Origin of the sequence: Saccharopolyspora taberi, from assembly GCF_039534165.1 — a bacterium.
GTDB lineage: Bacteria > Actinomycetota > Actinomycetes > Mycobacteriales > Pseudonocardiaceae > Saccharopolyspora_D > Saccharopolyspora_D taberi.
In genome coordinates this window covers 254,383-485,068 of sequence record NZ_BAAAUX010000011.1, presented here as the reverse complement: position 1 = coordinate 485,068, position 230,686 = coordinate 254,383, and the positions used below count along the sequence as shown (strand labels likewise).

Below are 230,686 nucleotides of genomic sequence, written 5' to 3'. Positions count from 1 at the left end.
CGCGGGCAGGATTCGCACTCCGGCATTGATGGCGTGGATGCGGCGCTGGACCTCCGCGATCTCGGCGGTGTCGACGAGGTCGGTCTTGTTCAGCACCACGCGGTCGGCGAAGGCGAGTTGTTCGACGGCTTCGTTCTCGGTGCCTTCGGGTTTGTCGTCGTCGAGGTGCTGGATGATGTGCTTGGCGTCGACGACCGTGACGATGGCGTCGAGACGCAGCTGCGAGCGCAGGGTGTCGTCGACGAAGAAGGTCTGTGCGACCGGGGCGGGATCGGCCAGGCCGGTGGTCTCGATGAGGATGGCGTCGAAGCGGTCCTTGCGCTTGAGCAGCGCGCCGAGGATGCGGATGAGGTCGCCTCGCACGGTGCAGCAGATGCAGCCGTTGTTCATCTCGAAGACTTCTTCTTCGGCGTCGAGCACGAGGCCGTCGTCGATGCCGACTTCGCCGAACTCGTTCTCGATCACGGCGATGCGCATGCCGTGGTTCTCGGTGAGGATCCGGTTGAGCAGGGTGGTCTTGCCGGAACCCAGGAAACCGGTGAGCACCGTGACCGGTACTCGGGAATCCGCGTCGCTCATGTGTTCTCGCCTTCGGGTCGGGTGGTCAGGGTCTCGCGGACGGTCTGCTCGTCCACTTCGGACATCGGGGCGTGGATCGTCCAGCGGCGCCCCGAGCCGTCGCCCAGGACGGCGATCTTGGTCTCGATCGGCGGGCACCCGGGCTCGGCGCAGGCCAGCTGCTGGACGGTCACCGCGGCCTGCGGGGAGAGGCTGAGGGCGGCGCGCACCAGGTCCGCGATTTCCGCGGCTCGGTCCGCGCGCGCCGGGTCGGGGCGGCTGGAACGCCCCAGGAGTCGGTTCAACGCTTCGCTCATCGCACCTCGCAGCCGTCGCCGTTCAGGTCTCTAATGATAACGACAACCATTTTCATATAGTTCCCCGGGGTGCGATTGCGCTACCGGCCGCTCGGCGCGCCGAGGCCGTATGACCCGCTCTCGGGGGCCTACCCGTCGCCTGACGCCGCGGCCTCTGGCTGCGGAGAAGAGCACGCACTGCACAGCCCGGTGAGTTCGAAAACGAGGTGCACGTCGGTGAATTCGTGGTCGGCGGCCAGATCCGCCGCCCATGATTCGACCGGCGCCACCTCGATCGGGACGCGCCGATGGCAGACGCGGCACGCCAGGCGGTAACCCCGCCCGGCAGGCGCGAGCACGCAGAACAGCTGAACTCCCGTGTCATCGTGGAAGGTCTCGGCGTGCCCGGAGGCGACGAGTGCGTGCAAGGACCGGTACACAGTGGCCAGTCCGATGTGATCACCCGCCGACCGCATCGCGTCGTACAGGTCGTGAGCGCTGACGAATCCACGACGGCCGGACAGCGCGCGGAAGACGGCCCGCCGCTGGCGGGTCCGGTGGGCCAACGGGTCCACTGACCCGCGGTCCCTGGCTCCCGCGCCGGCCGAGGTCGGATCTTCTCCGGTTCTGGCCCGCATTGCACTAATGATAACCATTTTCGTTTTCATGTGCAGCCGGTGCCCGCCGCGGAACCTCAGCCGTGCTCGGTGGCTCCGGTCAGGCGGTCGTGGCCGCGAAGCAAGTCAGCGGTCCTTCGGTCTTCCGGGTTGCTGGGAAGGGGAGTGCCGGACCAGGCGGGCGGAATTGGCGACGACGGCGATGCTGCTGGCGTTGTGCAACAGCGCCGCCAGGACCGGGCTGATCGAACCACCCGCGCCCGCGAGGAGCCCGAGGATGTTGACACCGAGCGCGAGCGCGTAGTTCTGGCGCACGACCCGCAGGGTGTGCCTGCTGAGTTCGACGACGGCGGCGACCTGCTGGAGGTCGTTGCCCGCCAGGGCGATGTCGGCCGTTTCGAGGGCGACGTGCGAGGAGTGGGTGCCCATGGCGATGCCGATGTCGGCCAGTGCCAGCGCGGGAGCGTCGTTCGTGCCGTCGCCGACCATCGCCAGCGTGTGCCCTTCGGCCTGGAGATCGCGGACGAGCTGCAACTTGGCTTCGGGCAGGGCTCCCGCGTGGACCTCGGCGATGCCCAGGTCGTCGGCCACGGCCTGCGCCGCCTCGGGGGTGTCGCCGGTGAGCAGGACGATCCGGCGGACGCCGAGGACGTGGAGCTGGTCGATGAGCGACCGGCTGCCTTCCCGGATCGCGTCGGACACCCCGACCAGGCCGATCGGTTCCTCGTCGCGGGCCAGGCAGATGACGCTCTCCCGCCGGTCGCGCAGGTGCTCGGTCCAGGCCCGGCCGTCGCCGGTCAGCTCCACCCCGTGGTGGCGCAGCAGGGCCGGGCTGCCGACGAGCAACCGGGTGCCGTCGAGTTCGGCGCGCATCCCCATGCCCAGGACGACCTCGCACGCCTGGTGCACGGGGATCTCGATGTGGCGTTCGTGGGTGTGGCGCAGGATCGCCTGCGCGAGCGGGTGCCGGGCGTGGATCTCGCCGGAGGCCGCCAGCGCGAGGACCTGTTCCGCGGAGACGTCGTCGCTGAGCGTGACCACGCTGGTGACCAGCGGTCGGCCCGCGGTCAGCGTCCCGGTCTTGTCGAACACCACGGCGGTCGCGGCACCGGCGCGCTCCAGGTGCGTACCGCCCTTGATCAGGGTTCCGCGGCGGGCGCCGTTGCCGATCGCCGCGCTGATCGCGGTCGGCGTGGCCAGGCCCGCGGCGCAGGGGCAGGCGATGAGCAGCATGGTCATCGCGCGTCGGGCGTCGCGGGTGAGCAGGTAGGTCAGGCCCGCCAGTGCGAACGACACCGGGACGAAGCGCCTGCTGAACCGGGTGGCCACGGTCTGCACCGGTGCCTGGTCGGCCTGGGCCTCCTCGACCCGCTTGATGATCCGGCCGACCGTGGTGTCCGGGCCGACCGAGGTGGCGCGCACCTGCAGCGAACCCGAGGTGATCACGGTTCCCGCGTAGACCTCGGAGCCGGGGCGGATGTAGGCGGGCAGCGCCTCGCCGGTGACCGCTGCCTGGTCGACCAGCGCGTGACCGGAGACGACCACACCGTCCACCGGGATCTTGTGGTGTTCGTGGACGACGACCACGTCCTGCTCCCGGACCTCCTCCAGCGGGACCTCCACCTCCACGCCCTCGCACAGCAACCACACGCGCTCCTCGCCGACCGTGAGCAGTTCCTCGATCGCGCGGCGGGTGCGGCGCAGCGTGAGCGCCTGGAGGAACTCGCCGATGTTGAGCAGCCACAACACGGTGATGGCGACGACGTTCTCCCGGAGCAGCAGGGCGACGGCGGTCGCCGTCGTCACCAGCGCGTCGGTCCCCGTGTGGCCACGTCCGGTCACGCCGCGGAAGAACCCGCGGAAGAACGGCAGGCCGGTGACGATCGTCGCGAGCCCGAAAACGCCGGACGAACCGGTCGCCCACTTCGGCCTGCGCAGCAACCGCCGCAGGGCGACCACGGCGAGCACCGCGCCGCCGAGCAGCAGCCGGGTGATCTCACCGGTGGAGGACTGCGGCACCCGGCGCGCGGGACGGCCTGGCGTGGCGGCGGGCGGAGCCTCCTCGACGGCCCGCACCAGCTGATCGAGGTCGAGGCGGTCGGGAGCGCACCACACGATCACGTTGCCGGTGCGGGGGAAGACCCGGACAGCCCGCACCTTCGCGACCGAGGTGATCCGGGCGGCCAGCCCCTGCGCATCCGGGGTCACCGCCAGCCACGGTACGAACAACCGCACGCGACCGCCGGCGGCTGAGCGCACGACGACGCCGGACATGGTTCAGTGTTCGTGGGCGGAGGTGTCGGTCGATGACGGGGCCGGGGCCTGCTCGCCCAGCGACTCGTGCGCTTCGGCGATCAGGTCGCCCGCTTTCAGCCGTGCCTCCTCGGCGAGGCCGTTGAGCGTGCGCCCCACGACGATGCCCCGGGCCGCGGCTGCCACGGCCCACTCGCGGGCGACCGGCCCCAGCGTGGGCGCTACCCGCTGAGCTGCTTTGACGACAGCGACTCCGATGGTGCCCGAGATCGCGTAGTGGACGAGCTTGGACGCGACAGGACCGGCGAGCACGTGCATGCTTCCCCCCTTCGCGGCGCGGAGCTGCCCGCGTCGCCGACTGCGAGGTCACCCGGGTGCACGGCCCAGTCTGTGCCCGTGCGGACGGGACCTCAAGTGCTCGGCCGGACCGGCTCCGGCGCAACAGGGGAGACAGCCGTGACAGCGCGTGACGTGTGCACCAGCTCGCCGAGGTGCAGCAGGAGCATCACCGCTCGGCCGGCGGGTGTGCTGTGCAAGAGGATCTTGGCCAGGGCAGCGGCGCCGAACGCGGCGACCCCGAGTAGCACCCGCTCGTTCGTCGCGCGCCGCACCGGCTTCGCGGAGTGCGGGGCTTCCCGCAGAGCGTCCGCGAGCTGGTCGGCGCGGCACGGGGACTCGATCCATGCCACCACGTGGCCGGTGCGGGGGAAGACCCGAACCGCGCGGATTCCCGCGAGATCGGCGACCCGTGCGTGCACGACGGCCTCGCAGCCGTCGACGAGCCACGGCACCGACAGCCGGACCCGTCCACCGGCCGCGGCGCGAACCCGGACTTCCACCTCAGCCACGGGATTTCCTCGTGATCACGTACGCGCCGAACTCGGCCGGGGGCAGGGTGCGCAGTTCCAAGCCTGCGTCGGCGAGTTCGTCGCGCATCCGGGACTCGGTCACCAGGTTCCAGTGGAAGGCCACCGTGCGTTCGTCCACCAGGTCGTCGTCGTGATGGGTCCGGTAGGTCATGTGCCACGTGAGCGCGTCGTGGCCGGCGGGCTCGGCTCGCGCCCAGCCTTCGTAACGACGGCGGCCGAGATGCGCGGTGGCGGCCAGGGATTCGGGCACCGCGACCGGCTCCGCGGGTGGTTGCAGGTTGAGCACCGCGCGTCCCTGCGGTGCGAGCCGCTGGGAGAGAAGCCGCCAGACCTCCTTGCGCTCGGCCGCGCTGAAGTGCCCGATCACGTTCATGGCGACCACGAGGTCCCACCGGTCGGGCAGCCGGGCCCGCAGGAAGTCCTCCGGCAGCACCGTCACCCGGCCGCGCAACGACTCGTCGGAGTTGATCCGCGCAAGCAGGACCGAGCGGAGCCCGGCGGAAGGTTCGACCGCGTGGATTTCCGCGCCGGGCAACGCGTTTCCGATCACGACCGTCCCGCAGCCGCTGCCCGCCCCGATGTCGACGACCACGCCGCTGCCGGGCCCCGTCGTCTCGACCGCGCCGGCCAGGACAGGGCCGAACTCCTTCCAGAACGGACTGATCAGGAGATCGATGAACTCCGCGGACTCGGCGTAGTGGTCGATCACGGTTCCCTCGCTTGCGGTGCTGGTGACCGTCCCACTCTCCCCGAAGGCGACGGGAATGACAACCATTGTCGTTAATCTGTGAGCGACCGGACAGTGGTCCGAGGTGGGTGGCGACAGGTCGAACTGCCCTCGCCGCAACCTGCTGGTTTGCTCCTCAGAGCGATGTGGGGGTCGCGTACTGTTGGGGTTTGATCACGGTGTGAGGCGAGCGCATCGGGGGCGAGGATGAGCGGTCTGGGACGTGGGAACGGTGAGAACGAGTCACCGGGGGTGCACAACGACCTGTCGGGGACAGTGAGCGGTGCCGCGTTCCAGATCGGCCGGTTTGATGGCCAGGTCTACCTCGGGGAGCAGCCGCACCGGCCTGCTTCGGAGGCGGATCCGGTGCCGCACGAGGTACCCGTGCCGTTGGGTGAGTTCGTCAACCGGGCGCGCGAGTTGTCCCAGACCAGAACGCTGCTCGACCCGGAGTCAGGTCGGGTGCGGGTGGCGGTGTTCACCGGCCTTCCGGGAGTGGGCAAGACGGCGGTGGTGCAGCGGGCTGTCGCCTTGGCCGACGGCGCTTACCCGGGTGGGGAGCTCTACGTCGACTTCGCGAGGTTGCGGGAGGGCGGTGGCGCCGCGGTCAACGACGGACTGGCGGACTGCCTGCGTGCGCTCGGTGTCGAGGAGAAGGTCATCCCGCCGACGCTGGCGGCCCGGTCGAACCTGTACCGCACGCGGACGAGAACTCGTCCGATGGTGGTCGTGCTCGACGACGTGGCCGAGCCGGCGGAGGTAGCGCCGTTCGTGCCCTCGTCAGCAGGGAGCACCGTGCTGGTCACCAGCAACCGGCAGCTGAGCGAACTTCTGCTCGACGAGGCGGCGGTGGTGTCGGTGGAGCCGCTGTCCGACGAGTCCGGCGTCGAGCTGCTGGGAGCGCTGTGCGGTCCGCACCGGGGCGCGGACGAGCCGGAAGCCATGCGCGAGCTGGCGGGGTTGTGCGGAGGTTTGCCGGTTGCGTTGCGCGTCGCTGCCGCGCGTTTGCGCAGCCACCCGAGCTTGGCCGTCGCGGATCTGGTGGCCGAGGTGGTTGCCGAGGACAGCGGACTGGCTCCCTTCGAATTCCCCGGTGCCGCACAGGTGTCTTCGGTGCTTTCGGCGTGTTACCGGGATCTTCCGTCGCGGGCTGCGCGGCTTTACCGGACGCTCGGCTGCTTTCCGGGCACCGACTTCGACTCGGATCTGGTCATCGCCCTCGGCGATGGTTCGCCGGCCGAGGAACGCAGAGCGCTTGCCGTGCTCGTGGAGGCCAACCTCGTCATCGACAAAGGCACCGGGCGCTACCGAATGCACAGCCTGGTCCGCCGTCACGCGCGAGGATGCGCCGACAACGAAGGCGACCCGCGCCGCCGCGACGTGCTCGGGCGAACGGCCGAGCACTTCCTGCGTCGAGCGGCGTTCGCCGACCTCGCGGTGATGGGACCTGGTCGGCTCCGGATCACCGAACATCCGGAAGTGCTTGGCGACGAGCCCAGCCCGTTCTCGGGGGACGCTGCCAAGCAGGATGCGCTGGAATGGCTGGACGAGGAACGTCCGAATCTGATGGCGGTGCTGCGAAGCGCACTCGACGAGAACGAGTACCGCACGTCATGGCAGCTTGCCGAAGCGATGACCGCGCTGTTTGTCAACCTCCGGTATCTGGAGGACTGGGTCGAGTCGAGCAGGCTCGGCGTCTGGGCGGCTCGGTTGGACGAGGCGCCCCAGGCAGCGGTTCGGCTGGGCAGTTTCGTCTCACGTGCCTACACCGATCTCGGGCGCTTGGGCGATGCCAGGGCCGCGTTGGACGAGGCTCTTCCGAGGGCTGAAGCATCAGGGAACCCGCGTTTGCTGGCCTCGGTATGGGAACTGGTCGGCCGCCTTCACGACGAGTACGCCCGAACCAGCGACGCCGAGGCGCATCGTGAGAAAGCGGTGTCGGCCTACCAGCGCGCGCTGGAGTTGTTCGCGGCCTCGGCCGATGACCGCGGGACGGCGTTCGTGATGTACTTCCTCGGCCGCAGCCAACTCGCTCGGGGAAACCAGCGGGAAGCTCTGGCGACGTTGGAAAACGCGCTGGAACGCATCCGCGCCGTGCCGGACGATCGCATGGCGGGACGGGCCCTGGCCGCGATCGGTCTGACCCACCACGCACTGGGCGATGGGGAAAAGGCCGTCGCTTTCCTGCAGCGGGCCATCGACCAGCTGGTCGAAGGAAAGGACGACTACTACGAGGCGCAGGCGCGTGAGGATCTGGCCGCGGTCGCCGGACAACGTGGTGAGCGGGAACTGCAGCGGGAGCAGCTGCGCCGTGCGTTGGAGATCCATGTCAGGTTCGGCAGCCCCCGGGTCGACAAGCTGCGCGAGGCCCTTGACGATCTCAGTCGGTGAACGAGGCCCCGCCTAGGGCTGGGAGACAACTGCCAGCCGGACTGCTGCGGACGTGTCACCACAGCGCACGGTGAGGCGCCGGTTTCCGGCCCCGCGTTCGAGTACGCACGCGTAGACGGCGGAAGCCAGCAGCATCGGGTCCACCGCTCTGTCGGCCGTCACCTCCAGGCATGGACCGTTCCTGACCCGCACGATGCACCCGGACCGGGTGGCCGCACCCGCTACGCGAGCCCCTGGCAGCAGCTGCAAAGCCTCATCCGTCCACCGCTGTGCTTCGGTGTGAGAACTGGGCTTGCGGCAGGTGAACACCGCGGCCTGGTGGGGCCGGTGCAACGTCGACTCGTCCTCGTCCACAGCAAGGTGCCGCACCGCGTTCGGATGTCCGGGAGTCGGCTGGACAGCGCCATCGTCGTACGGGCGCGCCGCGGCCGGGTACCTCCAGATGGTCAGCTCGCCAGGGCCGGTGAATTCGGTGAAGGCGTCGAACGCGGTCACCTGCCGCGGCAGCTCCTCGATGTCCGGCGGTCGCATCATCGGTATCGGCCCGGCCGGTGGTGCGAGCCTCAGCTCCCGGTAGAGCAGGTCTCGCAGCAGCGTCTCCGCTTCACCGGGATGCGCGAACACCTGCCGGGTCAGCTCTGTGAACCGTTCCGGGTCGTGGCGGTCGAGGCTCGCCTCCACCTGTTCGCGGAGGCCCGCCTCCGGGTCGAGATGATCAGCCGAGCGGCCCAGCTGCTCGATCGGGGTACCGGGAACGTGTTCTTCACCGAAGGCCGCCAGGAGCAAGGGCTTGCCCAACGCCGCCGCGTACAGGCTGACCGATCCGTGATCGCCCACGACCGCGTGCGCGGCGACGAGCGCGGCATGCCATCCGCGATCCGGCGGAACGAGCAGCAACCCCGCGTCCAGCGCGTCGCTGAACCAGTTCCGGACGACTCTGGACCCGTACCACGACCACACGTTGGGATGGATCGCCAACGCGACGCCGTACTCGTCGGCAGGCAGGCTCGCCAGCATCTCCAGCGGAAGCGTCCGCCAGCGCCCCAGCTCGGATTCGCCCCGCCAGGTCGAGCTCAGCAGCACGAGCTTCCGCCGGTCGAGACCGAGCCTGCGCCGGTACCGCTCGCGAAACGGCAGGCTTGCCCGCAACTGGTCGAAGGTCGGATCGCCAGTCACCGCGGTACGCCCGACGACCTCGGGAGACGCCGCTTCCAGCTGTCGCGCTTGCGCCGGGTGGCTCAGGACCAGGAGTACGCGGCCGCTGCGCAGCGCGTCGGCGCGGGGGAGGCCGGCCAGGCGCGTCCCGCCCGTTGAGGGGTCAGGTACCCATTTGTTGAAGCCGATGCCGTGCGGGAGGACCACCGTGGTTCCGCGCAGCTGTCCGAAGTCGACGTTCTCGCTCGCCGACAGCGCCAAGGCGTAGTCGAGGTTGCCCACCTGGTTCCACGGGACGATCTCCTCGACACCGGCCTTCTCCAGGAGAGCACGCGCACCCGAGCTGTACGGGGAGGTTTCGTTGACCGTGAACACGGGCTTGACCCGGAAGTCGTTGCGGAACAGCCGCAGTGCTTCAAGCAACCGACCCGTCGCGGTCACCGTGCGCGCGACGACCAGGACCGTTCGCTCGCAGTCGAAGGTCCCCTGAACCCGCTCCTCGGGCGACACGGGCCGCAGTGGCCCTCGACGATCACGGCCCATGCCGACCGCGGATGGTCTCCGCCGCACGACGCCATGGTGCACGACCACCACGAGCCTCGCCTACCGAGAACGATCTCCGGGCTTCCGGGCTTCCGGGCTTCCGGGCTTCCGGGCTTCCGGGCTTCCGGGCTTCCGGGCTTCCGGGCTTCCGGGCTTCCGGGCTTCCGGGCTTCCGGGGTGCAAGATCATATCACTGGGGAAGAGGTCGCTGTCCTGGACGAGCTGATCTTACCTCGCGCCTGAATCCACACAGAAGTACACAGGATCAAACGCAATCAATCTTGACCATGTGACGTAGATCGCTGTAACGTCTGCGCACAGACCTGAACAGAACCACACAAGAATCAACGAATCGGACCTGGCCTCGTGAACCTGGGTCCGCGACACCGCGCTGCGGCAGCGCCCCTGCGGCCGCGGCGGGGGTTCCACAGTGGACTTCCTCGGGAGGAACAATGGAAGGGATGAGCAGGCGCCGGTTCCTCGGTGCGGCCGGCTCGGTGACGGTGTCCGCCGCGATGCTGGGCGGGCCGGGACGCATGGTGGTCGCCGAGGCCGCCGCACCCGGTGGACTGACCGTGGACGGCGACCGATTCCTGTTGGACGGCAAGCCTTTCCAGATCATCTCTGGTGGTATCCACTACTTCCGCATTCATCCCGATCTGTGGCGGGACCGGCTGAACCGGATGCGCATGCTCGGCCTGAACACGGTCGAGACCTACGTGGCCTGGAACTTCCACGAGCAGGAGCGCGGCGAGGTCGACTTCTCGGGCTGGCGGGACTTCGTCCGGTTCATCGAGATCGCGGGCGAACTGGGCCTGAAGGTGGTCTTCCGCCCCGGCCCGTACGTCTGCGCGGAGTGGGAGTTCGGCGGTTTCCCCGCCTGGCTGCTGGAAAATCCGGACCAAGCACTGCGGTCGAGCGATCCGACCTACCTGGAGGCCGTCGACACGTGGTTCGCTCAGCTGCTGCCGCGCGTCGCGCCGCTGCAGGCGACCCGCGGTGGGCCGGTGATCGCGGTCCAGGTGGAAAACGAGTACGGCAGCTACGGCAACGACACCGCGTACCTGCAACACCTGGCCGACCAGCTGCGCGCGAACGACATCGACAGCCTGCTGTTCTGCTGCAACGGCGCTTCCGAAGCCGCGCTGCGTGACGGGAACCTGCCGGGCACGCTGGCAACCGTCAACTTCGCCGGGGACCCGACAGGACCATTCGAGACACTGCGCAAGTACCAGCCCGAGGGCCCGTTGTGGTGCACCGAGTACTGGGATGGCTGGTTCGACCACTGGGGCGAGCAGCACCACACCACGGATCCGGCGCAGGACGCGGCGAACGTGGACAAGATGCTCGCGGCCGGGGCCTCGATCAACCTCTACATGGCCGCGGGAAGCACGAACTTCGAGTGGTGGAGCGGCGCCAACTACGACGAAGCGACCAAGCAGTACCAGCCCACGATCACCAGCTACGACTACGACGCACCGGTCAGCGAGGCCGGAGACCTGACCGAGAAGTTCCACAAGATCCGCGAAGTCATCGGCCGCTACACCACGCTCCCGGACGAACCCCTTCCCGAGCCGCCCGCGCGGCTGGCTCCGCAGTCGGCACGGCCGACGGCCAGCGTGGGGTTGCTCGACTCGCTCGACCGGCTCACCAAGCCGGTCACCAGGGACACCCCGGTGCCGATGGAGCAGGTCGGCCAGGCACAGGGTCTGATCCACTACCGCACCTCGGTCCAGGGACCGCTGGGGAAGAACACGCTCACCATCTCCCAACTCGGCGATCGCGCCTGGGTGTTCCTCGACGGCGAGCGGAAGGGAGAGCTCGATCGCAACCAGCCGGACCAGGGCGTGGAAATCGAGGTGACCGGAGAATCGGCACGCCTGGACATCCTCGTGGGCACGGGCGGGCGGATCAACTTCGGCCATTTCATCAACGACACCAAGGGAATCCGGGGCGATGTCCGGCTCGGAGGGCAGCTGTTGTCCGGTTGGGAGATCCGACCGCTGCCCATGAACGATCTGAGCGGGCTGCGGTTCTCGGAACCCGGCGCGAGCGGTCCGGCGTTCCACCGCGCCACCCTGCGGATCGATGCGCCCGCCGACGGCTTCCTCGAGCTGCCGGGCTGGAACAAGGGAGCGCTGTGGCTCAACGGTTTCCTGCTCGGGAGGTACTGGCACATCGGGCCGCAGCGCACCTTGTACGCGCCCGCGCCGCTGTGGCGCGAAGGCGACAACGAGCTGATCGCGCTCGAACTGAACCAACCCGGTGAATCGATCGAACTCCGCGCCGAACCCGACCTCGGCTAGTTCCGGACGTCCCGGAGCTGGAGGCCGGAGCATGAGTCCCGACCGACCTGAGGAGCAGCGAATGAGCCCCGTCGACGCGGCTTTCCGGCGCGCCTTCGACCGCCACGCCGACACCGTCTGGGCCGCGCCCGGACGCATCAACCTCATCGGCGAGCACACCGACTACAACGACGGTTTCGTGCTTCCCGTCGCGCTGCCCCACACGATCTCCGCCGCGGCCGCGCCCAGGGACGACGGCGTGCTCAGGTTCGTGTCCCTTCAGGCGCACGACCGGGTCGAAACCCACGTCGAGAAGCTCGAGCCGGGGATGCTGGCGGGCTGGGCCGCGCATCCCGCCGGGGTCGTCTGGGCGCTGCGGGAAGCCGGCTACGAGGTCGGCGGGCTCGACCTGCTCGTCGACGGCACCGTTCCCGTCGGCGCCGGGCTGTCCTCCTCGGCCGCTCTCTCCTGCGCGACCGCGCTCGCCGTGACGCACCTGCACGGCATCCTCCTCGCCAGGCCGGACGTCGCGCGGCTGGCGCAGCGCGCGGAGAACGACTTCGTCGGAATGCCCTGCGGAATCCTCGACCAGTCGGCATCCCTGCTCACCAAAGCCGATCACGCGCTGTTCCTCGACACCCGAACCCTGCACGTCGAGCACGTCCCACTCGACCTCGCCGCGCAGGGCCTCGTACTGCTCCTGATCAACACGCGCACGCAGCACCAGCTCGTCGACGGAGAATATGCCCGGAGACGGCGGACCTGCGAGCAGGCCGCACGCCGGCTCGGCGTGCGAGCCCTGCGCGACATCAGCCCCGGCCAGCTCGGCGACGCGCTCGACCAGCTGCCCCACGAGGTGATGCGCCGACGTGTCCGCCACGTCGTCACCGAGAACAACCGCGTCCTCGACACCGTGCGGCTGCTCCGGGGGGACGCGGTCAACTACATCGGGCGGCTGCTCACCGCTTCGCACGTCTCCCTACGAGACGATTACGAGGTCACCACTCCGGAGCTTGACGTCGCCGTTGACACCGCACTCGAAGCCGGTGCGCTCGGCGCGCGCATGACCGGTGGCGGATTCGGCGGCTGCGTCATCGCCCTGACCACGTCGGAATCGGCCCAGGCATGCGCAACCGCCGTGCGGCAAGCCTTCCACCGCCGAGGTTTCGCCGCCCCCGAGCACTACATCACCACACCATCGACCGGGGCTTGGCAACTCCGGTAAAGGTGCGGGCCAAGATCGCAGCGTCGGTGGGCTCGGCGGCGTGGACGGTTGGCGGACTTCTACGCTGAGGGCTCGGTGATCACAGAAGCACGGCAGGGAGGAAGCTCGCACTGACGATCCCGCCCGCGCGCACCGCGCGGACCGGCAAGCACCGCCGATCGTTCTTCGGCGGATAACGATGAACCCCGACGGAGTACCCGGCCCTCTATCCAGAGGACATCCGTCACCTCGACCACCACCTGGAGGATCAGGTGAGCAGCCGGGTACTGCCTGCTCTCTTCGCGATGCTCTACGCGGCCATTCTCGCCGTGCTGTTGTTCGTTCCGTTCGTCGCGCGGGAATACCGCAAGCGCGGTGAACTCGGCGCCTGGACCGCTGTGCTGCGGTTCTCGGCGCTGCTCTACCTGTGCGCGCTGGTCGCCTACGTGCTGACCCCGCTGCCAGCGGTCACCCCGGGGTTCTGCCGGATCTACGGGGGCCTGCGACCGCAGTGGGTGCCGTTCGCCGGCCTGGACGGGTTCCAGATGCCCCGCACCTGGCCGGAGCTCTCCGCGCTGCTGGCCCAGGACCCGATCCTGCAGTTCGGGCTGAACATCGTGCTGTTCGTCCCGCTGGGCGTGCTGCTCCGGCGGATGTTCGGGCTGCGCATGCGCGGCGTGCTGCTGTGCGGGTTCGGCACCTCGCTGGTGATCGAGCTGACCCAGCTCACCGGCGTGTGGTTCTACTACCCGTGCCCGTACCGGCTGTTCGACGTCGACGACCTGATCGCGAACACCGCGGGAGCGGCGATCGGCCGGCTGGTCAACCCGGCGCTGCGGTTGCTGCCGGTCCGTCGCGGTGGGACGCGGCCCACGGTGCCGCGGCCGGTCACGCGGTTCCGCCGGTTGACCGGGATGTGCTGCGATCTCCTGCTGTTGTGGTGGCTCGGCACCATCGCGCTGCGGGTCGCCGACGTGGTGCTGCGGGCCGCGGGGGTCGGCTTCGTGTGGTGGCTGGAGCCCTTCACGGAGTGGTTCGCGCCGGCCGTGCTGCTGCTGGTCGTGATGCTGATCGCCGGCAGCAGCCCGGGCCAGCACGCGGTGCAGCTGCGGTCGATCGCCCCGGCCTCGCGGCGGCCGGGACCGCTGCGGGTGCTGCGCCGGTGGCTGGCAGGCGTCGGTGGTCTGGGACTCGCGCAGGCCCTGCTCAGCCTGGTGGGACTGGCCACGCTGTGGCTGCCGGTCACCTTGGTCTGGTGCACCGCGCACGTGTGGGGCGTGATCAGCACCCGAGATCACCGCGGCATCACGGGCCGGTTCGCGGGGTTGAAACTGATCGACGCCCGGCGACTGCCGGACACGCCGACGCGACGGATCCGGCGCCCCGAGGGGCACGCCCCACCCACGAGACGCATTCGACGTGAGGCGGGATGAACCTGGTCTCCAATCACCGGCGGCAGACCGACGTGGTGATTTCCTGCTCGGCCTCGGACGCGATCACCATCACGGCGGAGGCGCCGAACCGGGAGACCTCGGAACCGCTCCACGGCCGCGCCGCGCGACCGTGCGTGAGGCAGGTTTTGTGTTGCGGCGGCCGGTCGCGGGTTGACGATGGAGGCAGGTTCGCACGAGTGCCGAGGGGGCGTGATGAGTTTCGAGCAGACGACTGCCGCTGGGGTGTTCGAGGAACTCGCGGCGTTCCCGCTGGTGGAGGCGCTGTTCGGGCGTCGTTCGCGGCGCTTCGCCTTGGGGGACGAGATCCCTGATGGGCCGCTGGCTTACCGGTCCAGGCATGAGCCGCTGTCGTTGACGGAGTTGGAGCGGATGCTTGTGCTGAGTGCGATGGGTGGGACGACGGGTTGGCATTACTCGATCATCCGGCACGCTCGGTACGCACCGCATGTGTCGAACTACGCGGGCGGGGCGGCGGGGCGTACTTTCCCTTCCGCGGCTGGGTTTCACACCGCTGAGCTGTTCTTCACCGACGACTCGGGTCTGTACTTCTTCCCGACCCGTGACGCTGGTGCGCTAGTCGATCCGGCGGCCGAGGAGGTCACGCCGGAGCTGATGGTTGAGCGTCACCGTGATCAGGTGCGTCGGCTCTCGGCCGGAAGGCTCTATTTGCCTGCGGAGGAGCCTTATCTCGAGGGACACAACACGTGGTGCGTCAACGTTCCTGGCTCGTTGCTGGTCATTCCGGTGGCGGATCTGGCCCAGCACCTGCTTGCCGTCCTGTGTTTCCTCGCGCAGAACGGTTATGCGATCTACGACGACGTCAACCACCGGAAGCTGCCTGGGCTGGACGAGTTCAGCGGGCTGGTCGATGTCGAGGAGCCGTATCCGCTGACCTTCGCCGAGCAGTACGCGTTGACCGAGGCCACTGCGGAGCTTGCTACCGCCTGTTACGCGGGTGTGCTGATGTTGCAGGCGATGGGGCTCGGCGGTTGGATGTTCGACGGGATCGATCGTTTTTCGATGCTCGGCGCTTCGGGCAATCCTGATGTGCCTGGCCTCGGGTTCCGCTACGACGAGGACGAGCGTTGGTCTACTCCCAACCCCACTGGCCGGGAAGGGGTTTTCGAGGCGTACTGTCCGCCGCACTATTCCGATATGCGAGCTGCGGTCGAGGCGTTCGCGGAACGGAAGTTCGGTCCTGGCGGGCCGTTTCACCGCGACACGCCGGGCGCGTGGAGCGACAGCCCGGGATTCCGGGGGAGCGCCCAGGTTCATGACGAGGCGTTCAAAGCGTGCGTGGGTCTTCAGGCTCAGTACGTGCTGGATACGTTCGGCAAGTTCCCCGGGACGGTGCCGACGGTGTTCATCCTGAACTACGTCCAGGCGCACCATCTCGATCTCGATTTCTACGACCACTTCTTCAAGCCCGGCGCCTATCTGCACACGCACGCCACGCACATGGAGAAGTGGCACGGCCAAAAGACCTAGGCGCGCCCTGGCGTCCGGGGCTGGACGTGGACGCGTTCGCCCTGCACGCCGAACAGAATGAGCAGCTCCACCGCGTGTCCGTCAGCCGAACCCAGCCAGTGCGGCTGCGTGGTGTCGAACTCGGCGGCCTCGCCCGGCGGCAGAGTCAGGTCGCGCTCGCCCAGGACCAGCCGTAGCCGCCCGTTGAGGACGTAGAGCCACTCGTAGCCGCTGTGGGTCTGCGGCGTCGGTTCGGTCGGCTGGTTGTGGCTGGGGATGAGCATCTTGTACGCGTGCACACCGCCGGGTCTGCGGGTGAGCGGGATGAAGGTCATGCCGTGGCGGTGGATCGGATGCAGGTGGATTCGCGGGTCGCCGGTGCGAGGGGCGCCGACGAGGTCGTCGAGCGGGACGTCGTGGGCGCGGGCCAGCGGCAGGAGCAGTTCGAGGTTCGCCCGCCGCTGGCCGCTTTCCAGGCGGGACAGGGTGCTCTCCGAGATCCCCGTCCTCGCTGCCAGTTCGGCCAGGGTGAGGCCACGTTGCCTGCGCAGTGCACGCAGTCGCGGGCCGACCGCGTCCAGCACATCCTCGATGTTCTCGCTCATGCCTTCAGTCTTGCCGGTTCGGCAAGTTTTCGTGCAATCGGTGGCGGTTGCGGGTGAGTGTGGTTGCCGCACCAACGACCGGCACGAGGGAGAAATCGACAATGGAATCCACCCGCGACGCCGCCAGCTTCTGGGACGAGCAGTACCGCGTGCCCCGGCCCGCCCAGACCAGCCGGGCGAACCCCGTGCTGGCCGAGATCGCCGGGAAGCTCACCCCGGGCACCGCCCTGGACCTGGGCTGCGGAGCCGGCGGTGACGCGCTCTGGCTGGCCGGGCGCGGGTGGCGGGTGACGGCGGTCGACATTTCCGCCAACGCAGTGCGCCGTCTCGCCGAGAACGCCCAGGAACGTGGTCTGCACACTGCGATGTCGGTGGTATGTGTTGATTTGGCCGAGGATTTTCCGGAGGGCAGCTTCGACCTGGTGTCCGCCCAGTACTTCCACACGCCGTTCGCGTTGCCCCGGGCCAGGGTTCTGCGCACCGCCGCGCACGCGCTGCGTCCCGGCGGGCGGCTCGTGATCGTCGACCACGGTTCCGCGGCGCCCTGGTCCTGGAGCGCCCAGAGCCACTACCCGACGCCGGACGAGGTGTTCGCCGAACTGGCCCTGGACGCCCGGTGGCGGGTCGAGCGCGCGGACATGCCCAGGCGGGAGGCGACGGGTCCGGGTGGGCAGACCGCGACGGTCATCGACAACGTGCTCGTCATCCGCCGCACGACAGCCTGAGAGGACGACCATGCCCCAGACACATCGGCGCGACCCCGGTCCGCCCAAGACCGGCCCGGGAGAGAAGCAAGTGCTTCTGGGCTTCCTCGACTACTTGCGGGACTCGGTGATCGCCAAGACGCACGGCGTCCCCGAACCGCAGGTCCGCACGCCCGGCGTGGCGTCGGGGACGAACCTGCTCGGACTCGTCAAGCACCTCACCCACGTCGAGCGCTACTGGTTGCTCGGCCATCCGATCGCCGACTGGGACGCCACTTTCCGCCCGGCACCGGAGGGGGTACGCGGGCGGCGTTGCCGATCCCGTCCGGGACTTCGACGCCGTGGGGTTCCGCGACGAGGTCACCGGAACCGAACACGTCGCGCTGCTGCCCCGTCGTCGTCCGGGCTGCCGTTCGTGGCGATGCACGTCGAATGCGTCGCCGGTGACGTTTCGGCAGCCAGCCGTGCGACTGCCGCCGTGAGCTGGAGGCGTCGCTGGCCGCAGTCGCGAGAAACGACGGGGGTGTCCACCCACGGATGCGACCGGTATCCCGCTCCTGTCCGGATACCGCGAAGCCACCCGTTCCGGCCTGCACGCCGACACCCACCGAATCCGACCATGCATCGGCACCTGGCCAACGCCGGAGAGCCGATGACCCACCTGTCGATCACCACCTGCGGGGACCACCACATCTGCTCGGGGGAGACTCCGACGCGTATTGGTGGTGTGGAGGAGTCGGTCGAACCAGGAGGAGCGGAAGATGCGGGTGGTGGTCGTCGGTAGCGGCATCGCCGGTGCGGCAGCCGGTTACGAGCTGGCCCGGGCCGGGGCCGAAGTGGTCCTGGTGGACTCGCCGATCCCGGGCCGGGCGACGTCGGCCGGGGCGGGCATCATCTGCCCGTGGTCGTCCAGAACGGACGATCCGGACTGGTACCGGATCGCCGTCGCCGGGACGGAGCACTACCGGGGCCTGCTGGCGGCGTTGGCCGCCGATGGGGAGACCGGGTTCGGCTATCGGAAGGTCGGCGCGCTGCGGCTGGTCTCCGAAGCCGAGGCGGAGGACGAGCTGCGGCGCGTGGCCGAGCGCGCCGCGGAGTCTCCGATGGCGGGCGAGGTGGAGTTGATCAGCGCTCGCCGTGCCCGCGAGGTCTTCCCGCCGCTCGGGCATGACGGCCCGGCGATCCACATTCCGGGAGCCGCACGCCTGGACGGCCGCGCGGTCCGTGACGCGATGCGGCGCGCCGCGGTCCGGCGCGGTGCTCGGATCGTCAACGGCGCGGCCGAGATCGTCGCCGACAGCGCGGTTCGCGGAGTGCGGGTCGACGACGTTTTCATCGGGGCGGACGCCGTGGTCGCGGCGGCCGGTGCCTGGTCGCCGCAGCTGCTCGAACCGATCGACGTCCAGGTGCGGGTCGTGCCGCAGCGCGGCCAGATCGTGCATCTGCGGCTGCCGGGCGTGGAAACCGCGGGCTGGCCGGTCGTTCTGCCGCGGTCGCGGCACTACCTCCTGGCCTTCGACGACTCGCGGGTCGTGGTCGGCGCGACCCGCGAGGACGGCGCCGGTTTCGACCACCGGGTGACCGCGGCCGGGATGGCGGAGGTGCTCGGCGAAGCTCTGTCGGTGGCACCCGGGCTGGCGGGCGCCACGCACGTGGAGACCCGCATCGGGTTCCGCCCGATGGGGCCTGACGTCCGGCCGCTGCTCGGCCCGGTTCCGCAGGTCGCCGGGATGGTGGTGGTCAACGGCCTGGGGGCGTCCGGTCTGACGATCGGCCCGTACGCGGGTTCGGTCGCCGCTCGGTTGGCCCGCCAGGCCGACCCGGGGATCGACCTGGCGGCCTACGACCCGCTGCGCTGAGGGCTGCCCACCCGCTGACGCAGCCCTGGGCGAGATCCGTCCCGGGGGAGATTAGCGCGTCCTCGCGCAGCCCCGTCCAGAACTCCGCCGGGACGGTCTCGCCGAGTGCTGCGACGTCCTCGGCGATGGCGCACCCGGCTCAGTGCTGCGCCGCGACCGGCTCGGCGGGGACGGGTGCCGCGCCGGGCTCGGCCGCGCGGGTGCGGCGGTCGAGGAAGGCGGCGAGGAACGACAGCAGCAGCGCGGTGCCCGCGAGCAGGGCGCCGACCCAGTTGGGCGAGGTGTAGCCGAACCCGGCGGCGATCACGACGCCGCCGAGCCACGCCGAGAGGGCGTTGCCGAGGTTGAAGGCGCCGATGTTGGCGGCCGAGGCGAGGGTCGGGGCGGTGGGCGCCTGGTCCATGATCCACTTCTGCAGCGGGGGCACGGTGGCGAAGCCCAGGGCACCGATGGCCGGCAGGGTGATCGCGGCGAGCAGCTGGCTGTGCGCCGTCACCGTGAACAGCAGCAGGACGCCCGCGAGCGCGGCGAGCGCGACGAACAGCATGGGCATCAGAGCCCGGTCGGCGAACCTGCCGCCGAGCAGGTTGCCCAGGAACATGCCGATGCCGAACAGCACGAGCAGCCAGGTCACGCCGCCCTCGGTGTAGCCGGCGACGTCGGTCATCATCGGCGCGATGTAGGTGATCGCGGCGAACACGCCGCCGAAGCCCAGGACCGTCATCGCCATCGCGAGCCAGACCTGCACGTTGCGGAACGCGGCGAACTCGGTGCGGATCCTCGCGGCCTCGGGCCTGCCCTGCTCGGGGACGAGCGCGGCGACGCCGAGGAACCCGATCAGGCCGAGCACGGCGACGATGCCGAAGGTGACCCGCCAGCCCGCGGCCTGCCCGACGTAGGTGCCTCCGGGGACACCGATGATGTTGGCGACGGTCAGCCCCGTGAACATCAGCGAGATGGCCGAAGCCTTCTTCGCGGGCGCGACCAGGCTGGCGGCGACCACGGACCCGATGCCGAAGAACGCGCCGTGCGCGAACGAGGCGACGATCCGGCCGACGAGCATGACGGCGAAGGTGGGAGCGGCGGCGGAGAGCAGGTTGCCGACGATGAAGACGCCCATCAGGAACAGCAGCATCTTCTTGCGGGACACCTTGGTGCCCAGGACCGTGAGGATCGGTGCGCCGACGACGACGCCGAGCGCGTAGCCCGACACCAGCCAGCCCGCGGCCGGGATGCTGACGTCGAACTCACCTGCGACCTGCGGGAGCACCCCCATGATCACGAACTCGGTGGTGCCGATACCGAAGGCGCCGATGGCGAGGGCCAGGAGCGCGAGAGGCATGTGCGGGCCTTCCTGTCTGACTGCGTCTGAGTTCTACAGGCGTCGACAATAGTTGCACACGCGGTCTAACTCAATTGGCAGGTATTGTGATCTGCGAGATAGTTGCACGCGCGTCATATGCGTGCAAGCTGGTAACGTCGGTGTGGTAGGTCAACTGGCAGGAGGTGCTCGTGGGAATCGCCGACGATGCTGTCGAAGTGCGCGCCCACGGCTGGCGCACGCTCGCCGCGCTGCACGGGGTGCTCGAAGCCGCGCTGGAGAAGGCGCTCCAGGCCGAGCACGGCCTGTCGGTCGTCGAGTACACGGTTCTCGACGCGCTCGGCCGCCAGGACGGCTGGCACATGCGCATGCAGCAGCTCGCCCGCGCCACGGCGCTCAGCGGCAGCGCGACGACCCGGCTGGTCAGCAGGCTGGAGGACCGCGATCTGCTGACCCGCGTCCTGTGCAAGGACGACCGACGGGGGATCTACACCGAGCTCACCGCTGCGGGCCGGGCCCTGCTGGAGCGGGCGCGTCCGACTCACGACGCGGCGTTGGAAACCGCGCTCGCCGCGGCGGAGCAGACCCCGGAGCTGGCTCCGCTGGTCGAGGCGCTGCACGGGCTGACCCGGAGTCCTCAGCTGTCACGCTGACCGGGCTCGGCATCGCCGACGCGGCCGTCCGAAGCGTTCGGCGACAGCGGGGTGGAGTCCGGTCCGGCGATGAAGGCCGCGGAACCGCTGCCGGGGTCGACCCCGCCCACGGCTCCCGGCAGCTCAAGCCGCACCGGCCCTGCTTGCCCTCGATCGCCCAGATGCTGCCCGGGCCGGTCACCGACGCCTGAGCGGCCCGATCTGTCCGAAGTGGACGCCGATCACACCGGCACCCGCCGCGCGCCAAGCACCGGCCGGAAGCGGGACGCCCGCACGGTGCGGCGGCGTTCGATCGCCAGGTGGGTGACCAGCAGCCCGCTCAGCGCCCACACGACCAGCAGCGCGAGCGCCCAGCCGCCGGGGTTGAGCCCGTTGATGACCGCCTGGAGCGCGTTCTGCGCCGGGCCGGTCGGCAGGGCCGCCGAGATCCGTCCCAGCGCCGCCGGTACCGCGGCGATGAACCCGTTGGCCAGCAGCACCACGCCCACCAGCATCGCCGCGAACCGGCCGATGCCGCCCAGCGCCGCCGCGAGCGCCTGGTTCACGGCGGTGAAGGCCACTGCGGTCAACGCCAGCAGCCCGGCGCAGGCGAGCCACTGGCCGGCCGAGAGGCCGCCGGAGACGCCGACGATCGCGCTCACCAGCACGCCCTGGGCGATGCCGAGCACCGCGGGCAGCCGGAACTGGCGCAGTGCCAGCCGGAACGACGAGCGGGTCGATTCGAGGACGTTGGCCGGCACCGGGCGCAGCACCAGGAACGTCACCAGCGCGCCGATCCACAGCGCGAGGACCGCGTACATCGAGGGGCCGGACGTTCCGAAGCCGAGCGCGCTGCCGTCGGCGGTCTCGACCGGGCTGGCCACCGCCTCCGCCAGCTTGTTCCGGTCGGCGTCCGGGTACTTGGGCAGCTGCTCGACCGCCTGGCCGAGGCCGTCGGCGAGCTGCCCGGAACCGTTGCCGAGCTCGCGGGCCCCGTCGGCCACCCCGCGCACGCCGCCCGCGAGCTGTTCGGCGCCGTCCGCCAGCTTGTCGGCACCACCGCGGGTCTGCGAGATCCCGCCCGCGAGCTGCTGGGCGCCGCCGTCGAGCTGGGTGGCCCCGCCGGCGAGCTGGTCGATCCCACCGCTGAGCGCGGGCATGCCGCCCGCGAGCTGCCCGAGGCCGCCGGAAACCCCCTGGCTGGCCTGCCGGACCTGCCCGGCGCCGTCGCTGAGCGCCTGCGCGGTGGCGGCCTGGATCGCGAGATCGTTGCACATCTTGATGACCCCGGGCGGGCACTGCTTGGACATCTCGGCGAGTTTCTGCGACATCCCCGCGAGGCCGTCGTCGAGCTGCTGCACGCCCTGCGCCTCCTGGGCCGAGACCTCGGCGAGCTTGCCGACCTGCTGCGGCAGCTGGCCGGTCTGCTGCCGGAGCTGCCCGAGCCCGTCCGAGAGTCCGCTCGTGCCCTGCGAAAGCTGCGCCGCGCCGTCGTCGAGCTTGCCCATCCCGTCGGCCAGCGAGCGTGAGCCCGCCGCCAGCTCGTTGGCCCCGTCGGCGAGCTTCCCGGTACCGCCCGCGAGCTGCTTGGCGCCGTCGGCCAGCGAGGTGGCGCCTTCGGAGGCGTCGCCGAGCTTGTCGCCGAGGGTGTTGAACCCGACGTAGACGTTGTCCAGGTAGGTCGTGGTCAGCTGCCGGCCGAGCAGGCTCGCCGCGGTGGAGGTCACCATCCGGCTGATCGCCTCGTCCGCCAGCCTGCCGCGGTCGCCGGTGCTGACGTCGATCGTCGCGCGCTGGGCCCGGGCCGGGTCGCCGGAGAAGGAGGTGGCCGCCGCCGAGAAGTTCTCCGGGATCGTCACCACCGCCGCGTACGTGCCGTCGCGCAGGCCCTCCTCGGCGGTCTGCCGGGTGGCGAACTCCCAGTGGTAGTTGCTCCTGATCTCGCCTCCCGCCAGCTTCGCGGACAGCTGCCGCCCCAGTGGGGTGAGCTGTCCGTTGATCTCCACGGGCTCGTCCTCGTTGACGATCGCGGCCTTGACGTCCTTCAACCGGTCGCCGGGATCGCCCAGCGACCAGGTGAGCAGTCCCGCGATGGCCAGCGGCACCAGCAGCAGGCCGAGCAGGGAGAGCCGCAGCCGGCCCTTCGACATCGGGCTCACAGTGATTACCTCGGCTTTCTAGCGGATCGAGCCGGAGACGACACCGGGCACGGCGGCCGTGCTGCCGTGCAGTTCGGAAAGGGTGGGCGAACCGGTCGCCGGGAGGACGTCGTGCACCTCGGCCAGGCCGGTGGTGCCCGCGACGACCGTCGGCCGGGGGCCGGTCAGCAGGGCGCGGATCTCCCGGCGGGCGGCCGGGTCGGAGATCCGGTCGGTGCGATCGAGCACCAGCACGGCAGGTTTCTCGGCCAGCGCGCGGCGCACCGCCTCCGCACCGCCCTCACCGGTGTCCACATAGGCCACGCGCGAGCGCACCGCGGAGGCGCGTGCGGGCAGCACGTGGCCGAGGACCTTCAGCCTGCCCGCGTCCGGCTTCAACCGGCCGGACAACGTCAGCAGCAGCGCGCTGATCGCCGGTTCGTCGGCACCCCGCACCACATGGACCCCGCCGCGCGCGACCGCGAAACCGACGTCGCGGTAGACCGGCTCGCCGGTGGACGGCTCGGTCAGCCGCAGTCCCTGGCAGGCGATGGCGTCGTCGGAGCCGGGGCGCGGCCAGTCCGCCAGCGCCAGCTCCTCGCGCAGGTTCTCGCCCTCGACGTCGAACGACGGCAGCGCGCGGTCCAGCCTGCGCGGCATCCACCACGCCTTGTCGCCGAGCAGCGCGAGCACCGCCGGGACCAGCGTCATGCGCACCACGAAGGCGTCGACGAACACGCCGACGGCCAGGCCGAGCGCGATCGGCTTGAGGTTCGCGTCGCCCTCGGGCACGAACGCGACGAACACCGCGAACATGATCACCGCGGCGGCGGTGACGACCTTGGCCGAGGACACGAAGCCGGTGTGGATCGCCGCGCGGGCGTCGCGGGTGTGCACGAACTCCTCGCGCATCCGCGTGACCAGGAAGACCTCGTAGTCCATCGCGAGCCCGAACAGCACGCCCATCAGCACGATCGGCATGAAGCTGATCACCGGGCCGGTGCGGGTGACGTTGAGCGCGTCGGCCAGCCAGCCGTCCTGGAACACCAGGGTCACGATGCCCATCGAGGCCCCGATGCTGAGCAGGTAGCCGAGCGTGGCCTTGATCGGCACGGCGATGGAGCGGAACACCATCGTCAGCAGGATCAGCGACAGCCCGACCACGACCACGCCGAAGGGCACCAGCGCCTGGCCGAGCTTGGCCGAGACGTCGATGCCCACGGCGGTGAAGCCGGTGACCGCGATGTCGATGCCGTAGGTCTGCTGGAAGTGGCCGCGCAGCGAGCGGATCTCGTCGACGAGCTGCTTGGTCTGCTCGGAGTCCGGGGAACCTTCCGGGATCACCTGCACGATGCCGGTGTCGGCGGTCGGGTTCGGGGTGGCCAGCGGGACGTCGGCGACGCCGGGCAGGCGCTCGATCTCGGTCTTGAGGTCGGCCATCAGCCCCAGCGGGTCGGTGCTGGTGACGATGTTGCCGGTGACGATCAGCGGGCCGTTGAAGCCCTTCGGGAAGTGCTCGGAGACCAGGTCGTAGGTGACGCGGGCGGGGTCCTGCTGCGGCAGCGCCCCGGCGTCGGGCAGCGCGAGCCGCAGTCCGGCGGCGGGCAGCGTGGCGATGCCCAGCGCACCGATCACGACGAGCACGGTCACCAGCGGGAAGCGGGTGGCGGCGCGCACCCAGCCCGCGAAGAACCGGTCGCCACCGCCGGTCCTGGCCCGCTTCCTGCGGGCCCGCGGGCGCAGGCGGTCGCCCGCGAAGCCCAGCAGCGCGGGCATCAGCGTCACCGACACGAGCACCGCGATGGCGACACCGACCGCTGCCGCGACGCCCATGGTGGTCAGGAACGGGATTCCGGCGACGCCGAGCCCGAACAGCGCGATCACCACGGTCAGCCCGGCGAAGATCACCGCCGAGCCCGCGGTGGCGTTGGCCCGCGCGGCGGCCTCCTGCGGGGTCGAGCCCCCGGCGAGTTCCTGCTGGTGGCGGGAGAGGATGAACAGCGCGTAGTCGATGCCCACGGCCAGGCCGAGCATCAGCGACAGCAGCGGGGTGGTCGCGGTGATCGGCCCCAGCGCGGTCGCGACGAAGATCAGCGTCATCGAGATGCCGACCCCGACCAGCGCGTTGACCAGCGGCATGCCCGCCGCCAGGAACGAGCCCAGGGTGATCATCAGCACCACGATCGCGACCACCAGGCCCAGCGCCTCGATGATGCTCAGGCCCGGGAAGTTCTGCGCGAACAGCGGGCCGCCGTGGGAGGCCTGCGAGCCCGCGGGCAGGCGCTCCCGCAGATCGCTCGCGATCCGGGCGATGCGGTCCTTGGTGGGCTGGTCGATCGTGGAGACCTCGCCCTCGAGCTGGATCATGATCAGCCCGGCCCGGCCGTCGGCGCTGGTGCTTCCGCCGAGGTCCTTCTCGTAGGGGGAGATGACCGAGGCGCCGCGGATGCCCTTGAGCTCCTCGACGGCGCGGTCGACCTCCGCGCGCACGGCGGGTTCCGCCACGCCCTGCGGGGAAACCGCGATGATCTGCGCCGAGGCGCCGCTGGTCTGCGGGAACGTCACCGCCAGCCGGTCCAGCGCCTGCTGGGCCTCGGTGCCGGGGATGGTCACCGAGTTGTCCATTCCCTTGCCGAGCAGACCTGCCGCGCCGCCGGCCACCGCCAGCACCAGCAGCCAGATCAGCAGCACGGTCTTGCGGGCTGCGAAGGCCCTTCGGCCGAGTGAGTAGAGGAACGAGGACACGCCAGACTCCTGTTTCCGGACGCCACCGGACCGGTCGATGTCACTGGAACGGGTGGTTCGATACATCAATGTATCCGATACATGAGCGTATCCGCTAACATGCCCGGTACGCGCGGTCGGTGCGGTGAGGAGGGACTGGATCCGTTGAACACGAGCAGGGCCGGGAAGCCGCCCGCCGGCGGCGCGCGCGAGACCGCGCGCCGGGCCAGGACGCGGGAGAGGTTGCTCGACGCCGCCTACCGGCAGTTCTGCGAGCACGGCATCCACGGCACCTCCATCGAGGCGATCACCGACGACGCCGGGTTCACCCGCGGTGCGTTCTACTCGAACTTCGCCAGCAAGGAGGAGCTGTTCCTGGCGCTGGCCGAGCGGGAGAACCGGCTGCGGCTGGAACTGCTCCGCGACCGGTTCGACGAGGTGGTCGCGCCGCTGGGGCGAACGAGCGGCAAGCCCGGCCGGGAGCTGACCGAGGGCGTGATCGCCGACATCCTCGCGCTCCAGCCGGAAAACCGGCAGTGGTGCCTGCTCGAGAGCGAGTTCAAGCTGCTGGCGATGCGCGACCCGCAGGTGGCGCCGAGGTTCCTGGAGAACATGCGGACCTTCCAACGGGAACTGGCCGCGATGGTCGACGCCGCGCTCGCCTCGGTGGGTCTGCGGTTCGTGATCGACTCGGGCCACCTGACCCGGCTGCTGGTCGACCACTTCGAGTCCGTGATGCAGGAGGCGATCCTGGCCGGCGAGGACGACGCCGAGAGCGCCGTGCGCGACAGCATCATGCGCACTTTGCCGTCTTTGGTGCACAGCCTGACCGAGGTTCGTTCCTGACGTTCCGGGTGGCGTCTACCGGATCGCGCGCACGGTGATCGACGACCGACACCCGCCGGGACAACCTTGGTCGAGGCGATCGCCGAGGGCTTCAAGCTCGACGCCCACGGCGGGCGAGCTGGCCGCAAGTACGCCAACGACCGTCCCAAGACGCTGTTCCGCTACCTGGCCGATCCCAGCCTCTACCTGCGCCACATGACTGAATGAGTCCGACCGTCAGTTCGCCGAAGGTCCCCTCCCTGCGAGCGCCCGCGAGGAAGTACTCAGTTGTCGTGCGTTGCGGCGGGCCGGACGGCGTGGGTGCCCCACCCGTCGTGGGGTTTGCCGAAGAGTGCGGCGATGGTGTCGACGAAGAGGTCTTCGAGTTCGGGCAGGGCGTGGGCGCCGCGGGTGTGGAGGCAGTCGCGGATGCGTTCGGCGGTGCCTCCGATGTAGAGGTCGAAGACCTGCCGTGGAAGGTCGGGAACGGTCGGGTCGTGGCGGCGGGCGTGCTGGTGGAGCCTGTGGAAGGTGTCGGCGAAGCCGGCGTTGAGGGCGCTTGTGCGTTCGACGAGGGCGGGACCGGCGGAGAAGGTTTCGATGTAGAGCGACCAGGTGACCGCGGGGTTGGCGGCCAGGGCGGTGAGGAACGCGCGCCAGGACTGGCGGGTGCGTTCGCGCCAGTCGTGCTTGGGGACGGTGCCGAGCACCTGGTTCATCTGGGCGCCCACGTGCGTGACGGCGCCGTCGAAGGCGGCGAGGAAGCACGCTTCCTTGCTGGGGTAGTGCTCGTAGAAGGTGCGGCGGGAGATCCCGGCGCGTTCGACCACGTCGCCGATGGTGGTCGCGGGGTAGCCCTTCTCCGTGACGGCGTCGAAGAGGGCGTCGACGATGCGTTCGCGCTGTGAGGAGACGACGTCCTCCCGGCTCAACCCGTGCCGGCCACTGGGCAGGCGCCGGTCGGCAGAATGCCTGGCACTCACCGGCTCACCCTAGCACTCCCGGAATTTGTCACCTTTTTATGCACCTGTATCGGCGCGGTTCGAGCATTCCTGAGGATTTTTGTCGCCGGGGCTCGCGCTTGCTTGTCGCATTCTTCTGGAAACACTAGCGTTTCTCGGGTACCGATCAGTTTTCAGAGTCGATGGGAGTGTTTTCATGCATGCACGCACCAATCGGACGACGAGGGCGGCCCTGGGGCTCGCCACGGCAGTCGGTGCTCTGATCATCACGGCGAGCCCGGGTCACGCCGCCCCGACCAAGATCTCCTACGACACCGCGGGCGAGACGCACATCTCGGGGCTGGAGGCGAAACTCCCGCTCGGGCCGGGCCAGAGCGATGTCGAGGTGGACCTGCAGACGGGCAAGCTCGGGGCCAAGATCACGCTGCCGGAGTCGCGCACCGACTTCGCCCTGTTCGGACTGCCCACGCACGCGAAGGTCAGGATCACCCAGGAATCGGATCTCGCGGGCACTTTCCAGGCCGGTTCCGTGACCGTCGCCGGTGACTTCGCCATCCAGATCACCGAGGTCGGCCATTTCGGGGCCGGTATTCCGATGCAGAACTGCAGGACGACCGAGCCGGTGCGGATCGAGCTCAAGTCCGAGGGCAGCTTCAGCCCAACCGAGGGCGGCAGGCTGACCGGTCAGTACCAGATCCCGAAGTTCGCCGACTGCGGATTCGACACCGAGATCATCAACGGTCTGGTCACCGGGAAGGACAACCCCATCGCGGTCGATCTGAAGGCCAAGAAGTAACCGCCGACAAGGAAGGGGCGCCCGCCGCTGTTGCAGCGTGAGGCGCAGGGCAGAACGGCGGCCACCCGGGCGACGCGGAACCCCGCCGAGCTGACCAGGCGGAGTGGTCAACTCGGCGGGGCGACGCGCGACACCCCGAGGGTCGTTCAGCCGGCTGCGTAGACCGGCGTCGTTACGGACCAGTCGTGGCTGGGGTGCTGAGCAGTTGCGTTTCCCAGGCGAACGCGACCCCGGAGCCGCCGCCGTGCTGTGCCACGACCTCGCCGAGCCCCGAGACGGTGGATTCGCGGGCCCAGTCACGCTGGAACTCGGCCCCCATGACACTCCAGGTGATCGGTACCACGCCCGCCTGGGTCATGCGCTGCACGGCCACGTCGTGCGCTTCGCGTGACGTGCCTCCGGAGGCATCGGTGACGGCGTAGACGGCGTAGCCGTCTTCGAGGGCCTGGATTGCCGGCATGGCCACGCAGATCTCCGTCCACAGGCCGGCGATGACGAGTTTCTTCCGTCCGGTCGCCTTGACGGCGTCGACGACGCGGGTGTCCTCCCAGGTGTTGATGAAGGTTCTGTTGATCGGTTTCTGGTCGGGGAAGACGTCCTGCAAGCCCTGGAGGAGGTAGCCGCCGCGCTCCTCCACGACCGTGGTCAGGATGGTGGGCACGCCGAACACCTTGGCGGTCTTGGCGAGCCCGATGACGTTGTTGATGACCATGGTCGGCTCGTGGCTGTGGAGGTTGGCGAACTGGAACGGCTGGTGGTCGATCAGCAGGAGGACGGTGTCCTCCGGGGTCAGCAGCGCGTCGAGCCCTGTTTTCTTCGTGGTGTTCAAGGCACTTCTCCTTTGGGCTGGTTCGTTCGTGCGAGCGATCTTCGTGGTGATCAGGTGAACGGGTACGGGCCGAAGCGGCCCCAGGCGACCACGGCAGCCAGCACGGCCAGCACGAGGTTCGTCGCGATCGAGCGGGACTCATCGCGCCTGGCGTGGGTGATCGCCGCACCGACCATCAGCAGCACCAGGCCCGCGGCGGCCAGTGGCACGAGCGCAGGGACGATGTCCAGCGCGGCGGGCAGGATCAACCCGACCGCGGTCAGCACCTCCACGGCGCCGATCACCTTGAGCATGGCGGGTGAGAAGTCTTCGGCCCAGGCCATGTTCGGCGAGGCGGCGAGTTTCTCCTTCGGCTGGGCCAGTTTCATGCCGCCGGCTGCCAGGAAGACCGCGGCGAGCAGGCCGGCGAGAATCCAGAGGACGATGTTCATGATTGCGGTTCCACAGGTGAGGTAAGGGAAATGGGGTTCGCCGGGCCGGGATCAGGCGCTGGTGAACGCGTCCTTGTGCTCGGTCAGCCACTGCTGGAAGGTCTGCAGCCTTGGGTTCAAGTCGCGTGCGACGTTGAGATCGCGTGCGGCGTTGAACTGCGGCACTTCCGCGTAGAACTGGAACATGTTGCCGATCTCGACCGCGCCGGGGAACGGTTGCGCCCGTAGCGCATCGAAGGGCACCGGCGCGTAGACCACCTCTTCTTCGAGGGCCGCGCTGAGGTGCTCGGCGATCTGCGTGCCGGTCAGGTGCTCGCCGGCGATGCTGATGGTCCGGCCCACGAGGTCAGGGCCGTGGGTGAAGATGCCGTGGGCGGTCCTGCCAATGTCTTCGACCGCGATGCCGGCGAGTTCGCTGTCGCCCATGGCGAGGGCCAGCACGAGCCGGCCGTCCGCTGTCCGCTGCGGGGCCATCGGACCCAGGAGGTTCTCCCAGTAGAACGTGGTCCGCAGGAAGGTGGTCGGCACCTCGGCATCGAGGAAGAACCGGTCGGCCTCGGCCTTGGCGTCGAAGTGCGGCACCTTGTAGTTGTCCATCAGCGTCGGCATGCGTTCGTCGGTGAGCGGGATGTGCTCGCGGGTGTCCTCGAGCGTTGACCAGATCACGTGGGTCAGGCCGGCGGTTTTGGCGGCGTGCGCCATGGTCGTGGCGTCGTGCTTCTCCTGTTCGGGCGACGCGTGCTCCCAGAAGTTGGTCACCAGGAACGCCCCGTACGCGCCGTCGAACGCCTTCGCCATGCTCACTTCGTCGCTGACGTCGGCCTCGACCACCTCGGCGCCCTGGGCGGCGAGCCGCCGCGCCGCGTCCGAGTCCGGGTTGCGGGTCAGCGCGCGTACCGCGAACTCGGTGTCGGCATCAGCCAGGATCGCTCTGGCCAGACCGCCACCCTGGGCACCGGTCGCCCCGACGACTGCGATCACTTTCCTCTCGGCCATGACCTCGTTCCTCCTCGTGGATCAGGGCGCCCGCGCCCCCGCTTCCGCACGGTGCGTCACCAACCTCCACCAGGGAGGTACATGACGCATCATATGATGTGTCATGTAAACTAGCCGATATGCATGACATGTCAAGTTCCTGGTAGGTTGATCCCGCGTGAACGACCAGACGCAGTGGCTCAGCCCGGAAGAGCAGCAGGCCTGGCGTGTTTTCATCCGCCTGCACCAGAAGCTCAACGCCGAGCTGGCCCGTGACCTGCAGGTGCACTCCAAGCTGTCCGGTGCCGACTACGAGATCCTCGTCGCGCTCACCGACGCGCCGGGCGGTCGGCAGCGGTTCCAGGAGCTGGCCAGGACGGTGGAGTGGGAACAAAGCCGCCTGTCGCACCAGATCGCCAGGATGACCAGACGGGACCTGGTGGCCCGGGAGGAGTGCGCGGAGGACGGACGCGGGGCCTTCGTCGCCATCACGCCCGCCGGCCGCGAAGCCATCGAAGCGGCCGCACCCCGGCATGTGGCCACGGTCCGGCGTCTGGTCATCGACGTCCTGGGCCCGGACGACCTCGCAACGCTCGCGCGGATTTCCAGTCGCATCCTCGAACAACTGGACCACGCGCCACCATGACGTTCAACGCGGGGATCCGTCGCGGCGCAACGCGTGCTGGATCTGGTGACCGTCCCGGCCGCGGAGGAGCACTTCCGGCGTCGCCCGCAAGCCAGCTCCCCACGAGTCCCTAGCAGGTTTCCCTTGCCCTGGGCGGAATTCCCGCCCCGGTGAGCACCGCGTCGGCGACTCGCTTGGCCTCGTCGAGAGCGCCGTGCGTCCCGGCGGTGGGCGACGTCCAGTCACCGGCGAAATGCACGCCGCCGACCGGGCGCCGCAGGTCCTCGACCGCGGCGGCGCGTTCCGGGCTCAGCAGGGCGAAGCAGTGTTCCCAGGTCTGCACGTGCGTTCCGAGCACCCGGCCGCGAAGACCCGGGGCAACGGTGAGGAAGTCCTCCAGCCACTCCGTTTCCTGCTCCCGGTCGCCGGGCAGGTCCGGCCGGTACCCGGCCGAGTTGCCGTAGCAGACGAAGTGCACGACGTCCGGCTCGTCGGACGACATGGTCCGGCCAGGCGCCGGGTTGATGACGGCGTCGAACCGGGTTCCGGCAGTGGTGACGAACGCCCAGTCGCGGTGACCGCGTAGCCGTCCGCGTCGGAGGTCACCTTCGTGGCCCGGACGGAGAGTTCGAGCGTCCCCGGCGCCAGGCGGGCGGCCATGCCGGTCGTGAGCGCCTGCATGCCGTCGAGCACGAGGGCACGGTTTCCGTTTCGTGGGCCGGATAACTCGCGAAGTAGCGGAGTGCGTAGCGCGCGCTCAGGTGCTGCGTGTCGCCCACCGACCCGCCCTGCACGGCTTTTTCGAGCACTTCCCGGGCGCGGGCGGGCAACGAGCGGAAGCGCTGCGGCACGGTTTCGGCGGCGAGGTGGTCTGCGTCTGCGGTGAACTGCCCGCCCTGGGTGTGGGCCGGTACTCCTCGACCGCTCGCTCAAGCGTCTCCAGCCTCCTACGGGATGAGCGACGGCCTGGCGGGCGGGGTGGGCCTGTCGGCGCTCGCGACGGCGGGCGTGGCCGCCACGGTCCTGCTGATCGACCGAGCGGGCCGCCGCGTGCTGACCGTCCCGCCCCAGTGGCTGTGCGCCGCGCTCCTCGCCGTCATCGGCCTGTGGACGGGCGCACCTCCCGCGATCGTGCTGACCTGCTTCCTGGCGTTCTCGTTCTTCAACGCGGGGTACAACACGCTGACCGGCATCTACCCGGCGGAGGTGTTCCCCACCGAGATCCGCGGCATCGGAACGGGTTTCGCCACGGCGGTGAGCCGGGTGGGCGCGGGCGCGGGCACGTTCCTGCTGCCGTGGTCGATGACCAACTTCGGCCCTGGACCGACGATGCTGTGCGCCGCCGGACTCGCGGCCCTCGGCGCCGCGCTGTCGCAGTGGCTGGCTCCCGAGACCAAGGGGATGACCCTCACCGAGGCCGCCGCGGGGTACTCGCACTAGGGGGCGGAGAGTCCTCCTCGGACATACCGAGCTCTTCGAAGATGCGGTGGTTGTGCTCGCCGAGAGCGGGCACATCACCCATCGGCAGCTCGACGTCCCGGAAGGTCATCGGTGGCAGGACGCCGCGGATGTCACCGGCCTCGGTTCCGACGCTGCGCCAGCGGTCTCGCTCCCGCAGCTGCGGGTGGTCGACGAGCTCCGCGGTTCCGTTGACCTGCGCGGCCGGAATCCCAGCCGCGGCAAGGCGTTCGTCGAGCTCGGACGTGCTCCACCGCGACGTGTGCTCGGCGACGGCGGCGTCGCACTCGGCGCGGTGCCGGACCCGTTCGACGTTCGTGGCGAACCGGGGATCGCCTGCGAGCTCGGGGGAGCCGAACACGTCGGCGACCAGGGTGCGCCAGCCGCGGTCGTTCTGGACGCCGATCAGGATCTGCCCGTCGGTCGTGGGATAGGCGTCGTAGGGGGCGATCGCGGCGTGGCTCAGCCCCATCCTCGGCACCTGCCGGCCGCCGTACAGCTGCATGTAGAGCGGATGCCCCATCCACTCGACCGCGGCGTCGAACATCGAGACGTCCACGACCGCGCCCTCGCCGGTGCGCTCCCGCCGGAACAGGGCGCTGAGGACCGACGTGGCGGCGTAGAGGCCGGCGGCGATGTCCGCGTTGGGGACACCGGACTTGGTCGGGGTGTCCGCCGTGCCGGTGACCGCGACCATCCCCGACTCCGCCTGGATGAGCATGTCGTAGGCCTTGCGGTCCTTGTGCGGTCCGCTGGTGCCGTAGCCGGAGATGTTGACGACGACCAGGCGGGGGTCCGCCGCGCGCAGCGCTTCGGCGTCGAGCCCGATCCGTTCGACCACGCCGGGCGCGGTGTTGTGCAGGAACACGTCCGAGCGGGAGATCAACTCCCGAACGATCCGGATTCCCCGGTCGGACTTCAGGTCGACGGCCAACGACTCCTTGCCCCGGTTGAGCCAGACGAAGTGGGTGGCCAGGCCGTGCACGGCGGCGTCGTAGTGGCGGGCGAAGTCGCCTTCGCCGGGCCGCTCGACCTTGATGACGCGGGCGCCGAGGTCGGCGAGGTGCCGGGTGGCGAGCGGCCCGGCCACGGCCTGTTCGAGCGCGACGACCGTGATGCCGCCCAGCGGCAGCCGTTCGGGGCTCACCACCGCACCGCCTCATCGCCGACCAGCGACGGCGTTGTCCGGTTCATCCTTCGATCCTGCGTCAAGATCTCCGCCGGTTCCAGGGACAGTTTTCTCCACCCGGGACCGGCGGCTACCAGCCCGAGGACCTCCACCCGGTCGCGTAGCGCGGACGACCGGCGTGGTCGAGGTGGTCCTGCGTGCCGGTGAACATCCCGTTGCCGGACAGAGGTCGATCGCGTCCTGCAGCCGGGAGTTCGACCTGGGCGGGGCGGCGACCGCGGTCTGCTCGTCGATCACGGCCTTGGCCAGAGCTTCCTTGCTCGGGAAGTGGAAGTACATGGCGCCCTTGGCGACCCCGCCGTGGCGTGCGGGCCGGCGGTCCGGCAGAGCGAGAGGTTCCCGTGGTCATGCGGGCGGCGGATTGTCCTTGCAGACGTCGGTTTCGGGCAGCTTGAGTTCGAGGAGGTACCGGTATTCGGCTGCCCGTGCGCATTCGCTGCCGCCGTAACCGGTGTGCCCGTCGCCGTCGAAGGTCAGCAGCCGCGCGTTGCCGAGGGTCTTCGCCAGTTCCACCGAGTCCTGGTACGGCGTGTCGGGGTCGTGCGTGGTGCCCACGACCAGGATCGGCGTCTCGGTGCGCACGTCGTACGGACCCGGGTAGCGGCTGTCGCGTTCGGCGGGCCACTGGAGGCAGGCGAGTGCGTGGCCGTGGTCGTAGTTCGGGGGCCCGTAGGCGACGGTGTTGCCGAGCAGCGGCCCGGCTTCGGCTTCCTTCGCCAGTTCGGCCTCGGCGTCGTCGACACTGCCTGGGAAGATCCGGTCGTTGCACTCGACGGCGACGTTGGCGGCGTAGAAGTTCGTGTCCTCCTCGGAGATCGGCGCGAGGAGATCACTGCCGGCGTCCCTGGCCTGCGCCCTGGCCAGTGACCGGCCGAGCTGGACCCAGCCCGGTCCGCCCGAGTTCAGGGCGCTGACCACGGCGAAGGTCATGGTCGCGCCGTTGGCGATCAGCCCGCCTGCGGGGTTCCGCAGCGGGTTCGCGTCCAGGTCCGCCTGCACCGCGCGGAACGCCTCGGCAGGCTTGCCCCGGCCGAACCCGCACTTGTCCACATCGGACGCGCACCAGTCGAGGAACCGGTTCAGCGACTCCTCGACCGCCTGGTACTGGACCATGTCGTTCGGGTAGGGGTCGCTGGTGAAGCGGTGCGGGTCGTAGCCGCCGTCGAGCGCCACCGCCCGCACCCGGTCCGGGAACAGGTTGGCGTAGACGGTTCCGATGTAGGTGCCGTACGACAGGCCGAGGTAGGAGACCTTCTCCTCGCCGAGCGCCGCGCGCACGAAGTCCATGTCCCTGGCGACGTTGGCGGTGCCGAGGTGCGGCAGGAGCGCGCCGGTGTTGCCGGCGCAGGCCGAGTTGAAGTCCTTGGCCTGCGAGACCGCGCGTGGGAACTGCCCGTCGGAGGGTGTGGCGGTGGCCTGCGCCCACTGCGCCGCGTAGCCGTCGGCCGAGAGGCAGCGGATGCCGGGCCGGCTTTTCTCGACACCGCGCGGGTCGATGCCGATGATGTCGAACCGGGCACCGGTCGCACCCGTCACGTCCCGCTCGACGACCTTGTCCGGCCAGGACGACGTCCCGCCGCCCGGACCGCCGGGATTGACGAACAGCACGCCGATCCGCCTCGCGGGATCGGTCGCCCGCCTGCGGGTCAGGTGCAGCGACACCGTTTGCCCTTCAGGGACCGCGTAATCCAGCGGTGCTTCGACGGTCGCGCAGTCCTTGCCCTCACCGCATGGGGTCCACTCGATCGAGGGGACGTTCGCCGGCGGGACCTCTGCCGGGGCAGCCGCCGCCGTGCCGGATCCGATCCCGAGCACCAGGACGATCGCGAGCCAGGTGCGCGCGCGACCTGACGCCGTCGGGACGGGGTGTGCTTGCTTGGCAACCATCGTGCGGCTGCACCTCCCTGTGCGGTCACCGTTGTCCAGCCCGATCCTGACTACCGAATGTAAACGATCAATCCGCATGCGGCGCCGTAGTAGTAAGGGCTGGGCCCGCGCTCAGCTGCCGGTGGAGATGCCGCCGTCGTCGTGCGGGCTGAACGAGGGCGTTTCGCCGCGCCGGAGGCGGGGAAGCACAGAAGAGCGGGAGGTCTCATCGCGTCGGAGGCGGGCGTCATGACTCAGCAGAAGCAGACACCACGGGAGCACTCGTCCGAACCAGCGGAGGGCCCGCTGAACCAGGCCGACATGCCGAACAAGGCCGGCACCAAGCAGCCGACGACCGGTGAGCAGCTGCCGGAACCGCGTGCGGAAGGTGAACTCCGGCGTCACACCGACCAGGCGACCGAGGGTGAATGACCGCTGCGTCTAGCGCGGCCGGTTGGTGGGCTCCGCCGCCGGGAACTGGGTGGCCGCCCAGCTGGACAGGAGCTTGAGCCGGTCTTCGGAGGTGGTGCCCGGCTCGGCCGTGTAGACGGTCAGCTCGTGCACCGCCCGGTTCGGCGCGGGCAGCCTCAGCGCCTGGTAGGTCAGTTCCAGGAGGCCGACCTCGGGGTGCTGCAACCGCTTGACGCCGTCGTGGCGGATGCGGATGTCGTGTGCGGCCCAGAGGGTGCGGAACTCGGGGCTGAGCGTGGAAAGCTCGCCGATGAGCTCGCGCAGCGCCCGGTCGTGGGGCTCGCGCCCGGCCTCGGCGCGCAGGAGCGCGGCGGTGGCCGCGGCACCGTCGTCCCAGTCGACGAAGAAGTGGTGCGAGCCCGGGTCCAGGAAGTGGTAGCGGGCGAAGTTGGCGCGGCCGTGCTCGTCGGTGGTGTCGCTGTCGAACATCGGCGCGTGCAGGGCCCGGGCCAGCGGGTTGGTGGCGACGACGTCCAGGCGGCCGTTGCGCACGAACCCGGCGGACATCGTCATGGAGTCGAGCAGCCACTGGACCGGGGGCGGGAGCCGGTCCTCTCTGCGCCGGGAGGGCGCGCGGCGGGTGGGCCGGGCGGCCCTGGCCAGGTCGAACAGGTAGGTCCGCTCGTCCTCGTCCAGCCGCAACGCCTGCGCGACTGCGGCGAGGACGTCCTCGGACACGCCGCTGATGTGACCCTTCTCCAGGCGGGTGTACCAGTCGGTGCTCACCCCGGCGAGGACGGCGACCTCCTCGCGCCGCAGCCCGGGAACCCGGCGTCGGCCGCTGGTGGGCAGCCCGACCTGCTCCGGGGTGATCCTGGCGCGCCTGCTGGCGAGGAAGCCCCGGATGTCGGAGCGATTGCCGGGCTGTTCGTCCACGTCAGCCAGGGTAGGTCGGCGGTGGCAGCGGAGGGGGGTTGAGCTTCTACCCCCGATAAACGCGACCTTCTCCGCGCATGGTGGAGCCGGTTTCGTGGGGCCGTCAACCGATGGCGATCCCGCGGAGAACGAGCATGAGCACCCGAGGCGGACTCCTCCAAGCACCAGTCCCGGTGGAAGCCCGCGCGGCCCGGCTGCCGCTGGTCGTCCACGTGCTGGCACTGGGCACGTTCCTGATGGGCACGACCGAGTTCGTGGTGGCGGGCCTGCTGCCGGAGATCTCGGGCGACCTGCACGTGAGCGTGGCCAGGGCCGGGCTGCTGATCACGGTCTTCGCGGTCGGGATGATCGTCGGCGCGCCGCTGATGGCGATGCTGACGCTGCGGCTGCCCAGGCGGCTGACGCTGGTGCTGGCGCTCGGCTTCTTCGCCGCCGGGCACGTCGTCGTCGCGCTCGGCTCCGGCTTCGCGCTGCTGCTGGCGGCGCGGTTCCTGACGGCGCTGGCGACGGGCGCGTTCTGGGCGGTGGCGAACGTGGTCGCCGCTCGCGCGGCCGGTCCCGCGGCCAGTTCCCGCGCCCTGGGCGTCGTGGGCTCGGGCGCCATGCTCGCCAACGTCGTCGGGGTGCCGCTCGGTGCGTTCGCCGGGCAGCTGCTGGGCTGGCGGGGACCGTTCTGGGCGCTCGCGGTCCTGGCGGTGGCGGCGATGGGGCTGATCGCCCGCCACGTCCCCGACGACGGGCCCGGCCACCGGCCGCTGTCGGTCCGGTCCGAGCTGTCCGGGCTGCGGTCGGGCCGCCTGTGGCTGGCGCTGGCGGCCTGCGCGACCACGACCGGTGGCGTGCTGGCGACGTACTCCTACATCGCACCGCTGCTGACCGACCGGGCCGGGTTCCAGGCCGGCCTCGTGCCGCTGGCGCTCGCCGGATTCGGTGCCGGGGCGCTGGTGGGCTTCCTCGTGGGCGGTCGCCTCGGTGACAGCCGCCCGCACGCGACGACGATCGGGGCGGCCGGGGCGACGACGGTCCTGCTGCTGGCGCTGTGCCTGCTCCCCGGTCACCCTCCGTCGACGGGCGTGCTGGTCGCCCTGCTCGGGCTCACCGGGCTCGGCGCCAACCCGGTGCTGATCTCGCTGGCCGTCCGCTTCGCGGGCCGGGCGGCGACGCTGGGCTCGGCCCTCACCGTCTCGGCGTTCAACCTCGGCACCGCCGTCGGCTCCTGGATCGCGGGCCTCGCCCTCGACTCCGCGCTCGGGGTCACCGGGCCCGCCGCGGTCGGCACCGCCATCGCCGCGCTGACCCTGGTCCCCACAACCGCCATCGCCCTCGTCCGAGGGCGCCGCACACCCAGCTGAGCAACACCATTGGAGAACAGTTCATGCGTGCCACCCTCATGCACAGCGCCGGTGACGTCCGCGTCGAGAACGTCCCGGACTCCGTCATCAAGCAGCCCACTGACGCGCTGGTGCGCGTCACCGCGTCCTGCGTCTGCGGCAGCGATCTGTGGCCCTACGGTTCGATGTCCCCTGTGGACGGTCCCGCGCGGATGGGGCACGAGTTCATCGGCATCGTCGAGGAAACCGGCTCCGACGTGCGCACCCTCGCGAAGGGCGACCTGGTCGTGGCGCCGTTCGCCTTCTCCGACGGCACCTGCGATTTCTGCCGGGAGGGCCTGCACACCTCCTGCGTCCACGGCACTTTCTGGGACATGGAGCCCGACGAAGGCGGTCAGGCCGAAGCCGTGCGCGTCCCGCTGGCCGACGGCACGCTGGTCAAGCTGCCGGTCGCGGCGGACTCGGCGCTCATGCCGTCCCTGCTGACCCTCTCGGACGTCTTCGGCACCGGCTACCACGCGGCCGTGGCGGGCGGCGTCACCGAGCGCACCCGGGTCACCGTGATCGGCGATGGCGCCGTTGGTCTGCTGGCCGTGCTGTCGGCCAAGATGCTCGGTGCCGAGCAGATCGTCCTCATGGGACGCCACCGGACGCGAACCGACCTCGGCCGCGAGTTCGGCGCCACCGACGTCGTGGCGGCCCGTGGCGAGGAGGGGATCGAGCGGGTCCGCGAGCTGACCGGCGGCCATGGGACGCACGTGGTGATCGAAGCCGTCGGCACCATGCCCGCTTACGAGCAGGCGGTCGGGGTCGTGCGCCCGGGTGGCGTGATCAGCCGCGTCGGCGTCCCGCAGTACGAGGAGGCGCCGATCGGTTTCGCCAGCCTGTTCCGGCACAACATCCGGCTGGCCGGTGGTCCCGCTCCGGCCCGCGCCTACGCCGAGGAGCTGATGCCCGCGATCCTGGACGGCGCCATCGAACCGGGGAAGGTCTTCGACGCCACGACCGACCTCGACGGGGTTCCCGCCGGTTACCAGGACATGGCCGACCGCAAGACCCTCAAGGTCCTCATCAAGCCCTGATCCATCGCGAACCAGGAGGAGCACCAACATGAACACCGGTCTCACACGGCGTGGACTGATCAAGCTGACCGCGGTCGGCACTGCCGCACTCGGCGCGCTCGCGGCAACGGGCTGCGCTCCTTCCGAGCGGGCCGCGGCGGCGGTCCTGGCTCCCGGCGACACGTCCGGCGGCGCGGACAACTTCTACACCAGCGACAGGGTGACCGTTGAGCGGGTTTCCTTCCGGAACCAGTACCAGATGAACGTCGTGGGCAACCTGTTCGTCCCCAACGACCTGGACCGCGGCGCGAAGAACCCGGCGATGGTCGTCGGACATCCCATGGGCGCGGTCAAGGAGCAGAGCGCGAACCTCTACGCCACGAAGATGGCCGAGCAGGGATTCGTCGCCATGTCCCTCGATCTGTCCTTCTGGGGCGAGAGCGAAGGCCGGCCCCGCAACGCCGTCTCGCCGGACATCTACGCCGAGGACTTCAGCGCGGCGGTGGATTTCCTGCGCACCCGGAACTTCGTCGACGGTGAGCGGATCGGTGCGATCGGGATCTGCGGCAGCGGGGGCTTCGTCATCAGCGCGGCCAAGATCGATCCGCGCATCAAAGCCGTCGCGACGGTCAGCATGTACGACATGGGCGCCGCCAACCGCAACGGGCTCCGCCACTCCGTCACGCTCGAACAGCGGAAGGACGTCCTCGCGCAGGCAGCGCAACAGCGCGATCTGGAGTTCGCGGGCGGTGAAGCCAAATACACCAGCGGAACGCCGGAGCAGCTGGACGAGAACTCGACGGCGGTCGAGCGCGAGTTCTACGACTTCTACCGCACTGCGAGGGGGCACAGCCCGAACACGACAACGCATCCCACGCTCACGAGCAACGTCAAGTTCATGAACTTCTACCCGTTCGCCGACATCGAGACGATCTCTCCCCGCCCGATGCTGTTCGTCACCGGCGAGAGCGCCCATTCCAGGGAGTTCAGCGACGAGGCGTACCGGCTCGCCGCGGAGCCCAAGGAACTGGTGGTCGTGCCGGGGGCCGGTCACGTGGATCTTTACGACCGGGTCGAGGTCATCCCCTTCGACAGGTTGACCGCGTTCTTCCGGAGCAACCTGAGGTGACCTGGCCGCTGAGCGGGGTTGGCCATCGCGTCCGCGCTCACCGACGACACCCCGGCCGCCGCGTCGACACCAGCGATCAAGCGGGCGGCCGGGGGTCGGGTTCAACCGGCCGGTCGCTTTCGCCAGCCGCCTGGCGTGCCCGATCCTGGTGCACGTCGGCGCGTCCTGGAACCGCATCGGTCGGAGGAGACGGAATGAGCACGTACGACTACGTCATCGTCGGTGCCGGATCCGCGGGCTGCGTGCTGGCGGCGCGGTTGTCGGAGGACCCGAGCGTCCAGGTCGCGGTGATCGAGGCGGGCGGGCCCGACACCGCGCAGGAGATCCACGTCCCGGTCACCTTCGCGCAGCTGTTCAAGTCGGAGCTGGACTGGGACCTGGACTCCGATCCGGAGCCGGGTCTCGGCGGGCGGCGCACCTACCTGCCCAGGGGCAGGACGTTCGGCGGTTCCAGCTCGATGAACGCGATGATCTACATCCGCGGCAACCGCGCCGACTACGACTCCTGGGCGTCGGCTGGGGCCACGGGGTGGTCGTACGCCGATGTCCTGCCGTACTTCCGGCGCTCCGAGGACAACGAGCGCGGCGAGGACGAGTTCCACGGCGTGGGCGGTCCGCTGACGGTCAGCGACGGCAGGTCCGGGCATCCGCTCGCATCGGCCTTCGTGGAGGCCGCGGAACAGGCCGGGTACAAGGCGAACGACGACTTCAACGGCGAGACGCAGTTCGGAGTCGGGCGCTACCAGCTCACCCAGCGCGGCGGCATGCGTTGCAGCACGGCTCTTGCCTATCTGCACCCCGCGCTGGAATGTCCGAACCTGACCGTGCTCTCCTCGGCCCGCGCGCACCGCGTGGTGATCGAGGGCGACCGGGCCACAAGCGTGGAGGTCGAGCGCGGCGGCACGGTGGAGGTCGTCCGGGCTGAGCGCGAGGTGATCCTGTCCGCTGGTGCGTATGAGTCCCCGAAACTGCTGATGCTGTCCGGGATCGGGCCTGCGGCTGCTCTGTCGGCCTTCGGCATCGAGGTCGTGCGCGATCTGCCGGTCGGCCAGGGCATGCAGGACCACTACATGGCGCTGTTGAACTTCCGCACCGACGTCGAGTCGCTGATCAGTGCGGCGAGCCCGGAGAACGCCGCGCTGCTGCAGAGCGAAGGCCGCGGTGCGCTGACCTCCAACCTCGCTGAAGTCGGGGGTTTCTTCCGCAGCCGGGACGATCTGGAGGCGCCGGATGTGCAGTTCCACGCGGCCCCGGTGCTTTTCCACCAGGAAGGGCTTGGCCCGGTCACCGAGCACGGCTTCGCCTTCGGCCCGTGCGTGCTTGCCCCGACCAGCCGTGGCGCGGTGACACTGCGGTCCCCGCGCCCGGACGTCGCGCCCCGGATCGTGCACAACCACCTGACCACGGCCGAGGACCGGGACTGCATCGTCGCCGGAATCCGGATCGCGCTGGAGATCGCGGCGCAGCCGGCGGTGGCGGAGGTGGCGACGGGGACGTTCGACGCGCCGGAGTCGGACGCGGAAATCCTCGCCTGGGCCAAGCGGTCCGGGCAGACGCTGTACCACCCGACGTCGACGTGCGCGATCGGCGCGGTGGTCGACCCCGAGCTGCGCGTGTTCGACGTGGCGGGCCTGCGCGTCGCCGATGCCTCGGTGTTCCCGACCGTGCCGCGCGGGAACACCAATGCGCCCACGATCATGGTCGCGGAGAAGGCCGCCGACCTCATCCGGGGCAGCGGGGCCGCCGCTCCCCGCTGAGGATCGTCCCCTCCGCTGCGCGGGACGACACCGCCTAGGGTGTGTCCTGTAAATGATCTAGCTCTGGTTTGATCTGGCACCACTGCTGGACGGTCTTCGCGTCGCCCGGACCGGCCCTGGTCGCCCGCGCTGCCTACCTGATGCCGTGATCGCGGACAAGGCCTACTCGCACCCCTCGACCAGGCAGGAGATGCGTGACCGCCGCATCCGGTTCATCAGCCCCGAACGGGACGACCAGATCGCCCGCCGGGCAGCCAAAGGCGCCCGTGGCCGGCGTCCACCAGCCTTCGACGCCGAGCTCTACAAGCAGCGCAACGTGGTCGAACGCTGCTTCAACCGGCTCAAACCAATTCCGCGACCTGGCCACCCGCTACGCCAAACGCGCTGCCTACTACCAGGCCGAACTCACCATCGCCGCCATCGTCCTCTGGCTCCGATGACTTACAGGACACGCCCTACGCGACGTCGTCCCGCGCGGCCGTGCCGGTCTCCCGGGCGCGCACGGTTTCCTCGTGCAGCGCACGGCTTTGCTGGCGGGTGCGGATCCGGCCCAGCGTCCAGATCGTCACGCCGTGGGCGACCGCGAGCACCAGCAGCAGGATTCCCAGCCGCGCCACCACGGTTTCCGGCTCGCTGCCGAGGTCCAGCGGGATCACCGAGATCAGCGCGAGCACCCCCAGCGCTGTCAGGTGGAACACGACCGCCACCAGCTGGTTGACCGAGTCCGCGACGGTGGAGTCGCGGCCCGCGGCTTGCAGGTAGGTGGTGCCGCTGCGCCGGATGAGCTGGCCGTCGGCGACCACCAGCGCGGCGCCGATCACGAGGAACGCCAGGAACGAAGCCGTGCCCTGCATCGGTTTTCCTCCACTCCGGTTCGGAACGGATCACTCACCGACGGCTACCCGGATCGCGGTGCGCGCCAAACGATCGATCCGCTGGAGCTGGGCCGTTCCGGTGACGCAGGTGGATCTCCGGCGAACCGGACGTGTGGCTGCGCGGCGTGCGGGGTAGGCGTCAGGGCACCCGCACCCGACGTCGTCATGTGGAGGGGTGAGAAGCAGTGGTCGAAACAACTCGATTGCCCAAGCCGGTCAGCGAGTCCTGGCACTGGCAGCTCGACGCCGCGTGCCGGGACGTCAGCGCGAGCAGCTTCTTCCACCCGGACAACGAACGCGGCGCGGCCCGGGCCGAGCGCGAGCGGAACGCGAAGCTCATCTGCAACCAGTGCGCTGTGCTGCGGCAGTGCCGGGAGCACGCGCTGGAAGCCCATGAGCCGTACGGGATCTGGGGCGGTCTGGGCGAACAGGAACGCCGCGAGCTGATCGCTCAGAGGCGTGCCGCGTGATCCAGCAGCGGACCACGACCTGAGCGGACCCGGGGAGGGCGCAACACCAGGAGCGCGATCCCCGCGCCGGCGGCTTGGAGCACCGCCGCGACGACGAGCGCGGCGGTGTAGCCGGTGGACAGCGCCGTGCCGCCGTCGACCCCGGCGGCGAGCTCGCCGGCGCGGACCCGGGACAGCACGAACCCGATCAGCGCCACGCCCAGGGCGCTGGACAGTTCCCGCGACGTGCTGAGCACGCCGGAGGCGGTGCCCGACACGTCCTCGCCGGTCAGGTCGAGCGCGTAGGTGGTGATCGGGGTGGTGAACGCCGAGCCCGCGCCGATCAGGGCCAGTCCCGCCAGCCGGGGTGCGAGAGCGGGCTGGTGGTTGACCACCGCGAGCGCGACAAGGCCCAGGGCCACGACCGAGAAGCCGAGGCACACCGTGCCGTGCGGTCCGAGCCCGCGGGTCGCGAGCGGAACGAACGGGGTCGCGCAGGCCACGGCCACCGCCACGAGCCCCAGCGGCAGGCCGGCGGCGTCCGGCGCCATGCCGAGGAAGTCCTGGTGCAGCAGCGGCGTGAAGAACGCGATCCCGCTGATTCCCAGTCCCCACAGCAGGATCAGGACGTTCGACCAGGCCAGCACCGGAGTCATCACCAGCCGGGCGCGAGCGGGACGGGGTGGCTCCGGAGCCGCTGCTGCGATCAGCGACAGCGAGGCGACGGCGGCGAACGGCAGGTTGCTGAAGAAGACCCAGCTCCAGTGCAGGTGCTCGGCCAGCGCTCCGCCGAGCCACGGCCCGAGCGCGAGCGCGACGGCCAGCGCGCCGGTCCAGATCGCGACAGCCAGCGGACGACGCCGCTCCGGCAGCGCGGTGCGGACCAGGCTCAGCGCACCGGGCACGAGGAACGCCGCCGCTGTTCCCTGCACCGCTCGCGCCAGCAGCAGGCCCTCCGCCGAGCGCGCGACGCCGCCGAGCAGCGAGCCCGCCACCAGCACCGCGCAGCCGGTCAGCAGGAGGCGGCGCCGCCCGAGGCGGTCGAGCAGCGCTCCCGCGGGCAGCAGCAGTCCGGCGTAGGGGAGCATGTAGGCGAGGCTCACCCATTGCAGCACCGGCAGGCCCAGCCCCAGCTCCCTGCCGATCGAGGGCGCCGCAGCCGCGATGATCGTGTTGTCCAATGTGGTCACAAAAGCGGTGGTCGCGACGAAGGTCGTGATCGCCGCCGCACCGCGCATGGCAGGCGAAGCTACCCGCCGGACCGGCCCCGGACAACAACGCCGCCGCGTGCGCGGGGAAAACCGGATCGATCTGACAAGTACCGCGACCGGATTCCGCCCGGCAATGCCAACATTTCCACCGGGGACAACCGCCGTTCTTGACACGCTGATCCGCGCGTGACAACTTCCCCTTGCTCGCGTGGCGAATTCCGGAATCCGACGGGAAAAAGACGGCACACCAGCAGAAACAGATTCGGGCGCAAGCAGTGTGCACAGGGAGTTCTCAATGGCGTTGACGTCCGAAGCGCGCACATCGGTCCCCGGTGCGCATGCCCTGACCGATTGTCTCGACCGGAACGCCGAAATGGCGGCGGACCGGTACTCGATCACCTTCGTCGACTACGAGGCGAGCCCGGACGGCCTCGCCCGGTCGCTGACCCGTGCGGAGCTGAACCGCCGGGTCACTGCCGTCGCGCAGTGGCTGGCGGCCCGCTTCGGGCCAGGGGAGCGGGTCGTGATCGCCGCTCCGCAGGGCATCGAGTACGTGGTGGGTTTCCTCGGAGCGATCCGCGCCGGGCTGATCGCGGTGCCGCTGTTCGCACCGGGAGCGAGGGGAAGCGCCGACGGCTTCGGCAACATCCTCGCCGACTGCACTCCCTGCTGTGTGCTCACGACAAGCGCTGTCATCGATCACCTGCCACTCGGCGTCCGAAGCGTCGCCGTGGACGACCTGCCGCACGCGCCGGACGCGGGACACCGGCTCCCGGCTCCGCACCCGGACGACATCGCTTACCTCCAGTACACGTCCGGTTCGACCCGGACCCCCAGCGGCGTCGTGCTCACCCATGCCAACGTCCTCGCCAACGCCGAGCAGGCCGGGGCGGCCTACGGCGCGGCGGACCCGGACGCGGTGTCGGTGAGCTGGCTGCCGCTGTTCCACGACATGGGGCTGATGCTTGCGCTGGTCGTTCCGCTGGTGGCCGGCATCCCCGCGGTGATGATGGATCCGCTGGCCTTCCTCCAGCGGCCCTACCGCTGGCTGCACCTGATGTCGTCGAATCCGTGCGCGATCAGCGCCGCGCCCAACTTCGCCTACGACTACTGCGCCGCCCGCATCGACGAGCGGGACCGGGCGCGGCTGCGCCTGGACGACGTGATCACGCTGATCAACGGCAGCGAACCGGTCCGGCCTGCCAGCATCGACCGCTTCAACCGGGCGTTCGCGGACTGCGGCCTGCGTCCGGAGACGCACCGCAGCTCCTACGGTCTGGCCGAGGCGACGGTGTTCGTGTCGGTGACCGAGGCGGACAAGGCTCCCGGAGCGGTCGCGTTCGACCGCGCGGCGCTGGGTGCGGGGACCGCCCGGCCCGCGGGAGGCGGCCCGGTGAGCACCTTGGTTTCCTGCGGCACTCCGGTCGGCCAGCACGTCGCCGTCGTCGACCCGGCCGAGCGGACCGTCCTGCCGGACGGCGCGGTCGGCGAGATCTGGGTGCACGGGCCGAACACCGGGCAGGGGTACTGGGGACGCGACGCCGAGACCTCGGGCCGGGTGTTCCACGCCGCGCTCGACGGCGCGACCGGCGGCCTGCCGGGCTCGGGCTGGCTGCGCACCGGCGACCTCGGGTTCCGGCACGACGGCGAGCTGTTCGTGGCGGGCCGGTTGAAGGACCTGATCATCGTGGACGGCCGCAACCACTACCCGCAGGACGTCGAGGAAACGGTCGAGAACGCCCACCCCGCGATCCGCAGGCACCACACCGCCGCCCTGTCGGTGCCCGGAGACGACGGCGAACGCCTGGTCGTGGTCGCCGAGTACGCACCGCGCAGCGACCCGGGGGACCGCGATCCGGAGGCGCTGACCGGCGTGCTCCGCCACGAGATCTCCGCGCGCCACGGCCTCGCGCTGCACCGGCTCGTCCTGGTCGAGCCCGGCTCGGTTCCCCGCACCACGAGCGGGAAGGTGGCCCGGCAGGCGTGCCGCGCCCGCTACCTGGACGGGACGTGGGGGGACCTGGTGGCCGGACATGGCTGAGCGCGGCGACATCCGGGAGTGGCTGGGGTCGCGGGTCGCCGCGCTGGTGGGCGCGCCCGTGGACGAGGACCGGCCGTTCGACGAACTCGGCCTGTCGTCGCGAGACGCCGTGGCGGTGTCCGGAGAACTGGCGGAGCGGCTCGACCGGCCGCTTCCGCCGACCCTGCTGTGGGAACACCCCACGATCGCGCGGCTGGTCGAGCACCTGGAAGGCGGACCGGCCCCGGCCCCGCCGCCGGAATCCGGGCCGGGCGAACCGATCGCGGTGATCGGGCTCGGATGCCGGTTCCCGGGCGGAGCCACCGGCCCCGGGGGATTCTGGGGCCTGCTGCGGTCCGGGCGGGACGGGGTGGGAGCCGTCCCGCCCGGGCGGTGGGAGAGCTTCACCGGTCCGGGCCAGGTGGTGCCTGCCGGACTCTCGGGATCGGGCGGATTCCTCGAACGGGTCGACGAGTTCGACGCCGAGTTCTTCGGGATCTCGCCGAGGGAGGCCGCGGCGATGGACCCGCAGCAGCGGCTGCTCCTGGAGGTCGCGTGGGAGGCCGTCGAGCACGCCGGTCTTCCCGCGTCGTCGGTCCGCGGCAGCGCGACCGGCGTCTTCGTCGGGGTTTCCTCGGCGGAGTACGGGTTCCTGACGACGCGGGACCTGCACCGGGTGGACGCCTGGACCGGAACCGGGGCCGCGACGAGCATCATCGCGAACCGGCTGTCGTACTTCCTCGACCTGCGCGGCCCGAGCATGACCGTCGACACCGCGTGCTCGTCCTCGCTGGTCGCGGTCCACCAGGCGTGCGCGAGCCTGCGGCGCGGCGAGAGCCGGACCGCTCTGGCCGCCGGCGTGAACCTGCTGCTTTCACCCGCGATCACGGCCAGCTTCGGCAGAGCCGAGGCGCTGGCGTCCGACGGGCGGTGCAAGGCTTTCGACGCCGGGGCGGACGGGATCGTGCGCGGTGAGGGGTGCGGTGTCGTCGTGCTCAAGCGCCTGGCCGACGCCCGGCGCGACGGGGACCGGATCCTGGCTCTGATCCGCGGCTCGGCGGTCAACTCCGACGGCCGCTCCAACGGGCTCATGGCGCCGAATCCCGAGTCGCAGGCGGATCTTCTGCGTGCCGCATACGCCGACGCCGACCTCGATCCGTCCGTTGTGGACTACGTCGAGGCGCACGGCACCGGAACCCAGCTCGGCGATCCGATCGAGGCCCGCGCTCTGGGTGCGGTGCTCGGAACCGGCCGCGCTGCGGACCGGCCGCTCCTGCTGGGATCGGTGAAGACGAACATCGGCCACCTGGAGGCTGCCGCGGGCATCGCCGGGCTGATCAAGGTGGTGCTGGCCTTCCGGCACGGAGAGATCCCGCCGAGCCTGCACTACACCGCGCCGAACCCGCACATCCCGTTCGAGCAGGACCACCTGGAGGTCGTCGCGGACACCCGGAGCTGGCCGAGGTATTCGGGCACAGCGCGTGCGGGTGTTTCCGGCTTCGGGTTCGGAGGCACGAACGCGCACGTGGTGGTGGAGGCATGGCCGCGCGAACGCCCCCGGCGGCGCTCGGAAGATCAGGTGCACACCCTGCTTGTCTCCGGCCAGTCCGAGCAGCGGTTGCGCCGCGCGGCTGGCGATCTCGCCAACTGGCTGGACTTGCCGAACGGGCCCGAACTCGCCGACGTGGGCCACACCCTGCTCCGCAGGCGCACGCATCACCAGGCGCGTGGCGTGGTCGTGGGGCGCGACCGGGAATCGCTGGTCGAAGGACTGCGCGCCCTCGCCGAGAACCGCCAGACCAGCACCGCCCGGCTCGATGCCGCCGATGCGCGCTCGCCGGGAGTCGTGTGGGTGTTCTCCGGTCACGGCTCGCAGTGGCCGGGCATGTGCCGCAGGCTGCTCGCCGACGAGCCGGCCTTCGCGCGCGCGATCGAGCGCCAGGACCCGGAGTTCGCTTCGCAGACCGGTTTCTCGCTCGCCGATGCCCTGGCTCAGGGCAGGGAGTTCGGCGATGTGCGGGAGGTGCAGCTGGGGATCTTCGGTGTCCAGGTGGCGCTTTCCGAGCTGTGGCAGGCGCATGGCGTGCGTCCGGCCGCGGTGATCGGGCACTCGATGGGTGAGGTCGCGGCAGCGGTGGTGGCCGGCGCGCTGGACTTCGCCACCGGCCTGCGGGTCATGGCCGTTCGTGCGCGCTTGTTGTCCGAAGTGGATGGTGAAGGCGGCGGCGCGATGGCCGTGGTCGAGAAATCTCCTTCCCTCGTGGACGAAATGGCCCCGTGGTTTCCGGGTGTGTCGGTCGCGGTGCGCACCTCGCCGAACCGATGCACGATCGCCGGGCCGGCCGATGAAGTCGCCATGCTGGTCCGCCACGTCGATGGCGGCGGCGGGTTCGCCCGGCTCCTGGACGTCTCGGGCGCCGGGCACACGGCGGCGGTCGACCCGATGCTCGACCGGCTCCGCCGCGAGCTGGGCGACCTCGACGTCCGGCCCGCGTCCACCACCGTCTACAGCACCTCCGCCGAGGATCCCAAGGAACCGGCGGCGTTCGACGCCGAGTACTGGGTGCGCAACCTGCGTTCCCCGGTCCGGTTCGAGCAGGCCGTGCGGGCGGCGGCGGAGGACGGGTTCAACACGTTCGTCGAGATCTCGCCGCATCCGGTGGCCACTGCCGGAATCGAGGAGACGCTTGCCGGGACGCCTCGCCCGCTGGTCGTGTTCAGCTCGCGCCGCAACACCGACGACACCGTCACCTTCCGCGGAAATCTGGCCGCCTTGCAGGCTCGCGGCCTGGCAGCGGACACGGACCGGTACCGCGACGGTCAGCTGGTCGATCTCCCGGCGCATCCGTGGCAGCGTCAGCGCCACTGGGCGGTGGTGAAGACAGCGGCGCAGGCCGGCGCGCATCGCTTGCTGGGGGCGCACGTGGAGCTTCCCGACGGGCAACACGTCTGGCAGCTGCGCCTCGACGCCGATTTGCTGCCCTGGCTGAGCGACCACCGCGTGCACGACGTCGCGATCCTGCCCGGCACCGCCTACCTGGACATGGTGCTGTCAGCCGCGGCCGAGGCGTTCGGCATCGACGTCACCGGCCTGCTGGTCGAGGAACTTGGACTGCACCAGATGCTCAGGCTGGACGACGAGCTTGAGCTGACGACGACGCTGGAGTTCACCGGGGCGGACTCGGCGCGGATCTCGGTTCACACCCGTTCGGCCGCCGGTGCCTGGATCCTGCACGCGTCGGCAGTGGTCAGCCAGGCCACGGGCGGCCCGGTCACCACACCGGTGGACGACGACGGCGCAAGCCCGGTCGACCTGTACCCGGCGCTGCGCGCGCTGGGCCAGCACTACGGCCCGGCGTTCCAGGGAGTCGCGGAGGTCCGGGGCACCGGCGGCGAGGCCGTCGCGAACGTCCAGAGGCCGGATTCCGCCGGAGACGACACGGGATTCGCCGTGCACCCGGCGATGTCCGACGCCTGCCTCCAGAGCCTGATCGCCGCGGGGCTCGCCCCGGACAGCCCGGCCGCCGGGCTGCACGTTCCGGTGGCCCTCGGCGGAATCCGCGTCTGGCGGACCGTTCCCCCGGCCGTCCGGTGCCACGCCCGCCTGGCCGCGGCCGGCAACGGGGAGCTGACCGGTTCGGTCCTGGTCGTCGACCCGGACGGGGAACCCGTCCTGGAGTTCGCACGCGTTCGCACCCGGCCGCTGGACGAGCGGGCGCTGCCCGCACCGATCACGGACGCGTTCCTGGAAACCCGTTGGGAAAGCAGCGAACTGCCGCCGCGCTCGAACGAGCCGCGCAACTGGCTGCTCATCGGCGAGGACACCGGGACGGCGTGGGCGCTGCGGGTCGGCGGTGGCCAGGTCGTGACCGACCCGGGGCACCGGGAGGCGGACGTCGCGGACGCGCTCGACAAGCTGGCGGCCGATCCGGTGCTGCCGATCGGCGGCGTGGTGGTCGAGGCGTCGCACGGGGCCGAACCCGATCTCCTGGCGCGGGTGGCCCGGGTGGTGCGGGTGCTCCAGCACCGCCCGAAGACCCGGCTGTGGCTGGTCACGCGCGGAACCGGGTCCTGGCTGCGGGCGCTGGTCCGGGTCCTGGCCATCGAGCACCCCGGCCTGCGCGCGTCCCTGGTGGATCTGGCCGAGGCGGGCCCTGACGCGCTCGTCACCGAACTGCTCGCGGACTCCGCCGAGGACGAGGTCTCGTGGCGGGGCTCGGACCGGCTCGTCGCCCGGCTGCATCGCGCCGAACGCCCTCCCGCGCGCACCGGGCGAGCGGTCCGGCCGGGCGGCTACGTGATCACCGGAGGTCTCGGCGCGCTCGGGCTCGTGGTGGCGCGCTGGCTCGCGGAGCGGGGTGCGCGCAGGATCGTGCTCAACAGCCGTCGCGGGCTCTCCGATGCAGAGCAGCTCTCGGAACTGACGGCCAGGGGCGCCGAGGTCGAGGTCGTCACCGGTGACGTGTCGGTTCCCGGAGTCGCCAAGCGACTGATCGATCACGCGACCAGGGACGGGATGCGGTTGTGCGGCGTCGTGCACGCGGCAGGCGTGCTGTGCGACCAGCCGGTCACCGAGCTCGGCGAGGACGCCGTCCGTGAGGTGTGGAAGTCCAAAGTGGATGGCGCGCGGCGGCTGCACGAGGCCACGGTGGGCGTGGAACTCGACTGGTGGGTGGTGTTCTCCTCCGCGGCGGGGCTGCTCGGCTCACCGGGGCAGGCCGCCTACGCCACCGCGAACGCCGCGCTCGACGAGCTGGTGCTGCGGCGACGGGAACTCGGCCTTCCCGCCACGAGCATCCAGTGGGGCGCCTGGGAGGACACCGAGGCGGCCGACGGACCGCTGAGCGGTGTGCTCGGCGGGCTCACCGCCGAGGACGGAATCGAGGCGCTGGAAGCGGTCCTGCGCTCGAAGCGGGCGGTGACCGGTGTCAGCCGTCTCGACATCGGACGCGCTCTCGACTACTTCCCCGAACTGGCGCACCGGCCGTTCTTCGCCCCGTTGGTCGAAGTCGAGCCTTCCGGCGGCGGTGAAGACCTCGAAGCGCTCCGCGCGATGGCCCCGGAAGCGGCGCTCGCGCAGATCACCGGACGGTTGACCACCGAGATCGCGACCGTTCTCGGCACCAGCAAGGACAACGTCGACCCCGCGCGGCCGCTGACGATGCTCGGGCTCGACTCGCTGATGGCGATGCGCGCCCGCGGCGCCATCGAACGCCACTTCGGCCTCGAAATCGGCGTCCCGCTGCTGCTGCGAGGTGCGAGCCTGAACGAGATCGCCGCGCACCTGGCGCAGGACCTCGGCGTGGCGGTGGCAGGCTCCGCCGAGGCGGAAGCAGAGCGGGTGATCCTCCCGCGCGACGCGACGGAACGGTGGGTCGCGCAGCTGTGGCGGGAAGCCCTGAACCTCGATGTCGTCGGGGTGACGCAGGACTTCCGCTCCGTCGGCGGGAACGATGAACTGGCCGAGCACATCTCCGAGCAGATCAGCGCACGCCTGGGCGCCGAGACGCCCGGGCTGTTCGCCGGCCCCGCGACCGTCGAGCACCTGGCCGACCAGGTGCGGTCCCGCTTCGAGGCGGCCGCCGGACCGGTCCGGGTGCTGCGCGCGGGCGGCTCCCGCCCACCGCTGTTCCTGTTCCACCCGGCCGGTGGCCCGACGAGCGTCTACCAACCCCTGGCCGAACGGCTGGGCGACGGCCAGCCCTGCTACGGGATGGAGCGGCTCGACGAGCTGCACGACGTCCCGGGCAAGGCGCGCCGGTACGTCGAGCTGATCCGCGAGATCCAGCCCGGCGGGCCGTACCGGCTGGCGGGGTGGTCGTTCGGCGGATGCCTGGCCTACGAGACCGCGCAGCAGCTCACCGCGGTGGGGGCGGAGGTCGAGCTGGTCGCCCTGGTCGACACGATCCTGCCGCTGGCCGCACCGGCGGGCGCGACCGAGCGGGACGTCGTCGGCGAGCGCCTGCGGCGGTTCGCCGAGCACATCGAGCGGACCTACGGCCACCGGCTGGAGGTTCCGCCGGACGACCTCGGCGAGGAAGAGCAGATGCGCCGGGTCATGGAAGCGCTCGCGGCTCCCGAGCTCGGCATCGGCGCGGGCGTGCTGCGCCACCAGTACACGTCCTATGTGGACGCACGGGTCGCCGAGAACTACTCGCCGCGGCCCTACGGCGGCCGGGTCGTGCTGTACCGGGCGCAGGACGCCGAGGACACCATGACCACGCTCGACCCGCGCTACCTCCGCACCGACGAGGCGCTGGGCTGGGACGAGCACGTTCCCGCGCTGGAAGTGGTGCGGATTCCGGGAAACCACCTGTCCCTGATCGATCCGCCGCAGGTGGACGTGCTCGCCGGGCACCTCCGGCCGCTGCTGGAGGCGACCGATGGCGGGCGCTGATCCGGGACGCACGGCGAGGCTCAACGCCGACCTGGCGAGCCGCCGGGCCGAAGCGGTCTGCGACACGCGGGCGCGGGCCAAGCAGCACCCCAGGGGAAAGCTGACCGCGCGCGAGCGGATCGCGCTGCTGGCCGACGCGGGTTCGTTCGTCGAGACGGGCGAGCTCGCCGGGTGCGGCGACGCGGTCGGCGACGCCGTGGTCACCGGCCACGCCACCGTCGACGGCCGGAGGGTGTGCCTGTTCTCCCAGGACTTCAGCGTTTTCGGCGGCAGCCTCGGGCAGGTGTGCGGCGAGAAGATGCTCAAGGTCATGGACCTGGCGACCAAGATCGGCTGCCCGGTGGTCGGGATCAACGACTCCGGTGGCGCGCGCGTGCAGGAGGGCGTGGTCTCGCTCGCGTACTACGCGGAGCTTGGCCGCCGCAACTCCCTGGCCTCGGGGATCATCCCGCAGATCTCGGTGATCCTGGGCCCGTGCGCGGGCGGTGCGGTCTACGCGCCTGCGATCACCGACTTCGTCGTCATGGCCGACGGGATCTCGCACATGTTCGTCACCGGCCCCGACGTCGTGACCGCGGTGACGGGCGAGCACAGCAGCGCCGAAGAACTCGGCGGCGCGCACCTGAACAGCGCGGTGTCGGGAAACGCCCACTACCTGGCCGAGGACGAGCACGACGCGCTCGACTGGGTGCGCACCCTGCTCGGTTACCTGCCGGGCAACAACACCGAAAGGCCACCGGTGTACGCGCCGGGCGGCAACGGGCGGACCGGCGACCTGGACCTGCTGATCCCGGACTCGCCGCGCGAGGTCTACGACATGCGCCGGGTGCTGGAGGGCGTGCTCGACGACTCCGACTACCTGGAGGTCCAGCCGCTGTTCGGGCCGAACATGCTGTGCGCCTTCGGCCGGGTGGACGGCCGGACCGTCGGGGTGGTCGCCAACCAACCGCTGCACAACGCGGGAACCATCGACATCGACGCCTCGGAGAAGGCCGCGCGCTTCGTCCGGTTCTGCGACGCCTTCGGCGTGCCGCTGCTGACCTTCGCCGACGTTCCCGGCTACCTGCCGGGGGCCGAGCAGGAGCGGCAGGGCATCATCCGCCGGGGCGCGAAGCTGATCTACGCCTACTCCGAGGCGACGGTGCCGAAGGTGACCGTCGTCGTCCGCAAGGCCTACGGCGGCGGGTACGCGGTGATGGGCTCCAAGCACCTCGGCGCGGACGTCAACTTCGCCTGGCCCACGGCCGAAATCGCGGTGATGGGTGCGGAAGGAGCGGTGTCCCTGCTGCACCGCAGGGAACTCGCCGAAGCCGCCGCGAACGGGACGGCGGAGGCGGTCCACCGCAAGCTCGTGGAGGAATACCGCACGGCGACGGCGACTCCTTACGTCGCCGCCGAACGCGGCTACGTGGACGCGGTCATCCGGCCGTCCGAGACCCGGGACCACGTCAGCAGGGCGCTGGGCGTGCTGGCGACCAAGGACTGGGAACCGCTGCCGCGCAAGCACGGCAACATCCCCTTGTGACCATCGGAGCGGAACATGAGCAGGCACGCGAAAGGGCACCACGGCATCGGTGGGTGGCTGGCGACGGGCGCGGTGCTGCTGACCGTCTCGACCGGCGTGCTGCCGCCCGCCGCGATGGGAGCGGTATCGGCGCCTGACCAGACGTCCGCAGCCGTCTCCCAGCAGCAGGCGCACGTCGTCCGGGAGACCTGGATCGACGAGCGCACGGTCGACCTGGTGATCCACTCGCCCGCGCTGGGCGCCGAGGCGCCTGTCCGGCTGCTGGTTCCGGAGGGCTGGTCCCGCGAATCCGCCCGGACCTGGCCGGTCCTCTACCTGTTGCACGGCTGCTGCGAACCCCTGGACTACCGGTCGTGGACCGAACTCGGCAATGCCGCGCCGTTCCTGGCGGACAAGGACGTGCTGACGGTCATGCCCAGCGGCGGGCCCGCGGGTTTCTACACGAAGTGGTGGAACTACGGCCGTCCCGGCGGTCCGGACTGGGAGGCGTTCCACCTCGACGAGCTCCGCGGCATCCTGGAGCGGGACTACGGCGCGGGAACGCGGCGGGCGGTCGCCGGGCTGTCGATCGGCGGCTACGGCGCGATGTCCTACGCCGAACGCCGGCCGGGCATGTTCGCGGCGGCGGCTTCCTACAGCGGAATGCTGCACACCCAGCAGCCGTCCGTCCCCGAACTCGTCTTCGGAATGCTGAACCGGGTCGGCGAGGACCCGATGCGCATGTGGGGTGATCCCCGCATGCAGGTCGAGCTGTGGTCCGAGCGCAACCCCTACGAGCACACCGAGACCCTGCGGGGCACCAGCCTCTACATCTCCAGCGGCAACGGGTTCCCGGGACCGCTGGATCCGCCCGGCAGCTTCGGCGACCTGCTGGAGCCGGCCGCGCAGGCGGTTTCCCGGGCGTTCACCGACCGGCTCCGGCAGCAGGGCATCGAGGTGGCGACGAACTTCTACGGCAACGGAACGCACAGCTGGCCCTACTGGGAGCGGGAGCTCCAGACCTCGTGGCCGGTGCTCGCGGCCGGGCTCGGGATCTCATGAAACCCGCAACAGCATTCGAAACCGACAGAAATCCCCGGACAGCAAGGGAATCCATCATGCGCCTCCGGTCAGCCGGACTCGCCGCGCTGCTCACCGCGCTCATGACCACCGCTGCTATGGCGGCGCCCGCCCAGGCAGACCCACCGGGCACCGTGATCGACGCCGGCCCGCTGCCCGGCGACCAGTGGCTGCCCGGCGCGGGTGCCGCGCACCGGGTCACCTACACCTCGACCGGTCCGGGCGATGCCTCGGCGACCGTCACCGGCACGATCTTCGTCCCGGCCGGGCCGCCACCCGCCGGTGGCTGGCCGGTGGTGTCCTGGGCGCACGGGACGACCGGGCTCGGGGACGGCTGCGCGCCCTCGGTCAGGCCGCGCCTCCAGCCGGAGACCGAACACCTGGCCGCGTGGCTCAAGGAGGGCTACGCGATCGTGGCCACCGACTACGCCGGTCTCGGCACTCCCGGCGTGCACCCGTACCTCGACGGCAGGACCGCGGCACACGGTGTTGTCGACATCGTGCGCGCGGCTCGCGCGGTCGTGCCCGAGCTGTCGCCGAGCTGGGTGGCGGTCGGGCATTCCCAGGGCGGGCACAGCGGTCTGTTCACCGCGAACCTGGCCACCCGCTACGCGCCGGAGCTGGACTTCCGGGGCGCGGTCGCGACCGGCCCGCCGTCGAACCTGACCAGGATCATCGGCGAGTTCGACCCGTCCACCCCGCCGCTGCCGATCATGCCGGGGCTGACCGCGCTGACCTCCTACATCCTCGCCGGTGTGCAGGCCGCGACTCCCGGGTTCGACGTCCAGCCCTACCTCAGCCCGCTCGGCAGGGAGGTCGTCGCCGACGCCGAGCGGCTCTGCATGGGCGAGCAGATGGTGCGCACCGAGGGGATCAGCATCGGCCAGCTGCTCAGCAAGCCGCTCGACGAGCGCTTCCGGCAGGCCATGGGCGCTGCCTTCGACGTGCCGACCACCGGTTACGACCGGCCCGTGTTCATCGGCCAGGGCGACTCCGACAAGGTGGTGCCCGCGTTTCTGACCAAGCGCCTCGTCGACGACTTGGAAGCGGCCGGTCAGCCGTACACGTACCGCACGTATCCGGCCGACCACATGGACACCGTCCCGGCTTCCCTCCCGGACAGCCTGGACTTCGTCCGGAGGCTCTTCGGCCGCTGACCGCGTGGCTGCGGTCACGTCGAGCCGTTGTCACGATCCAGTCGCAGCCCTCGTCCTTTCTGGCGTAGCTGACGGGAAACAGGTGGACTCGCAGTACGTCGAAACCGAGATCGCCCGGTTCCACTACACGAAGACCGGTGCCGGTCCGGTCGTCGTCCTCGTGCCCGGTGGCGGTCAGTGGATCTATTCGTACCGGAACCCGTCCTGCTACAACGTGGTGTAGCCAATGGCCGGGCAGATCCACCGCGTACACCGTGAAGTGCTTGGCCAGCAAGGGAATCGTGTCCCGGAGTTCCCGGTTCTGGGGGAGGTGATCGGGAAGCTGATGACCAAGGAGAACAGCGCGGCGACCCAGCGCAAGTCGTTCGCGCACGATGATCGGGTCACGCCGGAGCTGGTCGACGAGAACTGGGCTCCACTGAGCCGCCGGGACAACCGCGAGGCGTTGTGGTCGCAGCAGCGGAGTTTCGACTACTCGCTGACCTAACGGCGTCTGGGCGACGTGCGTGCCCCGACCTTGGTGATCTGGGGCCAGCAGGACCAGTTCGACGCGTCGTGGCAGGCCGGCGAGCTCGCCCGTCGGATTCCCGGTGCGGCGGCGCGGGTTTTCCCGGGTTGCGGGCATTCCGTTCACGAGGACTGCCCGGCCGAGGTCAACCCGGTGCTGGCGGACTTCCTCGGCCGCTGACCGGAACGGTGCGGGGGCCGGGCAGCTGCCTGCTCGGCCCCGCCCGGATCAGCTGTCGAAGAACGCGACCACTTCGCCGAGGATCTGGTCGTTGTTGAGGAAGGCGAGGTGTCCGACTCCGGCGACCTCGTGGTTGTCGGCGCCCTCGACAGCGGTGCTGCGGTAGGGGTTGATGACGCGGTCGGCGGGGGAGTACCAGGTCGCGTACCGGGTGTCGGCGGGGGTCTCGTCACCGGAGTTCAACCGCGTGACGAACGGCGAGTCGGGCACCATCTCCCGGCAGGACGCGAACACCGAGCAGGCGGTGGCCGCGGTCGTGCCGTGGTTGGCCCCGGCCAGCGACGCCCAGTGCCCGACCGAGTCGGTGCCGTCGAGCTCCTTGAGGTACCAGCGGCTGACCAGGCCGCCCATGGAGTGGTTGACGATGTCGACCTGCTGTGCGCCGGTCTCGGCGCGGACCTTGTCGACGAACGCGGCGAGTTCCCGCGCGCTGGTCTCGTTGGACTGGTTGAAGTCGTACTGGAACGGGAACAGCTCGCCCTCCTGGTAGCCGGCCGCGCGGAACACGCCTTCGGCGTGCGACCAGTTCGAGTTGTTGCTGAGGTATCCGTGGACGAAGACGACCGGGTCGCGGTCCTGCGCCTCCGCGGCGGCGGTGGCGGTGCCTGCCGTGGACAGGGCCAGGAAGGCGGTGATGAAGCCAAGAGTTCGGCGCACGATTTTCTCCTTGGTTCGCGGTGGATCCGGAGAGTGGCACGTACGGCGGCGAGATCGCGTCGTGTCAATTGCGTATGCGGATGCGTACTCGGAAGCGGGTGGCGCACAATGTGGACGGTTCCTTGCAACGGAGCGGGGGTGCTGGCGGAATGGGTGGTGGATGCCCGCGTGCCGAGCTGACCAGCTACGTCGGTCGGCGCCGCGAGGCGGACCAGGTGCGGCGGCTGCTGGACGCCGGGCGGCTGGTGACGTTGTGCGGGCCAGGCGGAGTCGGCAAGACGCGGCTCGCGTACCGGGTCGCGCGGGACCACGGCGACGACGTCCTGGCGATCGAGCTCGCCGAGCTGCGGGACGGGACGTTGCTGCCGAACCTGGTCGCCGATCGGCTGGGGCTGCACGACGAGACGGGCCAGTCGCTGACGGGCAGGGTGATCGGCCACTTGGGAGAGCGCGCGGTGCTTCTGGTGCTGGACAACTGCGAGCACCTCGTGACCGCCTGCGCCGAGTTCGTCCACGCGCTGTTGTCCGGATGTCCTGGAGCCGCGGTGCTCGCCACCAGCAGGCAGTCGCTCAACGTCGTCGGCGAGCAGGTGATGTGGGTGCCGCCGTTGGGGGTTCCCGGCGAGGAAGCCGCGCCGTCACCCGCGGAACTGGCGCAGTACGAGAGCGTGCAGCTCTTCGCGGACCGGGCCTCGGCCGTGTGGCCGGATTTCGAGGTCACGGCCGCCAACTGCGCCGAGGTGGCGGAGTTGTGCAGGCGGTTGGACGGAGTACCGCTCGCGATCGAGCTGGCCGCGGCGCGGATCCGCACGTTGTCGCCCCGGCAGATCGTGGATCGGCTGCCGGTGAGCCTCGGGCTGCTGACGACCGGGAAGCGCGATAGCCCCGAGCGGCAGCAGACCCTGCGGGACACCATCGACTGGAGCCACGGGCTCTGCTCCGGCGCCGAGCAGGTGGTGTGGGCGCGGGTGGCGGTGTTCGCGGGATCGTTCGACCTCCGGGGCGCCGAGCACGTCTGCTCCGGTCCCGGCGTGGCCCCCGAAGCCGTGCTGGGCCTGATCGACGGGTTGGTGGACAAGTCCGTTCTCCTGCGCTCGGAGGAAGACGGCGAGGCCAGGTACCGGATGCTGGAGACCTTGCGCGAGTACGGGCAAGAGCGGCTCCAGGAGTCCGGTGACCGGGAGCGGGTCGCGCGGCGGCACCGGGACTGGTTCGACCGGCTGACGGCGCGGGCCGACGCGGAGTGGGCCGGTCCGGGCCAGGCGGAGTGGGTTCGCAGGCTGCGGCGCGACCACGCCGATCTGCGGACCGCGTTGGACTGGTCGGTCGCCGAGCCCGGCGAGGCCGGGGTGGCGCTGCGGATGGCGGCCCGGATCGACGAGTACTGGACGTTGCGGGGCTTCAACGCGGAAGCTCTGATGTGGCTGGACCGAGCGCTGGACGCTGCTCCGGCCGATCATCCCGACCGCCCCCTCGCTCTGGTCGTGTCCGCACAGCACGCTTTGTGGCTGTTCGATCTCGACGGCGTGGACGAGCGGTTGACCGCGGCCGAAGAGCTGGCCGCCGGGTTCGGTGACGAGTTGCTCGACGCGCGGATCGCCCTCGTCCGGAGCTTGGAAGCGGTGTTGCGCCTCGATCCCCGCGTGGCGGAACTCGCGGCGGCTGCCGCGCCTGTTCTCCGGAAGCACGGCGACTTCCGGCGGGAACTGCGCGCCCTGTTCCTGCAGAGCTCCGCGACGGCCCACACCGATCTCGACGCCAGCCGCGAGGCGTTGCGGCGGGTCATCGCGCTCGGTGAATCCCGAGGCGACACCTACGGACGCGACATGGCCCTGTTCGGTTTCGCCCTGATCGAGTTGACGTTCGGCGACGTGGAACCGGCAGCCGAGGCAGCGCACGCGGCGCTCGTGTCGACCAGCGCGGTCGACAGCCACTTCGGGGACGCCTTCCACATCGAGACCCTCGCCTGGGTGGCGGGCAGGAGGGGTGAGCACGTGCGGGCCGCGACGTTGTTCGGTGCCGCTTCCACCGCGTGGGAACTGCTCGGGTCATCGTCGGCGCGGATGGTGTCCCGGCCGCACGCCCGGTTCAGGGAGAACACCGAGCGGGTCCTCGGCGCGGGACCGTTCGCCGACGCCTACGCCGCAGGACGTTCGCTGTCCAAGGACGACGCCCGCCGCTACGCCCTCGGGGAGGACGCCCCGCCGGCGCCCGCTCACGACAACCCGCTGACAGCCAGGGAGCTGGAGGTCGCCGAACTGGTCGCGACCGGTCTGTCCAATCGGGACATCGCGTCCCGGCTGTTCGTCGCGCGGCGCACCGCGGACACCCACGTCCAGCGCATCCTCGCGAAGCTCGGATTCACCAACCGGGCCCAGATCGCGGCCTGGGCCACCACCCGCCGCCTCGGACAGTCCCGCTGAGGCGCGCCTGACCATGCCCCGACGGTGCAGTGCCGCACCAACAGGCCGAGCCCCGCATCGCTGCTTCAGCGGCGAAGCCGATGGGCGGAACCTCGTTGTCGCCGGGACGGCGCGTTCGTAGCCTCGAAGGGAAGGACTTCGACTGGGGAACTGAGACCGGGGAGCTGGAGAACTCGATGGATGACTACCCCTTTGACCTGGGTGCCTACAGCCGCCGGATCACGACGTCTTCGCCGGCCGCGCAGGAGTGGTTCGACCGGGGGCTGAACTGGGCCTTCGGCTACGTCCACGAGGAGGCCGACGCGTGCTTCCGGAAGGCGCTCGAACACGACCCGGACTGCGCGATGGCGCACTGGGGCATCGCTTACACGATCGGGCCGAACTACAACAAGCCGTGGGAGTTGTTCGACGAAGCCGAGATCACCGAGACGCTGCGGCGGTCGCGGGAGGCCATCGCGAAGGCGCGGAGCGCGATGGCCGGTGCGTCCGAGGTCGAGCAGGCGCTGATCACCGCGTTGGCCGAGCGCTACCCGTCCGACGTGCCCGCGCCGGACCTGTCGGTGTGGAGCGATGCCTACAGCGACGCCATGCGCGCGGTCGTCCGGCGGTTCCCCGACGATCCGGACGTGCTCATGCTGGCCGCCGAGGCGATGATGAACCGCACGCCGTGGAACATGTGGGACCTGCGCTCCGGTGATCCCGCGCCCGGCGCGGACACCTTGGAGTGCAAGGAACTCCTCGAACGCGGGATCGAGGTCACGCGGGGACGCGGCGATCAGCCGCATCCGGGGATCTGGCACCTCTACATCCACCTGATGGAGATGTCGGGCACTCCGGAGGCCGCACTGCGCGTCGCCGACGAACTGCGCCGCCTGGTGCCGGACTCCGGCCACCTGGCGCACATGCCGACCCACATCGACGTCCTGTGCGGCGACTACCAGGCCGTCGTGGACTGGAACCACATCGGCGTCGAGCGGGACCTCAAGTACTGGGAGTACGCGGGAGCGCTGAACTTCTACTCGCTGTACCGGGTGCACAACTACCACTTCAAGATGCACGGAGCGATGCTGCTTGGGCGGTTCGAGCCCGCGATGGAGGCCGCGCGCACGATGCTCGAAACCATCCCGGCCGAGCTGGTCCGGATGCAGGACCCGCCGATGGCCGACTGGCTTGAGGCGTACATGTCGGTCCGGACGCACGCGCTCGTGCGGTTCGGCAGGTGGCACGAGCTCATCGCCGATCCGCTGCCGGACGAGCCCGGCCTGTACGCCATGACCACGGCGATCAACCACTACGGCAAGGCGATCGCCCACGCCAACCTCAAGCAGCACGACGAAGCCGCCGAGGAACAGCGCCTTTTCGAGGAGGCGGCGGCGAAAGTGCCCGAAACCCGGCGCCTGCACGTCGTCGAGTGCCACGACATCCTCGGCGTGGCAAGGGAAATGCTCACGGGCGAGGTCGAGTACCACCGGGGCAACCACGCGCTCGCGTTCGCGCACCTGCGCAAGGCCGTCGAGAACGAGGACAACCTGCCCTACGACGAGCCGTGGGGCTGGATGCTGCCCAGCAGGCACGCGCTCGGCGCGTTGTTGCTGGAGCAGGGCCACATCGAGGAGGCGACCGCGGCCTACGAAGCCGATCTGGGCCTCAACGACACCATCATCCGGGCGAACCGGCACCCGAACAACGTGTGGGCGCTGGTCGGTCTGCACGAGTGCTACACGCGCTCGGGTCGCACGACCGAGGCGCGGATGATCAAGCCGCAGCTGGACATCGCGCTCGCCCGCGCCGACGAGTCGATCACGGCTTCCTGCTTCTGCAAGCAGAGCTGCTGCGGCTGAGCGGGCGGGTCGCTAGAGCAGGTCCAGCAGGGCGTGCAGGGCCGGGTTGTCGTTCGCCGCGCGCCAGACCAGGTGCAGTTCGACCGGATCGGGCTCGGTCAGGCGCAGCGGCCGGAAGACCACGCCGTCGAAGCGCAGCCGGGCCGCGGTGGCGGGGACCAGGCCGCTGCCGAGACCCGCTTCCACCAGGGCCAGCACGGTGTGCACCTGGCTGACGTGCTGGACGTAGACCGGCTGCACACCGGCCTTGTGGAACGCGGTGACCAGCAGCTCGTGGAAGTAGCGCGCTTCGGTCGGGGAGTACGTCACCAGCGCTTCGCCGTGCAGTTCCGCCAGTTCCAGCGGTCCCTCGCCGGCGGCGAGCGGATGCGCGGCGGGCAGCGCCGCCAGGAGCGGTTCGGAGCGGAAGCGGCGCGACGACAGCTCGGGCCGCGTTGCAGGCGGGCGGGCGAGGCCGAGGTCGAGCGAACCCGCCGACAGCAGCTCGACCTGGTCGCGGGTGACCAGCTCGTGCAGCACGACGTCGACGTGCGGTAGCCGTTCCCGCACGTCGGCCAGCAGTCCGCCGAGCACGCCGTAGGCCGAGGTCGCGGTGAAGCCGATCCGCACGATGCCTTCTTGGCCCGCGGTCACCCGCCGCACCGAAAGCGCGGCGTTGTCGGCCTCGTGCAGCAGCCGCCGCGCGTCCTGGAGGAACGCGCGCCCGGCCGGGGTCAGCCGCACCGTGCGGCTGGTCCGGTCGAACAGCTGGACCTTGAGCTCCTTCTCCAGCTGCTGGATCTGGCGGGTCAGCGGCGGCTGGGTCATCCGCAGCCGCTGCGCGGCCCGGCCGAAGTGCTGCTCCTCGGCCACGGCGACGAAACCGGTGAGCTGGGTCAGCGTGAACATCTATCCAATCCCATGCCTATGTCGATCCAAATCCCGTGAACCTCGATCCAACCTGGGTATCAGCGGATGCTCAATCGGACTTGGACGTGCATCGATGACGCATCTTACGGTCAGCGCATCCGCATCCGAGGGAGTGACCGATGACGTTCACGTCCGACCAGCGCGATCCGGCGCTGGCCACCGCTGTCGGCAGGATCTTCCGCCGGATCGTGCCGCTGTTCGTGATCATGTTGATCTGCAACCAGCTCAACCGCTCCAACATCGGCTACGCCGAGACCTACCTGGAGGCCGACGTCGGCATCGGCGCCACCGCCTACGGCTTCGGCGCCGGGCTGTTCTTCATCGCCTACGCGCTGTTCGAGCTGCCCAGCAACGTGCTGATGGAGCGCTTCGGCGCCCGGATCTGGCTCACCCGGATCATGGTCAGCTGGGGCGTGGTGTCGGCGGCGATGGCGTTCGTCAGCAGTCCGGAGATGTTCTACGTGCTCCGGTTCCTGCTCGGCGCCGCCGAGGCGGGCTTCTTCCCGGCGGTGATCTTCTACTTCACCCGCTGGCTGCCGGACTCGCACCGCGGCCGGGCCACCGCCCTGTTCGTGGCCGGGTCCTCGATCGCCGCGGCGATCTCCGGTCCGCTGTCGGGGCCGCTGCTGTCGCTGCACGGAGTCCTGGGCGTGCGGGGCTGGCAGTGGCTCTTCGGCCTGGAAGGGCTGCTGTCGGTGGTCGTCGGCATCGTCGCGTACTTCTTCCTGGACGCCCGGATCGCCGACGCGAAGTGGTTGTCCGACGCGGAGAAGTCCGCGCTGATCAGGCGGATCGACGCCGAGGACGAGGCGAAGACCGAGGAGCGCGGCGGCTCGCGCTGGCGGCTCCTGCTGCGACCGGAGCTGCTGCTGTTCTGCTGGATCTACTTCGCCATCCAGTTGTCCATCTACGCCAACACGTTCTGGCTGCCCGCGATCGTCCGCCGCATCGACGGCACCGGCGACATCACGGTCGGCCTGCTGTCGTCGCTGCCCTGGATCTGCGCGGTGGTGGCGATGTACCTGGCCGGTCGCGCCGGGGACCGGGTCGGCGACCGGCGTCCGCTGCTGGTGGTGGCGCTGCTGACCGCCGCAGCGGGCACCTGGCTGGCCGCCGTCGTCCCGCCGTGGCCCGCGCTGCTGTTCCTGTGCGTGGCCGCGATGGGGTTCAAGAGCGCCAGCCCGCTGTTCTGGTCGATCCCGCAGCGCGGCCTGAGCCCGCGGATCGTCGCACCGGCGATCGCGCTGATCAACTCGCTGGGCAACCTCGGCGGTTTCGTAGCACCCTTCGGTTTCGGATTCGTCAAGGAGCAGACCGGAACCGTGACCGTCGGCCTGTACGCGCTGGCGTTCGCCTCGCTGCTGGCGGCCGCCTCGGTCCTGCTCGTCCGGGAGCGCGCCGCGCGCACGCCCTGCCCGCCAGTTCGCTAGAACCAGACAAGGAGATCACCCGATGCACTCGCCCAGCGCGGTCGCCCGGCAGCTCGCCGGTGGACTGCTGTCGTTCCCCGTGACGCACTTCCGGGAGGACGGCAGCTTCGACGAGCCCGCCTACCGGGACAACATCGGCCGGCTGAGCCAGTTCGGCGCGGCCGGACTGTTCGCCGCTGGGGGGACCGGCGAGTTCTTCTCGCTCACCCCGGCCGAGGTCGAGTCGGTCGTGGCTGCCGCGGTGGGGGAGGTGCCCGACGGCGTGCCGGTGATCGCGCCCGCCGGCTACGGCACCGCCATGGCGGTCGAGATGGCGCGCGCGGCCGAGCGGGCGGGCGCGCACGGGCTGCTGCTGCTCCCGCCCTACCTGACCGAAGCGGACCAGCGGGGCCTGGCCGCGCACGTCCGCGCGGTGTGCGCGGCCACGGATCTCGGCGTGATCCTCTACAGCCGCGCCAACGCGGTGTTCGAGGAGACCACCGTCGCCGAGCTCGCCGACGACTGCCCCAACCTGGTCGGTTTCAAGGACGGCGTGGGCAACGTCGAGAAGATGACCCGGCTCTACGCCCGCCTCGGCGACCGGCTCACCTACATCGGCGGCCTGCCCACCGCCGAGACCTTCGCGCTGCCGCTGCTGGAACTGGGCGTGACCACCTACTCGTCGGCGATGTTCAACTTCGTCCCGGAGTTCGCGCTGCGCTTCTACCACGCGGTGCGCGACCGCGACCGGGCGGCGGTGTACCGCTACCTCGACGAGTTCGTGCTGCCCTACTGCGACATCCGCAACCGCCGCGCCGGGTACGCGGTGAGCATCGTCAAGGCGGGCATGCGGGTCGTCGGCCGGTCCGCCGGGCCGGTGCGGCCCCCGCTGACCGACCTCGACGAAGCCGAGACCGCGCGGCTGGCCGATCTCGTGGGACGACTGCCGGAACAGGAGGGGCGCTGATGACCGCGCTGACCGGGAACATGCTGATCGCCGGGGAACCGGTGTTCGGCGCGGAAGCCGAGGTGCGCGCGCTGGACCCGGCCGCCAACGCCGAGCTGGAGCCTGCCTACGGCCACGGCGGCGAGGCGGAGGTGCGGCGGGCGTGCGAGGCGGCTGCCGCCGCGTTCGCCGCCTACCGGGGCACGACCGCCGAGGAGCGGGCGCGCTTCCTGGAGCGCATCGCCGACAACATCGAGGAACTCGGCGATGCGTTGATCGAGCGCGCCCACGCCGAGTCCGGCCTTCCTGCCGGCCGCCTCACCGGTGAGCGGGCCCGCACCACGGGTCAGCTCAGGCTGTTCGCCGAGGTGGTGCGCGAGGGGAGCTGGATCGGGGCGCGCGTCGACCCGGCGCTGCCGGATCGCACCCCGCTGCCGCGCGCCGACATCCGGCAGCGCAAGGTGCCGCTCGGGCCGGTCGCGGTGTTCGGCGCCAGCAACTTCCCGCTGGCGTTCTCGGTCGCGGGCGGCGACACCGCCGCGGCGCTGGCGGCGGGCTGCCCGGTGGTCGTGAAGGGCCACGACGCGCACCTCGGCACCTCCGAGCTCGTGGGCCGCGCGATCACCCGCGCGGTGGCCGACAGCGGGCTGCCCGCGGGCACCTTCTCCCTGCTGTTCGGGCCGGGTCCCGGCCTGGGCACGGCGCTGGTCACCGATCCGCGCATCCAGGCCGTCGGGTTCACCGGCTCCCGCGCGGGCGGGCTGGCGCTGGTGCGGGCCGCGGCGGCCCGGCCGCAGCCGATCCCGGTCTACGCGGAGATGAGCAGCATCAACCCGGTCTTCCTGCTGCCGGGCGCGCTGGCCGAGCGCGGCGCGCGGCTCGGGACGGAGTTCGCGGGATCGCTCACGCTGGGTTCGGGCCAGTTCTGCACCAATCCCGGCCTGGTCATCGCCGCCGACGGGCACGGCCTGGACGAGTTCCTGGACGCCGCGGCGGCGGCGGTCGAGCAGGCCGCGCCGACGACGATGCTCACCCCCGGAATCGCGGGCAGCTACGCGGCCGGGGTCGACGAGCTGAGCGCGCACGCGACGGTCCTGGCGCGAGGTCCCGAATCCGACGCGCCGAACGCGTGCCGGGCGGCGCTGCTGGCCACCGACGCGGCGGGCTTCACCGCCGGACCGCAGCTGCACCAGGAGGTCTTCGGCGCGTGCTCGCTGGTGATCCGCTGCCGCGACGCCGCCGAGGTGCGGCGGGTGGCCGAGTCGGTCGAAGGTCAGCTGACCGCGACCGTGCACGCCACCGAGGCCGATCACGCCGAGGCGGCGGCGCTGCTCGGAGTGCTGGAGCTGCGGGCGGGCCGGGTGCTGTTCAACGGCTGGCCCACCGGTGTCGAGGTCGGGCACGCCATGGTCCACGGCGGTCCGTTCCCGTCCACTTCGGACTCCCGGACGACCTCGGTCGGCACGCTGGCGATCGAGCGGTTCCTCCGCCCGGTCGCCTACCAGGACGTGCCACCCGCGCTGCTGCCCAGCGCGCTGGCCGACGGCAATCCGGACGGGCTGTGGCGCCGCGTCGACGGCGAACTCGGCAGGCACTGAGCGGAGGGGAGCATGAGACGACAACCGGTGGTGACCCGGATGCGGGTCGTGCCCGTGGCCGGGCACGACAGCATGCTGCTCAACCTGAGCGGAGCCCACGGGCCGCACTTCACCCGGAACCTGGTGATCCTCACCGACTCCGAGGGCCGGACCGGGGTCGGTGAGGTGCCCGGCGGGGAGCCGATCCGCCGCACGCTCGAAGCGGCGCGGGATCTCGTCGTCGGGCAGCCGGTCGCGCGGTACCGCGCGGTGCTGCGCGCGGTCCGCGAGCGCTTCGGTGAAACCGACCGCCGCGGCGTGCAGACCTTCGACCTGCGGGTGACCGTCCACGTCGTGACGGCGTTCGAGGCCGCGATGCTCGACCTGCTCGGCAAGCACCTGGAGGTGCCGGTAGCGGAGCTGCTCGGCGACGGCAGGCAGCGCGACACCGTTCCGGTGCTGGGCTATCTGTTCTTCGTCGGCGACCGCACGAAGACGGACCTGGCCTACCGGGAGCCCGAGGGCACCGACGACTGGCTGCGCCTGCGGCACGAGGAGGCGCTGACGCCGGAGGCGGTGGTGCGGCTGGCGGAGGCGGCGCGGCAGCGCTACGGCTTCCGCGACTTCAAGCTCAAGGGCGGCGTGCTGCCCGGCCGGGAGGAGGCCGAAGTGGTGCGGGCGCTGGCCGAGCGGTTCCGGGACGCGCGGATCACGCTCGACCCCAACGGGGCCTGGCCGCTGGCCGAGGCGATCGGGATCGGCCGGTCCCTGCGGGACGTGCTCGCCTACGCCGAGGACCCGTGCGGAGCGGAGGAGGGCTACTCCGGCCGGGAGACGATGGCCGAGTTCCGCCGCGCGACCGGCCTGCGCACCGCGACCAACATGATCGCCACCGACTGGCGGGAGCTGGGCCACGCGATCCGCTGCCAGGCGGTGGACATCCCGCTGGCCGATCCGCACTTCTGGACCCTGGGCGGATCGGTCCGGGTCGCCCAGCTCTGCCACGAGTGGGGTCTGACCTGGGGATCGCACTCCAACAACCACTTCGACGTGTCGCTGGCGATGTTCACCCACGTCGCCGCCGCGGCCCCGGGCGAGATCACCGCGATCGACACGCACTGGATCTGGCAGGACGGCCAGCGGCTCACCCGGGATCCGCTGCGCATCACCGGCGGGCGGATCCCGGTGCCCGAGGCGCCCGGGCTCGGGGTGGAACTGGACGAGGAACGCGTGGAGGCCGCGCACGAGCTGTATCGCGGGGAGGGACTCGGCGCTCGCGACGACGCCGCGGCGATGCAGTACCTGATCCCGGGCTGGACCTTCGACACCAGGCGTCCGGCCCTGGACCGCGGCTGAGGGTGGAGTGGGAGTCCACTGTGGATGTTGCGGGGGTGGGCAGGAGACTGCTCACCCCCGCCGCTGCGACCGCGGCGGGTCAGCTACTGCCCCAGTAGGGGCGGTCACTGCATTCGACCGTCGCGACGAAGGAGTGGCTGTCGCCGGTTCCCTGACCGCACAGGTATGCGTTCACCACGCACCAGGAACCCTCGAGGTCCAGGATCAGCAGGGCGAACTCGGCGTTCATCTCCCGCACGGCGACGGTGGCCTTGGCGTGGTCCCCCTCCTCGCCCCGGAACTGCTTGAAGCCGAGAAGTTCGACCGTCAGCGTCGCCTTCGACGAGACGGGCGGAACTGCCGCCAGCGGCCCGTCCTGGACGAAGGGGCAGTGCAGCGACCTGTACGCCGCCACGTCGCCTTCGGCCAGTGCTCCGACGGCACCGTCGGCGACTTCGCGGGCGGTCGTGTCGAAGAAGTCCAGCAGGGCGACCGCGATCCCGCAGGTCGCGATCACCGCCGCGAGGAGGTGCCGGCGCCGAAGCCGACGACGTTTTCCCACCGGGTCAGCAGATCAGCACCGATCGACCGGAGGAAGCCGCCAACCAGGTGGCCTCACGAAGTCCCGAGGGCGTCGAGGCTTTCCGGCAGCACCTGGCCGCCGTCGACCACGATCGTCTGCCCGGTGATGAAGCCGGCTTCCGCGCTGGCGAGGAAGAGCGCGGTGTGGCCGATGTCGGAGACCGAGCCGAGGCGGCCGAGCGGCACGGATGCGGCCATCCGCCGCAGGTAGTCCTCGCCGAGGGCGTCGAGCCCTTCGGTGCGGATGTTGCCGGGCATGATCGCGTTGATCGTGATGCCCTTCGCGGCGAGCTCGATCGCCGCGGTGCGGATGAAGCCCAGCTGCGCGGCCTTGCTCGCGCCGTAGTGGCTCCAGCCGGGGAATCCGGTGATGGGCCCGGTGATCGAGGAGGTGACGACGATCCTGCCGAGGTCCGATTCGGCGAGGGCGTCCAGGCACGCCTGCACGGAGTACACGGTGCCGTGGAAGTTGGTCGCCATCACCCGTTGCAGGCTCTCCGGGGTCATGCTGTGCAGCGGGTCCTCCGGGAACACGCCCGCGTTCGCGCACAGCACGTCGAGCCCGCCGTGGCGGCGGACGGTTTCCTCGGCCGCGGCGCGGCAGTCCGCCGGGTCGGAGGTGTCGGCGACCAACCAGGAGACGTTGCGGCCGAGCTCGGCGGAAGCACCTGCCAGCGCGTCCTCGTCCCGGCCGGTGATCACCACGTGGCAACCGGCTTCGGCGAAGACCGCGGCGATGCCCTTGCCGATTCCCCGGCTCCCGCCGGTGACCAGAACCCGGCGCCCTGCTGGTGAGGTCAGCACGGTGTGTCCTTTCCGTCCGATGTCGTGTTCAGGTGGAACTGCTTTGCGGTGAACGGGGATCGCCGGGGCGTGGTTCGGGTTTGCCGGCGATGGTGACCCAGAGGTTCGGGTCGAAGTGGTCCTGGGGGAGCTGGGCGACCATGTAGCGGACGCTGCGCTCGACCTTCACCCGCCACCGGCGGGCGGCCTCGTTGGCGTCGCCGCCGCGGATCGCCTCGTAGAGGCCGATGTCCTCGCGTGCGATGAGGTCCACCGCTTCGGCCCAGTCCAGCTGCAGGATCGCGTTGAACATGCGCAGCCGCATGGTGAGGCGTTCGAAGACCCGCCCGGCCTGCGGCAGTCGCGCGGTCCGCGCGATCGCGTCCTGGAAGACGAGGTCGGCCTCGCCGATGCGGGCGTGGTCGCCGTGCCCGGCGACGACCCGGACCTCGGCCAGCGCGGTGCTGACCGGGCGCAGAGCGGAACGGGGGAGCAGGGCGGTGCGGCGCATCAGCAGGCCGCCCAGGTAGGCGCGCACCGCGTACAGGTCGAGCACGTTGGTGGCGGTGACGTCCGGGACGGCGGCTCCGCGGTTCGGAAGCCGTTCGAGCATGCCTTCTTCGGCCAGCACGCGCAGGGCTTCGCGCACGGGCCCGCGGGAGACGCCGAGGCGGTTCGCCAGCGGCGCTTCCTTGACGCGTTCACCGGGCTTGAACTGACCGCTGGCCAGCGCCTCCCGGACGAGCCGGGCGACCTGGTCGGCGATCCGGGGTGTGCCCGGGGAGGTGCCCAGCGCATCGTTGTGCTCTTCGGCGCCCCTTCTCCGGGCGACGGGCTCATCATCCAGGTTTGAGTCATTAATAAGACCCTGATAGTCGCGGTCGCCGCTCCACAGCGCGCGCGGGCTCTTGGTCCACGAGAACGGCTGGGACCGCGGGGTCCAGGTGCCGCACCAGGAGTGGACGTCGTCCCGGAGGCTGGCCAGCGACGCGGCGAAGCCGAGCACGTTCTCGCTCGGCAACGGGTTGTGCGCCAGGAGGAAGTCGATCTCGTCGATCCAGGATCCGTTCGGTGCCACGGCGTGCTGGTGGAACCGCGGATGCCCTTCCAGCCAGGTTTCCACCGTGTCCCGGGCCGTGGCGCTCAGCCCGTCGACCAGCAGGTGAACGGCCATCCCCGCGGGGACACCGCGGTCGAGACGTTCGAGGAAAGCGCGCAGCGACGTGCTTTCCGCCCGCTGGTCGGGCGCGTTCGCGCCGCCTCGGACCAGGGCGAAGGCGTTCGCCACCGCGAAAAGTTCCCGCGTCTCCGCGGATTTCCGCGGTGTGGTCGCCGCGGGTTCCCTGAGCGAGACCGCGTGGTCGTCGGCCGCGACGGCCAGCACCCGCGTGGGCGGGGACAGGAAAAGCCCGACCACGTCCCGGACCCGCACGGGCAGCGTCCGGCCCGCACCCTCGCGCAGCGCGGAATGTCCCGGCCTGGACTGGATCCCGTACGCGCGCCAGATCCGGCTCACCCGCGTCTGGCTCAGCCCGACCGCCTCGGCCATGGAACGCGTCGACCAGCGCCGCCCGCCGGGCGGCGGCGCGAGGGTGCCGACGAGGACCTCCGCGACGGTGTCGTCGTCGATGGCCGGCGGCCTTCCGGGGCGCGGACGTTCCGCGAGCCCGTCCAACCTCTCGGCGGCGAAACGGGATCGCCAAGTGCGGACCATGTCCACGGAGACGCCGAGCTGCTCGGCGACAGCCGTGTTGGTGGCCTCCCGCTCGCACGCCAGCACGATCCGCGCGCGCAGCACCTGCGCGTGCGACCGGTTGCGGCTGCGGGTCCAGCTCACCAGCGTGGCGCGCTCGCTGTCGGTGAGGACCACCGCGTCGCGTGAGCGTCTGGCCATCGCCACGAATGCTAGGCGGATTTCTGACTCACTTCAAGCCCGGTGCCTGGTCGGGATACATGGACGTTGTCGACAAAGGGGCCCGTTCGCATACTTCGTCGCTATCGGCGGCCACGCCGCTGACGCCCACAAGGCACCGCGAGCTCGCAACGTCCAACTTCAGCCCCGCTCGACAACTCCGGCGGCAGCACTCCCACTCCGGTGGACCGGTGCGCCCGCTGAGTGCCGGGACGCGATTGCAGGAGCTCATCGTGGAGCATTCCATCATCGACAACCAGCCCTACGGCCGGTTCCACCGCAAGCTGTTCTTCCTCTCCTCCGGTGGCCCCTTCCTGGACGGCTACATCCTCAGCGTCATCGGCGTGGCGATCGCCGGTGCGACCAAGGATCTTGGCCTGACCTCCTTCCTCGAGGGGGTGGTCGGTGCCGCCGCGCTCGTCGGCGTGCTGGTGGGCGGCTTCGTCTTCGGCTGGGTCACCGACCGCGTCGGGCGGCAGGTCATGTACACGATCGACCTGATCGCGCTCGTGGCCGCCTCGGTGCTGTCGCTGTTCGTCACGGAAGCGTGGCAGTTGATCTTGCTGCGCTTCGTCGCCGGTGTCGCGGTCGGCGCGGACTACCCGATCGCCACCTCGTTGCTCGCCGAATGGCTGCCAGCCAACCGGCGCGGCCGGACGATGGGGGCGCTGGTCGCCGCGTGGTTCGTCGGCGCGTCGGCCTCCTACGCCGTGGGTTACCTCGTCGCGTTGGCCGGTGGCGAGGGCTTGTGGCGCTGGGTCCTGGCCAGCGCCACGGTGCCGGGCGTGATCATCCTGCTGGCGCGGATCGGCACGCCCGAGTCCCCCCGCTGGCTGCTGCGCCACAACCGGCCCGACGCCGCGCGCGAAGCGATCAACACCGCCTTCGGCCGCTACCCGACCGACAAGGAGCTCGCGCAGCTCGCGGAGCACGAACCGCCGAAGAAGTCCCGGCTGCGCGAGGTGTTCTCCGGCGGCTACCTGGGACGCACCCTGTTCGTCGGCGGTTTCTGGATGTGCCAGGTGGCGCCCGCCTTCGCGATCTGGACCTTCTACCCGGTCATCCTCGGCGCCTACGGGTTCGAGGAGGGCACCACCTCGCTGCTGTGGTCGATGGTCGTCAGCCTGGTGACGCTCGCCGGCTGCTTCCCGTGCATCGTCTGGGTCGACAGCCTCGGACGCCGTCCGGTCATCATCTGGACCTTCGTCGGCGTGACGGTCTCGATGGCCGCGCTCGGCTTCTTCCCCGGCATGGCCGCCGCCCTGGCGATCCTGATGTTCGTCGTCAACGCGCTCGCGCTGGGCGGCGGCAACATCCTGCAGTGGATCTACCCGACCGAGCTGTTCCCGACCGACATCCGCGCCTCGGCGGTCGGCGTGGCCAGCGCCATCAGCCGGATCGGCGCGGCTGCGGGGACCTACCTGCTGCCCGTCGGCCTCGACACCATCGGGCTCGGTCCGACGATGCTCGTCGGCGCCGGAATCGCGGCCGTCGGCACCGCGATGTGCGTTGCCTGGGCGCCGGAGACCAAGGGCCAGGCGCTGCACGAATCCGCGGCGGTCACCCGGAGTCCGGCTGCGGCCGGGACCAAGTAGCACCTTTTTGGATAGGCACGACCCTCTGCCTGGAAAGGCTGGACCGATGAAAGACGTGGTCATCGTGGGAGGCGGCATCGCCGGGCTGGCGGCCGCGTGGCGCCTGCGGCACCGGGACGTCGTCCTGCTCGAAGCGCAGGGACGGGTCGGCGGGCGCATCCGCTCGGAACGCCGGGGTCCGTACTGGCTCAACTGGGGCGGGCACGTCTTCGCCGGCGGGAACTCGGCGACGGGGTGGCTGCTCGGCGACACCGGCATCGACTCCACGAAGGTGCCGGGGTCGCTGGCCGGGCTGGCCATGAACGGCAGGCTCCTGCTCAAGGGCCGGGTGGAGAGCTACCCGTTCCGGATCCCCATGTCGTGGCCGTCGCGCCTGGCGATGCTGAAGACGGGCGCGAAGGTCGGCCTGGCCGTCGCCAGGTACGCCCGGATCGTCAAGCCGCGGCCGGGCGAGGACGAGGCCGCGCGGCAGCAGCGGGTCTACGACTTCATGAACGACCGGAGCTTCGCCGACTTCATCGGCGAGCTGCCCGAGGACGCCGAGGCGCTGTTCAAGCCGACCGTGACCCGCTCGGCGGCCGACATCGACCAGATCTCGGCCGGTGCCGGTGTCGGCTACTTCAGCCTGGTGTGGAACATCGGTGGTGGTCTCTCGCAGAGCATCCTCGGCGGGCCGTCCACGCTCACGGAAGGAATCGCCGCCGCCCTGTCCGGCCGGGTCGAGCTGGGCTCGGCCGTCGACGAGATCGTCCAGAAACCGAGGTCGGTCGTCATCCGCTACCGGCAGGGCGGGGCCGAGAAGCAGATCGAGGCGCGCTACGCGGTGCTGGCGACGCCCGCGACCGTCAGCCACCGGGTCGCGGTCGATCTCGAACCCGAGGTGCGGGAGGCGCTGTCGAAGGTCGTCTACGGCCCGTACGTGAGCGCGGCCTTCCTCAGCGACGAGACCGGGCGCCAGGGCTGGGACGACGCCTACGCGATCGCGACGCCGAAGCAGTCGTTCAACATCGCGCTGAACATGTCCAACATCGTGCGTGCGCGCGAGGCCGAACGCCGGCCGGGGAGCAGCATCATGACCTTCTCGCCGGGCAGCCTCGCGCGCGGGCTCCTGGACCTCGACGACGACGGGATCCGCAAGACCTACCTCGCCGATCTCGACAACGTGCTGCCCGGTTTCGCGGACAACGTGGTCGAGGCGGAGGTGCAGCGCTGGCCCACGGGCGCGCCCTACTGCTTCCCGGGCCGAGCGAAGCTGCAACAGGCGCTCACGCGCCGCGGCGGCAGGGTTTTCCTGGCCGGCGACTACCTCGGCACGCTCTACACCGAAACCGCGATCCAGACCGGGCTCTCCGCTGCGCAGGAGGTCCAGAGCCTCCTGGCCACCGAGCGGCAGAGCCTCCCCGCCATTTAGTCCACTGTGGATATGACTGCTACCCGGACAAGGAGATTCCTGCTATGTCGGCAGAACTGAGCGGTGTCCTGACCGCTCTCGCCACCCCGTTCACCGCGGACGGGCAGATCGACTTCGGCAACCTGCGCCGCCTGGTCGACCGCAGCATCGACGGCGGGGTCGACGGCGTGGTCGCCTGCGGCTCCACCGGTGAGTTCGCCGCGATGACCGCCGCGGAGCGGCGCCTGGTCGTGGAAGCCGTGATCGACCAGGCGGCCGGGCGGGTGCCGGTCATCGCGCAGACCGGTGCGGTGAGCACGGCCGAAGCCGTCGAACTGTCCCAGCACGCGCAGGACGCCGGTGCCTCGGTCCTGATGCTGGTCACCCCGTACTACGAGCCGCTCACCCTCGACGAGACCCTGCGCTACCTGCGCACGGTCGCGGGCGCGGTGGACGTCCAGATCATGCTCTACAACCTGCCCGGCGCGACCGGTGTCAACCTCTCGCCCGAGATCGTCGGGCAGCTCGCCCGGGAGATCCCGAACGTCCGCTACATCAAGGACACCAGCGCCGACATGTCGCAGGTCGGCAAGCTGATCCACCACCACGGCGACGTCATCTCCACCTTCGTCGGCTGGGACAGCCTGCTGCTGGCCTCGTTCACCGAGGGCGCTGCCGGTGTCATGGCCGGCACCGCGAACGTGATGCCCGCCGAGCTCGTCTCGATCCACCGGGCGTTGCGCGCCGGTGAGCTGGAACGCGCGCGCACCGAGTGGTCCCGGATCTACCCGCTCATGGACGCGATGATGTCCGCCCCGTTCATCCCGGCCGTCAAGACCGCCCTGAACGCGGTCGGCTTTCCCGCCGGCGGCCCCCGTCCACCGCTGCTGGACCTCGATTCCGCGACGGCGGAAGCGATTTCTTCCCTCGCCACTGAGCTGAAGCCGCAGCTCCTGCACCACGACGGAGGTAGCGCTCGATGACCACTTCGGCAGAACTCGGAACGGCCGCGGTTCGCCGCGCACCGGATGCGTCACCGCTCGTCACGTCGGCCGATCTCCCGCCGGCCCGGAACTTCGTCGGCGGAGAATTCGTCGACGCCCGATTCGACAGCGTCACCGGCGTGATCGATCCGTGTTCGGAGAAAGTCCTCGCCCAGATTCCGGAAAGTACCGCAGAGGACGTGGACCGAGCAGTCGCCGCCGCGGTGGCGGCGAAGGACCAGTGGGCACGCGTTGCCCCCAAGGACCGCTCGGAACTGTTGCACGCGATCGCGGATCGAGTGGCGGAGAACGCCGAACTGCTCGTCCGGTTGGAGTCGGCGAACACCGGAAAGCCGCTCCCGGTCGCGCAGGACGACATCGCGGGAACCATCGACACGTTCCGGTTCATGGCGGGTGCGCTGCGCGCGACCACCTCCATGGCCGCTGGTGACTACGTCGAGAACCATCTGTCGGTCATCCGGCGCGAACCGGTCGGCGTGGTCGGTGTGGTGACGCCGTGGAACTACCCGCTGATGATGGCCGCCTGGAAGATCGCGCCGATCCTCGCCGCGGGCAACACGCTGGTCATCAAGCCGTCCGAGCAGACGCCGCTGACCACGCTGAAGTTCGCCGAACTCGTCGCCGACCTGCTGCCGCCCGGTGTGCTGAACGTGGTGACCGGGCTGGGGCCGGTCGTCGGCGCGCGGCTCTCGGAACACCCGGACATCGACATGGTCGCGCTGACCGGCTCGGTCAGCAGCGGCCGGGCGGTGGCCCGATCCGCCGCCGACACCCTCAAGCGCGTGCACCTGGAACTCGGCGGCAAGGCACCGGTGGTGATCTTCCCGGACGCCGATCTCGAAGCCGCCGCATCGACGTTGCGCGTTGCCGGTTACTGGAATTCCGGTCAGGAGTGCGGGGCCGCGTGCCGCGTGCTCGTGCACGAGTCGGTGGCTGAGAAGTTCGTCGAGCGCTTGACCGCCGAAGTCGGTGCCCTGGTGGTGGGAGAGCCGGGTGCGGGTGAAGACGTCGAGGTCGGACCGCTGGTCTCGAAGGCACATTTCGACCGCGTGACGGGGTATTTGGAGCGCGCCGAGGACGAAGGAGCCCGCGTGGCCGTGGGCGGCGGTGTGCTCGCGGGGCCTGGCTATTTCGTGGCGCCAACGGTTCTGGTCGATGTTGCTGAGGGAGCCGAGATCCTCCGGGAGGAGGTCTTCGGCCCCGTCGTCACGGTCGAAACCTTCAGCGACGAGGACGAAGCGGTGCGCCGGGCGAACGCTGGCCCCTACGGTCTGTCGGCGTCGGTGTGGACCGAGGACGCGCGCCGCTCCCACGACGTTTCGGCGCGCTTGGACGCCGGAACCGTGTGGGTCAACTCGCACCTGGTGCTTGCCAACGACGTGCCCTGGGGCGGCTTCAAGGGGTCCGGCTATGGCAGGGATCTGTCGATCTACGCGTTGGACGACTACTCCCGCACCAAGCACGTCATGCACAACCACGGGCGCTGAGCGTGGCCGGAACAGTCCACCTGCTTTGATGGACGCATGTTCCGATCAAGCTCCGCTCGGGCGGCCGCGTTGTCCGGCCTGGTGCTGGCCGCGCTCGCGCTGACCGGCTGCGCCGGGTCGGCCGAGCCGCCGGAGCTACCGCCCGCCGGGGTGTACGAACACGCCCCGGTGGGCGAGAACTCCCGGGCCGAGCCGATTCCGCCCGGAGGCACGGCCGCCTCGGTCACCGCGCCGCTGACCGGCGCAGGCTGGTTCTGCGCGCAGGTCCGGGCCAACGCCGACGGTCGAGCCCTGTGGTGCCGGATCGGCCGCAGGGACACGACCGGCCAGGTCGCGCCGCAGACGGCGCAGTTCCTGCTCGACCGCGAGGACCGCCTGGCCTGGGCGTGGTTCCAGCACACTCCGGCGAGCGAGGACCTGGCCGCCGCCGCGGCGCCGGCGTTGGCCGCGATCTGGCCCGAGGCCGGTGCCGAAGTGCGCGCGGAGATCGACGAGTTCGACCGTGACCGGAGGGAGCGAACCGGCACCGAGGTCCCGCGAACGGCGTGGCGGGACGGGAACGCCGACTACCTCCTTTCCGCGGTCGACGGGCTGGTCGTCACCGCGCGGGACGCCTCGGTGCGGCGCTGGCCCTTCGGCGCCGAGCACTACGCGACCACGATGAGCTCGGCCGTCGACGATCTCCTGGCCGGTGGGTACGACTGCTTCTACCCTCCGCAGCAGTCGTGCAACCGCGTGCAGTCGAACGGGGACTTCCGGGTCTCGCTGCGCGGGGACCAGATCGTCTCGGCCGAGTTCGGCATCGGCAGCAGGATCGAGTCGGGCGCGCAACAGCGTCCGCTCAGCGAGAACTTCCCGAACGGGCTCACGTTCCTGACCGACGAGGTGCGCGGTCCGGTCACCGAGCGCCTTGAGGAGTGCCGTACCTCCGGTACCGGATTCGCCGGGATCGTGGCCGGAACGGTCGTGATCATCGACGCGGACCGGGGCCCGGCCACCGGCGCCGACCACGCGTCGCACTTCGACGTCCAGATCGGCGCACCGCTGACCGGGACCTAGTGAGCGGAGAAGAGATGCCCACGACCGCCGTCCTGCTCGTCGTGTACACCGACCGCCTTGAGCAGTGCCGCGAGTTCTACGCCGGCCTGGGCCTGGAATTCGTGGCCGAGCAGCACGGCTCCGGCCCGGAGCACTACGCGGCCACGCTGCCGGGCGGCCTGGTGATCGAGCTGTACCCGACGAGCACCAGACGCCCGGTTTCCAGCAACCGCCTCGGGTTCAGCGTTTCCCTGGCCGCGGCTGACCTCGCTCCGGGCCGCCACGTGCTCACCGACCCGGACGGCCGCGCCGTCGAAGTCCAGGTCGGTGCCTGACCCCGCGCTACTGGGCGGTCCACCCGCAATCGACCGCGACGAGCACGCCGGTCACGAAGCTGGCGACGGCATCCTGCGCGTCAACGCGCGCGGCGGGTTCGTGCAGGCGCGCTCCGACAGGTTCCTCCTGCGTGGTCAGCGTTGGTGGGCCGGGTGGACGACGATCTCGTTGACGTCGACGTCGGATGGCTGGTCGAGGGCGTAGGCGACGGCTTCGGCGATGGACTCGGGGGTGATCGCGTGCCTGCGGTAGCTGCGCATCGCCTCCGCCGCCGCGCGGTCGGTGATGGAGTCCGCGAGCTCGGAGATGACGACTCCGGGGAGACGGTGGTGACCCGGATCGCGAGGTCGGCCTCCTGCCGCAGGCCCTCGGTGATGGCCCAGGCCGCGTACTTGGTGCCGGAGTACACGGCGCTGGTCGGCACGACCTGGTGCGCGCCGACGCTGGCGATCGTGATGAAGTGCCCCGAGCCCTGCGCGGTGAAGTGGGGCAGTGGGGCGGCGATCCCGTGCAGGAGCCCGCGCACGTTCACGTCGTTCACCCGGTCCCACTCGTCGGCCAGCAGGGCGTCCAGGCGGGACAGCGGCATGACCCCGGCGTTGCTGATCAGGACGTCCACGCAGGTCCGTCCAGGCGAGGTGAACCTCCTGGCCGGGCTCAGCCCGCGCACCCGGATCGCCGCCGTGCACGACCGCGTCGACCCGAGCCTGCTGGAGCTCATGGCGTCCTGGCCGGACAACCCGGCCGTCGTCTACAACCGCGCCTTCGACGTGCTGGCGTCCAACACGATCGCGGACGTGCACTTCCACGACGGCCGCGGCGCGTCTCCCGACGACCCGCACGGGCGGCAGTGCTCGCCGAACTGCTCGACCAGAGCCCCGAGTCCGCGAAACTCCGGACCAGCCACGACGCCCGGGGGAAGTCCTTGGAGCGCAAGCGGACCTGGCCGTGATCAGACCAGCGGCCTGCCCGTCCTGATTCGCCTGCGCAGATCCCAGAGCAGCAGGCCGAAGGGGAACTGCCGCAGCGGCCGGGGGAGCCGCAGCGCGATCGCGCCGATCGCGGTGGTGATGCGGTCGAACCTGCGCTGGTCCCGAGCGGTCCAGGTCAGGTGCATCTGCTCGCGGAACGTCTCGGGCAGGAAGCCGGTCGTGATGAACTCGTTGAACCGTCCGAACAGGACGCTGAGCGCGGTGGGCAGGAACCGCAGCGCGGCGATGTCGAGGAGGAGTTCCCGGACCGGTTCGTCTATGGAGATCTGTTCCAGCCCCTCGGCCCAGTACTCGGCGAAGTCCTCCCTGCTGGCGGGCCACATCTCGGGCGGAACCTGCAGGGTCGTTCCGAGCGGTGCCGCGGCGGAGTAGAGCGATTCCCGCTGCTGCTCGGGGATCGGTTTCCCGCTCAACGCTTCGTAGGAGTCTTCGAATCCCTTGTACATGCAGGCGGCGACCCACATCTGCAACTCGCGGTCGAACGCGTTGTAGCGCACGGGGCTGGACTCGTCCGAGCGCACGTGCGCGTGGACGCGGTTGACGGCCTGGCGGAACTTCCGCTTCTCGTCGTCGGTGCCCAAGGTGGCGACCGCGAGGTAGGTGAAGGTGGTGCGAGTGCGTTTCCAGGGGCGGTGGAACAGGTTCCCGCTGTCGACCTTGCTCTCCAGCACTCCGTAACCGACGCCCGGGCGGCCGAGCTGCATGATCACGTTCGCTGATCCGGCGATCAGGCCGGCGCCGACGATCATTTCGTCGAGCGGCCGGGTGGTCGGCGCGGGCTTGGTCATCGCGTCCTCCCTGCCTCCGGAAGTGATCTGAACACAGACGTTATCAGATTTCGCCGGGTGGGCGAGGTACGACGAACCGGTGACATGCTGGAGGGCATGAGCGCGCGCGTGTACGCAGGTGTCGCCGGGGAGGAACGCCAGACCGCCCGGCGCGCGAGGCTGGTCGAGGCGGGGCTGGAGCTGCTGGGCGCGGACGGCGACCCGCGGCTGACCGTGCGCGGGGTCTGCGCCGAGGCCGGGCTCGTCCCCCGGTACTTCTACGAGAGCTTCGCCGACCGGGACGCGCTCGCCGTCGCCGTGTTCGACCGGGTCGTCTCCGAGATCGCCGACGCTGCCCTCACCGCGGTCGAGACAGCCGACCACCCGCCCGACAAAGTGCGCGCGGGACTGAACGCCATCGTGCGCAGCATCTCCGAGGACCCCCGGCGCGGACGGTTGCTGTTCTCCCCGGCGTTGAACAGCACGGTGCTCGCCGGCCGCCGGGTCGACTCCACGCGCATGTTCGTGCGGTTGCTGCGCGCCCAGGTGCGTGCGGTGTTCGGGGCGGAGGAAGGCGCTGACCTCACGGCGGACTTCCTGGTCGGCGGCCTCGCGCAGACCCTCTCGTCGTGGCTCGGCGGCACGCTCGACGTCAGCGAGGAGGAAATCGTGGACAAGTGCACCGGCCTGTTCATCGCCGTGGCGAAAGCGGTCACTGAATAGCTCGATGCCACTTGCGTGACAAGTGCGGTGCCGGAAGTTCTTCCTCAGGTGACAAGAACCGAGGTCGTCCGGCTTCGAGCCTTTGGACCGCCGTCGGCCGTGGATAGGGTTTGCCACCTGATCAACGCGCCCGGGCATTCCTCCGGGCCGGCGACCTTGTCCTGGAGGATCAATGACGATCAGCCGACGGCGTCGGATGCTGGCGCTGTGCTCCCTGACCGCCGCCGGGATGATGAGTGCGACATCGGTGCACGCGGCGGAATCGGATCGGCAGGGACCGCAGCTCAACAGCTTCCCGCTCGCGATCGGGTTCTCGATGTTGAGCCCCGACGTCGACGCCCCTGGAACCAACGACTGGTCCTGCAAACCGACCGAGAAGCACCCGCGCCCGGTGGTGCTGATGCACGGCACCTGGGAGAACCGGTACAACAACTTCGCCGAGCTCGCGCCTTCGCTGAAGAACGACGGCTACTGCGTTTTCGGCCTGGACTACGGCGACACCCCGGACAGCGGCGCGAGCATGCACCCGGCGGTGAAGGGCACCGGCGACATCCGCCGCTCGGCCGCCGAACTCGGCGAGTTCGTGGACGAGGTGCTGGCGGCCACCGGAGCGTCCCAAGTGGACATCGTCGGTCACTCGCAGGGTGGTGTGGTCCCGCGCCAGTACCTCAAGGAAGAAGGAGGTGCGAACCCGGACGACCCGTCGGAGAACAAGGTCCGCAACCTCGTCACGTTCGGCGCGACGCACCACGGCACCACGCTCAGCGGTATCGCCACGCTGGCCGAGCACATGCACGTGCTGGGTTTCGGAAGGCTGATGCTCGGGCAGGCGGCGACCCAGCAGGTGCGGGGGTCGGAGTTCATGACCGAGCTCAACGCCGACGGCGACACCGTGCCCGGCGTCGACTACCACGTGATCGCCACCCGCTACGACGAGGTGACCACGCCCTACGAGTCGACCTTCCTGAAGGCCGGACCGGGCGCGGAGGTCCGCAACATCACGTTGCAGGACGGCTGCCTGCTCGACGCGTCCGACCACCTGTCCATGACGTATTCCGACCGCGCGATCGGTTACGTCAAGCAGAGCCTGGACCCGACGGCCCCCGAGCCCCCGTGCGCCCCGAACGCGCCGGTGTTCTGAGGGGGACGAAAGCGGTGGCCGGGCGGCTGGAGCGCCCGGCCACCGCTTTCCCTTTTCAGGGCTGGGAGATCACTGCTCCTTAGGTGCCTGGATCAGGCGTGGCCCCGGATCCGAGCGCACCGGGTCGTCTGACCATCGACCAGAGGCGGGTGGCGTGGTGTGCGAAAAACCCGTTGCCCGGACCGCGCGGGACGTCCTAGCCTCGGCGGTACACAGGAAAGGAGGTGGTCCAACGTTGAATACCAACAGGACTTGTGAGGTGGCTGTCCGCTAGGACCGCCCAAGGCACTCCAGCCGACCCGACGTGTGTGATCCTGCGGGATTCACCGCGGGTGAGCGGTCGGCGAATACAAGGCAGCTACCCGACCCCGGGGCCCCGAACTGCGTCCGGTTCGGCCTGCGCGGACACCGCCAGGAAACGGCCCCGGGGTTGCCTTTTTCCGGTTCCGGCCCGGGGCTGCTCTGCGCCGGTGGCCGGCACGAGCACGTCCAAAGCCGCGCCGGTCGTGCCGAAGGTGATGTGCGGCCACAGCCCACGCCGGCCGGCGAAGTGCACGATCTCCGGCGTCAGGCTCCGGGAGTGGCCGTGCCCACATGCCGGATCGGGTCCGCCCATGCTGTGATCGACAGCGAACACGGCGTTTGAAAGGCGGAGGAATGACCGCGATCAGAGATGCTTACCTGGAGGCAGCGCAGTCGGCGGTGGCGCTGCTCCGCGATCCCGCGGTGGCCGCGGCGTGGGACCGGCCCAGCGCGTTGGCGGAGTTCAGCGTCCACGGGCTCGCCGGTCACCTCGGATCGCAGGTCCTCTACGTCTCGGGGCTGCTGGAGACCGAGGCCCCGGACGCGGCGCCGCTGTCGGTCCTGGAGTTCTACGCCAGGGCCGAGGCGTTCCACGGCGGCGTCGATGCGGAGATCAACGTCCGGATCCGGCAGGGCGGCGAGGCTGCCGCGGCCGATGGGGCGAACGCGCTGGCCGACGAGGTCCAGCAGGCGGTGGTCCGGCAGCGGGCGGCGCTGTCCGCCGAGCCGGACGACCGGGTCATCTCGTTCACGCAGAGGCCGTTGCTGCTCAACGACTTCCTGCTGACGCGCATGATGGAGGTCGTGGTGCACTCTGACGACCTGGCGCTGAGCGCCGGCATCGGGACACCGGTGTTCCCGCCGCAGGTCTTCGAGCCGGTGGCCGGCCTGCTGTCCCGGCTCGCCGTGGTCCGGCACGGGCAGACGGCCGTGCTGCGCGCGTTGAGCCGGAGCGAACGCGCTCCGGCGACGATCGCGGGTATCTGATCCGGGAACGACGGGCATCTGACCACGGATCAGAAGGTTCGGGGTTCGAATCCCTACGGGCGCGCGTCTGGTCGAGACAGCCGATATCCCCTCCTAGCAGGGGATATCGTGCTTTCTGGGTGTGTTCAGCGCATGTGGGGATGCCCCTCGTAGCCGTTCAGGCGGGTTGTGAGACCGAAGTGAGACCGACGAGTCTGCGGTGAGACCGAGGGACCAACGCGGCGGCGGCTTCGGCCGCCGCGAGTTCGAGTTCGCGCACATGCTCGACGCCGCGACCGGCGCCGCGGCGCTGCCCGTCGGGCACGATCACCGCGCCACTTCGCACGCACCCCACCGGTCCCGCGAATTTCGAAAGACATGCACCACCTCCGGGCCCCGCAGACAGTGCGTACTCAGTGATCAGTCGGCTACGGCCCCGGCAGGCAGGGCGTAGGACGGCAGGTAGGAGGTATTACCGCCCGTAGTTGATCTTTCGCCTATCGGAGCACGTGGATTCATGCCGATGGGACAAGCGGTCCAGGGCGTGTGTGCCGGATGCTGGCGGCAAGCGCAACGAAGGGACATGCGTCATGCGGGCATCCGTCGGGGACAGGATTTATGTGCAGGGCCGCGTCGTGGGAGGAGGCGAACGTCTGGGCGAGATTATTGAAGTGCGGGGGTATGACGGCGAACCGCCGTACTTGGTGCGATTCGAAGGCGGCCACGAAACCCTCATTTATCCAGGTCCGGACACGCGGGTGGAACCAAGGTCTGGCGACTAGGTGAGGGCGAGTTCGCGCTGCTCGGTCTCGCGGACGGAGGCAAGGTCGCGTTGCCTGGTGGCGCGATCGTTGCCGCGCACGGTGAGTCGACCAACGAGCAGCGCACCGCATGTCGTGATGGCGCCAGCGCCGAGTGTCAGCGCAGCTTGAAGCCACGGGTTCACAACAGCCTGCCTCGAAGCATGGGCCGGATGGTAACGGGTCAGTTCTGGGCGCCTGCGTCCACTTTGAGGAAACGAGCCACTCTGATCCCCGCCTGCTTCAACGTATAGCGCACCCCGGGTCTTGCGGCAAGACCCGGGGCGTGCCGCAGAATTTCCGCTCGAAGCCAGGACCTGCGGAAATGGGCGTGCTTGATGATTGACGTGATCGTGGTCGGCGGCGGGCCGACCGGCTTGGTGCTGGCCGCCGAGTTGCGGCTGCACGACGTGCGGGTGGTCGTGCTGGAGCGGCTGACCGAACCGACCCGGCAGTCCCGCGGCCAGGGCCTGCACGCGCGCAGCGTCGAGCTGGTCGACCAGCGCGGGCTGCTGGACCGGTTCCTGGCCAACGGCAGGAAGTTCCAGGTCGGCGGGTTCTTCGGCGGCATCCAGAAGCCGTGGCCGGAGCGGCTGGACACCGCGCACCAGTACAGCCTGGCGATCCCGCAGCCGGACACCGAGCGGCTGCTCGGCGAACACGCCGTGGAGCTCGGCACCGAGATCCGGCGCGGCTGCGAAGTGGTCGACCTGAGCCAGGACGAGGAGGGTGTCACCGTCGCACTGGCGGACGGCACGCACCTGCGCTCGCGCTACGTCGTCGGGTGCGACGGAGCGCGGAGCGTGGTGCGCAAGCGGCTTGGCGTCGATTTTCCCGGCGAGCCCGCCAAAACCGAGACGCTGCTGGGCGAGATGGCAGCGACCGAGGACGAGGAGACGATCGCCGCCGTGGTCGCCGAAGCACGCAAGACCCAGCTGCGGTTCGGCCTGCATCCGCTCGGGGACGGGATGTACCGCGTGATCGTGCCTGCCGACGAGGTGGCCGAGGACCGCGCGGTGCCGCCGACCCTCGACGATTTCCGGCGGCAGCTGCGGTCCGTCGCGGGCACCGACTTCGGGGTGCATTCGCCGCGCTGGCTCTCCCGGTTCGGCGACGCCACCCGGCAGGTCGAGCGCTACCGCGTCGGCCGGGTGCTGTTGGCCGGGGACGCCGCGCACGTCCACCCGCCGACCGGCGGGCAGGGGCTCAACCTCGGTGTGCAGGACGCGTTCAACCTCGGCTGGAAGCTGGCCGCCGCGGTCGCGGGCTGGGCGCCGGAGGAGCTGCTCGACAGCTACCACGCCGAACGGCACCCGGTCGCCGCCCGCGTGCTGGCCAACACCCGGGCGCAGATGACGCTGCTGGGGACCGACCCCGGGGCGACCGCGCTGCGCGAGCTGCTCTCGGAGCTGATGGACTTCGAGGAGGTGAACCGGTACTTGACCGGGATGATCACCGCCGTCGACGTCCGCTACGACTTCGGCGAGGGACACGAACTGCTCGGCGCGCGGCTGCGGGACGTCCAGCTGAAGCGGGGGCGGCTCTACGAGCTGATGCACGGCGGTCGCGGGCTGCTGCTCGACCAGACCGGTCAGCTGTCGGTCGAGGGATGGGCGGACCGGGTGGATCACGTCGTCGACGTCAGCGAGGAGCTGGATGCGGCCGCCGTGCTTCTGCGGCCGGACGGGCACGTGGCTTGGGTTGGTGCCGATCAGCCGGGGCTGGCCGGGGAGTTGGGGCGGTGGTTCGGGTCGGCGCGGCCCTGATCGGCATCAGTCCGGAGTGGACGACCGCAGGTGCCGTCCCCGCGGGATCGGGGGCGGCACCTGGCCGGCGTCCACACGCGCCGGGAGTTCGGCGGGTCAGCGGACGGCGCCGCCGGTCGCCTGGGAGATCCACTGCCGGTGCGCGGTCACGTCGGTGTAGACGGTGGCGTCGCCGGTCCCACAGGTCGGGGAGTTGGCTCCGGCCCGGCTGGTGGCACCGGCCAGCTGCCCGTTGACCAGCAGCGGGCCGCCGGAGTCGCCGTAGCAGGCGGTTCCGGACGTCGCGTTGCCGAAAACGCACAGTTCGATGCTGGGGTCGTACCCGGTCCGGCACATGCTGTCGGGGTTGATCCTGGTGTCGAGCTCCTTGAGGTTGCGGGGTGCCGGGCCGCACTGCGGGTTCGGGCACTCCTGGCCCCAGCCGAGCAGCCGCACGCCGGTGCCGGGGGCGGGAGAGCTGCCCGCGATGGTCACGGGCTGGCTCCGGACAGCAGAGGCGAGCCGCATGACCGCGATGTCGTACGGACCTGCCTGGCCGTTGTAGCGCGGATGGCGGATGGACTGGGCGACCTGCACCAGCTCGCCGCCGGAGGTGTGGTCGTTGGAGCCGATGCGGGCCTGGAGCCCGCCGGTGACGCAGTGCGCGGCCGTGACCAGCCACCGCGGTGCGACCAGCGAAGCGCCGCAGCCGTGCCTGCCGTACTGCTGGAGCGAGGCCGTGAACGGGTACTGCTGGGTGGCCGGGCGCCCGCCGACGATCAGCGGCGCGACCTCACCGGACGGTGGCAGTGCGGGTTCGGCGTGCGCAGGTGCCGTCACGAGCGCCGCGGCACCCAGCACGGCGGGTACCAGCGCGGCCAATCGCCGCAGGGTCTTCTGGACGAACATGGGTTGTACGCCTCCTGATTCCCGGGCCCGCGAACGGACACCGCCGCGGGGATTCGGATTTCCGGTGCGGCCGGAGGGAAGGGCCCGGCGGCACCGGCAGTCCGGAGGTTCGCGGCCGGTGACGCGGGGGTCAACGGATCGCCGCGCCGGGAGAACTCCTTGGCACAAAACGGCACATTCACCGGCTCGGGCATCGTCCGGACGTCGTGACGATCTCGCGCGACAGCCCCCGGTGCGTACCATGGCGGTCGCAGGAAGCTCTACCCCTTGGAGCCCATAGCCCAGGAGCGGGGAACGTGACCGATCCGGACTCCGTCGAACAGGACGCCGCGGCAGCAAACGGGCGAGTGCTGGCAGTGTCCGTAGGGGCTGTGCGGCCGTTGGCCTGGCACGGGCGCACGGTGCTTTCCGGCATAAGGAAAACCCCCGTGCACGGACCGGTCGAGGTGGGCGAACTCGGCCTGGCCGGGGACGAGCAGGGCGACACCAAGCACCACGGCGGGCCGGACAAGGCCGTTCTGCTCTACCCGGGCGAGCACTACCCGGTCTGGGCCGGGGAGATCGGCGACCTGGCGACGCCGTCGTTCGGCGAGAACCTGACCACGCGCGGAGTCACGGAGGCCGACGTCGTGGTCGGATCGGTCTACGCCGTCGGCTCGGTGGTGCTCCAGGTGACGCAGCCGCGCAGGCCGTGCTTCAAGCAGGCCGCCTTCCACGGCATCGAGGACATGGCGGTCCGCGCCCAGCGCAGCGGCAGGACCGGCTTCTACTGCCGGGTGCTGCGGCCCGGCCACCTGCGAGCCGGTGACCGCCTCGAACTGCTGGACCGGCCGGAGCACGGGATCACCGCGGCCGAGCTGCACCGGGTCATGAACATCGACCGCCGGGACCTGCCCGCCGCCCGGCGGCTCCTCGAACACTCCGACGCCCTGCCCGACGCGTGGGTCGGCGTGCTGCGCAAGCGCCTCGACGGCGATCTCGACGACCAGGAGCAGCGCCTGCACGGCTAGGGCGTGTCTGGTTGTTCGGTGGTGAGCCAGATGTGGACCCGCGGTAGGCATCTCGGTCGAACGCCGGTGGCCTTTGGCCAGCCGGTTGCGGACACGGTCGGCGGGTTTCGGGATCGTGGTGGTGATCTGCCGACGCGTCACCTGATTGCCCCCGCGGTGAGCACGACCGAGAGCGGTCTGCCCCGTTCGTCGCAGGCCAAATGGGATCTTGGTGCTCAGCCCTCCTCTGGAGCGGCCCAACCGTTGCCGGGCGGCTGACTCGGTGGCCGAAGCCCCCCTTTCTCGGGCACCGGCGGCGTGCCGGTGCGCCCGGATCAGGCGATGATCCCTCCACTGCCGGCCCCTGCGCGGCTGGTGACCACTGTGGATGGTCGTCGGTGACATGAGCGGAGTTTTCCGGGGAATTCCGCGCAACGGAAGTTTCAACAAAATGTTGACGGAAGTCGGATCCCGGACGTAGCTTGCTCCTACTCGACAGCGCAAGAGTGCCTGTGCCGCCGTGCTCCTGACGAGCAGACCGGTCCACCCGGCGGGCCGCGGGTGGCCGTGTTCAAAGGGGAACTGCTCATGGCAACGTCTTCGCAGGGGAATCCGACCCCCGCGTCCTGCCATCCCGTCGACGAGAAACTGCCTGCCCGGCAGCTGGTCCCAGCTGCCCTCCAACACGTCGGGGCCATGTACGCGGGCGTCGTGGCACCGCCTCTCATCCTCGGTCCGGCCTGCGGGCTGGACGCGCAGAACCAGGTCGTGCTGATCTCGGTGAGCCTGCTGGTGGCGGGCCTGGCCACGCTGTTGCAGACGCTGGGGATCGCGCGGATCGCGGGGAACCGGTTGCCCTTCGTCAACGCCAGTTCCTCGGCCGGGCTCGCGTCCCTGCTGTCGGTCGCGCAGGCCGCCGAGGACGGTCACGAGATCCAGACGGTGCTCGGCGCGGTGCTCGTCGGCGGGCTGTTCTGCCTGGCGGTCGGGCCGTTCTTCGGGCGGCTGATGCGGTTCTTCCCGCACCTGGTGACCGGTGTGGTGATCACGCTGATCGGTGTCTCGCTGATCACCGTGCCCGTCGGGTGGGCGCAGGGCGGCAAGGGCTCGCCGGACTTCGGCTCCGCGTCCAACCTCGCGCTGGCGCTGTTCACGCTCGTCGTGATGGTCGTGATGCAGCGGGTGCTGCGCGGGTTCCTCAAGCAGATCACGCTGATCCTGGGGATGGTCGTCGGCACCCTGGCCGCCATCCCGTTCGGCATGGTCGACACCACGATGTTCCGGCAGGCGTCCTGGTTCGCGCTTCCGGCGCCGATGCAGTTCGGCCCGCCGGAGTTCCACCCGGCCGCGATCTTCGCGGTGTGCATCGTCATCCTGGTCGCGATGACCGAGAGCGCGGCCGGGATGCTGGCGATCGGCGAGATCTGCGACCGGGAGGTCGAGCAGAAGGCCGTCACCCGCGGGCTGCGGGTGGACGGCATCGCGACCGCCGCGGGCTCGCTGTTCGGCGGCCTGCCCACCAGCGCCTTCGCCCAGAACGTCGGCGTCGTGTCGCTGACCGGGGTGCGCAGCAGGTTCGTCGTCGCGGTCGCGGGCGGCGTGATGGCCCTGCTCGGGCTGTTCCCGGCGCTGGGCGGCATCGTCTCGCTGGTGCCGTACCCGGTGCTGGGCGGGGCCGGACTGATGCTGTTCGGCAGCATCGCCGCCAGCGGCATCCGCACGCTGTCGCGGGCGCACCTGGACCAGGGCCACAACATGTTCATCGTGTCGGTCTCGCTGGCCGCCGGGCTGATCCCGCTGGCCGCCCCGGACATCTACCAGCAGTTCCCGGAGTGGTTCCGGACCGTGTTCGACACCGGGATCGTCGTGGGCGCCATCGTGGCGGTGGTGCTCAACATCGTGTTCAACCACCCGCTGAGGACCCCGGCGGCGAAGCCGGTGGACCCGGCTCCCACGCCCGAGCCGGTCACCGGCGGCTAGCGGTTCGGCCCCGAGGACTTCGAGGCAATCCGGTCCTTTGTGGAGCGTCGCGAGGCGAGCTTCCAAGGGCGCTGAAGCTCGCGGGTTCTGCCCGCCAATCGAGCGACGACATGTCATCGCCTCCGACTGCCGACAGCGGTGACGCCTCCAGCGCACCCCCGCCGCGGCGCCGGATCGGCCGCGCTGACGGAATCGCTACGCGCTCGGGGCGATCCTTGACGCGGCGGACGTCCTCAAGCTGATCGGCCGACAGGGTCGAGGCGAACATTCGCGGCCGGACCTCGCTCAGGGTGCAAGACTGGGCAGTGCAGAAGTCCGATACGCAGGAAACCCGCACTCCGATGCACGATGACATCGCGCTGCTGGGCGAGGACGAGCTGGCGCTCATCCACGCGCTGCAGCTGAGCCCGCGGGCCACCTGGACCGAGCTCGGCCGCGCCCTCGGCGTGGACCCGGTCACCGCGGCCCGCAGGTGGGACCGCCTCGCCGAACGCGGCGAAGCCTGGGTCAGCTTCTCGCCGGGACCCCGGCTGTTCGAGCACGTCTGCGGCGCCTTCCTCGACGTCGACTGCGCCGCAGGCGCGGCCTCCGCCGTCGCCCGCGAGCTCACCTGCCACCCGCACGTGCTGACCCTGGAGCGGGTGGCGGGCCCGCACGAACTCCTCGTCACGGTTGCCACCGGCGACCTGGCGGCGATGTCGCGCTACACCCTCGACGTGCTGCCCGCCATCCCGGGCGTCACCGCCGTCCAGACCCGGATCATCACGTACATGTTCACCGAGGGCGGTCGATGGCAGGTCGGCGCGCAGACCCCCGAGCAGCTCACGGCTCCCGACCATCCGGTCACCGCTGGGCGCACCCGCCGGATGACCACCTTCGACCGGTCGCTGCTGATCTGGCTCGCCCGCGACGGCCGGGCCTCCCACGAGGCGCTCGCCGAGGTCGTGGGCAGCAGCGCCGCCATCGTCGAGCGCCGCGTCGACGAGATGACCCGGCTGGGCGTGCTGCGCTTCCGCTGCGACTTCGCCCGCCCGCTCGGTGGCAGGCCCGTCGCGGTCACCTTCTGGGTCAAGGTCCACCCCGCCGACCTGCCGGGCATCGGCCACGCCCTGGTCCAGCTGCCCGAGCTCCGCAGCTGCGCCGCGATCAGCGGCCCGCACAACCTGGTCCTGCAGGCCAGCCTGCACTCGGTCGAGGACGTGCTCGGCTTCGAGCACGAGCTGGCCACCGCCCACCCCGGCATCGACATCGCGGAGCGGGTGATCACCCTGCGGCACGACAAGCTCTTCGGCCACCTCCTCGACGCCAGCGGGCGGTCCGTCGGCGTCGTGCCCCCGGACGTGTGGGCCGACCCGGCCCCGGATCAGCGGTGAGGGCCGGTGCTCACCAGGTCACGGGAAGCTCGGTCACGCCACCGGTGATGGTGGTGCGCACCTCCAGCTCGTCGACCTCCTTGGCGAGCCGCAGGTCCGGCAGGCGGCGGGCCAGCGCTGCGAACACGACGCGCAGCTCCGTGCGGGCGAGGCTCGCCCCGATGCAGAAGTGCGCGCCGTGCCCGAATCCGAGGTGGGAGCGCTCCGCGCGGTCGGGGTCGAAGGTCTCGGCGTCGGAGTAGACCGCGGCGTCCCGGTTGGCGGAGTTGATCGACAGGATCACGGCGTCGCCGCGCCGGATGGTGACACCGGCGACGTCGAGGTCGGTGTGGGCGTAGCGCAGCAGGCCGAGGTCGCCGGGCGCGCCCAGGCGCATGATCTCCTCGACGGTGGCGTTCACGCGGCCGTCGGGGTCGGCGGTCAGCGACCGCCAGTGGTCGAGGCGGGTGAGCAGGAACAGCGTGCCCAGGCCGATGCGGTTGACCGTGGTCTCGTGCCCGGCGAACAGCAGCCCGACGCAGAGCCGGACCAGCTCGCCGTGGTCGAAGTCCGCGTCGGCGCTCTGGGCGCGCACGAGGTCGGAGATCACGTCCTCGCCCGGTTCGGCGCGTTTGATCTCGGCGATCCGGGTCATGTAGCGCATGAACTCGTCCCGAGCGCGGTGTGCTTCGTCGCCGATGGCGTGGTTGCTCATGCGCTCCGACAGGGAGTGGAACAGCTCCCGGTCGCGCTCGGGCACGCCGAGCAGCCGGCAGATCACCGCGACCGGCAGCGGGAAGGCCAGCCCGGCGTGCAGGTCGACGACCCCGTCCGGCGCCGCGGCGCGGTCGGCGACGAGCTGGTCGATGCAGCCGTCGACCAGCTCCTGCACGTAGCCGGTGAGCAAGCGCATCCGCTTGGCGGAGAACGCGGGGGTCAGCAGCCGCCGCATCCGCTTGTGGTCGGCTTCCTCGGTGTCGTGGTTGCCGGTGGGCCCGTCCTGCACCGCGGCGGTCGTGATGCGGGAGGCGCGCTCCGGTTCGGGGTGCGAGCGACCGAGCCGCTTGTCGCCGAGCAGGTCGCGGACCTCGCCGAAGCGCGTCACGAGCCAGGCCGGATCTCCGGCCGGGGTCGTGACCGCCGTGACCGGCGCGTCCCGGCGCAGGACCTCGTAGAGCGGCGCGAGGTCGAGCACGTTCGGCCTGGTGAAGGGGAGTTGCGGATTCTCGGTGGCAACACTCATGGCTTTCCTCCCGTGATCTCCGGACAACCCGACCGTAGCACTTTATTGGCAGTAACTGCCTTTAAAGTTCCCGTGGGTTAGCGTGTGCGGGAGGAATGCCCGGATCGTCTGGTGGAGGACGTGGTGGACAGCAGTCGCGGGCCTCGCCGGGGCCGGCCGCCGGTGAGCGACGAGCAACGCATGCGGCAGCGCCTCGACATCTCGCGCCACGCGGTCCGGCTGTTCGCCGAGCAGGGCGTGGCCGCCACCCCCGGCGAGCAGATCGCCCGCGTCGCCGGGGTCTCCGAACGGACGCTGTGGCGCTACTTCCGCAACAAGGAAAGCTGCGTCGAGCCGCTGCTGACGAAGATGATCGACGCCTTCCAGGAGGTCCTGCGCGCCTGGCCGCGCGAGCTTGGTCTGGAAGAGCACCTGCGTGCGGCCTACAGGCCGCTGCTGGACTCGTCGCCGGGGGAGGACGTCGAAGCGGTTCTCGCCGTGGTCCGCATGACGCACGACGAGCCCGCGCTGCGCGCGACGTACCTGATGCTCCGGGAGCGGGCGGAAGACACGCTCGCCGAAGTGCTCGCGGAACGCACTGCCCCCGGCACGGTGGACGTCCGCATGCAGGCCGCCACCATGAGCGCCGTGCTCAAGGTGACCACCGACGACTTCGCCCGCGCTGTCGCGGAGGCGGGCATCACCGCCGAGACTCTGCGCCAGCACCGGGAAAACCTCGCTTGCGCACTCGGTCCCGTCGCTCGCGGGCTGCCGGACGGCGGGTGATTTCCCCGTTGCGTCGTGGTCCTTGTTGCGGCGTGCTTGAAGCCAGGATCCGCGCCGCTGTGCAACATCAGGGCCGGACGAGCTCGGTGATCCCGCGCGCCCGCAGGTGGTCGGCGTCGTCGGCCCGGCTGGACAGCACGAACGCAGCCCGAACACCGTCGGACGCCAAGGAGAAGAACAGCTCCGCGCCCCGCCCCGGATCGTCGTCGGGGACGACGATGCCGGTGCTCCACGGCTCCACCGGAGGCGGATCGCGGTCGAAGTCCTCGGCGAGCTTCCGCAGCGCCGCGCCTGCCGGCTTCAGCTCGCGGTCGTTGGTGTAGAGCCCCAGGTCGTACTCCAGCGGGTTCAGCCCTGGCACCAGCGCCTCGGAAACGTCGTGCGAGCACCACCAGCTGAAGCCGAAGACGTGGTCGCCGGCTGCGACGTTGCGCACCGACCGCTCGATCCACTCGCCGAGCAGCGGGCGGGTCTGGTCGCTGAAGTGGATCGACGGCGCCGCGCCGTCCTCCTCGACCCACACCGGGCGGTCGACGGCCGGGCTGTACGCCTGCATGACCTGCACCAGCCGCTCGGCGTTGTGCGTGGCCCGCGGTCCGAGCGGATCCGTCCGCAGGATCCCCTTGAACGCGGTCCACGGGTGGATCGACGTCACCGAACCCGCTGAGGCCAGTGCTTGGCGCCCGAACAGGTTGGTCCCCTTCGCGTCCCACGGCGCGGAGTCGCAGCCCTTGGTGTTGATCTTCCCGGGCGCGGTCTGCTCGCAGACCTCGGCCAGCGACCGGAGCCACGCGTCGGCCTGCTCCGGCGACACGTCCAGGCCCGCGTAGTCGTCCCAGTAGTAGTAGACCTCGTTGGACAGGTCGAAACCGAGGAATCGCCGGTGTTCGGCGACCCTTGCCGCGATCGCCCGCAGCAGCCGCCGCTGCGCCTCGATCGCGGTCGGGTCGGTGAACCAGTTCGCCGGCTTCGGCTGGGTCTGGAGCCAGTTCGGCGTCCAGTAGCGCGCCGAGATGTGCCCGTTGAACACCGTCACCTCGACGTCGAGCCCGGCGGCGTCGGCGAGGTCGAGGAACCGCTCCAGCAGGTCGAGCCGGTGTCCGCTGACGAGGTTCGGTTCCGGCTGGAACGCCGGCCACAGCAGGAGGAGCCGGACGTGGTCGAGACCGAGCGCGGCGATGTCGTCGAGGTCGCGGCGCAGGTCGTCGGCGCGGAAGTCCTCCCACATGTGGAACCAGCGCGTGGACGGCGTGTAGTTGACGCCGAGGCGGACCCTGCGGCGGGTCGCCGGCGCGCCGGTCGTCCACGGCAGGGCGGTGGCCGCGGCGGTCGCGCCGAGCAGGGTGCGGCGGTTCAACGGCATCGGTCGGCCTCCCGGGAGTCGGCCCTGGAGATGGTGGCCGAGACCGGTGCCGCCGAGCCAGGGGTCAATCGGCGCCATGACCGCCGGGAAAGTGGCCCGAGTGGCGGATGTCGCGGCACTGCGCAGGCCCACAGGGGTTTCGTCTACGACCAGCTGGAAGCTTCGGCGTGTGCCCCGGTTCTGCAGGACGGCGATTTCAACGGGGCAGCCCCAGCTCGCCCGCACGCAGCCCGGCCTGGAAGCGGGAGTCGGCCTCGAGTTCTGCCATCAGCTCGGCCACTCGCCGCCGGTAGGTGCGCAGCGAGACGCCGAGCCGTTTGGCCGCCGATTCGTCGGTGAGGCCCGAAGCGAGGGCGTTGAGGATCACGCGGCCGTCGGCGTCGAGATGCGGGACGTCGCTGCGCAGATAGGTTTCGAGATCGACGGCGGCGTCCCAGATCGCCCGGAAAAGCGAGTGAACGCCGTCGACCAGGATCTGTGACGTCGTCACGGTGTACTCGCGGCCGGTGGGCTTCTCCTGGCCGGCGAGGATCATCACCCGCCGGTCGATGAGGATGGTCTCGTGCGGCAGCGGCGAACGGCTGATCCGGACGAGAGCGCCCTTGCTCCGCACCAGCCGCAGGTGCGCACGGGCCTCCTCGTCGGCGAGTGCCACCGGGCTGAGCAGCTTCCGCGGGGTGAAGTCGGCGCGACCCGCCGCGCGCATCCGGTTCCGGGCCGCGGCCCTGGCCCCCGGTTGCGACCAGGTCTTGAGATCCCGGGCCGCGCACAGGAACTCGGTCCGCGCGGACGCGAAGAGATGACCTGCGCGCGCGATCAACTCCGTGTCTCCGCGCACTGAAAACACCTCTTCGTCCCGCATCCCGCCAGTCTGGCAGCAAGCTGCCACGAGCTCGCCGGGCGTCGTGCCTGCCGACACCATGAGCGGTATGACGATCAAGACCTTCTCCCTCGGCGGAGAGCTGACGATCAACCGGCTCGGCTTCGGCGCGATGCGCCTGGCGATGGGCACCTTCGCCGGTCCGGCGCGAGATCCCGGGACGGGCATCGCGGTGCTCCGCCGGGCAGTGGAGCTGGGCGTGAACCACATCGACACGGCCGGCTTCTACGGCAGGGACTCGGTGTGGGCCAACGAGCTGATCCGCACGGCGTTGACCCCCTACCGCGACGACCTGGTGATCGCGACCAAGGTGGGGCCGTTGCCCGGACCGGACGGGGTGCCGAGCGGGCAGGCGACGGCTGATCAGCTGCGCGGCCTGGTCGAGGCGGATCTGCGCGGTCTGGGGCTCGACCGGCTGGACCTGGTCTACCTGCGGGTCGGCGGGATGACGGGGCCGGGTGGCGAGTCCATCGCCGAACGGTTCGGGGTCCTGGCCGAGCTCCGCGCGGAGGGGCTGATCCGGCACCTGGGCGTCAGCAACGTCGACGGCGCCCAGCTCGCCGAGGCCCGGGCGATCGCGCCCGTCGCGGCGGTGCAGAACCGGTACACCGGTGACCTGGGGCTGCTGCCGGAAAGCGAGGAAGCGGGCATCGCGTACGTGCCGTACTTCCCGCTCGGCGGCGGCGTCGGCAGCGGCCCGCTCGACGCCGAACGGCTCGGCAAGGTCGCAGCACGCTTGGGCGCGACCACAGCGCAGGTGGCGATCGCCTCGCTGCTGGCGACCTCGCCGACGGTGCTTGCGATTCCGGGTACCGGTTCTCTCGAACACCTCGAAGAGAACCTCGCGGCGAACGATCTCAGTCTCAGTGACGAGGACCTGTCCGACCTGCGAGGCTGACTCGTCGGCGCCGCACCCCTAAGCCCGAGCCCGCCCGAGAATGTGCGCGTGACGCGGAATGTACTGGATCGGTGCGTACGAGAACCGTTCCAGCCGCACGATGTCGAACCCGGCGGCGCGAATCGCCGCAGCGGTGTCCCGGTTCAGCCGGCAGCCGCCGCCGCCCAGCGACCACAGCGGCGTGATCGCGTCCTGCAGGAAGCCCACCCAACGCCGGTCGGACCGCACGTGTTCGTAGAAGCGCAGTTCGCCGCCGGTTCGCAGCACCCGGCGGATCTCGGCGAGCGCTCTGGCGACGTCCGGCACCGAGCAGAGCACGAGGGAGGCCACGGCCGCGTCGAACTCACCGCCTTCGGCCGGTAGCGCATCCGCGTGGCCGGCCAGCACCCGCACCGGCACGGCGGAGCGAGCCGCGGCCCGCTCGGCCAGGGCGCGCAGCCGGTCCTCCGGCTCGACCGCGACGACCTCGGTCACGGTGTCGGGGTAGTGGCCGAAGTTCATCCCGTTGCCGGCACCCACCTCGATCACCCGGCCGGACAGCCCGGCCAGCATCCGGTCCCGGTGCTCCGCGGTGCCCCGCCGTTCGGACTCCCCGCTGATCCGCTCGTACATCCGGGCGAACCGCGGGTGCTGGAATGCCGAGAGATCCGCCATCGAGCTCACTCCCATCAGCCTCACCGGCAGCATAGGCGTCCTGTCGGTGCCGGGCGCTATGTTGGGACTGTCGATCTTGTTTGCCTTCTGAGGAGGGTTCCATGGCCGTGGAGTTGGTCAACCCGGACGGGCTGCCGAAGCCCGAGGTGTACCGGCAGCTGTCGATCGCCACCGGGTCGAAGCTGGTGTTCCTGGCGGGGCAGGTCGCCCGCGACGCCCACGGGAACCGGATCGGCGAGGGGGATCTGGCCGCCCAGGTCGAGCAGTCCTACCTCAACATCGCGACGGCGTTGGCCGAGGTCGGCGGATCGTTCGACGACGTGGCGAAGCTGACCGTCTACGTCGTCGACTGGACCCCCGACAAGATGCCGCTGCTGGGCGACGGCATCCGCGCGGCTGCCGCGAAGCTGGGGATCGACCCCACCAAGCCGATCACGCTGCTCGGCGTCGCCGCGTTGGCCGAGCCCGATCTGCTCGTCGAGGTCGAGGCCACCGCCGTGATCGACTGAGCCCGGCGGGAGCCGATCCCGCCGGGCACCTGCCGATCAGCGGTCCCAGGTAAGCGGAAGCCGGTCCACCTCGTAGATGCTGGAGTCGGTCCGCATCGGCACCTCCGCGGCCGGAACGGCCAGGCGCAGACCGGGGAACCGGTTCACCAGCGCGGGAAGCGCGGTGCGCAGCTCGATCCGGGCGAGGTGCTGGCCGAGGCACTGGTGCACGCCGTGGATGAACGTGAGGTGCCCGGTGGCCTTGCGCCGCAGGTCCAGCGCGTCGGGGTCGGGGAACTTCGCCGGATCCCGGTTGGCGGCGTCGATGGAGATCGCGACGCTCTCGCTCGCCTTGATCGTCCGACCGCCGATCTCGACGTCCTCCAGCGCGCCGCGGACCGTGCACGGGCCGATCCCGGTGTAGCGCAGCAGTTCCTCGACCGCGCCGTCGGCCGGATCCGGGTGGTCGCGCAGGGCGGCGAGCTGGTCGGGGTTGATCAGCAGGGCGAAGGTCGCCATGCCGATCACGCTCGCGGTGGTGTGCAGTCCCGCGAACAGCAGGAAACCGCCGAGCCCGAACAGTTCCTCGTCGGTCAGGTCGCTGGTGGTCAGCTCGCTGAGGACGTCGTCGGTGGGGTTGGCGCGCTTGGCCAGGACGAGTTCGCCGACGTACTCGTGCAACGCCGTCAGGGCGGCGGCCTGGTCCTCCTGCGTGGTCCCTTCCCGCAGCACGACCCCGTTGGCGTAGTGCTGGAACCGCTCGTGATCGTGGTACGGGACGCCGAGCAGGTCGCAGATCACCAGCGCCGGAATCGGCCGCGCGTACACCTCCATCAGGTCCACCGGGGAGTCGTGGCGCGCCATCGCCTCCAGCCGTTCGGCGGTGACCTCCCGCACCCGCTCGGCCAGCAGGCCGATCCTGCGGGTGGTGAACTTCCCGGCCAGCAGCCTGCGGAACCGGGTGTGCTCGGGCGCGTCCATCCCGAGGAAATCGCCCGGAGGCGCGGGCGGCACCGGCTCGGTCACGCCGGGAATCGGCATGTGCAGGAGCTCGTACCGGTTGCTGAAGCCGGGATGCGCGAGCACCGCGCGGGCCTCGTCGTAGCCGGTCGCCAGCCAGCCCTCGTGCCCGTCCGGGTAGGTCATCCGCGCGAGCGGGCGCTCCTCGCGCAGCCGGACGAGCTCCGGAGGCAGGTGGAACGGGTGCTCGGGCGAGCGCTGGAACAGCAGCTCCGGCTTGGTGAACGGTTCGGTCGTCATCGGATTCCTCCTGCCAGTTCGGGATGCCGCAGCATGCGGCGTGCGGCGCGGACGCCGCGGGGGTGGTTCCAGCCGATCGCGGCGGTGACCACGCCGCCCTGCTCGGCCAGCGCGAGGAAGCGGTCCTCGCCCGGATTTCCTTCGACGATCCGGATCCGCGCGTCCGGGGTGATGGCGCCGTGCACCTGGATCCGGACGCCGTACTGGTCCGACCAGAAGTACGGGACCGGGTCGTACCGGCGGTCGCCGCCGAGGATGTTGGCGGCGACGACGAGAGCCTGTTCCGCCGCGTTGGTGCGGGTTTCCAGCCGTGCGGTGGTGCCGGTTCCATCGGACCAGCGGGCCACGTCGCCGACCGCGTGGACGTCGTCGGCCGCGCGCAGGGAGGCGTCGCAGCGCACCCCGTCGTCGAGGTGCAGACCGCTGCCCTCCAGCCAGCCGGTGGCGGGGGCCGACCCGATCGCCAGCACCGCGAGGTCGGCTTCGACGACCTCGCCCGAGGTCAGCTCGACGTGCGACGTCCCCTCGACGAGGCGGACCGCACCGGCACCGGTCGTCAGCCGCACACCGCGGGATTCGTGCAGCGCGGCGACGTGACCGCCGAGTTCCGCGCCGAGCTGGGCCGCCATCGGCACCTGTCCGGGCTCGATGAGCACCACCTGCTTGCCGAGGGTGTTGGCGGCGGCTGCCACCTCGCAGCCGAGGACTCCGCCGCCGATCACGGCAACCCGTTGCGCGGTCCGGAGTTCCTGCTTCAACCGGAGTGCGTTGCCCAGCGTCCGGAGGGTGCGCGCTCCGGCGAATCCGGCCGGTCTGCGCGGTACCAGACCGGTCGCGATCACCAACGAGCCGTAGTGCAGGGCCTTTCCCCCGTCCAGCTCGACCGTCCGGCTGCCGAGCCGGAGCCGCTCGGCGCGGTGGCCGAGCAGCCAGTCGATCTCCAGCTCGTCCAGCCTGCGGCTGTCGCGCAGGTGGAGCGCCTCGGCGGACCACCGTCCGGTGAGGACTTCCTTGGACAGCGGCGGCCGGTCGTAGGGCAGCCGTGGTTCGTCGCCGACCAGGCTGATGCGTCCGGTGAAACCCTTGCCGCGCAAGGCTTCCGCCACCGTCAGGCCGCCGACCGACGCGCCGACGACCACCACGTCGCTCACGACTCCTCCTCGACGCGGATCGCGGCGGCCGGGCACAGCATCGCGGCTTCCCGCACCGCGTCGTGCAGCTCGGGGCGTGGTGCGGGGTCGAGCAGCACCACGACGCCGTCGTCGTCACGCTGGTCGAACACCGCCTCGACGGCGAGCACGCACTGGCCCGCGCCGGTGCACTTCACTTCGTCCACGACGACTTTCACTCGCCGTGGATCACGTTGCGTTTTCGACACGCCGGTGACGATGCCGACCCGCGATGACAGCGGCCTTGCACCGGCCTGACAGCGCCGGCGCGCCGGTGTCAGCGATGGTCAGGGGCCAGCCGTTCCATTGCTTCGCGGCGGGGCAGATCCGCGCCCAGGCGGAACGCCTCGTCGTACGCGCCTCGCCCGAGCACCCCGGCAAGCTCACTGCGGAGCGAGCGCACCTCCGGATCACCCTGGTCGAACGCCCCGCGGATGGCCGCACTCGTCCCCAACGCGGTCGCCGCCCCCACCGGATCCCCTTCCAGGTGCAGCAAACCGGCAAGCAGCTGCGCCGCGGGCGCGACATCGCGGTGCAGGAAAGCCGCATCGACAGTGCGGGGGAGCAGCGCACGCGCTCCGGCAGCGTCACCCGCGGCCAGCCGGTTCGCCATCCGCGAGGGTGCGAGCCGGACATCGGTCTGCGCACCGGACATCGGCGTGTCGACAGCGAGCAGCGCGGCGCGGTCGAGCTCCTGGTCGGCGCGGTCGGGCTGCCCCGAACGCCGGTGGAACTCCGCCACGGCAACGAGGAACTCGACCTCCAGGAGGCGCTGACCTCGGGCCAGCGCCTCCTGCTCGGCGGCCCGGAGATCGAGCCGGGCGCCGTCGAGGTCTCCGGCGCGCATCCGCTCGGTGGCGAGCCCGATCCGGTGCGCGAACGCGTCCTGCGAGGCCAGTGCGAGGGCGCGTTCGAGGGCACCGATCGCCTTCTCGTGATCACCGCCGACCGAGTGCACCTTCGCCTGGCCCGCCAGCGCTATCGCCGTCCACACCCCGTCGCCGGTCTCCTCGAACCCGCGCAGCGCCTGCGCGAACGCGGTCGAACCGGCCTCCCACGCACCGCGGTCGTGGTGGATGAACGCCTCGACCAGCAGCGTGCAGGCCGTGGTCCACCGGTCGGCGCGGGCGCGCACCTCGTGCATCTGGCGTTCCACCAGCTCGTCCAGGCCGCAGAAGTGGGCCATCGGCAGGGTCGCCACGACCAGCATGGGGTAGCGCTGGAACGCCCCGGTGCGCGAGCAGTCCTCGATCAGATCCCGCGTGCGCTCGGTGTCGGCCGTCGGCCCGCTGTCACCGGCCAGCAGGTGGATCGCGGTGAACGCGGCGCGGGCGTCGTCGGGCAGCGCGTCGCCGAACGCGGCCACCCCGGCCACGTAGTCGGCGGCCCGCGCGTCGTAGCGCAGGGATTTCCAGTACCAGTACAGCGGGGACAGGATCCGGACCGCGGTCCCGGGATCTCCGCCGTCGATGGCCGATCGCAGCGCGAACACCAGGTTGTCGTACTCGGCGTCGAAGACGACCAGCGACTCCGGCTGCCGGGACGAGCGCAGCAGCGGCTCGTGCTCCTCGGCCAGCTCGGCGAAGTAGCGCGTGAACCGGTCCCGGACCGACTCCTCTTCTCCTGACTGCCGGAGCTTTTCCGCCGCATACGCCCGGATGGTCTCCAGCATCCGGTAGCCGTTCGCGGTCTGCTCCACTATGGACTTGTCGACCAGAGCGTCCAGCACGTCGTCGGCGGGCGGATCCGCGCACACCGCCTCCACGGCCGCCGCGCTTGCCCCGGCGGGGAACACCGACATCCGGCTCGCCAGCAGCCTTTCCCGCTCGGTCAGCAGGTCCCAGCTCCACTCGATCACCGCGTGCAGGGTCCGCTGCCGAGGCTGCGCGGACCGGTTTCCCCTGGACAGCAGGCGGAACCGGTCGTCGAGCCGCCGTTCGACCTGCTCAGGTCCCATCGACCGGAGCCGGGCCGCGGCCAGCTCCAGTGCCAGCGGCAGGCCGTCGAGCCTGCGCACGACGTTTACCACGGAGTCCACGGTGGACTGGTTCAGCTCGAATCCGGGCCGCACGGCCGCCGCCCGGTCGACGAACAGCCGCACCGCGGCCGACCCGGACGCGTCGGCGGCATCCGCGCGGTGGCGGGGCAGGTCGAGCGGGCCGAGGCGGCACAACGACTCCCCGATGACCTCCAGCGGCTCCCGGCTGGTGGCCAGGACGGTCAGCTGCGGCTGCCGCTCCAGCAGTTGCCCGGCGAACTCGGCGGCCTCTTCCACCACGTGCTCGCAGTTGTCCAGGACGAGCACGGCCTCGCCGCCGCCGACCAGCTCGGCCACCCGGTCCAGCGGATCGCCGCCGGAGGGCCTCGCGTCCGGGGAGCCGATCACGCCCAGGACCGCGTCGGCCACGTTGCCCGCCCCGGCGAGCGGGACCAGCCACAGCCTGCCGCACCGGTGCGCCCGGTGCCGGGACGCCGCCTCCACGGCCAGCCGGGTCTTGCCGACCCCGCCGGGCCCGAGGACCGTGACCAGCCGGGAGGTCTCCAGCAGCTCGGCGAGCAGCTTCAGCTCGTCGTCCCGGCCGACGAACGTGGTCAGCACGGCGGGCAGGCGGCCGGGCGCCGATTCGGAGCGCGGAGGTTGTTCGGCCGGGCCGCGCAGCACGTCGAGGTGGGCTTGCCGGATCTCGGACGACGGGTCGACGCCGAGTTCTTCGGCGAGCGTGCCGCGAACCTGCTCGTACACGGCCAGCGCATCGGCCTGGCGGCCGGAGGCGTGCAGTGCGCGCATGCGCAGCGCGGCAAGGCGTTCCCGGAGCGGATGCTCGGTGGAGGCCGCCTCCAGGTCGGCCAGGATCTCGGCGTGGTGGCCGAGCCGCAGCTCGGCCTCGAACCGGTCCTCGACCGCGCCAAGTCGCAGCTCCTCCAGCCGCGCGCCGGTCCTGGCGGCGAACGGAGCATCGCGCACGTCGGAGAGCGCGTCCCCCTGCCACAGCGCGAGCGCGGCGCCGAGCAGGGTGGCCGATTCCCGCGGCGACTCCGCGCGCCTGCTCCGGGCGACCAGGTCTTCGAACCGGTGCGCGTCAACGTCCTCCGGCGTCACCGCGAGCCGGTAGCCGGTCCCGGTCGATTCCAGGATTCCGGGGTCTCCCAACGCTTTTCGCAGCCGGTACACCACCGCGTGCAGGGCGTTGAGCGCGTCCGAGGGGGGATCGGTGCCCCAGAGGTCGTCGACGAGCGAACCGGTCGGCACGCTTTCGCCCGCGGTCAGCGCGAGCCTTGCCAGGAGCATGCGCGGCCGGGCACCCGGAACGCGGATCGCGTCCCCGTCGTCCGTGCATGCCCGAACCGGCCCGAGCACCGCTACCCGCATGGACCCCCAGCCCTTCGATTCACCGCACCATCGTAGGTCCGGGTGCGTTTCCTCCGGCCGGGATTCAGCTTCGCGGGCTCAGACCGGCCACGGCCAGCCGGAAGAGCCGTTCCGCCTGGGCGGCGGGGTCGGGGTGGTGCTCGGTGGCCAGGGTGATGCCGACGATCAGCATGATCAGGTCGGCAACGGTGACATCGGGTGCGACCGCGCCGTCCTGCGCGGCGCGGTGCAAAAGCGGGCCTGCCGCTTCTTCCAGCACGGCCGAGCATGCGTTGTCGTGCACCGGGTCGGCGTCGTAGGCGAGTGCGGCTGCGAGTCCCCGGACGGAGACGCAGTAGGCGACGACCTCGTCGAGCCATTCCAGGAGCGCGTGACGGCTGTCGTCCCTTCCGGTCAGGTCGCGGGCGCGAACGCGGAGGGCCTCGATCCGTTCCTTGGAGACGGCTTCCAGCAGGGCGCGGCGGGTGGGGAAGTGCCTGCGCACGGTCGCCGACCCCACGCCGGCGGTGCGGGCGATCTGCTCCAGGGACGCGGCGGCGCCCTGGCTGGCGACCTCCTCCTCTGCCACGGCGAGGATCCGCGCGTAGTTGCGCCGGGCGTCGGCCCGCTGGTTCTCGGGCATGGCGCCTCCTTGCTAAATGGCGGGGTCCGCCATATCGTACTTGAACAGAAACGGCGGGCCCCGCCGTTTATTGCGCCTGAGGAGCACGATGTCCGCAGAATCCGCGCCCGTCCTGGTCACCGGTGCGACCGGCAGGCAGGGCGGCGCCACCGTCCGCGCCCTCCGCGCGGCGGGCGTTCCCGTCCGCGCCCTGGTACGCGACCCGTCCACCGAGCGGGCCAAGGCGCTTGGCGTCGAACTGGTCACCGGCGATCTCCACGACCGCGATTCCGTGATCCGGGCCGCCGAGGGCGCCCGCGCCGTCTTCTCCGTGCAGATGCCCGGCATTACCGCTGACGGCTTCGACTTCGACGGGGAGGTGGCCCAGGGCGTCAACCTCGTCGCGGGCGCGAAGGCCGCGGGAGTGCAGCAGTTCGTGCACACGTCGGTCAGCGGTGCCGGTCAGCACGCGGAAACTCCCGGCTGGGCCGAGGGGCGCTGGGCTGCGATGGAACCGGCCATGGACGCCAAGAGCGCGATCCAGGACCGGGTCCGCGCGGCCGGTTTCGCCCATTGGACGATCCTCAAGCCGGGCTTTTTCATGGAGAACTTCCTCCCGTCCATGGCATTCCTGTTCCCGCGCGGCATCTCGGGCGGTCTGGTGAGCGTTGTCAAGCCAGAAACCCGGCTGTCCCTGGTCGCGGTGGACGACATCGGCCGCGCCGCCGCAGCGGCGGTCGCTGAGCCGGAGCGGTTCGACAGGGTCGAGCTGGAGCTGGCGAGCGACTACCTGTCGATGGCCGAGATCGCCGAGGTCCTCTCCCGCGCTCTGGGAAGGGAGTTGCCCGCGCCGGACATGACCGAGGCGGAGGCACTGGCCGCCGGGATGCCGCCGATGGGGGCCGGGCACGAGTGGCTGAACGTCGCCGGTCAGCCCGGGCGACCGGAGTTCGCGAGGGCCCTCGGGATTTCGCTGACCAGCTTCGAAGTCTGGGCGCAGGAGCATTTGTGGGCAGGCCGCGGAAGCTGACGGTACAGCCGCACCGTAGGCAGGTTCGCCCTTTTCGCATCGGGCGAGGTGCACGCCGATCGGAGGTCGGCGTTGGTCGGCGTGATGCGCGACTGCTCCGTTTGAGGCGTTCGAGCCAGGGGTAGCCATCGAGCGACGCCGGGAAGGAGGTTCCCCATGGAACTTGCGGAACTGCGCCACGTGTACGAGCACGAGGGTCCGTTCGCGACCGTCTACCTGGAGGCCCGCACGCCGGGCGAGGACGCGGGCAAGCAGGTCGAGCTGCGCTGGCGCGGGCTGAGCGACCGGCTTCGGGAGGTCGGCGCCACCGACGAGACGTTGGCCGCGCTGGACAAGCGCGTGGGCGAGCGCGCGGGGGAGGAGTACGCGCGCGGTCGAGTGCTGGTCGCGGGCGGATCTTCCGTGCTGCTCGACGAGGCTTGGGACGTCGAGACCGGGGACGGGGACCAGGTTTTCTGGGGCGAGCTCCCGGAACTCGGTGCCTACGTGCGGGAAGCGGCGCGCTCGGTGTCCGAACTCGTGGTGATCGCGGACCAGGAAGGCGCGCAGGTGCTCCAGGACGTGGTGGTCGGAGCCCGCGCGCCGCGCGAGGCCGACGCCGAGATCGTGGAAGGCGGTGGGCACGAAGGCGTGCACAAACCGCGCGGCGGAGCCTTGTCCCACAACCAGATCCAGCGCCGGGCCGATGAAACGCTGCGGCGCAACGCGAAGGACGTCGTGGCGCACCTGACCGATGTCGCCGCGGAGTTCAAGCCGCGGGTGCTGGTCCTCGCCGGTGGAGTGCAGGCGCGGACGGCGCTGCGCGACGAGCTCCCGGCCGACCTGTCGGACCGCCTGGTCGAAACGGAGCGGAGCGGCCTGGCGCCGAACGCGTCCGACGAGGCTCTGGACGAGGAGCTGATCCGGATCGCGGGCGAGGAGAACAGGCGCAGGGAGGAATACAACGCCGATCGCATGCGGACGGAGCAGGCGCAGGGCCGCGCGGTCCAGGGCGGCGACTCGGTGGTGAAGGCGGCGGAGCAGGGCGCGGTGGAAACCCTGCTGCTGGAGGAGAACGTGCCCGCGCAGCGCGAGGCTTCGTTGTTCAAGTCCTGCGCCGAGACCACTGCCTCGGTCGAGCTGGTGCCCTCCGGTGTCGGGCTGACCGGCGGTGCGGGGGCGATTCTCCGCTTCCCGGTGCGATGAAGCGCCACACTGTCCTTATTGGATGACCCGCCGTTACTGGATGACCCGCCCTTGTTGGATCATCAGCACAGCCGCTACGCGCGCGGGGCGATCCCGTCGTACATCAGCCTGCGGATGGCCGCGCTCATGCGCTCCTGGCTGGTGGGCACCGGGTCGCACAGCGCGGCCAGCACCGCCGCGATGATCATCCCGTTGATCGCGCGCGCGGTGGCGTCGACGTCCAGGTCGGAATGCAGGTAGCCGACCTGGACCCCGTGGTGCAGGTAGCCGGCGGTGAGCTGCGCGGCGGTGCTCTGGAACTCCAGCACGCGCTCGCGCATCTCGGCGTCGATCCCGGCCGCTTCGAGCAGCAGGAACCGCGCGATCCGCGGGTCGCTGCCGAAGATCCGCCCCAGCGCGTCGCCGATCCGCTCGGCCTGCGCGCGGTACTCCGCCAGGCTGCTGACCGCCTCCGGCGCGTTCTCCGCGGCCAGCGACGCCACGACCCGTTCGATCAGGTCGGTGATCACGTGGTCGACGATGTCGCGCTTGTTCTGGAAGTACCGGTAGAAGGTGCCGTGGCCGATGCCGAGCCGGGCGGCGATGTCGGCGATCGCGGTGGCGTGGTAACCGCGCTCGGCGAAGCAGTCGAACGCGGTTTCGATGATCTCCCGCCGCAGCTCCTGCTTCCTGCGTTCGGCTCTGCTGGCCGGAAGCGAATCCGTCGTCATGTGCTCATCGTATTGTCCCACCACTCGGACTGACATATCGTTCCGAAAATGACGACTCGTTCCGATCGCGCGCTGGTGGTCGGCTGCGGCGGCACGCTGGGTTTCGCCTGGACCACCGCGGTCCTCGACTCCCTGGCCGCGGAGTGGGCCCCGGCCTCGGCCGACCTCCTCATCGGGACCTCGGCGGGCGCCGAGGCGGTGGCCATGCTGGGCGCCGGGATCCGGCCCGCGGCGATCCTGGGCGCGCTCACCAGGAGCGCGGAGGCCGACCCGGTCGTCGCCGCGCACGCGAGGTACGTGCCGGGGAGGCGCCCGCCGGTGCCGTTCCCGTGGCTGCCCGCGGCCGGGCTGGTCGCCGCGGGCGTGCGGGGCGAGGTCGATCTGCTCGCCGGGCTGGCCGGGGCGCTGCCACGAGGACGCGGGGACGCGACCTGGCTGCGCAGGCTCGGTGACTCGCTTGCGTCCAGGGAGGGATGGGTGCGCCATCCCGCGACCTGGCTGATGGCCACCGACCCGCGCGGGCGGCGCGTCGCCTTCGGCGCACCGGGGGCTCCGAGCGCGCGGCTCGGCGACGCCCTCGCGGCGTCCTGGGCGATCCCTGGCTGGTTTCCCCCGGTGGAGATCGGCGGGACGCGCTACCTCGACGGCGGCGTGGTCTCGCCCACCTCGGCCGACCTGGTGCTGGGCCACGACGTGGCGGAGGTCGTCGTGATCGCCCCGATGAGCAGCGAGGGCGGCGCTCCCGCGCGCGGCGCGACCCGTCTGGAGCGGCTGCTGCGGACCGCGATGACCCGCCGGGTCGACGGCGAGGTCCGCAGGCTGCGGGCGGTGGGCGTCCGCGTGGTCCGGATCGAGCCGGGCGCCGAGGACCTGGCCGCGATGGGCGCGAACTTCATGGACCCCAGGCACCGCGAGCGGGTGCTGGCCGTCGCGCGGGAGACGGCTCCCCGGCGGGTCGCTCGGGCTTTCGAGCGGGACGGGACAACGGCATGAACGCGAACCCGGAGGTACCGGCATGAACACGCAGTACGAGGCCGTCATCGTGGGCGCGGGGTTCGGCGGGATGGGCGCCGCGATCCAGCTCAACCGGCTCGGCTACGACAACCTGCTCATTCTCGACCGCGAGTCCGACGTCGGCGGCACCTGGCACGTCAACCGCTACCCGGGGCTGGCCGTGGACATCCCGTCGGCCACGTACTCCTACTCCTTCGAACCCAACCCGCACTGGTCGCGGCTGTTCGCCCCGGGCGAGGAGCTCAAGCGCTACGCCGCGCACGTCGCGGACAAGTACGACCTGCGCCGCTTCATGCGCTTCGGGGCTGTGGTGACCGGTGCGGAGTGGGACGCCGAGCACGCGCACTGGACGGTGTCGCTGCGCGACAGCGCCCCGGTGACCGCGAAGTACCTGCTCACCGCCACCGGATTCCTTTCGCAGCCCAGAAAACCCGACATCGAGGGCGTCGACACCTTCGCGGGCGCGGTCGTCCACACCACCGACTGGGACGACGACTGCGATCTCACGGGCAAGCGCGTGGCGGTGATCGGCACCGGCGCGACCGCCGTCCAGCTGATCCCCGAGGTCGCCAAGGCCGCCGCCGAGCTGACCGTCTACCAGCGCACGCCGATCTGGGTCAGCCCCAAGCTCGACTTCCGGGTGCCGAAGGCCCTCCAGCGGTTGTTCGCCGCGTTACCGCTGACCCAGCGGATCGCTCGGCTGGCCGGAACCGCGGTGCTGGAACTGATGATGGTCTCCGGCGTGCTGCACTACCGGCAGGCACCGCTGGCCAACAAGCTCGCCGAGCAGTGGTGCCGGGCCCACCTGCGCCGCCAGGTGCGCGACCCCGAGCTGCGCCGGAAACTCCTGCCGCGGTACACGTTCGGCTGCAAGCGGCCCACGTTCTCCAACGACTACTACCGCGCCTTCGGCAAGGACCACGTGCACCTGGAGACCTCGGCCATCCGACGCGTCGACGAGTCCGGCATCGTCACCGCCGACGGGAACCGGCGCGAGATCGACGTCCTGCTGCTGGCCACCGGGTTCGACCTGTGGGAGACCAACTTCCCGGCGATCGGCATCACCGGGCGCAACGGGCGCGACCTCGGCGCGTGGTGGCGGGAAAACCGCTTCCAGGCTTACGAAGGCGTCGCGATTCCCGGGTTCCCCAACCTGATCTCGCTGAACAGCCCCTACTCCTACTCCGGGCTGTCCTACTTCACGACCATCGAATCGCAGATGCGCCACATCGACCGGCTGTTCACCGCGATGCGGCGGCGCGGGGCGACGGTCTTCGAGGTCACCTCGCGGGCCAACGAAGCTTTCCTGGACCGGATGACCGACCGGATCGGCGACTCGATCTTCGCGCTCGGCCGGTGCGCCACCGCGAACAGCTACTACTTCAACCCGCACGGCGAGGCGACCCTGCTCCGCCCGTCCTCCACGGTCAACGCGTTCCGCGAGGCCGCGTCGTTCCCGGTCGACGACTACAGCTACGCCTGACCGGTCAGCGGGCCGGCGGCTACACCTTTGGTCTGGAGGTGACCGGACTTTCGGCGACCGACGATGGTCGGCCGACCGATGCTCCGGCCGCGCACCCGTCCGTAGCGTCCGGACCATGACCCAGCACAGCGAACTCGGGCACAACGCTGCCGAGCCGGACGGAGGTTCGCTGCTCGTCCTCGGCGGGCGCAGCGAGATCGGGATGAAGGTCGCCGAACGTGCGGTCACGTAGGTCATGAGCTCGACGCGTTCGGTCGCCTGCGTCATCGCCCCGAGCACGCTCCACGCGTAAGGCGCGTGCCCCTGCTCTTCCAGCCAAGGGAAGTAGTGGTCGCTGATCACTTCGAAGTCGAAGCCCGCGCGCTCGGCCGCCCCGGAGTGGGACACCAGGTCCCCGGGGCCTGACTGCTCGGTCATCATCGTGCGTCCGAAGCGGACCATGCCGTCAGGCTGACATCCCGCAGCGCCACGTGCGGCCGGGGTTTGACCAGCGGGCCCAACGGAAAACCCCGAAGCGGAACCCGGATCAGGAGGTCGAACCATGGAGCGAGGCAGCGACAAGCACAGCCCGATGAAGGACGACGTGCTGGAGAAGGAACAGGAAGGACGTCTGCGCGGCAAGCATCCCACGCGGGCGGAGGAGGCTCTCGACGCCGAGCCGCCTGCTGACGACGATCCTCGGGCCGAGAGCCAAGCGGAGCGCCCGGAACGGGCGGACGAGCAGCGCTAGTCGCGATCCCGCTTGCCGGGCAGGAATTCCTGCGCCTTGGCCTTCACCCCTTCCCGCACGACTGACCACGCCTCGGGATCGCCCTTGAGCAGCGAAGTGGTGACCTTCTCCAGCTGGTCGAGGTCGGCCCGCGGCGGGATCGGCGGCACGGCGGGGTCCGTGACGAACTCCAGGACGCAGGGGCGGTCCGCCGCCAGCGCCCGCCGCCAGGCGTCGGCGACCTGCCCGGGGTCGTCGATCCTGCTGCCGCGCAGGCCGAACTCCTCGGCGACGGCCGCGTAGCCGATGTCGGGGATGCGCTGGGACGGGGTGAACTGCGGCGCGCCGCCCATCGCGCGCAGCTCCCAGGTGACCTGGTTGAGGTCCTGGTTGTTGAGCACCGCGACGACCAGCCGCGGGTCCGTCCACTCCCGCCAGTAGTGCGCGATCGTGATCAGCTCGTTGAGCCCGTTCATCTGCATCGCGCCGTCACCGACCAGCGCGATCACCGGCCGTTCCGGGTGGGCGAACTTCGCACCGGTCGCGTACGGCACGCCCGGCCCCATGGTGGCCAGCGTCCCGGACAGCGACGCTCGCATGTCGCCGCGGATCCTGAGGTGCCGGGCGTACCAGTTGGCCGCCGAGCCCGAATCCGAGGTGATAACAGCGTTTCCGGGCAGCTGCGGGGACAGCTCGTGGAAGACCCGCTCGGGGTTGACCGGATCGGCGTCGACGTGCGCACGGCGATCCATGACTTCCCACCAGTCGCGCACGTTCTGCTCGATCGTCTCCCGCCAGGAGCGGTCCTCCTGGTGGTTGAGCAGCGGCAGCAGGCCCCGCAGCGTCCGCCGGGCGTCGCCGAGGAGGTTGACCTCGAACGGGTAGCGCATGCCGATGCGGTTCGGGTCGATGTCGATCTGCACCCCGCGGGCCTGCCCGTACTCCGGCAGGAACTGGCTGTACGGGAAGCTCGAACCCACCATCAGCAGCGTGTCGCAGTCGCGCATGAGCTGGTACGACGGCTTCGTCCCCAGCAGGCCCGCCGCACCGGTCACGTGCGGCAGGTCGTCGGGCAGGACGTCCTTGCCCAGCAACGCCTTCGCGACTCCGGCGCCGAGCCGGTCGGCGACCTCGAGCACTTCGCCTGCCGCGTCCCGCGCGCCCTGCCCGATCATGATCGCGACGCGCTTGCCCGCGTTGAGCACCTCGGCCGCGGCGCGCAGCGAGGTCTCGTCCGGCACGACGGACGATTCGGAGATCCCCATGCTGGAGGGGACCATCTTGAACGCGTGCTGGGGCGGCGTGTACTCCAGCGCCTGCACGTCGCCGGGGATGATGACCGCGGTGACGGTCTGCCGGGCCTGCGCGGTGCGCATCGCCCGGTCCAGCACGTTCGGCAGCTGCTCGGGAACGGTCACCATCTCCAGGTATTCGGAGGCGACGTCCTTGTACAGCGACATCAGGTCGATCTCCTGCTGGTAGGCGCCGCCCAGCGCGGTGCGGGCGGTCTGGCCGATCAGCGCGACCACCGGCACGCCGTCGAGCTTGGCGTCGTAGAGGCCGTTGAGCAGGTGCACCGCCCCCGGCCCGGAAGTCGCGGCGCAGACGCCGACCCGGCCGGAGAACTTCGCGTACCCGACCGCCTCGAACGCGGCCAGCTCCTCGTGCCGCGACTGCACGAAGCGCGGGCGGTCCCCGGCGCGGTCCCACGCCGCCAGCAACTCGTTGATCCCGTCACCGGCGTAGGAGAAGACGTGTCCGACACCCCATTCCCGCAGCCGCCGCAACACGAAGTCCGCGACTAGTTCCGCCACGATCACACACCTCCTCGTCTCGGGGTCTTCCTGGTTCTTACCCAGGAGTCCGGTCCGCGTAACGTAGGTGGTGTTACCGGAGGTCGCTTTGCGGATGCTGCGCAAGGGCTTCGACATCGTGAACGGCGTGGCACCGACGATCTGTAGGCACAATCGCACGATCTTGCGGGACGATTGTGCGAACATTTCGAATGATCGCCGGTGCCGATTTCGAACTAAGCTGCCCGAGACCGTTCAAGTACTGCGACCTCGGGCATTTGCGCAGCAGTGCGTTCGCGTCGGAGGTAGACAGTCCAGGTCACCGCCACGCACAGCGCGTAGTACGCGAGGAAGACGATGAAGGCCGAGTCGCCGCTGTGCGCGGGGCCGTTGTAGGAGGCTCGGAACGCCAGATTCACCCCGACGCCGCCAAGAGCGCCGACCGCTCCCGCGATGCCGATGAGCGCGCCGGAGAGCCTGCGGGAGACCACGGACGCCTGCTCCGATGCAGTGGACTCGGCTTTCCTGGCGTAGATCGCGGGGATCATCTTGTACACCGAGCCGTTGCCGATCCCGGTCAGCACGAACAGCACGGTGAAGACCGCCACGAACATGGGCAGGGACTTCAGGCTGGAGGCGACCAGCAGTCCTGCCGTGCCCAGGGCCATCAGGATGAAGTTCCAGAAGGTGATGCGGGCGCCGCCCCAGCGGTCGGCCAGCCAGCCGCCCACCGGCCGGGCCAGCGATCCCAGCAGGGGGCCCAGGAACGTCCACCCCGCGGACTCCAGCGGCGAGGCGCCGAACTGGTTCTGCAGCACCAGGCCGAAGGCGAAGCTGTAGCCGACGAACGAGCCGAAGGTGCCGATGTAGAGCATGGAAACGCACCAGGCGTCCGCATCGGCCACCGCTTCCCGCCACGCGCGCGGGTCGACGCGCACGGCGTCGATGTTGTCCATCTTCCAGGCCGCCAGCAGCGCCGCGAGCGCGATGAGCGGCAGGTAGATGGCGCACACGTAGGAGGGGTGGAGGTCACCGAACGTCGTGATCACCAGCAGGCCCACGATCTGGATCACGGCGACCCCGATGTTGCCGCCACCCGCGTTGAGTCCCAGCGCCAGCCCCTGCTTGCGCTGCGGGAAGAAGGCGCTGATGTTGGTCATCGACGAGCCGAAGTTGCCACCGCCGACGCCGGTCAGGGCGCTGATGACCAGGAACACCCACAGCGGCGTGTGCGGCTGCTGGACGAAGTGGAAGGCCAGCAGCGCGGGCACCAGCAGGATCGAATTGCTGAAGACCGTCCAGTTCCGGCCGCCGAAGCGGGTCACCGCGTAGCTGTAGGGCAGCCGGAGCAGCGAGCCGACCAGAGCAGGTGTGGAGATCAGCAGGAACTTCTCGCCCGCGTCGAAGTCGAAACCGATTTTCGGGGACATGAACAGCACCAGCACGGACCAGATGCCGAAAACGGAGAACTGCAGGTGCTCGGAGAAGATGGACAGCATCAGGTTGCGCCGAGCCACGAATTTTCCGGAATTCTCCCAGAACTGTTCGTCCTCGGGATTCCATCCGATGACCCGGCGGCCGGACGGGGCCCTGGAGTTCAGCGTTGAAGCCAAGGGGTGGTCCTTCCTCTTATAAGGTGTCCGCCGAGACCGTAGAAATGACGTGTTTCATCGGATCCCGAGTCTCGTTACCGCCGTGCAAAAGCGGATTCACGAGGGGGCAACAGGGATCTGTGAAGGAACTGACGTATTGGCGGAGCTCGCCCGTGAGGTCTTCGGCCGGCCGGAGCCACCGCGATGGGCGGGGTCACGCGGGTGGCGCTAGCCTGATATGACAGCGTGGCGTGCGTAATGGGGTTTTGCGTGTCGATGCCGGATCGGGGCACTGGGGATCAGGCCACTGGGGATCGGGGCCCTGGGGATCGGGGCCCTGCGGGCGGCCGACTGGTCGAGGGGACGAGTTGGGTGGGCCGCCAGGGCGAGTTGGCCACCGCCCGGCGACTGCTCGCCGACTGCCGGGTGGTCACCCTGACCGGAACCGGCGGGGTCGGCAAAACGCGGCTGGCGCGGCACATCACCACCGACCTCGCCAGGGGTTTCCGGGACGGCGCGGCGTTCGTGGAGCTGGCCGAGCTGCGCAACCCGGAACTGCTGTCCACAATGGTCGCGGACAAGCTCGGTCTGCACGACCAGTCGGACCGTCCGCCGATCGATGCGATCGTGGATCACCTGCGGGACAGCCAGTTCCTGCTGGTCCTCGACAACTGCGAGCACTTGACGGCTGCCTGCGCGAGCTTCGTGGAGACCCTGGTGGCCTCCTGCCCGCAGCTGACAGTCCTGACCACCAGCAGGCAGTCCCTGGAGATGCCGGGCGAGCACCTGCTGCCGGTACCCCCGCTGTCGGTCCCCGGCGAAGCGGAGCCGGCCTCACCGGCGGAGCTGGACCGGTACGAGGCCGTGCGGCTGTTCGTCGACCGGGCCACCGCCGTGCGGCCTTGGTTCACCGTCACCGAGGACAACTACCGGGACGTCGCGCGGTTGTGCACCGAGCTGGAGGGCCTTCCGCTGGCACTCGAACTGGCCGCGGTCCGGTTGCGGTCGTTGTCGGTGCGCCAGATCGCCGACCGGCTGACGCACCGGCTGGCGCTGCTCACCCGCGGCAACCGGTTCGCGCCTTCGCGCCAGCAGACCCTTCGCGCGCTGATCGACTGGAGCTACGAGCTGTGCTCTCCGGCCGAAAAGCTCGTGTGGGCGCGGGCCTCGGTGTTCTCCGGCGGTTTCGACCTGGAGGCCGCCGAACACGTGTGCTCCGGTCCGGGGGCGGAACAGGGCGCGATCGCCGACATCGTGCACGGGTTGATGAGCAAGTCGTTGCTGGTCGCCGAGAACCACGGCGACGTGATGCGGTACCGGATGCTGGAGACGCTGCGCGAATACGGCCGGGACCGGCTCGGCGCGGACCGCACGCGGGTGGCCCGGCTGCACCGGGACTGGTACGCCGGGCTGACCGCCCGGTTCGGGGCCGAGTGGATCGGGCCGGACCAGGTGGCCTGGACCCGCCGGGTGACCGAAGACCACGCGAACATCCGGGTGGCGCTCGACTTCTGCGCCGCCGAGCCCGGCGAGGCCGTGGTCGGGTTGCGGATGGCCAACCAGCTGGACGTGTACTGGACGGTGCGCGGTTTCCTGGCCGAGGCGCGGATCTGGCTGGACAAGATGCTGGGGAGAGCGCCGCGGAACACCCCGGAGTGGGTGTTCGCGCACCGGTTGCTCTCCTGGTGCGCCCTGCTGCAGGGCTACATCGAGCCGGGGACCGCGGCGCTTGAGGGAGTCCGGGAGGTCGCCGAGCTGATCGGCGACGAGGTGTCCGGGGCGTACGTGGACGTGGGCTGGGGGCTGGCGAACCTGTTCACCGAGCGCGAGCCCCTGGCCCGGGACCAGTTCGCGGCGGCGCTGGAGGTGTTCCGCCGGCACGGCGTCCAGCACGGGGAGGGCTACGCAGGTTTCCTGCACGGGCTGGCCACCGCGGTCAGCGGGGACTTCGAGACCGGGCGGGACCTGATCCGGGACCACGTCACCGCCGGTGCTGCCATCGGCGAGAACTTCTGGCGGTCCTGGGGGCTGTGGGCGCTGGGCATGGCCGAGTTGTTCCTCGGCGACGCCGACGCCGCCGAGGAGGCCGAGCTGGCCGCGTTCCGGCTGCAGCAGGAGCTGGGCAACCGCGTGGCCGAAGCGTTCACGGTGCACATCATCGGCGGAATCGCGGTCAGGAAGGGCCAGTTCCCCCGATCGGCCACCCTGTTCGGCATCGCCGCCCGGCAGTGGCGGGCGCTGGGCGCGAACCCGTGGAATTTCGGCATGTTCACCAAGCGGATCGTCGAGTACGGCGCGATCTCGTACCAGGAACTCGGCGAGCAGGGGTACAAGCGGCACTACGACCGCGGGGGTGCCATGTCCCGGGACGAGGCGGTCCGGTACGTGCTGGGAGAATCCGCGGAACCGGTAGCGGCCCGGAAGAATCCGCTGACCCGGCGGGAGAACGAGGTGGCCGGGCTGGTCGCGGCCGGACTGACCAACCGCGAGATCGCCGCCCGGCTCTACATCGCCCAGCGCACCGCGGAAACCCACGTCGACCGCATCCTGACCAAACTGGACTTCAACACCCGCGCCCAGATCGCCACCTGGGTGGTGGAAGGACGGAGGGGCGCCGCGGCCGATCGTTCCTAGGCGCGGGCGTGTCGGCCCAGAGTGCAGCGAGTGCGTTGCGCAGAGGTGGGTTTCCCAGCAGGTTCGGGAACTCTGCGCCTGAGCGTTCCCGGTGAATTCGGACCGGCCTAGCTCTCGTGGTTGCGGTATGCCGATTCCCAGGATTGGAGCTTGCGGCGGATCTCGCTGTCGAGAGACGTTCGGTCGCTGGGGCGGTCCTCGTAACGAGTGCGCAGCGTGCGCATCGCCGTGAGCAGATCACGTTCTTGCGCCGGTTCGTAGAAGCCGATACCGCAGATCAGGGTGACGGCCCGGTACGGGGTGACGGCCTCCTCCCGCAGTGATCCGGCGGCGTTGAGGCACGCCATAGGGAAGTAGGCGTCGGGCGTGGCGCGGCCGACCAGAACCGTGGGCGGGATCCGCAGCAGTGCCGGCGCGGCGATCTCCTCGTCGCGCGCGGCGTGCCGCTGCGGGTCCGCGGCGACCTCGGTCAGCGGCTCCCGGAGTTGAGCTAGGCATTCCAGTCCCGCCTGCTGCCACGCGCTGGTGCTCCGGCGTTGGTTCGGGTCGTCCAGGCATGCCAGAACCGACCGATAAGACTCCACGACGGCGCTGGCGCCCTCGTCGGCGTAGGCGAGCAACGCGCAGCCGTGAACGAACCAGGTCAGCGCCCGCTGCAGCGCCTGCTCCGGGTGTGCACGGGCGTGCTGCTGTTCGTCTTCCTGGAGCTGTTCGATCCGTTCCCGGACTCCCGCTGGCCTCATGCTGATCAGGGTAGGGCCAGTTGCAAATCACCGGGTCAGGGAACGGTGATCTCGTCGATGACCTCGGCCGCGATCGGTGCCGCAGTGGAGCGGTAGTGCTTGGCCAGGCGGCGGAAGAGCTCCTCGGCGCGGATGGCCGGCCAGTCGCGGGCGAGGTGCTCGGCGGGCAGGTGCGGGTCCTGGCGCACCAGTTGGAGCCAGTCGGTGTGCAGGACCAGTTGCCGCGCCAGGTCGTCCGGGGCTGACGGGAGCGGCCCGCGGGTGTCCCACCTTTCGAGGAAGGCGTGGTAGCGGGCCGCGATGGCTTCGGTGGCGAAGGCCCTGCGGACCACGTCGGCGGAGTCGGCGTGCTGGGCGGTGAACACGATGACGTGCTCGCTGAGCCCGAGGTCCGCCGCGATGGCCGCCGCGTCCTTGATCCCGGGTGCGATCCACAACCCGTTCTGCAGCATGCCGAATCCGGCCCAGACCAGCTGCGAGCGCAGGTCGTGCCGGTCGCTGCGCCTGCTGTCGGGCAACGAGAAGCCGACCAGGGTCCAGTTCCCGTCCCAGTCCCGGTTGACCGCGCCGGTGTGCCAGATCCGCCGCTCGCCGTCCTCGAGCACCTCGGTGGCGCGCGGCGTCAGTCCGAAGTAGACGCGGCGCCCGTTGCGGTGCCGGTCCAGCAGGCCGCGCCTGGCCATCCGGGTCAGCGTCGAGCGGACGGCCTCCTCGGAGATGTCGACCCGGGCGAACACGTCGATGACGCTGCCGGAGTAGACGGCCGTGTCCCGCCCGAGCAGGTACAGCCCCAGGAAGCTGAGCATCAGGGACTGCGGCCGGGCCGAGTACGTCAGTGCGGTGTCGTCGGTGGCGGTCACGGGAACAGCGTAATCCGGCCGCTGAAGTTGGGCACATTATTGACCTCCGTCATCAGAGTGCCCTATGTTGGCGCCGTCAGGACGAGCTGGAGGAAAGGACGCCTGTCATGGATCTGTCCGGAGAAGTCGCCGTCGTCACCGGTAGCGGCCGGGGGCTCGGGCGGGCCTACGCCGAAGCGCTCGCCGCCTCCGGCGCGGCCGTCGTGGTCAACGACGTGGACGCCTCGGCTGCCGAGCAGGTCGTCTCGGCGATCAGGGCGGCCGGCGGCCGGGCGGCGTCCGTGGTCGCGCCGGTGGGCGGTGCTGAGGTCGCGGACCGGTTGGTCTCGACCGCCGTCGAAGAGTTCGGGCGGCTCGACGTGATGGTGACCAACGCGGGCATCCTGCGGGACCGGGTGCTCTGGAAGATGACCGACGAGGACTTCGACGCGGTCGTCGACGTGCACCTGCGCGGCACGTTCACCTGCGCCCGCGCGGCCGCGGTGCGGATGCGCGAGCAGGGCACCGGCGGCAGGCTGGTCCTGATCTCCTCACCCGCGGGGCAGCGCGGGAACTTCGGCCAGACCAACTACGCCGCCGCCAAGGCCGGGATCGTCGCGATGGCCCGCACCTGGGCGATGGAGCTGGCCAGGGCCGACATCGCGGTGAACGCGGTGGTGCCGGTGGCGGCCACCGAGATGACCAGGACCATCCCCGCCTTCGGTCCGGTCATCGCCGAATCCGAGCGCACCGGAGCCCCGTTCCCGGACTGGCTCCGCAGAGACGAGGGGCTGGGCACGGTCGAGGACGTCGCGTCCCTGATCGTGTTCCTCGCCTCCGCCGAGGCCAAGGGGATCACCGGCCAGGCCATCGGCATCGGCGGGGACAGGCTGGCGCTGTGGGCGCACCCGCGGGAGAAGGCCACGGCCTACGCCGACGGCGGCTGGAGCGCGGACGCGATCGCGGCCTCCTGGCACGGCGGTGTCGGTGCCGAGCCGGAGACCTACGGCATCCCGGCGCCGAAGGTCCCGGAGGCGTGAGATGGCGATCAACGTCGGTGACCTCACCGCGATCGACGTCCACACCCACGCCGAGATCTCCAAGGACGGCCACAGCTCGCTGAGCCCGGATCTGCTCGGGGCTTCGGAGAAGTACTTCAAGGCCGGTGGCCACCGCCAGCCGACCATCCCGGAAATGGCCGACTACTACCGCGAACGCCGGATGGCGGCAGTCGTGTTCACTGTGGATGCCGAACACTCGACCGGGCACCCGCGCATCGCGAACGAAGAGGTCGCCGAGAGCTGCGCCGAGCACTCCGACGTGCTGATCCCGTTCGCCAGCGTCGATCCGTGGAAGGGCAGAGCGGGTGTCCGCGAGGCTCGAAGGCTGGTGACCGAGCACGGAGTGCGCGGTTTCAAGTTCCACCCGAGCATCCAGGACTTCGCGCCCAACGACCGGATGGCCTACCCGCTGTACGAGGTCATCGAGGAACTCGGAGTTCCCGCCCTGTTCCACACCGGACAGACAGGGATCGGGGCCGGGGTTCCCGGCGGCGGCGGGATCCGGCTGAAGCACTCCAACCCGATGCTGGTCGACGACGTCGCCGTCGACTTCCCGGAACTGCGGATCATCCTGGCCCACCCGTCCTTCCCCTGGCAGGACGAGGCACTGGCCGTCGCCACGCACAAGCCGTACGTCTACATCGACCTGTCCGGGTGGTCGCCGAAGTACTTCCCGCCGCAGCTGGTGCGCTACGCCAACTCGCTGCTCCAGGACAAGGTGCTGTTCGGATCCGACTACCCGGTGATCACCCCGGACCGCTGGCTCGCCGACTTCGCGAAGCTCGACATCAAACCCGAAGTGCGCAACAAGATCCTGAAGGACAACGCGGCCGGACTCCTCGGCCTCAGTTAGGAGAAGCTCATGACCGTGACCGCCGATGGCATCGAGGAGCTCAAGGGGCTCGCGGGCCTGGATCTCGGGCACACCGACTGGATGGAGATCTCCCAGGAGCGGGTCAACACCTTCGCCGACGCCACGAACGACCACCAGTGGATCCACGTCGACGCCCAGCGGGCCGCGAACGGCCCGTTCGGCGGCACCATCGCGCACGGCTACCTCACCTTGTCGCTGCTGATCCCGCTTTTCGGGGAGCTGCTGGAAATCCGGGGCGTGGGCATGAGCGTCAACTACGGGCTGGAGAAGGTCCGGTTTCCGAACCCGGTACCGGTCGGCAGCAAGATCCGGCTGGCGGGCAAGGTCGCTTCGGTGGACGAGGTCACGGGTGAAGGCGTGCAGATGCAGCTCGATTTCACCGTTGAGATCGACGGCGCTGACAAGCCCGCGTGCGTCGCCCGGGCCGTCTACCGGCACTACGCGTGAGGAGCGACGGATGCGATTTCTTTCCGGCAGAATCGTCGCCTTGTCGGCGGCGCTCGCACTGGTCGCCGCCACCCCGGCCGTGGCTGCGACCGAGACTCCCGTCCACCTGGAGGGCCGGCTGCCCAGCGGCGCGGCCTGGGTCATGGACGTTCCGGCCGACTGGAACGGCACGGTGCTTCTGTTCAGCCACGGCTACCGGGAGGCGGGCTCGCCCAACCCGGCCCAGAACGCTCCGACCGAGGAGGCCGGCGCAGCCGCTCTGGAGCAGGGCTACGCGCTCATCGGGTCGTCGTACGCCACGACCGGCTGGGCCGTCGAGCAGGCCGTGCCCGACCAGCTGTCCACACTGGACGAATTCACCGAGCGCTTCGGTCCCGCGCGCCGCACGATCGCGTGGGGCCAGTCGTACGGCGGTCTGGTGACCACGACGATCGCCGAGCGGCAACCCGGGCGGATCGACGGTTCCGTGGCCATGTGCGGACTCGTGCACGGCGGTGTCGCGAACTGGAACAGCACGCTGGACGCCGCGTACGCGGCCAGGACCCTGCTCGCTCCCGACGCCCAGGTGCCGCTGGCCGGTTTCCCGGACCAGGAGGCCGCGACCCGGGCCGCCGAGACGATGGCGGGTGCGGTCAACACCGCCCAGGCCACCCCGCAGGGCCGGGCCCGGATCGCGCTCGCCGCCGCGTTGCACAACATCCCCGGTCACAACGACCCCAGCCAGCCCGAGCCCGGCGAGCACGACTGGGCGGGCCAGCAGCGCAACCAGTACCAGGCCCTGAGCCGGTTCTTCCGGACGGCGATGAACTGGCGCCAGGAAGCCGAAAGCCGCGCGGGCGGCAACATGTCCTGGAACACGGGTGTGGACTACGCCCGGATGCTGTCGCGCTCTCCCTACGCGACCGAGGTCGAGGCCCTCTACCAGGACGCCGGTCTGTCGCTGAGCGGTGATCTCGAACAGCTGGCGAACGGCCCGCGGATCAGCGCCGACCCCGGAGCCGTCGACTACATGACGCGCAACGTCGCCTTCACCGGACGGCTGGACAAACCCCAACTGGACCTGCACACCACCGGCGACGGCCTCGTGCCCGTGCAGGTGACGCGCGCTCACCGCGACGCGGTCGAGCAGGCCGGATCGTCCCGGCTGCTGCGGCAGTCCTACGTCGATCGGGCCGGGCACTGCACGTTCACGACCGGTGAGCAGATGGCCGCGCTGCACGCGGTCGAGCAGCGGATCGACACCGGAGCCTGGGGCGACACCGGCCCCGCGGCGATGAACGCTCGGGCCGAGGCCGCCGATCCGGGCCACGACCACGCCTTCGCCGACCACCAGCCGTCGCCCTATCCGCGTCCCTTCGACCTCGCCCGGTTCGCTCGATAGCCCACCTCCGACGAAGAGGGTCACGGCCATGTCGAATCCCGTGCAACTCCGCCGCGCTGTCGCGTCGAGCTTCCTCGGCAGCGTGATCGAATACTACGATTTCCTGCTCTACGCAACAGCTTCCGCGGTCGTCTTCGGCCAGGTCTTCTTCACCGGCCTCGATCCGCTGGTCGCGACGGTCGCCAGCCTCGGCACGTTCGCCACCGGTTACCTCGCCCGGCCGCTGGGCGGCCTGATCTTCGGCCACTTCGGTGACCTGGTGGGACGCAAGCGGATGCTGGTGCTGACGATGGTGCTGATGGGCGCGGCCAGTTTCCTGATCGGAGCGCTGCCCGACTATCGGCAGATCGGCGCGGCGGCGCCGGTCGGGCTTGTGCTGCTTCGGGTGCTGCAAGGAGTGGCCGTCGGCGGTGAGTGGGGTGGGGCCGTGCTGATGTCGGCCGAGCACGCCACCTCCAGGCGCGGCCTGTGGGCCAGCTTCACCAACGCGGGTGCGCCCTGCGGAATGCTGCTGTCCACTGCGGTGCTGACCGGCACGTCGGCCGCGGTCGGCGAGGAGGCGTTCCTGGCGTGGGGCTGGCGGATTCCCTTCCTGCTCAGCATCGTGTTGCTGGCGCTGGGGCTGTTCGTGCGGCTGAAGGTCGAGGAACCCCCGGTGTTCCGGGCCGCCGAACGCGCACCGCGGGCGCCGTTGTTCGAGGTCCTGCGGAACCACCCGCGCCCGCTCCTGCTGGGCATCGGCGCCGGGCTCGCGGCCTTCGTCGCCCAGGCCACGCTGACCACCTTCGTCCTCGCCTACGGCGTGCAGTCGGGCTTCAGCAGGCAGACGGTGCTCAACAGCATCACGATCTCGTCGGCGTGCGCCGTCGTCGGCATCGTCGGGTGGTCGGCGGTCTCCGACCGGCTCGGCAGGCGGCCGGTGGTGCTGGCCGGCGCGGTGGTCATGGCCGCCTACGGCTTCGCGCTGTTCCCCATGGTCGACAGCGGCAGCAGCGCGCTGCTGACCCTCGCTCTGGTGCTCGGGCAGGGAGTGGTGCACCCCATGATGTACGGGCCGCTGGCGGCCCTTTACACCGAGCTGTTCAGCACCCACGCTCGATACACCGGTGCCTCGCTCGGCTACCAGCTCGCCAGCCTCGGCGGCGGGCTGGCACCGGTGCTGTTCGCACAGCTCCAGAACGCGGTGGCGGTGTCGGCCACGATCGCCGCGTTCTGCGCCCTGTCCGCGGGGTGCGTCATGTCGTTGCGGGAAACCAGTCACCGGGACCTGGCTTCGGTGGAAACCAGGCCGGAGAAGGAGGGGACGCGCTGATGCGCAACGAAGGACTGGGTTGCTGGCCCGCTCGGCGGGCGCGCATGACACCGCACCGCACCGCCTTCGTGTCCGGCGGGAAGTCGCTCACCTACGCCGAATTCGCCGACCGGACCACCAGGCTCGCCGCCCAGCTGCGCTCAGCCGGTGTCGAGCCCGGTGCCCGGGTCGCGTACCTGGGCCCGAACCACCTCGCGTTCGTCGAGACGATGTTCGCCGTCCACCAGCTGGGAGGGATCTTCGTCCCGCTCAACTTCCGCCTGGCAGCGCGGGAAATCGCCTACATGCTCGACGACTCCGGTCCGGTGGCGCTGATCTACGCCCCGGAGTGCGCGGGAGTGGTGCGGGAGCTGGGTGAGCGGGGGGAGCGGTTGGTGGCGCTCGCCGATCCGGCGCCGGGCGAGCTGGACTACGAACGCTGGCTCGCCGACGGCTCGACCGCGCCGATCGACGTGCCGGTGCGGCTCGACGACACCGCGCTCATCCTCTACACCTCCGGCACCACCGGTCGTCCGAAAGGCGCGATGCTGACGCACGGGAACCTGGTGTGGAACACCTGCAACGTCCTCGTCGGCGTCGACCTGACCAGCCAGGACCGGACTCTGGTCAGCGCACCCCTGTTCCACGTCGCCGCGCTCGACCAGACCCTGCTGCCGACGTTCGTCAAGGGCGGCTGCTCGGTGATCACGTCCACCTGGGACGTCGACACCTGCTACGACCTCATCGAAGAGCTGGGCATCACCTGGATGTTCGGGGTGACGACCATGTTCGCCGATCTGGCCCGGTCGCCGCGCTGGGCCGAGGCGGACCTGTCCTCGCTGCGCACGGTGATGTCGGGTGGTGCGGCGGTTCCTGAGTCGTTGATCCGCACGTACCAGGAGCGCGGTCTGGTGTTCTGTCAGGGCTACGGGATGACCGAGACCGCGCCCGGCGCGACGTTTCTGGAGGCGTCGGAAAGCCTCCGCAAGGTGGGTTCGGCGGGTGTGCCGGTGTTTTTCGCCGACGTGCGGGTCGTGCGCCCGGATCTCACCGACGCCGCGCCGGGTGAGCCGGGCGAGGTGCTGATCAAGGGGCCCAACGTCACGCCCGGCTACTGGCGTGACCCCGGGGCCACGGCCGCCGCGCTGACCGAGGACGGCTGGTTGCGCTCCGGCGATGTCGGCAAGCTCGACGAGGAGGGACACCTCTACCTCGTCGACCGGGTCAAGGACATGTTCATCTCCGGCGGCGAGAACGTGTACCCGGCCGAGGTCGAGCGGGCGGTCTTCGAACACCCGGCGGTTGCCGAAGCGGCCGTGATCGGTGTCGCCGACGAGAAGTGGGGCGAGGTGGGCAAGGCGTTCGTCGTGTGCCACCCGGGCACGCGGCTGACCCGCGAGGAACTCCGCTCGTTCCTGCTGCCCCGGCTGGCCAAGTACAAGATCCCCGCCCACCTGGCCGTGGTCGACGAACTACCCCGCACCGGCTCAGGCAAGATCACGAAAGCCCGCCTGCGCGAGATCTCCGGACACACGCCGGGCTTCGACTGACTCCCTGCTCCCGGGGGAGCCAGCCGAGTCCAGCGCCGCCAACCGCGTTCGCCTACTGGGGACGTCAGCCCGCGCTGGGCAGCAACCTCTCGGCGACGAGCCCGGCGTGCACGGCCTCGCCGATCGCGGTCACGGCGCTGAGCGGCCGGACCATGACGGTGAACTCCGAGATCAGGCTGTCGTCGTCGAGCCGGATCAGGTCGATGCCGTGGATCTGCTTGCCGTTGACCACCGCGCGGAAGACCAGCACGTGCGCGTCGGCCGCCTCCACCGTGCCGTTCAGCTCGCCGACGTAGTGGAACTCCTCGAAGACGCGTCGCAGGAGCACGCCGAAGACGCCCAGGACCATGGCCCGGCCCTCGAACGGCTTGAACTTGATCGGGCTGAAGAACCTCGGCTCGGCGGCGAAGAGCGGTTCCAGCGCGTCGGCGTCGCGCTGTTCGACGGCCGTGCGGAAGCGGTCGATGGTGTTCACCGGGTGGCTCCTTACTCAAGGATGTGACTAGTCCTAAAATTGACTATAGTGGTGGCCGGACTCAGTGGGGAGTGGTGCGGGATGGCTTTGCGGCACGCGGTGCTGGCGGCTTTGCTCGACGGTGAGCACAGCGGTTACCAGCTGGCCAAGGCGTTCGACGTCGGCATGGCCAACTTCTGGCACGCGCTGCCGCAGCAGCTCTACGCGGAGCTGGCGAAGCTGGAGCGGGACGGGCTGATCACCGGCCGCGAGGTCGTCCAGGAGGCCCGGCCGAACAAGCGGCTGTTCACGGTCACCGACGCGGGACTGGACGAACTGCGCCGGTTCGCGGCCGGCCAGTCCAAGCCGTCGTCGGTCCGCGACGACCTCATGGTCAAGGTCGCGGCGGCCGACGCGGTCGACACCGCAGAGCTGGTCGGCCAGCTGGAGGAGCGGGCGGCGATCGCCGAGGCGAAGATCGACCTCTTCGACGGCCTGCTGCGCAGGATGCGCGGTGACGCCGACGAAGCCGAGTTCCTGGCCCGCGGCAGGCGGATCGGCCCCTACCTGACGTGCCTGCGGGGCCGAGCGTTCGAGCGGGAGAACCGGGACTGGTGCACCAGGACCGCCGCTGTGCTGCGGGCCAGGGCGGGTGCCGATGTCCGGCGATGAGCGCGGTTACCGCCGGTTCGTGGCGCTCGGCGACAGCCAGACCGAAGGTCTCAACGACGGCGACGACGTGCGCGGGTACCGGGGCTGGGCGGACCGCCTTGCCGAACACCTCGCCGCCGCCGACCCGGAAGTGCGGTACGCGAACCTGGCCGTTCGCGGGCGGCTCGCGCACGAGGTGTGCGCCGAGCAGTTGTCCCCGGCGCTCGCGCTGGCCCCCGACCTCGTCACCGTGATGGCCGGGGTGAACGACCTGATCCGCCCCGGTTGCGACGTCGCGGCGGTGAGCGGCCACATCGAGCGCATGCTCAGCGCGCTTTCGGCCGCTGGAGCCGAAGTCGTGACGTTCGCCTACCCCGATCCCGGACGGCTCCTGCCCGCCGGACGGCTGCTCAGCGCGCGGACGCGGGACCTCAACGACCGCGTCCGGGCCGCCGCCCGCCGCAGCGGAGCGCTGGTAGTCGACCTGTCCGCGCACCCCGTGACGTCGGATTCCCGGCTGTGGAGCGACGATCGGCTGCACCTCAACGCGCTTGGACACACCCTGCTCGCCGCAGCCGTCGCCCATGCCTTGCGGCTCCCGGGAAGCGACGATTCCTGGAGCAATCCGCTTCCGGTACGGGAACCGCTCACGAGGTGGCGGCGAGCGGAGGCGGAGCTCCGGTGGGCGATGGGTTTCGTCGGCCCGTGGGTCGTCCGGCGGCTGACGAAGCGCTCCTCCGGGGACGGACGGCGGGCCAAGCGGCCCGCGCTCGGCCCCGTCTCCGTCCACACTGGACGCAGTTGAGGATCGGCGCCGAGCCGCCTGGTGGCGCGGCGGAAGGCCGGCTGACCTCGGGGTCCGCCGAACGGGCCCTTTGGTCGTATCCGCTCTGTTATCGAACGACTACGGAGCGCTACTCTGATCGGCGCAGTACGTGACCGCCGGACGGCCGCGGCCGGGCCCGCCTTAGGAGGAAGACATGGACTTCAGCGACCTCGGCATCCCACCTGGACGCGATCCCGAGTACCCCTGCAGGATCTGGGCCGAGCCGCACCGCTGCCTGCACCCCTACGAGCACGTGCGCCTGCAGGCCGCGCACTTCCCCGCCGACATCGAGGAAGCGGTGTTCACCATGGACTGCTTCGCGTGCGGCAGCCGGTTCGACCAGAACTCCAGGCAGGGCTGGGTGTACGACTACCTGGCCCGCATGATGGACGAGGGGCGGGTCGGCTACGTCAGGAAGGACGACCTGGAGATCGTCGGCAGGATCGACCGGGAGCGGACCAAGTACGGCAGGATCTTCGACGCGATCACCGGCCACGGCAATCCGATCACGGCCAGCCCGGTCGTGCTCCGGCGGCCCGACTAGCCCTGCCTGTCCCGGCCGCGTTCCGGGCCGCTGCGGGAGCACACGCTGGTCATGGTGACGGTGGCGAGAACCAGCACGATGACCGCGAGCGACAGCGGTGTCGGGATTTCGGGAACAGCGGGCCACATGCCGTGCGCCCAGTGCAGGACCAGCTTCGCACCGATGAACGCGAGGATGACCGCCAGCCCGTGGTTGAGGTGGACGAGCGCGTACAGCGCGGTGTGCAGCACGAAGTACAGGGCGCGGAGGCCGAGCAGCGCGAAGGCGTTCGTGGTGAACACCAGGTACGGGTCCTCGGTGACGCCGTACACCGCGGGCACGGAGTCGACCGCGAAGACGATGTCGGTCGCGATCACCGCGACCACGACCACGGCGAACGGGGTCAGCGCGCGCCGTCCTGCCTCGCGGACGGTGAGCCGGGGGCCCCGGTAGTCGTCGGTGACCGGCATCAGGCTGCGCAGCAGCCGCACCGAACGCATCTTCGAGACGTCGGGCTCGGCCTCCTGCCCGGTCAGCGCCGCGTGGAGGATCTTGACAGCGGTGCAGAACAGGATCGTGCCGAACACCAGGAACGCCCACGTGCCCGCCTCGACCATGGCGGCACCGATCGCGATGAAGATCCCGCGCAGCACCAGCGCGCCGACGATCCCGTAGAGCAGCACGCGCTGCCGGAGCGCGGCCGGAACAGCGAAAGCGGTCAGCAGCAGCATGAACACGAACAGGTTGTCCACCGACAGCGACTTCTCCACCACGAACCCGGTGAAGAACTCCAACGCCGGAACACCGCCGAAAGACCCCCACAGGAACACCGCGAACACCAGCGGCAACGCCAGGTAGAACGCCGACCAGCCCAGCGATTCCCGCAACGAGACCTCATGCGGGCGGCGGGTGATCGCGAAGTCGGCGGCCAGCAGGCCGAGCAGGACGGCGATGCTGACGATCCACATCCACGGGGAACCGATCGTCTCCGGCGAGCCGGGCACGCGAGCCTCCCGAACATCCTCGTGCTCGGGTCTCCTTCGTCCCGCCGTGGGCGGAACGGCCTGCCGGGGCCACCGCGTGGCGGCCGTCCTGACCGGGCCGGCCCTTCGGAAGTACTCCCCCGAAGGGAGTATCAGGCCACCGCGACTCGCCGGCAAAAGGCCCTGGGCTGCACTCCCCGCGGACCCCAGCTTTGACCGGGGTTGTCCGCCAGGCGTGTCGCGGCCTAGCCTGGCACGCCAAATCGATGAAACGTTTCAACACCGGTGGTGCGAAAACGGGCAACCTGGAACATCGGAGCGGATGGACAGGAGGGCCGACGATGGCTCGATCGGGCAGGCGCACGACGGGGTGGCGCGCGACGGTCGCCGTGGCCATGTCGAACTACATCGAGGCCGGGTCGATCATCGCGATCGCCACCAGCCTCGGCCGGTGGCAGGAGCGCTTCGGCCTGGACGACCTCGCGGTCGGGCTGCTCGCCTCGCTGAGCGCCAACGCCTTCGGCGCCGCCGCGGGCGCGGCCATCGGTGGTCCGCTGTGCGACCGCTACGGCCGGAAGTTCATCTACACCTACGACCTGCTGCTGTACATGGCGGGCGTGCTGCTGGCGGTGTTCGCGGCGTCGTACGGGATGCTGCTGGCGGCCTTCGTGCTGACCGGCATCGCGGTCGGCGCCGGGGTGACGGCTTCCTGGACCTACATCGCCGAGGAGGCGCCCGCGCACCAGCGCGCCGCGCACGTGGGCACCGCGCAGCTGGCGTGGTCGATCGGTCCGATGCTCGGTTACCTGCTGGCGGTCGTGGTCGCGCCGCTCGGCCTGCTCGGCAGCCGCCTGGTGTTCGCGCACCTGTTCCTCGTGGCCGCCTTGACGTGGTGGGTGCGGCGCGGGCTGGCTGAGTCCGAGATCTGGCGCAGCCGCAAGGAGTCCCCGAGCGAGCACTTCACCTTTCTCAGCAGCCTGCGGGGGTTGTTCACCAGCAGGGTGAACTTCGGTGCGATGGTCTTCCTGGTCGGGGTGTACGCGCTGTGGAACGCGGTCGCCGGGCAGGCCGGGATCTTCCAGCCGCGCGTGTACGAGGCGGCCGGCTTCACCTCGGAGACCGAGCAGTACCTCGTGCAGGTCCTGCTGTGGGGATGCACCAGCGCGGCGACCTACCTCGGTTTCATGCTGCTCGCCGACCGCGTGAGCCGCCGGTGGCTGTACTGCGGCGGCGCGGCTCTCGGGGTCTTCGCCTGGGTGACGCTGATCTACGCCCCCGCGAGCACCTGGACGCTGCTCGTCTTCGCGATTGGCTGGGGAGTGTCCTCGGGCGTCGGGGCGCAGGCGTTCTATGGGCTGTGGGCCAGCGAGCTGTTCGCCACGCGGTATCGCGCCAGCGCGCAGGGCGTGCTGTTCCTGGCCGCACGGATGCTGGTCGGCCTGGTCAGCGTGGGATTCCCCGTGCTGCTGACGCAGATCGGGTTGAAGGGACTCGGGGTTCTCATCATCGGACTGCTCGTCGGCTCGCTGCTCGTCGGCACGATCTGGGCTCCTCGCACGCAGGGCAAGAGCCTGGAGCAGATCGAGCGGGAGCGCTACGGGCCGGCCGGTGTCAGGAGCGTTGGCGCAGCGTGGAGCGGCGGACGACCAGCTCCGGCTGGTAGACGATCCGCTGCGGTCGAGCCGGATCGGGGGAGGTCTCGCGGATGAGGAGCTCCGCGGCGGTGCGGCCGATCAGCCGCGCGGGCTGGCGCACCGAGGTCAGCGGAACGGCCGCGGCAGCGGCGAATTCGATGTCGTCGTAGCCGACGATCGCGATGTCGTCGGGGACGCGCACGCCCGCGGCGAACAGCGCCTGGAGCACTCCCAGAGCGAGCAGGTCGTTCGCGCAGAAGACAGCAGTCGGGCGTTCGGGCAGCCCGAGCAGCCGGGATCCGGCGTCGCGGCCCGCGGTGACGTCGAGGGTGGCGGTTTCCAGGGTCGTCAGGGCGTCGGCGGGGAGCCCGGCGTCGCTGATGGCCTCCAGCGCACCGCTCCGCCGGTCCCGGCACTGGGTGAGGTCCAGGGGGCCGGAGACGTAGGCGATGCGCGCGTGGCCGGATTCGAGCAGGTGCCGCACGGCGAGCGCCCCGCCCGCGACGTCGTCGACCGACACCGAGCTGGCCCGGTCGTCGGCGGTCACCCGGTCGACCAGGACGTGCGGAATGCCTTGCCTGCGAAGCACTTCCAGGCCGCCCTCACCGGTGGGCGTGATGAGGACGCCGCGGACGCGCTGCTCGGCGAACAGGGACAGGTACAGGTTCTCGGTCCGGCGGTCCTGGTCGCTGTTGCACAGCATGACGCCCAGGTCCTCGGCCTCGGCGGCCTGCTCGGCGCCCCGTGCGACGTCGACGAAGAACGGGTTCGTCATGTCCAGCGCGAGCATCGCGATGATCCGGCTGGCGCCCGAGCGGAGCTGCCGGGCCGAGTCGCTGCGCACGTACCCGAGCGCTTCGATCGCGGCCAGCACGCGGTTCCGGGTGCGCGGCGAGACGCGGTCGGGCCGGTTCAGCGCGTTGGACACCGTGCCGATCGAGACACCCGCGTGCCGGGCGACGTCCTTGATGCTGACGCCGCTCGGCCGCTCGCTCGTCCGGGACACTTCCGCTCCGCTCGGTTCTCTTGACGCGTCCTGGCCGCCAGCCTACTCTGGGGCACCTTTGAAACGTTTCATTCTCGTCGGAAGACGCACTCCGCGGGTGCCGCGATCGGGGACGCGGCCCGCCTGCGCGGAGGCGTCGCTGCCCCACTGCCCCTGGAGCCGCGAAGATGTCGGAACACCTCGCCGTCAAGGCCGCGCTGAAGGCCCAGCGCATCGAAACCCCGTCCTGGGCCTACGGAAACTCCGGAACCCGCTTCAAGACCTTCGCCCAGGACGGCGTCCCGCGCAATCCTTTCGAGAAGGTCGACGACGCCGCGCAGGTCCACGCGTTCACCGGTGTCGCGCCGAGCCTGGCGCTGCACATCCCGTGGGACCAGGTCGACGACTACGCCGCGCTCGCCGACCACGCGGCCCAGCAGGGCCTGCGCATCGGTGCGATCAACCCGAACGTCTTCCAGGACGACGACTTCCGGCTCGGCAGCGTGTGCCATCCGGATCCGGTGGTGCGCAAGAAGGCGACCGCGCACCTGCTGGAGTGCGTGGACATCATGGACGAGACCGGCTCCGACGTGCTGAGCCTGTGGTTCGCCGACGGCCTCAACTACCCGGGTCAGGACTCGCTCGCGGCCCGGCAGGAGAGGCTGTCCGAGGGACTGCGGACCGCCTACGACCGGCTCGGTGGGCGGCAGCGGATGCTGTTGGAGTACAAGCTCTTCGAGCCGGCCTTCTACGCGACCGACGTGCCGGACTGGGGAACGTCGTTCGCGCACTGCGTCGATCTCGGGGAGCGGGCGCGGGTCCTGGTCGACACCGGCCACCACGCGCCGGGCACCAACATCGAGTTCATCGTCGCGTTCCTGCTCGGCCGCGGGCGGCTCGGCGGGTTCCACTTCAACAGCCGCTTCTACGCCGACGACGACCTGATGGCCGGCGCGGCCGATCCGTTCCAGCTGTTCCGGATCATGCACGAGGTCGTGCGCGCCGGCGGGTTGGACGCCTCGGCGGACGTCGCGTTCATGCTCGACCAGTGCCACAACATCGAGCCGAAGATCCCGGCGCTGATCCGGTCGGTGCTCAACGTGCAGGAGGCGACGGCCAAGGCGCTGCTGGTCGATGCAGACGCGCTTGCCCAGGCGCAACGGGACGGTGACGTCCTTGCGGCGAACGCGGTGCTCATGGACGCCTACAACACCGATGTCCGGCCGCTGCTGGCCGAGCTGCGCGAGGAGGCGGGCCTGGATCCGGACCCGATCGGCGCCTACCGCCGCTCGGGCCACGCTGAGAAGATCGCCGCCGCGCGGCGGGGCGGCAGGCCCGCGGGCTGGGATTCCTGAGGAAAACGGCCGATTCCGGCGGAAAGGACGAGTGTGATGAGCAGTCCCGAGGTCGCAGCCCTGCTGGCCCGCTCGCACGAGCTGGGCGCCGATCCGCGCAACACCAACTACGCGGGCGGCAACGCCTCGGCCAAGGCCGAAGCCGCCGACCCGGTGACCGGTCGTCCCGTCCCGCTGATGTGGGTGAAGGGTTCCGGCGGGGACCTGGGGACGCTGACCGAGGCCGGGCTGGCGGTGCTGCGGCTGGACCGGCTGCGCTCGCTGGCCGGCGTGTACCCGGGAGCCGACCGCGAGGACGAGATGGTCGGCGCGTTCGACTACTGCCTGCACGGAAAAGGCGGTGCGGCACCGTCGATCGACACCGCAATGCACGGCCTGGTCGACGCCGCGCACATCGACCACCTGCACCCGGACGCCGGGATCGCGCTCGCCACGGCGGCCGACGGGGAGGCGCTGACCAAGGAGTGCTTCGGCAACCGCGTCGCGTGGGTTCCCTGGCGCAGGCCGGGTTTCCAGCTCGGGCTGGACATCGCCGCGGTCAAGCGGGAGAACCCGGCGGCGATCGGCGTGATCCTCGGAGGTCACGGGATCACCGCGTGGGGCGCGACGAGCGAGGAGTGCAAGGCGAACTCGCTGCACATCATCCGCACGGCCGAGGATTTCATCGCGCGGCGCGGGAAATCCGAGCCGTTCGGCCCGGTGCTCGATGGATACGCGGCGCTGCCCGAGGACGAACGCCGGCGCCGAGCGGCGGCGTTGGCGCCGCTGCTGCGAGGGCTGGCGTCGGCGGACCGGCCGCAGGTTGGGCACTTCGACGACAGCGGCGAGGTGTTGGACTTCCTCGCCCGCGAGCGGCATCCGCACCTCGCCGCGCTGGGGACGTCGTGCCCGGATCACTTCCTGCGCACCAAGGTCCGCCCGCTTGTGCTGGATCTTCCGCCCACCGCGTCCTTCGACGAGGTGGCGGACCGGCTCCGCGAGCTGCACGCCGCATACCGCGACGACTACCGCGCGTACTACGAGCGGTTCGCGACACCGGACTCCCCGCCGATGCGCGGTGCCGATCCGGCGATCGTGCTCGTCCCCGGCGTCGGCATGTTCTCGTTCGGCAAGGACAAGCAGACCGCCAGGGTCGCGGGCGAGTTCTACCGCAACGCCATCAACGTGATGCGCGGTGCCGAAGCGCTGTCCCGGTACCAGCCGATCGACGAGTCCGAGAAGTTCCGCATCGAGTACTGGGCGCTGGAGGAGGCCAAGCTCGCCCGGATGCCCGCGCCCAGGCCGCTGGCCACCCGGGTCGCCCTGGTCACCGGAGCCGCGTCCGGCATCGGGAAGGCCACCGCGCGGCGGCTTTCGGCCGAAGGCGCCTGCGTGGTCGTGGCCGACGTCAACGCGCCGGACGCCGAAGAGCTGGCCGGAGAGCTCGGCGGGCCGGACAGGGCCGTCGCGGTGGCGGTGGACGTCACCGACGAGGAGCAGATCGCCGCCGCGTTCCGCTCGGCCGCGCTGGCGTTCGGCGGGGTGGACCTGGTGGTCAACAACGCGGGCCTGTCGATTTCCAAGCCGCTGCTGGAAACCACGGTCCGGGACTGGGACCTCCAGCACGACGTGATGGCGCGCGGCTCGTTCCTGGTGTCCAGGGAAGCGGCCCGGCTGATGACCGAGCAGGGAATGGGCGGCGACATCGTCTACATCGCCAGCAAGAACGCCGTCTTCGCCGGACCGGACAACGTCGCCTACGGCGCCACCAAGGCCGACCAGGCGCACCAGGTGCGGCTGCTGGCCGCCGAGCTCGGCGCGCACGGGATCCGGGTCAACGGCGTCAACCCGGACGGGGTCGTCCGCGGCTCCGGGATCTTCGCGGGTGGCTGGGCAGCGCAGCGGGCCGCGGTCTACGGCGTCGAGGAGGACAAGCTGGGCGAGTTCTACGCGCAGCGCACGATCCTCAAGCGGGAGGTGCTGCCCGAACACGTCGCCGCCGCCGTTTTCGCCCTGGTGGGCGGGGATCTCTCGCACACTACCGGCCTGCACGTGCCCGTCGACGCGGGCGTGGCCGCGGCGTTCCTCCGCTGAGCGGCCATGTCGACCACGACGTCACCACCGTTCGCCGCTGTGGACCTCGGAGCCTCCAGCGGCCGGGTCGTCCTCGGCCGGATCGGGCCGGAGGGGCTGGAGACCGAGGAGGTCCACCGGTTCCCCAACGGCCCGGTCCGGCTCCCGGACGGGCTGCACTGGAACGTCCTCGGTCTGTTCCAGGAGATCGTCACCGGCCTGCGGCTGGCGTCCGGGCACCGACCGGTGTCGGTCGGAGTGGACTCCTGGGCGATCGACTACGGCCTGCTCGACGCGGCCGGGTCGCTGCTCGGGGAGCCCTACCACTACCGCGACCAGCGCACGCGCGATGTCGCGCGCCTGGTCGTCGAGGACGTCGGTGCCGCTGCGCTGTACCGGCTCAACGGATTGCAGTTCCAGCAGTTCAACACCCTTTTCCAGCTCGCGGCGGCGCGGGGGAGTGCGCCGCTGCGCGCGGCGAACACGCTGCTGCTGATCCCGGACCTGGTCAACTACTGGCTCACCGGCAAGCGCGGCGCCGAGATCACGAACGCCTCCACGACCGGACTGCTCGACGCGCTGACGCTCACCTGGTCGCTCAAGCTGGCCGACGTGGTCGGGCTGGACGCGGGAATCCTGCCGGAACTCCGCCATCCCGGGGAGCGGATCGGCCCGCTGCTGCCCGCGGTGGCGGAGGAGACCGGCCTGCCGCGAGCGGAGGTCACGGCGGTCGCCTCGCACGACACCGCGTCCGCGGTGGCCGCCGTCCCGGCGGAGACCGCCGATTTCGCCTACATCTGCACGGGAACCTGGTCGCTCGCCGGGCTGGAACTGCCGGGACCGGTGCTGACCGACCACGCCCGCGCGGCCAACTTCACCAACGAGGTCGGGATCGACGGCTCCACCCGGTTCCTGCGCAACATCATGGGCCTGTGGCTGGTGCAGGAAAGCCTTCGGACCTGGCGGCTGCCGCCCTCCGAGCTGCCGTCGCTGCTCGACGGCGCGGCCGGATGCGAGCCCTTCGCCGCGGTCATCGACGCGAACGACCCGAGGTTCTTGACCCCTGGCGACATCCCGGAGCGCATTCGGGACCACTGCCGGCAGACGGGGCAGCGACCACCCGAAACCCGGGCGGCTCTCGTGCGCTGCATCATCGAGAGCCTGGCCTTGGCACACCGGCAGGCAATTCGATCGGCGGCGGAGATCGCGCATCGCGATGTCCGGGTCGTGCACCTGGTCGGCGGTGGCGCGCGGAACGAGCTGCTCTGCCAGCTGACCGCGGACGCGACCGGGCTCCCGGTGATCGCCGGACCGGTCGAGGCGACGGCGGTCGGCAACCTGCTCGTCCAGGCCCGAGCCGCCGGACACGTCGGCGAGCTGGGGGAGATGCGCCGGCTCGTGGCCGAATCCCACCAGCTGCGGCGGTTCGAGCCGCGCGGCGACGGCGCGCGGTGGGATGCGGTGGCCGCACGGCTCGGCTGAGGCGGCCCACCAGCGGTTCGGCCCGCCGGGTCGCGGGTTGAGAGCGTTTTCACGGAAGTGGCCGCGGACCGGACCGGGTGCCTGTACTGTCCGGTAATCGTTGGCGCGGCGTTGGTACGGCGTTGGCGCCTACCGCCACTATCGGCCGCGATATACCTGTGTCCCGGGGGGTTTCATGAGTGACGCCGGCTTGGCCATGGCGGCCAAGTTCGCGGGCCGGGCCGACGGTGCGGAGAACTCGGTCTCCGGCGTCCTGCAGCGCTACCGCGATGTTCTGGAGGAGGCCCGCGACGCGGTACGCGACGCGATGCGGACCTGTCGGGAAGTCGACGAACAAGCGGCCGGCAGTTTCCGCAAGCTCATCTGACCAGACCCGGCTCGTCCGGGAGCGCGAGTGCGCAGTCGAGGGGAAGAAAGCCGAACATGTCCCAGGAAACACCGGACTCGCCCGGTGCGGACAACGCGTTGCGGGAAACGCAGAACTGGGCCTCGCGCAGTCACCGCGAGCTCTACCAGGCGGTGCATGCGGACAACGATCCCGGCCGGGTCGGTGAACTGGCCGACGATTGGGTCCGGTTGAGCCGCGAGATGTCCGAGGCCTCGCAGAACATGGCGGAACGGCTGCGGGATACCGAGACGGGGTGGCGGGGCCGGGCCGCTGATGCGGCGCGCTCGGCGATCCAGAAGCTGGCGGACTGGAACGACGAGGCGGGCCGGACTGCCGGTTCGCTTGGTGATCGGATCTCGGAGCAGGGCCGGATCATGGAGCGGGCGCGGGCCGAGATGCCCGAACCGGTCGAAGGTGCCGAGGCCATGGAGGCCGTGGCTGCCGCGACGTTCGCTTCCGGCAACCTGGAGGGATTCGCTCGGGCGTCGATGGATGCGCGGGCGTTGCGGGAGCAGTCGTCGTCTGCGCATCAGCAGGCGGTGGAGGTGATGACGCGGATGGAGAACGATTCCCGCGTCATCGACGGTGATACCCCTCGGTTTGTGCCGCCGCCGAATCCGATCCGGGACGAGCAGGAGCGGGCGCAACTTCAGCCGATGTCGCAGGGCGAGCGGCTCGCCGCTGTTCCGGCGAGTGGTGGTGCTGGGGGTCAGGCCACTCCGTTCCAGCAGGGAACGCCTGCGCCGCAAGGTGCGCCGACCACACCGGAAAGTGCGCCTGCTGCGCCGGACAGTGCGCCGGCCGCGCGGCCGATGTCCGGACAACCGGGTGCTCTGCCCGGCGGCGACCAGCCCGGTGGCGGCGTGCCAGGCGCGGGACCGGCCGTCGGCGGTCCGGGCGGTGCGGAGGAAACCCGGCGGCTGAAGACGCTCCAAAGCATGGGGCCCGGTACCAGCGGCCCGCAGTCCGCCGAGCCGCCGAGCGTGCCGAAGATCGAGGGGTACAACCCGGGCTCGCCCGGCGCTGAGGTCCCCGGCGTCCCGAAGTACGGCGATCCCCAGCCGGGCGGGACGACCCCGCAGGGCGTGACCCCGCAGGGCGTGAAGCCGATGGCCAACATCCCGATCAACCCGGGCGGCGGTGACACGCTGCACCACCCGAGGCCCGTTCCGGGACTGGACAACAACCCGATGACGATCGGCGGACCGCGCGGTGGTCCGGGCGACAGCAGGAACCGGCCTGGTGACGGCAAGAACGGTCTCGGCGACGGCAAAACCGGTCTCGGCGACGGCAAAACGGGCTTGGGCGACGGGAAGACCGGCCCCGGTGGTCCGCGCGGTTGGAGCGGCCAGCTCCCGCCGCTGCCAGGCCCGGGCGGCGGTCCCGGTGGCGGCCTGGGCGGTGCCGGTGGTGGCCTCGGTGGTGCCGGTGCCGGTGCCGGTGCCGGTGGCGGGATGTCCGGCGGTGCGGGGGCGTCCGGCGGCCAGGGCCAGACGCAGCCGCCGCCAGGTGGTTCGTCGGGCGCGGGCCCGGTGGGAGGTTCCGGCGCCGGTGCCGGTGCCCGGGGTCCGGCCGGTCCTGGCGGAGCTTCCGGAGGCGGTGCGATGGGCGGCGCCATGGCGCCCGGCATGGGCGGAGGTGCCCGCGGTGGTCGCGGTGGTGAGGACGAAGAGCGCCGCATGAAGTACGTGCAGGGCGGCCCGGTCGTGGAAGTTCCCGGCGGGGACCTGCCGCCGCCGGTGATCGGTGAGCGCAGGCGCAAGAAGAAGCAGGACGAGGGATGACGATGACGACCGGACCGGACTTCGTCCTGTCGACCGCTGAGTTCGACCTCGTCCACGACGTCCTCGGGCTGCCCCGGCCGCCGTTCCCGCTGGAGGTCCCGAGCCGGGGCGCGACGATGGCGGAGCGCTCCGAGCTCGCCGCCGAGGCGATGCGCGGCCTGGCGGATCGCGGCCTCGCGGTGCGCGATCAGCTCGTCTCCAGGTTGGAGGACCTGCTCCGGCTCGTGTTCGACCACGACGTGTCGGTGGACGCGATGGGGCACCTCGACGGTCCGCTGCGAGCGCTGGCCGCGGCGTCTCGCGGTCTTGGTGTGCTGGCTGAGATCGTGGGTGATGAGGTGCGGTTGAGCGAGATTCGGCCGACCTCGTTGGCGTTGTCGATCGTCGGCGTGTTGCCGCCGAACGATCCGGGGCCGGTGCGGTCGATGTCGATGCCGTTCGAACCGCTGGCTCGCGCTGTCGAGGCCGAGGCGGACGAGGACGATCCTTTCGGCGGTGATCTGGACGAGCACACGGCGTTGACCAGGGCGGGGCTGCCTTCCCAGGACGCGGCGACATTGATTGAGCTGGTGCACAACCGCCGTGCCGGTGGGCAGTTCGGCGTCACGCGGGGATCCACCAGGGCCTCGACGTTGGTGACCTGGTTCGACACCGGTCAAGGCCGATATCTGATGACCAGCGAGAATTCCTGGCTGAGCATCACCCCCGCCGACAACCAGCGCATCGGACACCGGCTCGCCGCCGTGGTGTCCACAGTGGCCTGAGCTGTACCAGGAACGTGTTAGGGAGCAACACATGACCAACCCGGCAGGCAGGCGGGCGGAGCTCGAAGCCCGCAACGCCTCCATGCGCGAGACCATGACCTCACTGCTGGAGGGCATCAGCCGTCAGACCGAGCAGCTCAGGCAGGCCCAGGAACAGGCCGTCGCGACGGTCGGGAAGGCGACCTCCGAGGACGGTCTCGTCACCGTCCGGGTCAACGCCGTGGGCGTCGTCACGCACCTGGAGGTGAGTTCCTCGGCTTTCCAGTACACCACGCCGAAGAAGCTCTCCGAGACGATCGTGCTCACCATCCAGGACGCGGCCAGGGACGCCCGTTCGCAGGCCGACGCCGCGTTCGCGCCGGTCCAGGCCGAGATCCCGGACCTGCCGGACGTCTTCCCCGGGGCTCCGTCGCTGACCGACATGATCCCGAAGGCGCCTGCGGTCCCGGACCTCGACGAGGACGAGGAAGACGACGACTACGAGGACGACGACGAGGAAGACGGGTACCGCTGATGGCCGACGGCATGCAGGTGAACCCGGACGCCCTGCGTTCGAGGTCACCCAAGTTCGCCGCTGCGTCCGAGAAGCTCGCCAAGGCCTTCGAGGACCTCAAGAAGGTGCAGGACGCCGAGGGGAAGTGCTGGGGCTCCGACGAGGCGGGCAACAAGTTCGACGAGGAGTACACCAAGGCCCTCGAGGACGTGGAGAAGGGCCGGAAGTTCCTCGTGGACAACCTCAAGGCGACCAAGGACGAACTGGACCAGGTGGCCAACCAGTGGGAGGCCGACGACAAGGGATCGGCTGAGAACCTCAACGCAGCGGGGGGCAACCTGTGACCATCACCATGCCGTCCGGCCTGCAGGACCTCGCTTCGGTCGTGGTGGGCGCGGACTTCCCGGAGGGGGACGAGGACGCCCTGCGCAGGCTCGCCGACGCCTGGTCGGCCTGCGCGAGCGAGGTGGAGGCGGTGATCGGTGACACCGACGCCGCCGTCAAGGACGCGCTGTCGACGATGCTGGAGGGCCAGACCTCCGAGGCGTTCAAGAAGTACGGGGAGGGGCTGACCCAGGGAGAGCAGGCTCCGCTCCCGAAGCTCAAGGAGCTGTGCGAGAAACTCGGTGAGGCCTGCGACAACGTGGCCCTCGAAGTCGAGTACACCAAGATCAGCATCATCGCGGCGCTGGCGATCCTGTTCGCCCAGATCGCGGCGATGCTCGCCCTGGCCGCGGTCACGTTCGGCGCGAGCGCGGCCGCGATCCCGGCCGCGCAGGCCGCGACCCAGGGCGTGGTGCGGATGATCCTGCAGACCCTGCTCAAGGTGGTCCAGGAGATCATCAGGCAGATCGTGCTGAACCTGGGCATGAACCTGCTGATCGACGCCGGCATTCAGCTCGGCCAGATGGGTGCGGGCGACCGCGACAGCTGGGACACCGACAAGACCAAGGGCGCGGCCCTGTCCGGTGTGGCCGGCGGCATCGGCGGCGGGATCGCCGGTGGTGTCATGGGCGGCGTCATGAAGAACTTCGGCGGCAAGTTCCTCGAGCAGATGGGCAAGAAGGCCGACGACAAGTTCACCGGCGCGGGCGGCAAGGTGCAGTGGGGCGGTGTCATCGGCACCGGAGCGGCCTTCGGCGCCGGCGGCGGCGTCACGGGTGCGGCGATCAACAACGATTTCCAGGGCGGGGACAACGACTCGAAGAGCCTCGGCTCCGGCGCCATCGGCGGCGCTGTCGGTGGTGCGCTCGGTGGGGCGCAGGGCTACAAGTCGGGCCTGTCCGATTCCAACACCTCGGCCGGGTCGTCGTTCAGCAACGCCCCCGGGCAGGGGCCCGGGTTCAACGCGCCGGACAGCGGTGGCAACACCGGCGGTTCGACGTCCGGTTCCGGTGGCACGTCCGGTTCGGGCGGCACGGGTGGCTCGACGTCGGGTTCGGGTTCGAGCGGCTGGATCGAGTGGGATTCGGCTCCGCCGCTGGACCCCGACGGTGCGTCGACGGGTTCGACCTCCGGCAACACCGGTGGCTCGACCTCCGATGCGGGCAACACGTCGTCGGGCCAGTCGGGTTCCGGTTCGGGCCAGGACTCGGATGCGGCGTCGATCTCGTCGAACCACTCCGACGCCGACTCGTTCGTGACCGCGCACGACGACTCGGGCAACTCCCCGCTGAACGACCCGGGCACGGGTCCGCGTGGCGACTCGGACAACACGTCGATCTCGTCGAACAACTCGGATGCCGATTCGTTCGTGACGGCCCACGACGACTCGGGCAACTCCCCGCTGAACCAGCCGGGTTCCGGATCAGGCTCGGGTTCGAGCGGCTGGATCGAGTGGGATTCGGCTCCGCCGCTGGACCCCGACGGTGCGCAGCCGGGCTCGGCTCCCGGGAACTCCGGTTCGACGGCGGGCACCAACGACCAGTCCGGCAACGCGCAGGGCACCAACGACCAGTCGGGCAACAACAACCCGTCCCAGCGGCCGGGCGCCTTCGACGACTGGAAGCCCTCCTTCGAGGACTGGACGCAGCGAGAGGAGTGGGTGGACTACCCGAAGATCGTCGGGGAGATCCCACCGCACATGGTCAACCCGGACGACGTCGTCCCGGAACCGTCCGAGGAGATCAAGGACCCCGGCAAGCCCGACTTCGGCTAGACCCTCCGGAACAACCTGACGAAAGTTCAGCCCGGCCCCGCGGCCGGGGCTGAACTGCTTTGCGCGCACGGGATCGGACCCCCGGCCGGTTCTCGTGCGGGTGATGAAAATCCGTCGGAACCCAGGCGTGGGGGATCGCCCTTCCGAGTTGGTCCGGCGGTCGGATTCCCGCCGTGCTGCTTTCCTGGGGGCGCGCGACCGGTCGTCGCACGGATATCCAGGAGGAGGACCGCCATGAACCTGATGAAACTGTCCCCGCGCGATGCCGCCGAAGACCTCGACGTGCAGAGGCTCACCGAGGACTGTGTGTTCGAGAAGGACGTCGTGCCGAACGCCTGCCCCACGTGCGACTACACCGTGACCACGATCATCTGCGAGCCCACGCACGGATGATCCTCGGCCGGCCGGGCCCGGTCGGCACGACAGCGGGACGGGGTGTGCGCTGATGAACGCTGACTTGAGCGAATTGCTGGCAGGCAAGGGAAGACGCATTCGGAAGTGGCGGCACTGGCTGCACGTCGACCATCCCGGTGCGGTTCTGCCGGAGCACGGGTGGAAGCTGCACGTCGCCGCGCGCCCTTCGACCCTGGCCACGACTTTGCGGCTGGTGCTGCCGCTCCTGCTGGAAACCGGTTGCGCCTTCAAGGTGATCTCCGACCAGAGCGCGCTGGCCGTGCTGAACTCCACCGAGAATCCGGACCCGGGCTCGGTGGGCAAGGCGGTCACCGTCTACCCGGACCAGACCCCTGAGGGGATCGTCGCGCTCGCGCACCGGCTCGTGCGGGCACTGTCCGGAATGGACGCTCCGGTGGTGCTCAGCGACCGGCGGGTTTCGCGGGACGCCCCGGTGTACTACCGCTACGGCCCGTTCGCGCCGCGGTACCGCACCGGCGGGGACGGGCGGCACGAGCTGGTCATGTACGGCCCGGACGGCGCCGAGTTCCCGGGAGAGGCGGGCCCCGCCTACTCCTGCCCGCCGTGGGCGCGGGACCCCTTCACCTCGGCCACGGCCCTGCTCGGCGGCCGCTTCCGGATCCGCGGCGGAGTGCAGCGCACAGCGGGCGGGGCCGTCTACCGCGCCGACGACGTGCGCGGCGGCCGGTCGGTGATCGTGAAGCAAGCGCATCCGTGGGTGGGCGAGGACTCCCGAGGTGCGGACGTGCGCGCACCGCTGCGCAACGAGCGCCGCATCCTGACCGTCCTCGAAGGACTGGACTGCGTCCCGGAGCTGGTCGACCACTTCCGGCACGGTCAGGACGAATTCCTCGCGCGCACCGACCTCGGCGGACGCACCCTCGGCGAGGACATCGCCGAGCACGGGCTGTACGTCGACCCCTGCGACAGCGGTGCCGACCTGGTGCCGCGCACTGACGGGCGGACGTTGCGCCGGTTGGCCGCGGACCTGGTGACCTTGCTCGACCGGGTGCACGAACGCGGTGTCGTGCTCCGCGATCTGGCGCCGAAGAACATCGTCGTGGACGGTGATCGGCTCGGGCTGATCGACTTCGCGATCTCCGCCCACGAAGGCGTGCAGTGCTCGGGCTACACCCCGGGCTACGCGCCACCGCGCCAGCGGGAGAATCCTCCGGCCCGCGTGGAGGACGACTACTACGCGCTGGGCGCGACCCTCTTCCACGCCGCCACCGGCTTGTCCCCGGTGGTCGCGGATCGCGCGCCGTGCACCGCGCGCACTCTGGACTGCCTCGTCGGCGTTTTCCCCTGCCTCGCGGACGGATCAGCGCGCGGGGCCATCACGGCGATTCCCGATCTGCTCTCCTGCGACGCCGACCGGCAGCGCCGAGCCGTGGCCGCCTTGCGCCGGGGTACCGCCGTGGAGGTGGTCGCGGCGCCCGCGCCCCGGGGCACCAACGAACTCCAGCTCGAAAACCAGCTGTTGCAACGACTTCACGACTACGCTTTCGCGGTCGACGACGACCGCCCTCCGGCGCCGATATGCGTTCAGGCCGGTGCCACCGGAATCATCCTGGAACTGCTCCACCACAACGACGACACCTCGCGCGCGGCACGCGCCTGCCTGCTGAAACGGGTCCGGCGGACTCTCGAGCGCGTCGAGCTTCCCGCGCCCGGTCTCATGTTCGGGGCGACCGGGACGGCCGTCGCCCTGGCCTTGCTGTCCCGAAGCGGTGACGGGACGAACGAGCTCGTCGCCCGGCTGGCCCCGCCCGATCCCGGTCTGCTCCCGCCGGATCCGCGCGACGACCACACCCACGGCCTGGCGGGAATCGGAGCCGGGCACCTCCTGCTCGCTTCGCTGCTCGGCGACGAACGGCACCTCGACGTCGCCGACGCGTGCGCGCGCCGCCTGGTCGCCGGTGACTGCGCGCGCACCGCCGACACCGCGGAGCCCGACCGGCCGGGTACCGGTGCCAGCGTCGCCCGCGGATTCGCCCACGGCACGGCCGGTTTCGTCTCCTTCCTGCTCGACCACCGCGTCGCGCTCGGGCCGCAGCGGCACCTGGACGAGGCGCTCGCCCGCTGGTGCCGGACCCTCGTCGACCACACCCGCCGCGTCATCGCCGCCACCCGCACGCCGCAGATCCGCCCGATGGCGGGCTCCTCCTGCCAGGGGCTCGCCGGGCTCGGGACGACGCTGGTCAAGGCCGCGCGCGTGCTCGCCGAGCCCGGGTACCTCGACCTCGCCACCGAGGCCGGGCACGCCGCCACCCGCCTCGCCACCCGCATGGGCGGCACCGACCAGTGCTGCGGCCTCGCCGGTCTCGGTGACTTCCTCCTCGACCTCGCCGCGGCCGACCCGGCCTGGCACGACGAGGCGCGCCGCGTCGCCGCGATCCTGCTGACCCGCCTGCCCGGCCTCGCCCGCGATCCCGACCCGGCCGACCGCGACCGGTGCTGGGGCACGGGCGACGCCGGTGTGCTGGGCTTCCTCCGCCGCCTCCGGACCCAGGGCCCCCGGACCTGGCCGCCTGCGCTGAACAGGAGTGGCGGCTGGGGCGGCTGAGCCGATTGCCGACCGCCCATCCCGGGTAGCCGCATGAGGACAGGCCGGTTGCGGCTCCCCTGTTGATGCGGGCGGTGCGATGGGATCAGCCGACGAGGAACGGGATGGCCAGCACGAGCGGAAGCTGGACGAGTCCGACGCGAGCGTCGTGGACGAGCGCCAGGCCAAGCGCGCGGTCGCGGCCGCGGCCATCGGCAACACCATGGAATGGTTTGACTTCGGCGTCTACAGCTACATCGCGGTCGTCATCAGCCAGGTGTTCTTCCCGCCGACCAGTTCCACGGCGCAGCTGCTGTCCACCTTCGCGACCTTCGCCGTGGCGTTCCTGGTGCGCCCGCTGGGCGGTTTCTTCTTCGGGCCGCTGGGCGACCGCATCGGCAGGCGGACCGTGCTGGCGATCACGATGGTCACGATGGCGACCGGGACGCTGGCGATCGGGCTGATCCCCGGTTACGCGACGATCGGGATCTGGGCGCCGGTCCTGCTGCTGGTGGCCCGGCTGGTGCAGGGGTTCTCCACCGGCGGCGAGTACGGCGGGGCGGCGACCTTCGTGGCCGAGTACTCGCCCGACCGGCGCCGGGGGTTCATGGCCAGCTGGCTGGAGTTCGGCACGCTGACCGGGTACTCGATGGGCGCCGCGCTCGTGACGGTGCTGACCGTGGCGCTGAGCCCCGCGGACCTGACCTCCTGGGGCTGGCGCATCCCGTTCCTGGTCGCCGGTCCGCTCGGGATCGTCGGTCTGTACCTGAGGTTCCGGCTGGAGGAGCCGCCCGCGTACCAGAAGGTCTCCGGCGACGAGCAGCCGCAGCGTGCGGCGACCTTCCGCAGCCTGGGGACGATCTTCGGGCAGCACTGGCGGCCGATGCTCAAGTGCATCGGGCTGGTGCTCGTGTTCAACGTGACCAGCTACATGCTCACCGCCTACATGCCCACCTACCTGTCGGTGGTGCTCGGCTTCCAGCACACCTCGTCGCTGTTGCTGGTGCTGCTGACGATGGTGCTGGTGATGGGGCTGATCGTGGCGCTGGGGCGGTTCTCGGACCGGATCGGGCGGCTGCCGATCGCCGGGCTGGGCAGCGCCGCGCTGATCGTGCTGGCGTTCCCGGCGTTCCTGCTCATGAGCCTGGGCAGCGTGCCTGCCGTGCTCGGCGGCCTGCTCGTCCTCGGCCTGATGCTGATCTGCTTCAGCAGCACGATGCCCGCGACCCTGCCCGCGCTGTTCCCCACCGAGGTCCGCTACGGCGCGGTGTCGGTGGGGTTCAACATCTCGGTCGCGCTCTTCGGCGGCACCACGCCGCTGATCGCCGAGGCCCTGGTGGCGGCGACCGGGATGCCGTCCGTTCCGGCCGCCGTGCTCGTCGTGGCAGGCGTGGTGGGGCTGGTGGCGGTGTACTTCACCCGCGAGCCCGCGGGGCGGTCGCTGCCGGGCTCGGGCCCGACCGCGACGACCCGCCGCGAGGCGCGGGAGCGCGTGGAGGAGGAGAACGAGGAGGAATGAGCGGCGTCAGCTGGGCGCGACGACCAGGGCGGCCAGCGCGGTGACGCCGAGCAGGAGCCAGGCGACGTAGTCGCCGGCGTGGCCGGAGTGCGGCTCGTGGAGGAAGTCCACGGAGCGGTGCGGCGCCGGCGCGGCACCGGCGGCGGGCGGATCGCGAGCAGCGCGAGTGCGAGCGCCAGGGCCGTGGACAGGAAGGACAGGCCGATCCCCGACAGCGTCCAGTGCGGTGGTGGAGAGGAGAGCTCGATCCCGTATCCGTCGGCCAGCACCTGCCGCGGCGCCGTCGCCGATCTGCGCGGCGGCGTGCGCGAACCCGTCCAACGTGATCCGCGCAGCCCGGGCCGCCGCCGCGCACGGCACCGCGACACACGCTCCGGCCGCGATCTCCCCGGGCAGCGGCGCCGGAAGGGTCGCGGTCCACAGCGCGACCAGCGTGAACCACCAGACGGCCACCGCCTGTGGTCGCTTTGAGCGCGACGGTGCCCGTGCCGCGCAGGGAGGACGTCGCTGCCCGACCCCGCCCGAGGGGGAAGCACCGCCCGCGGGCGGTGCTCCCGCGCACTACTCCTGCCGGCCGAGCAGCGCGGTTCCGGGATCGGCCGGGTTCGCGCTGAGGAACAACTGCACGATCGCGGTTTCGAATTCCGCGACGCTGACCCTGCCGTCCTTGTCGGTGTCCAGGGCCTCGAAACCGGCCTGCACGGTTTCGCCGGGAAGCCCGGACACCGAGAACAGCCGGACGTATTCCGCCTCGTCGATGTAACCGTCACCGTTCTCGTCGACCGCCCGCGCCACGACGGACACCAGCTGGTCCACCTTCTCCCGGTAGAAGGCTTCGGGATCGCCGTCCTCGGGGGAGTGGGCCTGGACGAACTCGTCCTTGGTGACCACGCCGTCGTCGTCCTGGTCGTAGGCGTTGCGCAGCTGTTCCCACCAGGAGACGAGGCTGGCGCGGATCTCGTCGCCCGTCTCGGTTCCGGTGAGTTCGAACAGGCCCGTCACCTGCTCGGCCTTGGTTTCGAAATCGGCCCGGGTGATGTTCCCGTCCTGATTCGTGTCCAGCACTTCGAAAATCGTGACGAGATTTCTCTTCGGCAGTTCGGGATCGGACACCGCGATTCACCCTTTCCACGTTGATTCGGCGAGAAACGGGGCAGCTGTCGTGCCGACGGCAAGGATGGTGGATTCCCGGGCGGGCGAGCAGCCGCCAAGAAGGCGGCAGGGGTGATCCGTTCGGGTGGGGGCGTTCGGGGACGGGACCTTTTTCCGTTGCCCGCCGCGCCGACCGGCGGGACCGTCGGATCGCCGGGCACCCGCGCGGGCGCCCGGCGATCCGACACGGCTCTCCCCGTGAGGGGGAGTGGACATGAGTGACAACACCAGGCTCCTGGTCAACGTCGAGGACGAAGGCGCTGCCCCCGAGGAGCTCGAACACCTGACCCGCGCGCTCCGCGCCGAGCTCCTCGAACTCGACGTGGACGACGTGGAGTTCGTCCCGGCCGCCGAACCCCCGCCGTCCTCGCGGGGATGGGCCGACGTCCAGCCCGACGCCCTGCTCGTGCTGCTCACCCCGGAACTCGTGCGGTCCGTGGTGTCGGCGCTGGCGCAGTGGTTCGGCCGCATGGGCTCGCGGACGCGGCAGCTGAAGCTGGTGCTCGGCGACACCGAGATCGTGCTCTCCGACGCTTCCCCCGAGGAGCGGGAACGCCTGGTGGAGCACTTCATCGCCGCGACCGGGCAGAGGTGAGGGCGGTGGGCACCAAGGCGGCGCTGCTGGTCGCCTGCGACAACTACACCGACCCGACGTTCCAGCACCTGCGCTCGCCGGAGGTCGACCTGTGGCGCCTCAGCGGCCTGCTCAGCGCCGAGAACATCGGCAACTTCGAGGTGGACACGCTGGTCAACCGGCCGCACTACGAGGTGACCAAAGCGGTCTCGCGGTTCTTCCGCAACCGGGCGCTGGACGACTTCCTGCTGCTGTTCTTCGCCTGCCACGGCGTGAAGGACACCAACGGCGAGATCGTGCTGGCGATGCACGACACCGAGGCCGACCTGCTGGAGGCGACCGGTGTTCCGGCGGGCTACGTGCTCGACCAGATCAACCGGTCCCGGTCGCGGCGGATCGTGATCATGGTGGACTGCTGCTTCAGCGGGGCGTTCGCGCGCGGATTCCGCTCCCGGGGTTCGCAGCAGGTCGACGTGGTGGACGCCCTGCAGGGGCACGGCCGGGCGATCATCACGGCGTCCTCGGCGATGGAGTACGCCTACGAGGCCGACGCCATCCGCGCGTTCGGCCCGCCCGGGTCCTCGGTGTTCACCAACGCGCTCGTGGAAGGGCTCGGCACCGGCAGCGCGGACGCGAACGGCGACGGCTACGTGACCGTGCAGGAGCTCTACGACTACATCTACGACCACGTCAGGAACGCGCATCCCGAACAGACGCCGAACATGCGCAGCGAACTGCAGGGGGACCTCTACATCGCGCGGACGCTGTCCGGTCCTTGGCGAGTGCCATCGGCGAGGTCCGGGCCGCAGTCCCCGGTCGCGACGAAAACGACGACAGCACCGCAGGAAGCTGCCGCGACGAAGCCGGAGGAACCCGTGCGGGAGGAGGTGGCCGCTCGGTCCGCTGGTCCGCCGGAACCGAGCGTGCCTGCCCGTCCTGCGGAACAGGAACCCGAGTCGATCAGCGCGGATCCGGGGTGGCTGCAGTGCATCGCGCTGTCGCTGTTCCTCGTCTTCGTCCCCACAGCCCTGCTTGAGTACTGGGTGCTGGACCGGCTGAAGTCGCTGGCGAACGCGTGGCTCGTCCCGGCGGGCTTCGAACCGCTCGGGGAGCTGATGACCCCGCTCGTGCTCGGCGGTCTGCTGTGGGGAATCGCCAGCAGCATCGTCGGCACGAGGTGGTACCGGAAGTCCCCGGTGAACGGACGCGGGGCGTTCCTCTCGCACGTGGTGGCCGCGTGGATCTGGATGCCCGTGCTGTGGGTGCTCACGCGGATCACGGGAATCTTCGGCACCGCGACCTTCACCTCGGTGTTCTTGCTCTGCACCGCCTTCGTCGTCGGCATCTACTGGCTGGTCAACGCCGCACGCCTCCGCGCGCCGCGAGCGTGAACCGGGCGGAGCCCGGCTGCATCCCGTTTGAACCCGCGCGGTTCATCCTCGGCTGCCCGCGAGACCTGATGATGAGAGGCGGCGGGGAGCCTCCGCGCCGCATCCGGCGGCCGTCGGGCAGCCGGTGATCCGATCTCACCAGGGAGGAGCTGCACCATGCGCTCGCCCAATCCCATCCAGTGCGTGGTTCCGGACTACGTCCTGGTCGACATCGCCAGACGCGGCGACGAAGAAGATCGCGAAGCCGCCCTGAGCACGCTGGCGGTGTCCACCACGTTGCGTTCGGCGCGATCCCAGGCCGAAGCGGTGCGCTCGGCCATGGGCATGCCGATCGCCGCCGCGGCCGGTCTCCGGGAACCGTCGATGAACCGCGTGATCCGCGACGCGAGGACCGGCGTCGACACCGGGTCGCCCATCGTGCGCAAGGAGGGCGACGGCAGCATCGGCGATGCCGCCACCGACGAGGCGTTCGACCACTTCGGCACCACCTGGAAGTTCTTCTTCGAGGTGCTGGCCAGGAACTCGATCGACAACGCCGGGATGACCCTCGACGGCGTCGTGCACTTCGGCAAGAAGGTCGACAACGCGTTCTGGGACGGCGACCAGATGCTGTTCGGCGACGGCAGCGGGAAGCTGTTCACCCGGCTCACCAAGTCGCTGTCGGTCTGCGCGCACGAACTCGGGCACGGCGTGATCCAGTTCGACGGTCCGCTCGTCTACCAGGGGCAGTCCGGTGCGCTCAACGAGCACATCGCCGACGCCTTCGGCGCGATGGTGCACCAGTGGGCGCGCGACGAGACCGCCGCGGAGGCCGACTGGCTGGTGGGCGCCGAAATCCTCGCCGAGGGCGTGCGCGGAAAGGCGCTGCGGTCGATGAAGGAGCCCGGGACCGCCTTCGACGACCCCAGGCTAGGCAAGGACAGGCAACCGGCGCACATGAAGGACTTGGTGGTCACCGCCGCCGACAACGGTGGGGTGCACATCAACTCCGGGATCCCGAACCGGGCGTTCTTCGAGATCGCCTCGGCGCTCGGCGGCCGTTCCTGGGAGCGCGCGGGGCGGATCCTCTACGCGACGCTGGGGCACGAGCAACTGCGCCCGCACGCCGACTTCCGCCAGTTCGCCCGGCTGAACCACCGGATGGCGGGCCAGCTCTTCGGCGTCGGCAGCACCGAGGCCGACGCGGTGGCCAACGGCTGGGCCGCGGTCGGCGTCGAGATCTAGGGCGGCGTCGAGGTTCTTGGCGCGTGTCAAATCTGGCCCGCGTCGAGGTCCGGCCCGCGTCGAAACCTGTCTGCCGTCCTGCCCGCCGCGCGGACAGCCCTTAGTCTTCGCGGCGTGGGTGCTGAGCGACCGGAGTGGACGATATCCCTGCAACGGACCGGAGGGTTGTTCGCGGGTGGCGAGCTGGCGACCTCGGTCCGCGCCGCGGACCTCGACGACGAGTCGCGCGGGGTCCTGGAACGCCACCTGGAGCAGGCCGGTGTCGAACGGCTGGCCGAACGCTCGCCGATCACCGGTCCTGGCGCGGACATGTTCCAGTACGAGGTGACCGTCGAGCGCGGCGGCACGCGATCGAGCGTGGTGGTGTCCCAGACCGCCCTGCCGGAGGAGCTGCGGCCACTGGTCGAGTGGCTGGAGCAGCGGGCGATCGACGAACTGTGATCCCGGAGCGCGGTTTCACGCCCGGCCGGTGCGCAGCCGGTCTGGATCCCTTTTGAATCCACCGGTCCATTCCCGGTATCGCCGCGAGCCCCGGACGATGAAGCGATGGCACGCATGGACGTCGCGCGACCGGTGACGGTGACGAGCATCGCCGGGGAGACCGGAGCACCGGAAGGTGGTCGGCTGCACCGGTTGCGCACGGGACTCGACCCGCCGACCGGCACCCCGGTGGACGACGGTGAGCTGGCACGGCTCAGGGATCCCCTCGCCGTCCTGCTGTTCCAGCGCGGAATCTTCCCCGCGACCCTGCGCGAACTGGTGTCCGCGCTGGACGCCGCTGAAGGCCCGCAAGCCGTCCCGGTGCAGATGACCTTCCTGACCGGCGAGGGCAGCCAGCTGCCCTGGACCCAGGAGACCCGGGACGTGGCGCGGCAACTGCGCTGCCTGGTCTCGCGCGGACGCAGCAAGGAGCAGGCCGAGCTGCTGGTGACCACGGCGCCCGACGCGGATTCGCCCGATGCTTTCCTGCAGGTTCTCGCCTGGGACGACGAGAACGGGGTCTTCGACTACTACCTCCGGTTCGAGGGCACCACGGCGTGGATCTTCGCCGGGGATTCCAACGACGCGCTCGAACCGAGCACCCGAGGCCAGGGTCCGTTCAGCGCCCACACCAACGGCAGCGTCGTGATGCGCGAGCTGCGGGAGCCCTGGAACAACTGGCATTCCTCGCGCGCCGGCGTGCACGACGCGATCCCGCCGGACAGCCCGCTGCGCACCGATCCGCTGTGGCGCGACCGCCAGAACGCCGACGTCTTCGAGAAGCAGGTCGCCAAGCGGTGCGTCGAGCGCTGGACCGGATCCCGGCTCCGGGCGATCGCCGGCGGCCCGGGCATCGAGCACCCGGACCGGCTGCTGCGGCACCTGCTCGAAACGACCACGGTGAACCTGCGCACGACGGACAGCGAGAGCGCGGCCGTCGACGACTCGTCGGATCTGGCTCTGCCGCTGACCTTCCTGTTCAACCTGGAACTGCTGGAGGACCTGGGGATCGACACGCCGGGGCAGGCGCCACTGGTCCGCGGCGAGCACTACCGCGCGAGCCTCGCCCGCTACCGGTTCCGGCTCGAGGACGGAAAGGGCGCGCAGTGGCCCGGGGACACGCACTTCGCGTTCCTGTTCCCCGAACCGGCTTTGGAGGACAACGAGGTGGTGCGCCAGGCGATCCGATCCGGTTTGCTCAGCGCGCGGTTCGCCGCCTGCGCCTCGATGGTCGACTTCCCCAACCCGGTCTACTCCAAGCGCCGGGCCGCGCTCATGCGCCACGCGCCGGAGGTCGCGACCGTGACCGACAGCGGCTCGGACCTGGCGGACCGCACGGCCGAGCGGATCACCGCCGCGGCCGGATCGCTGGGGGAGGACAGCCCGGAGCGGGAGTTCGCCCGGATGTGGGAACTCCCCGCGGACCAGTGGAAATCCGCGTTGTCCGAACAACTCAAGAACTACCTCGACGCGGCGGCGGAGGTCGCGGCGGACGCGGACGGCTTCGACTCCTACGTCCGGCTCGCGGAGTCGCGGCGCCGGACGTTCGCGGCCAGCGCGCTCAACGAGTTCCCGCTCCTGCTGCCGCGCACGGACATCCCCGTCGACATGCCGGTCCTCGCGATGCGCCGGGACGCGACCGTCGGACCGGAAACCGAACATCAGGGCCACCGGTGAGGAGAACGACATGGTGCTGACGCGGTTCGACCCGATCGGACTCGTGGACGATGTGGGCGAGGAAGCCAGGAAGTCGTGGAGCGACGCGGTCAAGAGCATCTTCCAGCAGGTCCGGGCCGGGCAGCCGGACCAGAAGGAGAACGACTCGCCACGCGCCCTGTTCTACGACCCGACCGAGACCGAGACGGCAGCGGACGCGGCCGAAGCCGAGATCAGCTGGTCGGCGTTCCCCCGGCAGATCCGCCGGAACTTCCCAGGGGACCTGCAGCGCTGGCGCCGCGCCGAGGCCGCGCGGGAGGCGCAGGACGAGTACCTGGAGTGGAGCGCCACCCGGGATTCCGACGGCAGGATCCGGAAGGTCACCTTCACCTGCGAGCCGCGGGAGTGGTGGTCCTTCCTGGCGCAGACGGCACCGGAGACGCTGGTCGAGCTGTACCGGAAGTTCGTCAGCGAGCAGGTGGCCGAGGCGGACCTGTTCGACTCCGGCGGGAACTACATCGTGCGCAACCGCTGGAACCGGAGCACCACCGAGGGCGCGATGCACCTGATCCACGACCCGAACTCGCTGTTCGCGGAAGTGGAACTCGCCGCGGCGGCCACCATCGTGCGCCGGCGGGAAGGCGCCGTGCTCACCCGCGAACAGGAGCTGATCAAGTGCGGTCTGTACGGGGCTCCCGAGCGCAACAGCGACCCGCACATCGGCGGCGAGGTCAACGCCCTGGCGCGGCAGGGGGCGAGCGTGACGCTGAAGAACCCGATCGGCCTCTACATCGGAGGGTTGTCGACCGGTGACTTCCGCACTCCCGACGGCTCGGATCCGGCCGCGTACTGGCATTGCGTGCGCGGGGCGGAGAACTACCCGGTCCGGGCCGTGTACGAGGTTCCGGAGGAAGCCGGGTTCACCGTCGGCGACATCACCATCGACGGTCAGCCCATCTCGTTCGGCAGTCAGCTCGCCGACCACATCACCGTGAAGCTGACCGGCGTGGCGTGCCGGTTCGGGCAGAACGAGGTCGAGCCGATGGAGTGCGTCCGGCTGCGGCTGCAGGCCGGGACCAGCGCCCTGGCACCGTCGTTCGCCCCACCGGAGAACCTGGGCACGATGCTGCTGCCGTCCCGCTACGCCGCGGGCTGACGCGCGCGACAGGCCGCCCCGATGTCGAGGGCGGCCTGCGCTGTTCCGGTTTGGGCTATCCCAACGGGATGCAGAGCGTCTGCCCGGTGCGGATGACGTCCGGGTCCAGGATCCCGTTGTAGTGGGCGAGGGGCTTCCACCTGACGTGGAACCGCTCGCCGATCTCGGACAGCGTGTCCCCCGAGCGCACCGTGTAGGTCCGGCAGACGCTGTCGTCGTCGGACAGGCGCAGCCGCTGGCCCGGGACGATCACGTCGGGGTTCTCGATGTCGTTGAGGCGCTGGAGTTCCTTCCACGGGACGTGGAACCACTCACCGATCTCGGAGAGCGTGTCGCCCTTCTGCACCTTGTAGGTGTTGCAGTCCGTCATGGTTTCCTCCTGGAGCTGGCCGCTTTTTCACAGGTGCCGCCTCGTCCAGTAGGGCGCAGCGGGGAACACCGGTGCAATGGGCAGCGGGGTCCATTCGCGGTTCATCCCGCCGTTCCGGTTCCACCGCCAAGGGTCCGGGCCGCGATCTCGGCGTAGGTCGGGACGTCGCCGACCGGGTTCCCGGCGCGGACCGCTTCCGCGGTGTCGGTGGCCGCCTTCACCGCGGCCCGGAACAGGAGCGACCCGGTGCTCACCCGGCGCACTCCGAGATCGCGCAGCTGCGGGACCGGGAGCTGGCCGAGCAGGTTGAGCGGCACGGGGAGTTCGGCGGCCAGGGTGCGGATCAGGCCGGGTTCCCGCAGTCCGGGGACGAAGACGCCGTCGGCGCCTGCTTCGACGTAGCGATCGGCGCGCGACCGGGTTTCCGTAAGCGCGGTCTGCTGCCAGCAGGTGTCGACGCGGGCGTTGACGAACAGCTCGGGGACAGCGTCCTTGATCGACCGGATGATCTCGGCCTGCTCGGCGGGGGCCGCGAGGCCGGTGGGGCGGCCGTCCTCGATGTTGATCCCGGCCACGCCCAGCACCGACAGCTCGTCCGCCAGTTCGACCGGATCGCGGCCGAGCCCGTACTCGATGTCGACGGTGACCGGGACGGGCAGCGTCGCGAGCAGCCGCGCCAGGTCCTTGGTCTCGGCGGCACCGGCACCGGTGGCATCGGCCATGCCATGGGCCGCCGCGACGCCGAGGCTGGTGGTGCCGATCGCGGTGAAACCGGCCTCCACCAGCGCCAGGGCCGACGCCACGTCCCACGCGTTCGGCAGTACCAGCGGCTCCGGCCCCTCGTGCATCCGCCGGAAGACGCGGGCTCCTTCGGCCAGCGCCTCGGCGTGGGTTTCGGCAGGGCAGGCGTGCGGTCCGGCGCCGAAGGGGCGGCCGGTGAGGTCGGCGACGGCCTCCGAACCGTCCGGGGCGATCCGCCGGGTCGCGGGCACCGGCGTCTCGTACCCCGCGATCAGCGCCCGGGTGGCGTCGTGGGCCTGCACCAGCAGACCGATGCGGACCGCGGTTTCCTCGTCCCACCGACCGCCGGCCGAGGCGACCAGGCGCGCCACCGCCTCGTCGGCCGCCCTGGTCACCGGGTGGTGGGGCTGGTAGCAGGGGGCGACGAGCGCGACGTCGAACGCGACCGAGCGCGGCAGTCCGATCGCCTCGGCCAGGTTCGCCACCGGTGCACCGGGACGCCGGAGCGCTTCGAGGTCGACCGAGGCGAGCATCCGCTCAGCCGACCTGCGCCGCCGCGTGTGCGCCGGGCCCTCCGCGAACCGCGGGACGTGGCCGCGCAGCCACGCCACGCCGCCGCTCGCGGGCGGCTGCACCGGAACCGAATAAGCGGGGTTGTGCAAGATGTCCACGCGGCAACGCTAGATCCGGAACAGTTCGGGTGGGGCCGAACTGTTCGGAGGTGATAATCGAGCCATGTCCGCCGAAGGAATCGCGACGACCGCGGGCGCGCTGGCCAACGGCACCCGCGCCGCGTTCTGCGACGCCCTCCTGGACGGCCGTGCGTGGTCGCTCTCCGAACTCGCCCGGCACGCGGGCGTGTCGATGCCGACCGCGAGCGAGCACGCGACCGTGCTGGTCCAGGCGGGACTGTGCCGCGAGGACCGCCGGGGCCGGAGCCGCTACATCGAGCTCGCCGACGAGCGGGTGGCGGCCTGCATCGAGGAACTGGCGTCCCTGGCACCGCATCGGCCGGCACCCGCGTCGGGCCTGAAGGCCGTGACGAAGCGGGAAGCGCTGGCGCGCGGGCGAACCTGCTACGACCACCTCGCCGGCCGTCTCGGCGTCGCGGTCACCGACGCGCTGCGCAACCTCGGCGTGCTCGACGAGACCCTCGCCGTCAGCCCTGAAGGTCTCGGATGGATCGAACGCAACCTCGACGGCCCGGTCGCCACCGGACGGCGTCCGCTCGCACGGCAGTGCCTGGACTGGACCGAGCGGCGCCCGCACCTGGCCGGAGCGGCCGGCGCCCACATCTGCCGGGCGCTGTTCGAGCGCAGGTGGATCAGGCGCGCCGGTGCGGGCCGCGCTGTCGCCGTGACACCCGAGGGCGCCGAGCGGCTCGCGGAACTTCTGCACGAACCCTTTTCCACCAGGGGAATCCGCTGAGTCCGCACCGCGCAGGACCATTGGCCGTATCGGCACCGGCCCGCGGCCGGGTAGCGTGCTGTCGGCGGGTTCGGGGGCGATCGGGCTGAGCGGGGGTCTGCGTGATCGAGATCGTCATCGTCGCTCCGACGAGGTTCTACCGCGAGGGCCTGACGTTCGTCCTCCAGAACGTCGCCGACTTCGAGGTGGTCTCGGCCGCCGCGCGAATCGACGACATCGCCGTGTCGGAGCGGGGAATCGCGCTGGTCGACGTGATCGGTTCGCCGCACGGGCGCAGCGCCGTGATGTCGTTGCGCGCACGCAGTCCCGGGCTCCGGATCGTCGTGCTGGGCGTTTCCGACGACGAGTCCGAGATCGTCGCCTACGCCGAGCTGGGAGCCGCCGGGTACCTGACGCGCGGTCACTCGATCGCCGAACTGGTCCGCACGGTCCGGAGCGCGGCGACGGGGGAGCTGCGCTGCTCGCCTCGCGTCGCCGCCGCGCTGAGCACCGGGGCGCGGCCCGACGGCACGGCCGGGCCGCTCAGCCGCCGGGAGGCCGAGATCGTCGAGCTGCTGGAGCAGGGACTGTCCAATCAGGAGATCTCCCGGCAGCTGCGCATCGCGTTGGCCACGGTGAAGAACCACGTGCACAACATCCTCGGCAAGCTGGGACTGCAAGGCCGTGCCGACGCCGCGGCCTGGGCGCGGTCGCAACGGCTCGACCGCTCCGCCCTGCTCCGCACGACGGGCGCCCTGCGGCCCGCCAACGGCCTGGTGGATCCGCCGCGCGAACCGGTGAACCCACGGTGAACCACGAGGACCATTCCGCCGGTCCCCGCTGACCGGGACGATATGCCGTGCAGGAGAAGGCGGTCGGCTCCGGGAGGTCGCCTTGCACGAGGAGGACCAGCGGGAGTGGGGCACCCGCAGATGGCCGTGGGGACAGCGGACCCTGGCGCGCATCACCGAACTCCGGGCGCTCCTGGAGTACGAGTGGAAGCGCGCGGAACAGGGGCCGTGCCTCGTGGAGCTCAAGGACAGCGCCTGCGCGCACCTGGCGAAGGCCGAGGACGCCGTCGACTCCTCGCGGAAGTGGTGGCCCCGCGCGGGGGAGGTGGACTGCGCGCTGGCCAACATGAACTCCGCGCACACCAACATAATCCGGATCGCACCGGTGGAGGACCTCCGGGGCATGCTCCCCGATCTCGTCGCGCTGGTGGAGGAAAACCTGTTGCCGCACGACCAGCGCAGGTCCAAGATCGTGCGCTGCGCGCGGGACTGGAAGAACGACGCCGCGAACTCGCAGCGGACCGCAGTGGTAGACGCGGTGCGCGCCGCGTATCGCGTCCAGGAGCGCGAGGTGGTGCGGGTGCGCAGCTTCGCCCGCATCGTCTACGGGTGGGCGGCCGGCCTCCTGGCTATCAGCATCGCCGTCGCGGTGCTGGCCGCGCTCTACAAGGACGCGGTGCCGATGTGCTTCCACCCGCTCGGCGCGGTCGTGTGCCCGACGCTGGACGGCGGTTTCGGCGGTGACCTCGACCGCGAGTACCACCTGGCGACCAGGCCGTGGGACTACGTGGTCGTGGAAACGGCGGGCCTCACCGCCGCGGCGGTGACCGCCGCTGCCACGCTGCGCCAGATCCGGGGCACCGCGACCGCGTACAACGTGCCGCTGGCCCTGGCGGTCCTCAAGCTGCCGACCGGAGCGCTGACCGCGGTGCTCGGGCTGCTGCTCATGCGCGCGGAGTTCGTCCCCGGACTCACCGCGCTCGACACGTCGGCGCAGATCATCGGCTGGGCGATCGTCTTCGGCGCCGCGCAACAGCTGTTCACCCGGTTCGTCGACGAACGCGGCAACGCCGTCATGCAGGCCGTCGCCGGACCCGAGAGCCCGCGTCCGCCGAGCACCAGGAGAGGAGGTGGTCAGCCGCCCGCCCAGGAGGTCGACTAGCCCCGGAGGACCGTCAGCGTGAACACCAGGATCCTGCTCATCGACATGCCCCGGCTCATGCGCGAGATCGTCGAAACAGCTGTTCGACGGCGACCGGACCTGATCGTGGCCGGTGCGCTCGCGCACGAGGTGGGCCGGGACGCGGAGCCCATCGACACCTCGGGAGCCGACGTCGTCGTGCTCAACCTCGGCAGCGCCGAAGTGCTCCTCCGGCTGCTGGAGCAGCGCCCGGCCAAGCCGCTGGTGCTCATCGGCCGGGACGGCGGTGCGATGTTCCGCTGCGAGCCGCTCGGCGAGCTCTCCCCGCTGGGGCTGCTCGACATGCTGGCGGTGCCGTGACGGAACGTGACCGGGCGTCACGGCGGGTGGGACGCCGGGCGGCTCCGGCGTAGCATCGGCAGGTGGGTCGGCAGCGGCTCGGCAACTCTTGCTCCGCGTGCTGTGGTGGTGCCTCATGGTCGAGGTAGTGGTGATCGCCGAAACCAGGTTCTACCGGGAAGGTCTGGCGCTGGCCCTGCACCACGCCGGGGACTTCGACGTCGTCACGGCCGCCTCGCCCGCCGAACTCCGGGAGCTGGGCGAACGGCCCCGGATCGTGCTGCTCGACGTGGCGCACCTGGCGGACGGCCCGGGTGCGGTCGCCGCCTCCCGCGCGGGCAACCCGCTGGCGCGCGTCATCGTCATGGGAGTCTCGGGCGGCGAAGCCGACATCGTCGCCTACGCCGAGGCGGGAGCGGCCGGTTACCTGACCCGGTGCAGCTCGATCGCCGAGCTGGTCAGCACGATCGGCAGCGCGGCGCGGGGCGAGATGCGCTGCTCCCCGCACATCGCGGCGGTGCTCAGCCGCAGGGTCGCCGAGCTCGCCGGGGAGCTGCAGCGCAACGGATCGGACCACGGGCTGAGCCGCCGCGAGGCCGAGATAGCGGTGCTGCTCGAACAGGGGCTGTCCAACCAGGAGATCGCGCACCGCCTGTGCATCGCACTCGCGACCGTGAAGAACCACGTGCACAACATCCTGGAGAAGCTGGGCCTGCACGCGCGCGCAGAGGCCGCCGCGTGGATCCGCCGCCAGCGGCTGAGTCACGCAGAGCTGCTCGACAGCGCCTCGCGACGGCGCGTGTGAGCCGGCCTCGACATTCATGTCCTACATGGACAATTTCATCCATCCCCAGGTGGCTTGGAATCGACGGTCCCCACGGAAGGAAGCAACGTCGGCAGAGTCCCGTTGAGCACGTAATCCCCGACGAGCCGCTGCTTGTAGATCACCGGGTTGTGCACGGCGAGAGTGCGCGCGTTCCGCCAGTGCCGGTCCAGCCGCAGCTCCTCGTCCACGATGGACGCGCCGCCGACGTCGAACAGGGCGGTGGTGGCCCCGAGGACGAGATCGATCACGGTCACCTGGGCGCGGTAGATCGCGATGTCGGCGGACCCCGCCAGCTCCGCGTCGTCCGGGTCGGCAGCGGCGGCTTCCAGCGCCGTGGCCGCGGACAGGACGATGGCGCGGGCGGCGTGCGCGGCGCTGTCGACGCGGCCGACCACCTGCTGGACCAGCGGGTCGTCGCGGACGAGATCGGCGTTGCCGTGGCTGAAGGTGCGCTTGCGGCGGCGCACGTACTCGGCGGTGTCGGCCGACGCGCGATGGGCGATGCCTGCCAGCCCGGCGAGCTGGACCAGTTGCAGGAAGCCGTGCCGCGGGATCGACTCGTCCGGTCCGAGGGTGTGGCGGATGTCGGCGGGGTCGACCTCGACCTCGGTGAAGCGGGTCGTGCCGCTGGCGGTCAGCCGCTGCCCGAACCCCCGCCAGTCGTCCTCCCGCACGACCCCGGGTGCGCCCGCGTCGACCACCAGCCGGACGATGTCGCCGTTGCCGTCGGTGGAGAAAGTGACGATGTAGTCGGCGAAAAGCGCACCGGTGCTGTAGAACTTGGTGCCGTTCAACAGCAATTTGCCGTCTGCCGAGCGCAGGGTCGTGGCGAAGGTGCCGCGCGGGTTGCCGCGTTCGGAGTGGGCGTTGCCGACTAGCGCTCCGGAGCCGATCCGGCTCAGCCATTGGCGCCTCCGTGAGGAGTCGGGTTCGGACAACAGCTCCTCGGCGAAGCTGAAGTGCACGCGCAGGGCCTGCGGCAGGTTGGACTCCGCGGCGGCGAGTTCGATCAGCAGCAGGAACAGCTGCGGGATGCTCGCGCCGAGCCCGCCGTGCTCCGGCGGCAGCCGGATCGCGCCGAATCCCGCGTCCCGCAAGGCGCGCACCTCTTCGTAAGGCAGCCGCCGGTTCCGCTCGCGCTCGGCGGCGTGCTCGCCGATGCGCTCGAACACGGGCCGGAACCGCGCCAGGAGCTCGTCGTCGGTCGGCCGGGGCGCGGAGATCGTGGCGGCGCTCATCGCGGACTCCGGATCGAGAAGACAGAAGCGGGCACGGTCGTTCCTTTCCGTTGATGCCGCGGATGTGCCGCGGTGAAGGGAAAACTCGTTCAAAGAGACGGCGCGGTGGCTGAGAACCGCGCTGTGCCGCAAGATCCGGGGCTCACGGTCTGGCGGGACGACACGCCTGGCTGGTCCGGCGGTGCAGATCCACGTGCCTGCGACGGGTGAACGAGGCGAGAACGAACACGTTGGGAATACTTGGCCGCCACCGCGGGGATTGTCAACCGGCTCCGGAACCGTCCCACTCCTCGGGCGCTTCCCGCGCGCGGGCTCAAAATACCTTGTGCGCCAAGGGTGATCCGCTCGCGTCCCATTGGCTGCGACGGGCGCGGGGCCGTCTTGACGGCCGGTTCGGGCCGTCGTGAAACTCGGCCCTGCCGGACGAATCCGCCGCCGCAGCCGTCGCGCCCGAGTCAGCCGCGCCCGAGCCTGGAATCCCCGGCCACACCGACAGGAGGTCCACCGATGCCCCGGCCGTTGCGGTTCGCCGCGTTCGTCATGAACACCACCTCGCACATCACCCACGGCGCGTGGCGCCTGCCGGAGGCCCGGCAGACCGACTTCAACTCGCTGGAGCACTGGGTCTCGCTGGCGGTGGAACTGGACCGCGGCGGGTTCGACTTCGTCTTCTTCGCCGACGTGGTGGGCCTGTACGCCGACCACCGCGGATCGTGGGAGAAGTTCGTCGAATCGGGTTTGCAGATCCCGAGCAATGACCCGTCGGTCATCGTCTCGGCGCTCGCGCACGCCACCGAGAACCTGGGGATCGCCATCACCAGCTCGATCCTCCAGGAGCACCCGTTCAACTTCGCCCGCAAGATCTCGACGCTGGACCACGCCACCCGCGGGCGGATCGCGTGGAACATCGTCACCAGCCTGTCGGCCAACGCGTGGCGAAACTTCGGTTACGACGACATCACCCCGCACGACGAGCGCTACGCCTGGGCCGAGGAGTACGTGGACGTCGTCTACAAGCTCTGGGAAGGCTCTTGGGAGGACGACGCGCTGCCGCAGGACAAGGTGCGGGGCGTGCATGGCGAGTTCGACAGGGTGCACAAGATCCACCACGTCGGCAAGCGCTACCGGGTGGAGGGCCCGCACCTGGTCGCGCCCTCGCCGCAGCGCACGCCGCTGCTGTTCCAGGCGGGCTCGTCGCCCGCCGGGCGGCGCTTCGCGGCGCGCAACGCCGAGGCGCAGTTCATCAGCTCGCCGAGCCCGGACGCGGCCCGCGACCTCATCGCCGACACCCGCGGGCTGGTGGCCGAGGCGGGCAGGCACCCGGACGACCTGACGTTCTTCCAGGGGCTGTCGTTCGTCATCGGCTCGACCGAGCAGGAGGCCCGGCGCAGGTCCGCCGAGCTCGACGAGTACATCGACGACGACACCATGGTCGCGCACGCTGCGGGGAGCATCGGCGTCGACCTGGGCCACTACGACCTGGACACGCCCGTCGGCGAGGTGGAATCCGAGGGCTCCCGCAGCAGCCTCCGCTGGCTGCGGGAAGCGGTCCCCGACCGCGAGCCGACGGTGCGCGACCTGGCACGGCTGCGGTCCCGCAACAGCCGCGTGGTCGGCACCCCGGAGCAGATCGCCGACGTGCTCGGCCGCTGGCGCGACGCCGGGGTGGGCGGGATCAACGTCATCAACTACACGATCCCGGGCAGCTACCGGGAGTTCATCGAGCACGTGCTGCCGCAGTTGCGGCAACGCGGCCTGGCCGCGCCGGAGCCGGAACCGGGCACGGCGCGCCGCAAGCTCACCGGCCGCGACCGGCTCGACGACCGGCACCCGGCCGCGGCCTACCGGGGTGCCTTCGGCCGATGACCTCACCATCCACAAGGGACAGCCGGGTGGCGGACCGCCGCCGATCCGAACGGGGAACGCAGTCATGAGCCTCGAATTCCTCTGGTACATCCCGAACCAGGTCCGGCCCGGCCATCGCGGGGACGACGTCGTCGAGGACCACAACAGCCTGGCGACGCTGACCAGCCACGCCGTGGCGCTCGAAGAGCACGGCTGGGGCGGTGCGCTGCTCGGCGCCGGGTGGGGCAGGCCGGACACCTTCACCGTCGCGACCGCGCTGGCCGCGCGGACCACGGCGTTCCAGCCGCTGATCGCGATCCGGCCCGGCTACTGGCATCCGGCCCACTTCGCCTCCGCCGCCGCGACGCTGGACCAGCTCACCGGCGGCCGGGTGCTGGTCAACATCGTGTCCGGCCGGGACGACCTCGCCGCCTACGGCGACAGCGAAGGCGACCAGGCCCAGCGCTACGACCGCACCCGGGAGTTCCTCCGGATCGTGCGCGGGCTGTGGACCGAGGAGAACGTCACCTACCACGGCGAGCACTTCGCCGTCACCGGCTCGACGCTGGAGCCCCGGCCGGTCGTGCGGGACGGGCGCAGGCATCCCCGGCTCTACTTCGGCGGAGCGTCCCCGGCCGCCGAGCGGGTGGCCGCCGCGGAGGCGGACGTCCAGCTGTTCTGGGGAGAACCGCTGGACGGGATCCGCGAGCGGATCGACCGGCTCAAGCGGCTCAGCGCGGAACTGGGCCGGGAACACGCGCCGCTGGAGTTCGGGCTGCGGGTGACCACGCTGGTGCGGGACACCACCGAGCAGGCGTGGGCCGACGCCGAGGCCAAGGTCGCGGCGATGGCCGGCGGCAAGGGCTTCGACAACCGCGGCCCGGACCGGCGGACCGCCACCGGCCAGCAGCGGCTGCTCGACCTGGCCGAGCGGGGCGAGGTGCTCGACGACAACCTCTACACCGCACCCGGCAGGGTCGGCGGCGCCGGTGCGGGCACCACCTGGCTGGTCGGCTCGGCCGAGGACGTGGCGCGCTCGCTGCGGAAGTACCAGGGCCTCGGCATCACCCACTTCGTCCTGTCGGACACGCCGTACCTGACCGAGATCCGGCGCCAGGGCGAGCAACTGCTGCCGCTGCTGCGCGGAGAGGGGACGCGATGAGCGCTGAGCCGTCGAAGACGCTCAGGACCGTGACCGGAGTCAGCGGGGATCCCGGGATCTACCGGCTGGCGACCGATCCGGCGAGGTCCACACTGGACGACGCGGTCGAGGTGGCCCGGCGCGCGGAAGCGGCGCGGATCGATGCCCTGTTCGCCGCCGACCTGCTCAGCTTCGGGGCGCAGGGGGCGATCGGTGCCCAGGAGCCCCTGGTGTTCGTGTCCGCGCTGAGCCAGGTCACGCGGCACGTGGGCCTGATCGCGACGGTCTCCACCACGTTCCACCACCCGTACAACCTGGCGCGGCTGTTCGGGACGCTGGACCACGTCAGCAACGGCCGCGCGGCCTGGAACCTGGTGACCTCCGCGGTCGGCGAGGAGAACTTCGGGCCCGGCGAGCTGCCCAGCCCGGAGGAGCGGTACGCCCGCGCCGCCGAGGCGCTGGAAGTGGTCAACGCGCTGTGGGACAGCTGGAAGGACGGCGCGTTGCGGAAGGGGCCGGACGGCGATGTGGTCCTGGACCGCGGCAAGGTGCTGCCGATCGACCACGCCGGCCGGCACTTCGCGGTCCGCGGCCCGCTGAACATCCCGCCGCTGCCGCAGGGGCGGCCGGTGCAGATCCAGGCGGGGCAGTCCGAGGCGGGGATCGCGCTGGGCGCCCGCTTCGCCGAGGTCGTGTTCACCTCGTTGCCGACCTTGCGGGTGGCGCGGGACTACACCGCGAAAGTCCGCAAGCAGGCAGTGGCGCACGGGCGGCCTGCCGGGTTACCGCTGATCTTCAGCTCGTTCCACGCGACCTACGGCGCCACCGAGGAGGAAGCCAGGCGTCTGGTGCGGGAGAAGCGGGAGGCGATCGACTTCGAGCACGGCCGGACCCAGGTCGCCGACATGCTCGGCGGCGGCGTGGACCTCTCCGAGGTCAAGCTGGACGAGAAGCTGCCGGAAAGCCTGCTGCCGCGGCTCGAATCGGTCCACCGCCGCCGGGGCCGGGTGGAGATCTTCAGCGAGTACGCCCGCCGGGGCTACACGCTGCGGGAGCTGATCATCGCCGCGCAGGACACCGGGCACTGGGCAGCGGCGGGCACTCCCGAGCAGCTGGCCGACCAGGTCGAGGAGCGGTTCCGGGCCGGGGTGCTCGACGTGCTCGCGCTGGGCGGGCTGGGCGACGACCGCCAGCACGACTTCGCCGTCAACGGTCTGCTGCACGAGCTGCGCAGGCGGGGGATCGCCAAGGCCGATTACACCGGTTCCACGCTGCGGGAGAACTTCGGGCTGGATGAGAACTTCGGGCTGCGTGGGAACCTCGGGCTGGGCGAGAACTTCGGGGTGGGCAGCCCGTGACCGCTGCCGACCGGTGCTGAGCTTCCCCTTGCGGGGTGCGCGGAGCTCAGCCCGGTCGGCCCCCTCAGTTCGATCGGTCCTCGGTGCGGCCGGCCGTCAGCCCGGTCGGCGCAGTCCTGGGGAGTGCCGGTCCCGGCCGCCACGCGCCAGCAGGGACGTGGTCCGGCTGATCGCGCGGTGGTGGTTCTTGTCCTGGTACATCGCCGCGTCGGCGACGTCCAGCGCCCGGGCCAGGGTGCAGGTCGCCCGCCGGTTGCAGGTCGCGACGCCGAAGCTGACGCCCGCGGGCAGAGCGGGCAGCCCGGCCCGGTCCACCGGTTCCCGCAGCCGCCCGGCCAGCGCGCGCAGGTCGTGCGGATCGGGGGCGACGTAGACCATCGCGAACTCGTCGCCGCCGAGCCTGCCGACCAGCGGCAGGTGACCCGACAGCGGTTCGGCGAGCCGCCGCGCGGTGGCGGCCAGCACCAGATCACCGGCCGCGTGGCCGAACTCGTCGTTGATGGGCTTGAGGTTGTCGACGTCGGCCACCGCGATCGCGAGGTTGTCGGTGCGGCGCAGCTTCTCCTCGGCGGCGGCGATGAACGGGCCGCGGCGCAGCGCGCCGGTCAGCGGGTCGATGCGGGCCTGGGCGGCGAGCCGCCGGGCGTGCCGGGCGGTCAGCGCCCAGCCGGTGAGCGCGGTCGCGGCGAGCGCGAGGCTGGCCGCGTGCAGGTTGCGGATCATGACCGGAGTCCGGTGGCAGCGCTGGTGCCGCGGCCGGATGCCGGGGCCGGTGGCCGCGGCGGGAGCGGCGAGGTGACGGCGCCGGTGGTGGGCAGGCCGGTTGCGGTCATGGGCAGGAGGATGCCCCGGAAAAGGTGATCTACGGCAGTGTTGGGGGTGTGGGGGTTTTCCCAACACCCCCTGATTCGTCCAACTGGGGGGTCGCTGGCGCAAATGCCGGACACGCGGGGTGACGAGAGGGTAAGGGAGGGCGCGTGGATCACGCTGAGCTGGGCAGGTTGATTCGGCAGCTGCGCGAGGACCGGGGCTGGAGCGTCCGGGCGCTGGCGGCGCGGTCGGGCGTCAATCCGGGCACGGTGTCGCACGCCGAGCGCGGCAGCACCGACCGGGGGCTGTCCCGGGATTCGGCGGACGCGCTGGACAGGGCGTTGGGGGCGGACGGCCGGATCCTGGACGGCTGGCACGCCCTGCCCCGCGCCCGGCACGCCGCGACCGCCGAACCCGACCTGCTGCCGCCCGCGCCGTGGCCCGTGGTCGGCAGGCGCGAGGTCCTGGCCGCGGCCGAGGCGGCGCTGGCCGAGCCCGCGCCGGTGCGGTCGGCGACGGTGGTGATCACCGGTCCCGGCGGGATCGGCAAGACCACCGCGGCGGCGCACGCCGCGCACCGGGTGCGGCGGCAGGTGCAGGGCGCGCTGTGGGCGGACCTGCGCGGCTGGGACGACTCGTCCGGTCCGCGCCCGCTGGATTCGGTCCTGCGGTCGTGGTGCCGGGCGCTGGGCGCACCGGAGTCCGCGCTGGCCGGGGACCTGGACGAGCTGATCGAGACCTGGCGCAGGCTGGGGGCGGGACGCCGGCTGGTGGTGGTCGCCGATAACGCACGGCCGGAACAAATCCAACCCTTGATCCCGTCGCGTCCGGATAGTTTGCTGCTCGTCACGAGCCGTGACCGAACCACTGCCGACGGGGCGCTGCACATCGACCTGCCTCCGCTGGCCGAGGGTGAGGCCACCGAACTGCTGGCCGTCCGCACCGGCTGGCCGCCCCTCGTGGTGGGCCCGCTGGTGCGGCCGTGCGGGGGGATGCCGCTGGCGCTGGTAACCGCCGCCCGCGACGCCACCGCCCACTGGACACAGGAGACCGTGATCACCATGGCCCACGATCTGGACGCCGCCGACGAACTCACCCCGGTCGACCGCGCGACGCGGCAGTCCTACGCCCAGCTTTCCGCCGAGCAGCAACGGGTTTGGCGGCACTGCGCGCTCATCGGCGGCGTGCTGTCGGAAGGGCAGGCCGCCGCGCTGGCCGGAACCGACCGCCGCACCGTGCGCCGGAACCTGGCGGCGCTGGTGGACGCCTGCCTGCTGGACCGGGTTCCGGGCGGGGTGGACTACCTGGATCCGCACCGGGAGTTCGCCCGGCGCGAAGGCCAGCGCGTGGACTCGCAGCAGGAGCGCGACGCGGTGCTGGAACGCGGGCTGACCTGGCTGCTGCACGGGCTGACCGCCGCGGCGCCGCACATCGCGGGACGCGACGACACGCCGCAGGACCTGACCCCGCTGCCGGATGGCGTCGAGCCGCCCGCGGTGCACAACTACGAGCAGGCGCTCGCCTGGAGCCAGGCGCACTGGACCTATCCCGCGCCGGTCCACGCGGCGCTGGAACGCGGCTGGACCAGGCTGGCCTGGCAGCTGGTCGCCGCCGGGACGTCCGGCAGCTACGTGATCAAGCCGCTGGTGTCGTGGGACCGGGCCGCGGCCGAGGTGCTGGCCTCCGTCGCCGACCTCGATACCGAGGGTGCCGCCTGGTGCCACCACGCCCGCGGCCTGGCGGCCGGGGACGCCGGTGACGTCGACCGCGCGGTGCGGCACCTGCTGCTGGGGCTGGAACTCCGCCGCGAGCTGGGCGAACGGCACCGCCGAGACGTGGGCTGGTCGGCGTTCAACGCCGCCCGCTGGCAGCTGGTCCTCGGCGCCGACGACGACGCGATCGACCCGCTGATCACCGAGGGCCTGGCCGCGCACGAGGCGGTCGGCTGGACCGCGGGCATCATGCTCGGGACCTCGCTGCGCGGCGCGCTGGCGGCCAGGCGCGGGGACTGGGAAACCGCGGCCGAGATCTACAACGAGGCGCAGCAGCACGCGCCGGACGTGCCCGACCCGGCGATCACGGTGTGGACGGCGACCGCCCTGGCGGAGTCCTGGTTGCACATCGACCCGCCGCGACCGGACGACGCGTTCCAGCTCGCCCGCGAGGCCGACGCCCACGCCAGGGACACCGACCTGGTGTGGGGCCGGATCTCGGCCCTGGTCGTGATGGCGCGGGCGGTTCCCGAGCAGGCCGCCGACCACCTCCGGCTGGCCGCCGAGCTGGCAGGCACGATCGGGGATCCCCGGGAGGCGGACCTGCGGGACGAGCTGGAGCGCGTCAGCCGTTCCTGAGGCCGAGGGTTTTCCTTTGGCCTGACGGGAAAATCGTCAGGCCGGCACCACGCGGCTGACGGCGCCGTCGAGGAGTTGGCACATCGCGGGGGTGTGCTGGTAGAGCACCTCGTTCCACTTCCTGCGGACGGCGGCGGTGTCGAGCCGGATGAAGCTCCCGGTCAGCACCGCGTCCGGTGTGCGCTGGACGACGAGTTCGCCGTGCAAGCCGTCGTCCGAGCTCGTGCTGAGCACGACTTCGTCCGGAGTGCTGTGGCGGATCGGCCAGCCCAGGACGTGCCGGTCGGAGTCCAGCGGCCCGAGCCGCAGGCCGAGCACCGACGACCAGCCCGACACCAGCGCCTCGCGCAGCTCGGCGGGTGCTCCCTCCAGGATCGCCCGGAACCACTGCTGCGCGGTGCGGTCACCGGCGCCGTCGAACTCGACGCGGATGGCGTTCTCGTAGTCGATGCGGGACAACGCGCTCAGCGTCCGCATGTCCTGTGGGACGGCGATTTCGCGCGCGGTGCCGTGGGGCCGGGAAGTGGGATCAGGCATGGGAACTCCTCGCCGGTTCACATCCATACAGGACTGTATGGATGTGAGGCTAGGGGTGATCAGCGGGTGGAGTCAACTCCGGGCGCACCGGGGCATCACGAGTACTGGGCGCGGTACTGGTCCTCGAATTCCTCAAGGGTCCTGCCCCGGGTTTCGGGGACCAGCGTCGCGACGAAGACGATGCCCAGCAAGCCGATTCCGGCGAAGACGAAGAACGTCGGCGCGATGCCCAGCGCGGCGACCGCGGGCGGGAAGCCGAAGGTGACGCCCGCGTTGGTCAGCCACAGCACGAAAACGCACCCGCCCATGGCGAAACTCCGGATCCGGAGCGGGAAGATCTCGGAGAGCATGAGCCACACCAGCGGGCCGAGCGTGCCCTGCATCGAGAACACGAACGCCACGACGAAGACCAGGACGACGTAGGGCTTGGCCGCGGTGTCGGGCAGCAGCGTCGCCGACGCTCCGATGAGGACGTGGAACGTGGTGATCAGTGCGAAGCCGCCGATCAGCATGGCGCGCCGGTCGATCCGGTTGATCAGCAGGATGCCGACGCTGACGCCGAGGACGCTGAACAGGCCGTTGGCGGTGTTGGCGATGATCGCGCCGTTGCTGGAGAACCCCGCCATCTGGAGCAGCTGCGTGCCGTAGTACATGATCGAGTTGATCCCGGTCAGCTGCTGGAAGATCCCCAGCGCGGCACCGATGAGCACCAGCCGCCGGATCCAGCGGGAGCCGAGGTCGAACCAGTTCCCGGTCCGGGACTGCCGTTCTTCCTCGGCAAGCGCGTGGACCTCGGCCATCTCGGCCTCCGCCCGCCGCGGCGGGCGCAGTTGCTTGAGCACCGCCAGCGCGTCGTCGTCGCGGCCACGGGACGCGAGCCAGCGCGGGCTTTCCGGGAGCCGGATCATGCCGACGAGCAGGGCGATCGCGGGCAGCACCGCCACCACCAGCATGTAGCGCCACACCGAGGTGTGCTCGCCCCAGACGTTGATGATCAGCGCGTTGACGACGAAGGCCGCGAACTGGCCGGACACGATCATGACCTCGTTGCGGGACACCAGGCTTCCGCGGCGCTCCACCGGTGCGACCTCGGCGAGGTAGACCGGCACGGTGGTGGAGGCGCCGCCGACGGCGAAGCCGAGCACGAAGCGGAACAGCGCGAGCAGCTGCCAGGTCGGAGCCAGGGCGCAGCCGAGGGTGCCGACGATGAAGATCCCGGACAGCAGCAGGATGTTGTGCCGCCTGCCGTGCCGGTCGGCGAGCCTCCCGCCGACCGCCGCACCGAGCGCGGCGCCGAAGATCAGGATGCTCACCACGAAGCCCTCGGTCACCGGCGTGAGGCCGAGATCGGCCTTCATCGGGTCGAGCGCGCCGTTGATGACGCCCGTGTCGTAGCCGAAGAGCAGCCCGCCGAACGTGGCCACGACGGCGACCATGCCCAGCCGCGCGGTGTGCGGCCCGGAGCCTTCGGCGGGTGGTAACGGATGTCTGTCGTGCGTTCCGGTTCTGCTCATCGGTTCGACCCTCCGTCGTGGGTTGCCGGCTCGTGCAGTTCGATGGCGTTGCCCGAAGGGTCGCGGAGGAACGCCTGCCTCGCGCGTCCGACCCTGGTTGGTTCACCGACCGCGATTCCGCGATCTCGCAGCAGGTTCCGCGCCGCGTCCAAATCGGACACCCGCAGTGCGAAGTGCTGCCCGGCCGCCGGTGGCGGATCGCCCTCGATGAGGTGCAGCTGGCGGTCGCCGAGGTCGAGCCAGGCGCCGCGCACACCGGAGTCCGGCCGGTCGATGCGCGGGCGCAGGCCCAGCCCGTTGACGTAGAAGTCCAGCGCGTCGTCGAGGTCTGCGACCATCAGCGACACGTGGTGGATCTCCAGCGGGCCCATCACCGCTCCGCCGCGGCGGCGAGGAGGTTCTTGGCGGCGAGGGCGAGCCCTTCGGTCCGGGAGTAGGCGGCGTCCTCGTGCTCGATGTTGACGGCCATGTCGGGGTCGACCTCGGCCAGCGCGTTGAGGAACTCGGCCCAGTAGGCGGTGTCGTGGCCGACGCCGACCGCGACGAACTTCCACGCGGGGTTCTCCGGCCAGGAGTTGCACCAGAAGCCGATCCCGGTCGGCACCTTGCCGGGGGCGTCGGCGGGAACCCGCTCGAACGAGCTGTCGAGCACGCCGCGCACGTCGACCCCGGGGCAGATCATCGCGTCCTTGGCCGCGGCGTGGAACACCAGCGGCCCGAGGTAGCGGATGCAGGCGGCCACGTCCATGCCCTGCCACATCAGGTGCGAGGGGTCCATCTCGGCGCCCACGTTGGTCGCGCCGGTCAGCTCCACCAGCTTCTTCAGCGTCACGGGGGAGAACACCAGGTTGTGCGGGTGCATCTCGACGGCCACCCGGACGTCGTTGGCGCGGGCCAGGGCGTCGATCTCCTTCCAGAACTCCACCGCGACGCCCCACTGGTAGTCCAGGACGTCCAGGTAGACGCCGTCCCACGGGTTCACCACCCAGGACGGGTACTTCGCGCCCGGGTCCGAGCCGGGGGTGCCGGACATGGTCACGACGTTGCCGATGCCGAGCAGGCCCGCCAGCCGGATGGTCCGGCGCAGGTCGTCGGCGTGTTTGGGGCCGACGCCGGGCAGCGGGTTGAGCGGGTTTCCGTTGCAGTTCAGCCCGGTCAGCTCCATGCCCCGCGACGCGAAGGTCTCCAGGTAGTCCCGGCGGGCGCGCTCGGAGGACAGCAGGAGGTCGACCGGGCAGTGCGGAGCGGGGATGAAGCCGCCGGTGTTGACCTCCACCGACGTCAGTCCGTTCGCGGCCAGCAGGTCGAGGGCTTCCTCCAGCGTCCGGTCGTGCAGGCAGGCGGTGTAGGCGCCGAGCTTGAGCGGCATGGTCGTGTCCTTTCGTCTTTGCGGCGTAGGGGAATCAGTCGATCTCGACGGCCGAGCCACGGCTTCCGGCGGACCGGACGACGGCCTGGGTGATCCGCATGGTGCGCAGCGCGTCGGCGAACGAGGCGCACGCCGGAAGGGGGTCCGGCGTCCCGCTGACCTGGTCGAGGAAGGCACGGCACTGGTAGACGAACATCTCGGCGTTGCCGCCGCCGACACCCGGCGCCTCCATCGGGTACCCGCCCGCGAAGTAGGGCAGCTGCGGACCGGCGATGACCTGCCGGGCGCCTCGGGTCCGGGCCTCGGGCTGGGCGTCGTCGAAGACGTACTCGGCGGGCCGGTGCCAGTCGAACGAGGCCCGGCCGGACAGCCCGCAGGCGTCGAAGGCGAGCCCGTTGGGCAGGCCGAAAGCGGTGCGCGACACCGAGAACGAGCCGGTGAGCCCGGAGCTGAACCGGGCGGAGAACACCGCGGAGTCCTCGTTGTCGACCTCGCCCACCTCGTCGCTGACCGGTGCGGCGTTGTGCCCGACGACCGCTCCCAGCGGCAACGGCCGCTTCGGGATCTGCGTCGACAGCGCACCGCCGGAGACCGACGTGATCGGCCCGCAGACGTACTCGGCCACGTCGATGACGTGCGCGCCGATGTCGCCGAGCGCGCCGCTGCCGGGGCCGCCCTTGAACCGCCAGCTCAGCGGGCTGCGCGGATCGGTGGCGTAGTCGCACCAGTAGCGGCCGTTGAACAGGGTCAGCTCGCCCAGCTCGCCGCGCCGCACGTGGTCCCGGATCGCGGTGATCGCCGGGGACCGGCGGAAGGTGTAGCCGACCGCGGTCACCACCTCGGCGGTCCGCTCGGCGGCGACCATCGCCTCGGCGTCGGCCATCGACCCGGCCAGCGGCTTCTCGCAGAGCACGTGCTTGCCCGCGCGGATCAGCGCTTCGGCGATCGGGCGGTGCAGCGCGTTGCCGACGACGATGCTCACCGCGTCGATCGACGGGTCGTCGGCGATCTCCTCCCAGCTCGCCACGGCCTTCTCGTAGCCGTAGCGGCGCGCGGCGTCGGCCGCGAGCTCGGTGTTGGCGTCGGCGACGGCCGCCAGCCGGATTGGCGGCAGACCGGCGCCGAAGACGGTGTTGACCTGGCGGTAACCGGCGGCGTGGCTGCGCCCGGCCATGCCGGCGCCGATGACCGCTACGGACAGTGGCTGCTTCGACATCGTTGCGGCTTCTTTCTGCGTCCGCGACCGCGCTCGGCCGCTGCGGGAATGCCTGTTCAGAAGGGAGCCCTCGGCGCGATCGCCGGGTGTGGGACCGGTGGCTCCGGTCCGCTACCAGAACGTTCAGGTAGCCTGTGACGGCAAACACTAGGCAGCCATGGTGCGTATGTCAAGACAAAGTTCCGGGCTTGTTTCCGGTGCGAGGAGAGGTGTCTCGGGTGGCGAGCAAGAACGGGCGGACGGGCAAGAGCGGGCGGACGACGATCGTCGACGTGGCGCGGGCGGCGGAGACCTCGGTGGCTTCGGCGTCGGTGGCGCTGCGCGGCGAGCCGGGTGTCTCCGAGCGGACCCGCGCCCGGATCCTGGAGGTCGCCGAACGCCTCGGCTACCAGCCCGACCAGCGCGCCCGGCTGCTCCGCGAGCAGAAGTCGCGCTTGCTCGGGGTGACGTTCTCGGTCCACCAGACCTTCCACGCGCAAGTGGTCGAACACCTCTACCGAGCCGCGGACGCCCGCGGGTACGGGCTCGTGCTCAGCGCCACGACCCCGGGCCGGGCGGAGCCGGAGGCGGTCGGCAACCTGCTGCGCGACCGGTGCGAGACGCTGATCCTGGTCAGCCCGGAGATCAGCGAGCAGCGGCTGGCGGAGCTGACCACGCGCGCGTCGGTGGTGACGATCGGCTCGGATCTGCGGGTGGACGGGGTGGACTCGCTGCGCTCCGACGACCGCCAGGGCATCACCGACGCGGTGGCGCACCTCGTCGGTCTCGGGCACCGGGCGATCACCTACGTCGACGGCGGAGCCGTGGTGATGGGCCGGACCAGGCGGGACGCCTACCTCGACGCGATGCGCGCGCACGGCCTCGAACCCCGCGCGATCAGCGGGAGCCCCACCGAAGAGTCCGGAGTGGACATCGCGACCCGGATGCTCGGCGGGGCAGGACCGCTGCCGACCGCGATCCTCGCGCACAACGACATGATCGCGATCGGCGTCCTGCTCACCCTCCGCGCCGGGGGAGTGGCCGTCCCGGACGACGTCTCGGTGGTCGGCTACGACGACACCAGGATGGCGGCGCTGGCCTCGATCCGGCTCACCTCGGTCAGCCAGGACGCCGCCCGCCTGGCCGAAACCGCGGTGGAACGCGCCGTGCTGCGCGTCGAGAATCCGGCTGAGGCAACGGAAATCGTTACTCCCGCCAAGCTCGTCGTCCGGGAGACCTCCGCGCCGCCTCAGCCCAGCCGGGAGAAGACCCCGTCCAGGTAGGCCAGGCTGCGCGCGGTGTCCCGGCGGGGAACGTCGACCGGGGAGCGCTCGTCCAGCGCGGTGTCCTGTTCGAGCACGTACCAGCCCCGGTAACCGGCGTCGTGCACCGAGCGGACCATCGACTCGGTGTCGACGTCGCCGTCCCCGAGCGGGACGAACAGGCCCTCCGCGACCGCGGCGGCGAACGGGACCGCCCCGGCGCGGACCCGCTCGGCGAGGTCGGACCGCACGTCCTTGAGGTGGATGTGGCCGATGCGCGCGGGGTGCCGCCGGGCGAGCGCGACCGGATCGGTCCCGCCGATGAGCAGGTGCCCGGTGTCCAGGCACAGCGGCATCGGCGAGTCCGCGATGAACCGCTCCACCTCGGCCTCGGTCTCCACGTGGGTGCCGACGTGCGGGTGCAGCACAGTACGCAGCCCGTGCGCCGCGACCGCCTCGGCGATGCGGTCGGCGGTCTCGACGAGCGTGCGCCACTGCTGGTCGTCGAGCTCGGGCCGCTGGTCGTAGCCTGCCAGGCCGGTGGCCGCGGCGAGCACCACGACCTCCCCGCCGCAGCGGGCCATCCGGTCGGCCGACTCGTCCGCCGCGTCCACGGCCGCTTGCGCGTTTTCCTTGTCGTGCAAGGCAACCGCGAGGAACCCGCCGACCAGGTCCAGGCCGTGGCGGCCCAGCGCCGTGCGCGGATCGGACAGGTAGCCGGGCGGTCCGAGCTCGGTGGCCCGCAGGCCCAGCGCGGCCATCTCGGCGAGCACGTGGTCGGCCTCCAGCACCCGGCCCCAGCCGGGAACCTCGCAGACGCCCCAGGAGATCGGGGCCGCGGCGACCTTGAACCCGGCGCTCACGCGACCACCTCCGTCTCGACCCGCACCGGTGCTCCGGTCCGCGTCGACTCCTCGCACGCCTCCGCCAGGCGCAGGCTCACCAGGCTCTCCCGGGGCGGCGACGGGTTGGCCGCGCGGCCCGCGATCACGTCCAGGAACACCTTCATCTCGTTCACGTACGCGTCGTGGAAGCGATCGGTGAACGACTTCCAGGGATCGCTCGGCCGCGGGCCTTCGACGGCGTTCAGCGGGGTGCGCTCGTCCAGCCCCGCGGACAGGGTGTCCCCGCCCGCGAAGACCTCCAGCCGGCAGTCGTAGCCGACCGGATCGTGCCGGGACGCCGACAGCAGCGCGTGCGCACCACCGGCGAAGCGCAGCGAGACGACGGCGTTGTCCACGTCGCCGACGTCCTCGAACGCGGAGTCCACCAGCACCGAGCCGGAAGCGTAGACCTCGGTCACCGGCTCGCCGACCAGCCACGGCACCGCGTCCAGGTCGTGGATCAGGCAGTCCCGGAACAACCCGCCGGAGGTCGCGATGAACTCGGCCGGCGGCGGCAGGTGGTCGTTGCACACCGCGCGGACGAGGTAGACCTTCCCGGCCTCGCCGGAGCGCAACCGCCGGTGCAGCTCGGCGGTCGCCGGGTCGAAGCGGCGCTGGAACCCGACCAGCACCGGTACGCCGGACGCCTCGATCTCGTCGACCAGCGTCCCGGTGGCGGCGAGGTCGGGTGCGAGCGGCTTCTCGCACAGCACCGGGGTTCCGGCGGCGATGGCCCGGCGCACCATGCCGGGATGGGTGTCGGTGGGCGTCGCGACGAGCACGCCGTCGGCCGCGACCAGATCGTCCACTGCGTCCACCGCGACCGCCCGGCCGCCGAGCGACTCCGCCGCCGCGGCGGCCCGGCCGGGTGCCGGGTCGAAGAGCACGAGGCGATCGACCTCGTCCAGGGCGGCGAGGTTCGCCGCGTGCATGGAGCCGATCCGGCCGACCCCGGCTACTCCGATCTTCATCCGCCACTGACCTCGATTCTTCTGGGAGGAAAGGATTAGAGCGCTCTAACGCTTGGTGCGGTCCCATGCTGTAAGCTGGTTCACGCCGGTGTCAACCCCGGGTTTGGGTGTCAGACCCGGGTGGCGGGAGGAGTTCGGCGTGGCGCGGCCGACGATGGAGGACGTGGCGGCCCGCGCCGGGGTTTCCCGGGCGCTGGTCTCACTGGTCATGCGGGATTCGCCGAAGGTCAGCCCCGAGCGCAGGGACGCCGTGCTGGCGGCTGCCGAGGAGCTCGGCTACTCCCCGCACGCCATGGCGCGCTCGCTGGCCTCGCGCACCTCGACGGTGCTCGGCGTGATGATCTCGGACCTGCACAACCCGTTCTTCGCCGAGATCGTCGACGGCCTGGACGCGGTCGTGCGCGGCGAGGGCTTCGAGCTGATCATCAACACCGGCGGGCGCAGCGCCGCGCGGGAGCGCAAGGCCGTCGCGGGGCTGCTGTCGTTCCGGCCCGCCGGGCTCGTGCTGCTCGGGCCCGCGGTTCCCGCGTCGGGGATCGCCGCCGCGGCGGACAAAGCTCCCGTGGTGCTCGTCGCGCGCGACTCACGTCTGTCGACTGTGGACACCATCAACGATGACGGCAGGGCGGGTTCCGAGCTGGCCGTCGACCACCTGGTGGCGCTCGGCCACACCCGGATCGTGCACCTCGACGGTGGCCACGGATCCCAGGCCGCGGTCCGCAAGCGCGGTTACGTCGCGGCCATGCGCAGGCACGGCCTGGAACCCGTGGTGCTCGCCAGCGAGTACACCGACAGCGCGGGAGCGAAAGCCGCGGGACAGGTCCTGGAGCGGTTCGACCCGCTGCCCACCGCGATCGTCGCCGCGAACGACTTCAACGCGGTGGGCGCGATCTCCGCGCTCGACGAGGCGGGACTGCGGGTGCCGCGGGACATCTCGGTGGTCGGCTACGACAACACGTCGCTGTCCGCGCTCGCCCACATCGGGCTCACCACGGTCGACCAGCCGCGCCGGGAGATGGGCAGGCTCGCGGCCGAGGCGCTGCTGCAACGGATCCGGGGAGCCCGCGCGGAACCCGTCCGCCACCTCCTGCAACCGAGGCTTGTCCTGCGCGGCACCACCGCGGCGCCGAGGGACTGACCGTCAGCGGCTTTCCGGAACCTTGACGGCGAGCACCGGCACATCGGCGTTGAGCAGGAGTTGCTGGGCGAGGCTGCCGAGCACCAGCTTGCCGACCGGAGAACGCCTTTTCATGCCGATGACGAGCAGCTGCACGTCTTCGTGGTGCTCGTCCAGCAGGTTCAGCACGTGCTCGGCGACGTCGACGCCGGGCTTGCGTTCCAGCACCCGGGCGTCGACGCCTGCGGGCAGGCCGTCGACCGGGCGGAGGCGGAGGTTGGCCACCAGCAGGCCGGTGCCGCGCAGGGCGGCCTCGGCTGCTGCGGTGCGCAGGGCGACGTCGCCCTCTTCGGAATCGGTGACCGCGACCAGAACGGACATCGTCAGCTCCCCTGGACGACGGGACGGGTGTACTTGGTGCGCAGCTCCTCTTCGAGCCCTTCGAGGGAACGGCCGCGCGTCTCGGGAACCCACCTGGCCACGAACGTGATGGCCACGATCCCGAGCCCGACGAAGATGAAGAACGTGTTCGAGATGTTGAGCGCGTCGACGAGCACCGGGAAGGTCATGCCCACCAGGAAGTTCGTCAGCCACAGCGTCAGGCCGGCGACGCCGAAGCCGAAACCGCGCAGCTTGAGCGGGAAGATCTCGGACAGCATCAGCCAGGTGACCGGCGAGATGGCGCCCTGCTGGAAGGCCAGGAACGTCACGGTCAGGCCGAGGACGATGAACGCGCGGCCGGTGCCTTCGGGCAGCGCCAGCGAGACCACGCCGACCAGCAGCAGCGCGCAGGTCGTGCCGATCTGGCCCGCGAGCAGCATCGGGCGCCGGTTCACCTTGCCCAGCAAGTAGATCCCGGCGAAGGTGGCCAGCACCGAGATCACGCCGTTGGCGATGTTGGCCAGCAGCGCGCCGTTGGCGGAGAAGCCGGAGGTCTGCAGGATCTGCGTGCCGTAGTACATGATCGTGTTGACGCCGGTGATCTGCTGCACGACCGCGATGCCGAGCCCGACGAGCACCAGCTTGCGGATCCACGGCGTGGCCAGGTCCCGCCAGCCGCCGGTCTGCGACTGCCTGTCCTCGACGGCCAGTCGCCGGACCTCGGCGAGCTCGGATTCCGCCCGCTGCGCCGGGCGGACCTGGCGCAGCACGTCGAGCGCTTCGTCGAAGCGGTCCTTGGAAGCCAGCCAGCGCGGGCTTTCCGGCATCACCAGCATCCCGAACCACAGCACCACCGCTGGCAGCGTCGCCACCACCAGCATCCACCGCCACACGTGCGCGCTGTCGCCGAGCGCGGCGGCGATCCCGGCGTTGAAGGTGAAGGCGAGCAGCTGCCCGGAGACGATCATCAGCTCGTTCTGCGTGACCAGCCGCCCGCGCCGTTCCGCGGGGGAGATCTCGGCCAGGTAGGTCGGCACCGTGACCGAAGCACCGCCGACCGCGATGCCGAGGACGAACCGGGAGACGACCATGACCGCGGTGGTCGGGGCGAAGGTGCAGCCCAGCGTGCCGACCAGGAAGATCCCGGCCAACAGCAGGATGTTGCGGCGCCTGCCGCGCCGGTCGGAGAGCCTGCCGCCGACGACGGCGCCCAGCGCCGCGCCGAGCAGCAGCGAGCTGGTGACCAGCCCCTCGGTCACCGGGGTCAGGCCGAGGTCGGTGGTCATGAAGGGCAGGGCGCCGTTGATGACTCCGGTGTCGTACCCGAACAGCAGGCCGCCGAAGGTCGCTATCAGGGTGACCACGCGCAGCCTGCGCGTGTGCGGGCCCTTGGTTTCAGGTGGGACGGACGGCGTTGTCGTCTCGCTCTGGGGGGAAGGCATCGTGCGGAAGTCCTTCGGGTGTGGCCGGCTGCGCTGCCGGTCTCGTGCGCGGCGGGCGTCGGCGGATCGCGGGGACGCCGTGGGCGGAGGTGGCCGCATCGGTCGGATGGTCGGCCTTCGGCCGCCTCGGCCTGTTGCGCGCTACTGTTGCGCAACAGTGCCCGCAACTATGGTGCCGATCACACGAGTTTGTCAAGACATCTCGACATTGATGGAAACGAGGGGCGCCTTGACCGATCGAGAACCGCGGACCCGCCGCCCGACCATGGCCGACGTCGCCGCCCGGGCCGGGGTGTCGCGCACCCTGGTGTCGTTGATCTTCCGGAACGAGCCCGGGGCGGGCGAGCGGACCCGCGAGCGCGTGCTGCGCGCGGCCGACGAGCTCGGCTACCGCCCGGACAGCGCGGCCCGGCTGCTGGCGCGGGGGCGGAGCCGGACCATCGGCGTGGTGGTGCGGATGGACCAGCCGTTCCAGGCCGAACTCGTCAACGGGATGTACCCGGAGGCCGAACGGCTCGGCTACGACGTCCTGCTGTCGGCCAGCGGCCCCGGGCGCGACGAGCGCACGGCCGCCGACGCGTTGCTCGGCCACCGCTGCGAGGCGCTGATCCTGCTCGGGCCGAAGGCCGACGCGCGGTTCCTCCCGGAACTGGCGGAGAACGCGGTCGTGGTCACCGTCGGCTGCCGCGTCCCGGGCGCGCGGGCCGACAGCGTCCACACCGCCGACGCCAGGGGGATGGGCCAGGCCGTCGACCACCTGGTGGAGCTGGGGCACCGGCGGATCGCCCACGTCGACGGCGGCCGGGACCCCGGTTCGGCGGACCGGCGCCGCGGCTACCGCAGCGCCATGCGGCGCCGCGGACTCGGGGACGAGATCCGGGTGGTCAAAGGCGCGCACAACGAGGACGCCGGCATGGCGGCCGGGCGCGCGCTGCTCGACGACGGCCCGCTGCCCACCGCGCTGATCGCCGGGAACGACCGCTGCGCGATGGGCCTCATGCACGTTCTGCGGCGGGCCGGTGTGGAGACGCCGGGGGACCTGTCGGTCGTCGGCTACGACGACAGCCGCCTCGCGCACCTGTCCCACATCGACCTCACAACGGTGCACCAGGACGCCGACCGGATGGCGGTGCACGCCGTGCGCGCAGCCGTGCACCGGCTGGAGAACCCGGGCGACGATCCGCGGGAGATCGTCGTGGAGCCCAGGCTCGTCGTGCGCGGCACCACCGGTCCCTGCGGCGTCACCAGCTCTTGACGTACTCGCCGATCTTCTCGCGCATGAACAGCGACGACTCGCGGGCGCGGTCCTCCCAGGCGAACACGCAGGCGACCATGATCCCGTCGAAGCCGTTGTCCTTGAGGGAACCGAAGAACTCGTCCCAGTCGACCTCGCCCTGCCCGATGTCGAGGTGCTGGTGGATGCGCGCCGGGGAGCCCGGCGGGTTGACGATGTAGCGCAGCCCGGAAGACGCGGTGTGGTCGAAGGTGTCGGCCACGTGCACGTGGGTGAGCAGGTCCCCGGCGCGCTTCATGATCCCCGGTGCGTCGTTGCCCATGTGGAAGGTGTGCGGAGCGCAGTAGAGGAACTGCACGTTGGGCGAGTTGATGCCGCGCACCATGTCGACGGCGACGTGGCCGTCCTCGACGAAGTCGTCCGGGTGCGGTTCGAGCTTGAGGGTGATGCCCTCGCGCTCGAAGACCGGCAGCAGCTCCTCCATCGAGCGCCAGAACTGGCCCTCGCTGCGGTCCGGTGACTCCGGGCGGCCGTTGAACTCCGAGACCATGACGTCGACGCCGAGATCGCTGGTGATCTGGATGGCGCGCTTCCAGTAGCGCACAGCGGCCTCCCGCTGCTCGTCCTCCGGCCCGGACCACCGGTACAGCGGCAGCACCGACGCGACGCCGACGCCCGCGGCGTCGAGCTCCTTGCGGAACTGGCGGACGGTCGCGTCGTCGACGCGGGGATGTTTGAAGAACGGCAGGAAGTCCTCGCGCGGGGACAGTTCGATCCACTCGTAGCCGAGCTCGGCCACCAGGCGGGGGAGTTCGAGCAGCGGGGTGAACCGGAACATGTGCGGGTCGAGTGCGATTTTCACGGTGACTCCTAGGAAAGCGGGTCAGGCGTAGAAGCCGGGGCGGTCGGCGAGCTCGACCTCGGTGCGGGCGCCGGTGGTCTGCGCGAGCACCCCGGCCTCGCACGCCGCCGCGGCGGCGTAGCCGTCCCAGGCGCCGGCGGCGGCGGGGTCGACCCCGCCCTGGCGCGCGGCCCCGGCCCAGCGCTGGAACTCCTGGTCGAAGGCGGTGCCGAAGCGGTCCCGGAAGTCGGCGGTGACGTTGCCGCCCCAGCGCCCGCCGTGGTGCACGACCGGGCCGCTGTCGGCGCCGACCAGCGCGGTGCCGTGCTCGCCGACCGCCTCGCAGCGCACTTGGTAGCCGAACCCGCAGTTGACGAAGATCTCGACGTCGACCAGCACGCCACCGGTGGTTTCGACGGTGACCACCTGCGGGTCGATCAACCCCTCCGGGGCGGCGGCCGACGACCGCGGCCAGCGCACCGACACGGCGGCGATCTCCTGGTCGAGCAGCCAGCGCGCGGTGTCGAACTCGTGCACCACCGAGTCGAAGATCATCATCTGGCTGGTGAACCCGGGCGGGGTCGACGCGTTCCGGTGCACGCAGTGCAGCAGCAGCGCGCGGCCGAGATCACCGGCGTCGAGCATCCGCTTCAGCTCGACGTACTCCGGGTCGAAGCGGCGCATGAACCCGACCTGCACCAGGTGCTTGCCGCGCGCCTCCTCGGCTTCGACGACCCGCAGCGAGGACTTCGAGTCGGGGGTGAGCGGTTTCTCGCACAGCACCGGGACACCGCGCTCGATGGCCGCGAGCAGCAGCGGCTCGTGCACGACCCCGGGCGAGGCGATCACCAGCGCGTCCACATCGGACGCGTCGATCACGGCGAACGGGTCGTGCTCGGCCCGGGCCGCGGCGCCGTCGGCGACCTGCCGCGCGCGGTCGACGTCCGGGTCGCCGACGGCGACCAGCCGGGCGCCGCTGATGCGCTCGTGGATGCGGACGGCGTGGTCGGCGCCCATCTTCCCCGCGCCGATGAGACCGATCCGCAGATCCTGGTCGCTCATGGAATCCTCCTGAGAACTTGTCGTCGCACTCGTCTTGTTTGGCGGTGCGGGTGGCGGAACCTCGGCGGGTGCCGGTTGCGTGCTGCTGCGCCGCTTCAGCGGCCGGCGCCGCAGCGGGTGAGGTAGTCGCGGGTCCGCTTGGCGATGGGCAGCGGGACGTCGGGGGCGACCGGGTAGAGGTCCTGCTCGACGATCGCGAACAGGTCGGCGTCGAGGTTCTCGGTGGCCTTGATGATCGGCTCCAGCGCGGGCACGCCCGCGGGCGGCTCGCACATCACGCCGCGCTGCACGGCGGGACCGAACGGCAGGTCCTCGGCCCGCACGTCGGCCAGGACCGCCGGGTCGACCTGCTTGAGGTGCAGGTAGCCGATGCGGTCGGGGTGCTTGTTGATCAGTTCGAGGTTGTCCCCGCCGCAGTAGGCGATGTGGCCGGTGTCCAGGCAGAGCGTGACCAGGTCCGGGTCGGTGCTGTCCAGGAACCGCTCGACGTGCTCCTGGGTGTCGACGTGGCTGTCGGCGTGCGGGTGGAACTGCAGCTGCACGCCGTACTCCTCGTGCAGCGCCCGCGCCAGCCGGTCGGTGCCCCGGCCCAGCGCCGTCCACGACTCGTTGCTCAGGGTGCGGTCCTCCAGCTGCTCGCCGGTGGCCGGGTCGCGCCACATGTCGGGGATGACGACGATGTGCTTCGCGCCCAGCGCGCTGGTCAGCTCCGCGACCTGCTTGACGTGCTCCCAGGTCTCGGTCCACACGTCACCGCGGTGGAAACCGGTGAAGCAGGTCCCGGCCGACAGCGTCAGGCCGCGGATGCCGAGTTCGTCGCGCAGCTGCTCCGGGTCGGTTGGCAGGTATCCGTAGGGGCCGAGTTCGATCCACTCGTAGCCGGCCTCGGAGACCTCGTCGAGGAAGCGGTGCCACGGGGTCTGCCGGTCGTCCTCCGGGAACCAGACGCCCCAGGAGTCCGGTGCCGAACCCACTCGCAGGCGGTTGCCGTTGCTCATCGATGCCCTTCCCCCGAAGGGACGGCGACGCCGGACCCGTCGGGTGTTCAGGTGGGGGAGATGGTGTTGTCCGGGCGGGATCTGCTCGCGTGCTCGGCTCGGTGACCGGCCGGTGGACGTGGCGGAGAGCCCTTCGCCGTTCGGTAGCCGGTAGTTTTCACCGCCGAAACAACCCCTGTCAAGAAATAGTCCTGACATATTTACGTTCTGAGCAACCGGCGCGCGTGCGGGCCGCGGCGACCGCGGGCGGCGCGGGCTTGGGGTCGGTGGAAGGCGCGGGCCGGGTGGGTCGGGCAGGGGGCAAGCGTTCGGGCGGCGCAGGCCGGGGCGACCGGCGCGAGCGACCTGTTGATCTTGCAGGCGTCGCGAATCGGCGCACCGGAGCCACCGCTCAGCCCGGCGTGCTCAGAAGCCGCCGCGCCCCACCGTGCTCAGGAGTCGCCGCGCAGCGAGAGGTCGAAGGAGTACCGCGACGCGCGGTACACGTGCGAGCCGTACTCGACGACCTTGCCCGCCTGGTCGTAGGTGGTGCGCTCCATCGTCAGCAGCGGCGCGCCCACGGGCTCGTCGAGCAGTTCGGCGTCGGCTTCGGTGGCCACGCGCGCGCCGATCGTCTGGTGCGCGGCGTGCAGCGTCACTCCGGCGCCGCGCAGCAGCTGGTAGAGGCCGCGCTCCTGGAGCAGGTCGTCGTCGGGCTCGATCAGGCCCGCGGGCAGGTGGTTGCGCATCCGGGCGATCGGCTCGCCGCGCGCGTAGCGGACCCGCTCCAGGTGCAGCGCGCTGTCCTGCTCGGAGATCCCGAGGATGTGCGCGATCTCGGGGGAGGGCGTGATGATCTCGTTGGTGAGGATCCGGGTGGTGGGCTGCTGGTCGATCCGGGCTAGGTCGTCGAACAGGCTGCTCAGCTCCAGCGAGCGCTTGACCCGGTTGAACACCACCTGCGTGCCCGCCCCGCGCTTGCGCACCACGAGCCCCTTGTCGACCAGGGAACCGATCGCCTGCCGGATCGTCGGGCGGGACAGCCCGAGCTGGGCCGCCAGCTCGACCTCGTTGTCCAGCCGCGCGCCGACGGGCAGCGCGCCGGAGTCGATGGCCTCCTCGATCTGGGTGGCCACCTGGTAGTACAGCGGCACCGGGCTGCGGTGGTCCACGGAGATCTGGGTGGCGGGATCCCACGAGGACTCCGGGGATCGGCGGCGGGTCGAGGTCACCTCCCCACGATATCAAGCTCCCCACGATATTAGGACCAACGGACGTGATTAGGTAAGTATGTACTGACAAAGTCTTGACAGTCGTTCCGGCCGCCGAGTAGACAGGAACCACCACGCGTTCCGGCCGCCCGGCGGCCCGCGATCTCCCGGAGGTCTCTGGCATGAGCAGCCCGTTCGACGTCATCACGATGGGCCGCATCGGGGTGGACGTCTACCCGCTGCAGACCGGTGTTCCGCTGCCGCAGGTCGAGTCCTTCGGCAAGTACCTGGGCGGCACCGCGACCAACGTCGCGGTGGCGGTCGCCCGGCTCGGCCACCGCAGCGCGGTCATCAGCCGCACCGGGGCCGACCCGTTCGGCGAGTACGTCCACCAGGCGCTCCGGGACTTCGGCGTCGACGACCGCTGGGTGAGCCCGGTCGAGCAGTACCCGACGCCGGTGACGTTCTGCGAGCTGTTCCCCCCGGACGACTTCCCGCTGTACTTCTACCGCCAGCCCAAGGCGCCGGACCTGGAGATCCACCCCGGCGAGCTGGACTACGACGCGGTCGCCGCCGCGCGCATCTTCTGGATGACCGGCACCGGCCTGGCCGAGGAGCCCAGCCGGGCCGCGACGCTGGCCGCGCTGCGGCACCGGGCGAAGCGCGGCACCACCGTGTTCGACCTGGACTGGCGGCCGATGTTCTGGGCCGACCACGACGAGGCCCGGCACTGGTACCGGGAGGCGCTGCCGCACGTCACGGTCGCGGTCGGCAACCTCGACGAGGTCGAGCGCGCCGTCGGCAGCCGCGATCCGGAGAAGGCCGCGGAGCTGCTGCTGGAGGCCGGGGTGGAACTCGCGGTCGTCAAGCAGGGGCCGAAGGGCGTGCTCGCCCGCACCCGCGACGCGGAGGTCGTCGCGCCCCCGGTGCCGGTCGAGGTGGTCAACGGCCTCGGCGCGGGCGACGCCTTCGGCGGGGCGCTGTGCCACGGCCTGCTGCTGGGCTGGCCCCTGGACCGGACGATGCGGTTCGCCAACGCCGCCGGAGCGCTGGTCGCCTCCCGCCTGGCCTGCTCGTCGGCGATGCCGCACGAGAACGAGGTCGAGGCCCTGCTGTCCCCGAATTCCGATCGCTCCAGCGGCGAGGAAAGCGAGCACCGTGTCTGATCTGAGCATCACCGACCTCACCTGGGTGCGGGCCACCCGGCCCGAGGCGATCGCGGAAGCGGCGGCGGCCCGGACCCGGCGGCCCCTGGTCGGCGAGAACGGCCGCCTGATGATCGTGGCCGCCGACCACCCCGCGCGCGGCGCGCTGGGCGCGGGCGCCAACCCGCTGGCGATGGCCAACCGCGCCGATCTGCTGGAGCGGCTGTGCGTCGCGCTGGACCGGCCGGGCGTCGACGGCGTGCTCGGCACCGCCGACATCCTCGAAGACCTCCTGCTGCTGGGCGCGCTGGAGAACAAGGTCGTCATCGGGTCGATGAACCGCGGCGGCCTGGCCGGTGCGTCCTTCGAACTGGACGACCGGTTCACCGGGCACCGCGCGGCCGACATCGAGCGGCTGCGGTTCGACGCCGGGAAGCTGTTGCTGCGCCTGGACGTCACCGACCCCGGATCGCTGAACACCATGCACGGCGCGGCGAACGCGGTCAACGAGCTGGCCGAGCGCGGCCTGATGGCCATGGTCGAGCCGTTCATCTCGCACCGCGTCGACGGCAGGGTGCGCAACGACCTGTCGGTGGAGGCGGTCGCGCGCTCCATCGCGATCGGCTCCGGGCTCGGCGGCACCTCGGCGCACACCTGGCTGAAGGTGCCGGTGGTCGACGACATCGACCAGATCGGCCGCGCCCTGGAGACCACGACGCTGCCCACGGTCCTGCTCGGCGGGGAGGTGTCGGCCGACCCCGACGCGACCCGCGAGCGCTGGCACAAGGCGCTGCAGCTGCCCAACGTGCGCGGCCTCGTCGTCGGCCGCACGCTGCTGTACCCGCACGACGACGACGTCGCGGGCGCCGTCGACGCCGCGGTGGGTCTGTTGTGACGGCCCCGGTGACGGCGGGGACCCCCGCACCCCGAGAGCTTGGAGGATCAGCGTTGACTGACAAGCGTTTCCACCATCCCGCCGGCACGGCGGCGCGCGGTGACTACTCCACGTACGTGGACCCGGAGTCGGCGGGCTGGGGCTACTCGTCGCTGCGGGTGCTCGAACTCGGAGCGGGCGGGCGGCACGAGCTGGCCACCGGCGAGAGCGAGTGGATCGTGCTGCCGCTGGCGGGCAGCTGCACGGTGGTCTGCGACGGCGAGGCGTTCGAACTCGCCGGGCGCAAGAGCGTGTTCGACGGCGTGAGCGATTTCGCCTACGTGCCAAGGGATGCGCAGGTGCGGATCAGCAGCGAGGCCGGCGGCCGGTTCGCGCTGACCGGAGCCCGGTGCGAGAACCGGCTGCCCGCGCGCTACGGCCCGGCCTCGGGCGTGCCGGTCGAGCTGCGCGGCGCCGGGCAGGCCAGCCGCCAGGTCAACAACTTCGGCGCGGCGGGGGTGTTCGAGGCCGACCGGCTGATCGCTGTGGAGGTGCTGACCCCGGCCGGGAACTGGTCGTCCTTCCCGCCGCACAAGCACGACGAGGAGCGCGAGGGCGAGTCGCGCCTGGAGGAGATCTACTACTTCGAGCTCTCCGCCGCGCACGGCACACCCGGCGTCGGCTACCAGCGGGTGTACCCGTCCGGCCCGGACCGCGAGACCGACGTGCTCGCCGAGGTCCGCAGCGGGGACGTGGTGCTGATCCCGGACGGCTGGCACGGCCCGTCGATGGCGGTGCCCGGTTACGACATGTACTACCTGAACGTGATGGCCGGTCCCTCGCCGGAGCGGGCTTGGCTGATCTGCGACGACCCCGCGCACGCGTGGGTCAGGGACACCTGGGCCGACCAGCCCGTCGACCCGCGGCTGCCGCTTTACACGGCGCCGGCAGACCCGGGTGCGGGTGTCCCGCAAGACACAGTGGAGGGCCGATGACCACCCGCAGGCTGACCGTCGCCCAGGCCCTGGTCCTGTTCCTGGCCAACCAGCACACCGAACGCGACGGCGACCGGCAGCGGCTGATCGCGGGCTGCTGGGGCATCTTCGGGCACGGCAACGTCGCCGGCATCGGGCAGGCGTTGCTGGAGCACGAGGACCGCATGCCCTACCTGCAGGGCCGCAACGAGCAGGCGATGGTGCACGCGGCGGTGGGTTTCGCCCGCCAGCGCAACCGGATGTCGACCTACGCCTGCACGACCTCCATCGGGCCCGGCGCCACGAACCTGGTCACCGGCGCGGCGCTCGCCACCGTGAACCACCTGCCGGTCCTGCTGCTGCCCGGCGACGTGTTCGCCACCCGGCCCGCGGACCCGGTGCTCCAGCAGCTGGAGGTGCCGCACGCGCGGGACGTCTCGGTCAACGACTGCCTGCGGCCGGTCTCGCGCTACTTCGACCGGATCTGGCGGCCGGAGATGCTGATCCCCTCGGCGCTGGACGCGATGCGGGTGCTCACCGACCCGGTCGAGACCGGCGCGGTGACGCTCGCGCTGCCGCAGGACGTGCAGGCCGAGGCCCACGACTGGCCGGAGGAGTTCTTCGCCGAGCGCGTCTGGCGGGTGCACCGGCCGGTGCCGGACCCGCGGTCGGTCGCCGACGCGGCGGCGGCGATCCGGGCGGCGGAGCGGCCGCTGATCATCGCGGGCGGCGGGGTCCACCACAGCGGCGCGGAGGACGCGCTGCGGGCGCTGGCCGACAGCACCGGGATCCCGGTGTCGGAAACGCAGGCCGGGCGCGGCTCGCTGCGCTTCGACCACCCCTGCGAGCTGGGTTCCATCGGGCACACCGGCACCTCGGCCTCCGACGACGTGGCTCGGCAGGCGGACCTGATCATCGGCATCGGCACCCGCTACTCCGACTTCACCACGGCGTCGCGGACCCTGTTCGCCAACCCGGACGTGCGGTTCGTCAACATCAACATCACCTCGCTGGACGCCCACAAGCAGGCGGCGGCCCCGGTGATCGGCGATGCGCGGATCGCCCTGGAACAGCTGGCCGAAGCGCTCGGCGGGCATCGGGTGGCCGAGGAGTACGTGGCGGAATACCGCGCGGGCGCCCGGAAGTGGGCCGATGTCGTCGACCGGACCACGCGCGCCGCGACCGGCGGCGAACGGCCCGGGCAGGCCGAGGTCCTCGGCGTCCTCGACGAGGTCCTTGAGGACCGCGACGTGGTGGTCAACGCGGCGGGCTCGATGCCGGAGGACCTGAACAAGCTGTGGCGGGCCAAGGAACCCCGGCAGTACCACGTCGAGTACGGGTTCTCCTGCATGGGCTACGAGATCCCGGCCGCGATCGGCGCCCGGCTGGCCGATCCGTCCCGCGAGGTGTTCGCGCTCGTCGGCGACGGGACGTACCTGATGATGCCGACCGAGCTGGTCACCGCCGTGCAGGAAGGCATCAAGATCAACCTGGTGCTGGTGCAGAACCACGGCTACGCCTCGATCGGCGGGCTGTCCGAGAAGGTGGGCGGCGAGCGTTTCGGCACCGCCTACCGCTACCGCGACACCGACGGCACCTTCACCGGCGAACCGCTGCCGGTGGACCTGGCGGCGAACGCGGAAAGCCTCGGCATGCGGGTCCTACGCGCATCCACTGTGGACGAATTGCGCGCTGCGCTGCGCACCGCCCGCGAAGCCGAGCACCCGACCGCGGTCTACGTCGAAACCGACCCGGCCAAGGCGCAGCTGCCACCGGAGGCGTGGTGGGACGTGCCGGTGGCCGAGATCTCCACCCGTGAAAGCACCCGGCTCGCGCGCAAGCGCTACGAGGACCAGGCGCGCGGACAGCGCCACCACCTGTGACGAATCGTGAGGGAACTACCTTGAAGACCATCCAGCACTGGATCGACGGCAAGTCCGTGGAGGGCACCTCGGGGCGCCACGGGGACGTGACGAATCCGGCGACCGGGGAGCGGACCGGGCGGGTCGCCTTCGCCGACGTGTCCGAAGTGGACGCCGCGGTGGAGTCGGCGGCGAAGGCGTTCGCCTCGTGGGGCTCGGTTTCGCTGGCCAAGCGCGCGCAGGTCCTGTTCAACTACCGGGAGCTGCTGAACTCCCACCGGGACGAGATCGCGTCGCTGATCACCGCTGAGCACGGCAAGGTGCACTCCGACGCGTTGGGAGAGGTGGCGCGCGGGCTGGAGATCGTCGAGCTGGCGTGCGGGATCCCGCAGCTGCTCAAGGGAGAGATCTCCACCCAGGTCTCGACCCGGGTCGATGTGGAGTCGATCCGCCAGCCGCTCGGGGTGGTCGCCGGGATCACGCCGTTCAACTTCCCGGCGATGGTGCCGCTGTGGATGTTCCCGCTGGCCATCGCCTGCGGCAACACCGTGGTGCTCAAGCCGAGCGAGAAGGACCCCTCGGCCACGCTGCGGCTGGTCGAGCTCGCTTCGGAGGCCGGCGTTCCGGACGGTGTGCTGAACCTGGTGCACGGCGACAAGACCGCGGTGGACCGGCTGCTGGAACACCCCGACGTCGCGGCGGTGTCGTTCGTGGGATCGACGCCGATCGCCAAGCACGTCCACGACACCGCGAGCGCGAACGGCAAGCGCGTGCAGGCGCTGGGCGGGGCGAAGAACCACATGCTGGTGCTGCCCGACGCCGATCTCGACCAGGCAGCCGACGCCGCGGTCTCGGCCGCCTACGGCTCGGCCGGTGAGCGGTGCATGGCCGTGTCGGTGGTCGTGGCCGTGGACCCGGTCGGTGACGAGCTGGTTTCCAGGATCGCCGACCGCGCCCGGGCCCTGACGATCGGACCGGGCACCGATCCGGTCTCGGAGATGGGGCCGCTGATCACCGCGGCGCACCGGGACAAGGTCGCCTCCTACGTGCCGAAGGCCCGCGAGCAGGGCGCGGAGGTCGTCGTGGACGGCACCGATCTGATGGTCGAGGGCCACGAGAACGGGTTCTTCGTCGGCGTGAGCCTGCTGGACAAGGTCACCCCCGACATGGACGCCTACCGGGACGAGATCTTCGGCCCGGTGCTGGCGGTGGTCCGCGCCGCCAGCTACGAGGAGGCGATCGGGCTGATCAACTCCTCGCGGTGGGGCAACGGAACCGCGATCTTCACCCGCGACGGCGGTGCGGCCCGCCGCTTCCGGTTGGAGGTCGAGGCCGGCATGGTCGGCGTCAACGTCCCGATCCCGGTCCCGGTCGGCTACCACTCCTTCGGCGGCTGGAAGGACTCCCTGTTCGGCGACCACCACATCTACGGCACCGACGGCGTGCACTTCTACACCCGAGGCAAGGTCATCACCACTCGCTGGCCCGACCCCAGCGACGGCGGCATCGACCTCGGATTCCCCAGCAACAGCTGACCGGAACCCGGCCAGGTCCTGATCTGCGAACAACGCGTGCCCCCGCCCGATCCGGCGGGGGCACGCGGCGTTTCACCGCGCGACGACGAGTCGGATTTGACAGCCCGGATTTGACAGGAGGTGGAGAATGAAAAATCGGCGTGTTCCCCAGCAATAGCAGGAGAATCCGCCGAATCTGGGATCAGAATAGCCGCTGTGAGGGGCATGTGTCAAGCCAGGGGTACGAAGAGGAACTGCGGTCCGAGCGGGACCACGTGGCCGGGCTCTACGCGCGGCTCGACGCCGAACGCGCGCGGGCGAAGGGGGAATACCGCGCGGCGCTGCGGGGAGACGGCGCGACCCCCATGGAGCGCGACGTCGAGGTGCGCGCCCGGGCCAAGGAGGTGAAGCGGCTCGACGTGGCGGACAACGGGCTGTGCTTCGGCCGGTTGGACGCGATCACGGGCGAGCGTTCCTACATCGGCCGGATCGGGCTTTTCGACGAGGAGAACGAGTACGAGCCGGTGCTGCTCGACTGGCGGGCGCCCGCGGCGCGCGCGTTCTACGTCGCCACCGCCGCGTCCCCGGAGAACATGCGGCGGCGCCGCCAGTTCCACACCAGCGGGCGCCGCGTGGTCGACTTCACCGACGAGGAGTTCGGCCGTCCCGGTGAGGACGCGCGCGGTGACGCCGCCCTGCTCGCGGCGGTCAACGCGCCGCGCGGCGAGGGGATGCGCGACATCGTGGCCACGATCCAGGCCGAGCAGGACGAGATCATCCGGCACGCGCACCCGGGCGTCCTGGTGATCGAGGGCGGCCCGGGCACCGGCAAGACCGTCGTGGCGCTGCACCGCGTCGCGTACCTGCTCTACACCCAGCGGGAGCGGATGGAACGCCACGGCGTGCTCGTCGTCGGGCCGAATCCGGCTTTCCTGAACCACATCGGCCGCGTCCTGCCGTCGCTGGGCGAGTCCGATGTCGTGTTCATGACCACTGGCGACCTGGTGCCGAGGCTGCGCGTCACCGCCGAGGACACCCCGGAAGTCGCGCGGATCAAGGGATCGCTGAAGATCCTCGACGTGCTCGCGGCGGCGGTCGCCGACCGGCAGCGGCTGCCGGAGAACCCGCTGCCGGTCGAGCTTTCCGACGTCACGGTGCGGATCGACGCCGAGACCGCGGAGTGGGCCAGGCAGGAGGCGCGGGACAGCGGGTTGCCGCACAACGAGGCCCGCGCGGTGTTCCGCGAGATCGTCACCTACGTGCTCACCGAGCGGGCCGTGGCGCGGATCGGCCGGGGATGGCTGACGCGCGAGAACCGCGAGGCGTGGGAGGACCTGCGGGTGGACGTGCACGAGGACCTCGCCGAGTCCGACCAGTTCATCGCGGCGCTCGACGAGCTCTGGCCGGTCCTGACGCCGGAAACCCTGTTGGGGCCGCTGTACGAATCCCGCGAGCGGCTGCGGGCCGCCGGTGCCGACGAGGCGCTGCTGCGCACGCAGGGGGACGCCTGGACGGTGTCGGACGTGCCGCTGCTCGACGAGCTGGCCGACCTGCTGGGCCAGGACAAGGCGGCCGACCGCACCGCCGACCGGGAGCGCGCGGAGGAGGCCGAGTACGCCGAGGGAGTGCTGGAAATCCTCCAGATGGAACGCCACGACCTCATGGACGACGAGGACCACCTGCTCGCCCAGGACCTCGTCGACGCCGAGGACCTGGCGGACCGCTTCGTCGAGCACGACACCCGCGAACTCGTCGAACGCGCCGCGGCGGACCGGGACTGGACCTACCGGCACGTCGTGGTCGACGAGGCGCAGGAACTGTCCGAAATGGACTGGCGGGTGCTGATGCGGCGCTGCCCGGCGCGGTCGTTCACCGTGGTCGGCGATCTCGCCCAGCGCCGGTCGGAGGCCGGAGCGAGGTCGTGGGGCGCGATGCTGGAGCCGTACGTGCCCGGCCGCTGGGTGTACCGGTCGCTGTCGGTGAACTACCGCACCCCGTCGGAGATCATGACGGTCGCCGCCGCGCTGCTCGCCGAGTTCGCCCCCGCGGTCCAGCCGCCGGACTCGGTCCGCGCGTGCGGCGTCCAGCCGTGGTCCAGGCAGGTCACCGAGGACGAACTGCCCGCTGCGATCGAGGAATTCAGGCGGGCGGAGGCCGGTCGCGAAGGCACCAGCGTGGTGATCGGACCGCCGGGAGTGCCGGGCGCGGTGGCGGCTTCGGAGACCAAGGGGCTGGAGTTCGACGCCGTCCTGGTCGTGGATCCGGACGAGATCCTCGCCGACGGCCCGCGCGGAGCGGCCGAGCTCTACGTCGCCCTGACCCGCGCCACCCAGCGCCTCGGCGTCCTGCACCGGGGCCCGCTGCCGAAGGCGCTGGCCGGGCTCGTCGAAGCCGGGACGGCGTAGCACCGCGCGGCCGGCCCCGGAACCGGGGTCGGCCGCGGCCGGTTCCGGAACCCGGGGCAGGCCGCCTTCCGGCGTCGGGTTTCTTCGTCGCCGTGGCGGGAACCCTGCTCGGCTGCCTGGCTTTTAGCGCACCTGGACCGGTCACGACAGCGCCAGGACGACCTTGCCGCGAGCCGCCCCGCTCCGGACGCGCTGCGCGGCTTCGTTCGCGCGGTCGAAGGGGAAAACCTGGTCGACCACCGGTCGAAGCTCGCCATCCCGGAGGGCGGGCAGCATCGCTTCGTAGGCTTCGCCGAGCAGGCGGGAGAGCACTTCGGAGCGGCCGTAGGAGACGCCGCGCACGGTGAGGTGGCGGTACGACAGGTCGTCGACGTTGATGGTCGCCGCGGCCCCGCCGAGGCGACCCACCTGCACCACCTGGCCGTCGATGCGGGTGGCGGGCAGGACTTCCGCGAAGGTCTGGCCCGCCACGTGGTCCACCGCGAGGTCCACGCCGATGCCGCCGGTCGCCGCGAGCACGGTCTTGGTGAGCGGTTCGGCGGAGGTCACGATGACCTGGTCGGCGCCGAGCCCGGTCAGCAGGTCCGCCTTGCCGGGCGAACGCGTCGTCGCCAGAACGCGGCTCGCGCCGAGCACCCGCGCCAGCTGGACGCCGACCAGCCCGATGGCGGACGTGGCTCCCGTGACGAGCACGGTCTGCCCGGCGGCGAGACGGCCGGCGCTGAGCGCGCCGTACTCGGTGAGCAGCGCGACGGGGAGCGTGACGCCTTCATGGACCTCCAGACCGTCCGGGATCGGTAGCGCCAGGTCGCTCTGCGCCACCGCGTACTCGGCGAAGGCGCGCGAGGTGGTGGCCATGACGCGCGAACCCACGCGCGCCGCGTCGACCCCGGCGCCCACGGCGGTGATGGTCCCGGCCACCTCGTGGCCCGCGACCAGCGGCTCGGCGGTGTCGCCCGGCCCCTGGTCCAGCGCGCGGACGTCGCCGTTGTTCAGCGCGAACGCGACTGCCCGGATCAGCACCTGCCCGGGCCCCGGGCTCGGCGACTCGACGCGGACCGGCTCCCAGGTGTGCTGCGGCGTGACCGCGAGTGCGGTGATCGTGCTCAAGAGGACTCCTCGGTGCTCGTCGGTGAACTCACCGTGGGGGATCAGCCGGCAAACGAACGGCGGAAGGATTGTCCACCCGACACGGTGCGCTGCATGTCGGCCAAACGCATGAGTTCGTACGGCCAGGTCCTCGTTGCTCCTCAGTGGTCAGATCTTGTTGCGGGCGATGAGTTGCGCGGCGATGACGTTGCGTTGGATCTCGTTGGTGCCCTCGCCGACGATCATCAGTGGGGCGTCGCGGAAGTAGCGTTCGACGTCGTATTCCTTGGAGTAGCCGTAACCGCCGTGCACGCGGATCGCGTCGAGGGCGACCTGCATGGCGGTTTCGGAGGCGAACAGCTTGGCCATTCCGGCTTCCATGTCGGCCCGCTCCCCGGCGTCCAGCTTCTCGGCGGCGTCGAGAGTCAGCAGCCGGGCCGCGCGCATCTTCGTGGCCATGTCGGCGAGCAGGTTGCCGACCGACTGGTGTTTCCAGATCGGTTTGCCGAACGATTCGCGTTCCTGGGCGTAGCGCACGGCGGTGTCGAGTGCGGCCTGGCCGACGCCGAGGGCGCGGGAGGCGACCTGGATCCGGCCGACTTCCAGGCCGCGCATCATGTGCGCCCAGCCCTGGTTCGGCGTTCCGCCGAGCACGGCGTCCTGGGGGACGGGCATCTGGTCGAAGACCAGCTCGCAGGCTTCGACGCCGCGGTAGCCGAGCTTGGGGAGCTTCCTGGAGATGGTCAGCCCGTGGCCGGGTTCGACTAGGAGCACGCTCATGCCGCGGTGGGCGGGTTCGGCGTCGCGGTCGGTGAGGCACAGCAGGCCGATGAGACCGGAGTGGACGGCGTTGGAGATCCACGTCTTGGACCCGGTGATCGACCACCCGTCCCCATGAGGTGTGGCGTGGGTGCGCATGGCTTGCAGGTCGCTGCCGCCGCCGGGTTCGGTCAGCGCCATCGTGGCCCGGATGCTGCCATCGGCCATCTTGGGCAGGTAGCGCTCGCGCTGCTCCGGGGTGCCGAAGGTCTTGATGAGGTAGGTGATCACGGAGTGCCCGCCGATGGCGCCTGCGAGGCTCATCCAGCCGCGCGCGAGTTCCTCGGTGACGCGCGCGAAGCAGGCGGTGCTGACGTCGACCCCGCCGTGTTCGGTCGGCGCGAGCAGCCCGAAGAACCCGAGTTCCTTCATCTCGTCGATGAACTCGGCAGGGTAGAGGTCGTCTTCTTCGAACTCCCGTACCCGCGGGCGTACCCGTTCGTCGACGAATTCCCTGACCAGAGCGACGATCTGCTGCTCGTCTGCGTTGAGCGCCATTGGACGTGTCCTTCTTCCGCTGCGTTGCGGTCACTGCTGCGGCACGAGCGCGTGAATCAGCTGTCTCGCTTCGGCCCGACATACCTCGCTCCACCGGGCGAGCGCGCGTGCGGCGCGCAGTCGGGTGTTTCGGGCGGCCGACTCGTCCAGGGCGATCTCGCGCGCGACCGCGGCGGCCGTGTCCCGGTAGCCGCGATGCAACTGCACCAGGGTTCCCGCGCAGCGCAGCCGAACGACCGGCCCGAGGCTTTCGTCCTTGGCCATCGCGCGGAGCGGCAGAACGGCGTCGGCGGGAGCCAGGAAACCGATTGCTCGGAGGACTCGGTTCCGGTGCAAGGGATTCGGGCTGGTGAGCAGGCTTTCGAGCAGTGCCAGGGCATCGCGTCGACGGCTGGGCGCGATCTCGCCGAGCACCTGCGCGGCGTGGGCTCGTGCGGTGACGGGGAGCGCGTCGTCGCCGGCGATCAAGTGCAGCGCGTCGATGGCAAGCCGGTGGCCCCGCGCCCCGACCTTCGCGAGGTCCCTGGCGACGCGCCAGCGCAAGGCCGGGCGCTGCTCGGGGTCGGTGGCGAGGGCGTTGAGCGTGGACGCGGCTGCTGCGCGATCTTCCACGGCATAGGGGCGGAGCATCATGGCCGCCTTCCACCGCGTCGCGGGACGGGTCCGGTCGTCGTCCCGCAACGCCCTCAACCGGCGGAGCCCGTCCTCGTGCCTGCGGGTGTAGAGGACGTCCGGCTGGTCCGGAGGCTCATCGCTCGCGAGATCCGGAAGTTGTGAGTTTTTCAGGAGGAGAGCCAAAGCCCGACGACGTTCCCGGCGGGGGAGTGTCGTGTCCTGGTACCGGCTTCGCGCCTCGGCCAGGACGCGTTGGCGGTCGTCGCCGGTCAGCTTCGCCAGTTCCCGGCGGGCGGCGAACGGGGCGCAGCCCTCGCGGATGAACCGCTCCAGCAGCTCGCGGGCTTCGGCGAGGTGGCGTGGCGAGAGCACGGCAAGGGCCGCTGCCGCCGCGACGCGTTCGGTCGGAAGGCTTTCTGCGGCGGTGATTTCCTCTCGGATGGCGGTCTCGGATTCCCTCCGCAGGGCAAGCCCAGCTCGGGGTCCGGTGCCGGGGATCCGGCTTTCGATCGGAGCCGTGCGGTCCGCGAGCAGATCACGCTCGGCATCCAGTAGTAGAGAGGGAGGCAGAGCCCTGAGCAGGCTGCGGAACTGATGCGCCCTGAACGCGGGATCGCGCAGAATGCCAAGCGCCAGTTGAACGACGTCGTCCGGATTGCCGACATACAGAAGGCCCAGCCAGTTGACAGCCGTGGCCCGTTCTGCGGGCGTTGCGCGCACGTCGGTGCTGAAGTGCCGGAGCGCGGACAGCGCTTCCCGCGCAAGATCCGGCCTGAGCAGGGCGAGCCGGTATGCGGCCTCGCATCGGTCCCGGATCGTCGCGTTCTCGTCTTCGAGCACGGTGCGGCGCTGTGCTGCCACCTCGTCGCGGCTGCTGGGATCGAGTTCGGCCAGTCGCACCTGCACGTCGGTGCGGGACCAGAAGCTGAGGTGGTCGTCTTCGGCTTGGTCGCGGAGTTCCGCGACTGCGTCGGGTGTCAGGTCCGGACACAGTTCCGGAAGAATCGATGCGACGAGTTCACGTTGGTTTCGGGAAGCGGTCGTGTCCGCGAGGAGTGCACGCAGCGGCGGAATGATCTCGGCTCCGAGGCGCGAGAGCTCGATGACGGTCTCCCACCACATGTACCTCCGAGCGTTCTCGCTGAGCTGGAGAACTTCGGTGACGGCGTCGCCGAGGTACCCGGGATCGAGTCTCGCCAGTGCGACGACCGCCGAGAGGCGCACTTTCACGTCGGCGGCTTCGTCGCCGATGACGGAACGCAGGACGTCCTCCACGTCCGGTCCGGTGGCGAATCCCAGAACGTCCAGCGCCGCAACGGCATACCACCTGCGCGCGGAAGGTTCTCCGGCATCGTGCATCACTGCTTTCAGCACGTCCGCCAACGCGGCGCGGTGACCACGGCCCGCAGCGGCGAATCCTTCGGCCGGGTGGCTGAGATCGAAGTCCACCGGCAGTTCGGAACGAAGCAGCTCCCGGATTCCTTCCACGGCCACGCCATGAAACGAGCGGCCGAGTGAGACGAGGCTCCGCGCCGCCGAGACGCGAATCCGCAGTTCTCGCGTCGTATCGGCCAGCAACGACCGCAGCGCGTCCGCGATCTGCCGCGGGTCCTCCCCAGGCGAGGTGGTGGCGAGTACGGCGGCGTTCATCACGCCGATGTCCGAGTACTTCGACAGGAGCAGGTCGAGCAGCGAGTTCATACTCTCGTCCCGGAACGTCGTCCGGAGCCCGAGCAGCTCTCGCCACGCCCGGGCGCTGACGAGCGGATCCTGGTGGCTGCGGGCGAGCACCACCAGATGCGCCGCAGCTTCGTCGTGGAACTCGGGACCGGATCGGACGAGTTTCGCGGCGGCGTCGCATCTGGCCTGGGCGTCGGCACCGAAGTCGGCCAGTTCGGCACGCAGGTGCCGCAGCGCGGGGCCGCGATGGGGCTCGCCCAACTCGGCGAGCTCGCCGAGCGCGGTGACGCGGTTGCCCGGACTGGCAAGCGGATCGGTCAGCTGCCGGTGGAACTCCTGCGCGGCTTCGGCGTGGAACTCGGGACCGAGCTCGATCAGCGACGAAGCCGCCCACAGGCTGCTGTTCGGGACCACCCGGTGCTTGGCGAGCATTGCACGCAGCTGATCAGCCGCGTGTTCCCGGTACTTGGGGCCGCACTGGACGAGCCGGGCCAGGGTGAACCACTGCCCCACGACTACGAGCTCCGATTCCTGCGACATGCCCAGCAGCAGCTCCCCCGCAGCGACCCGGCTCTGCGGCCCAAGCTCGGCGAGAGTCTCGGCCATGACGGACCGGTCGATCAGGTTGTGCCGCCGGTCGGTGCACAGAGCGGTCAACGCCTCCACCGCATCGGCCACGTGCCGCGGCCCGAGCGAAGCCAGCCCGAGTGCCGCATCCCGCCTGCCGGCGGTGCTCTGCACGGGATCCCGCAGCACGGCACGGAAAACCTCCGCGCTGCGCTCGGAGAACTCCACGCCGATCTCGACCAGGCCGGTCGCCGCGTCGACCGCGTCCTGGGTCGGTGTGCGGTCATCGGCCAGCAGCGCCGACAGCGCGGCGACGGCGTCCTCCCGGGCGCGCGCCCCGAACACGGACAGGACGACCGCCGCCGTGCGGCAGCTCGCCCCGCTCGCGGCGGGATCGCACAGCACCGACCGCAGGCCGCGCTCGGCGGCCTCGCGTTCGTCGTTGCCGCACTGCGCAAGGGTTTCCGCCGCCGCCAGCCGGTGCTCGACACCCGCACCCGGGTCGTCCACCGCCGCCCGCAGGAGCGTGAGCGCGTCGCCGTTGTGGTCGCAGCGCAGCCGGACGGCCAGTGCCGCAGCGGCCTCCGTTCGCGACTGCCAGGGAGCGTTCTCGTCGTGCATCAGGTCGGTGAGCCACCGGACCAGCGCGGGATGGTGGGCCGCGCGGCTGGCCTGGGCCAGGATGTCGCTCGCCGGGTAGCGGGTGGTCATGGCCCAGCCGTGCACCGTCTCCAGGAACGCGTCCACGACGTCGGTGCTCGCGGGGACGTGCTTGGCCAGCAGGCGTGCGGCGAGCAGGTGCTGCTCGGAGTTGCCCGCGTGCAGCCATCGGACCATGCGGTCTGCTTGGGTCGGCCGGAGGCGCGTGTAGTGCAGAAGCACCGCACGGGCGTGGCGGCCGTGTTCCTTCGGACGCGCCGCGTGGAGGAGTTCGGTGAACTCCTCGTCGTCGGGGTCGAACTGCTCGGGCAGCGCGCGGGCCTTGGCGGTCGCGGCGAGGTGTTCGGCGAAGCTGTGGTGCAGGAACCTGAGGTCGTCGCCTCGCACGACCAGCGGGCCGACCGACGTCAGGAACGTCGTCAGATCTTCCTGCCAGGACGGCGGGAGTTCGCTCGCGGGCAGGTGCGCGTGCGCCCAGTCCCGCGCGGCGGTCACCAGCGAGGTGTCGGTTTCCAGCCGGACCCGGCCGAGGTGTTCCAGCAGTTCGGTGTGCCGGCCCTCGAACGGCCCGGACGTGCGGGCATGCAGCAGGAAGGCCAGGTACGCCTCGTAAAGCTCGTACTGGTTGTCCGGCAGCGGGCGGTCCTCGTGCTGCTGGAAGATGATCGCCGCGATCGTCGCGAGCAGCGGCACCTGGACGAGCTCGTCGAGGTGGGCTTCGCGGACCTGCCGGACGAACCGGCGCGCGCTTCCCGCGTCGTCGAACCAGTTCTCGGCGAAGCGGCGCAGCGCCTGCTCGTCGAACGGCTGGAGTTCGTAGCGGCTGCACCCGATCCGCTGGAGCGGGGCGAGCGCGGCACCTTCGATCGGCCTGGTGGTGACGACGACGCGGTGCGACCCCGCCGGGTCGGAAGCCCACGACGCCAGCACGGTCACCAGCCGGTCCCGCTCCGCGCTGTCGGCGACCTCGTCAAGCGCGTCGACCAGCAGCAGCCACCGGCAGCCCGCGACCCGGCCGCCCAGCAGCCGGGCGTCGACCGGCGTGCGCAGCAGCGCGCCGTACTCCGCCCGCACGCTCGCCGCGAGGGCTTCGGGGAACGACAGGTCCAGCCGGGCGGCGAGTTCCCTGGCCGTGAGCCGCAGCGGGACGACCGGTTCGGCCAGCGGCGGGTCGTCGTCCTGCCCGGCCCAGCGCGCCGCGACGTCGGCCGTCAGCCGCAACGACAGCGTCGACTTGCCCTGCCCCGGCCCACCGGTGATCAGCAGGTGCTCCTCGCCGTCCAGCACCTCGCGCACGGTCCGGGAAGGCGGGCGCACCGCCAGCCGGACGACCGGGACGCTGGGAACGTCCACCAGCTGCCCGCGTTCGTCGAGCACCGGCGCGGGCTGCGGCTGGTCGGTGTGCTGCTCTTCGGTCCCGCTGCCCAGCTCCTGGCGCACGTAGACCGTGGTCAGCGACGGTCGGCGCGCGCCGGGCAGCCGGTACGGGAGCTCGTGCGCGGCCTGCACCTGGGCGTGCAGCAGCGAGCGGATCTCGACCGGGAGTTCGGGAAGTTCCGACCACTCCACCGGTCCGGTCTCCGGAACGGAGGCGCCGCTTTCCGGTACGCCCAGGTGGAAGTGCACCCCGCCGTGGATCGTGCCAGCCTGGACCGTCGGACCGGCAGCACCACCGCTGATCGAGTTGGAGGACCCATCTCCCCGTGCCACACGACCTCCTCACTAGCCGTGAGGCGCATGTTCTCATGAATACCGGCGGGCGCGGCCGGGGTCGGCTCAGCGACCCCGGCCGCGCCGTGGGTGTCCACAGTGGTCAGAGGCGTGGGTCGACCGGCTCGGATTCCAGCGCGAGCACCGCGAACACGCACTCGTGGATCCGCCACAGCGGCTCCCCGCGCGCGAGCCGGTCCAGCGCCTCGATGCCCAGCGCGTACTCGCGCGCCGCCAGCGACCGCTTCCGGCCGAGGCCGCGCTGCCGCAGGCGGTCGAGGTGCCGGGGCTCGGTGTAGTCGGGGCCGTAGATGATCCGCAGGTACTCCCGCCCGCGCACCTTGACCCCCGGCTGCACCAGGCCCTTGCCGCCCCGGGTCAGGTTCGCGGCGGGCTTGACGACCATGCCCTCGCCGCCCGCCGAGGTCAGCTGCTCCCACCAGGCCACGCCCGCCGCGATCGAGTCCGGATCGGTGGTGTCGACCAGCTGCCTGCGGGTCGGCGCGAACAGCTCCGGATCAGCTGCCACCAGCCGGTCGGAAACGGCCAGGTGCCATTCGTGCGGGCGCTCGTGGTACGTCGCTGCCTCGCCGGCCAGCAGCTGGAACGGAGCGAGCCGGAGCCCGCTCAGCTCTTCGGTGGGCCAGCAGTACCGCCGGTAGGCGTCGCGGAACCCCTCGGCGTTGACGGCCCGCCCTGCGGTCCGCTCGCGCAGCTCGCTCACGTCGACACCGCGCCCCGCCGCCGCTTCCAGCGCCGCCACCGCGGCGGGCAGCGCCGCACCGGCGGCTGCGCCGACCGAGGCGTACTGCGTCGTGATCAGGCTGCCCGCCTTGGCGCTCCACGGCATCAGCTCCGCGTCGAGCAGCAGCCAGTCGGAGCCGAGCTCGTCCCAGAGCCCCGCGGCGGAAACCGCGTCCCGAACCCGGGCGAGCAGCTTCCCGGTCCGCTCCGGGTCGAAGAACGGACGGCCGGTGCGGGTGTGGACCGATCCGGGGCCCTCGACGCCGAACCGGGCCGGTGCGGTCGAGGAGTCCCGGCAGACCAGCACGACCGCACGGGAGCCCATGTGCTTCTCCTCGCACAGCACGCTCTGCACGCCGTCGGACCGGTACCCGGCGAACGCCTCCTCGGGGTGCTCCAGCACGTCGGCGCGCGAGGACGTCCTGGTGGGTGCCATCGTCGGCGGCAGGTATAGCAGCCAGCGCGGGTCGACCGCGAACCTGCTCATCACCTCCAGCGCCGCCGCGGCGCGCTCCGGGAGCACCGACACGCGGCCGTGGTGCCGGGTCTGCACGACCCGGTGCCCGGAGACGTCGTCGAGGTTGAGCACGTCCGGTTCGAGGCGCGCCGCGCCGTCGGCAGCCGGAGGCAGCTCTTCGGGCGGCAGCAACGGCTTCGCCGGTTCGAAGTGAACCCGGTGCGCGGGAACGGAGACGACCTCCCGCTCCGGATAGCGCAGGGCGGTGAGCTTCCCGCCGAACACGCATCCGGTGTCCAGGCACATCGTGCCGTTGACCCACTCCGCCTCGGGCATCGGCGTGTGGCCGTAGAGCACCATCGCCTTGCCCCGGTACTCGTTGGCCCACGGGTAGCGAACCGGAAGCCCGTACTCGTCGGTCTCCCCGGTGGTCTGCCCGTACAGCGCGAAATCCCGCACCTTCGGGGACGCCCGCCGGTGGTACTTCTCGGGCAGACCCGCGTGCGCGACCACGAGCCGCCCGCCGTCGAGCACGTAGTGCGCGACCAGCCCGTCGCAGAACTCCTCGGCCTGCTTGCGGAACTCCTCGGGCTGTTCGGCGAGCTGGTCCAGCGACTCGGCCAGGCCGTGGGAGATCGTGACGTTTCGCCCGCGCAGCGCGCGCACGAGCTTCTGCTCGTGGTTGCCGCACACCGCCATCGCCGTCCCGGCGGCCACCATGCCCATCGCCAGCCGGAGCACGCCCGGCGTGTCGGGGCCCCGGTCGACCAGGTCGCCGACGAACACCGCCCGGCGGCCCTCGGGGTGGGCGGCACCGATCGCCCGGCCCTCGGCGTCGCGTTCGATCCGGTAGCCCAGCGCGCCGAGCAGTTCCTCCAGCTCCGCGCGGCAACCGTGCACGTCGCCGATGACGTCGAACGGCCCGGTCTCGTCCCGCCGGTCGTTGAACAGCGGCTCCACCTCGATGGTGGCCGCGTCGATCTCCGCCACCCCGCGCAGCACGTGCACCCGGCGGAAACCCTCGCGCTGCAACGACTTCAGCGACCGCCGCAGCTCCGAGCGGTGCCTGCGGACCACCTGCGGGCCGAAGTCGCGGTCGGAGCGCTCCGCGTTGCGCGCCACGCAGACCGACTCCGGCACGTCGAGCACGATCGCCACCGGCAGCACGTTGTGCTCCCGGGCCAGCGACACCAGCGCCGCGCGGGAGTTGCGCTGGACGTTGGTCGCGTCCACGACCGTGATCCGGCCCGCCGCCAGGCGTTTGGCCGCGACGTGGTGCAGCGCGTCGAAGGCGTCGGCCGACGCGGACTGGTCGTTCTCGTCGTCGGCGACCAGGCCCCGGAAGAAGTCGCTGGAGAGCACCTGGGTCGGCCGGAAGTGCCGGGCGGCGAACGTCGACTTGCCCGAGCCGGACGCGCCGATCAGGACCACCAATGCCATGTCGGGTACGGCGAGCCGCATCAGCGCACCTCCTCGGCGGTGAACACGGCGAGCTGGGTCGGCGCCCCGGCGCCGGGGTCCTCCGGCCCGACGGGCAGCAGCCGCACTCGGTAGCCGTTGCGGGCGGCCACTCCCTCCGCCCATTCGCGGAACTGCTGCCTGGTCCACTCGAAGCGGTGGTCGGGGTGCCGGAACGCGCCGGCGGGCAACTTCTCGAAAAGCACGTTGTACTCCACGTTCGGTGTGGTCACGACGACGGAACCGGGATGCGCGGAGCCGAACACCGCGCGTTCCAGCGCGGGAAGCCGGTCCGGTTCCACGTGCTCGATCACCTCCATGAGCACGGCCGCGTCGTAACCGGCGAGAGCGGGATCGTGGTAGGTCAGCGCCGACTGGCGCAGGGTGACCCGTTCCCGCTTGGCTGCCGGGAGCCGGTCCAGGTTGCGGGCCGCGACCTCCAGGGCACGCGCGGAGACGTCGGCACCGACGATCTCGGTGAAGGACGGTTCCCGCGCCAGGTCGCCGAGCAGCGCACCCGAGCCGCAGCCCAGGTCGAGCACCCGCCGCGCGCCCGCGGCCCGCAGCGCTGCCAGGACGCTTCCCCGGCGCTGCACAGCCAGCGGCTCGGGGTTGTCGGCCACCGCCGGGGCGAGGGCGTTGTCGAGCTCGTCGGCGTCGGTGTCGTCGGACTCGGCGAGCTGGGTCAGCGCCGAGCGCACGTAGGACTTGCGGTGCGCGAGGTAGCGGTTGCTGATCAGCTCCCGCTCCGGGTGCGCGGCCAGCCAGCCGTCGCCCGCGCGCAGCAGCTTGTCGATCTCCTCCTCGGTGACCCAGTAGTGCTTGGCGTTGTCCAGCACCGGAAGCAGCACGTAGAGGTGGCTGAGCGCCTCGGACACGCGCAGCTGCCCGGACAGCCGCAGGTCGACGTACCGGGAGTCGCCCCACTCCGGGATCCGCGGGTCCAGCGGGACCGGGTCGGCCTCGACCTGCCAGCCGAGCGGCTCGAACAGCCTGGTGACCAGCTCGCGACCGCCCCGGCAGGGCAGCGCGGGAACCCGGACCCGCAGCGGGATCGCGGTCGCGGCCAGCTCCGGCCGCGCGTCGCAGCGGCCGTTGAGCGCGGTGCGGAACACCGTCCCCAGCGCCACGGCCAGCAGCGAGTTCGCGGTGTAGGGGCGGTCGTTGACGTACTGGCCGAGGGAGAAGCTGTCGTCGCGCCGACCTCGCACGAGCCCGACCGGGTCCACGTCCAGCAGCAGCGCGGCTGTGCATTCGCTTGGCTCTGCCACCGGGTAGAAGACGTGCGCGGTCCCGGCGGCGACGTCGAAGGACTGCGCCCGGTCGGGATGCTTGTGCAGCAGGAATCCCAGGTCGGTCGCGGGCTCGTGGGTCGTGGTCAGCGTGACGAACACCCGTCCAGTCTGGACCAGACGACCGGTGCGGCGAAGCGGATTTCGCGAAGACCGCGTTGGGCATCCACAGTGGACTCGGGTGTCAGATGTGCGGCGGTGGTGCTTCGGTGGCGGTCAGGCTGATGGCCATCGCGGTGAGCCGCCGGGCCAGCGGGTCGGGTTCGGACCTGGTCATCGCGGTCAGCTCGATGGTCCCCGCGCCGCGGCCGAGCGACCGGAACCGGACCGCGGGCCGCGCCGCCGCGGCCGCCGCGGGTACGACGGTGACGCCGAGACCGCACTCGATCATGGCGATCTGCGAGGTCACCGACCGCGCCCAGTGCGCGGGGATCGGGCTGAACCCGGCCTTGCGGCACATCGCGGCCATCGCGTCGTGGTAGTCGGGCGAGATGTGCCGGTGCAGCCACACCCACACCTCGCCGGACAGGTCGGCCAGGTCCAGCGGTTCGGTGGTGCCCCCGGCGGGGTGGCCCGCGGGCAGCGCCGCGACGAACCGGTCGACGAACAGCGAGGTCGCCGCGGTTCCGCGCACCGGTGCGGTCTGGCGCACGATCGCCCAGTCCAGGGTGCGGTCCAGCAGGCCGGTCGCGGCCTCGTGCGTGTCGATCTCCTGGATCCGGACCTCGACGTCGGGCACGGCGTCGTGGAACCGCTTGAGCAGCAGCGGGAGCGGCCACGAGAACGCCGAGGGCACCGCGCCCAGCGACAGCCGCCCGCCGCGGCCGGTGGCCGCGTGCCGGACGGCGCTCTCGGCTTCCTCCGCCTGGCGCAGCAGCGACCGGCACTGCTGCAGGAACACCCGGCCCGCCGGGCTGAGCGCGACCGAGCGCTGGGTGCGGTGCAGCAGCTCGCACCCCAGCTCCCGCTCCAGCTGCTTGATCGCCTGGGACAGCGGTGGCTGGGACATCCGCAGCCGTTCCGCGGCCCGGCCGAAGTGCAGCTCCTCGGCGACCGCGACGAAGTACCGGGCCTGCCGCGTCTCGATCACGATATGCCACTCACGATATGTAGGACCTCTTACTGAGATAGCGAATCAGACATTCACAATATATCCGCCCCCTGCTGAAGTGGGGCTATGAGCAGTTCGTCCCTCCTGGACCGCTACGCGGCGGTCGACTCCGCCGCGGTGAGCGACGCGCTCGACCAGCTCGGGCTCCCGGCGGGCGTCGGGGGCATCCGGCCGATCTGGGGAACGGCGTCGGTGGTGGGGTTCGCCGTCACCGTCGGGCTCGAACCGCGCGGCTCCGGTCCCGCCGGCGCCCACATCGCCACCACGGCGGTCGAGACCTCCGACAGCGAGAGCGTGATCGTGGTCGACAACCAGGGCCGCACCGACGTGTCGTGCTGGGGCGGCATCCTCAGCCTCGGCGCGGTGCAGCGCGGCGCGCGCGGCGTCGTCGCCGACGGGGTGTGCCGCGACATCGCAGAGGCGCGCGACCTGGGGTTCCCGATCTTCGCCCGGGGCGCGATCCCGGCCACGGCGCGGGGGAGGTTGCAGCAGCGCAGCTGCGGTGAGCCGGTCGCCATCGCCGGTCTCACGGTCCACCAGGGCGATGTCGTGATCGCGGACGAGACCGGGCTGGCCGTGGTCCCGAGAGCGCGCGCCGAGGAGGTGGTCGGGATCGCCGCCGCGATCACGGCGCGGGAACGCGCCATCGCGCTGGAGGTCCGCGGGAGCGCCCGCCTCTCCACCGCCATGCACGACGCCCGCCTCGCCGGAGCGCAGGAGCTGACGCGATGAGGACGGACCTGTCGACCGCGTCGATCTCCGACGCCCTCGACTCGCTGGGGATTCCCGGACAGCTCCACGGAATCGGAGCACTCGGCCGGGGACAGCGGGCCGTGGGGCCGGTGTTCACCGTGACCTACGAGCCGGTCGGCGAGACCGGCGGCACGGTGGGCGACTTCCTCGACGACGTTCCCGCGGGCATGGTGATGCTGATCGACAACGCCGGGCGCACGGACTGCACGGTGTGGGGCGGCATCATGAGCGAAACCGCCCACGCGCGCGGCATCGCGGGGACCGTCATCAACGGGACCTGCCGCGACGTGGCCGTGGCGACCGCTGTCGGCTACCCGATCTGGTCGGCCTCGCGGTTCATGCGGACCGGCAAGGACCGGGTCCGGGTGTCCGCGGTCCAGGCACCGGTCACCATCGGCCGGGCCGTCATCGACCCCGGCGACGTCCTGGTGGCCGACGACGACGGCGCCGTGGTCGTACCGGCCGCCCGCTGGGACGAGGTCGTCGACATCGCGCAGCACGTCGACCGCACCGAACAGGCCATCGTCGAGGCCGTCCGCGGTGGCGCCACGCTCGCCGAGGCGCGCGCCGCGCACGGCTACCACTCGCTGCAATCCCAGAAGGAGCGTTCATGAACGACCGCGCGCGCGGGCACTCCAGCGCAACGCTGTCCGAGGCGTCCGGGCTCGACATCGTCCTTTCCCCGCGGCTGCGGCCGGTCTGGAGTGGAGCCAGGCTGTGCGGGCCCGCCTTCACGGTGCAGGGCGCCGGAGGCGACAACCTCGCGCTGCACCACGCGGTGCCCCACGCCCCGCGCGGGGCCGTCCTGGTCGCCGACTTCGAGGGGGCCGCTTTCGGGCACTGGGGCGAAGTTCTCGCGGTCGCCGCCCAGCAGCGCGGGATCGCGGGGCTGCTCATCGACGGCGGTGTCCGCGACACCGCGGAGCTGGAGGCGCTCGGTTTCCCGGTCTTCTCGCGGAACAACTCGATCCTGGGCACCCGCAAGGACTTTCCCGGTGTGTTCGGAAAGCCCGTCGTGGTCGGCGGTGTCGTGGTGCGCCCGGGCGACCTCGTCGTCGCTGACGTCGACGGCGTCGTCGCGTTGCCCTCGGCGGACATCGATCAGATCCTCGACCGCGCAGACGCCCGTGTGGCCAAGGAGAACGAATTCATGGAGCAACTGCGCATGGGGCGCACCACGCTCGACCTGTACGACTTCGAAACCACCGGGCGGTGACGGCGTGTCGACCATCGTCGTTTCCGGTGGGCACCCGCTGCGCGGCCGCTGCACCCTCCAGGGCTCGAAGAACATCGCACTGCACCTCTACGCCGCAGGGCTGCTGATGCCCGGACGCCTCACCATCCACAATGCACCAGCCATTGTGGACACCGGGGTGTGCGCCGAGATCGTCAGCGAGCTGGGCAGGCCGGTGACCCTCGGTGCGGGAACGTTCGAGGTGGCCGCCGACACCAGGACGGGCCGGGAGATCCGTCCCGAACTGGGGCGCCGGATCCGGCCGACCGCCTGCTTCGCCGCCGCGGTGCTGGCGCGCCGCAGCCGGGTGCGGTTCCCGCTGCCCGGCGGTGACCAGTTCTGCGACCGGCCGGTCGACCTGCACCTGCGCGCGATGGAACGCTCGGGGGCACAGCTGGAGCTGCTCCCTGGCGGGGTGGTCGACGCGGTGCTGCCCGGCGGCAGGCCGCGCGCGTTCGCGATGTCGATGGACACCCCGCACGGGCCCAGCCTGGGCGCGACGGTGACGGCGATCTTCCTAGCGGTCATCGCGAGCGGGACGACCGTGCTGACCGACATCAGCATCGAGCCCGAAGTGATCCACATCGTGGACTGCCTCAACCGGGCAGGCGCCGACATCGTCCTGATGTCCGAGCGCCGCTGCGTCATCCGCGGCGTCGCCGAACTGCGCACGGTGGACACCGTCGTCGCCCCGGACCGGCTGGAGGCCGGGACGCTGGCGCTGGCCGCGCTGATCACCGGGGGAGAGGTGGTGCTGGCCAGGACCGGGGAGGCGGTGCTGACGCCGGGGTTCGCCGACGCCCTGACCCGGATGGGCGCGGAGCTGATCAGCGGGCCGGACGGGCTGCTGGTGCGCGGCGGGCGGCTCTCGCCGGTGGACGTGGTCACCGGCCCGCACCCGCAGTTCCCGACCGGCCTCCAGCCGCCGACCACCGGCCTGCTGTCGCTGGTCCACGGCCGCTCGCGGATCGTCGAGCGGGTCTACCAGCGCCGGGCCACCCACCTCGACGGCCTGCGCGCCTTCGGTGCCGACGTCGAGGAGCTCGGCACCGCGACGGTGATCACCGGCGTGAGCGAGCTGCGTCCCGCAGCGGTCGCGGCCACCGACATCAGGTGCTGCACCGCACTGCTGCTGGCCGCCCTGGCGGCGAAGGGGGAGTCCCGCGTTTCCGGGCTCCGGCACCTGTACCGGGGGCACGGGGGGCTCATCGACGCGCTCAACGGCATGGGGGCTTCGATCATGCGGGTGAACTCGGCCGAGGAGCTCGTGCGGACTTGACCGGGCGGCGGGGTGGGAGCCGGCGCCGACGCCGCGCTCGGGAGCGGTTGCGGTGTCGGTACCGCCGAGCGGGCTGAGGTGGTCTTTCGCGGCTTGGTCGACCCGCCTCAGAGCGCCGGAGCCCCGTCCTCCAGGTACAGCGCGGTCCCGGAGTCGCGCCCGGCGAGCGCGCTGGAGATCCGGCGCGCCAGCCGTGGCGAGGCCCGCTCGGCGACCTCGCCCACCGGCACGAAGGCGAGCGTCTCCAACTCCTCGTCACGCGGGCGCAGCGACGCGCGCTGGTCGTCGGGAACCACTCCGCCGTCGAACACGAACGCCAGCATCGGGCGCATCCCGCGCTCCGGCGGAACCCAGTCGGCGCACAGCAGCCTGCCCGGGCGCCGGTCCAGCCCCAGTTCCTCCCGAACCTCGCGGCGGCACGCTTCGGCCGGTGACTCGCCTGCCTCCACGACCCCGCCCGGAATCTCCCACCACGGCTTGTACGTCGGTTTCACCATCAGCAGCGCGCCGTTCGCGCCGAGCATCAGCACCCCGGCGGACGCGGGAAAGCCGGGCAGCTTCGCGTGCCACGACGGCGACGGATAGGTTGGCATCGGCGAATCGCCCATCACTTTCCCCGAAAACGACGTGTCCGGCTGCTGCCCAACGTACCCGGCCCCGCCGGGTCTTCCAAGAACATCCTCTGTGGACAATGTTTCGCGCGATCGGCCATCTGGTGGTGCGGATGGTCCGATCGTGTTTTCCACTCACCCCAAAGGGTTCCTGATCACGAGGACACGTGATCAGGAACCCACCCCTGGCGCGCGGGGCGGCAACTCCGCGCAGAGTCACGTGAAATCGTGATGTCTTCGGCGGGCGGACGCGGGAATCTGTAAGGCGACCACTGCCGGGCGCTGACCCGGCCGGTACCAGCCGTGCAGCTCGGAGCGAGGACGACTGTGAACCTGAAAACCATGGAACTCGAACGGCCGCAACACCGTGACCGGAACCTGGTTTTGGTGGGCCGGACAGGAGCGACCAGCGTCTGCGTGATCGGCGCCGGTCCACGCGGCCTCTCGGTGGCCGAGCGGCTCTGCGCGAACGTCTCGGCGGTCGAGGAGCCGCCCAAGCGCCTGCACGTGCACATCGTGGATCCGCAGGCGGGCCGGGGTGGCAGGGTCTGGGCGACGTCGCAGTCCGGGCGGCTGCTGATGAACACGATCGCCTCCCAGATCACCATGTTCACCGACGAGACCGTCGACTGCGTCGGGCCGGTCGACCCCGGGCCGAGCCTGCACGAATGGGCTTCGGCGGTGGCGATGGACCCCACCTACGACTTCGACGAGCAGGTGCGCAGGGAAGCCGCGCAGCTCGGGCCGAACTCCTACCCGTCGCGGGCGCTCTACGGGCACTACCTGAACTGGGTGCTGCGGCGGCTGACCGACCACTCGCCGGAGCACGTCACCGTGCACGTCCACCCCAAGACCGCCATCAGCCTGGAAGACGGCGAGTGCGGGTTGCAGCTGGTCCGGTTCGACGACGGAACCGCGCTCACCGACCTGGACGCGGTGGTGCTCGCGCAGGGGCACGTCCCGATGCCGCTGACCGAGCGCCAGCAGCGGCTCAGCGACTTCGCGACCCGCAACGACCTGGTCTACGTCGGCCCGCAGAACCCGGCCGAGGTCGACCTCTCCGCGATCCGGCCGGGCGAAGGGGTGGCGCTGCGCGGACTCGGACTTAACTTCTTCGACTACATGATCCTGCTGACCGAGGAACGCGGCGGCAGGTTCACGCGGGAGGACGGCAGGCTGATCTACCGCCCGTCCGGGCGCGAGCCGGTGCTCTACGCCGGATCCCGGCGCGGCGTGCCGTACCACGCGCGCGGGGAGAACGAGAAGGGCGCGTTCGGGCGGCACGTGCCGCGTTTCCTCACCGACGAGGTGATCGAGCACTTCCAGCGCTGCCGCCAGGCCGGTCTGCCGGTGGAGTTCCGCGCCGACGTGTGGCCGCTGATCGACCTCGAAGTGCGGCTGGTGTACTACTCGGCACTGCTGGCCGAGCACCGCTCCGCCGCCGACGTGGCCGACTTCGAGCAGCACTACGTGATCGCCGCAGGCGCTGGCCAGACCGCCGAGAACGCCGTGCTGGACCTGTTCGGCATCGCCGACGAGCGCCGCTGGCAGTGGGATCGGATCGCCCGCCCCTACGGGGACCGGGTGTTCGGCGGTCTCGCCGAGTTCGAGCGGTGGCTGGTGGGCTACCTGCGCGGCGACCACGCCGAGGCGCGGCGGGGCAACGTCAGCAGCCCGCTGAAGGCGGCCCTGGACGTGCTGCGCGACCTGCGCAACGAGATCCGGCTCGTGGTGGACCACGGCGGCATCACCGGGCGGTCGTACCAGGAGGAAGTCCAGCAGTGGTACACGCCGTTCAACGCCTACCTGTCGGTGGGGCCGCCCGCGCGGCGCATCGAGGAGATGATCGCGCTGATGGAGTCCGGCGTGCTGCACGTGGTCGGGCCCGAGATGCGGGTCGACCCGGCGCCGGACGGGGCCGGGTTCCTGGTGGACTCCGACGTGATGGGCGGCGAACCGGTCCGGGTGCGCTCGGTGATCGAGGCCCGGCTGCCCGAGGTGGACATGCGGGCCAGCACCGATCCGCTGCTGGGCAAGCTGTTCCGGGAAGGCCGCGCCCGGCCGTACCGGATCCCGGACGGGTCGACGCAGGTCTACGAGACGGGCGGGATCGCGGTGACCGGGCGCCCCTACCACCTGGTGGACGCCAACGGATCGCCGAACCCGCGCCGGTTCGCCTACGGCGTGCCGACCGAGGCCGTGCACTGGGTCACCGCCGCGGGGATCCGGCCGGGGGTGAACTCGGTGATCCTCTCCGACGCGGACGCGATCGCCCGGCGCGCGCTGGCGATCGCGCACTGGGGCTCGACCGACACCCGGATCGCGGTGGGCAGGAGGAAGAAGTGATGCCGACGCCCGGAACCGACGCCGGACTGCTCGCGCCGACGTGGGCGGGTGTCCCCGCCGCCGCGGCGCTGAGCGACGAGGCCTGGCTGCAGGCCATGCTCGACGTCGAGGTCGCGCTGGCCCGCGCGCAGGCCGGGCTCGGGGTCATCCCGCAGGACGCGGTGCCGCCGATCACCGCGGCGGCCCGCGCGGGACGGCTGGACCTGGCCGGGCTGGCCGTGCGGGCCCGGCAGGCGGCCAACCCCGTGGTCGGTCTGGTGGGCGCGCTCGTCGCCGAGGTGGCGACGGAGTCGAAGGTCGCCGCCGAGTACGTGCACCGCGGCGGAACGAGCCAGGACGTCCTGGACACGGCGATGATGCTGCTGGCCCGCGACGCGCTGGACGGCATCGTCGGCGACCTGCGCACCACGGCCTCGGCGTTCGCCGAGCTGGCCCGGCGGCACCGCGGCGACCCGGTCGCCGGGCGCACGCTGACCCAGCACGCGGTTCCCACGACCTTCGGGCTCAAGGCCGCGGGCTGGCTGAACCTGGTGCTGGACGCGGTCGAACGGCTGAGCCGGGTGCGCCGGGAACTGCCCGCGCAACTCGGCGGTGCCGCGGGAACTCTGGCCTCCTACGCCGAGTACACGGCCCTGCCGCCGAGCGCCCGTGCCGGGGAGGATCCCGCCCGGCTCGCCGTCGCCCTGGTGTCGGAGTTCGCCGCCGAGGTCGGACTGGCCGAGCCCGTGGTGCCGTGGCACGCGTTGCGCACCCCGGTCGCCGACCTGGGCGCGGCATTGGCGTTCACCACCGGCGCACTGGGCAAGTTCGCCATCGACGTGCAGGGCGCGGCCCGCACCGAGGTCGCGGAACTGGCCGAGCCCGCTGAGGAGGGCCGCGGAGCGTCCTCGGCCATGCCGCAGAAGCGCAACCCGGTGCTGGCCACGCTCGTGATCTCGGCAGCGCGCCAGGTCCCGGCGCTCACCTCGGTGCTGGCCGCGTCGATGGTCGCCGAGGACGAGCGCGCACCGGGCGCCTGGCACGCGGAGTGGCAGCCGCTGCGGGAGTCCCTGCGGCTGACCGCGGGCGCCGCCGCCACGGCGGCCGAACTGGCGGCGGGCCTCCAGGTCGACACCGCGAGGATGCGGCAGAACCTGGACCTGACCGGCGGCACGATCGTTGCCGAACGCCTCGGCGCCCGGCTCGCCCCGCTGATCGGCAAGAGCGAGGCGAAGCGGCTGCTGACCCGGATCGCCCACGCCGCGGCCGAAGGGCAGGGGACGTTCGACGAGCTGCTGGCGAAGGCGCCCGAGCTGGAGGCGGTGTCCTTCGACGACCTGTCGCCGGCGGAGTTGCTGCGCCCGGAGGGCTACCTCGGTGCGGCGGAGCGGCTCGTGGACCGGGCGTTGCAGCGGTACGAGAAGACGACCGCCTGAGCGGCGGTTGAACCGGTGCCGGTCGCTTGTCCCACCCAAGCGACCGGCACCCCGGGTCACGTGCCGAGCAACGCCCGAAGAAGCGAGTGCGCCCAACCAGCCAGAGAAGTCGGTGTCGTGGTGACGAAGCTCCGCGGGTCCTCGGGAACGAAGTCCTCCCGAAGGCCAACGCTCATCCCGACGATCCCCTCGACCTGTCCCTCGCTCAGACCGGCTGCCCGCAGCGAAGTGCGGAACTCGTCATCGGAAATGCGTTCCGCCCGCACCGGTCGCCCGAGAGCCAGGCTCAGGATCTCCGCCACTCGCGGGAAAGTCAGGTCCTCCGGTCCGTGCACGGCCTGCACGCGGCTGCCCGTCCACCCGTCGGCCAGCAGGCTCGCGGCCGCGACATCGCCGATGTCGCGGGGATCGACCCACGGCATCGGGTAGTCCAGCGGCCAGGTGGTCCGGAGCACGCCCTCGCGCAGCGACTCGGCATCCATCAGCAAATTGGTGAAGAAATAGCCGCACCGCAAGTGAAGCACGCTCGCTCCGGTGGCGTTGAGCAGTTCCTCGGTCCGGGCCAGCCCGTCGATCTCACCTGCGCCGTGGCGCTTTTCCGCACCGGTGCTGCTGAGGAACACGGTCCGCGCGATGCCGTTCTCCCGGACCGCCCGCGCAGCGTTGGCGCCCATCCGGGCGTAACCGGCGACCGGGTCGTCATCCGGTGTGGGCGGGTCGACCCAGAAGAGCCGATCGGCGCCCCGCGTCGCGCGGACGACGAAATCGGCGTCGCCCTGGTCGCCTTGCACGACGTCGGCCCGGTCCCGGATCGCGGCGTCGAGCTTCCCCGGATCGCGCAGCAGCAGCGTCGGGCGCACGCCCGCTTGCAGGAGCAGTTGCACGACCCGGGACCCGACGTGCCCGGTGGGCGTCGTAACGACGATCTTCGCGTGTGTCATACCGAGGACGCTACGGAGGATTGTGGTCAGATCCCGGCCACAATCCCGGTTGGTGCTCCAGCCGCTCTTGTGCGGCACTGACACGCCGCTCGGCGCGAGTTTGTCACCGTCGTTCAGAGATCGACAGCACGCGGACCAATCGCTTGCCACCGCTTATGGAGAACCACAACGATTTTGAAGAACGATCATGTTCTTCATGATTCTCCGAGCAGCGGAATGGACTGATCATGCGCAGAATCATCGGTGCGCTCGCCGCCGTTGGTGCGATCACGGCTGGTGTGGTCGCCACCAACTCGATCGCCTCGGCCGGCGACCAGTACGCCTCCTACGTGGCCCTGGGGGACTCGTTCTCCTCGGCGTCCGGTGTTCCCAACCAGGTGAGCCTGAACTGCACGCGATCCGACAACAACTACCCGTCGCTGGTGGCCAAGGAGCTGAAGCCGTCCTCGCTCACCGACGTGACCTGCGGCGGCGCGACCACAGTGGACATGACCGGACTCCAGCTGCCGACCATGAACCCCCCGCAGTTCGGGGCGCTCAAACCTGACACCGAGCTGGTCACCGTAGGTATCGGCGGCAATGACGTGCCGTTCGCCGGAGTCGTGATGACCTGCGGCTCCATGGGCGCGTTCCAGCCCGTCGGGTCGCCGTGCAAGGACCACTACACCCGGGGCGGCACCGACCGGCTGGCCGCCGACATCCACAAGGTCGGTCCCAAGGTCGGCGCGGTGCTCGACGGCATCCACCAGCGCTCGCCGCGCGCGAAGGTGCTGCTGGTCGGTTACCCGGCGCTGATGCCCGAGTCGGGGTCCGGCTGCTGGCCGGCGATCCCGATCTCCGCGGGCGATGCCCCGTACCTGCGCGACGCCACCAAGCTGCTCAACACGGTGCTCGCTCAGCAGGCCGCGGCGCACGGCGCCACGTACGTGGACGTCTACACCAGCAGCATCGGGCACGACCTGTGTGCGCTGCCCGGTGTGAAGTGGGTCGAGGGACTGCTGCCCACCTCTCCGTCCGCCCCCATTCACCCCAACCTCCAAGGCACCCAGAACCAGGCCCGCCAAGTCCTGGCGGCGCTGCACCGGTAGATGACCCAGCGATCCGTTCCCTCGGCGCTCCAGGCGTTCGCGAAGGCCGGGCAGCGGTTGCCCAGCAGGCACGGACTCAGCAGGGAAGAGGTGGAATCATCCCAGCGCGCCCGCATCCTGGTCGCGTTCCTGGAGACCACGGCGGAGAAGGGGTATGCGTCGGTCACGATCGGTGACATCGTGGAGCGCGCCAGTACGTCCCGGGAGGCGTTCTACCGCCAGTTCGCCACCAAGCAGGCTTGTTTTCTCGCGGCGTTCCGGGAGGGCGCCGAGGTGCCGCTCAGCCAGGTGACCGGTCCGCTCCGGGAAGTCCCCTACACCGACTGGCGGACTGGTCTCCGCGTCACGATCCGCGCCTACCTGAAGCTGCTGGCGTCGCAGCCCAAGGCCACCTGGACCTTTCTGATCGAGGCCCTGGCCGCAGGCCCCGAGGTAGCCGCGCTGAACAGCAGGTACGCCGCGCGCATCGCCGAGCTGTACCGGCTGACGTACAACGGCGTCGTACGCCGTGAAGATCCGAGCCGGCCGGAGCTGGAGGACGAAGCCTTCGACCTCCTCGTCGGCGGCATGGCGGACCGGATCCGCAACTGCCTCTACGCCAAGGGCGCCGAGGCGATCCCCGAGCTGGAACCGCTCTTCATCACCACGGTCCTCGTTCTCTTCGGCGAGAAAGCCGACTGACGCTGAAGATCGCGAACCACCGCTGGAGTACTAGCCTGAGTCCGATGACCGATCCGAGCACACGGCTGCTGGAACTGCTGTCGCTGCTGCAAAGCGGCCGGAGCAGACCCGCCGCGGAGCTGGCCGAGCGGCTGGGCGTGTCCCCGCGAACGCTGCGGCGCGACCTCGACCGCCTGCGCGACCTCGGCTATCCGGTGTCTTCGACGCGCGGGCCGGGTGGTCACTACCAGCTCGTCGCGGGGCGTGCCATGCCGCCGCTGCTGCTGACCGACGAGGAGGCGGTCGCGACCGTCGTCGGGCTGCGGGCCGCCGCGCTGAGCCAGGTGGGCGATGCGGCCGAAGGAGCTCTGAGCAAGCTCGAACGCGTCGTGCCGACGCGGCTGCGGCCCCGGATCCAGGCGCTGACCGCCGCGACCGAGACCAGCTCCCGTGCCACTCACGCGGTGGATCTGCGCACTGTGCAACTGCTCGCCACGGCGGCGCACACGCACCAGGACGTCCGATTCGACTACACCAGCCGCGACGGGCAGCGCACCGAACGCCGGGTCGATCCGTACCGGCAGGTGCTGTTCGCACGCCGCTGGTACCTGCTCGGCTGGGACCGCGACCGCGCCGACTGGCGCACCTACCGCATCGACCGGATCGCCGCGCTCACCGCGCCGGGCACCACCTTCGCCCCGCGCGAGCTGCCCGCCGACGACCCGGTGAGCTTCGTCCAGGACAGCGCGCGGTTCCTGCGCACCGCCCGGCGCGGCGTGGTGCGCTTCGCGGCGCCGGTCGAGGTGGTCTCCGACCGGCTGATCGCCGAGGCCGGGTCGCTGGAGGCCATCGACGGCACCAGCTGCCGCTACCTCACCGGCGCCGAATCCTGGGAGTGGCTGGCGGCCACCCTCGCCGCGGTCGGCGTGCCCTACACCATCGAGGCGCCGGCGGAGCTGATCGCGGCCTCGCGCGAGCTCGCCGGTCGCATCGCCGAGGCAGCGGGCGGATTTTCCCGCGGCGAAGGGGAACGGGGACTCGGCGGGACCCCGTAACGCCGGCCGGACGAGCCGGACTACCCGGTCCAGCTCCCGGCGGCCTGAGAGCGAATTCCGAATCGGATCGGAATTTGTCATGTTCCGATTTTTCCGGCTACGGTGGAATTTGCCTGCGTTTGCGGTATTGGTCAATTTGCCGACCGCGGATGCACCCCGAATGCGGCAAAAATGCATGATCGATGCTGTTGTCGGGAGTGGTGGTGTCGGGAACCCTTGATGCGGGCAATGTCGCATGGTGCGCGGACCTGCCCCGTCTCCGTCGTTCCGCCGCGTGGAGCGGGCGTTGTCCCAGGTGGAGGGGCTGATCGCTGGTCACCGGGGCGTGCGGCGCCCCGGTGGGTGGCGGCGGCACCGGCCACCGTGCAAGCCATTCCGATGAAGAGGTTGAGATGCCGACGCTTGATTCCGTCGAAGAATCTTCAAGAACTAGTTCCGGCGGGGGAGTTTTCCCGCGCGGAATCCGTGAGTGGCACCGCCCCCTGGTGCTCTGTACGTGGGTGATGGCCGTTTCGCTGGTCATCAGCGTCGTCGGCCTGTTCGCCGACCAGCGGCTCGTCACCGGGGAACTGGCCTGGCACAAGCCGCTGAAGTTCGCGATCTCCAACGGCCTGTACGGCATCACGCTCGCCTGGATGCTCAGCCTCTTCCCGCGCTGGAAGCGCACCCTGTGGTGGATGGGCACGTTCATCGCGGGCGCGCTGCTGCTGGAGACCGTGCTGATCACCTACCAGGCGGCGCGCGGGACCAAGAGCCACTTCAACCTCTCCTCGCCGCTGGACGCCAACATCCTGCTGGCGATGGGGGTCGGCTCGGTCGTCCTGTGGGGCGTGACGCTGGTCATCGGGTTCCTGCTGATGCGCCAGCGGCTGATCGACCGTCCGCTGGCCTGGACGATCCGCATCGGCGTGCTGCTCGCGGTGGCCGGGATGACCTACGGGTTCGTGATGGTCACGCCCACCCCGGACCAGGCCGCGGTGATGGAGGCGACCGGCCACTCGCCCTACATCGGCGCGCACAGCGTCGGGGTGCCGGACGGGCAGTCCGCGCTGCCGGTCACCGGGTGGAACGAGGTCGGCGGCGACCTGCGGGTCCCGCACTTCGTCGGCATCCACGCCCTCCAGGTGCTCCCGCTGCTGGCCATCGCGTTGCAGGCGATGGCCGCGCGGTACGCGCTGCTGCGGGAGCAGAGCACGCGGACCCGCCTGGTCGTCGCCGTCTCGCTCGGCTACGCCGGTGTGCTGGCCGTGGTCTCCTGGCAGGCGTTCCGGGGGCAGGCGCTGTTCGCCCTCGACGGCTCGACGGTGTCGGCCGTCGGCGTGGTCGTGGTGGCGACCCTCATCGCGGTCCTGGCGATCCTGGGCAAGGCCAAGGGCGGAGCCGAGCAGGACCGGTCCGACGACGAGGACAAGGCTCCCAGCGTCACGGCCTGACGCGAGCGGGAGGGCTTCCGATCCGTTGCGCGGCAACGGCCCGGAAGCCCTCCGTCCACACTGGTCAGTCGTCCTGGGCCGGTGCGGAAGCGAGGTGCGCGATGAGCTCGCGGAGCTCGTTGACGTCCGGCAGCGAGCGTTCCCTGGCTTCGATCGCGGTCGCGACGTCGGCGGCGCGGATCAGCGCCAGCGGAAGGCGGTCACCGTCGCCCTCGGCGTCGGTGAGCAGCGCGCTGGCGTGCGCGGCGGCCGAGCCCAGCTCGCCTGCCTGGGCCATGCAGACGGCCTGGTCGAACCGCAGCAGCATCGGGTCGATGCCGAAGGTGTCGGGTTCGGCCGCGTAGAGCCGCAGACCCTTGTCCTGGACGGCGGGCGCGTACCGGACGCAGCCCAGGTTGGACAGCGCGCCCGACAGGTAGAGGAACAGACGCTTGGCCGGGAAGGCGAAGACGTCGTCGCCCGGCTGCTCGTCGAGCTGCTCGTAGCGCCGCCGCGCGTCGACGATCATTTCCTTCGCGGCCTCGCAGTTGCCCATCCTGGCCAGCGCCCGGGCCTGCGCCGCGGAGGCCAGCGCGGCCGCGGGGGACGGGCGGTCGCCGATGATCGCCTGGGCTTGGGCCGTCAGGCCGATCGTGGCGTTGAGATCTCCCGTGTAGTAGGTGAGGATCGCCTGCTGCGCCCGCACCTGCGCGCGCATCTGCGGGTCGCCGCTCCCGTCGGCGGCGGTGCGGGCCACCCGGTGCCAGCCGCGCGCCTCGTCCGCCTTGCCCAGCCGGAACAACGCGTCGGCGAGCATCGTCGCCGACATGGCCGTGGCGTGCTGGAAGCGCCGCACGACCCGGCTGCTGTGGTGGTCGCGGACCCGGGCGCGCAGCTCGGAAAGCACCGGTACCAGGGCGAAGACGGTCTCCATCGCGCGCGAGCGCACGTGCGCGCGGCGGAGCTTGTCGACCGTGTCCTCCAGCCCGCTGAGCCGGTCCTCCGCACCGGTGGCCATCAGCGCCGCCATCTCCTCCCGGAGAACCCTGGCGGTGGCGAGCACCGATCCGACGGCGTTGGGTTCCTCCACGACGTCAGTGCCCGACTCGGTGCGAGATCCGGCCGCGTTCTCGGCGACACCGAGCAATGTGGACAGTTCGGCGGTCGTGATCTGGAGCGCCCGCGCCAGTCGCCGCTGTTGCGGCAGCGCCGGGACGACCAGACCCCTTTCCCAGCGCATCACGGTGGAACGGGCCACGCCGATCTCGTGCGCGAGACTGTCCTGTGTGAACCCGGCGCCGCGCCGGCGCATCGCGAGCGCGGTGCGCTCGGCTCCGCGCGACCACAGTGGAGCGGAACCGGCGGCAGGCGGCTCGGCGATGCTGGCGACCATCTCGCCGCGCAGCGGGCCGATCACGTCCATACCGCCGCTGGATAACAGGATGTCCAGCTCGTAGGGCGTGATTCCCAGTGTCGAAGCCAGTTTCGGCCGCAGGGTCGGCCCCGGCGAGGCTTCTCCGCTCTCCCAGCGCGCCACGGTGGAGCGGTCGACGCCGAGCCGTGCGGCCAGACCTCCCTGCGTGTGCCCGGCGAGCCGTCTGCTGCGGGCCAGCCCCGCCCGCTTGGTCGCCTTCGTCGTGTTCTGCACGCGGTCGGTCACCTCGTCGTCTCCTCAATGCCGGTTCGGGTTCCGGGCGCGGAGTCGACGCCGCTGTCTCCCCAGTGCACCACAAACCCCCAAATGAAGTAGTGCTTCAAGAATGCGGCGCAGAGTATAAGTAAGAACCGGTTCCGGGTGCGAGGTTCTCGCGCGCCGGAACGAAAATAGGGAGGTTGGCCCAACTCCTGCGGACGAATGACGTATTCGTCATACCAATAACCTACCGATAGGTAGCAAGCGCCGCGTGCGCCCAGAACGCGACAGAGACGCATCATCGATGCTGTTGCCGTCGATGCCCCGATTGGGAAATATGCACAGCAGGCGGGATACCCGCCGGGTCTGCTCGTCTCATGGGGGAATGAAGTGCGGAACGCGAATGTTTCATGTCGGCTGAGCGGTGCGATTTCCCCGCGGAGAGCGCGCTAGTCGCTGTTCGTTCGCCGTTTCACCGCGCGTCGTCTTCGCCGGCGGGCGGGAACCTGTCCTCCGCAAGGGAAAATCCGAATGAAACTCGCTTCTGCCTCGCTCATCCTGGATTCCACGGCGACCTGGCTGCCCTCGGGCACCGAAACCGTCGCCGACGCCGTGGCGGCGGGCCGGCTGCCCGCCGACGAAGCGCCCAAGCTGGGCCTGTCCCGCGTGCCGGTCTCCGACGTCCCGGCTCCGGACATGGCGGTGCGGGCGGCCCGCGCCGCCCTGGCCGACGCGGGCGCCGACCCGGCCGAGATCGGGTTCCTGGCCCACGGGTGGATCTACCACCAGGGCCACGACTTCTGGTCCCCCGCGCACTACATCGCCAACGAAACCGGTGCGCACAGCGCCTTTCCGGTCGGTGTGCAGCAGCTGTCGAACGCGGGCGCGGCGGCGCTCGGGCTGGCCGTGGACCGCCTGGTCGCCGACCCGGGCACCGGCTCGGCGCTGGTGACCACCGCCGACCGGTTCGCGCTGCCGGGCTTCGACCGCTGGTCGGCCGACTACGGCGTGGTCTACGGCGACGCGGGCACGGCCGCCGTGCTGCGCAGGCATGGCGGGCGGCCGGGCGGGCTGCGGCTGCTGTCGCTGGCCTTCCGCACCGCGGCCGAGTTCGAGGTGATGTACCGGTGCGGGGACGAGTTCGCGGTCGCTCCGCTGGAGCACGGCGGCCGGATCGACGTCCGGCGGCCGAAGAAGGCGTACCTGGAGAACTTCGGCGGGAACCGGAATTTCCAGGAAACCGCCTGCGAGCGCGTTCGCGAGGTTCTGCTGGGAGCGTTGCACGACGCCGAGGTGGAACCCGACGACTCGCGGATCGCGTGCATCGCGCTCCCGAGGCTGTGCGACAGCGTGCTCGAGATGATGTACCTGCCCGTTATCGAGGGCCAGGTGAAAGGCGAGGTGCTGCGGCTGCGCGAGGGCAGCGGGCACCTCGGTGCCGGTGATCTGCTGGCCAACCTCACCCACATCCGCGACGCGGCCCGGCTGGATTCCGGAGAAGTCGCGGTGCTGATCGGCGGTGGTGGTGGTTTCACCTGGTCCTGCGCCGTCGTGCAGGCGATCTGATTGTCGCGCGGCCGGGAAAAGACCGATCGAACCACAATTCGCGATTCGTCCGGACACCGCCGATTCGACGGCTGAATCGTGCTCGGCAAGAACCGAAAGGGTCCAATCATGAACGACACCTATGATGTCGTCATCAACGGCGCGAGCGTCGCGGGGTGCACCGCCGCGGTCCTGTTCGCCCGCAGAGGTGCGAAGGTCGCGCTCCTGGAGCGCCGTTCCGACGTCAACGCCTACAAGGTCCTGTGCACGCACTACATCCAGCCCGCGGGCCACCCGGTGCTCGCCGAGCTGGGCCTGGTCGCCGAGCTGGAAGCGGTCGGCGCGGTCCGCAACTCGGCCAAGTACTGGACCCGCTGGGGCTGGATCAAGCCGGAGGACCGGGTCGGCCCGGACGTGCTGCCGCACGGCTACAACGTCCGCCGGGAGACCCTCGACCCGATGCTGCGCAGGCTGGCGGCCGAGACCAAGGGCGTCGACCTGCTGCTCGGCCACACCGTCAACGAGCTGATCACCGACGACGGCCGGGTGGTCGGCGTCGCGGGCAGCGCGGGCGGTGAGCGCTTCGAGGTGCGCGCCAAGCTCGTCGTGGGCGCCGACGGCAAGGACTCCACGATCGCCAAGCTCGCCGACACCCCGTCGGAGACCACGCCGAACAACCGGTTCAGCTACTTCGCGCACTTCCGCGGTCTGCCCCGTCCGGACGGCCACATCGCCAAGGCGTACTACCTGGAGCCGGACAACGCCTACGTGATGCCCAACGACGACGACGTGACGATCATCTCCGTGCTGCCGTCGATGGAACGCCTCGGCGAGTTCAAGGCGGACCTGGAGGGCGCCTACCGGCGCTTCGTCAAGGCGCTGCCGGAGGCTCCCGACATCGACAACGCCGAGCGCGTCGGCAAGATCGTCGGGACCATCAACTACCCGCTGATCACCCGCCAGTCCACCGGCCCCGGCTACGCCCTGGTCGGCGACGCCGCGCTGACCAGCGACCCGCTGGCGGCCGTCGGCTGCGCCTGGGCGATGCAGTCCGCGCACTGGCTGGCCGAGTCGGCCTCGTCGGCGGTGCTCGGCTACGGCGACCTCGGGACCGCGCTGGGCGCCTACCGCAAGAAGCGCGCCGAGAAGCTCAAGGCGCACGCCCACCTGATCGCCGACTACGCGACGGCGCGGCCGTTCAACCGCATCGAGCGGTTCACCTTCTCCGCCGCTGCGCGGGACGCCAGGATGGCCGAGCACTTCCACGTGTTCGGTTCCCGGCTGATGAGCGTGCCGGACTTCCTGTCGCCGTGGGCGGTCGCGCGCTGCTCGATGGTCAACGGCAAGGCCCTGTTCAGGTCGCAGCCGCAGCCGTCGGCCGCTCCCGAGCGGGTCCTGGCCGGACGGGGGGCGTGATGACCGAGCGTTCGCACCGGGAACTCTGGGACTGCTGGTCGCGGATCTGGAACGGCGAGTTCGAGCTCGCCGAGGAGGTCGTCAGCGCCGACCTGCGGGTCAACATCCCCGACCACGGGATGCCCGACCCCGCCACCATCCACGACCCGAAGACGCTGACCGCGTGGATCGGGGCGTTCCGCTCGTCGTTCGACGACGACGCCCGCATCTCCGGTGAGCTGGGGCCGTTCATCGTCGGCGACTACGCGATGGGCCGCTGGGTGTTCAACGGCGTCTGGCAGGGCGGGCGGCCCGCGACGGCGACCGCCGAGCCGGGCACCCCGGTGACCTTCCGCGGCGTGGACATCCTGCGCATCGAGGACGGCCGGATCGCCGAGTACTGGCTCACCGACGACCAGCTCGACCTCTACGCGCAGCTGGAGGCGGTGCCGCGGGCGAAGTCGCCGGAATCCGTGCAGCTGCGGGAGGAACTGGCCGCGCTGCCCGGCGAGGCCGGCCGCAACCGGGTGCTGGAGCTGGTCCTGGACAACGCGGCCGAGGTGCTGGAGCGCGACGAGGTCCGGGCCTCGGCGGGCACCGAGAGCTTCCTGTCGCTGGGCACCGACTCGGTCTCGGCGGTCGCGCTGCGCACCCTGCTCTCCGACGCCTGCGGGCTCAAGCTCGCGCCGACGCTGGTCTTCGACCACCCGACGCCGCGGGCGCTGGCCGACCACCTGTGGTCGGAGCTGGGCACCGAGATCGGCGCGCCGGAGGCGACCGCGCTGGCCGCGCTGGCCCGCCTGGAGGAGGCGGTGTCCGGGCTGCCGGGCGACGCCGACGTGCGCGCCCAGGTCGCGCGCAGGCTCTCGGCGTTGCAGCGGGCGGTCGGCACCGACAGCGCGGAGCCCGCGACCGGTGCGCACGACGAGGCGACACCGGAGGAGATCTTCGCCTACCTCGACAGCAGGCTCGGCCCGGCGAGCGCCGGCTGACCAGGCGCCGACCCGCCACCTGCCACCGGATCGCACACGGGAGAAAAGCTGGGCATGTCCAACGAAGAGAAACTGCTGCACTACCTCAAACGCACGACCAGCGAACTGGACCGGGCCAGGGAGGAGCTCCGCCGGACCCGCGAGCGGGAGACCGAACCGCTGGCGATCGTGGGCATGAGCTGCCGCTTCCCCGGCGGCGTGACCTCGCCGGAAGAGCTGTGGCAGCTGGTCGACGAGGGTCGTGACGCGATCACCGAGTTCCCCACCGACCGGGGCTGGGACCTGGAGGGGATCTACGACCCGGACCCCACGGCGCTGGGCAAGAGCTACGTGCGCCACGGCGGTTTCCTGCACGACGCCGCGGACTTCGATCCCGCGTTCTTCGGGATCTCGCCGCGCGAGGCGATGACCGTCGACCCGCAGCAGCGCCTGCTGCTGGAGACGACCTGGGAGGCGTTCGAGGACGCCGGCATCCTGCCGGACACGCTGCGCGGCAGCGACACCGGCGTGTTCGTCGGGATCATGTTCGACGAGTACGGCCTGCGGTTCCTCAAGACCCCGGTCGAGGGCTTCGACGGCTACCTCGGCGTCGGCAGCGCGGGCAGCGTCGCCTCGGGCCGGATCTCCTACTCGTTCGGCTTCGACGGCCCGGCGGTCACGGTCAACACCGCGTGCTCGTCCTCGCTGGTCGCGCTGCACCTCGCCGGGCAGTCGCTGCGCCGCGAGGAGTGCTCGATCGCGGTCGTCGGCGGCGTGATGCTGATGGCCACCTCGTTCTCGTTCACCGAGTTCAGCAGGCAGCGCGGGCTGTCGGTGGACGGCCGGGCCAAGTCGTACGCGGCGGGGGCCGACGGCACGTCGTGGGCCGAGGGCGCCGGAACCCTGATCGTGGAGCGGCTTTCCGACGCGCGGCGCAACGGGCACCCGGTGCTGGCGGTCATCCGCGGCACCTCGGTGAACCAGGACGGCGCGAGCAACGGCCTGACCGCGCCGCACGGCCCGTCGCAGCAGAAGCTGATCCGCGACGCGCTGGCCAACGCCGGGCTCACCAGTGCCGACGTCGACGCCGTCGAGGGCCACGGCACCGGGACCAAGCTCGGTGACCCGATCGAGGCGCAGGCGCTGATCGCCACCTACGGGCAGGGCCGGGGCGGCAGGCCGCTGTGGCTGGGCTCGCTGAAGTCCAACGTCGGCCACACCCAGTCGGCCGCGGGCGTCGGCGGGATCATCAAGATGGTCGAGGCGATGCACCACGGCGTGCTCCCCAAGACGCTGCACGTCGACGAGCCGAGCCCGCACGTGGACTGGAGCAGCGGCGACGTGCGGCTGCTGACCGAACCGGTGCCGTGGCCGAAGTCGGACGACAAGGTCCGGCGGGCCGGCGTGTCCAGCTTCGGCATCAGCGGGACCAACGCGCACGCGATCATCGAGGAACCGCCCGCGGAGGAGCCGCGCACGAGCCCGGCCGCCGACGGCGCCGTGGTGCCGTGGGTGCTGTCCGGCAGGACCGCGGACGCGCTCAGCGCGCAGGCGCGGCGGCTGCGCGAGCACGCCGCCGTGGACCAGCACCCGGTGGACGTCGCGTTCTCGCTCGCCACGACCCGCACCGCGATGGAGCACCGCGCGGTGGTCGTCGGCAGCGACCGGGACGAACTGCTCGCCGGTCTGGAGGCGGTCGAATCCGGTGCGCGCGCGGCGAACGTGGTGCGCGGGACGACCGGACCCGGCGGCAAGCTCGCGTTCCTGTTCACCGGTCAGGGCAGCCAGCGCCTGGGCATGGGCAAGCAGCTGCACGCGGAGTCGCCGGTGTTCGCCCGCGCCTTCGACGAGGTCGTCGACGCGCTCGACGCGCACCTCGACGAGCCGCTGCGCGCAGTGGTGTTCGCCGACGAGGACCCCGAAGGACGGCTCAACCGCACCGAGTTCACCCAGCCCGCGCTGTTCGCGGTGGAGGTGGCGCTGTACCGGTTGCTGGAGCACTGGGGGATCCGGCCCGACTTCGTCACCGGGCACTCGATCGGCGAGCTGGCCGCCGCGCACGTCGCGGGCGTGCTTTCGCTGCCGGACGCGGCGAAGCTCGTCGTAGCGCGCGGCAGGCTGATGCAGCGGCTGCCCGCGGGCGGCGCGATGATCGCCGTGCAGGCCACCGAGCAGGAAGCGCTCGCCGCGCTCGGCGACCGGCTCGACCGGGCCTCGATCGCCGCGATCAACGGGCCGAACTCGGTGGTGCTCTCCGGCGACGAGGACGTGGTGTCCGAGGCCGCCGCCGCGCTGGAGGCCCAGGGCCGCAAGGCCAAGCGCCTCCAGGTCAGCCACGCGTTCCACTCGCCGCACATGGACGGCATGCTGGCGGAGTTCGCGGCCGTCGTCGGCTCGCTGTCGTTCGCCCCGCCCGCGATCCCGGTCGTCTCCGACGTGACCGGCAAGGCGGCCACTGCCGACCAGCTCTGCTCGCCGGACTACTGGGTGCGGCACGTGCGCGAGGCGGTCCGCTTCAGCGACGTGATCACCACCCTGCGCGGCGAGGGCGTCGGCGCCTTCGTGGAGCTCGGCCCGGACGGCACGCTGTCGGCGATGACCCGGTCCTGCCTGGGCGACGACGAGGACGCGCTGGTCGTGCCGCTGCTGCGCAAGGAGCGGCCGGAGCCCGCGTCGGCGATGGCCGCGCTCGGCGAGCTGCACGTGCGCGGGACCTCGCCGGACTGGAACGCGGTCTTCGACGGCCTGCACCCGCGCCGCGTGGAGCTGCCGACCTACCAGTTCCAGCGCCAGCGGTACTGGCTGGACGAGCCCGCCGCCACCGGTGACGTCGACTCCGTCGGCCTCAGCTCGGCGGAGCACCCGCTGCTGGGCGCGGTCACCTCGCTGGCCGACCGGGACGGCGTGATCTTCACCGGCCGCCTGTCGCGGCAGTCGCACCCGTGGCTGGCCGACCACGTCGTGCACGACGCGACGCTGGTGCCCGGCACCGCGCTGCTGGAGCTGGCGACCCGGGCCTGCGCGCAGGTCGACTGCGACGTGGTGGAGGAGCTGACCCTCCAGGCCCCGATGGTGCTGCCGGACGAGGGCGCCCTGCTGATCCAGGTAGCGGTCGGCGCACCGGAGGACGACGGCAGGCGCTCGGTGGCGCTGCACTCGCGCGGCACCGAAGAGGACGCCGCGTGGACCCAGCACGCCAACGGTCACCTGGCACCCTCCGCCGACCTCGGCGCGGACGCGCTGAAGGAGTGGCCGCCCGCGGACGCGTCCGAAGTGGACCTGGACGGCCTCTACGAGCGGCTGGCCGACACCGGATTCGCCTACGGGCCCGCGTTCCAGGCGCTGAACGCGGTGTGGCGGCGCGGCGACGAGCTGTTCGCCGAGGTCGACCTGCCCGCCGAGCAGCAGGGCGACGCCGCGGCCTTCGGCCTGCACCCCGCGCTGCTCGACGCGTGCCTGCACGCCCTGGCGTGGGAGGACGTGCGGGAGGGCACGCCGTCCGGCCGGTTGCCGTTCTCCTGGAACGGGGTCCGCCTGCACGCCGTCGGCGCCTCCTCGCTGCGGGTGCGCTTCACCGGCGTCGGCACCGACTCGATCGCGGTGGCCGCCGCCGACCAGGACGGCGAGCCGGTCCTGTCGGTGGAGTCGTTCGTGTCGCGCGCGATGTCGACCGAGCAGCTGGGCGCTTCCCGGCGCAACCTCGGCGACTCGCTGTTCCAGGTGGACTGGACTCCGGTCACCGCCGACGGCGAGCCGGGCAGCGTGCAGCGCTTCGACAACCCCGCCGCCCTGCGGCAGGCGCTCGCGGCCGGGCAGGTCGACGCGGACCAGGTCGTGGTCACCTGCGTCTCGCCCGCCGGTGCCGAGGTAGCCTCCGAAACCCACCGCCTGACCGCAGAAGTCCTTGAACTGCTTCAGGAATGGCTGACCGACGGCCCCTCGCGGCTGGTGGTCGCGACCCGCGGTGCGGTCGCCGTCGACTCCGGCGAGGACGTCGCAGACCTGCCCGCCGCTGCGGTCTGGGGCCTGGTGCGCTCCGCGCAGTCGGAGGCGCCGGACCGCTTCGGCCTGGTCGATACCGAGGACGACGTGGTGCCGCCCGCGGCGCTGGCCTCCGGTGAACCGCAGATCGCCTTGCGGGACGGGAAGATTCGCGTGCCGAGGCTCGCGCGGGCGACCTCCGCGTCCGACGCCGTGGCCCCGGACGCCTGGAGCGGCACGGTCCTGATCACCGGCGGAACCGGTGAGCTGGGCGCGTTGTTTGCAAAGCACCTGGTGACCGAGCACGGAGTCAGTCGTCTGGTGCTGACCAGCCGCCGCGGTCTCGAAGCGGCTGGTGCGCGCGAACTGGTGGCGGAGCTGGAAGAACTCGGTGCGACCGCGACGGTCGCGGCGTGCGACGTCACCGACCGCGAGTCGCTGCGGTCGTTGCTGGCGTCGGTGCCCGCAGAGCACCCGCTCAGCGCGGTCGTGCACACCGCGGGCGTGCTCGACGACGGCGTCATCACCTCGCTGACGCCGGAACGGGTCGCCAAGGTGCTGCGCCCGAAGGTCGACGCGGTGGTGAACCTGCACGAGCTGACCGCCGACGCCGGTCTGGGCGCGTTCGTCGTGTTCTCGTCGGTCGCGGGCACGCTGGGCAGCCCCGGGCAGGGCAACTACGCGGCGGGCAACGCCTTCCTGGACGCCTTCGTCCAGCACCGGCGCACCCGCGGCCTGGCCGCGACCGCGCTGGCGTGGGGCATGTGGCAGCCCAGCGGCGGGATGGCGAGCACGCTCGGACAGGCCGACCTGAACCGGATGGCCCGCTACGGCGTGCTGCCGATCACCGAGGAGCAGGGCGTGGCGATGTTCGACGCCGCGCTCACCGCCGACCGCCCGGCGCTGGTCCCGGTCCGCCTGGACCGCAAGGCGCTGCGCAGCGGAGCCGCGCCGCTGCCGCCGCTGCTGAAGGGACTGGTGCGCGGCACGGCCCGCCGCGCGGCCTCCGGCGGTGGTTCGGCACCCGCGGAGACCTCGTCCCTGCGGGACAAGCTCGCCGGGCTCTCCGAGGCCGAGCAGCTGGCGGCGGTGACCGAGCTGGTGACCTCCACGGTGGCCGGCATCCTCGGGCACAGCAGCTCCGCGGAGGTCGGCGTGACGACCCAGTTCCGCGACCTCGGGTTCGACTCGCTGCTGTCGGTCGAGCTGCGCAACGCGGTGGGCGAGGCGGCCGGGCTGCGGCTGCCGCCGACGGTGGTCTTCGACCACCCGACGCCGCAGGAGCTCGCCGCGCAGGTGCACACCCTGCTGCTGCCGAGCCTGTCCGGGCAGCAGGGCGCAGAGGCCGCAGCGGACACGCTGGTCGGGCTGTTCCGCACCGCCTACGAGTCCGGCAAGCTGGGCCCGGCGGTCAACGTGCTGGTCAACGCGGCCGAGCTGCGCCCGCAGTTCGGCCGGGACGCGGAACCGCCGGTGCACCCGGAACCGTCGGCGAATCCCGAGGCCACCGGTGAAGGGCCGGTCGTCGTGTGCTTCTCGTCGATGATGGCGATCTCGGGGCCGCACGAGTACGCGCGGCTTGCCTCGCTCCTGCCCGGACACGCGGTCGTCGCGCCGCCGCTGCCCGGTTTCGCCGCGGGAGAGGCGCTTCCGGAGTCGCTGGAGGCGCTGGTGCACACCCAGGCGGCGGCGACGGCGAAGCTCGCCGAGGGCCGCGGCGTGGTGCTGCTCGGCCGTTCCACCGGCGGCTGGATCGCGCACTCGGTGGGGCACCGGCTGCGCGAGCTCGGGGTCGAGCCGCGGGGCGTGGTCCTGCTCGACACCCTGGCCAGCCCGGTCGACCTGGACGACCTCGCGATGGTCTCGGCCAAGATGCTGGAACCGGCCAGCAGCGCGTTCCTCGACGACCAGCGGCTGATCGCGATGGGCGGCTACCTGCGGATCTTCGACGGCTGGGAGCCCGCGAAGCTCGACGTGCCGTCGGTGATGCTGCGGGCGCAGGAGCGCGAGGGCGCGCACGCACGTCCTCGGTGGACGCTGGCGGACTCCACTTCGGACGTCGCGGGTGACCACTTCACGATGCTCGAGGACCACGTGGAGACCACCGCCAAGGCCGTCGACGAGTGGTTGCGGGCGCTGCGCGAGGGGAGCGGCGCGTGACCCGCGCGACCCTGGAGCGGATCGAGTCCCACCTCCCCGGCCGCACCGTCGGGGTCGGGGAGGTGGCGGCCGGACTCGGCCTGAGCAAGGCGAAGCTGTCGGTGTTCCAGAAGGTGCACGGGCTGCGCAGCCTGCGGATGGACCCGGACCTGCCGCTGCTCGATCTGGTGCTGCCTGCCGCGCAGCGGGTGGTCCAGTCGGTCGCGGAGCCGTCCCGGATCCGGTACGTCGTCCACGCCCACGCGACGCACGAGGTCACCCCGCCGCTGGCCGAGCTGCCCGCGGAGATCCGGGACGCCCTCGGGCTGACCGGTGCCGAGGCGTTCGGGCTGACCCAGCAGAACTGCGCGGTCGGGCTCGGCGCGATCGACGTCGCCGAGGCTCTGCTGCACGCCGAGCCCGACCCGGACGCCCGCGTTCTGGTGGTGACGGGGGAGAAACCGTTCTCCCGCCTGATCCAGCTGCTGCCCAACACCGCGATCATGGGCGAGGCCGCCGCCGCCTACCTGGTGGCGCTGGACGGCGAGGGCTCGCCGGTGCTGTCCCAGGTCAACCGGACGCTGGGGGAGTACGCGGAGCTGATCTCCCTGCCGCCGGAGGAACTGGCGCGGTTCGGCAAGCAGTACGCGCCGGTCCTCGCCGAGGTCATCCGGGAGGCGATCGCGGCGGCGGGGCTGGAGTTCTCCGACATCGAGCTGGTGATCCCGCACAACGTCAACATGCTGGCCTGGCGCCAGACCATCGACGAGCTGCGGATCCCGCCGGGGCGGGTGTTCCTGGACAACATCGGCCGCTACAGCCACTGCTTCGCCTCCGACGTCTTCGTCAACTGCGCGACGCTGCGGGATGCCGGACGCCTGACCGAGGGCGCGCACTACGTGCTGGCCTCGGTGGGCGCGGGCGCCTCCTTCAACGCGGCGGTGCTGACCTGGCGAGGGCGGTCGTGATCTGCCCAGGGGTGATCTGCGCAGTGGTGACCTTCCCAGTGGTGAT

The 230,686-nt window shown here is 71.0% G+C and carries 193 protein-coding genes and 4 pseudogenes (1 of these 197 cut by a window edge); 120 read left to right on the top strand and 77 right to left on the bottom strand.

What is annotated here, in order from left to right; translation table 11 throughout:
• The 7 genes from ABD691_RS11310 to ABD691_RS11280 all read right to left on the bottom strand — a co-directional run.
• Positions 1-579, bottom strand: partial view of a CobW family GTP-binding protein gene (locus tag ABD691_RS11310; RefSeq protein ID WP_344679530.1) — the 5' portion only. It extends 432 nt beyond the left edge of the window; the window shows 579 of its 1,011 coding nt (coding positions 1-579); its start codon is at positions 577-579; its stop codon lies off the left edge, out of view.
• Positions 576-875, bottom strand: a complete 300-nt coding sequence (locus ABD691_RS11305) for a hypothetical protein (protein ID WP_344679529.1) — start codon at positions 873-875, stop codon at positions 576-578. Before ABD691_RS11305 ends, ABD691_RS11310 begins: the two co-directional genes overlap by 4 nt.
• Positions 876-1,003: 128 nt before the next feature.
• Positions 1,004-1,492, bottom strand: a complete 489-nt coding sequence (locus tag ABD691_RS11300) for a Fur family transcriptional regulator (RefSeq protein ID WP_344679528.1) — start codon at positions 1,490-1,492, stop codon at positions 1,004-1,006.
• Between the two features lie 105 nt (positions 1,493-1,597).
• Positions 1,598-3,679, bottom strand: a complete 2,082-nt coding sequence (locus ABD691_RS11295) for a heavy metal translocating P-type ATPase (protein ID WP_344679527.1) — start codon at positions 3,677-3,679, stop codon at positions 1,598-1,600.
• A 69-nt stretch (positions 3,680-3,748) separates the two neighbouring features.
• Positions 3,749-4,042 carry a DUF1490 family protein gene (locus ABD691_RS11290; protein WP_344679526.1) on the bottom strand — a complete coding sequence of 98 codons (294 nt, stop codon included), beginning with the start codon at positions 4,040-4,042 and terminating at the stop codon, positions 3,749-3,751.
• Positions 4,043-4,134: 92 nt separating this feature from the next.
• Positions 4,135-4,572: a hypothetical protein gene (locus ABD691_RS11285; RefSeq protein WP_344679525.1), complete on the bottom strand. Its 438-nt coding sequence runs from the start codon at positions 4,570-4,572 to the stop codon at positions 4,135-4,137.
• On the bottom strand, positions 4,565-5,368 hold the full coding sequence (locus ABD691_RS11280) for a class I SAM-dependent methyltransferase (protein WP_344679524.1): 804 nt from the start codon (positions 5,366-5,368) through the stop codon (positions 4,565-4,567). The genes ABD691_RS11285 and ABD691_RS11280 overlap by 8 nt, the downstream gene beginning before the upstream one ends.
• A gap of 204 nt (positions 5,369-5,572) precedes the next feature.
• Here ABD691_RS11280 and ABD691_RS11275 point away from each other — a divergent pair, with 204 nt between their 5' ends.
• Positions 5,573-7,711, top strand: coding sequence for an NB-ARC domain-containing protein (locus ABD691_RS11275; RefSeq protein ID WP_344679522.1), 2,139 nt, complete (start codon positions 5,573-5,575; stop codon positions 7,709-7,711).
• 12 nt (positions 7,712-7,723) lie between these two features.
• On the opposite strand, the gene ABD691_RS11270 is transcribed toward ABD691_RS11275, so the two are convergent.
• Positions 7,724-9,376, bottom strand: coding sequence for a hypothetical protein (locus tag ABD691_RS11270; protein ID WP_344679521.1), 1,653 nt, complete (start codon positions 9,374-9,376; stop codon positions 7,724-7,726).
• A gap of 494 nt (positions 9,377-9,870) precedes the next feature.
• Between ABD691_RS11270 and ABD691_RS11265 the strand changes: the two genes are divergently transcribed.
• From ABD691_RS11265 to ABD691_RS11250, 4 genes are all read left to right on the top strand, one after another.
• A complete protein-coding gene (locus ABD691_RS11265; protein ID WP_344679520.1) occupies positions 9,871-11,715 on the top strand; it encodes a glycoside hydrolase family 35 protein in 1,845 nt (614 codons plus the stop codon).
• Positions 11,716-11,776: 61 nt separating this feature from the next.
• Positions 11,777-12,919 (top strand): galactokinase, encoded by a 1,143-nt coding sequence (galK, locus tag ABD691_RS11260; RefSeq protein ID WP_344679519.1) that lies wholly within the window; start codon positions 11,777-11,779, stop codon positions 12,917-12,919.
• 251 nt (positions 12,920-13,170) lie between these two features.
• Entirely contained in the window at positions 13,171-14,331 is a 1,161-nt protein-coding gene (locus ABD691_RS11255) for a VanZ family protein (protein ID WP_344679518.1), read from the top strand.
• Between the two features lie 213 nt (positions 14,332-14,544).
• On the top strand, positions 14,545-15,840 hold the full coding sequence (locus ABD691_RS11250; RefSeq protein WP_344679517.1) for a hypothetical protein: 1,296 nt from the start codon (positions 14,545-14,547) through the stop codon (positions 15,838-15,840).
• Here ABD691_RS11250 and ABD691_RS11245 read toward each other — a convergent pair.
• On the bottom strand, positions 15,837-16,424 hold the full coding sequence (locus tag ABD691_RS11245; RefSeq protein WP_344679516.1) for a helix-turn-helix domain-containing protein: 588 nt from the start codon (positions 16,422-16,424) through the stop codon (positions 15,837-15,839). The two genes, ABD691_RS11250 and ABD691_RS11245, sit on opposite strands and share 4 nt — an antisense overlap.
• 101 nt (positions 16,425-16,525) lie before the next feature.
• On the opposite strand from ABD691_RS11245, the gene ABD691_RS11240 reads away from it, so the two are divergent.
• The 3 genes from ABD691_RS11240 to ABD691_RS11230 are packed head-to-tail and all read left to right on the top strand — an operon-like array spanning position 16,526 to position 18,987.
• Positions 16,526-17,149: a class I SAM-dependent methyltransferase gene (locus ABD691_RS11240; RefSeq protein ID WP_344679515.1), complete on the top strand. Its 624-nt coding sequence runs from the start codon at positions 16,526-16,528 to the stop codon at positions 17,147-17,149.
• 10 nt (positions 17,150-17,159) lie between these two features.
• The gene (locus ABD691_RS33710; RefSeq protein WP_425565039.1) at positions 17,160-17,912 is read left to right on the top strand and encodes a mycothiol transferase; all 753 of its coding nucleotides are present in this window, start codon (positions 17,160-17,162) and stop codon (positions 17,910-17,912) included.
• The gene (locus ABD691_RS11230; protein WP_344679514.1) at positions 17,890-18,987 is read left to right on the top strand and encodes an NAD(P)/FAD-dependent oxidoreductase; all 1,098 of its coding nucleotides are present in this window, start codon (positions 17,890-17,892) and stop codon (positions 18,985-18,987) included. The genes ABD691_RS33710 and ABD691_RS11230 overlap by 23 nt, the downstream gene beginning before the upstream one ends.
• A 139-nt stretch (positions 18,988-19,126) precedes the next feature.
• On the opposite strand, the gene ABD691_RS11225 is transcribed toward ABD691_RS11230, so the two are convergent.
• A complete protein-coding gene (locus tag ABD691_RS11225) occupies positions 19,127-20,329 on the bottom strand; it encodes an MFS transporter (protein WP_344679513.1) in 1,203 nt (400 codons plus the stop codon).
• Positions 20,330-20,499: 170 nt separating this feature from the next.
• Between ABD691_RS11225 and ABD691_RS11220 the strand changes: the two genes are divergently transcribed.
• On the top strand, positions 20,500-20,961 hold the full coding sequence (locus ABD691_RS11220) for a MarR family winged helix-turn-helix transcriptional regulator (protein ID WP_344679512.1): 462 nt from the start codon (positions 20,500-20,502) through the stop codon (positions 20,959-20,961).
• Here the strand turns inward: ABD691_RS11220 and ABD691_RS11215 are convergent.
• The 3 genes from ABD691_RS11215 to ABD691_RS11205 all read right to left on the bottom strand — a co-directional run bounded on the left by ABD691_RS11215 (position 20,946) and on the right by ABD691_RS11205 (position 25,823).
• Positions 20,946-21,095, bottom strand: a complete 150-nt coding sequence (locus ABD691_RS11215) for a hypothetical protein (protein WP_344679511.1) — start codon at positions 21,093-21,095, stop codon at positions 20,946-20,948. The two genes, ABD691_RS11220 and ABD691_RS11215, sit on opposite strands and share 16 nt — an antisense overlap.
• Positions 21,096-21,182: 87 nt before the next feature.
• A complete protein-coding gene (locus tag ABD691_RS11210) occupies positions 21,183-23,090 on the bottom strand; it encodes a YhgE/Pip family protein (RefSeq protein ID WP_344679510.1) in 1,908 nt (635 codons plus the stop codon).
• A gap of 27 nt (positions 23,091-23,117) precedes the next feature.
• Positions 23,118-25,823, bottom strand: coding sequence for an MMPL family transporter (locus ABD691_RS11205; protein ID WP_344679509.1), 2,706 nt, complete (start codon positions 25,821-25,823; stop codon positions 23,118-23,120).
• 144 nt (positions 25,824-25,967) lie between these two features.
• On the opposite strand from ABD691_RS11205, the gene ABD691_RS11200 reads away from it, so the two are divergent.
• Positions 25,968-26,648, top strand: a complete 681-nt coding sequence (locus ABD691_RS11200; protein ID WP_344679508.1) for a TetR/AcrR family transcriptional regulator — start codon at positions 25,968-25,970, stop codon at positions 26,646-26,648.
• Between the two features lie 66 nt (positions 26,649-26,714).
• Positions 26,715-26,855, top strand: a complete 141-nt coding sequence (locus ABD691_RS11195) for a hypothetical protein (protein WP_344679507.1) — start codon at positions 26,715-26,717, stop codon at positions 26,853-26,855.
• A 56-nt stretch (positions 26,856-26,911) separates the two neighbouring features.
• Here the strand turns inward: ABD691_RS11195 and ABD691_RS11190 are convergent, their stop codons facing one another.
• The gene (locus tag ABD691_RS11190) at positions 26,912-27,610 is read right to left on the bottom strand and encodes a TetR/AcrR family transcriptional regulator (RefSeq protein WP_344679506.1); all 699 of its coding nucleotides are present in this window, start codon (positions 27,608-27,610) and stop codon (positions 26,912-26,914) included.
• 175 nt (positions 27,611-27,785) lie between these two features.
• Between ABD691_RS11190 and ABD691_RS11185 the strand changes: the two genes are divergently transcribed.
• A complete protein-coding gene (locus ABD691_RS11185; protein WP_344679505.1) occupies positions 27,786-28,385 on the top strand; it encodes a hypothetical protein in 600 nt (199 codons plus the stop codon).
• A gap of 172 nt (positions 28,386-28,557) precedes the next feature.
• Here the strand turns inward: ABD691_RS11185 and ABD691_RS11180 are convergent, their stop codons facing one another.
• From ABD691_RS11180 to ABD691_RS11170, 3 genes are read right to left on the bottom strand one after another with little or no spacing between them, the layout of a single operon-like run.
• On the bottom strand, positions 28,558-29,214 hold the full coding sequence (locus ABD691_RS11180) for a hydrolase (protein ID WP_344679504.1): 657 nt from the start codon (positions 29,212-29,214) through the stop codon (positions 28,558-28,560).
• 50 nt (positions 29,215-29,264) lie between these two features.
• Positions 29,265-29,645 (bottom strand): DoxX family protein, encoded by a 381-nt coding sequence (locus tag ABD691_RS11175; RefSeq protein WP_344679503.1) that lies wholly within the window; start codon positions 29,643-29,645, stop codon positions 29,265-29,267.
• A gap of 51 nt (positions 29,646-29,696) precedes the next feature.
• Positions 29,697-30,641, bottom strand: a complete 945-nt coding sequence (locus ABD691_RS11170) for an NmrA/HSCARG family protein (RefSeq protein WP_344679502.1) — start codon at positions 30,639-30,641, stop codon at positions 29,697-29,699.
• A gap of 157 nt (positions 30,642-30,798) precedes the next feature.
• On the opposite strand from ABD691_RS11170, the gene ABD691_RS11165 reads away from it, so the two are divergent.
• Positions 30,799-31,266 (top strand): MarR family winged helix-turn-helix transcriptional regulator, encoded by a 468-nt coding sequence (locus ABD691_RS11165; protein ID WP_344679501.1) that lies wholly within the window; start codon positions 30,799-30,801, stop codon positions 31,264-31,266.
• Positions 31,267-31,375: 109 nt separating this feature from the next.
• Here ABD691_RS11165 and ABD691_RS11160 read toward each other — a convergent pair whose 3' ends face one another.
• On the bottom strand, positions 31,376-31,747 hold the full coding sequence (locus ABD691_RS11160; protein ID WP_344679500.1) for an FAD-dependent oxidoreductase: 372 nt from the start codon (positions 31,745-31,747) through the stop codon (positions 31,376-31,378).
• A 452-nt stretch (positions 31,748-32,199) separates the two neighbouring features.
• Between ABD691_RS11160 and ABD691_RS11155 the strand changes: the two genes are divergently transcribed.
• Positions 32,200-32,685, top strand: coding sequence for an MFS transporter (locus tag ABD691_RS11155; protein ID WP_344679499.1), 486 nt, complete (start codon positions 32,200-32,202; stop codon positions 32,683-32,685).
• Here the strand turns inward: ABD691_RS11155 and ABD691_RS11150 are convergent.
• The 3 genes from ABD691_RS11150 to ABD691_RS11145 are packed head-to-tail and all read right to left on the bottom strand — an operon-like array spanning position 32,654 to position 35,779.
• A complete protein-coding gene (locus ABD691_RS11150) occupies positions 32,654-33,850 on the bottom strand; it encodes a CaiB/BaiF CoA transferase family protein (RefSeq protein WP_344679498.1) in 1,197 nt (398 codons plus the stop codon). The two genes, ABD691_RS11155 and ABD691_RS11150, sit on opposite strands and share 32 nt — an antisense overlap.
• A gap of 12 nt (positions 33,851-33,862) precedes the next feature.
• Complete coding sequence (locus ABD691_RS33705) at positions 33,863-34,219, bottom strand: TetR family transcriptional regulator (protein ID WP_425565054.1); 357 nt, start codon at positions 34,217-34,219, stop codon at positions 33,863-33,865.
• A gap of 18 nt (positions 34,220-34,237) precedes the next feature.
• Positions 34,238-35,779 (bottom strand): alpha/beta hydrolase, encoded by a 1,542-nt coding sequence (locus ABD691_RS11145; protein WP_344679497.1) that lies wholly within the window; start codon positions 35,777-35,779, stop codon positions 34,238-34,240.
• Between the two features lie 228 nt (positions 35,780-36,007).
• On the opposite strand from ABD691_RS11145, the gene ABD691_RS11140 reads away from it, so the two are divergent.
• A complete protein-coding gene (locus tag ABD691_RS11140; RefSeq protein ID WP_344679496.1) occupies positions 36,008-36,190 on the top strand; it encodes a hypothetical protein in 183 nt (60 codons plus the stop codon).
• Between the two features lie 9 nt (positions 36,191-36,199).
• Here the strand turns inward: ABD691_RS11140 and ABD691_RS11135 are convergent, their stop codons facing one another.
• Positions 36,200-37,105 carry a helix-turn-helix transcriptional regulator gene (locus ABD691_RS11135; protein WP_344679495.1) on the bottom strand — a complete coding sequence of 302 codons (906 nt, stop codon included), beginning with the start codon at positions 37,103-37,105 and terminating at the stop codon, positions 36,200-36,202.
• Positions 37,106-37,239: 134 nt separating this feature from the next.
• On the opposite strand from ABD691_RS11135, the gene ABD691_RS11130 reads away from it, so the two are divergent.
• The 5 genes and pseudogenes from ABD691_RS11130 to ABD691_RS11110 all read left to right on the top strand — a co-directional run.
• Positions 37,240-38,457: an MFS transporter gene (locus tag ABD691_RS11130; protein ID WP_344679494.1), complete on the top strand. Its 1,218-nt coding sequence runs from the start codon at positions 37,240-37,242 to the stop codon at positions 38,455-38,457.
• Between the two features lie 23 nt (positions 38,458-38,480).
• Entirely contained in the window at positions 38,481-39,518 is a 1,038-nt protein-coding gene (locus ABD691_RS11125; protein ID WP_344679493.1) for a zinc-binding dehydrogenase, read from the top strand.
• A 28-nt stretch (positions 39,519-39,546) separates the two neighbouring features.
• Positions 39,547-40,626, top strand: a complete 1,080-nt coding sequence (locus ABD691_RS11120) for an alpha/beta hydrolase (RefSeq protein ID WP_344679492.1) — start codon at positions 39,547-39,549, stop codon at positions 40,624-40,626.
• 194 nt (positions 40,627-40,820) lie between these two features.
• A complete protein-coding gene (locus tag ABD691_RS11115) occupies positions 40,821-42,383 on the top strand; it encodes a GMC family oxidoreductase (RefSeq protein WP_344679491.1) in 1,563 nt (520 codons plus the stop codon).
• Positions 42,384-42,456: 73 nt separating this feature from the next.
• Positions 42,457-42,717: pseudogene (locus ABD691_RS11110) on the top strand (transposase); the annotation flags it as partial.
• 121 nt (positions 42,718-42,838) lie between these two features.
• Here the strand turns inward: ABD691_RS11110 and ABD691_RS11105 are convergent.
• On the bottom strand, positions 42,839-43,237 hold the full coding sequence (locus ABD691_RS11105; protein WP_344679490.1) for a hypothetical protein: 399 nt from the start codon (positions 43,235-43,237) through the stop codon (positions 42,839-42,841).
• Between the two features lie 206 nt (positions 43,238-43,443).
• Here ABD691_RS11105 and ABD691_RS11100 point away from each other — a divergent pair, with 206 nt between their 5' ends.
• Entirely contained in the window at positions 43,444-43,728 is a 285-nt protein-coding gene (locus ABD691_RS11100; protein ID WP_344679489.1) for a WhiB family transcriptional regulator, read from the top strand.
• Here the strand turns inward: ABD691_RS11100 and ABD691_RS11095 are convergent.
• Positions 43,710-44,945: an MFS transporter gene (locus tag ABD691_RS11095; protein WP_344679488.1), complete on the bottom strand. Its 1,236-nt coding sequence runs from the start codon at positions 44,943-44,945 to the stop codon at positions 43,710-43,712. The two genes, ABD691_RS11100 and ABD691_RS11095, sit on opposite strands and share 19 nt — an antisense overlap.
• 268 nt (positions 44,946-45,213) lie before the next feature.
• On the opposite strand from ABD691_RS11095, the gene ABD691_RS11090 reads away from it, so the two are divergent.
• From ABD691_RS11090 to ABD691_RS11055, 8 genes are all read left to right on the top strand, one after another.
• The gene (locus ABD691_RS11090; RefSeq protein ID WP_344679487.1) at positions 45,214-46,959 is read left to right on the top strand and encodes a fatty acyl-AMP ligase; all 1,746 of its coding nucleotides are present in this window, start codon (positions 45,214-45,216) and stop codon (positions 46,957-46,959) included.
• Entirely contained in the window at positions 46,952-53,335 is a 6,384-nt protein-coding gene (locus tag ABD691_RS11085; RefSeq protein WP_344679486.1) for an SDR family NAD(P)-dependent oxidoreductase, read from the top strand. The genes ABD691_RS11090 and ABD691_RS11085 overlap by 8 nt, the downstream gene beginning before the upstream one ends.
• Positions 53,322-54,860 (top strand): acyl-CoA carboxylase subunit beta, encoded by a 1,539-nt coding sequence (locus tag ABD691_RS11080; RefSeq protein ID WP_344679485.1) that lies wholly within the window; start codon positions 53,322-53,324, stop codon positions 54,858-54,860. The genes ABD691_RS11085 and ABD691_RS11080 overlap by 14 nt, the downstream gene beginning before the upstream one ends.
• Positions 54,861-54,875: 15 nt before the next feature.
• Positions 54,876-55,901 (top strand): alpha/beta hydrolase, encoded by a 1,026-nt coding sequence (locus ABD691_RS11075; RefSeq protein WP_344679484.1) that lies wholly within the window; start codon positions 54,876-54,878, stop codon positions 55,899-55,901.
• Positions 55,902-55,957: 56 nt separating this feature from the next.
• A complete protein-coding gene (locus ABD691_RS11070) occupies positions 55,958-57,076 on the top strand; it encodes a lipase family protein (RefSeq protein ID WP_344679483.1) in 1,119 nt (372 codons plus the stop codon).
• A gap of 82 nt (positions 57,077-57,158) precedes the next feature.
• Positions 57,159-57,299 carry an alpha/beta fold hydrolase gene (locus tag ABD691_RS11065; RefSeq protein ID WP_344679482.1) on the top strand — a complete coding sequence of 47 codons (141 nt, stop codon included), beginning with the start codon at positions 57,159-57,161 and terminating at the stop codon, positions 57,297-57,299.
• A gap of 102 nt (positions 57,300-57,401) precedes the next feature.
• Positions 57,402-57,563 carry a hypothetical protein gene (locus ABD691_RS11060; protein ID WP_344679481.1) on the top strand — a complete coding sequence of 54 codons (162 nt, stop codon included), beginning with the start codon at positions 57,402-57,404 and terminating at the stop codon, positions 57,561-57,563.
• Positions 57,564-57,578: 15 nt separating this feature from the next.
• Positions 57,579-57,764: an alpha/beta fold hydrolase gene (locus ABD691_RS11055; protein WP_344679480.1), complete on the top strand. Its 186-nt coding sequence runs from the start codon at positions 57,579-57,581 to the stop codon at positions 57,762-57,764.
• A 48-nt stretch (positions 57,765-57,812) separates the two neighbouring features.
• Here ABD691_RS11055 and ABD691_RS11050 read toward each other — a convergent pair whose 3' ends face one another.
• The gene (locus tag ABD691_RS11050) at positions 57,813-58,481 is read right to left on the bottom strand and encodes an esterase/lipase family protein (RefSeq protein WP_344679479.1); all 669 of its coding nucleotides are present in this window, start codon (positions 58,479-58,481) and stop codon (positions 57,813-57,815) included.
• A 149-nt stretch (positions 58,482-58,630) separates the two neighbouring features.
• Here ABD691_RS11050 and ABD691_RS11045 point away from each other — a divergent pair, with 149 nt between their 5' ends.
• Positions 58,631-60,904, top strand: a complete 2,274-nt coding sequence (locus ABD691_RS11045; RefSeq protein ID WP_344679478.1) for an ATP-binding protein — start codon at positions 58,631-58,633, stop codon at positions 60,902-60,904.
• Positions 60,905-61,080: 176 nt separating this feature from the next.
• Positions 61,081-62,745 carry a tetratricopeptide repeat protein gene (locus tag ABD691_RS11040; RefSeq protein WP_344679477.1) on the top strand — a complete coding sequence of 555 codons (1,665 nt, stop codon included), beginning with the start codon at positions 61,081-61,083 and terminating at the stop codon, positions 62,743-62,745.
• A gap of 12 nt (positions 62,746-62,757) precedes the next feature.
• Here the strand turns inward: ABD691_RS11040 and ABD691_RS11035 are convergent, their stop codons facing one another.
• Positions 62,758-63,633 (bottom strand): LysR substrate-binding domain-containing protein, encoded by an 876-nt coding sequence (locus ABD691_RS11035; protein ID WP_344679476.1) that lies wholly within the window; start codon positions 63,631-63,633, stop codon positions 62,758-62,760.
• A gap of 140 nt (positions 63,634-63,773) precedes the next feature.
• Between ABD691_RS11035 and ABD691_RS11030 the strand changes: the two genes are divergently transcribed.
• The 4 genes from ABD691_RS11030 to ABD691_RS11015 are packed head-to-tail and all read left to right on the top strand — an operon-like array spanning position 63,774 to position 68,942.
• A complete protein-coding gene (locus ABD691_RS11030; protein ID WP_344679475.1) occupies positions 63,774-65,084 on the top strand; it encodes an MFS transporter in 1,311 nt (436 codons plus the stop codon).
• A gap of 22 nt (positions 65,085-65,106) precedes the next feature.
• Positions 65,107-66,030 carry a 5-dehydro-4-deoxyglucarate dehydratase gene (gene kdgD, locus ABD691_RS11025; protein ID WP_344679474.1) on the top strand — a complete coding sequence of 308 codons (924 nt, stop codon included), beginning with the start codon at positions 65,107-65,109 and terminating at the stop codon, positions 66,028-66,030.
• Complete coding sequence (locus ABD691_RS11020; protein ID WP_344679473.1) at positions 66,030-67,607, top strand: aldehyde dehydrogenase (NADP(+)); 1,578 nt, start codon at positions 66,030-66,032, stop codon at positions 67,605-67,607. The genes kdgD and ABD691_RS11020 overlap by 1 nt, the downstream gene beginning before the upstream one ends.
• Before the next feature lie 12 nt (positions 67,608-67,619).
• Positions 67,620-68,942 carry an enolase C-terminal domain-like protein gene (locus ABD691_RS11015; protein ID WP_344679472.1) on the top strand — a complete coding sequence of 441 codons (1,323 nt, stop codon included), beginning with the start codon at positions 67,620-67,622 and terminating at the stop codon, positions 68,940-68,942.
• 79 nt (positions 68,943-69,021) lie between these two features.
• Here the strand turns inward: ABD691_RS11015 and ABD691_RS11010 are convergent, their stop codons facing one another.
• Genes ABD691_RS11010 through ABD691_RS11000 form a run of 3 tightly spaced genes read right to left on the bottom strand, consistent with a single transcriptional unit; the run spans position 69,022 to position 72,180 of the window.
• Positions 69,022-69,483 (bottom strand): hypothetical protein, encoded by a 462-nt coding sequence (locus tag ABD691_RS11010; protein ID WP_344679471.1) that lies wholly within the window; start codon positions 69,481-69,483, stop codon positions 69,022-69,024.
• A gap of 53 nt (positions 69,484-69,536) precedes the next feature.
• Complete coding sequence (gene fabG / locus ABD691_RS11005) at positions 69,537-70,307, bottom strand: 3-oxoacyl-ACP reductase FabG (RefSeq protein ID WP_344679470.1); 771 nt, start codon at positions 70,305-70,307, stop codon at positions 69,537-69,539.
• 28 nt (positions 70,308-70,335) lie between these two features.
• Positions 70,336-72,180, bottom strand: coding sequence for a GntR family transcriptional regulator (locus tag ABD691_RS11000; protein WP_344679469.1), 1,845 nt, complete (start codon positions 72,178-72,180; stop codon positions 70,336-70,338).
• Positions 72,181-72,431: 251 nt separating this feature from the next.
• Between ABD691_RS11000 and ABD691_RS10995 the strand changes: the two genes are divergently transcribed.
• The 6 genes from ABD691_RS10995 to ABD691_RS10970 are packed head-to-tail and all read left to right on the top strand — an operon-like array spanning position 72,432 to position 79,047.
• A complete protein-coding gene (locus ABD691_RS10995; RefSeq protein ID WP_344679468.1) occupies positions 72,432-73,793 on the top strand; it encodes an MFS transporter in 1,362 nt (453 codons plus the stop codon).
• A gap of 46 nt (positions 73,794-73,839) precedes the next feature.
• Positions 73,840-75,204 carry an NAD(P)/FAD-dependent oxidoreductase gene (locus ABD691_RS10990; protein WP_344679467.1) on the top strand — a complete coding sequence of 455 codons (1,365 nt, stop codon included), beginning with the start codon at positions 73,840-73,842 and terminating at the stop codon, positions 75,202-75,204.
• 44 nt (positions 75,205-75,248) lie between these two features.
• Positions 75,249-76,166 (top strand): 4-hydroxy-tetrahydrodipicolinate synthase, encoded by a 918-nt coding sequence (gene dapA, locus ABD691_RS10985; RefSeq protein ID WP_344679466.1) that lies wholly within the window; start codon positions 75,249-75,251, stop codon positions 76,164-76,166.
• The gene (locus tag ABD691_RS10980; protein ID WP_344679465.1) at positions 76,163-77,674 is read left to right on the top strand and encodes an aminobutyraldehyde dehydrogenase; all 1,512 of its coding nucleotides are present in this window, start codon (positions 76,163-76,165) and stop codon (positions 77,672-77,674) included. The genes dapA and ABD691_RS10980 overlap by 4 nt, the downstream gene beginning before the upstream one ends.
• A gap of 36 nt (positions 77,675-77,710) precedes the next feature.
• Positions 77,711-78,733, top strand: a complete 1,023-nt coding sequence (locus ABD691_RS10975) for a hypothetical protein (protein ID WP_344679464.1) — start codon at positions 77,711-77,713, stop codon at positions 78,731-78,733.
• Between the two features lie 14 nt (positions 78,734-78,747).
• Entirely contained in the window at positions 78,748-79,047 is a 300-nt protein-coding gene (locus ABD691_RS10970; protein ID WP_344679463.1) for a VOC family protein, read from the top strand.
• 135 nt (positions 79,048-79,182) lie between these two features.
• Here ABD691_RS10970 and ABD691_RS10965 read toward each other — a convergent pair.
• A pseudogene (locus tag ABD691_RS10965) lies at positions 79,183-79,667 on the bottom strand (SDR family oxidoreductase); the annotation flags it as partial.
• Between ABD691_RS10965 and ABD691_RS10960 the strand changes: the two are divergent.
• Positions 79,636-79,815 (top strand): annotated as a pseudogene (locus ABD691_RS10960) (hypothetical protein); the annotation flags it as partial. The pseudogenes ABD691_RS10965 and ABD691_RS10960 sit on opposite strands and share 32 nt — an antisense overlap.
• 185 nt (positions 79,816-80,000) lie before the next feature.
• On the opposite strand, the gene ABD691_RS10955 reads toward ABD691_RS10960, so the two are convergent.
• Positions 80,001-80,828 carry an oxygenase MpaB family protein gene (locus tag ABD691_RS10955; protein ID WP_344679462.1) on the bottom strand — a complete coding sequence of 276 codons (828 nt, stop codon included), beginning with the start codon at positions 80,826-80,828 and terminating at the stop codon, positions 80,001-80,003.
• Between the two features lie 96 nt (positions 80,829-80,924).
• On the opposite strand from ABD691_RS10955, the gene ABD691_RS10950 reads away from it, so the two are divergent.
• The 5 genes from ABD691_RS10950 to rox all read left to right on the top strand — a co-directional run bounded on the left by ABD691_RS10950 (position 80,925) and on the right by rox (position 86,506).
• On the top strand, positions 80,925-81,530 hold the full coding sequence (locus ABD691_RS10950; RefSeq protein ID WP_344679461.1) for a TetR/AcrR family transcriptional regulator: 606 nt from the start codon (positions 80,925-80,927) through the stop codon (positions 81,528-81,530).
• Between the two features lie 172 nt (positions 81,531-81,702).
• Positions 81,703-82,671 carry an esterase/lipase family protein gene (locus ABD691_RS10945; protein WP_344679460.1) on the top strand — a complete coding sequence of 323 codons (969 nt, stop codon included), beginning with the start codon at positions 81,703-81,705 and terminating at the stop codon, positions 82,669-82,671.
• A 657-nt stretch (positions 82,672-83,328) separates the two neighbouring features.
• Positions 83,329-83,961 (top strand): maleylpyruvate isomerase N-terminal domain-containing protein, encoded by a 633-nt coding sequence (locus ABD691_RS10940; RefSeq protein ID WP_344679459.1) that lies wholly within the window; start codon positions 83,329-83,331, stop codon positions 83,959-83,961.
• Between the two features lie 569 nt (positions 83,962-84,530).
• Complete coding sequence (locus ABD691_RS10935; RefSeq protein ID WP_344679458.1) at positions 84,531-84,722, top strand: DUF1918 domain-containing protein; 192 nt, start codon at positions 84,531-84,533, stop codon at positions 84,720-84,722.
• A gap of 356 nt (positions 84,723-85,078) precedes the next feature.
• Complete coding sequence (rox, locus tag ABD691_RS10930) at positions 85,079-86,506, top strand: rifampin monooxygenase (RefSeq protein WP_344679457.1); 1,428 nt, start codon at positions 85,079-85,081, stop codon at positions 86,504-86,506.
• A gap of 96 nt (positions 86,507-86,602) precedes the next feature.
• Here rox and ABD691_RS10925 read toward each other — a convergent pair whose 3' ends face one another.
• Positions 86,603-87,394 (bottom strand): S1 family peptidase, encoded by a 792-nt coding sequence (locus ABD691_RS10925; protein ID WP_344679456.1) that lies wholly within the window; start codon positions 87,392-87,394, stop codon positions 86,603-86,605.
• A gap of 428 nt (positions 87,395-87,822) precedes the next feature.
• On the opposite strand from ABD691_RS10925, the gene ABD691_RS10920 reads away from it, so the two are divergent.
• The 3 genes from ABD691_RS10920 (at position 87,823) to ABD691_RS10905 (ending at position 91,736) form a co-directional block, all read left to right on the top strand.
• Complete coding sequence (locus ABD691_RS10920; protein ID WP_344679455.1) at positions 87,823-88,404, top strand: MOSC domain-containing protein; 582 nt, start codon at positions 87,823-87,825, stop codon at positions 88,402-88,404.
• A 567-nt stretch (positions 88,405-88,971) separates the two neighbouring features.
• A complete protein-coding gene (locus ABD691_RS10910; RefSeq protein WP_344679454.1) occupies positions 88,972-90,363 on the top strand; it encodes a uracil-xanthine permease family protein in 1,392 nt (463 codons plus the stop codon).
• A 341-nt stretch (positions 90,364-90,704) separates the two neighbouring features.
• Complete coding sequence (locus ABD691_RS10905) at positions 90,705-91,736, top strand: Lrp/AsnC family transcriptional regulator (RefSeq protein ID WP_344679453.1); 1,032 nt, start codon at positions 90,705-90,707, stop codon at positions 91,734-91,736.
• Between the two features lie 10 nt (positions 91,737-91,746).
• Here ABD691_RS10905 and ABD691_RS10900 read toward each other — a convergent pair whose 3' ends face one another.
• Positions 91,747-92,958, bottom strand: a complete 1,212-nt coding sequence (locus tag ABD691_RS10900; protein WP_344679452.1) for a cytochrome P450 — start codon at positions 92,956-92,958, stop codon at positions 91,747-91,749.
• Positions 92,959-93,138: 180 nt separating this feature from the next.
• Here ABD691_RS10900 and ABD691_RS10895 point away from each other — a divergent pair, with 180 nt between their 5' ends.
• Positions 93,139-93,723, top strand: coding sequence for a TetR/AcrR family transcriptional regulator (locus ABD691_RS10895; RefSeq protein WP_344679451.1), 585 nt, complete (start codon positions 93,139-93,141; stop codon positions 93,721-93,723).
• 67 nt (positions 93,724-93,790) lie between these two features.
• Here the strand turns inward: ABD691_RS10895 and ABD691_RS10890 are convergent, their stop codons facing one another.
• Together ABD691_RS10890 and ABD691_RS10885 are read right to left on the bottom strand one after the other, a co-directional pair.
• Complete coding sequence (locus tag ABD691_RS10890) at positions 93,791-95,086, bottom strand: glycoside hydrolase 5 family protein (RefSeq protein WP_344679450.1); 1,296 nt, start codon at positions 95,084-95,086, stop codon at positions 93,791-93,793.
• A 196-nt stretch (positions 95,087-95,282) separates the two neighbouring features.
• On the bottom strand, positions 95,283-96,008 hold the full coding sequence (locus ABD691_RS10885) for a DNA-binding response regulator (protein ID WP_344679449.1): 726 nt from the start codon (positions 96,006-96,008) through the stop codon (positions 95,283-95,285).
• Positions 96,009-96,015: 7 nt separating this feature from the next.
• On the opposite strand from ABD691_RS10885, the gene ABD691_RS10880 reads away from it, so the two are divergent.
• Complete coding sequence (locus ABD691_RS10880; RefSeq protein WP_344679448.1) at positions 96,016-96,864, top strand: oxidoreductase; 849 nt, start codon at positions 96,016-96,018, stop codon at positions 96,862-96,864.
• 18 nt (positions 96,865-96,882) lie between these two features.
• Here ABD691_RS10880 and ABD691_RS10875 read toward each other — a convergent pair whose 3' ends face one another.
• A complete protein-coding gene (locus tag ABD691_RS10875) occupies positions 96,883-97,518 on the bottom strand; it encodes a class I SAM-dependent methyltransferase (RefSeq protein ID WP_344679447.1) in 636 nt (211 codons plus the stop codon).
• A gap of 101 nt (positions 97,519-97,619) precedes the next feature.
• On the opposite strand from ABD691_RS10875, the gene ABD691_RS10870 reads away from it, so the two are divergent.
• Complete coding sequence (locus ABD691_RS10870; RefSeq protein WP_344679446.1) at positions 97,620-98,027, top strand: RidA family protein; 408 nt, start codon at positions 97,620-97,622, stop codon at positions 98,025-98,027.
• A gap of 36 nt (positions 98,028-98,063) precedes the next feature.
• On the opposite strand, the gene ABD691_RS10865 is transcribed toward ABD691_RS10870, so the two are convergent.
• The 5 genes from ABD691_RS10865 to ABD691_RS10845 all read right to left on the bottom strand — a co-directional run bounded on the left by ABD691_RS10865 (position 98,064) and on the right by ABD691_RS10845 (position 104,427).
• Positions 98,064-99,266: a cytochrome P450 gene (locus tag ABD691_RS10865; protein ID WP_344679445.1), complete on the bottom strand. Its 1,203-nt coding sequence runs from the start codon at positions 99,264-99,266 to the stop codon at positions 98,064-98,066.
• Positions 99,263-100,417, bottom strand: coding sequence for an NAD(P)/FAD-dependent oxidoreductase (locus ABD691_RS10860; protein WP_344679444.1), 1,155 nt, complete (start codon positions 100,415-100,417; stop codon positions 99,263-99,265). The genes ABD691_RS10865 and ABD691_RS10860 overlap by 4 nt, the downstream gene beginning before the upstream one ends.
• Positions 100,414-100,614, bottom strand: a complete 201-nt coding sequence (locus tag ABD691_RS10855; protein WP_344679443.1) for a ferredoxin — start codon at positions 100,612-100,614, stop codon at positions 100,414-100,416. Before ABD691_RS10855 ends, ABD691_RS10860 begins: the two co-directional genes overlap by 4 nt.
• Before the next feature lie 98 nt (positions 100,615-100,712).
• Positions 100,713-103,724: an AfsR/SARP family transcriptional regulator gene (locus tag ABD691_RS10850; RefSeq protein ID WP_344679442.1), complete on the bottom strand. Its 3,012-nt coding sequence runs from the start codon at positions 103,722-103,724 to the stop codon at positions 100,713-100,715.
• A 145-nt stretch (positions 103,725-103,869) separates the two neighbouring features.
• Positions 103,870-104,427 carry a TetR/AcrR family transcriptional regulator gene (locus ABD691_RS10845; protein WP_344679441.1) on the bottom strand — a complete coding sequence of 186 codons (558 nt, stop codon included), beginning with the start codon at positions 104,425-104,427 and terminating at the stop codon, positions 103,870-103,872.
• An 88-nt stretch (positions 104,428-104,515) separates the two neighbouring features.
• Between ABD691_RS10845 and ABD691_RS10840 the strand changes: the two genes are divergently transcribed.
• A complete protein-coding gene (locus ABD691_RS10840; protein WP_344679440.1) occupies positions 104,516-105,436 on the top strand; it encodes an NmrA family NAD(P)-binding protein in 921 nt (306 codons plus the stop codon).
• Between the two features lie 156 nt (positions 105,437-105,592).
• Entirely contained in the window at positions 105,593-106,621 is a 1,029-nt protein-coding gene (locus tag ABD691_RS10835; RefSeq protein ID WP_344679439.1) for a baeRF2 domain-containing protein, read from the top strand.
• A 74-nt stretch (positions 106,622-106,695) separates the two neighbouring features.
• On the opposite strand, the gene ABD691_RS10830 is transcribed toward ABD691_RS10835, so the two are convergent.
• Positions 106,696-107,331 (bottom strand): TetR/AcrR family transcriptional regulator, encoded by a 636-nt coding sequence (locus ABD691_RS10830; protein ID WP_344679438.1) that lies wholly within the window; start codon positions 107,329-107,331, stop codon positions 106,696-106,698.
• Positions 107,332-107,379: 48 nt separating this feature from the next.
• On the opposite strand from ABD691_RS10830, the gene ABD691_RS10825 reads away from it, so the two are divergent.
• Together ABD691_RS10825 and ABD691_RS10820 are read left to right on the top strand one after the other, a co-directional pair.
• Positions 107,380-108,324: a patatin-like phospholipase family protein gene (locus ABD691_RS10825; RefSeq protein ID WP_344679437.1), complete on the top strand. Its 945-nt coding sequence runs from the start codon at positions 107,380-107,382 to the stop codon at positions 108,322-108,324.
• 22 nt (positions 108,325-108,346) lie between these two features.
• Complete coding sequence (locus tag ABD691_RS10820) at positions 108,347-109,828, top strand: flavin-containing monooxygenase (RefSeq protein ID WP_344679436.1); 1,482 nt, start codon at positions 108,347-108,349, stop codon at positions 109,826-109,828.
• A 218-nt stretch (positions 109,829-110,046) separates the two neighbouring features.
• On the opposite strand, the pseudogene ABD691_RS10815 reads toward ABD691_RS10820, so the two are convergent.
• A pseudogene (locus ABD691_RS10815) lies at positions 110,047-110,269 on the bottom strand (LLM class flavin-dependent oxidoreductase); the annotation flags it as partial.
• Positions 110,270-110,369: 100 nt separating this feature from the next.
• On the opposite strand from ABD691_RS10815, the gene ABD691_RS10810 reads away from it, so the two are divergent.
• Positions 110,370-110,558: a hypothetical protein gene (locus tag ABD691_RS10810; RefSeq protein WP_344679435.1), complete on the top strand. Its 189-nt coding sequence runs from the start codon at positions 110,370-110,372 to the stop codon at positions 110,556-110,558.
• On the opposite strand, the gene ABD691_RS10805 is transcribed toward ABD691_RS10810, so the two are convergent.
• Together ABD691_RS10805 and ABD691_RS10800 are read right to left on the bottom strand one after the other, a co-directional pair.
• Positions 110,555-112,351 (bottom strand): thiamine pyrophosphate-requiring protein, encoded by a 1,797-nt coding sequence (locus tag ABD691_RS10805; protein WP_344679434.1) that lies wholly within the window; start codon positions 112,349-112,351, stop codon positions 110,555-110,557. The genes ABD691_RS10810 and ABD691_RS10805 overlap by 4 nt on opposite strands.
• Before the next feature lie 215 nt (positions 112,352-112,566).
• A complete protein-coding gene (locus ABD691_RS10800; protein WP_344679433.1) occupies positions 112,567-113,943 on the bottom strand; it encodes an MFS transporter in 1,377 nt (458 codons plus the stop codon).
• Positions 113,944-114,294: 351 nt separating this feature from the next.
• Here ABD691_RS10800 and ABD691_RS10795 point away from each other — a divergent pair, with 351 nt between their 5' ends.
• Positions 114,295-116,556 carry an ATP-binding protein gene (locus ABD691_RS10795; RefSeq protein ID WP_344679432.1) on the top strand — a complete coding sequence of 754 codons (2,262 nt, stop codon included), beginning with the start codon at positions 114,295-114,297 and terminating at the stop codon, positions 116,554-116,556.
• A 107-nt stretch (positions 116,557-116,663) separates the two neighbouring features.
• Here the strand turns inward: ABD691_RS10795 and ABD691_RS10790 are convergent, their stop codons facing one another.
• Positions 116,664-117,299, bottom strand: a complete 636-nt coding sequence (locus ABD691_RS10790) for a hypothetical protein (protein ID WP_344679431.1) — start codon at positions 117,297-117,299, stop codon at positions 116,664-116,666.
• A 35-nt stretch (positions 117,300-117,334) separates the two neighbouring features.
• Positions 117,335-118,159, bottom strand: coding sequence for a PaaX family transcriptional regulator (locus tag ABD691_RS10785; RefSeq protein ID WP_344679430.1), 825 nt, complete (start codon positions 118,157-118,159; stop codon positions 117,335-117,337).
• A 107-nt stretch (positions 118,160-118,266) separates the two neighbouring features.
• Here ABD691_RS10785 and ABD691_RS10780 point away from each other — a divergent pair, with 107 nt between their 5' ends.
• The 6 genes from ABD691_RS10780 to ABD691_RS10755 are packed head-to-tail and all read left to right on the top strand — an operon-like array spanning position 118,267 to position 124,742.
• The gene (locus tag ABD691_RS10780) at positions 118,267-119,178 is read left to right on the top strand and encodes an SDR family oxidoreductase (protein ID WP_344679429.1); all 912 of its coding nucleotides are present in this window, start codon (positions 118,267-118,269) and stop codon (positions 119,176-119,178) included.
• Position 119,179: 1 nt separating this feature from the next.
• On the top strand, positions 119,180-120,052 hold the full coding sequence (locus tag ABD691_RS10775) for an amidohydrolase family protein (RefSeq protein WP_425565037.1): 873 nt from the start codon (positions 119,180-119,182) through the stop codon (positions 120,050-120,052).
• A 9-nt stretch (positions 120,053-120,061) separates the two neighbouring features.
• The gene (locus ABD691_RS10770; RefSeq protein WP_344679428.1) at positions 120,062-120,520 is read left to right on the top strand and encodes a MaoC family dehydratase; all 459 of its coding nucleotides are present in this window, start codon (positions 120,062-120,064) and stop codon (positions 120,518-120,520) included.
• 10 nt (positions 120,521-120,530) lie between these two features.
• Positions 120,531-121,901: an alpha/beta hydrolase family protein gene (locus ABD691_RS10765; protein ID WP_344679427.1), complete on the top strand. Its 1,371-nt coding sequence runs from the start codon at positions 120,531-120,533 to the stop codon at positions 121,899-121,901.
• A 28-nt stretch (positions 121,902-121,929) separates the two neighbouring features.
• Positions 121,930-123,213, top strand: a complete 1,284-nt coding sequence (locus tag ABD691_RS10760; protein ID WP_344679426.1) for an MFS transporter — start codon at positions 121,930-121,932, stop codon at positions 123,211-123,213.
• Positions 123,213-124,742, top strand: coding sequence for an acyl-CoA synthetase (locus ABD691_RS10755; protein ID WP_344679425.1), 1,530 nt, complete (start codon positions 123,213-123,215; stop codon positions 124,740-124,742). Before ABD691_RS10760 ends, ABD691_RS10755 begins: the two co-directional genes overlap by 1 nt.
• Positions 124,743-124,806: 64 nt before the next feature.
• Here the strand turns inward: ABD691_RS10755 and ABD691_RS10750 are convergent, their stop codons facing one another.
• Positions 124,807-125,217 (bottom strand): nuclear transport factor 2 family protein, encoded by a 411-nt coding sequence (locus ABD691_RS10750; RefSeq protein ID WP_344679424.1) that lies wholly within the window; start codon positions 125,215-125,217, stop codon positions 124,807-124,809.
• A gap of 81 nt (positions 125,218-125,298) precedes the next feature.
• On the opposite strand from ABD691_RS10750, the gene ABD691_RS10745 reads away from it, so the two are divergent.
• The 3 genes from ABD691_RS10745 (at position 125,299) to ABD691_RS10735 (ending at position 127,217) form a co-directional block, all read left to right on the top strand.
• Positions 125,299-125,868, top strand: a complete 570-nt coding sequence (locus tag ABD691_RS10745) for a PadR family transcriptional regulator (protein ID WP_344679423.1) — start codon at positions 125,299-125,301, stop codon at positions 125,866-125,868.
• Complete coding sequence (locus ABD691_RS10740) at positions 125,855-126,652, top strand: SGNH/GDSL hydrolase family protein (RefSeq protein ID WP_344679422.1); 798 nt, start codon at positions 125,855-125,857, stop codon at positions 126,650-126,652. The genes ABD691_RS10745 and ABD691_RS10740 overlap by 14 nt, the downstream gene beginning before the upstream one ends.
• A 175-nt stretch (positions 126,653-126,827) precedes the next feature.
• The gene (locus ABD691_RS10735) at positions 126,828-127,217 is read left to right on the top strand and encodes a hypothetical protein (protein WP_344679421.1); all 390 of its coding nucleotides are present in this window, start codon (positions 126,828-126,830) and stop codon (positions 127,215-127,217) included.
• On the opposite strand, the gene ABD691_RS10730 is transcribed toward ABD691_RS10735, so the two are convergent.
• Positions 127,214-128,164 (bottom strand): TerC/Alx family metal homeostasis membrane protein, encoded by a 951-nt coding sequence (locus ABD691_RS10730; protein ID WP_344679773.1) that lies wholly within the window; start codon positions 128,162-128,164, stop codon positions 127,214-127,216. The two genes, ABD691_RS10735 and ABD691_RS10730, sit on opposite strands and share 4 nt — an antisense overlap.
• Positions 128,165-128,520: 356 nt before the next feature.
• Between ABD691_RS10730 and ABD691_RS10725 the strand changes: the two genes are divergently transcribed.
• The gene (locus ABD691_RS10725; protein WP_344679420.1) at positions 128,521-129,888 is read left to right on the top strand and encodes an MFS transporter; all 1,368 of its coding nucleotides are present in this window, start codon (positions 128,521-128,523) and stop codon (positions 129,886-129,888) included.
• On the opposite strand, the gene ABD691_RS10720 is transcribed toward ABD691_RS10725, so the two are convergent.
• Positions 129,791-130,819, bottom strand: coding sequence for a LacI family DNA-binding transcriptional regulator (locus ABD691_RS10720; protein WP_344679419.1), 1,029 nt, complete (start codon positions 130,817-130,819; stop codon positions 129,791-129,793). The two genes, ABD691_RS10725 and ABD691_RS10720, sit on opposite strands and share 98 nt — an antisense overlap.
• A 167-nt stretch (positions 130,820-130,986) precedes the next feature.
• Between ABD691_RS10720 and rhaI the strand changes: the two genes are divergently transcribed.
• From rhaI to ABD691_RS10660, 12 genes are all read left to right on the top strand, one after another.
• Positions 130,987-132,153 carry an L-rhamnose isomerase gene (gene rhaI, locus ABD691_RS10715; protein WP_344679418.1) on the top strand — a complete coding sequence of 389 codons (1,167 nt, stop codon included), beginning with the start codon at positions 130,987-130,989 and terminating at the stop codon, positions 132,151-132,153.
• A 36-nt stretch (positions 132,154-132,189) separates the two neighbouring features.
• Positions 132,190-134,226: a bifunctional aldolase/short-chain dehydrogenase gene (locus ABD691_RS10710; RefSeq protein ID WP_344679417.1), complete on the top strand. Its 2,037-nt coding sequence runs from the start codon at positions 132,190-132,192 to the stop codon at positions 134,224-134,226.
• A 6-nt stretch (positions 134,227-134,232) separates the two neighbouring features.
• Positions 134,233-135,687, top strand: coding sequence for a rhamnulokinase (locus tag ABD691_RS10705; protein ID WP_344679416.1), 1,455 nt, complete (start codon positions 134,233-134,235; stop codon positions 135,685-135,687).
• Between the two features lie 175 nt (positions 135,688-135,862).
• Positions 135,863-136,054 (top strand): hypothetical protein, encoded by a 192-nt coding sequence (locus ABD691_RS10700; protein WP_344679415.1) that lies wholly within the window; start codon positions 135,863-135,865, stop codon positions 136,052-136,054.
• 56 nt (positions 136,055-136,110) lie between these two features.
• Positions 136,111-137,859: a WXG100 family type VII secretion target gene (locus tag ABD691_RS10695; protein WP_344679414.1), complete on the top strand. Its 1,749-nt coding sequence runs from the start codon at positions 136,111-136,113 to the stop codon at positions 137,857-137,859.
• Positions 137,856-138,623, top strand: a complete 768-nt coding sequence (locus ABD691_RS10690) for an ESX secretion-associated protein EspG (protein WP_344679413.1) — start codon at positions 137,856-137,858, stop codon at positions 138,621-138,623. The genes ABD691_RS10695 and ABD691_RS10690 overlap by 4 nt, the downstream gene beginning before the upstream one ends.
• Positions 138,624-138,654: 31 nt before the next feature.
• Positions 138,655-139,137, top strand: a complete 483-nt coding sequence (locus ABD691_RS10685; RefSeq protein WP_344679412.1) for a YbaB/EbfC family nucleoid-associated protein — start codon at positions 138,655-138,657, stop codon at positions 139,135-139,137.
• Positions 139,137-139,460, top strand: coding sequence for a WXG100 family type VII secretion target (locus tag ABD691_RS10680; RefSeq protein ID WP_344679411.1), 324 nt, complete (start codon positions 139,137-139,139; stop codon positions 139,458-139,460). The genes ABD691_RS10685 and ABD691_RS10680 overlap by 1 nt, the downstream gene beginning before the upstream one ends.
• Positions 139,457-141,274 (top strand): WXG100-like domain-containing protein, encoded by a 1,818-nt coding sequence (locus tag ABD691_RS10675; RefSeq protein WP_344679410.1) that lies wholly within the window; start codon positions 139,457-139,459, stop codon positions 141,272-141,274. Before ABD691_RS10680 ends, ABD691_RS10675 begins: the two co-directional genes overlap by 4 nt.
• A 234-nt stretch (positions 141,275-141,508) precedes the next feature.
• Complete coding sequence (locus ABD691_RS10670; protein WP_344679409.1) at positions 141,509-141,667, top strand: hypothetical protein; 159 nt, start codon at positions 141,509-141,511, stop codon at positions 141,665-141,667.
• A gap of 52 nt (positions 141,668-141,719) precedes the next feature.
• Positions 141,720-144,254, top strand: a complete 2,535-nt coding sequence (gene lanL, locus ABD691_RS10665; RefSeq protein ID WP_344679408.1) for a class IV lanthionine synthetase LanL — start codon at positions 141,720-141,722, stop codon at positions 144,252-144,254.
• A 79-nt stretch (positions 144,255-144,333) separates the two neighbouring features.
• Entirely contained in the window at positions 144,334-145,752 is a 1,419-nt protein-coding gene (locus ABD691_RS10660) for an MFS transporter (RefSeq protein WP_344679407.1), read from the top strand.
• 561 nt (positions 145,753-146,313) lie between these two features.
• On the opposite strand, the gene ABD691_RS10655 is transcribed toward ABD691_RS10660, so the two are convergent.
• Complete coding sequence (locus ABD691_RS10655; protein WP_344679406.1) at positions 146,314-146,865, bottom strand: EF-hand domain-containing protein; 552 nt, start codon at positions 146,863-146,865, stop codon at positions 146,314-146,316.
• 253 nt (positions 146,866-147,118) lie between these two features.
• Between ABD691_RS10655 and ABD691_RS10650 the strand changes: the two genes are divergently transcribed.
• From ABD691_RS10650 to ABD691_RS10625, 6 genes are all read left to right on the top strand, one after another.
• Positions 147,119-147,499, top strand: a complete 381-nt coding sequence (locus ABD691_RS10650) for a hypothetical protein (RefSeq protein WP_344679405.1) — start codon at positions 147,119-147,121, stop codon at positions 147,497-147,499.
• 5 nt (positions 147,500-147,504) lie between these two features.
• On the top strand, positions 147,505-148,869 hold the full coding sequence (locus ABD691_RS10645) for a caspase family protein (RefSeq protein ID WP_344679404.1): 1,365 nt from the start codon (positions 147,505-147,507) through the stop codon (positions 148,867-148,869).
• A gap of 156 nt (positions 148,870-149,025) precedes the next feature.
• Complete coding sequence (locus tag ABD691_RS10640; protein WP_344679403.1) at positions 149,026-150,093, top strand: M4 family metallopeptidase; 1,068 nt, start codon at positions 149,026-149,028, stop codon at positions 150,091-150,093.
• A gap of 114 nt (positions 150,094-150,207) precedes the next feature.
• Entirely contained in the window at positions 150,208-150,534 is a 327-nt protein-coding gene (locus ABD691_RS10635) for a protealysin inhibitor emfourin (RefSeq protein ID WP_344679402.1), read from the top strand.
• A gap of 105 nt (positions 150,535-150,639) precedes the next feature.
• Positions 150,640-152,250, top strand: coding sequence for a hypothetical protein (locus ABD691_RS10630; RefSeq protein WP_344679401.1), 1,611 nt, complete (start codon positions 150,640-150,642; stop codon positions 152,248-152,250).
• Between the two features lie 10 nt (positions 152,251-152,260).
• Complete coding sequence (locus ABD691_RS10625; protein WP_344679400.1) at positions 152,261-153,385, top strand: hypothetical protein; 1,125 nt, start codon at positions 152,261-152,263, stop codon at positions 153,383-153,385.
• Between the two features lie 55 nt (positions 153,386-153,440).
• On the opposite strand, the gene ABD691_RS10620 is transcribed toward ABD691_RS10625, so the two are convergent.
• Both ABD691_RS10620 and ABD691_RS10615 read right to left on the bottom strand, forming a co-directional pair.
• On the bottom strand, positions 153,441-153,755 hold the full coding sequence (locus tag ABD691_RS10620; protein ID WP_344679399.1) for a LysM peptidoglycan-binding domain-containing protein: 315 nt from the start codon (positions 153,753-153,755) through the stop codon (positions 153,441-153,443).
• A 101-nt stretch (positions 153,756-153,856) separates the two neighbouring features.
• Complete coding sequence (locus ABD691_RS10615) at positions 153,857-155,167, bottom strand: isocitrate lyase/PEP mutase family protein (protein ID WP_344679398.1); 1,311 nt, start codon at positions 155,165-155,167, stop codon at positions 153,857-153,859.
• 64 nt (positions 155,168-155,231) lie between these two features.
• On the opposite strand from ABD691_RS10615, the gene ABD691_RS10610 reads away from it, so the two are divergent.
• From ABD691_RS10610 to ABD691_RS10590, 5 genes are all read left to right on the top strand, one after another.
• On the top strand, positions 155,232-155,924 hold the full coding sequence (locus ABD691_RS10610) for an ArsR/SmtB family transcription factor (RefSeq protein WP_344679397.1): 693 nt from the start codon (positions 155,232-155,234) through the stop codon (positions 155,922-155,924).
• Positions 155,925-156,025: 101 nt separating this feature from the next.
• On the top strand, positions 156,026-156,715 hold the full coding sequence (locus tag ABD691_RS10605) for a LuxR C-terminal-related transcriptional regulator (protein ID WP_344679396.1): 690 nt from the start codon (positions 156,026-156,028) through the stop codon (positions 156,713-156,715).
• 82 nt (positions 156,716-156,797) lie between these two features.
• Positions 156,798-157,856 (top strand): hypothetical protein, encoded by a 1,059-nt coding sequence (locus ABD691_RS10600; RefSeq protein ID WP_344679395.1) that lies wholly within the window; start codon positions 156,798-156,800, stop codon positions 157,854-157,856.
• 18 nt (positions 157,857-157,874) lie between these two features.
• Positions 157,875-158,195, top strand: coding sequence for a hypothetical protein (locus ABD691_RS10595; protein WP_344679394.1), 321 nt, complete (start codon positions 157,875-157,877; stop codon positions 158,193-158,195).
• Between the two features lie 115 nt (positions 158,196-158,310).
• Positions 158,311-158,979, top strand: coding sequence for a LuxR C-terminal-related transcriptional regulator (locus tag ABD691_RS10590; protein WP_344679393.1), 669 nt, complete (start codon positions 158,311-158,313; stop codon positions 158,977-158,979).
• 35 nt (positions 158,980-159,014) lie between these two features.
• Here the strand turns inward: ABD691_RS10590 and ABD691_RS10585 are convergent, their stop codons facing one another.
• Positions 159,015-160,238, bottom strand: coding sequence for an acyl-CoA dehydrogenase family protein (locus ABD691_RS10585; protein ID WP_344679392.1), 1,224 nt, complete (start codon positions 160,236-160,238; stop codon positions 159,015-159,017).
• Positions 160,239-160,745: 507 nt separating this feature from the next.
• Here ABD691_RS10585 and ABD691_RS10580 point away from each other — a divergent pair.
• The 3 genes from ABD691_RS10580 to ABD691_RS10570 all read left to right on the top strand — a co-directional run bounded on the left by ABD691_RS10580 (position 160,746) and on the right by ABD691_RS10570 (position 164,582).
• A complete protein-coding gene (locus ABD691_RS10580) occupies positions 160,746-162,104 on the top strand; it encodes an LLM class flavin-dependent oxidoreductase (protein ID WP_344679390.1) in 1,359 nt (452 codons plus the stop codon).
• 64 nt (positions 162,105-162,168) lie between these two features.
• Entirely contained in the window at positions 162,169-163,245 is a 1,077-nt protein-coding gene (locus ABD691_RS10575; RefSeq protein ID WP_344679389.1) for an LLM class flavin-dependent oxidoreductase, read from the top strand.
• Complete coding sequence (locus tag ABD691_RS10570; protein WP_344679388.1) at positions 163,242-164,582, top strand: NtaA/DmoA family FMN-dependent monooxygenase; 1,341 nt, start codon at positions 163,242-163,244, stop codon at positions 164,580-164,582. The genes ABD691_RS10575 and ABD691_RS10570 overlap by 4 nt, the downstream gene beginning before the upstream one ends.
• Before the next feature lie 96 nt (positions 164,583-164,678).
• Here ABD691_RS10570 and ABD691_RS10565 read toward each other — a convergent pair whose 3' ends face one another.
• Positions 164,679-165,305 carry a GGDEF domain-containing protein gene (locus tag ABD691_RS10565; RefSeq protein ID WP_344679387.1) on the bottom strand — a complete coding sequence of 209 codons (627 nt, stop codon included), beginning with the start codon at positions 165,303-165,305 and terminating at the stop codon, positions 164,679-164,681.
• 254 nt (positions 165,306-165,559) lie between these two features.
• On the opposite strand from ABD691_RS10565, the gene ABD691_RS10560 reads away from it, so the two are divergent.
• The gene (locus tag ABD691_RS10560; RefSeq protein WP_344679386.1) at positions 165,560-167,743 is read left to right on the top strand and encodes a helix-turn-helix domain-containing protein; all 2,184 of its coding nucleotides are present in this window, start codon (positions 165,560-165,562) and stop codon (positions 167,741-167,743) included.
• Between the two features lie 36 nt (positions 167,744-167,779).
• Here the strand turns inward: ABD691_RS10560 and ABD691_RS10555 are convergent, their stop codons facing one another.
• The 5 genes from ABD691_RS10555 to ABD691_RS10535 all read right to left on the bottom strand — a co-directional run bounded on the left by ABD691_RS10555 (position 167,780) and on the right by ABD691_RS10535 (position 172,379).
• Positions 167,780-168,280, bottom strand: coding sequence for a DUF2867 domain-containing protein (locus ABD691_RS10555; protein WP_344679385.1), 501 nt, complete (start codon positions 168,278-168,280; stop codon positions 167,780-167,782).
• A 95-nt stretch (positions 168,281-168,375) separates the two neighbouring features.
• Positions 168,376-169,794: a sugar porter family MFS transporter gene (locus ABD691_RS10550; protein WP_344679384.1), complete on the bottom strand. Its 1,419-nt coding sequence runs from the start codon at positions 169,792-169,794 to the stop codon at positions 168,376-168,378.
• Entirely contained in the window at positions 169,791-170,165 is a 375-nt protein-coding gene (locus tag ABD691_RS10545; protein WP_344679383.1) for a VOC family protein, read from the bottom strand. Before ABD691_RS10545 ends, ABD691_RS10550 begins: the two co-directional genes overlap by 4 nt.
• On the bottom strand, positions 170,165-171,163 hold the full coding sequence (locus tag ABD691_RS10540; RefSeq protein ID WP_344679382.1) for a sugar phosphate isomerase/epimerase family protein: 999 nt from the start codon (positions 171,161-171,163) through the stop codon (positions 170,165-170,167). Before ABD691_RS10540 ends, ABD691_RS10545 begins: the two co-directional genes overlap by 1 nt.
• 34 nt (positions 171,164-171,197) lie before the next feature.
• Positions 171,198-172,379 (bottom strand): Gfo/Idh/MocA family protein, encoded by a 1,182-nt coding sequence (locus ABD691_RS10535; protein WP_344679381.1) that lies wholly within the window; start codon positions 172,377-172,379, stop codon positions 171,198-171,200.
• 218 nt (positions 172,380-172,597) lie between these two features.
• On the opposite strand from ABD691_RS10535, the gene ABD691_RS10530 reads away from it, so the two are divergent.
• A complete protein-coding gene (locus ABD691_RS10530) occupies positions 172,598-173,641 on the top strand; it encodes a LacI family DNA-binding transcriptional regulator (protein ID WP_344679380.1) in 1,044 nt (347 codons plus the stop codon).
• On the opposite strand, the gene ABD691_RS10525 is transcribed toward ABD691_RS10530, so the two are convergent.
• Positions 173,608-174,483 carry a TIM barrel protein gene (locus ABD691_RS10525; RefSeq protein WP_344679379.1) on the bottom strand — a complete coding sequence of 292 codons (876 nt, stop codon included), beginning with the start codon at positions 174,481-174,483 and terminating at the stop codon, positions 173,608-173,610. The genes ABD691_RS10530 and ABD691_RS10525 overlap by 34 nt on opposite strands.
• Positions 174,480-175,475: a Gfo/Idh/MocA family protein gene (locus ABD691_RS10520; RefSeq protein WP_344679378.1), complete on the bottom strand. Its 996-nt coding sequence runs from the start codon at positions 175,473-175,475 to the stop codon at positions 174,480-174,482. Before ABD691_RS10520 ends, ABD691_RS10525 begins: the two co-directional genes overlap by 4 nt.
• Positions 175,476-175,614: 139 nt before the next feature.
• Between ABD691_RS10520 and ABD691_RS10515 the strand changes: the two genes are divergently transcribed.
• Positions 175,615-176,613 (top strand): LacI family DNA-binding transcriptional regulator, encoded by a 999-nt coding sequence (locus tag ABD691_RS10515; RefSeq protein ID WP_344679377.1) that lies wholly within the window; start codon positions 175,615-175,617, stop codon positions 176,611-176,613.
• A gap of 3 nt (positions 176,614-176,616) precedes the next feature.
• Here ABD691_RS10515 and ABD691_RS10510 read toward each other — a convergent pair whose 3' ends face one another.
• Together ABD691_RS10510 and ABD691_RS10505 are read right to left on the bottom strand one after the other, a co-directional pair.
• Positions 176,617-176,973, bottom strand: a complete 357-nt coding sequence (locus ABD691_RS10510) for a universal stress protein (RefSeq protein WP_344679376.1) — start codon at positions 176,971-176,973, stop codon at positions 176,617-176,619.
• Between the two features lie 2 nt (positions 176,974-176,975).
• Positions 176,976-178,514: a sugar porter family MFS transporter gene (locus ABD691_RS10505; protein ID WP_344679375.1), complete on the bottom strand. Its 1,539-nt coding sequence runs from the start codon at positions 178,512-178,514 to the stop codon at positions 176,976-176,978.
• Positions 178,515-178,644: 130 nt separating this feature from the next.
• Between ABD691_RS10505 and ABD691_RS10500 the strand changes: the two genes are divergently transcribed.
• The gene (locus tag ABD691_RS10500) at positions 178,645-179,670 is read left to right on the top strand and encodes a LacI family DNA-binding transcriptional regulator (protein WP_344679374.1); all 1,026 of its coding nucleotides are present in this window, start codon (positions 178,645-178,647) and stop codon (positions 179,668-179,670) included.
• Here the strand turns inward: ABD691_RS10500 and ABD691_RS10495 are convergent.
• The 4 genes from ABD691_RS10495 to ABD691_RS10480 all read right to left on the bottom strand — a co-directional run bounded on the left by ABD691_RS10495 (position 179,657) and on the right by ABD691_RS10480 (position 183,761).
• The gene (locus ABD691_RS10495) at positions 179,657-180,511 is read right to left on the bottom strand and encodes a sugar phosphate isomerase/epimerase family protein (RefSeq protein WP_344679373.1); all 855 of its coding nucleotides are present in this window, start codon (positions 180,509-180,511) and stop codon (positions 179,657-179,659) included. The two genes, ABD691_RS10500 and ABD691_RS10495, sit on opposite strands and share 14 nt — an antisense overlap.
• Before the next feature lie 21 nt (positions 180,512-180,532).
• Entirely contained in the window at positions 180,533-181,552 is a 1,020-nt protein-coding gene (locus ABD691_RS10490) for a Gfo/Idh/MocA family protein (RefSeq protein ID WP_344679372.1), read from the bottom strand.
• Positions 181,553-181,647: 95 nt separating this feature from the next.
• A complete protein-coding gene (locus tag ABD691_RS10485) occupies positions 181,648-182,550 on the bottom strand; it encodes a sugar phosphate isomerase/epimerase family protein (protein ID WP_344679371.1) in 903 nt (300 codons plus the stop codon).
• Positions 182,551-182,981: 431 nt separating this feature from the next.
• The gene (locus ABD691_RS10480; protein ID WP_344679370.1) at positions 182,982-183,761 is read right to left on the bottom strand and encodes a GntR family transcriptional regulator; all 780 of its coding nucleotides are present in this window, start codon (positions 183,759-183,761) and stop codon (positions 182,982-182,984) included.
• A 161-nt stretch (positions 183,762-183,922) separates the two neighbouring features.
• On the opposite strand from ABD691_RS10480, the gene iolC reads away from it, so the two are divergent.
• The 6 genes from iolC (at position 183,923) to helR (ending at position 192,514) form a co-directional block, all read left to right on the top strand.
• Positions 183,923-184,906 carry a 5-dehydro-2-deoxygluconokinase gene (gene iolC / locus ABD691_RS10475; RefSeq protein ID WP_344679369.1) on the top strand — a complete coding sequence of 328 codons (984 nt, stop codon included), beginning with the start codon at positions 183,923-183,925 and terminating at the stop codon, positions 184,904-184,906.
• The gene (locus tag ABD691_RS10470; protein ID WP_344679368.1) at positions 184,899-185,780 is read left to right on the top strand and encodes a Cgl0159 family (beta/alpha)8-fold protein; all 882 of its coding nucleotides are present in this window, start codon (positions 184,899-184,901) and stop codon (positions 185,778-185,780) included. Before iolC ends, ABD691_RS10470 begins: the two co-directional genes overlap by 8 nt.
• Before the next feature lie 53 nt (positions 185,781-185,833).
• Entirely contained in the window at positions 185,834-186,754 is a 921-nt protein-coding gene (iolB, locus tag ABD691_RS10465; protein ID WP_344679367.1) for a 5-deoxy-glucuronate isomerase, read from the top strand.
• On the top strand, positions 186,751-188,616 hold the full coding sequence (gene iolD / locus ABD691_RS10460) for a 3D-(3,5/4)-trihydroxycyclohexane-1,2-dione acylhydrolase (decyclizing) (protein WP_344679366.1): 1,866 nt from the start codon (positions 186,751-186,753) through the stop codon (positions 188,614-188,616). The genes iolB and iolD overlap by 4 nt, the downstream gene beginning before the upstream one ends.
• 20 nt (positions 188,617-188,636) lie before the next feature.
• Complete coding sequence (locus ABD691_RS10455; protein WP_344679365.1) at positions 188,637-190,130, top strand: CoA-acylating methylmalonate-semialdehyde dehydrogenase; 1,494 nt, start codon at positions 188,637-188,639, stop codon at positions 190,128-190,130.
• 206 nt (positions 190,131-190,336) lie between these two features.
• Positions 190,337-192,514 (top strand): RNA polymerase recycling motor ATPase HelR, encoded by a 2,178-nt coding sequence (gene helR, locus ABD691_RS10450; protein ID WP_344679364.1) that lies wholly within the window; start codon positions 190,337-190,339, stop codon positions 192,512-192,514.
• Between the two features lie 141 nt (positions 192,515-192,655).
• On the opposite strand, the gene ABD691_RS10445 is transcribed toward helR, so the two are convergent.
• The 6 genes from ABD691_RS10445 to ABD691_RS10420 form a co-directional block, all read right to left on the bottom strand.
• Positions 192,656-193,624 (bottom strand): quinone oxidoreductase family protein, encoded by a 969-nt coding sequence (locus tag ABD691_RS10445; RefSeq protein ID WP_344679363.1) that lies wholly within the window; start codon positions 193,622-193,624, stop codon positions 192,656-192,658.
• 147 nt (positions 193,625-193,771) lie between these two features.
• A complete protein-coding gene (locus tag ABD691_RS10440) occupies positions 193,772-194,920 on the bottom strand; it encodes an acyl-CoA dehydrogenase family protein (protein WP_344679362.1) in 1,149 nt (382 codons plus the stop codon).
• 30 nt (positions 194,921-194,950) lie between these two features.
• Positions 194,951-200,152, bottom strand: a complete 5,202-nt coding sequence (locus ABD691_RS10435; RefSeq protein ID WP_344679361.1) for a HEAT repeat domain-containing protein — start codon at positions 200,150-200,152, stop codon at positions 194,951-194,953.
• A gap of 103 nt (positions 200,153-200,255) precedes the next feature.
• Entirely contained in the window at positions 200,256-202,814 is a 2,559-nt protein-coding gene (locus ABD691_RS10430; protein ID WP_344679360.1) for a polynucleotide kinase-phosphatase, read from the bottom strand.
• Positions 202,814-204,205 carry a 3' terminal RNA ribose 2'-O-methyltransferase Hen1 gene (locus ABD691_RS10425; RefSeq protein ID WP_344679359.1) on the bottom strand — a complete coding sequence of 464 codons (1,392 nt, stop codon included), beginning with the start codon at positions 204,203-204,205 and terminating at the stop codon, positions 202,814-202,816. Before ABD691_RS10425 ends, ABD691_RS10430 begins: the two co-directional genes overlap by 1 nt.
• A gap of 82 nt (positions 204,206-204,287) precedes the next feature.
• The gene (locus tag ABD691_RS10420) at positions 204,288-205,193 is read right to left on the bottom strand and encodes a LysR family transcriptional regulator (protein WP_344679358.1); all 906 of its coding nucleotides are present in this window, start codon (positions 205,191-205,193) and stop codon (positions 204,288-204,290) included.
• An 87-nt stretch (positions 205,194-205,280) separates the two neighbouring features.
• Here ABD691_RS10420 and ABD691_RS10415 point away from each other — a divergent pair, with 87 nt between their 5' ends.
• Genes ABD691_RS10415 through ABD691_RS10400 form a run of 4 tightly spaced genes read left to right on the top strand, consistent with a single transcriptional unit; the run spans position 205,281 to position 208,480 of the window.
• Positions 205,281-205,946 (top strand): RraA family protein, encoded by a 666-nt coding sequence (locus ABD691_RS10415; protein ID WP_344679357.1) that lies wholly within the window; start codon positions 205,281-205,283, stop codon positions 205,944-205,946.
• Positions 205,943-206,581 (top strand): RraA family protein, encoded by a 639-nt coding sequence (locus ABD691_RS10410; protein ID WP_344679356.1) that lies wholly within the window; start codon positions 205,943-205,945, stop codon positions 206,579-206,581. The genes ABD691_RS10415 and ABD691_RS10410 overlap by 4 nt, the downstream gene beginning before the upstream one ends.
• On the top strand, positions 206,578-207,183 hold the full coding sequence (locus tag ABD691_RS10405) for an RraA family protein (RefSeq protein WP_344679355.1): 606 nt from the start codon (positions 206,578-206,580) through the stop codon (positions 207,181-207,183). The genes ABD691_RS10410 and ABD691_RS10405 overlap by 4 nt, the downstream gene beginning before the upstream one ends.
• Before the next feature lie 4 nt (positions 207,184-207,187).
• Positions 207,188-208,480, top strand: coding sequence for a UDP-N-acetylglucosamine 1-carboxyvinyltransferase (locus ABD691_RS10400; RefSeq protein ID WP_344679354.1), 1,293 nt, complete (start codon positions 207,188-207,190; stop codon positions 208,478-208,480).
• Positions 208,481-208,587: 107 nt separating this feature from the next.
• Here the strand turns inward: ABD691_RS10400 and ABD691_RS10395 are convergent, their stop codons facing one another.
• On the bottom strand, positions 208,588-209,073 hold the full coding sequence (locus ABD691_RS10395; protein ID WP_344679353.1) for an NUDIX domain-containing protein: 486 nt from the start codon (positions 209,071-209,073) through the stop codon (positions 208,588-208,590).
• Between the two features lie 405 nt (positions 209,074-209,478).
• Here ABD691_RS10395 and ABD691_RS10390 point away from each other — a divergent pair, with 405 nt between their 5' ends.
• Both ABD691_RS10390 and pcaB read left to right on the top strand, forming a co-directional pair.
• Positions 209,479-211,437 carry an FAD/NAD(P)-binding protein gene (locus tag ABD691_RS10390; protein WP_344679352.1) on the top strand — a complete coding sequence of 653 codons (1,959 nt, stop codon included), beginning with the start codon at positions 209,479-209,481 and terminating at the stop codon, positions 211,435-211,437.
• Positions 211,437-212,852, top strand: coding sequence for a 3-carboxy-cis,cis-muconate cycloisomerase (pcaB, locus tag ABD691_RS10385; RefSeq protein ID WP_344679351.1), 1,416 nt, complete (start codon positions 211,437-211,439; stop codon positions 212,850-212,852). Before ABD691_RS10390 ends, pcaB begins: the two co-directional genes overlap by 1 nt.
• 56 nt (positions 212,853-212,908) lie before the next feature.
• Here the strand turns inward: pcaB and ABD691_RS10380 are convergent, their stop codons facing one another.
• Positions 212,909-213,793: an NmrA family NAD(P)-binding protein gene (locus ABD691_RS10380; protein ID WP_344679350.1), complete on the bottom strand. Its 885-nt coding sequence runs from the start codon at positions 213,791-213,793 to the stop codon at positions 212,909-212,911.
• 227 nt (positions 213,794-214,020) lie between these two features.
• Between ABD691_RS10380 and ABD691_RS10375 the strand changes: the two genes are divergently transcribed.
• The 4 genes from ABD691_RS10375 to ABD691_RS10360 all read left to right on the top strand — a co-directional run bounded on the left by ABD691_RS10375 (position 214,021) and on the right by ABD691_RS10360 (position 218,029).
• Positions 214,021-214,881, top strand: coding sequence for an SGNH/GDSL hydrolase family protein (locus ABD691_RS10375; RefSeq protein ID WP_344679349.1), 861 nt, complete (start codon positions 214,021-214,023; stop codon positions 214,879-214,881).
• A complete protein-coding gene (locus ABD691_RS10370) occupies positions 214,882-215,562 on the top strand; it encodes a TetR/AcrR family transcriptional regulator (RefSeq protein ID WP_344679348.1) in 681 nt (226 codons plus the stop codon).
• Between the two features lie 44 nt (positions 215,563-215,606).
• A complete protein-coding gene (locus ABD691_RS10365; RefSeq protein ID WP_344679347.1) occupies positions 215,607-216,596 on the top strand; it encodes a helix-turn-helix transcriptional regulator in 990 nt (329 codons plus the stop codon).
• 503 nt (positions 216,597-217,099) lie between these two features.
• The gene (locus ABD691_RS10360; protein WP_344679346.1) at positions 217,100-218,029 is read left to right on the top strand and encodes a hypothetical protein; all 930 of its coding nucleotides are present in this window, start codon (positions 217,100-217,102) and stop codon (positions 218,027-218,029) included.
• 64 nt (positions 218,030-218,093) lie between these two features.
• On the opposite strand, the gene ABD691_RS10355 is transcribed toward ABD691_RS10360, so the two are convergent.
• Positions 218,094-219,668, bottom strand: a complete 1,575-nt coding sequence (locus ABD691_RS10355) for a helix-turn-helix domain-containing protein (RefSeq protein WP_344679345.1) — start codon at positions 219,666-219,668, stop codon at positions 218,094-218,096.
• A gap of 504 nt (positions 219,669-220,172) precedes the next feature.
• On the opposite strand from ABD691_RS10355, the gene ABD691_RS10350 reads away from it, so the two are divergent.
• The 5 genes from ABD691_RS10350 (at position 220,173) to ABD691_RS10330 (ending at position 230,640) form a co-directional block, all read left to right on the top strand.
• Positions 220,173-221,207, top strand: coding sequence for a 3-oxoacyl-[acyl-carrier-protein] synthase III C-terminal domain-containing protein (locus ABD691_RS10350; RefSeq protein ID WP_344679344.1), 1,035 nt, complete (start codon positions 220,173-220,175; stop codon positions 221,205-221,207).
• A gap of 108 nt (positions 221,208-221,315) precedes the next feature.
• Positions 221,316-222,602: an NAD(P)/FAD-dependent oxidoreductase gene (locus ABD691_RS10345; protein WP_344679343.1), complete on the top strand. Its 1,287-nt coding sequence runs from the start codon at positions 221,316-221,318 to the stop codon at positions 222,600-222,602.
• On the top strand, positions 222,602-223,573 hold the full coding sequence (locus ABD691_RS10340) for a phosphopantetheine-binding protein (RefSeq protein ID WP_344679341.1): 972 nt from the start codon (positions 222,602-222,604) through the stop codon (positions 223,571-223,573). Before ABD691_RS10345 ends, ABD691_RS10340 begins: the two co-directional genes overlap by 1 nt.
• Positions 223,574-223,627: 54 nt before the next feature.
• The gene (locus ABD691_RS10335) at positions 223,628-229,693 is read left to right on the top strand and encodes a type I polyketide synthase (RefSeq protein WP_344679340.1); all 6,066 of its coding nucleotides are present in this window, start codon (positions 223,628-223,630) and stop codon (positions 229,691-229,693) included.
• Entirely contained in the window at positions 229,690-230,640 is a 951-nt protein-coding gene (locus ABD691_RS10330; RefSeq protein WP_344679339.1) for a 3-oxoacyl-[acyl-carrier-protein] synthase III C-terminal domain-containing protein, read from the top strand. Before ABD691_RS10335 ends, ABD691_RS10330 begins: the two co-directional genes overlap by 4 nt.
• Positions 230,641-230,686 lie beyond the last annotated feature (46 nt).

What these genes read in the sequence shown, in the direction of transcription:
- ABD691_RS11140 (WP_344679496.1), top strand. Translation starts at nt 36,008, where the DNA reads ATGACTCAGCAGAAGCAGACACCACGGGAGCACTCGTCCGAACCAGCG.
- ABD691_RS11170 (WP_344679502.1), bottom strand. Translation starts at nt 30,641, where the DNA reads ATGGCCGAGAGGAAAGTGATCGCAGTCGTCGGGGCGACCGGTGCCCAG.
- ABD691_RS10695 (WP_344679414.1), top strand. Translation starts at nt 136,111, where the DNA reads ATGTCCCAGGAAACACCGGACTCGCCCGGTGCGGACAACGCGTTGCGG.
- ABD691_RS10335 (WP_344679340.1), top strand. Translation starts at nt 223,628, where the DNA reads ATGTCCAACGAAGAGAAACTGCTGCACTACCTCAAACGCACGACCAGC.
- iolC (WP_344679369.1), top strand. Translation starts at nt 183,923, where the DNA reads ATGAGCAGCCCGTTCGACGTCATCACGATGGGCCGCATCGGGGTGGAC.
- ABD691_RS11120 (WP_344679492.1), top strand. Translation starts at nt 39,547, where the DNA reads ATGAACACCGGTCTCACACGGCGTGGACTGATCAAGCTGACCGCGGTC.
- ABD691_RS10820 (WP_344679436.1), top strand. Translation starts at nt 108,347, where the DNA reads ATGAACACGCAGTACGAGGCCGTCATCGTGGGCGCGGGGTTCGGCGGG.
- ABD691_RS11230 (WP_344679514.1), top strand. Translation starts at nt 17,890, where the DNA reads ATGCGGGTGGTGGTCGTCGGTAGCGGCATCGCCGGTGCGGCAGCCGGT.
- ABD691_RS10690 (WP_344679413.1), top strand. Translation starts at nt 137,856, where the DNA reads ATGACGATGACGACCGGACCGGACTTCGTCCTGTCGACCGCTGAGTTC.
- ABD691_RS10895 (WP_344679451.1), top strand. Translation starts at nt 93,139, where the DNA reads ATGCGGCAGCGCCTCGACATCTCGCGCCACGCGGTCCGGCTGTTCGCC.
- ABD691_RS11085 (WP_344679486.1), top strand. Translation starts at nt 46,952, where the DNA reads ATGGCTGAGCGCGGCGACATCCGGGAGTGGCTGGGGTCGCGGGTCGCC.
- ABD691_RS10505 (WP_344679375.1), bottom strand. Translation starts at nt 178,514, where the DNA reads ATGCGGCCACCTCCGCCCACGGCGTCCCCGCGATCCGCCGACGCCCGC.
- ABD691_RS10380 (WP_344679350.1), bottom strand. Translation starts at nt 213,793, where the DNA reads ATGACACACGCGAAGATCGTCGTTACGACGCCCACCGGGCACGTCGGG.
- galK (WP_344679519.1), top strand. Translation starts at nt 11,777, where the DNA reads ATGAGCCCCGTCGACGCGGCTTTCCGGCGCGCCTTCGACCGCCACGCC.
- ABD691_RS11130 (WP_344679494.1), top strand. Translation starts at nt 37,240, where the DNA reads ATGAGCACCCGAGGCGGACTCCTCCAAGCACCAGTCCCGGTGGAAGCC.
- ABD691_RS10650 (WP_344679405.1), top strand. Translation starts at nt 147,119, where the DNA reads ATGAGTGACAACACCAGGCTCCTGGTCAACGTCGAGGACGAAGGCGCT.
- ABD691_RS10370 (WP_344679348.1), top strand. Translation starts at nt 214,882, where the DNA reads ATGACCCAGCGATCCGTTCCCTCGGCGCTCCAGGCGTTCGCGAAGGCC.
- ABD691_RS11240 (WP_344679515.1), top strand. Translation starts at nt 16,526, where the DNA reads ATGGAATCCACCCGCGACGCCGCCAGCTTCTGGGACGAGCAGTACCGC.
- ABD691_RS11000 (WP_344679469.1), bottom strand. Translation starts at nt 72,180, where the DNA reads ATGGCCAGACGCTCACGCGACGCGGTGGTCCTCACCGACAGCGAGCGC.
- ABD691_RS10770 (WP_344679428.1), top strand. Translation starts at nt 120,062, where the DNA reads ATGACCGTGACCGCCGATGGCATCGAGGAGCTCAAGGGGCTCGCGGGC.
- ABD691_RS10415 (WP_344679357.1), top strand. Translation starts at nt 205,281, where the DNA reads ATGAGCAGTTCGTCCCTCCTGGACCGCTACGCGGCGGTCGACTCCGCC.
- ABD691_RS11075 (WP_344679484.1), top strand. Translation starts at nt 54,876, where the DNA reads ATGAGCAGGCACGCGAAAGGGCACCACGGCATCGGTGGGTGGCTGGCG.
- ABD691_RS10565 (WP_344679387.1), bottom strand. Translation starts at nt 165,305, where the DNA reads ATGATCCGCAACCTGCACGCGGCCAGCCTCGCGCTCGCCGCGACCGCG.
- kdgD (WP_344679474.1), top strand. Translation starts at nt 65,107, where the DNA reads ATGCACTCGCCCAGCGCGGTCGCCCGGCAGCTCGCCGGTGGACTGCTG.
- ABD691_RS10540 (WP_344679382.1), bottom strand. Translation starts at nt 171,163, where the DNA reads ATGCCGCTCAAGCTCGGCGCCTACACCGCCTGCCTGCACGACCGGACG.
- ABD691_RS10975 (WP_344679464.1), top strand. Translation starts at nt 77,711, where the DNA reads ATGTTCCGATCAAGCTCCGCTCGGGCGGCCGCGTTGTCCGGCCTGGTG.
- ABD691_RS11155 (WP_344679499.1), top strand. Translation starts at nt 32,200, where the DNA reads ATGAGCGACGGCCTGGCGGGCGGGGTGGGCCTGTCGGCGCTCGCGACG.
- ABD691_RS10755 (WP_344679425.1), top strand. Translation starts at nt 123,213, where the DNA reads ATGCGCAACGAAGGACTGGGTTGCTGGCCCGCTCGGCGGGCGCGCATG.
- ABD691_RS11115 (WP_344679491.1), top strand. Translation starts at nt 40,821, where the DNA reads ATGAGCACGTACGACTACGTCATCGTCGGTGCCGGATCCGCGGGCTGC.
- ABD691_RS10660 (WP_344679407.1), top strand. Translation starts at nt 144,334, where the DNA reads ATGGGATCAGCCGACGAGGAACGGGATGGCCAGCACGAGCGGAAGCTG.
- ABD691_RS10980 (WP_344679465.1), top strand. Translation starts at nt 76,163, where the DNA reads ATGACCACTTCGGCAGAACTCGGAACGGCCGCGGTTCGCCGCGCACCG.
- ABD691_RS10760 (WP_344679426.1), top strand. Translation starts at nt 121,930, where the DNA reads ATGTCGAATCCCGTGCAACTCCGCCGCGCTGTCGCGTCGAGCTTCCTC.
- ABD691_RS10810 (WP_344679435.1), top strand. Translation starts at nt 110,370, where the DNA reads ATGGAGCGAGGCAGCGACAAGCACAGCCCGATGAAGGACGACGTGCTG.
- ABD691_RS11300 (WP_344679528.1), bottom strand. Translation starts at nt 1,492, where the DNA reads ATGCGGGCCAGAACCGGAGAAGATCCGACCTCGGCCGGCGCGGGAGCC.
- ABD691_RS10740 (WP_344679422.1), top strand. Translation starts at nt 125,855, where the DNA reads ATGTCCGGCGATGAGCGCGGTTACCGCCGGTTCGTGGCGCTCGGCGAC.
- ABD691_RS10550 (WP_344679384.1), bottom strand. Translation starts at nt 169,794, where the DNA reads ATGAGCAGAACCGGAACGCACGACAGACATCCGTTACCACCCGCCGAA.
- ABD691_RS11060 (WP_344679481.1), top strand. Translation starts at nt 57,402, where the DNA reads ATGACCAAGGAGAACAGCGCGGCGACCCAGCGCAAGTCGTTCGCGCAC.
- ABD691_RS11015 (WP_344679472.1), top strand. Translation starts at nt 67,620, where the DNA reads ATGAGACGACAACCGGTGGTGACCCGGATGCGGGTCGTGCCCGTGGCC.
- ABD691_RS10410 (WP_344679356.1), top strand. Translation starts at nt 205,943, where the DNA reads ATGAGGACGGACCTGTCGACCGCGTCGATCTCCGACGCCCTCGACTCG.
- iolD (WP_344679366.1), top strand. Translation starts at nt 186,751, where the DNA reads ATGACCACCCGCAGGCTGACCGTCGCCCAGGCCCTGGTCCTGTTCCTG.
- ABD691_RS11145 (WP_344679497.1), bottom strand. Translation starts at nt 35,779, where the DNA reads ATGGTTGCCAAGCAAGCACACCCCGTCCCGACGGCGTCAGGTCGCGCG.
- ABD691_RS10940 (WP_344679459.1), top strand. Translation starts at nt 83,329, where the DNA reads ATGACCGCGATCAGAGATGCTTACCTGGAGGCAGCGCAGTCGGCGGTG.
- ABD691_RS10845 (WP_344679441.1), bottom strand. Translation starts at nt 104,427, where the DNA reads ATGCCCGAGAACCAGCGGGCCGACGCCCGGCGCAACTACGCGCGGATC.
- ABD691_RS11040 (WP_344679477.1), top strand. Translation starts at nt 61,081, where the DNA reads ATGGATGACTACCCCTTTGACCTGGGTGCCTACAGCCGCCGGATCACG.
- ABD691_RS10520 (WP_344679378.1), bottom strand. Translation starts at nt 175,475, where the DNA reads ATGAAGATCGGAGTAGCCGGGGTCGGCCGGATCGGCTCCATGCACGCG.
- ABD691_RS10745 (WP_344679423.1), top strand. Translation starts at nt 125,299, where the DNA reads ATGGCTTTGCGGCACGCGGTGCTGGCGGCTTTGCTCGACGGTGAGCAC.
- ABD691_RS10780 (WP_344679429.1), top strand. Translation starts at nt 118,267, where the DNA reads ATGGATCTGTCCGGAGAAGTCGCCGTCGTCACCGGTAGCGGCCGGGGG.
- ABD691_RS11250 (WP_344679517.1), top strand. Translation starts at nt 14,545, where the DNA reads ATGAGTTTCGAGCAGACGACTGCCGCTGGGGTGTTCGAGGAACTCGCG.
- ABD691_RS11210 (WP_344679510.1), bottom strand. Translation starts at nt 23,090, where the DNA reads ATGTCGAAGGGCCGGCTGCGGCTCTCCCTGCTCGGCCTGCTGCTGGTG.
- ABD691_RS11070 (WP_344679483.1), top strand. Translation starts at nt 55,958, where the DNA reads ATGCGCCTCCGGTCAGCCGGACTCGCCGCGCTGCTCACCGCGCTCATG.
- ABD691_RS10890 (WP_344679450.1), bottom strand. Translation starts at nt 95,086, where the DNA reads ATGCCGTTGAACCGCCGCACCCTGCTCGGCGCGACCGCCGCGGCCACC.
- ABD691_RS33710 (WP_425565039.1), top strand. Translation starts at nt 17,160, where the DNA reads ATGCCCCAGACACATCGGCGCGACCCCGGTCCGCCCAAGACCGGCCCG.
- ABD691_RS10945 (WP_344679460.1), top strand. Translation starts at nt 81,703, where the DNA reads ATGACGATCAGCCGACGGCGTCGGATGCTGGCGCTGTGCTCCCTGACC.
- ABD691_RS10580 (WP_344679390.1), top strand. Translation starts at nt 160,746, where the DNA reads ATGCCCCGGCCGTTGCGGTTCGCCGCGTTCGTCATGAACACCACCTCG.
- ABD691_RS10625 (WP_344679400.1), top strand. Translation starts at nt 152,261, where the DNA reads ATGGTGCTGACGCGGTTCGACCCGATCGGACTCGTGGACGATGTGGGC.
- ABD691_RS11020 (WP_344679473.1), top strand. Translation starts at nt 66,030, where the DNA reads ATGACCGCGCTGACCGGGAACATGCTGATCGCCGGGGAACCGGTGTTC.
- ABD691_RS10510 (WP_344679376.1), bottom strand. Translation starts at nt 176,973, where the DNA reads ATGTCCGTTCTGGTCGCGGTCACCGATTCCGAAGAGGGCGACGTCGCC.
- ABD691_RS10545 (WP_344679383.1), bottom strand. Translation starts at nt 170,165, where the DNA reads ATGGGCCCGCTGGAGATCCACCACGTGTCGCTGATGGTCGCAGACCTC.
- dapA (WP_344679466.1), top strand. Translation starts at nt 75,249, where the DNA reads ATGTCGGCAGAACTGAGCGGTGTCCTGACCGCTCTCGCCACCCCGTTC.
- ABD691_RS10345 (WP_344679343.1), top strand. Translation starts at nt 221,316, where the DNA reads ATGAACGACACCTATGATGTCGTCATCAACGGCGCGAGCGTCGCGGGG.
- ABD691_RS10710 (WP_344679417.1), top strand. Translation starts at nt 132,190, where the DNA reads ATGAGCAGTCCCGAGGTCGCAGCCCTGCTGGCCCGCTCGCACGAGCTG.
- ABD691_RS10850 (WP_344679442.1), bottom strand. Translation starts at nt 103,724, where the DNA reads ATGCTCCTGGCAAGGCTCGCGCTGACCGCGGGCGAAAGCGTGCCGACC.
- ABD691_RS11245 (WP_344679516.1), bottom strand. Translation starts at nt 16,424, where the DNA reads ATGAGCGAGAACATCGAGGATGTGCTGGACGCGGTCGGCCCGCGACTG.
- ABD691_RS10870 (WP_344679446.1), top strand. Translation starts at nt 97,620, where the DNA reads ATGGCCGTGGAGTTGGTCAACCCGGACGGGCTGCCGAAGCCCGAGGTG.
- ABD691_RS11305 (WP_344679529.1), bottom strand. Translation starts at nt 875, where the DNA reads ATGAGCGAAGCGTTGAACCGACTCCTGGGGCGTTCCAGCCGCCCCGAC.
- ABD691_RS11280 (WP_344679524.1), bottom strand. Translation starts at nt 5,368, where the DNA reads ATGGTTGTCATTCCCGTCGCCTTCGGGGAGAGTGGGACGGTCACCAGC.
- ABD691_RS10700 (WP_344679415.1), top strand. Translation starts at nt 135,863, where the DNA reads ATGAGTGACGCCGGCTTGGCCATGGCGGCCAAGTTCGCGGGCCGGGCC.
- ABD691_RS10680 (WP_344679411.1), top strand. Translation starts at nt 139,137, where the DNA reads ATGGCCGACGGCATGCAGGTGAACCCGGACGCCCTGCGTTCGAGGTCA.
- pcaB (WP_344679351.1), top strand. Translation starts at nt 211,437, where the DNA reads ATGCCGACGCCCGGAACCGACGCCGGACTGCTCGCGCCGACGTGGGCG.
- ABD691_RS11185 (WP_344679505.1), top strand. Translation starts at nt 27,786, where the DNA reads ATGCATGCACGCACCAATCGGACGACGAGGGCGGCCCTGGGGCTCGCC.
- ABD691_RS11290 (WP_344679526.1), bottom strand. Translation starts at nt 4,042, where the DNA reads ATGCACGTGCTCGCCGGTCCTGTCGCGTCCAAGCTCGTCCACTACGCG.
- ABD691_RS10535 (WP_344679381.1), bottom strand. Translation starts at nt 172,379, where the DNA reads ATGTCGAAGCAGCCACTGTCCGTAGCGGTCATCGGCGCCGGCATGGCC.
- ABD691_RS10360 (WP_344679346.1), top strand. Translation starts at nt 217,100, where the DNA reads ATGGCCGTTTCGCTGGTCATCAGCGTCGTCGGCCTGTTCGCCGACCAG.
- ABD691_RS10575 (WP_344679389.1), top strand. Translation starts at nt 162,169, where the DNA reads ATGAGCCTCGAATTCCTCTGGTACATCCCGAACCAGGTCCGGCCCGGC.
- ABD691_RS10365 (WP_344679347.1), top strand. Translation starts at nt 215,607, where the DNA reads ATGACCGATCCGAGCACACGGCTGCTGGAACTGCTGTCGCTGCTGCAA.
- ABD691_RS10375 (WP_344679349.1), top strand. Translation starts at nt 214,021, where the DNA reads ATGCGCAGAATCATCGGTGCGCTCGCCGCCGTTGGTGCGATCACGGCT.
- ABD691_RS10935 (WP_344679458.1), top strand. Translation starts at nt 84,531, where the DNA reads ATGCGGGCATCCGTCGGGGACAGGATTTATGTGCAGGGCCGCGTCGTG.
- ABD691_RS11035 (WP_344679476.1), bottom strand. Translation starts at nt 63,633, where the DNA reads ATGTTCACGCTGACCCAGCTCACCGGTTTCGTCGCCGTGGCCGAGGAG.
- ABD691_RS10685 (WP_344679412.1), top strand. Translation starts at nt 138,655, where the DNA reads ATGACCAACCCGGCAGGCAGGCGGGCGGAGCTCGAAGCCCGCAACGCC.
- ABD691_RS10430 (WP_344679360.1), bottom strand. Translation starts at nt 202,814, where the DNA reads ATGCGGCTCGCCGTACCCGACATGGCATTGGTGGTCCTGATCGGCGCG.
- ABD691_RS10825 (WP_344679437.1), top strand. Translation starts at nt 107,380, where the DNA reads ATGACGACTCGTTCCGATCGCGCGCTGGTGGTCGGCTGCGGCGGCACG.
- ABD691_RS11265 (WP_344679520.1), top strand. Translation starts at nt 9,871, where the DNA reads ATGAGCAGGCGCCGGTTCCTCGGTGCGGCCGGCTCGGTGACGGTGTCC.
- ABD691_RS10610 (WP_344679397.1), top strand. Translation starts at nt 155,232, where the DNA reads ATGTCCGCCGAAGGAATCGCGACGACCGCGGGCGCGCTGGCCAACGGC.
- ABD691_RS10490 (WP_344679372.1), bottom strand. Translation starts at nt 181,552, where the DNA reads ATGAGCGACCAGGATCTGCGGATCGGTCTCATCGGCGCGGGGAAGATG.
- ABD691_RS11160 (WP_344679500.1), bottom strand. Translation starts at nt 31,747, where the DNA reads ATGTCGTCCGACGAGCCGGACGTCGTGCACTTCGTCTGCTACGGCAAC.
- ABD691_RS10590 (WP_344679393.1), top strand. Translation starts at nt 158,311, where the DNA reads ATGGTCGAGGTAGTGGTGATCGCCGAAACCAGGTTCTACCGGGAAGGT.
- ABD691_RS10905 (WP_344679453.1), top strand. Translation starts at nt 90,705, where the DNA reads ATGCACGATGACATCGCGCTGCTGGGCGAGGACGAGCTGGCGCTCATC.
- lanL (WP_344679408.1), top strand. Translation starts at nt 141,720, where the DNA reads ATGAACGCTGACTTGAGCGAATTGCTGGCAGGCAAGGGAAGACGCATT.
- ABD691_RS10875 (WP_344679447.1), bottom strand. Translation starts at nt 97,518, where the DNA reads ATGGCGGATCTCTCGGCATTCCAGCACCCGCGGTTCGCCCGGATGTAC.
- ABD691_RS11225 (WP_344679513.1), bottom strand. Translation starts at nt 20,329, where the DNA reads ATGCCTCTCGCGCTCCTGGCCCTCGCCATCGGCGCCTTCGGTATCGGC.
- ABD691_RS10950 (WP_344679461.1), top strand. Translation starts at nt 80,925, where the DNA reads ATGAGCGCGCGCGTGTACGCAGGTGTCGCCGGGGAGGAACGCCAGACC.
- ABD691_RS10765 (WP_344679427.1), top strand. Translation starts at nt 120,531, where the DNA reads ATGCGATTTCTTTCCGGCAGAATCGTCGCCTTGTCGGCGGCGCTCGCA.
- ABD691_RS10955 (WP_344679462.1), bottom strand. Translation starts at nt 80,828, where the DNA reads ATGACCAAGCCCGCGCCGACCACCCGGCCGCTCGACGAAATGATCGTC.
- ABD691_RS10735 (WP_344679421.1), top strand. Translation starts at nt 126,828, where the DNA reads ATGGACTTCAGCGACCTCGGCATCCCACCTGGACGCGATCCCGAGTAC.
- ABD691_RS10880 (WP_344679448.1), top strand. Translation starts at nt 96,016, where the DNA reads ATGACGATCAAGACCTTCTCCCTCGGCGGAGAGCTGACGATCAACCGG.
- ABD691_RS11045 (WP_344679478.1), top strand. Translation starts at nt 58,631, where the DNA reads ATGGGTGGTGGATGCCCGCGTGCCGAGCTGACCAGCTACGTCGGTCGG.
- ABD691_RS10350 (WP_344679344.1), top strand. Translation starts at nt 220,173, where the DNA reads ATGAAACTCGCTTCTGCCTCGCTCATCCTGGATTCCACGGCGACCTGG.
- ABD691_RS10840 (WP_344679440.1), top strand. Translation starts at nt 104,516, where the DNA reads ATGTCCGCAGAATCCGCGCCCGTCCTGGTCACCGGTGCGACCGGCAGG.
- ABD691_RS10790 (WP_344679431.1), bottom strand. Translation starts at nt 117,299, where the DNA reads ATGAGGCCAGCGGGAGTCCGGGAACGGATCGAACAGCTCCAGGAAGAC.
- ABD691_RS10775 (WP_425565037.1), top strand. Translation starts at nt 119,180, where the DNA reads ATGGCGATCAACGTCGGTGACCTCACCGCGATCGACGTCCACACCCAC.
- rox (WP_344679457.1), top strand. Translation starts at nt 85,079, where the DNA reads ATGATTGACGTGATCGTGGTCGGCGGCGGGCCGACCGGCTTGGTGCTG.
- ABD691_RS10340 (WP_344679341.1), top strand. Translation starts at nt 222,602, where the DNA reads ATGACCGAGCGTTCGCACCGGGAACTCTGGGACTGCTGGTCGCGGATC.
- ABD691_RS10630 (WP_344679401.1), top strand. Translation starts at nt 150,640, where the DNA reads ATGGCACGCATGGACGTCGCGCGACCGGTGACGGTGACGAGCATCGCC.
- ABD691_RS10970 (WP_344679463.1), top strand. Translation starts at nt 78,748, where the DNA reads ATGCCCACGACCGCCGTCCTGCTCGTCGTGTACACCGACCGCCTTGAG.
- ABD691_RS10990 (WP_344679467.1), top strand. Translation starts at nt 73,840, where the DNA reads ATGAAAGACGTGGTCATCGTGGGAGGCGGCATCGCCGGGCTGGCGGCC.
- ABD691_RS11030 (WP_344679475.1), top strand. Translation starts at nt 63,774, where the DNA reads ATGACGTTCACGTCCGACCAGCGCGATCCGGCGCTGGCCACCGCTGTC.
- ABD691_RS10865 (WP_344679445.1), bottom strand. Translation starts at nt 99,266, where the DNA reads ATGACGACCGAACCGTTCACCAAGCCGGAGCTGCTGTTCCAGCGCTCG.
- ABD691_RS10670 (WP_344679409.1), top strand. Translation starts at nt 141,509, where the DNA reads ATGAACCTGATGAAACTGTCCCCGCGCGATGCCGCCGAAGACCTCGAC.
- ABD691_RS10405 (WP_344679355.1), top strand. Translation starts at nt 206,578, where the DNA reads ATGAACGACCGCGCGCGCGGGCACTCCAGCGCAACGCTGTCCGAGGCG.
- ABD691_RS10725 (WP_344679420.1), top strand. Translation starts at nt 128,521, where the DNA reads ATGGCTCGATCGGGCAGGCGCACGACGGGGTGGCGCGCGACGGTCGCC.
- ABD691_RS10585 (WP_344679392.1), bottom strand. Translation starts at nt 160,238, where the DNA reads ATGAGCGCCGCCACGATCTCCGCGCCCCGGCCGACCGACGACGAGCTC.
- ABD691_RS10705 (WP_344679416.1), top strand. Translation starts at nt 134,233, where the DNA reads ATGTCGACCACGACGTCACCACCGTTCGCCGCTGTGGACCTCGGAGCC.
- ABD691_RS10620 (WP_344679399.1), bottom strand. Translation starts at nt 153,755, where the DNA reads ATGACGGACTGCAACACCTACAAGGTGCAGAAGGGCGACACGCTCTCC.
- ABD691_RS10885 (WP_344679449.1), bottom strand. Translation starts at nt 96,008, where the DNA reads ATGGTGTCGGCAGGCACGACGCCCGGCGAGCTCGTGGCAGCTTGCTGC.
- ABD691_RS10910 (WP_344679454.1), top strand. Translation starts at nt 88,972, where the DNA reads ATGGCAACGTCTTCGCAGGGGAATCCGACCCCCGCGTCCTGCCATCCC.
- ABD691_RS10555 (WP_344679385.1), bottom strand. Translation starts at nt 168,280, where the DNA reads ATGCCTGATCCCACTTCCCGGCCCCACGGCACCGCGCGCGAAATCGCC.
- ABD691_RS11125 (WP_344679493.1), top strand. Translation starts at nt 38,481, where the DNA reads ATGCGTGCCACCCTCATGCACAGCGCCGGTGACGTCCGCGTCGAGAAC.
- ABD691_RS11105 (WP_344679490.1), bottom strand. Translation starts at nt 43,237, where the DNA reads ATGCAGGGCACGGCTTCGTTCCTGGCGTTCCTCGTGATCGGCGCCGCG.
- ABD691_RS11175 (WP_344679503.1), bottom strand. Translation starts at nt 29,645, where the DNA reads ATGAACATCGTCCTCTGGATTCTCGCCGGCCTGCTCGCCGCGGTCTTC.
- ABD691_RS10830 (WP_344679438.1), bottom strand. Translation starts at nt 107,331, where the DNA reads ATGACGACGGATTCGCTTCCGGCCAGCAGAGCCGAACGCAGGAAGCAG.
- ABD691_RS10570 (WP_344679388.1), top strand. Translation starts at nt 163,242, where the DNA reads ATGAGCGCTGAGCCGTCGAAGACGCTCAGGACCGTGACCGGAGTCAGC.
- ABD691_RS11090 (WP_344679487.1), top strand. Translation starts at nt 45,214, where the DNA reads ATGGCGTTGACGTCCGAAGCGCGCACATCGGTCCCCGGTGCGCATGCC.
- ABD691_RS11095 (WP_344679488.1), bottom strand. Translation starts at nt 44,945, where the DNA reads ATGCGCGGTGCGGCGGCGATCACGACCTTCGTCGCGACCACCGCTTTT.
- ABD691_RS10485 (WP_344679371.1), bottom strand. Translation starts at nt 182,550, where the DNA reads ATGAGCAACGGCAACCGCCTGCGAGTGGGTTCGGCACCGGACTCCTGG.
- ABD691_RS10900 (WP_344679452.1), bottom strand. Translation starts at nt 92,958, where the DNA reads ATGAGTGTTGCCACCGAGAATCCGCAACTCCCCTTCACCAGGCCGAAC.
- ABD691_RS10440 (WP_344679362.1), bottom strand. Translation starts at nt 194,920, where the DNA reads ATGGCGCTCAACGCAGACGAGCAGCAGATCGTCGCTCTGGTCAGGGAA.
- ABD691_RS10640 (WP_344679403.1), top strand. Translation starts at nt 149,026, where the DNA reads ATGCGCTCGCCCAATCCCATCCAGTGCGTGGTTCCGGACTACGTCCTG.
- ABD691_RS10730 (WP_344679773.1), bottom strand. Translation starts at nt 128,164, where the DNA reads ATGTGGATCGTCAGCATCGCCGTCCTGCTCGGCCTGCTGGCCGCCGAC.
- ABD691_RS11080 (WP_344679485.1), top strand. Translation starts at nt 53,322, where the DNA reads ATGGCGGGCGCTGATCCGGGACGCACGGCGAGGCTCAACGCCGACCTG.
- rhaI (WP_344679418.1), top strand. Translation starts at nt 130,987, where the DNA reads ATGTCGGAACACCTCGCCGTCAAGGCCGCGCTGAAGGCCCAGCGCATC.
- ABD691_RS10395 (WP_344679353.1), bottom strand. Translation starts at nt 209,073, where the DNA reads ATGCCAACCTATCCGTCGCCGTCGTGGCACGCGAAGCTGCCCGGCTTT.
- ABD691_RS10835 (WP_344679439.1), top strand. Translation starts at nt 105,593, where the DNA reads ATGGAACTTGCGGAACTGCGCCACGTGTACGAGCACGAGGGTCCGTTC.
- ABD691_RS10925 (WP_344679456.1), bottom strand. Translation starts at nt 87,394, where the DNA reads ATGTTCGTCCAGAAGACCCTGCGGCGATTGGCCGCGCTGGTACCCGCC.